At 53.7% G+C, this 230,686-nt stretch carries 219 protein-coding genes, 4 tRNA genes, 1 other RNA gene, 1 pseudogene and 1 riboswitch; of the genes and pseudogenes, 132 read left to right on the top strand and 93 right to left on the bottom strand.

Annotated features, from left to right (window positions below; translation table 11 throughout):
* Positions 1-175: 175 nt before the first annotated feature.
* From H2508_RS07970 to H2508_RS07960, 3 genes are all read right to left on the bottom strand, one after another.
* Positions 176-1,075 carry a DMT family transporter gene (locus tag H2508_RS07970; RefSeq protein WP_182171585.1) on the bottom strand — a complete coding sequence of 300 codons (900 nt, stop codon included), beginning with the start codon at positions 1,073-1,075 and terminating at the stop codon, positions 176-178.
* A 436-nt stretch (positions 1,076-1,511) separates the two neighbouring features.
* Positions 1,512-2,138, bottom strand: coding sequence for a PEP-CTERM sorting domain-containing protein (locus tag H2508_RS14880; protein WP_220463669.1), 627 nt, complete (start codon positions 2,136-2,138; stop codon positions 1,512-1,514).
* A 207-nt stretch (positions 2,139-2,345) separates the two neighbouring features.
* Positions 2,346-2,807 carry an Lrp/AsnC family transcriptional regulator gene (locus H2508_RS07960; RefSeq protein ID WP_182171583.1) on the bottom strand — a complete coding sequence of 154 codons (462 nt, stop codon included), beginning with the start codon at positions 2,805-2,807 and terminating at the stop codon, positions 2,346-2,348.
* Positions 2,808-2,951: 144 nt separating this feature from the next.
* Between H2508_RS07960 and hppD the strand changes: the two genes are divergently transcribed.
* The 5 genes from hppD (at position 2,952) to H2508_RS07935 (ending at position 7,734) form a co-directional block, all read left to right on the top strand.
* A complete protein-coding gene (gene hppD, locus H2508_RS07955; RefSeq protein WP_182171581.1) occupies positions 2,952-4,037 on the top strand; it encodes a 4-hydroxyphenylpyruvate dioxygenase in 1,086 nt (361 codons plus the stop codon).
* Positions 4,038-4,046: 9 nt separating this feature from the next.
* The gene (locus tag H2508_RS07950; protein WP_182171579.1) at positions 4,047-4,592 is read left to right on the top strand and encodes a VOC family protein; all 546 of its coding nucleotides are present in this window, start codon (positions 4,047-4,049) and stop codon (positions 4,590-4,592) included.
* On the top strand, positions 4,589-5,572 hold the full coding sequence (locus H2508_RS07945; RefSeq protein ID WP_182171577.1) for a fumarylacetoacetate hydrolase family protein: 984 nt from the start codon (positions 4,589-4,591) through the stop codon (positions 5,570-5,572). The genes H2508_RS07950 and H2508_RS07945 overlap by 4 nt, the downstream gene beginning before the upstream one ends.
* 66 nt (positions 5,573-5,638) lie before the next feature.
* On the top strand, positions 5,639-6,274 hold the full coding sequence (maiA, locus tag H2508_RS07940) for a maleylacetoacetate isomerase (RefSeq protein ID WP_182171575.1): 636 nt from the start codon (positions 5,639-5,641) through the stop codon (positions 6,272-6,274).
* Positions 6,275-6,285: 11 nt separating this feature from the next.
* Positions 6,286-7,734, top strand: a complete 1,449-nt coding sequence (locus H2508_RS07935; protein ID WP_182171573.1) for an aromatic amino acid hydroxylase — start codon at positions 6,286-6,288, stop codon at positions 7,732-7,734.
* Between the two features lie 87 nt (positions 7,735-7,821).
* Here the strand turns inward: H2508_RS07935 and H2508_RS07930 are convergent, their stop codons facing one another.
* The 8 genes from H2508_RS07930 to H2508_RS07895 form a co-directional block, all read right to left on the bottom strand.
* Positions 7,822-8,748, bottom strand: coding sequence for an ADP-ribosylglycohydrolase family protein (locus tag H2508_RS07930; protein WP_182171570.1), 927 nt, complete (start codon positions 8,746-8,748; stop codon positions 7,822-7,824).
* Positions 8,749-8,991: 243 nt separating this feature from the next.
* On the bottom strand, positions 8,992-9,690 hold the full coding sequence (locus H2508_RS07925; protein ID WP_220463667.1) for a YceI family protein: 699 nt from the start codon (positions 9,688-9,690) through the stop codon (positions 8,992-8,994).
* Between the two features lie 221 nt (positions 9,691-9,911).
* A complete protein-coding gene (locus H2508_RS07920; RefSeq protein ID WP_220463666.1) occupies positions 9,912-10,373 on the bottom strand; it encodes a YchJ family protein in 462 nt (153 codons plus the stop codon).
* Positions 10,373-10,795 carry a carboxymuconolactone decarboxylase family protein gene (locus tag H2508_RS07915; protein WP_182171567.1) on the bottom strand — a complete coding sequence of 141 codons (423 nt, stop codon included), beginning with the start codon at positions 10,793-10,795 and terminating at the stop codon, positions 10,373-10,375. Before H2508_RS07915 ends, H2508_RS07920 begins: the two co-directional genes overlap by 1 nt.
* Positions 10,796-11,144: 349 nt before the next feature.
* Entirely contained in the window at positions 11,145-11,369 is a 225-nt protein-coding gene (locus tag H2508_RS07910; RefSeq protein WP_220463665.1) for a DUF4298 domain-containing protein, read from the bottom strand.
* Between the two features lie 295 nt (positions 11,370-11,664).
* The gene (locus tag H2508_RS07905; protein WP_182171564.1) at positions 11,665-12,678 is read right to left on the bottom strand and encodes an IS110 family RNA-guided transposase; all 1,014 of its coding nucleotides are present in this window, start codon (positions 12,676-12,678) and stop codon (positions 11,665-11,667) included.
* 321 nt (positions 12,679-12,999) lie between these two features.
* Positions 13,000-13,347, bottom strand: coding sequence for a hypothetical protein (locus H2508_RS07900; RefSeq protein ID WP_182171561.1), 348 nt, complete (start codon positions 13,345-13,347; stop codon positions 13,000-13,002).
* A gap of 219 nt (positions 13,348-13,566) precedes the next feature.
* Positions 13,567-13,803: a TIGR02647 family protein gene (locus tag H2508_RS07895; RefSeq protein WP_182171558.1), complete on the bottom strand. Its 237-nt coding sequence runs from the start codon at positions 13,801-13,803 to the stop codon at positions 13,567-13,569.
* Positions 13,804-14,293: 490 nt separating this feature from the next.
* Between H2508_RS07895 and H2508_RS07890 the strand changes: the two genes are divergently transcribed.
* Positions 14,294-16,675 (top strand): putative bifunctional diguanylate cyclase/phosphodiesterase, encoded by a 2,382-nt coding sequence (locus H2508_RS07890; protein ID WP_182171555.1) that lies wholly within the window; start codon positions 14,294-14,296, stop codon positions 16,673-16,675.
* 19 nt (positions 16,676-16,694) lie between these two features.
* On the opposite strand, the gene H2508_RS07885 is transcribed toward H2508_RS07890, so the two are convergent.
* A tRNA-Met gene (locus tag H2508_RS07885) sits at positions 16,695-16,771 on the bottom strand.
* A gap of 283 nt (positions 16,772-17,054) precedes the next feature.
* Between H2508_RS07885 and H2508_RS07880 the strand changes: the two genes are divergently transcribed.
* The gene (locus H2508_RS07880; RefSeq protein ID WP_182171552.1) at positions 17,055-18,050 is read left to right on the top strand and encodes a hypothetical protein; all 996 of its coding nucleotides are present in this window, start codon (positions 17,055-17,057) and stop codon (positions 18,048-18,050) included.
* Positions 18,051-18,199: 149 nt separating this feature from the next.
* On the opposite strand, the gene ychF is transcribed toward H2508_RS07880, so the two are convergent.
* From ychF to H2508_RS07840, 8 genes are all read right to left on the bottom strand, one after another.
* Positions 18,200-19,294: a redox-regulated ATPase YchF gene (ychF, locus tag H2508_RS07875; RefSeq protein WP_182171549.1), complete on the bottom strand. Its 1,095-nt coding sequence runs from the start codon at positions 19,292-19,294 to the stop codon at positions 18,200-18,202.
* Between the two features lie 45 nt (positions 19,295-19,339).
* Complete coding sequence (gene pth / locus H2508_RS07870) at positions 19,340-19,930, bottom strand: aminoacyl-tRNA hydrolase (protein ID WP_182171546.1); 591 nt, start codon at positions 19,928-19,930, stop codon at positions 19,340-19,342.
* Positions 19,931-19,956: 26 nt separating this feature from the next.
* Positions 19,957-20,631 carry a 50S ribosomal protein L25/general stress protein Ctc gene (locus H2508_RS07865; protein WP_182171543.1) on the bottom strand — a complete coding sequence of 225 codons (675 nt, stop codon included), beginning with the start codon at positions 20,629-20,631 and terminating at the stop codon, positions 19,957-19,959.
* 73 nt (positions 20,632-20,704) lie between these two features.
* Positions 20,705-21,637: a ribose-phosphate pyrophosphokinase gene (locus H2508_RS07860; protein WP_182173356.1), complete on the bottom strand. Its 933-nt coding sequence runs from the start codon at positions 21,635-21,637 to the stop codon at positions 20,705-20,707.
* 153 nt (positions 21,638-21,790) lie between these two features.
* Positions 21,791-21,865: transfer RNA gene (locus tag H2508_RS07855), tRNA-Gln, on the bottom strand.
* Positions 21,866-21,879: 14 nt separating this feature from the next.
* Positions 21,880-22,710 carry a 4-(cytidine 5'-diphospho)-2-C-methyl-D-erythritol kinase gene (gene ispE, locus H2508_RS07850; protein ID WP_182171540.1) on the bottom strand — a complete coding sequence of 277 codons (831 nt, stop codon included), beginning with the start codon at positions 22,708-22,710 and terminating at the stop codon, positions 21,880-21,882.
* The gene (lolB, locus tag H2508_RS07845; protein WP_182171537.1) at positions 22,707-23,312 is read right to left on the bottom strand and encodes a lipoprotein insertase outer membrane protein LolB; all 606 of its coding nucleotides are present in this window, start codon (positions 23,310-23,312) and stop codon (positions 22,707-22,709) included. The genes ispE and lolB overlap by 4 nt, the downstream gene beginning before the upstream one ends.
* On the bottom strand, positions 23,312-25,054 hold the full coding sequence (locus tag H2508_RS07840) for a tetratricopeptide repeat protein (RefSeq protein WP_182171534.1): 1,743 nt from the start codon (positions 25,052-25,054) through the stop codon (positions 23,312-23,314). Before H2508_RS07840 ends, lolB begins: the two co-directional genes overlap by 1 nt.
* Positions 25,055-25,109: 55 nt before the next feature.
* Between H2508_RS07840 and H2508_RS07835 the strand changes: the two genes are divergently transcribed.
* The 7 genes from H2508_RS07835 to rhlB all read left to right on the top strand — a co-directional run bounded on the left by H2508_RS07835 (position 25,110) and on the right by rhlB (position 31,577).
* Positions 25,110-25,259, top strand: coding sequence for a hypothetical protein (locus H2508_RS07835; RefSeq protein ID WP_182171531.1), 150 nt, complete (start codon positions 25,110-25,112; stop codon positions 25,257-25,259).
* A 33-nt stretch (positions 25,260-25,292) separates the two neighbouring features.
* Positions 25,293-26,687, top strand: coding sequence for a glutamyl-tRNA reductase (hemA, locus tag H2508_RS07830; protein ID WP_182171528.1), 1,395 nt, complete (start codon positions 25,293-25,295; stop codon positions 26,685-26,687).
* Positions 26,684-27,769: a peptide chain release factor 1 gene (prfA, locus tag H2508_RS07825; RefSeq protein WP_182171525.1), complete on the top strand. Its 1,086-nt coding sequence runs from the start codon at positions 26,684-26,686 to the stop codon at positions 27,767-27,769. Before hemA ends, prfA begins: the two co-directional genes overlap by 4 nt.
* Positions 27,770-27,785: 16 nt before the next feature.
* Complete coding sequence (gene prmC / locus H2508_RS07820; RefSeq protein ID WP_182171522.1) at positions 27,786-28,619, top strand: peptide chain release factor N(5)-glutamine methyltransferase; 834 nt, start codon at positions 27,786-27,788, stop codon at positions 28,617-28,619.
* Positions 28,609-29,361, top strand: coding sequence for a HesA/MoeB/ThiF family protein (locus H2508_RS07815; protein WP_182171519.1), 753 nt, complete (start codon positions 28,609-28,611; stop codon positions 29,359-29,361). The genes prmC and H2508_RS07815 overlap by 11 nt, the downstream gene beginning before the upstream one ends.
* Positions 29,362-29,451: 90 nt before the next feature.
* Positions 29,452-30,054 carry an HvfX family Cu-binding RiPP maturation protein gene (locus tag H2508_RS07810; protein WP_182171516.1) on the top strand — a complete coding sequence of 201 codons (603 nt, stop codon included), beginning with the start codon at positions 29,452-29,454 and terminating at the stop codon, positions 30,052-30,054.
* Between the two features lie 335 nt (positions 30,055-30,389).
* Entirely contained in the window at positions 30,390-31,577 is a 1,188-nt protein-coding gene (gene rhlB / locus H2508_RS07805; RefSeq protein ID WP_268920736.1) for an ATP-dependent RNA helicase RhlB, read from the top strand.
* A 71-nt stretch (positions 31,578-31,648) separates the two neighbouring features.
* On the opposite strand, the gene cysZ is transcribed toward rhlB, so the two are convergent.
* Together cysZ and H2508_RS15310 are read right to left on the bottom strand one after the other, a co-directional pair.
* Entirely contained in the window at positions 31,649-32,419 is a 771-nt protein-coding gene (cysZ, locus tag H2508_RS07800; RefSeq protein WP_182171510.1) for a sulfate transporter CysZ, read from the bottom strand.
* Positions 32,409-32,630 (bottom strand): cysteine-rich CWC family protein, encoded by a 222-nt coding sequence (locus H2508_RS15310; protein WP_182171507.1) that lies wholly within the window; start codon positions 32,628-32,630, stop codon positions 32,409-32,411. Before H2508_RS15310 ends, cysZ begins: the two co-directional genes overlap by 11 nt.
* Positions 32,631-32,689: 59 nt before the next feature.
* Here H2508_RS15310 and smrA point away from each other — a divergent pair, with 59 nt between their 5' ends.
* Entirely contained in the window at positions 32,690-33,295 is a 606-nt protein-coding gene (smrA, locus tag H2508_RS07790; RefSeq protein ID WP_182171504.1) for a DNA endonuclease SmrA, read from the top strand.
* Positions 33,296-33,326: 31 nt separating this feature from the next.
* Here the strand turns inward: smrA and H2508_RS07785 are convergent, their stop codons facing one another.
* The 4 genes from H2508_RS07785 to gatC form a co-directional block, all read right to left on the bottom strand.
* Positions 33,327-33,617 carry a PA4642 family protein gene (locus H2508_RS07785; RefSeq protein WP_182171501.1) on the bottom strand — a complete coding sequence of 97 codons (291 nt, stop codon included), beginning with the start codon at positions 33,615-33,617 and terminating at the stop codon, positions 33,327-33,329.
* A gap of 75 nt (positions 33,618-33,692) precedes the next feature.
* The gene (gene gatB, locus H2508_RS07780) at positions 33,693-35,135 is read right to left on the bottom strand and encodes an Asp-tRNA(Asn)/Glu-tRNA(Gln) amidotransferase subunit GatB (RefSeq protein ID WP_182171498.1); all 1,443 of its coding nucleotides are present in this window, start codon (positions 35,133-35,135) and stop codon (positions 33,693-33,695) included.
* Positions 35,135-36,601, bottom strand: a complete 1,467-nt coding sequence (gatA, locus tag H2508_RS07775) for an Asp-tRNA(Asn)/Glu-tRNA(Gln) amidotransferase subunit GatA (protein ID WP_182171495.1) — start codon at positions 36,599-36,601, stop codon at positions 35,135-35,137. The genes gatB and gatA overlap by 1 nt, the downstream gene beginning before the upstream one ends.
* 27 nt (positions 36,602-36,628) lie before the next feature.
* On the bottom strand, positions 36,629-36,916 hold the full coding sequence (gene gatC / locus H2508_RS07770) for an Asp-tRNA(Asn)/Glu-tRNA(Gln) amidotransferase subunit GatC (RefSeq protein WP_182171492.1): 288 nt from the start codon (positions 36,914-36,916) through the stop codon (positions 36,629-36,631).
* A 255-nt stretch (positions 36,917-37,171) separates the two neighbouring features.
* Here gatC and H2508_RS07765 point away from each other — a divergent pair, with 255 nt between their 5' ends.
* The 6 genes from H2508_RS07765 (at position 37,172) to H2508_RS07740 (ending at position 45,757) form a co-directional block, all read left to right on the top strand.
* On the top strand, positions 37,172-38,209 hold the full coding sequence (locus tag H2508_RS07765) for a rod shape-determining protein (RefSeq protein ID WP_182171489.1): 1,038 nt from the start codon (positions 37,172-37,174) through the stop codon (positions 38,207-38,209).
* Between the two features lie 65 nt (positions 38,210-38,274).
* Positions 38,275-39,111, top strand: coding sequence for a rod shape-determining protein MreC (mreC, locus tag H2508_RS07760; RefSeq protein ID WP_182173353.1), 837 nt, complete (start codon positions 38,275-38,277; stop codon positions 39,109-39,111).
* A gap of 3 nt (positions 39,112-39,114) precedes the next feature.
* On the top strand, positions 39,115-39,600 hold the full coding sequence (mreD, locus tag H2508_RS07755) for a rod shape-determining protein MreD (protein ID WP_182171486.1): 486 nt from the start codon (positions 39,115-39,117) through the stop codon (positions 39,598-39,600).
* Position 39,601: 1 nt separating this feature from the next.
* On the top strand, positions 39,602-40,189 hold the full coding sequence (locus H2508_RS07750; RefSeq protein WP_182171483.1) for a Maf family protein: 588 nt from the start codon (positions 39,602-39,604) through the stop codon (positions 40,187-40,189).
* Complete coding sequence (gene rng / locus H2508_RS07745; protein WP_182171480.1) at positions 40,186-41,664, top strand: ribonuclease G; 1,479 nt, start codon at positions 40,186-40,188, stop codon at positions 41,662-41,664. The genes H2508_RS07750 and rng overlap by 4 nt, the downstream gene beginning before the upstream one ends.
* A 61-nt stretch (positions 41,665-41,725) precedes the next feature.
* Positions 41,726-45,757, top strand: a complete 4,032-nt coding sequence (locus tag H2508_RS07740; protein WP_182171477.1) for a YhdP family protein — start codon at positions 41,726-41,728, stop codon at positions 45,755-45,757.
* On the opposite strand, the gene yjgA is transcribed toward H2508_RS07740, so the two are convergent.
* The 12 genes from yjgA to H2508_RS07680 all read right to left on the bottom strand — a co-directional run bounded on the left by yjgA (position 45,751) and on the right by H2508_RS07680 (position 55,183).
* Positions 45,751-46,281: a ribosome biogenesis factor YjgA gene (gene yjgA / locus H2508_RS07735; RefSeq protein ID WP_182171473.1), complete on the bottom strand. Its 531-nt coding sequence runs from the start codon at positions 46,279-46,281 to the stop codon at positions 45,751-45,753. The two genes, H2508_RS07740 and yjgA, sit on opposite strands and share 7 nt — an antisense overlap.
* Complete coding sequence (gene mgtE, locus H2508_RS07730) at positions 46,274-47,629, bottom strand: magnesium transporter (protein WP_182171470.1); 1,356 nt, start codon at positions 47,627-47,629, stop codon at positions 46,274-46,276. The genes yjgA and mgtE overlap by 8 nt, the downstream gene beginning before the upstream one ends.
* Positions 47,630-47,736: 107 nt before the next feature.
* Positions 47,737-48,006, bottom strand: coding sequence for an HPr family phosphocarrier protein (locus tag H2508_RS15015; RefSeq protein ID WP_182171467.1), 270 nt, complete (start codon positions 48,004-48,006; stop codon positions 47,737-47,739).
* A complete protein-coding gene (gene rapZ, locus H2508_RS07720; RefSeq protein ID WP_182171464.1) occupies positions 48,003-48,869 on the bottom strand; it encodes an RNase adapter RapZ in 867 nt (288 codons plus the stop codon). Before rapZ ends, H2508_RS15015 begins: the two co-directional genes overlap by 4 nt.
* Positions 48,870-48,881: 12 nt before the next feature.
* Positions 48,882-49,340: a PTS IIA-like nitrogen regulatory protein PtsN gene (gene ptsN / locus H2508_RS07715; protein WP_182171461.1), complete on the bottom strand. Its 459-nt coding sequence runs from the start codon at positions 49,338-49,340 to the stop codon at positions 48,882-48,884.
* A gap of 11 nt (positions 49,341-49,351) precedes the next feature.
* Positions 49,352-49,639 (bottom strand): ribosome hibernation-promoting factor, HPF/YfiA family, encoded by a 288-nt coding sequence (gene hpf / locus H2508_RS07710; RefSeq protein ID WP_182171458.1) that lies wholly within the window; start codon positions 49,637-49,639, stop codon positions 49,352-49,354.
* A 77-nt stretch (positions 49,640-49,716) separates the two neighbouring features.
* Positions 49,717-51,225, bottom strand: coding sequence for an RNA polymerase factor sigma-54 (locus tag H2508_RS07705; RefSeq protein ID WP_182171455.1), 1,509 nt, complete (start codon positions 51,223-51,225; stop codon positions 49,717-49,719).
* Between the two features lie 148 nt (positions 51,226-51,373).
* On the bottom strand, positions 51,374-52,099 hold the full coding sequence (gene lptB, locus H2508_RS07700; protein ID WP_182171452.1) for an LPS export ABC transporter ATP-binding protein: 726 nt from the start codon (positions 52,097-52,099) through the stop codon (positions 51,374-51,376).
* Positions 52,077-52,673 carry a lipopolysaccharide transport periplasmic protein LptA gene (gene lptA, locus H2508_RS07695; protein ID WP_182171449.1) on the bottom strand — a complete coding sequence of 199 codons (597 nt, stop codon included), beginning with the start codon at positions 52,671-52,673 and terminating at the stop codon, positions 52,077-52,079. Before lptA ends, lptB begins: the two co-directional genes overlap by 23 nt.
* Positions 52,654-53,214, bottom strand: a complete 561-nt coding sequence (lptC, locus tag H2508_RS07690; protein ID WP_182171446.1) for an LPS export ABC transporter periplasmic protein LptC — start codon at positions 53,212-53,214, stop codon at positions 52,654-52,656. Before lptC ends, lptA begins: the two co-directional genes overlap by 20 nt.
* Before the next feature lie 15 nt (positions 53,215-53,229).
* The gene (locus H2508_RS07685; RefSeq protein WP_235965145.1) at positions 53,230-54,207 is read right to left on the bottom strand and encodes a KpsF/GutQ family sugar-phosphate isomerase; all 978 of its coding nucleotides are present in this window, start codon (positions 54,205-54,207) and stop codon (positions 53,230-53,232) included.
* A gap of 10 nt (positions 54,208-54,217) precedes the next feature.
* A complete protein-coding gene (locus tag H2508_RS07680; RefSeq protein ID WP_182171443.1) occupies positions 54,218-55,183 on the bottom strand; it encodes a calcium/sodium antiporter in 966 nt (321 codons plus the stop codon).
* 182 nt (positions 55,184-55,365) lie between these two features.
* Between H2508_RS07680 and H2508_RS07675 the strand changes: the two genes are divergently transcribed.
* The 5 genes from H2508_RS07675 (at position 55,366) to hisD (ending at position 59,660) form a co-directional block, all read left to right on the top strand.
* Complete coding sequence (locus H2508_RS07675) at positions 55,366-56,028, top strand: MlaC/ttg2D family ABC transporter substrate-binding protein (protein WP_328799341.1); 663 nt, start codon at positions 55,366-55,368, stop codon at positions 56,026-56,028.
* A 141-nt stretch (positions 56,029-56,169) separates the two neighbouring features.
* Positions 56,170-56,409: a BolA family protein gene (locus tag H2508_RS07670; protein ID WP_182171440.1), complete on the top strand. Its 240-nt coding sequence runs from the start codon at positions 56,170-56,172 to the stop codon at positions 56,407-56,409.
* 30 nt (positions 56,410-56,439) lie between these two features.
* Positions 56,440-57,702, top strand: coding sequence for a UDP-N-acetylglucosamine 1-carboxyvinyltransferase (gene murA, locus H2508_RS07665; RefSeq protein WP_182171437.1), 1,263 nt, complete (start codon positions 56,440-56,442; stop codon positions 57,700-57,702).
* Between the two features lie 22 nt (positions 57,703-57,724).
* Positions 57,725-58,363 (top strand): ATP phosphoribosyltransferase, encoded by a 639-nt coding sequence (gene hisG / locus H2508_RS07660; protein ID WP_182171433.1) that lies wholly within the window; start codon positions 57,725-57,727, stop codon positions 58,361-58,363.
* A 1-nt stretch (position 58,364) separates the two neighbouring features.
* Complete coding sequence (gene hisD / locus H2508_RS07655; RefSeq protein WP_182171430.1) at positions 58,365-59,660, top strand: histidinol dehydrogenase; 1,296 nt, start codon at positions 58,365-58,367, stop codon at positions 59,658-59,660.
* A 28-nt stretch (positions 59,661-59,688) separates the two neighbouring features.
* Here hisD and H2508_RS07650 read toward each other — a convergent pair whose 3' ends face one another.
* Positions 59,689-60,816, bottom strand: a complete 1,128-nt coding sequence (locus H2508_RS07650; RefSeq protein ID WP_182171427.1) for a S1C family serine protease — start codon at positions 60,814-60,816, stop codon at positions 59,689-59,691.
* A gap of 134 nt (positions 60,817-60,950) precedes the next feature.
* Here H2508_RS07650 and H2508_RS07645 point away from each other — a divergent pair, with 134 nt between their 5' ends.
* The gene (locus H2508_RS07645) at positions 60,951-61,712 is read left to right on the top strand and encodes a Nif3-like dinuclear metal center hexameric protein (protein ID WP_182171424.1); all 762 of its coding nucleotides are present in this window, start codon (positions 60,951-60,953) and stop codon (positions 61,710-61,712) included.
* A 29-nt stretch (positions 61,713-61,741) separates the two neighbouring features.
* Here H2508_RS07645 and H2508_RS07640 read toward each other — a convergent pair whose 3' ends face one another.
* Positions 61,742-62,227 carry a YhcB family protein gene (locus tag H2508_RS07640; protein WP_182171409.1) on the bottom strand — a complete coding sequence of 162 codons (486 nt, stop codon included), beginning with the start codon at positions 62,225-62,227 and terminating at the stop codon, positions 61,742-61,744.
* A gap of 167 nt (positions 62,228-62,394) precedes the next feature.
* Here H2508_RS07640 and zapE point away from each other — a divergent pair, with 167 nt between their 5' ends.
* The 7 genes from zapE to H2508_RS07605 all read left to right on the top strand — a co-directional run bounded on the left by zapE (position 62,395) and on the right by H2508_RS07605 (position 68,580).
* Entirely contained in the window at positions 62,395-63,504 is a 1,110-nt protein-coding gene (zapE, locus tag H2508_RS07635) for a cell division protein ZapE (RefSeq protein WP_220463662.1), read from the top strand.
* Positions 63,505-63,697: 193 nt separating this feature from the next.
* Positions 63,698-64,126 carry a 50S ribosomal protein L13 gene (gene rplM / locus H2508_RS07630; protein WP_220463661.1) on the top strand — a complete coding sequence of 143 codons (429 nt, stop codon included), beginning with the start codon at positions 63,698-63,700 and terminating at the stop codon, positions 64,124-64,126.
* A 12-nt stretch (positions 64,127-64,138) separates the two neighbouring features.
* Positions 64,139-64,531, top strand: coding sequence for a 30S ribosomal protein S9 (gene rpsI / locus H2508_RS07625; RefSeq protein WP_182171403.1), 393 nt, complete (start codon positions 64,139-64,141; stop codon positions 64,529-64,531).
* A gap of 261 nt (positions 64,532-64,792) precedes the next feature.
* The gene (gene petA, locus H2508_RS07620; protein WP_182171400.1) at positions 64,793-65,389 is read left to right on the top strand and encodes a ubiquinol-cytochrome c reductase iron-sulfur subunit; all 597 of its coding nucleotides are present in this window, start codon (positions 64,793-64,795) and stop codon (positions 65,387-65,389) included.
* On the top strand, positions 65,389-67,428 hold the full coding sequence (locus tag H2508_RS07615; RefSeq protein WP_182171398.1) for a ubiquinol-cytochrome c reductase: 2,040 nt from the start codon (positions 65,389-65,391) through the stop codon (positions 67,426-67,428). Before petA ends, H2508_RS07615 begins: the two co-directional genes overlap by 1 nt.
* A gap of 81 nt (positions 67,429-67,509) precedes the next feature.
* A complete protein-coding gene (locus H2508_RS07610) occupies positions 67,510-68,142 on the top strand; it encodes a glutathione S-transferase N-terminal domain-containing protein (protein WP_182171395.1) in 633 nt (210 codons plus the stop codon).
* A 30-nt stretch (positions 68,143-68,172) separates the two neighbouring features.
* Entirely contained in the window at positions 68,173-68,580 is a 408-nt protein-coding gene (locus H2508_RS07605) for a ClpXP protease specificity-enhancing factor (protein ID WP_182171392.1), read from the top strand.
* A gap of 57 nt (positions 68,581-68,637) precedes the next feature.
* On the opposite strand, the gene H2508_RS07600 is transcribed toward H2508_RS07605, so the two are convergent.
* The 4 genes from H2508_RS07600 to H2508_RS07585 form a co-directional block, all read right to left on the bottom strand.
* Positions 68,638-69,213, bottom strand: coding sequence for a BON domain-containing protein (locus H2508_RS07600; protein ID WP_182171389.1), 576 nt, complete (start codon positions 69,211-69,213; stop codon positions 68,638-68,640).
* Entirely contained in the window at positions 69,210-69,815 is a 606-nt protein-coding gene (locus tag H2508_RS07595; protein WP_182171386.1) for a D-sedoheptulose-7-phosphate isomerase, read from the bottom strand. Before H2508_RS07595 ends, H2508_RS07600 begins: the two co-directional genes overlap by 4 nt.
* Before the next feature lie 75 nt (positions 69,816-69,890).
* Entirely contained in the window at positions 69,891-70,250 is a 360-nt protein-coding gene (locus H2508_RS07590) for a YraN family protein (protein ID WP_182171384.1), read from the bottom strand.
* 35 nt (positions 70,251-70,285) lie between these two features.
* Positions 70,286-72,121, bottom strand: a complete 1,836-nt coding sequence (locus H2508_RS07585; RefSeq protein WP_182171381.1) for a penicillin-binding protein activator — start codon at positions 72,119-72,121, stop codon at positions 70,286-70,288.
* Between the two features lie 74 nt (positions 72,122-72,195).
* Between H2508_RS07585 and rsmI the strand changes: the two genes are divergently transcribed.
* The 22 genes from rsmI (at position 72,196) to mutT (ending at position 96,996) form a co-directional block, all read left to right on the top strand.
* The gene (gene rsmI / locus H2508_RS07580; RefSeq protein WP_328799340.1) at positions 72,196-73,032 is read left to right on the top strand and encodes a 16S rRNA (cytidine(1402)-2'-O)-methyltransferase; all 837 of its coding nucleotides are present in this window, start codon (positions 72,196-72,198) and stop codon (positions 73,030-73,032) included.
* A gap of 43 nt (positions 73,033-73,075) precedes the next feature.
* An RNA gene (gene rnpB / locus H2508_RS07575) (RNase P RNA component class A) lies at positions 73,076-73,436 on the top strand.
* Positions 73,437-73,755: 319 nt separating this feature from the next.
* Positions 73,756-74,211, top strand: coding sequence for a division/cell wall cluster transcriptional repressor MraZ (gene mraZ / locus H2508_RS07570; RefSeq protein ID WP_182171375.1), 456 nt, complete (start codon positions 73,756-73,758; stop codon positions 74,209-74,211).
* The gene (rsmH, locus tag H2508_RS07565) at positions 74,212-75,138 is read left to right on the top strand and encodes a 16S rRNA (cytosine(1402)-N(4))-methyltransferase RsmH (protein ID WP_182171372.1); all 927 of its coding nucleotides are present in this window, start codon (positions 74,212-74,214) and stop codon (positions 75,136-75,138) included.
* Entirely contained in the window at positions 75,138-75,473 is a 336-nt protein-coding gene (gene ftsL / locus H2508_RS07560; protein ID WP_182171369.1) for a cell division protein FtsL, read from the top strand. The genes rsmH and ftsL overlap by 1 nt, the downstream gene beginning before the upstream one ends.
* The gene (locus H2508_RS07555; RefSeq protein WP_182171366.1) at positions 75,470-77,221 is read left to right on the top strand and encodes a peptidoglycan D,D-transpeptidase FtsI family protein; all 1,752 of its coding nucleotides are present in this window, start codon (positions 75,470-75,472) and stop codon (positions 77,219-77,221) included. Before ftsL ends, H2508_RS07555 begins: the two co-directional genes overlap by 4 nt.
* Positions 77,221-78,708 carry a UDP-N-acetylmuramoyl-L-alanyl-D-glutamate--2,6-diaminopimelate ligase gene (locus H2508_RS07550; RefSeq protein ID WP_220463660.1) on the top strand — a complete coding sequence of 496 codons (1,488 nt, stop codon included), beginning with the start codon at positions 77,221-77,223 and terminating at the stop codon, positions 78,706-78,708. The genes H2508_RS07555 and H2508_RS07550 overlap by 1 nt, the downstream gene beginning before the upstream one ends.
* Positions 78,705-80,069, top strand: a complete 1,365-nt coding sequence (locus H2508_RS07545) for a UDP-N-acetylmuramoyl-tripeptide--D-alanyl-D-alanine ligase (RefSeq protein WP_182171364.1) — start codon at positions 78,705-78,707, stop codon at positions 80,067-80,069. The genes H2508_RS07550 and H2508_RS07545 overlap by 4 nt, the downstream gene beginning before the upstream one ends.
* A gap of 2 nt (positions 80,070-80,071) precedes the next feature.
* Complete coding sequence (gene mraY / locus H2508_RS07540) at positions 80,072-81,154, top strand: phospho-N-acetylmuramoyl-pentapeptide-transferase (RefSeq protein ID WP_182171361.1); 1,083 nt, start codon at positions 80,072-80,074, stop codon at positions 81,152-81,154.
* Between the two features lie 22 nt (positions 81,155-81,176).
* Positions 81,177-82,541, top strand: coding sequence for a UDP-N-acetylmuramoyl-L-alanine--D-glutamate ligase (murD, locus tag H2508_RS07535; protein ID WP_328799339.1), 1,365 nt, complete (start codon positions 81,177-81,179; stop codon positions 82,539-82,541).
* Between the two features lie 17 nt (positions 82,542-82,558).
* Positions 82,559-83,692: a putative lipid II flippase FtsW gene (ftsW, locus tag H2508_RS07530; protein ID WP_235965141.1), complete on the top strand. Its 1,134-nt coding sequence runs from the start codon at positions 82,559-82,561 to the stop codon at positions 83,690-83,692.
* Complete coding sequence (murG, locus tag H2508_RS07525; protein ID WP_182173335.1) at positions 83,692-84,789, top strand: undecaprenyldiphospho-muramoylpentapeptide beta-N-acetylglucosaminyltransferase; 1,098 nt, start codon at positions 83,692-83,694, stop codon at positions 84,787-84,789. The genes ftsW and murG overlap by 1 nt, the downstream gene beginning before the upstream one ends.
* Positions 84,782-86,215, top strand: a complete 1,434-nt coding sequence (murC, locus tag H2508_RS07520) for a UDP-N-acetylmuramate--L-alanine ligase (RefSeq protein WP_182171355.1) — start codon at positions 84,782-84,784, stop codon at positions 86,213-86,215. Before murG ends, murC begins: the two co-directional genes overlap by 8 nt.
* Complete coding sequence (locus tag H2508_RS07515; RefSeq protein WP_182171352.1) at positions 86,212-87,144, top strand: D-alanine--D-alanine ligase; 933 nt, start codon at positions 86,212-86,214, stop codon at positions 87,142-87,144. Before murC ends, H2508_RS07515 begins: the two co-directional genes overlap by 4 nt.
* Positions 87,141-87,947 carry a cell division protein FtsQ/DivIB gene (locus tag H2508_RS07510; RefSeq protein ID WP_182171349.1) on the top strand — a complete coding sequence of 269 codons (807 nt, stop codon included), beginning with the start codon at positions 87,141-87,143 and terminating at the stop codon, positions 87,945-87,947. Before H2508_RS07515 ends, H2508_RS07510 begins: the two co-directional genes overlap by 4 nt.
* Before the next feature lie 22 nt (positions 87,948-87,969).
* Complete coding sequence (gene ftsA, locus H2508_RS07505) at positions 87,970-89,211, top strand: cell division protein FtsA (RefSeq protein ID WP_182171346.1); 1,242 nt, start codon at positions 87,970-87,972, stop codon at positions 89,209-89,211.
* 75 nt (positions 89,212-89,286) lie between these two features.
* Complete coding sequence (gene ftsZ / locus H2508_RS07500; protein ID WP_182171343.1) at positions 89,287-90,447, top strand: cell division protein FtsZ; 1,161 nt, start codon at positions 89,287-89,289, stop codon at positions 90,445-90,447.
* A gap of 80 nt (positions 90,448-90,527) precedes the next feature.
* The gene (gene lpxC, locus H2508_RS07495) at positions 90,528-91,442 is read left to right on the top strand and encodes a UDP-3-O-acyl-N-acetylglucosamine deacetylase (RefSeq protein WP_182171303.1); all 915 of its coding nucleotides are present in this window, start codon (positions 90,528-90,530) and stop codon (positions 91,440-91,442) included.
* 94 nt (positions 91,443-91,536) lie between these two features.
* Positions 91,537-92,466 carry a M23 family metallopeptidase gene (locus H2508_RS07490; RefSeq protein ID WP_182171288.1) on the top strand — a complete coding sequence of 310 codons (930 nt, stop codon included), beginning with the start codon at positions 91,537-91,539 and terminating at the stop codon, positions 92,464-92,466.
* 77 nt (positions 92,467-92,543) lie between these two features.
* On the top strand, positions 92,544-95,261 hold the full coding sequence (gene secA, locus H2508_RS07485) for a preprotein translocase subunit SecA (RefSeq protein ID WP_182171285.1): 2,718 nt from the start codon (positions 92,544-92,546) through the stop codon (positions 95,259-95,261).
* An 80-nt stretch (positions 95,262-95,341) separates the two neighbouring features.
* Positions 95,342-96,568 carry a bifunctional glutamate N-acetyltransferase/amino-acid acetyltransferase ArgJ gene (argJ, locus tag H2508_RS07480; protein ID WP_182171282.1) on the top strand — a complete coding sequence of 409 codons (1,227 nt, stop codon included), beginning with the start codon at positions 95,342-95,344 and terminating at the stop codon, positions 96,566-96,568.
* 2 nt (positions 96,569-96,570) lie between these two features.
* Entirely contained in the window at positions 96,571-96,996 is a 426-nt protein-coding gene (gene mutT / locus H2508_RS07475) for an 8-oxo-dGTP diphosphatase MutT (RefSeq protein ID WP_182171279.1), read from the top strand.
* 16 nt (positions 96,997-97,012) lie between these two features.
* On the opposite strand, the gene coaE is transcribed toward mutT, so the two are convergent.
* Genes coaE through pilB form a run of 4 tightly spaced genes read right to left on the bottom strand, consistent with a single transcriptional unit; the run spans position 97,013 to position 101,506 of the window.
* Entirely contained in the window at positions 97,013-97,618 is a 606-nt protein-coding gene (gene coaE / locus H2508_RS07470; protein ID WP_182171276.1) for a dephospho-CoA kinase, read from the bottom strand.
* Complete coding sequence (locus H2508_RS07465) at positions 97,618-98,484, bottom strand: prepilin peptidase (RefSeq protein WP_182171273.1); 867 nt, start codon at positions 98,482-98,484, stop codon at positions 97,618-97,620. Before H2508_RS07465 ends, coaE begins: the two co-directional genes overlap by 1 nt.
* A 49-nt stretch (positions 98,485-98,533) precedes the next feature.
* Positions 98,534-99,751, bottom strand: coding sequence for a type II secretion system F family protein (locus H2508_RS07460; protein WP_182171270.1), 1,218 nt, complete (start codon positions 99,749-99,751; stop codon positions 98,534-98,536).
* A 36-nt stretch (positions 99,752-99,787) separates the two neighbouring features.
* On the bottom strand, positions 99,788-101,506 hold the full coding sequence (gene pilB, locus H2508_RS07455; RefSeq protein WP_182171267.1) for a type IV-A pilus assembly ATPase PilB: 1,719 nt from the start codon (positions 101,504-101,506) through the stop codon (positions 99,788-99,790).
* 413 nt (positions 101,507-101,919) lie between these two features.
* Here pilB and H2508_RS15115 point away from each other — a divergent pair, with 413 nt between their 5' ends.
* The 4 genes from H2508_RS15115 (at position 101,920) to H2508_RS07435 (ending at position 107,274) form a co-directional block, all read left to right on the top strand.
* Positions 101,920-102,396 (top strand): pilin, encoded by a 477-nt coding sequence (locus tag H2508_RS15115; protein ID WP_182171264.1) that lies wholly within the window; start codon positions 101,920-101,922, stop codon positions 102,394-102,396.
* A 153-nt stretch (positions 102,397-102,549) separates the two neighbouring features.
* Positions 102,550-104,502 carry a hypothetical protein gene (locus H2508_RS07445; protein WP_182171261.1) on the top strand — a complete coding sequence of 651 codons (1,953 nt, stop codon included), beginning with the start codon at positions 102,550-102,552 and terminating at the stop codon, positions 104,500-104,502.
* Positions 104,486-106,399, top strand: a complete 1,914-nt coding sequence (locus H2508_RS07440) for a hypothetical protein (protein ID WP_182171258.1) — start codon at positions 104,486-104,488, stop codon at positions 106,397-106,399. The genes H2508_RS07445 and H2508_RS07440 overlap by 17 nt, the downstream gene beginning before the upstream one ends.
* Complete coding sequence (locus H2508_RS07435) at positions 106,399-107,274, top strand: glycosyltransferase family 2 protein (RefSeq protein WP_182171255.1); 876 nt, start codon at positions 106,399-106,401, stop codon at positions 107,272-107,274. The genes H2508_RS07440 and H2508_RS07435 overlap by 1 nt, the downstream gene beginning before the upstream one ends.
* Before the next feature lie 210 nt (positions 107,275-107,484).
* Here the strand turns inward: H2508_RS07435 and H2508_RS07430 are convergent, their stop codons facing one another.
* The gene (locus tag H2508_RS07430; RefSeq protein ID WP_182171252.1) at positions 107,485-109,464 is read right to left on the bottom strand and encodes an acyltransferase family protein; all 1,980 of its coding nucleotides are present in this window, start codon (positions 109,462-109,464) and stop codon (positions 107,485-107,487) included.
* A 550-nt stretch (positions 109,465-110,014) separates the two neighbouring features.
* On the opposite strand from H2508_RS07430, the gene ald reads away from it, so the two are divergent.
* Positions 110,015-111,136, top strand: coding sequence for an alanine dehydrogenase (gene ald, locus H2508_RS07425; protein WP_182173332.1), 1,122 nt, complete (start codon positions 110,015-110,017; stop codon positions 111,134-111,136).
* A 17-nt stretch (positions 111,137-111,153) separates the two neighbouring features.
* Here the strand turns inward: ald and H2508_RS07420 are convergent, their stop codons facing one another.
* The 3 genes from H2508_RS07420 to H2508_RS07410 all read right to left on the bottom strand — a co-directional run bounded on the left by H2508_RS07420 (position 111,154) and on the right by H2508_RS07410 (position 115,502).
* Entirely contained in the window at positions 111,154-113,331 is a 2,178-nt protein-coding gene (locus H2508_RS07420; RefSeq protein WP_182171249.1) for a malate synthase G, read from the bottom strand.
* 172 nt (positions 113,332-113,503) lie between these two features.
* Entirely contained in the window at positions 113,504-114,460 is a 957-nt protein-coding gene (locus tag H2508_RS07415; RefSeq protein WP_182171246.1) for a LysR family transcriptional regulator, read from the bottom strand.
* A 139-nt stretch (positions 114,461-114,599) separates the two neighbouring features.
* The gene (locus tag H2508_RS07410) at positions 114,600-115,502 is read right to left on the bottom strand and encodes a LysR substrate-binding domain-containing protein (protein WP_182171243.1); all 903 of its coding nucleotides are present in this window, start codon (positions 115,500-115,502) and stop codon (positions 114,600-114,602) included.
* Between the two features lie 144 nt (positions 115,503-115,646).
* Between H2508_RS07410 and H2508_RS07405 the strand changes: the two genes are divergently transcribed.
* The 4 genes from H2508_RS07405 to H2508_RS07390 all read left to right on the top strand — a co-directional run bounded on the left by H2508_RS07405 (position 115,647) and on the right by H2508_RS07390 (position 120,019).
* Positions 115,647-116,093 carry a DoxX family protein gene (locus H2508_RS07405; RefSeq protein WP_182171240.1) on the top strand — a complete coding sequence of 149 codons (447 nt, stop codon included), beginning with the start codon at positions 115,647-115,649 and terminating at the stop codon, positions 116,091-116,093.
* Positions 116,094-116,238: 145 nt separating this feature from the next.
* Positions 116,239-117,198, top strand: a complete 960-nt coding sequence (locus H2508_RS07400; protein WP_182171237.1) for a glutathione S-transferase family protein — start codon at positions 116,239-116,241, stop codon at positions 117,196-117,198.
* 33 nt (positions 117,199-117,231) lie between these two features.
* Positions 117,232-118,071 carry a pirin family protein gene (locus tag H2508_RS07395; RefSeq protein WP_182171234.1) on the top strand — a complete coding sequence of 280 codons (840 nt, stop codon included), beginning with the start codon at positions 117,232-117,234 and terminating at the stop codon, positions 118,069-118,071.
* Positions 118,072-118,249: 178 nt separating this feature from the next.
* Positions 118,250-120,019 (top strand): acyl-CoA dehydrogenase, encoded by a 1,770-nt coding sequence (locus tag H2508_RS07390; RefSeq protein WP_182171232.1) that lies wholly within the window; start codon positions 118,250-118,252, stop codon positions 120,017-120,019.
* 63 nt (positions 120,020-120,082) lie between these two features.
* On the opposite strand, the gene nadC is transcribed toward H2508_RS07390, so the two are convergent.
* The gene (nadC, locus tag H2508_RS07385; protein ID WP_182171229.1) at positions 120,083-120,916 is read right to left on the bottom strand and encodes a carboxylating nicotinate-nucleotide diphosphorylase; all 834 of its coding nucleotides are present in this window, start codon (positions 120,914-120,916) and stop codon (positions 120,083-120,085) included.
* Between the two features lie 123 nt (positions 120,917-121,039).
* On the opposite strand from nadC, the gene ampD reads away from it, so the two are divergent.
* The 3 genes from ampD to H2508_RS07370 all read left to right on the top strand — a co-directional run bounded on the left by ampD (position 121,040) and on the right by H2508_RS07370 (position 124,698).
* A complete protein-coding gene (ampD, locus tag H2508_RS07380; RefSeq protein ID WP_182171226.1) occupies positions 121,040-121,588 on the top strand; it encodes a 1,6-anhydro-N-acetylmuramyl-L-alanine amidase AmpD in 549 nt (182 codons plus the stop codon).
* A 111-nt stretch (positions 121,589-121,699) separates the two neighbouring features.
* On the top strand, positions 121,700-123,256 hold the full coding sequence (locus H2508_RS07375) for a sigma 54-interacting transcriptional regulator (RefSeq protein WP_182171223.1): 1,557 nt from the start codon (positions 121,700-121,702) through the stop codon (positions 123,254-123,256).
* The gene (locus H2508_RS07370) at positions 123,253-124,698 is read left to right on the top strand and encodes a serine/threonine-protein kinase (protein ID WP_182171220.1); all 1,446 of its coding nucleotides are present in this window, start codon (positions 123,253-123,255) and stop codon (positions 124,696-124,698) included. Before H2508_RS07375 ends, H2508_RS07370 begins: the two co-directional genes overlap by 4 nt.
* Positions 124,699-124,756: 58 nt before the next feature.
* On the opposite strand, the gene H2508_RS07365 is transcribed toward H2508_RS07370, so the two are convergent.
* Positions 124,757-125,659 carry a ketopantoate reductase family protein gene (locus H2508_RS07365; protein WP_182171217.1) on the bottom strand — a complete coding sequence of 301 codons (903 nt, stop codon included), beginning with the start codon at positions 125,657-125,659 and terminating at the stop codon, positions 124,757-124,759.
* 96 nt (positions 125,660-125,755) lie between these two features.
* On the opposite strand from H2508_RS07365, the gene H2508_RS07360 reads away from it, so the two are divergent.
* Positions 125,756-126,238 carry a YajQ family cyclic di-GMP-binding protein gene (locus H2508_RS07360; protein WP_182171214.1) on the top strand — a complete coding sequence of 161 codons (483 nt, stop codon included), beginning with the start codon at positions 125,756-125,758 and terminating at the stop codon, positions 126,236-126,238.
* Positions 126,239-126,252: 14 nt separating this feature from the next.
* Here the strand turns inward: H2508_RS07360 and H2508_RS07355 are convergent, their stop codons facing one another.
* The 3 genes from H2508_RS07355 to H2508_RS07345 are packed head-to-tail and all read right to left on the bottom strand — an operon-like array spanning position 126,253 to position 129,906.
* Positions 126,253-127,095, bottom strand: coding sequence for a choline/ethanolamine kinase family protein (locus H2508_RS07355; protein WP_182171211.1), 843 nt, complete (start codon positions 127,093-127,095; stop codon positions 126,253-126,255).
* The gene (gene pnuC, locus H2508_RS07350) at positions 127,092-127,727 is read right to left on the bottom strand and encodes a nicotinamide riboside transporter PnuC (RefSeq protein ID WP_182171209.1); all 636 of its coding nucleotides are present in this window, start codon (positions 127,725-127,727) and stop codon (positions 127,092-127,094) included. The genes H2508_RS07355 and pnuC overlap by 4 nt, the downstream gene beginning before the upstream one ends.
* 55 nt (positions 127,728-127,782) lie before the next feature.
* Positions 127,783-129,906: a TonB-dependent receptor gene (locus H2508_RS07345; RefSeq protein WP_182171206.1), complete on the bottom strand. Its 2,124-nt coding sequence runs from the start codon at positions 129,904-129,906 to the stop codon at positions 127,783-127,785.
* Positions 129,907-130,011: 105 nt separating this feature from the next.
* Positions 130,012-130,112, bottom strand: a riboswitch (TPP riboswitch).
* 297 nt (positions 130,113-130,409) lie between these two features.
* On the opposite strand from H2508_RS07345, the gene can reads away from it, so the two are divergent.
* The 22 genes from can (at position 130,410) to H2508_RS07235 (ending at position 151,702) form a co-directional block, all read left to right on the top strand.
* Complete coding sequence (gene can, locus H2508_RS07340) at positions 130,410-131,063, top strand: carbonate dehydratase (protein ID WP_182171203.1); 654 nt, start codon at positions 130,410-130,412, stop codon at positions 131,061-131,063.
* A gap of 80 nt (positions 131,064-131,143) precedes the next feature.
* On the top strand, positions 131,144-132,067 hold the full coding sequence (locus H2508_RS07335) for an NAD-dependent epimerase/dehydratase family protein (protein WP_182171200.1): 924 nt from the start codon (positions 131,144-131,146) through the stop codon (positions 132,065-132,067).
* Between the two features lie 47 nt (positions 132,068-132,114).
* Positions 132,115-132,291 carry a hypothetical protein gene (locus H2508_RS07330; RefSeq protein WP_182171197.1) on the top strand — a complete coding sequence of 59 codons (177 nt, stop codon included), beginning with the start codon at positions 132,115-132,117 and terminating at the stop codon, positions 132,289-132,291.
* 80 nt (positions 132,292-132,371) lie between these two features.
* Positions 132,372-133,478 (top strand): DUF1214 domain-containing protein, encoded by a 1,107-nt coding sequence (locus tag H2508_RS07325; protein WP_182171194.1) that lies wholly within the window; start codon positions 132,372-132,374, stop codon positions 133,476-133,478.
* Between the two features lie 11 nt (positions 133,479-133,489).
* Positions 133,490-134,662 (top strand): sulfotransferase family protein, encoded by a 1,173-nt coding sequence (locus H2508_RS07320; protein WP_182171191.1) that lies wholly within the window; start codon positions 133,490-133,492, stop codon positions 134,660-134,662.
* 149 nt (positions 134,663-134,811) lie between these two features.
* The gene (gene cysC / locus H2508_RS07315) at positions 134,812-135,429 is read left to right on the top strand and encodes an adenylyl-sulfate kinase (protein WP_182171188.1); all 618 of its coding nucleotides are present in this window, start codon (positions 134,812-134,814) and stop codon (positions 135,427-135,429) included.
* Positions 135,430-135,484: 55 nt separating this feature from the next.
* Complete coding sequence (sat, locus tag H2508_RS07310; RefSeq protein ID WP_182171185.1) at positions 135,485-136,666, top strand: sulfate adenylyltransferase; 1,182 nt, start codon at positions 135,485-135,487, stop codon at positions 136,664-136,666.
* A gap of 197 nt (positions 136,667-136,863) precedes the next feature.
* Positions 136,864-137,907 (top strand): type II secretion system protein GspC, encoded by a 1,044-nt coding sequence (gspC, locus tag H2508_RS07305; protein WP_182171181.1) that lies wholly within the window; start codon positions 136,864-136,866, stop codon positions 137,905-137,907.
* Between the two features lie 68 nt (positions 137,908-137,975).
* A complete protein-coding gene (gspD, locus tag H2508_RS07300; RefSeq protein ID WP_182173328.1) occupies positions 137,976-139,976 on the top strand; it encodes a type II secretion system secretin GspD in 2,001 nt (666 codons plus the stop codon).
* Entirely contained in the window at positions 139,976-141,523 is a 1,548-nt protein-coding gene (gspE, locus tag H2508_RS07295; protein ID WP_182171178.1) for a type II secretion system ATPase GspE, read from the top strand. The genes gspD and gspE overlap by 1 nt, the downstream gene beginning before the upstream one ends.
* 138 nt (positions 141,524-141,661) lie before the next feature.
* The gene (gene gspF, locus H2508_RS07290) at positions 141,662-142,885 is read left to right on the top strand and encodes a type II secretion system inner membrane protein GspF (RefSeq protein ID WP_182171175.1); all 1,224 of its coding nucleotides are present in this window, start codon (positions 141,662-141,664) and stop codon (positions 142,883-142,885) included.
* A gap of 4 nt (positions 142,886-142,889) precedes the next feature.
* The gene (gspG, locus tag H2508_RS07285; RefSeq protein WP_182171172.1) at positions 142,890-143,336 is read left to right on the top strand and encodes a type II secretion system major pseudopilin GspG; all 447 of its coding nucleotides are present in this window, start codon (positions 142,890-142,892) and stop codon (positions 143,334-143,336) included.
* 4 nt (positions 143,337-143,340) lie between these two features.
* A complete protein-coding gene (gspH, locus tag H2508_RS07280) occupies positions 143,341-143,943 on the top strand; it encodes a type II secretion system minor pseudopilin GspH (protein ID WP_182171169.1) in 603 nt (200 codons plus the stop codon).
* Positions 143,944-143,951: 8 nt separating this feature from the next.
* Positions 143,952-144,392: a type II secretion system minor pseudopilin GspI gene (gspI, locus tag H2508_RS07275; protein ID WP_182171166.1), complete on the top strand. Its 441-nt coding sequence runs from the start codon at positions 143,952-143,954 to the stop codon at positions 144,390-144,392.
* On the top strand, positions 144,379-145,041 hold the full coding sequence (gene gspJ, locus H2508_RS07270) for a type II secretion system minor pseudopilin GspJ (RefSeq protein ID WP_328799338.1): 663 nt from the start codon (positions 144,379-144,381) through the stop codon (positions 145,039-145,041). Before gspI ends, gspJ begins: the two co-directional genes overlap by 14 nt.
* Positions 145,022-146,068 (top strand): type II secretion system minor pseudopilin GspK, encoded by a 1,047-nt coding sequence (gene gspK, locus H2508_RS07265; protein ID WP_182171163.1) that lies wholly within the window; start codon positions 145,022-145,024, stop codon positions 146,066-146,068. Before gspJ ends, gspK begins: the two co-directional genes overlap by 20 nt.
* A gap of 59 nt (positions 146,069-146,127) precedes the next feature.
* Positions 146,128-147,324 carry a type II secretion system protein GspL gene (gene gspL, locus H2508_RS07260; protein WP_182171160.1) on the top strand — a complete coding sequence of 399 codons (1,197 nt, stop codon included), beginning with the start codon at positions 146,128-146,130 and terminating at the stop codon, positions 147,322-147,324.
* Positions 147,321-147,794, top strand: a complete 474-nt coding sequence (gene gspM / locus H2508_RS07255) for a type II secretion system protein GspM (RefSeq protein ID WP_182171157.1) — start codon at positions 147,321-147,323, stop codon at positions 147,792-147,794. Before gspL ends, gspM begins: the two co-directional genes overlap by 4 nt.
* Positions 147,795-147,797: 3 nt before the next feature.
* Positions 147,798-148,562 carry a type II secretion system protein N gene (locus H2508_RS07250; RefSeq protein WP_182171154.1) on the top strand — a complete coding sequence of 255 codons (765 nt, stop codon included), beginning with the start codon at positions 147,798-147,800 and terminating at the stop codon, positions 148,560-148,562.
* A 62-nt stretch (positions 148,563-148,624) separates the two neighbouring features.
* Positions 148,625-148,804: a rubredoxin gene (locus H2508_RS07245; protein WP_182171151.1), complete on the top strand. Its 180-nt coding sequence runs from the start codon at positions 148,625-148,627 to the stop codon at positions 148,802-148,804.
* Positions 148,805-148,910: 106 nt separating this feature from the next.
* Positions 148,911-150,281: a sodium-dependent transporter gene (locus H2508_RS07240; protein WP_182171148.1), complete on the top strand. Its 1,371-nt coding sequence runs from the start codon at positions 148,911-148,913 to the stop codon at positions 150,279-150,281.
* A 32-nt stretch (positions 150,282-150,313) separates the two neighbouring features.
* On the top strand, positions 150,314-151,702 hold the full coding sequence (locus H2508_RS07235; RefSeq protein WP_182171145.1) for an alanine/glycine:cation symporter family protein: 1,389 nt from the start codon (positions 150,314-150,316) through the stop codon (positions 151,700-151,702).
* 58 nt (positions 151,703-151,760) lie between these two features.
* Here the strand turns inward: H2508_RS07235 and cls are convergent, their stop codons facing one another.
* From cls to H2508_RS07215, 4 genes are all read right to left on the bottom strand, one after another.
* Positions 151,761-153,200 carry a cardiolipin synthase gene (gene cls, locus H2508_RS07230; protein WP_182171142.1) on the bottom strand — a complete coding sequence of 480 codons (1,440 nt, stop codon included), beginning with the start codon at positions 153,198-153,200 and terminating at the stop codon, positions 151,761-151,763.
* A gap of 228 nt (positions 153,201-153,428) precedes the next feature.
* A complete protein-coding gene (locus H2508_RS07225; protein ID WP_182171140.1) occupies positions 153,429-153,788 on the bottom strand; it encodes a nuclear transport factor 2 family protein in 360 nt (119 codons plus the stop codon).
* 41 nt (positions 153,789-153,829) lie between these two features.
* On the bottom strand, positions 153,830-154,969 hold the full coding sequence (locus H2508_RS07220) for an acyl-CoA dehydrogenase family protein (RefSeq protein WP_182171137.1): 1,140 nt from the start codon (positions 154,967-154,969) through the stop codon (positions 153,830-153,832).
* A gap of 20 nt (positions 154,970-154,989) precedes the next feature.
* Positions 154,990-156,177, bottom strand: a complete 1,188-nt coding sequence (locus tag H2508_RS07215) for an acyl-CoA dehydrogenase family protein (protein WP_182171134.1) — start codon at positions 156,175-156,177, stop codon at positions 154,990-154,992.
* A gap of 251 nt (positions 156,178-156,428) precedes the next feature.
* Between H2508_RS07215 and H2508_RS07210 the strand changes: the two genes are divergently transcribed.
* Positions 156,429-157,178 carry an SDR family NAD(P)-dependent oxidoreductase gene (locus tag H2508_RS07210; RefSeq protein WP_182171131.1) on the top strand — a complete coding sequence of 250 codons (750 nt, stop codon included), beginning with the start codon at positions 156,429-156,431 and terminating at the stop codon, positions 157,176-157,178.
* Between the two features lie 16 nt (positions 157,179-157,194).
* Here the strand turns inward: H2508_RS07210 and H2508_RS07205 are convergent, their stop codons facing one another.
* Together H2508_RS07205 and H2508_RS07200 are read right to left on the bottom strand one after the other, a co-directional pair.
* The gene (locus H2508_RS07205) at positions 157,195-158,259 is read right to left on the bottom strand and encodes a S1C family serine protease (RefSeq protein WP_182171128.1); all 1,065 of its coding nucleotides are present in this window, start codon (positions 158,257-158,259) and stop codon (positions 157,195-157,197) included.
* A 6-nt stretch (positions 158,260-158,265) separates the two neighbouring features.
* Positions 158,266-158,997: a DUF1499 domain-containing protein gene (locus H2508_RS07200; RefSeq protein ID WP_182171125.1), complete on the bottom strand. Its 732-nt coding sequence runs from the start codon at positions 158,995-158,997 to the stop codon at positions 158,266-158,268.
* Positions 158,998-159,228: 231 nt separating this feature from the next.
* On the opposite strand from H2508_RS07200, the gene H2508_RS07195 reads away from it, so the two are divergent.
* Complete coding sequence (locus H2508_RS07195) at positions 159,229-159,957, top strand: EthD domain-containing protein (protein WP_182171122.1); 729 nt, start codon at positions 159,229-159,231, stop codon at positions 159,955-159,957.
* Between the two features lie 27 nt (positions 159,958-159,984).
* On the opposite strand, the gene htpX is transcribed toward H2508_RS07195, so the two are convergent.
* The 5 genes from htpX to H2508_RS07170 all read right to left on the bottom strand — a co-directional run bounded on the left by htpX (position 159,985) and on the right by H2508_RS07170 (position 164,806).
* Positions 159,985-160,875 (bottom strand): protease HtpX, encoded by an 891-nt coding sequence (gene htpX, locus H2508_RS07190; RefSeq protein ID WP_182171119.1) that lies wholly within the window; start codon positions 160,873-160,875, stop codon positions 159,985-159,987.
* 118 nt (positions 160,876-160,993) lie between these two features.
* Positions 160,994-161,272, bottom strand: coding sequence for a hypothetical protein (locus H2508_RS07185; protein WP_182171116.1), 279 nt, complete (start codon positions 161,270-161,272; stop codon positions 160,994-160,996).
* Positions 161,273-161,342: 70 nt separating this feature from the next.
* Positions 161,343-162,053: a J domain-containing protein gene (locus H2508_RS07180; RefSeq protein ID WP_182171113.1), complete on the bottom strand. Its 711-nt coding sequence runs from the start codon at positions 162,051-162,053 to the stop codon at positions 161,343-161,345.
* Between the two features lie 6 nt (positions 162,054-162,059).
* On the bottom strand, positions 162,060-162,746 hold the full coding sequence (locus H2508_RS07175) for a VWA domain-containing protein (RefSeq protein WP_182171111.1): 687 nt from the start codon (positions 162,744-162,746) through the stop codon (positions 162,060-162,062).
* Positions 162,747-162,802: 56 nt separating this feature from the next.
* Complete coding sequence (locus tag H2508_RS07170; protein WP_182171108.1) at positions 162,803-164,806, bottom strand: alkaline phosphatase D family protein; 2,004 nt, start codon at positions 164,804-164,806, stop codon at positions 162,803-162,805.
* Positions 164,807-164,976: 170 nt separating this feature from the next.
* Here H2508_RS07170 and H2508_RS07165 point away from each other — a divergent pair, with 170 nt between their 5' ends.
* Positions 164,977-167,448 carry a TonB-dependent receptor gene (locus H2508_RS07165; protein WP_182171105.1) on the top strand — a complete coding sequence of 824 codons (2,472 nt, stop codon included), beginning with the start codon at positions 164,977-164,979 and terminating at the stop codon, positions 167,446-167,448.
* A 39-nt stretch (positions 167,449-167,487) separates the two neighbouring features.
* Here H2508_RS07165 and H2508_RS07160 read toward each other — a convergent pair whose 3' ends face one another.
* Both H2508_RS07160 and rimO read right to left on the bottom strand, forming a co-directional pair.
* A complete protein-coding gene (locus H2508_RS07160; RefSeq protein ID WP_182171102.1) occupies positions 167,488-168,207 on the bottom strand; it encodes a 16S rRNA (uracil(1498)-N(3))-methyltransferase in 720 nt (239 codons plus the stop codon).
* Between the two features lie 7 nt (positions 168,208-168,214).
* Complete coding sequence (gene rimO / locus H2508_RS07155) at positions 168,215-169,540, bottom strand: 30S ribosomal protein S12 methylthiotransferase RimO (protein WP_182171099.1); 1,326 nt, start codon at positions 169,538-169,540, stop codon at positions 168,215-168,217.
* Between the two features lie 498 nt (positions 169,541-170,038).
* Between rimO and H2508_RS07150 the strand changes: the two genes are divergently transcribed.
* The 3 genes from H2508_RS07150 to H2508_RS07140 all read left to right on the top strand — a co-directional run bounded on the left by H2508_RS07150 (position 170,039) and on the right by H2508_RS07140 (position 173,705).
* Positions 170,039-172,345: a TonB-dependent receptor gene (locus tag H2508_RS07150; RefSeq protein WP_182171096.1), complete on the top strand. Its 2,307-nt coding sequence runs from the start codon at positions 170,039-170,041 to the stop codon at positions 172,343-172,345.
* Positions 172,346-172,542: 197 nt separating this feature from the next.
* Positions 172,543-172,833: a hypothetical protein gene (locus H2508_RS07145; protein ID WP_182171093.1), complete on the top strand. Its 291-nt coding sequence runs from the start codon at positions 172,543-172,545 to the stop codon at positions 172,831-172,833.
* Positions 172,834-172,868: 35 nt separating this feature from the next.
* Positions 172,869-173,705, top strand: coding sequence for a sulfurtransferase (locus tag H2508_RS07140; RefSeq protein ID WP_182171090.1), 837 nt, complete (start codon positions 172,869-172,871; stop codon positions 173,703-173,705).
* 6 nt (positions 173,706-173,711) lie between these two features.
* Here H2508_RS07140 and H2508_RS07135 read toward each other — a convergent pair whose 3' ends face one another.
* The 7 genes from H2508_RS07135 to H2508_RS07105 all read right to left on the bottom strand — a co-directional run bounded on the left by H2508_RS07135 (position 173,712) and on the right by H2508_RS07105 (position 178,110).
* Entirely contained in the window at positions 173,712-174,377 is a 666-nt protein-coding gene (locus H2508_RS07135) for a pseudouridine synthase (protein WP_182171087.1), read from the bottom strand.
* A gap of 69 nt (positions 174,378-174,446) precedes the next feature.
* Positions 174,447-175,010: a nuclear transport factor 2 family protein gene (locus H2508_RS07130; RefSeq protein WP_182171083.1), complete on the bottom strand. Its 564-nt coding sequence runs from the start codon at positions 175,008-175,010 to the stop codon at positions 174,447-174,449.
* Between the two features lie 71 nt (positions 175,011-175,081).
* Positions 175,082-175,849, bottom strand: a complete 768-nt coding sequence (locus tag H2508_RS07125; RefSeq protein ID WP_182171080.1) for a pyridoxine 5'-phosphate synthase — start codon at positions 175,847-175,849, stop codon at positions 175,082-175,084.
* Positions 175,846-176,418 carry a peptidylprolyl isomerase gene (locus H2508_RS07120; protein ID WP_182171077.1) on the bottom strand — a complete coding sequence of 191 codons (573 nt, stop codon included), beginning with the start codon at positions 176,416-176,418 and terminating at the stop codon, positions 175,846-175,848. The genes H2508_RS07125 and H2508_RS07120 overlap by 4 nt, the downstream gene beginning before the upstream one ends.
* 18 nt (positions 176,419-176,436) lie before the next feature.
* On the bottom strand, positions 176,437-177,123 hold the full coding sequence (locus H2508_RS07115; RefSeq protein WP_235965139.1) for a TIGR04211 family SH3 domain-containing protein: 687 nt from the start codon (positions 177,121-177,123) through the stop codon (positions 176,437-176,439).
* Between the two features lie 88 nt (positions 177,124-177,211).
* A complete protein-coding gene (locus H2508_RS07110; RefSeq protein ID WP_182171072.1) occupies positions 177,212-177,511 on the bottom strand; it encodes a YciI family protein in 300 nt (99 codons plus the stop codon).
* Positions 177,512-177,522: 11 nt separating this feature from the next.
* Positions 177,523-178,110, bottom strand: coding sequence for a septation protein A (locus H2508_RS07105; RefSeq protein ID WP_182171069.1), 588 nt, complete (start codon positions 178,108-178,110; stop codon positions 177,523-177,525).
* Positions 178,111-178,225: 115 nt separating this feature from the next.
* Here H2508_RS07105 and H2508_RS07100 point away from each other — a divergent pair, with 115 nt between their 5' ends.
* The 5 genes from H2508_RS07100 (at position 178,226) to rluB (ending at position 182,423) form a co-directional block, all read left to right on the top strand.
* Positions 178,226-179,086, top strand: coding sequence for a PHP domain-containing protein (locus H2508_RS07100; protein WP_328799337.1), 861 nt, complete (start codon positions 178,226-178,228; stop codon positions 179,084-179,086).
* A 17-nt stretch (positions 179,087-179,103) separates the two neighbouring features.
* Complete coding sequence (locus H2508_RS07095) at positions 179,104-179,727, top strand: L-threonylcarbamoyladenylate synthase (protein ID WP_182171066.1); 624 nt, start codon at positions 179,104-179,106, stop codon at positions 179,725-179,727.
* 96 nt (positions 179,728-179,823) lie between these two features.
* The gene (locus tag H2508_RS07090; RefSeq protein WP_408014928.1) at positions 179,824-180,708 is read left to right on the top strand and encodes a segregation and condensation protein A; all 885 of its coding nucleotides are present in this window, start codon (positions 179,824-179,826) and stop codon (positions 180,706-180,708) included.
* Positions 180,709-180,732: 24 nt separating this feature from the next.
* The gene (scpB, locus tag H2508_RS07085) at positions 180,733-181,527 is read left to right on the top strand and encodes an SMC-Scp complex subunit ScpB (protein ID WP_182171047.1); all 795 of its coding nucleotides are present in this window, start codon (positions 180,733-180,735) and stop codon (positions 181,525-181,527) included.
* Positions 181,524-182,423, top strand: a complete 900-nt coding sequence (gene rluB / locus H2508_RS07080) for a 23S rRNA pseudouridine(2605) synthase RluB (RefSeq protein ID WP_182171044.1) — start codon at positions 181,524-181,526, stop codon at positions 182,421-182,423. The genes scpB and rluB overlap by 4 nt, the downstream gene beginning before the upstream one ends.
* A gap of 4 nt (positions 182,424-182,427) precedes the next feature.
* Here rluB and H2508_RS07075 read toward each other — a convergent pair whose 3' ends face one another.
* From H2508_RS07075 to H2508_RS07060, 4 genes are all read right to left on the bottom strand, one after another.
* Complete coding sequence (locus H2508_RS07075) at positions 182,428-183,189, bottom strand: YciK family oxidoreductase (protein ID WP_182171041.1); 762 nt, start codon at positions 183,187-183,189, stop codon at positions 182,428-182,430.
* 68 nt (positions 183,190-183,257) lie between these two features.
* Positions 183,258-183,926, bottom strand: a complete 669-nt coding sequence (locus H2508_RS07070; RefSeq protein WP_182171038.1) for an HAD family hydrolase — start codon at positions 183,924-183,926, stop codon at positions 183,258-183,260.
* Positions 183,923-184,657, bottom strand: coding sequence for a bifunctional 2-polyprenyl-6-hydroxyphenol methylase/3-demethylubiquinol 3-O-methyltransferase UbiG (ubiG, locus tag H2508_RS07065; RefSeq protein WP_182171035.1), 735 nt, complete (start codon positions 184,655-184,657; stop codon positions 183,923-183,925). Before ubiG ends, H2508_RS07070 begins: the two co-directional genes overlap by 4 nt.
* A 5-nt stretch (positions 184,658-184,662) precedes the next feature.
* Entirely contained in the window at positions 184,663-185,994 is a 1,332-nt protein-coding gene (locus tag H2508_RS07060) for a TRZ/ATZ family hydrolase (protein ID WP_182171032.1), read from the bottom strand.
* A gap of 267 nt (positions 185,995-186,261) precedes the next feature.
* Between H2508_RS07060 and gyrA the strand changes: the two genes are divergently transcribed.
* The 16 genes and pseudogenes from gyrA to H2508_RS06980 all read left to right on the top strand — a co-directional run bounded on the left by gyrA (position 186,262) and on the right by H2508_RS06980 (position 204,370).
* Positions 186,262-188,898, top strand: coding sequence for a DNA gyrase subunit A (gyrA, locus tag H2508_RS07055; protein ID WP_182171029.1), 2,637 nt, complete (start codon positions 186,262-186,264; stop codon positions 188,896-188,898).
* Positions 188,899-188,936: 38 nt separating this feature from the next.
* Positions 188,937-190,016: a 3-phosphoserine/phosphohydroxythreonine transaminase gene (serC, locus tag H2508_RS07050; RefSeq protein ID WP_182171026.1), complete on the top strand. Its 1,080-nt coding sequence runs from the start codon at positions 188,937-188,939 to the stop codon at positions 190,014-190,016.
* A 6-nt stretch (positions 190,017-190,022) separates the two neighbouring features.
* Complete coding sequence (pheA, locus tag H2508_RS07045) at positions 190,023-191,141, top strand: prephenate dehydratase (RefSeq protein ID WP_182171023.1); 1,119 nt, start codon at positions 190,023-190,025, stop codon at positions 191,139-191,141.
* A gap of 18 nt (positions 191,142-191,159) precedes the next feature.
* Positions 191,160-192,086 carry a prephenate dehydrogenase/arogenate dehydrogenase family protein gene (locus H2508_RS07040; protein ID WP_182171020.1) on the top strand — a complete coding sequence of 309 codons (927 nt, stop codon included), beginning with the start codon at positions 191,160-191,162 and terminating at the stop codon, positions 192,084-192,086.
* 34 nt (positions 192,087-192,120) lie between these two features.
* Entirely contained in the window at positions 192,121-193,425 is a 1,305-nt protein-coding gene (gene aroA, locus H2508_RS07035; RefSeq protein ID WP_182171017.1) for a 3-phosphoshikimate 1-carboxyvinyltransferase, read from the top strand.
* Positions 193,425-194,102: a (d)CMP kinase gene (gene cmk, locus H2508_RS07030; protein WP_182171014.1), complete on the top strand. Its 678-nt coding sequence runs from the start codon at positions 193,425-193,427 to the stop codon at positions 194,100-194,102. Before aroA ends, cmk begins: the two co-directional genes overlap by 1 nt.
* Positions 194,103-194,270: 168 nt before the next feature.
* Positions 194,271-195,947, top strand: coding sequence for a 30S ribosomal protein S1 (gene rpsA / locus H2508_RS07025; RefSeq protein WP_182171011.1), 1,677 nt, complete (start codon positions 194,271-194,273; stop codon positions 195,945-195,947).
* 161 nt (positions 195,948-196,108) lie between these two features.
* Positions 196,109-196,411: pseudogene (gene ihfB / locus H2508_RS07020) on the top strand (integration host factor subunit beta); the annotation flags it as partial.
* A 71-nt stretch (positions 196,412-196,482) separates the two neighbouring features.
* The gene (locus H2508_RS07015; protein ID WP_182171006.1) at positions 196,483-196,788 is read left to right on the top strand and encodes a LapA family protein; all 306 of its coding nucleotides are present in this window, start codon (positions 196,483-196,485) and stop codon (positions 196,786-196,788) included.
* Positions 196,781-197,995 carry a lipopolysaccharide assembly protein LapB gene (gene lapB / locus H2508_RS07010; RefSeq protein ID WP_182170997.1) on the top strand — a complete coding sequence of 405 codons (1,215 nt, stop codon included), beginning with the start codon at positions 196,781-196,783 and terminating at the stop codon, positions 197,993-197,995. The genes H2508_RS07015 and lapB overlap by 8 nt, the downstream gene beginning before the upstream one ends.
* 32 nt (positions 197,996-198,027) lie before the next feature.
* On the top strand, positions 198,028-198,717 hold the full coding sequence (gene pyrF, locus H2508_RS07005; RefSeq protein ID WP_182170994.1) for an orotidine-5'-phosphate decarboxylase: 690 nt from the start codon (positions 198,028-198,030) through the stop codon (positions 198,715-198,717).
* A 103-nt stretch (positions 198,718-198,820) separates the two neighbouring features.
* Positions 198,821-199,210, top strand: a complete 390-nt coding sequence (locus tag H2508_RS07000; RefSeq protein ID WP_182170990.1) for a ComEA family DNA-binding protein — start codon at positions 198,821-198,823, stop codon at positions 199,208-199,210.
* Positions 199,211-199,329: 119 nt separating this feature from the next.
* Entirely contained in the window at positions 199,330-200,259 is a 930-nt protein-coding gene (locus H2508_RS06995) for an NAD-dependent epimerase/dehydratase family protein (protein ID WP_182170987.1), read from the top strand.
* Complete coding sequence (locus tag H2508_RS06990) at positions 200,256-201,236, top strand: MraY family glycosyltransferase (RefSeq protein ID WP_182170984.1); 981 nt, start codon at positions 200,256-200,258, stop codon at positions 201,234-201,236. The genes H2508_RS06995 and H2508_RS06990 overlap by 4 nt, the downstream gene beginning before the upstream one ends.
* 75 nt (positions 201,237-201,311) lie before the next feature.
* Entirely contained in the window at positions 201,312-203,351 is a 2,040-nt protein-coding gene (locus H2508_RS06985) for a polysaccharide biosynthesis protein (protein WP_235965137.1), read from the top strand.
* Between the two features lie 56 nt (positions 203,352-203,407).
* The gene (locus tag H2508_RS06980) at positions 203,408-204,370 is read left to right on the top strand and encodes a DHH family phosphoesterase (RefSeq protein WP_182170981.1); all 963 of its coding nucleotides are present in this window, start codon (positions 203,408-203,410) and stop codon (positions 204,368-204,370) included.
* Positions 204,371-204,430: 60 nt separating this feature from the next.
* On the opposite strand, the gene H2508_RS06975 is transcribed toward H2508_RS06980, so the two are convergent.
* From H2508_RS06975 to H2508_RS06940, 8 genes are all read right to left on the bottom strand, one after another.
* Positions 204,431-205,012, bottom strand: coding sequence for a DUF502 domain-containing protein (locus H2508_RS06975; RefSeq protein WP_182170979.1), 582 nt, complete (start codon positions 205,010-205,012; stop codon positions 204,431-204,433).
* A 172-nt stretch (positions 205,013-205,184) separates the two neighbouring features.
* Positions 205,185-205,598, bottom strand: coding sequence for a DUF6524 family protein (locus tag H2508_RS06970; RefSeq protein WP_182170976.1), 414 nt, complete (start codon positions 205,596-205,598; stop codon positions 205,185-205,187).
* A gap of 730 nt (positions 205,599-206,328) precedes the next feature.
* Positions 206,329-206,592 carry a hypothetical protein gene (locus H2508_RS06965; protein WP_182170973.1) on the bottom strand — a complete coding sequence of 88 codons (264 nt, stop codon included), beginning with the start codon at positions 206,590-206,592 and terminating at the stop codon, positions 206,329-206,331.
* Positions 206,593-207,187: 595 nt separating this feature from the next.
* Positions 207,188-207,394 (bottom strand): hypothetical protein, encoded by a 207-nt coding sequence (locus H2508_RS06960; protein WP_182170971.1) that lies wholly within the window; start codon positions 207,392-207,394, stop codon positions 207,188-207,190.
* A 137-nt stretch (positions 207,395-207,531) separates the two neighbouring features.
* Positions 207,532-207,792, bottom strand: coding sequence for a Blp family class II bacteriocin (locus tag H2508_RS06955; RefSeq protein WP_182170968.1), 261 nt, complete (start codon positions 207,790-207,792; stop codon positions 207,532-207,534).
* Positions 207,793-207,875: 83 nt separating this feature from the next.
* Positions 207,876-209,978, bottom strand: coding sequence for a peptidase domain-containing ABC transporter (locus H2508_RS06950; RefSeq protein ID WP_182170965.1), 2,103 nt, complete (start codon positions 209,976-209,978; stop codon positions 207,876-207,878).
* A complete protein-coding gene (locus H2508_RS06945) occupies positions 209,978-211,222 on the bottom strand; it encodes an HlyD family efflux transporter periplasmic adaptor subunit (protein ID WP_182170962.1) in 1,245 nt (414 codons plus the stop codon). The genes H2508_RS06950 and H2508_RS06945 overlap by 1 nt, the downstream gene beginning before the upstream one ends.
* A gap of 228 nt (positions 211,223-211,450) precedes the next feature.
* Positions 211,451-211,526: transfer RNA gene (locus tag H2508_RS06940), tRNA-Asn, on the bottom strand.
* 165 nt (positions 211,527-211,691) lie between these two features.
* On the opposite strand from H2508_RS06940, the gene uvrB reads away from it, so the two are divergent.
* A complete protein-coding gene (gene uvrB / locus H2508_RS06935) occupies positions 211,692-213,710 on the top strand; it encodes an excinuclease ABC subunit UvrB (RefSeq protein WP_182170959.1) in 2,019 nt (672 codons plus the stop codon).
* Here uvrB and H2508_RS06930 read toward each other — a convergent pair.
* Both H2508_RS06930 and pdsR read right to left on the bottom strand, forming a co-directional pair.
* Entirely contained in the window at positions 213,671-215,815 is a 2,145-nt protein-coding gene (locus H2508_RS06930; RefSeq protein ID WP_182170956.1) for an ATP-binding protein, read from the bottom strand. The genes uvrB and H2508_RS06930 overlap by 40 nt on opposite strands.
* Positions 215,812-216,510, bottom strand: a complete 699-nt coding sequence (pdsR, locus tag H2508_RS06925; protein ID WP_182170953.1) for a proteobacterial dedicated sortase system response regulator — start codon at positions 216,508-216,510, stop codon at positions 215,812-215,814. The genes H2508_RS06930 and pdsR overlap by 4 nt, the downstream gene beginning before the upstream one ends.
* Positions 216,511-216,698: 188 nt before the next feature.
* On the opposite strand from pdsR, the gene H2508_RS06920 reads away from it, so the two are divergent.
* The 13 genes from H2508_RS06920 to H2508_RS06860 all read left to right on the top strand — a co-directional run bounded on the left by H2508_RS06920 (position 216,699) and on the right by H2508_RS06860 (position 228,672).
* Complete coding sequence (locus H2508_RS06920) at positions 216,699-218,864, top strand: marine proteobacterial sortase target protein (RefSeq protein ID WP_182170950.1); 2,166 nt, start codon at positions 216,699-216,701, stop codon at positions 218,862-218,864.
* Positions 218,845-219,492 carry a class GN sortase gene (locus H2508_RS06915; protein WP_182170947.1) on the top strand — a complete coding sequence of 216 codons (648 nt, stop codon included), beginning with the start codon at positions 218,845-218,847 and terminating at the stop codon, positions 219,490-219,492. The genes H2508_RS06920 and H2508_RS06915 overlap by 20 nt, the downstream gene beginning before the upstream one ends.
* Positions 219,489-219,905 carry a hypothetical protein gene (locus H2508_RS06910; RefSeq protein ID WP_182170944.1) on the top strand — a complete coding sequence of 139 codons (417 nt, stop codon included), beginning with the start codon at positions 219,489-219,491 and terminating at the stop codon, positions 219,903-219,905. The genes H2508_RS06915 and H2508_RS06910 overlap by 4 nt, the downstream gene beginning before the upstream one ends.
* 193 nt (positions 219,906-220,098) lie before the next feature.
* Positions 220,099-222,018, top strand: a complete 1,920-nt coding sequence (gene thrS, locus H2508_RS06905) for a threonine--tRNA ligase (protein WP_182170941.1) — start codon at positions 220,099-220,101, stop codon at positions 222,016-222,018.
* Between the two features lie 6 nt (positions 222,019-222,024).
* Positions 222,025-222,567: a translation initiation factor IF-3 gene (gene infC / locus H2508_RS06900; RefSeq protein ID WP_456238869.1), complete on the top strand. Its 543-nt coding sequence runs from the start codon at positions 222,025-222,027 to the stop codon at positions 222,565-222,567.
* A gap of 58 nt (positions 222,568-222,625) precedes the next feature.
* Positions 222,626-222,820: a 50S ribosomal protein L35 gene (gene rpmI, locus H2508_RS06895; RefSeq protein ID WP_182170938.1), complete on the top strand. Its 195-nt coding sequence runs from the start codon at positions 222,626-222,628 to the stop codon at positions 222,818-222,820.
* Between the two features lie 31 nt (positions 222,821-222,851).
* Complete coding sequence (gene rplT / locus H2508_RS06890; RefSeq protein WP_182170935.1) at positions 222,852-223,208, top strand: 50S ribosomal protein L20; 357 nt, start codon at positions 222,852-222,854, stop codon at positions 223,206-223,208.
* Between the two features lie 282 nt (positions 223,209-223,490).
* Positions 223,491-224,504 (top strand): phenylalanine--tRNA ligase subunit alpha, encoded by a 1,014-nt coding sequence (gene pheS, locus H2508_RS06885; RefSeq protein WP_182170932.1) that lies wholly within the window; start codon positions 223,491-223,493, stop codon positions 224,502-224,504.
* Between the two features lie 26 nt (positions 224,505-224,530).
* Positions 224,531-226,918, top strand: coding sequence for a phenylalanine--tRNA ligase subunit beta (gene pheT / locus H2508_RS06880; protein WP_182170929.1), 2,388 nt, complete (start codon positions 224,531-224,533; stop codon positions 226,916-226,918).
* A gap of 13 nt (positions 226,919-226,931) precedes the next feature.
* On the top strand, positions 226,932-227,237 hold the full coding sequence (gene ihfA / locus H2508_RS06875; RefSeq protein ID WP_182170926.1) for an integration host factor subunit alpha: 306 nt from the start codon (positions 226,932-226,934) through the stop codon (positions 227,235-227,237).
* Complete coding sequence (locus H2508_RS06870) at positions 227,215-227,577, top strand: MerR family transcriptional regulator (protein ID WP_182170923.1); 363 nt, start codon at positions 227,215-227,217, stop codon at positions 227,575-227,577. Before ihfA ends, H2508_RS06870 begins: the two co-directional genes overlap by 23 nt.
* Before the next feature lie 68 nt (positions 227,578-227,645).
* Positions 227,646-227,722, top strand: a tRNA-Pro gene (locus tag H2508_RS06865).
* A gap of 296 nt (positions 227,723-228,018) precedes the next feature.
* On the top strand, positions 228,019-228,672 hold the full coding sequence (locus H2508_RS06860; protein ID WP_182170920.1) for a lysoplasmalogenase: 654 nt from the start codon (positions 228,019-228,021) through the stop codon (positions 228,670-228,672).
* Positions 228,673-228,805: 133 nt separating this feature from the next.
* On the opposite strand, the gene H2508_RS06855 is transcribed toward H2508_RS06860, so the two are convergent.
* Positions 228,806-229,618, bottom strand: coding sequence for an FMN-binding glutamate synthase family protein (locus tag H2508_RS06855; RefSeq protein WP_328799358.1), 813 nt, complete (start codon positions 229,616-229,618; stop codon positions 228,806-228,808).
* Positions 229,619-230,587, bottom strand: coding sequence for an IS30 family transposase (locus tag H2508_RS06850; protein ID WP_182168589.1), 969 nt, complete (start codon positions 230,585-230,587; stop codon positions 229,619-229,621). It abuts the gene before it with no gap.
* Positions 230,588-230,686 lie beyond the last annotated feature (99 nt).

The raw sequence follows: 230,686 nt of genomic DNA, 5'->3' as shown, positions 1-230,686 counted from the left end.
GTTTCCGGCTGCTAGTTACATATGCCTTACAATATGCAATATATAGGCCATGTTTATATTAGAGTGATTTTGTCTAGCATATTCAGTCACTTGTAATCAGTCTTAGTCATAGCAACTAAGCCAAGTGACAGTATTCATAAGCAGTTTGTAAAGTAAGCTGACACTCGCTACGAGCTTATTGGCTACTGTCAGGGAGGTCGCTCATAGTGACAAAGTGACTTTCTGCCCGGGACAGGCGACGCTGCTTCAGGCTGATGAGGATAAGTGGGATAACAATCATGCAGCTACCTAAGACGAACCACAGGTCGGGGACTTCATCAAACCACAGCCAGCCAATCGCCACAGCCCAAATCAAGCCGGTGTATTCAGCACTGGTGACTTGGTTGGCCGCCACTTGTCGGTAGGCCAGTATGACGGTCACGTTGTAAGCTAAAATCAACACTGCTGATCCAATAGCGGTTTTCATGATGAGTGGATTCCAGGGCGCGCCCTCGTAGAGCATCAACAGAAAACTGGCGGGCAAAACCATCAAATAAGTGAGGAATAAAGTGTGCACGGTGGACTGTTGCTTGGGCAGCATGCGCACCATTACCGCGTTGATAGCAAGGGACGCGGCTGAGCCCAAGGCCATAATCGCCGCCCAGTTAAACTCCACAGGTCGCAAAATAACAACGATGCCGGCAAAGCCACAGAACACGGCCAGCAGGCTCAAGCGGGTTAAGGACTCCCGAAAAATAAACACCGAGAGCAGCATGACCAGAATCGGGGCAACATAGAAAATCGCATTAGCGGTAGCCAATGGCAGTGAGCCTAGTGCGATCACCATGCAGGCGATGCCAGCAAGGTGTGCGTGTGCACGGAAAAAATGCACCGCTGCCCCTTCAAATAGCCTAGCGTGGTTGATCTGTTTCCACAGCGGTAAAAGTAGCAGCAAGGTAATGGCACAGCGGATAAAAGCAAACTGGAAGACCGGGGTGTCGCTGCCGAGTAGCTTGATCAGGACATCCGAGACTAGGGCAATGGCATTACCAATAATCAGCAACAAGATGGCGCTATTGACGGTTTTTCCAGTCATGTTTTGAAACTCCTCCCTGGTGGTAGTCGATGGTTAAAGAAACTTGTCGTTTGTCGGGTCTTTAGGCCGCTAAAGGCTGCCTGCGAGAGCAGGACTGGTATTGGCTAAAGCTTTGGCTTGCTGCGCTATTTTTCGCGCTGCCAGATGGTAGAGACAGCAGATGTATGAATCAGTCAGGTCAGACCAATAAGCTAATTATAAGAAAAATGGGGGCTATGCAGTGAGGAATTTATCTGCAGAATTTCACCTATTGCAGCCCTGACTGTGACTTGATGTCTGCTGGCCGCGAAAGAATAAGTGGTGAATACCTTCTAACTGGGGCGGGTCGATGCCTGATATGGTGCTTTAAGGCTTAGAGCTGTTGTTACTAGCTATTAGCTGATGGACTAAAAAAACCCCGCCGAAGCGAGGCTTTGTAGTACGTCAGTGAGTTAAATTAGGCGCGTCGACGGCGACGCCCGGCAAAGCCTAAGCCCGCAAGCCCCAAGCCTAGCAGCGCGAGTGTACCTGGTACTGGTACGTTGTTGCCGCCATCACCAATCACAACCCCGCCCAGCGTAAATATACCGTTCATGTTCTGATTAATTACAGACCATTCCTGGGTGGGGTTGGCAATCGGTACCCAATTAAATTGGTAGTCGCCTGCGCTTAAGCCGGAAAATACAGCGGCTTGCCAGTGATCAACACCGCTACCGCAAGTGTTCGGGGTAGCAACAAGTGCACCTGTGTTACCAAAGCAACCGTTAGGGACATAGAAGTTTGTCACTCCATCTATCAGGCCCGCCGGCTTAGGCGTCCCTCCGAGCCCAACGCCGGCGCCTAGCGTGAATGGGTTGGTGGTTGCTGAATAGGGGTTACCGTTGACCCCGACCAAGCTCATGCTGCCTTCTAGGTGGTGACTGGCTGTGTTGTGGTTATAAGTGCCAAGCCAGACATTAACAATACCTGGACCGCCACCGTTTTCATAGCCAATGGACGTGGCGTGTGCGCTTGCTGTGTTAGGGTGCGTCAGAGCTATAGTGCCCAGCATCATGGCGCCTGTAATTGCTAGTTTGATTTTCATGAGCTTACTCCCTACTTCATAAACAGGCGCCTTAATAGATGCCTTGCCTTTTATAGCGCAATGCCTGTGCCAAAAAATAAAAAATCCTGCGATAACAGGAGCTTAAACACCTTGAGTGAATTTTGGTCTGGTAATATGTAAAAGATGTTGACAAAAATACCCTGCTAGTAAGGCTGTGGAGCTTGCAGAAAGTACTCAGCTTGACGCTTAGCGCAAAGGCAAGCCGATATTATTTTTAACTGCCATCAGACTAAAATTAGATTCAATATTAATGACGCCGGGAAACTTCAATATATGCTGCATGGATAGCTCGGAAAAATGATCCATATTTCTAGCCACAACTTTTAGTAAGTAATCGTGGGAGCCACTCATAGCATGGCACTCTACGATGTGCTCTTCGGCCTCTACCGAAGCCAAAAAAGCGCGCTGCTTTTTATCGTCTTGTTTCTCTAGGGTGATTTGAACGAAAGCGGTAACCTGTAAACCCAGAGCGCGCTGGTTCAACTTGGCCGCGTAGGCCTCGATCAGGCCAGATTCTTCCAGTGCTTTAACCCGCCGAAAACACGGGGATTCAGACAGCCCGACACGTTCAGCTAATTCAACATTAGAAATACGGCCTTGTGTTTGCAGTACCGCGAGAATATCGCGTTCAACTTGATCCAGCTTCATCGGTGTCTTTCACCATATTGAATAGTTTTTCAGCAAGAATCCTCCTACAAATAAACTTTTATAGCTACAAATAGAATAAAAACACCGGCATATCAAAGCTAAGCTCTTTATATCAAACACAAAGTAGTGCTGACTGAGGTTGAGATGAGCGAGCTATTTGCCAACCCGATGGGCTTAGATGGCTTTGAATTCGTGGAGTACGCAGCGGCTGAGCGCGGTATTCTGGAGCCGGTCTTTAGCACCATGGGCTTTAGTCATATTGCTAGGCACCGTTCAAAAGATGTGGATCTATGGCGTCAAGGCGGCATCAACTTTATCGTCAATTACGAGCAGCACTGCCCAGCTTCATACTATGCTGAAGAACATGGGCCTTCCGCTTGCGGTATGGGCTTTCGGGTAAAAAATGCCGCCAAGGCCTATCAGCGAGCACTGGATTTAGGTGCGCAGCCGGTTGAGGTTCACACCGGCCCTATGGAGTTAAAACTGCCGGCGATCCGCGGCATTGGCGGAGCTATCCTATATTTAATTGACCGCTATGATGACGAACTCTCTATCTATGACATCGATTTTGAGTACCTAGCCAACAGCGATATTCACCCCGAAGGCTGTGGTTTTAAAGCCATTGATCATCTCACGCACAATGTGTACCGCGGCCGCATGACTTACTGGGCGAGCTACTACGAAAAGCTGTTTAACTTTCGTGAAATTCGCTACTTCGATATCAAAGGTGAATACACTGGCCTACGTTCTAAGGCGATGTCGGCCCCAGACGGAAAGATCCGCATTCCGCTCAACGAAGAGGCTGGCGGAGAAGGGCAAATAGAAGAATATCTGATGGCATACAACGGCGAAGGCATACAGCACATCGCTTTTTCTTGCGCAGACCTGTACGAGGCCTGGGATAAACTCAAAGCCAATGGCATGTCATTTATGAGCGCTCCGCCTGACACCTACTACGAGATGTTAGAGCAGCGCTTACCGGGCCACGGTGAGCCGCTAGATGAATTACAGTCTCGTGGTATTTTGTTAGATGGCTCTACCGCCGGCGACAGCCCGCGGCTGCTGCTGCAGATATTTTCCGAGACCCTCATAGGCCCGATTTTCTTTGAATTTATTCAGCGCAAAAAAGATGAAGGCTTTGGTGAGGGCAATTTCCAAGCGCTGTTTGAATCTATAGAGCGCGATCAATTGCGGCGCGGGGTCATTAGCGCTGGCGATAAAGTCAGCTGAGGAGTGCTTATGCAGCTCAAGCGAATTCACCACGTCGCCTATCGATGTCACGATGCGAAGGAGACCGTAGCGTTTTATCAGCGGGTACTGAACATGGACTTTGTGCTGGCTATTGCTGAAGACAGAGTACCTTCAACAGGTGCAGCGGATCCTTACATGCATGTATTTATGGATGCGGGTATGGGCAATGTCTTGGCCTTTTTTGAACTGCCTAACTCCGCCCCCATGGGCTTCGATAGCAACACGCCAGATTGGGTTCAGCATATCGCTTTTGAAGTCGCTGATATGAATGCCTTGAATGCTGCCAAAGAATCCCTCCTTGCACAGGGTTTGGAGGTCATTGGCCCGACCAATCACGGCATATTTCACTCTATTTATTTTCGCGACCCCAATGGTCACCGCTTGGAGTTGGTTGCCAATACTGCCACTGAGCAAGAGCTACAACAGTTACGCGATGTGGCACCGGCTATGCTTGAGGAGTGGAGCAAAACCAAAAAAGCGCCCCGTCATGCAGCTTGGCTGCACGACTCATCCCTCCATGGAGAGACTTTGTGAAACTAGCGAGCTTAAAATCAGGCCGCGATGGCCAGCTTATTGTGGTGTCTAAGGACTTAGGTCGAGCAGTGTCAGCTGCGAAAGTTGCCACTACGCTGCAACAGGCCTTAGACGACTGGCACAACATTGAAGCGGCTTTGTGCAGTCTTTACGAGCAATTGAATAAAGGCGTTTTGACAGAGAGCTTTGCCTTCAATCCAAGCCAGTGTGCAGCGCCACTCCCGCGGGCCTATCACTGGGTGGATGGCAGCGCCTATGTCAGCCATGTCGAGCTGGTACGCAAAGCCCGAGGCGCTGAACTGCCTGAGTCTTTCTGGCACGACCCACTGGTTTACATGGGAGCCTCGGATGCTTTTATTGGTCCCTGTGATGACATAGAAGTGGCCTGTGAAGAATGGGGTATAGATTTTGAAGCGGAAGTGGTGGTGGTGACTGATGATGTGCCCGCCGGTACCAGCAGAGAAGCAGCAAAGGGCCATATCAAACTGCTTGGCTTAGTGAATGATGTCTCTTTGCGCAATCTTATTGCCGGTGAGCTGGCTAAACAATTTGGTTTCTATCAGTCCAAACCCTGGACTAGTTTTAGCCCAGTATTGGTCACGCCCGATGAGCTGGGGGAGGCTTGGGATGGTTGCAAACTCAGCTTACCCTTGCGCGCAACCCTCAATGGCAGATTAATTGGTGCACCCAATGCCGGTGTGGATATGACCTTTGATTTCCCTACGTTGATAGAGCACTGTGCAAAGACTCGCTCTTTGATGACCGGGACAGTGATTGGTTCGGGCACCGTGTCAAACGTAGGCAGTAAGGAGGGCTCCTGCTGTCTGGCAGAACTGCGCTGTTTGGAAACCATTGCTCAGGGAAAACCCAGCACCCCGTTTATGTCATTTGGCGACCGTATCGAGATTGAAATGCTCGATGCGGCGGGGGAGAGTATTTTTGGCAAAATTGATCAGCGGGTGGTTCAAAGCATATTGTAGCGCTTTCCAGCGTTATTCCTGTTCAGGCTGGAATGACCATTATGCTGCACCCGCCAAGGCTCTGACATGAAGCTTTACTCTTACTATCGCTCATCCGCCGCTTACCGAGTGAGAATTGCGCTCAATCTCAAACAATTGGATTACGATTATGTGCCCATTAACCTGCTGGAGCAGTCTAATAAGGGCGACGCTTATTTAGCGCTTAACCCGCAGGGCTTAGTGCCCGCACTCGAGTTAGGTTCCGGCGAGGTCCTGGCACAAAGTATGGCCATTATTGAGTGGCTAGAAGAAAGCTACCCGCAGCCTCCCTTACTACCGGTGGAACCCTTGCAGCGCGCTCGCATACGCTCGCTGGTCAACAACATCACTTGCGATTTGCATCCACTGTGTAATATCTCAGTTAGCAATTACCTGCGCCAACAGCACGCATTGAATGACATAGACCTGCAGCAGTGGATGAAGCAGTGGATGCAGCGCAGCTTTAAGGCCGTTGAACAGATGCTGGCAGCGAACAACAGCCACTATAGTTTTTCGGATAGCCCCTGCATGGCTGATATAGTACTTGTGCCACAACTGTATAACGCGAGGCGCTTTAACATCGCACTCGATGACTTTCCCCATATGGTCCGTGTGGTTGAGAACTGTGAACGCTTGCCTGCGTTTATAGATGCCCAACCCAGCAGACAAGTCGACAGCAAGTAGTAGATACCACCATGAGAGCAAGCACTCCATTACCAGAGCTGCCTAGTCACTTAAGACCCTTTGTCGTGACACAGGATTATCATCGCTACAGTGCAGAAGATCATGAAGTATGGTGCTGTGCGATGAAGCAGCTCACAGAAAGTCTTAAAGATACTGCCCACCCTATGTACTTGGAGGGCCTCAAGCGAACAGGGATTGCACTGGATCATATTCCCTCGATTGATGAAATGAATGTTTGCTTACAAGAATTTGGCTGGAGCGCAGTGGCCGTAGACGGCTTTATTCCGCCCTCAATTTTTATGGAATTCCAAGCACTTAAAATTTTGCCCATTGCTCAAAGTATGCGCAGTAAAGCGCAAATCCATTACACACCAGCACCAGATATTCTGCATGAATCTGCTGGGCACGCGCCTTTTATTGTGGATATTGATTACGCCGAATTCCTACAGCGCTTTGGCGAGGTAGGCATGAAAGCCATTGCCAACAGCCATGATATGGCCCTTTATGAAGCAGTGCGCAGACTCTCCATTCTCAAAGAAAGTAGCCACAGTAGTGCAGCAGATATTGATGCGGCAGTTGCAGGGCTACAGCAGCTTGGCGATGCAGAAATACTGCCCTCCGAAGCGGCGCTGTTGTCGCGACTACATTGGTGGACCGTGGAATACGGTTTAGTCGGAGATGTCGAAGATTACAAAATTTTCGGTGCAGGGCTGCTGTCTTCCATTGCCGAAAGCCAGCGTTGTCTCGATAACGAGGCAGTGAAGAAAATCCCTCTGACCGTCAATGCCGTGCTGACCCCCTATGATATAAGCAACCAGCAGCCCCAGTTATTTGTCACTCACAGTTGTAAGCACCTGAGCCAAGTACTAGAGGAGTTTGCAGCAGCCATGTGTTATCGCAAAGGCGGTGCCGAGTCACTTGCCACTGCCATAGAGGCCCAGACAATTTGCAGCGCTGTTTACGACACGGGCCTACAAGTGAGCGGCCAGTTCTGTGAAGTGCTGTGCGATGCAGTCGACAAGGCGATTTACCTGCGCACCACGGGCCCGACTCAACTGGCCTATCAAGATCAACAGCTCACTGGCCATGGAGGCGATTATCACAGTGGCGGTTTTGGCTCGCCCATAGGCTTATTGCAAGGCTTTAGTCGCTGTTTATCTGAATACAGTATGGATGAGTTAAAAGCCCAAGGGCTTGAAGTGGGCAAAGGCTGCACGCTGCAGTATTTGTCAGGAATTACGGTGACGGGGCGCTTAGAGAATGTATATCGACAAGCCCATCGCAACCTCTTACTAAGCTTTAGTGAGTGTAGGGTGACAGACTTGAGCGGCAGGGTGCTGTTCAGTCCTGAGTGGGGAATCTACGACATGGCGGTAGGTGCGGAGATCGTCTCGGTGTTCGGCGGAGTTGCCGACCGCGAAGCCATGCCGTTGTATCAGCCGGCAGCAGTGGCGGAGTAAGGCTGCTAGGTGGACACTCTTAGGCTAGTTGCTTCACCAAGCATTCGTAGGAGCTTGGCTGAATCAACTCGTCAAGATGAGTACGGTCTAGCGAATGTGCTCGGATAGATGGAGTAGCTGGTCAGCATATCTTGTGATCAGCTCTACATAAGTGATTTGCTCAATCCACTGAGCTGGTATCCCCTCGACTCCATAGTAGGCTCCAGCAAGCTGTGCATATATTGCACCCGTGGTATCGGCGTCATCGCCTAGATTGACGGCTAGCAGAGCACCTTCTTTGAAACTATTTGAATTGTGGAAGGCCCATAAGGCCGCCTCTAGAGCATCTACAACATAGCCTGTGCCTCGAATATTAGGAGGCATTTTTAGTTGATAAGAACCTCTAGCAATTTTTTGTATATCCGAGCATGCGTCGTCGAGCAAGAGAGAGGGCGGTAGATTTTTGGGGTTTAGTATCTCTGCTTTACTTAGGCCATTAAATGCTCGAACGATAAGTTCGCTATACAGGCCGCAGGCATCTAAGCAGGCTCTAGCACCATGGGTTGTGGCCGAAGACTTAGATGCGTACTGCCACAGGCCTTCATGCTGGCGACGGTAGGCCATCGGGATCGGCGCCAGACGCATTAGTGAACCGTTGCCTGCTGATCTCTCATGAGTGGAGCCGGAGTATGGATTGCCCGAGGCCTGGAAATTCTGCAGGGCGGCCGAAACCGTGTAGCCGATATCAAAGCAAGTGCCGATGCTACTTAAATGCCCCTCTTGCCACCAGCGAACATAGCGCTCCATCTGATCACTGGGATTGAAAGCCTGCATCTGAATTAGGCTTTCAGCAAGGCAAAGCGCCATTGAGGTGTCATCGGTCCACTGGCCGGGTTCAAGCTGGAAGGGTCCGCCGCCGACCATATCCTCAATAGGCTCAAAAGTGCCGGGTGTTTTGAATTCTAAAGTGGTCCCGAGGGCATCTCCCACCGCCAAGCCCAGCAAGGCTCCCCGGTATCTGTTTGTTAGCTCCATTGGGCTGGCATCCATCAGATAGTTCTAGTCGCTTATTACAGAGTTGATTTTAGCTGCGCGAGGGCGGTGCTGGTATCGGAGTCATTCAGAAATGATTTTCATCCCCAGCGAGTGCATAGGGCCTTGCTCATTTGAGTGCCAAGCGATGTAGCTTAGGGCTTCCCTAGGCAATAGCGCCGAGGGAAGCCCAATACCTTATCGCCATACTTAATCGGAATAAAACGTGCCTGTACAGCTTGCGTCTTAGCGCTTGATGGCCTCAATTTGAATATCGAGCCGGACTTCTTTAGCCATGCCCACTTCAACATACTTATCTATGCCCCATTTGCTGCGGTCTATGGTGGTAGTGAAATCGCCGCCACAGACTTGCTTCTCAACAACAGCACTAAAGTAGCAATTAAACTTAGTCGCTGTAAGAGTGATAGGGTGGGTCTTGCCAAGTAGGCTTAGCTCGCCATCTATCTTGGTGGGCACCAGGTTAGCGGAATCATCTAGCCCTTCCTGATCATTTGCTTCTGTTGTCTGGGCCTGGTCTTTCTCTGGGGCATCGACAGCAAAATGCCACTTGGTAGAGTCAAAGCGTGCTATTGGATAGTTCTCTACATTAAAGAAGTCGCTGCTTTTAAGGTGCTCGTCAAACCGGCTATTGCCGGTGTTGATAGTATCCATGGGGATTACAACAGACACCGAGCCCTCTTGTGATTCTGGCTTATATATCACTTCACCAATGAGATTATAAAAGCCTCCGGTATTGGTCGAAGTATTAAAGTGATCGATTGAAAAGCGCGCATTGGCATGGTCTGGGTCAATCTCATAGCTGTCGGCAAAGCTAAAGCTGCTCACCGTTGCCAATAAGGCAAGTCCTAGCGGCTTGCTTATAACTCCTTTCATCGCACTGCTAAACTGACTTAGAGATGACTTACGCGAAATACTCTTATTCATAAATAATCCTCTGTTTAACAAGTGATCTTTGGTGCTGCTGCTGAAGCTGTGAACTGCATAGTTGTCCGTGGCTCAAGCCCATTTTTTGAGCAAGGCTCAGTTGGGGAGTCGAGTCCTGTATTCCTAGCTTGTGCAGTATTTATAGACTACATTGCAGCTTTTTGTAATACGAGTATTGAATGAGATCTCGCCGCTTCAGGACCTCAGCATGAGTACTGGCACTAGAGGCAGCAGGCTTTGAACTTCCTGCCGCTACCGCAAGGGCAGGCTTCATTGCGGCCGGGTTTCAAGGTCCCTTGCTGTGTTTGGCCCTGAAGGTAGTACCAGCGGCTGCCCTCCCGCACAAACTCTGAGTTTTCTTGTAAGTATCCCCACTGAGATGCTTGGCGGTAAATCGCCTGAAACTGCACTTGGCCTACTTGTTTTGCTACTTCGCTAGCAAAGATTTGCAGGGCTAGCCATTGCGTCGAGTCGTCCAAGTCCAGTGTCGAAGGCCGTGTGCTGGGGTGCCAAGTGGCGCGCAGATAGTCTGCTAATTGGAGCGAGAACGCGCTGAAGCGCGAGCGCATCAAAGCCTCTGGTGATGGAGCGTCCTCGCCATTGTGATAGCGCCCGCAGCAATCTAGGTAGGGCTTCAGGCTACCGCAGGGGCAGTCTGCGACCAGCTGTTGGGTTTTAATCACTAGGACTCATCTGCATCGGGATTAAAGGTGATTGCTACACCCTGCTCGGCAAATACTTCTTGAGCCACTTGCATGGCTGTGAGCACCCGTGGGAAACCCACGTATGGAATCAGGTGCACCAGGCAGGCGGCGATTTCGTCGGCACTTAAACCCACATTCAGACCAGTGACTACGTGCATGCCAATCTGTGGCGTGCCCTGTGCAACTAAAGCGGAGATAGTGGCCAGAACTTTCTGCTTATTATCGAGGCCTGGGCGAGCGTAGATATCGCCAAAGGCAAACTCCACCACCAGCCGAGTTAAATCTGGGGCAATATCTTTAAAACTCTCGCCAATTTCCATGTGGCCAGTAGGACTATTGGGATCCGCTATGGTCAGCTCTTTCAGCTTGTCCATACCCTTTTGAAAACGCTCGCTTGACAACTCAGTCTCCTTTTTAATCACTGTGAGCTCTCAGTATACCAGCCTGATACTGAGGCCTCTAAGGTGACCAGCCTTAGTGTGGGTGGCTACAAGCACTCTTCCTAGGGAGCTGAGAAACAGAGAACCTGAAGTACATGCTGAGTTGAAAAGTACCACGGCATATCTTTGCTCCCGATAGGGTACTTATAAGCTACTAGTTAAGCGGCCTGGCGCAGCCAGGTCCGCTGAGCATTACTGCATCTAGTCCGGGTCAGAGTAGTTCGAATTGAAACAGTTATTTGCGCTCGAACGCGTCCAAGCCGAGTCGCATCCAACGTAGCGCCATATCGTCGCGGTCGGTGAGCATGTCTCACAGGGTGTCTTCGCTGGTGATGCAGTATTCGCCGTTGTTGCATTCGATCGGCACACGCTTGGCATGGTCCTCGCGCCACTGTGCGCTCTGGTAGTAAGCGTGAAGCTCGCGGAGAAGTCCCTCCGCCTCGAGCCACTCTGCTTGCGCCTGCTCCTGTTTCCGCTGCAGTTCGCGCCAGCGCTCGTACTTCTGCTGCAGTGTTTGGGGGTCGTATTGGGACATGTTGGGCTCGGCTTTTCCTGTTTGTCACGATAGCTCATAGAGGCCTAACAGCTATCTATGGACTCTCCCCGTTTTGCAACAACGAATAGGATGTTTTTTGGTTGTCGACTGCGGCTATCTATTCGGCCTAGAGTCTTGCCCTGGCCCTGATGACATCTGCGCACGGATTCCTCTCTAATTACTCGGCCTATGATCCGGCCTTAGCTGTTATCAGGTTTTATCCATGCACGGTCGAACCGTTTTCCATCCTACACTTTGTGCAATCGCGAAAGAGTACCTCCTTGGTTACCGTGCTTTAGTTAACAGTTGATGGCTGGCGTTCGCCCACCATGACAGCCCACGCTATTCTTGCTTGTTTTGCCGCCATGGCAACCGCCACCACATTCTCAGGTCGGCGCTCTCTTAGCGATTCAATCCATACATGATGCATGCCTTTCCCTTTAGAAGACATCAGCAATACTGTCCTGGCGCCATGGACCAGTAGCTTTCTCAGATATCGGTCGCCTCTCTTCGTAATCCCGCCCAGCTTGCTTTTACCTCCCGATGAATATTGACTCGGCACTAAACCAAGCCAGGCCGCAAACTGCCGACCGTTTTTAAAGGAGGAGCCGTTTCCCGCCGTGGCTACCAGCGCGGATGCCGTCAAGGGGCCAATGCCTTCCAGCTTCATCAGCCTAGAAGCGGCTTCATCTTGCCGCACCCAACACGCTATTTTCACGTCGAGGTCAGTCACCTGATCATCAAGCCGAGCTAACCGAGCCAGCATGTCATGTAGCATCTCAAATACCATCTTCGGTAGGCTATCATCCGCGAACACATCCACAATAGTACGCTGGAATTGTCTTCTTCCCACTGGCAGCACGACACCAAACTCCATTAAATGGCCGCGAACCTGATTGATAAGTGAAGTCCTGTCAGACACGAGCTGATCACGAACACGATGCACCATCAGTATCGATTGTTGCGATTCTGATTTAACTGCCACGAAGTTCATGCCTGGACGACTGATTGCCTCACAAATAGCTTCAGCATCGTTTGCATCATTTTTCCCCTTACGACGATACGGCGTCGCTAAATGCGGCGATATGAGTTTGACTGAGTGGGAAAGTTTGCCTAGTTCTCGCGCCCAATAGTGGCTGCCACCACACGACTCAATACCAATCACTGTTTTAGGTGTTTGAGCAAAGAAATCAAGCACGTCGGCTCGCCTAAGCTTCTTTCTCAGCACAGTATTCCCTTGTGCATCAACGCCGTGTACCAAAAATACTTGCTTCGCAATGTCCATCCCAACTCGCGCAACCTGGTTCATAGCCCTGTCCTCTTTTTTCGATAAACACAACTAGAGGTATAGTCGATAGGAGGGGAGAGTCCATGTCATTAAGTATATAGATCGGTCTAAAAAATACTCGGGCTCAGTATGTAAAAAAATAATGTGAGAGCGTTGGTTGAAAGCCCTTTGTTATCATTAGTTTAAACGGGGGTAACCAAAGTTAGTAGGATACAATCGTTATGCTTCAAGCTCCTTGGACATCATATTCGTCCAGAGGAGGGCACGAGATTCTGTCAATATATTTATAATAATCAATGGTATACGCATTGATAATATAGTGACTGGTATTGCCGGGTGAGTTCAGTGCAGAACAGCTGTTCTTCTAAACCGTTCATTCCAGTTGCCGTCATTCTCATTGCGACAGTTTTCTTCACTATCAAAACGGACATGTCTACGCAGATCTGTCAGTTTTATGCTGATGGATAACAGTTTGTCATTGATCAGAGTAATCACTTCATCGACATTTGTTGTTATCAGCTGCTCATTAGTATTGTAAATGCAGACAATCGACAAAGAGTGGGGGAAGTTTCGGTAGTCCGCGAAATGGGTCAGCCATTCGAAGCCAGGATGTTGCTGCTGTGCTATTTCGCAGACCTCGGTCAGCACCTTAATTAGTGCCTTATCTATTTTTTTGTCAGTTTTTTTCATTTCGTTTGCAGCGCTACTGCGCTGTATCCTCAGTTGCGACAGTGTGCCCAATCAGAGCGCTTTAAGCTAAAGAAAAAGTTGATATAAGAGGTTTTTAGCTTTGCCGCCGGCAGAGCCATCTGAGACAGTTCCAGCGCTGTCGACTTATGGGTTGCTACTTTGCATGCTGGGCTTGCAACACCGAGCCTGCATCGTTGCTGTTAGTACTGTTTAGTGGTTTTAGTCGCCACGTAATAGCCCCGCTAGAGCCTGTGCATGGGCCCTGGCTTCCACTCCTGCATTAGTGAGGTATCCGCCGTCACTCTGGCTCACAAGCCCTTTCTCGAACAAAACTAGGCAGGCCTCGATAAGCTCTCTGCGGGTGTTGGAATGGACTTTAAGGCCGCGGTCCAGACTGCTGCTGTCGAACTGCAACAGCAGGTTGAGTTGATCTATTGTTTGCGCTGTAAATGACAAGCTGCTGTCCTCACTAGTAGTGACTGCCCCTGGGTGCGGCTATTTTTAGTGCCAAGGCCCCTGGACATTGATGAGTTTCTTTGCCCTGTCAGCATACCCCCAAGGCAGCCGCCTTCATAGATAAGACAGAGAATTCACCAGCGCTTGAAGATCAGCAGCTCGAAGCCGCGGATGAAGTCGCTCAGAGGGATGCGCTGGGTAAGCAATCGTTCTATTAAGGGACCGTGTCCAGTTCAGGTCTCTCACTCTGGCCCTTGCTTCGGGGGTAGAGCGCTCAGGTGCTACTGCGCTGGATACTTGAAGCTTCAGCCAGTTGGCTCTGGCAGCTGTTTTTCTATGCCGACAAGCACTGAAGCAGTATGGTGATTGCGCGCTACTAACTTCGCCCTGTTCTTAATGTTTTGTCTATGCTTCTATTGTGGTGCCTTGCCTTACCTGATTTTTCCTATGGGTAAATCTGGCGCTTCGCAAGCGGGCTTAGGGAGCTAAAATGTCGACAAACGATGGTTGGTACCGGCTGACACCTCGACTAAAAATAGCAGCTATGGTCACTGGCCTTTTTTCTCTGATTCTGGCCGCTATGATCTTTGCCGTTGCCATTGTTCAGCTGCAATCTGCTGGTACTGCCTACGCTTTAGGCGAGAGCATTTGGTCTAGAGCACAATTGTCCGCAGTCATCTATTTTGAACGCTATGCTCACTCTGGTGACCCTCTGGATTTAGAGCAGGCTAGAAACTGGCTTGCTGTTCCGCTCTCTCAACAGCGGGCACGTGAATTAATGGAGGCGGAATCTCTGGATGTAGATAAAGTTAAAGCAGCGATGATTGCGGGTCGTAATCATCCCGATGGCCTAGACGGCATGATCTGGCTGTTTCGGCATTTATCCGGCGTTCAAGGTTTTCAACGGGCTGTTGTCGCTTGGAGAGATACTGATCAAGATTTGTTTAAACTCAGTGAAATAGGGGATGCCCTGGAAAGGGAGTGGTCAGCAGCGAGGCCAGATCGACAGACAATGCTAATGCTGCGGCAACAACTGAGCACCGCAAGCAATAATCTGGAAATGAATTCCTTGCGCTTTCGCAAGGCCATTGGGAGTGTATCTAGGTGGACAACGAGCGTTCTGTCTATTGTCAGTGCAGCTGTCCTGCTGCTCCTGGCATTCGCAGCCTGGAGTATCAGTGTGCGCATGACACGATCTGCGTGGCGCACTGCTCAGAACTTCCGTGCGATTTTCGAACAGGCTGCTGTTGGCATCGCCAAGGTCAATAGTCAGGGTTATGCTCTGGATGTAAATGATGCTCTGTGCATGATACTGGGCTATTCAAAACCTCAGCTGCTCGCTATGCATTATAAAGACCTACTGTTCCCTGAAGATAAGCAGTCGGGACGATTAGAGCAACAAGCTGTAGTGGCGGGCACTGCTAACAGTCACACCTTTCAGCAGCGTTTGATGAATGCCAGTGGTGAAGCGCTCTGGGCGAGGGTTACTGTATCCCTGGGCTATTCTCAAAAGGACCACAGCACCCATTATATCGTTGTGCTGGAAGATATTTCTGAATCCTATCGTATGTCAAAGGAGCTGAGTTATCAGGCAAATCACGATGAACTGACGGGGCTGCTGAATCGGCGGGCATTCGAGCGTCACCTGGAAGAGGTGCTGAGTGAGGCACAGAGTGAACACAGTAGTCACGCCTTGTGCTTTATTGATCTGGATCAGTTTAAGGTTGTTAACGATACATCCGGCCACTTGGCCGGAGATGAACTGTTGCGGCAAGTCGCGGCGATTGCTCGACTGTCATTGCGCAAAAGCGATGTGCTCGCCCGTCTTGGTGGTGACGAATTTGGCATTATTCTGCGTAACCTCTCGACGGATGTGGCAGCGGACATCGTTGAAAAGTTGCGCGCCGCATTAGAAGACATGACCTTCATCTGGGAGGGTCGAAGCCACAATGTGGGTGGTAGCATTGGTGTTGTGCCGATAACGGCGGAAAGCTCAGATGTCAGTGCTCTGATGCGTGCAGTTGATATAGCTTGCTATGTGGCCAAGCACAAGGGGCGCAATCAAGCTTACTTGTCTGTTGCTGATGATTGGCAGATACATGAATACCGTATTGAAATGGAGTGGGTAAACCGCATTCAGGAGGCCCTGCAACAAAACCGCTTCTATCTCGATGCTCAGTTAATCGTACCCTCGCTTACAAAAGGCCGCGGCTTGAGATATGAGGTTTTGGTCCGACTGAGGGATGAGGAGGGTCAGACGGTCCCCCCCGGTGCTTTTCTACCCGCCGCAGAGCGCTTTGGTATCGCGCCCAAGATCGACCGCTGGGTGATCGAAGAAGTGTTTCGCCAACTGCTACTACATAAAAACCATCTGAACACCCTGGATGCTTGCCATATTAATCTCTCTGGTCGCTCCTTCGATCAACCAGGGTTCGCTGACTTTGTGGTCGAGCGGCTGCAGCATTACGGTATTCCTGGCCACAAAATCTGCTTTGAGCTGACCGAAACCGCTACTATGCACAACCTTGCTGATGCTCAGGAGTTCATGACACGCCTGAGAGCCTCTGAATGTAGTTTTGCGCTGGATGACTTCGGCACAGGTCTATCATCTTTTAGCTACCTCCGTCGTCTACCGGTAGATTATTTAAAAATAGACGGGGTTTTCGTGCGGGATATAGTGGCTGATAAAACAGACCTAGCGATGGTTCGAGCAATCAATGACATTGGCAGGACGCTTGGGAAAAAAACCATTGCCGAATTTGTCGAAAATGACGAAACACTGGCCTTGCTTAAAGAAATGGGGGTGGATTATGTGCAGGGATATGGGCTCCATTACCCCTGTGGATTCCAGGATATACTTAGCGGTAATTAGGGGTGCAGCAGATGAAGGATGGTAGCTACGGGTGGACTTGAACCACCGACCCCAGCATTATGAATGCTGTGCTCTAACCAGCTGAGCTACGTAGCCATGAACACGTCAACTAGGGACTGCTGTCCCGAAGAGGCGCGCATTTTCCCTACTTTCTGGGGGCAAGTCAAGCCCTTTGCGCATTCTAATCTAAGAAGCTGAGGTGGCGGCTTTAAGTGCTCACTGAGGCGGAACAGAATGTGCCAAGGCACTTTGTTTAATAATGCCAAACGGCGCCTTTTGTTGTACTGCCTTTGCCTTGTGGGGCTTTGCAGCCACTTCCAAAGCTTTAGGCAGCAGGTAGAATGAGTCAATCAAGTTCATTTAACTGATGGAGATAATAATGAAAGACTTTGGAGTGGGCACCACTATCGGTTTGTTGCGGCGCACCGCGCCGTTTTTAGTCTTTAGGTTTTTAATCTATTTTGGCATCACTTTGGGCTATGTCTTGGTCACTGGCATCGGTGCCGGTGTGGGCTACGGTGCGGGGTTCGTCTTTGGGGATGCAGCTACTGGTGGGGCCTATGGTGGTCTGGCAGGTTTTGGTATCGCCGGCGCTATTATGTACTTCCTGCGAGAGTACTTGCTGTATATGGTCAAGGCTGGCCATATTGCGGTGCTAGTAGAGGTCATGGAAGGTGGCGAGATTCCAGGAGGGCGCGGGCAGATTGCCCACGCACAAGCCGTTGTTAAGGAGCGCTTTGCTGAGTCTTCGGTGCTATTTGGTATTGATCAGCTGATTAAGGGCATACTCAAAGCCTTTAACAGGGCCTTCTTTACCTTGGCGACAATTATTCCAATCCCTGGTATCGAGGGCTTAGTTAAGTTCCTCAATACGATTATCCGCTTGTCACTGACCTATTTGGATGAGGTGATTTTGGCCTACAACATCCGTACTCGCTCGGATAACCCTTGGGCTTCGAGTCGCAGCGCGCTGGTGCTCTATGCGCAGAACTACAAGAGCTTCTTCAAGAATGCGCTGTTCTTAGCCTTTATTATATGGGGCTTAACATTCGCAGTGTTTTTGCTAATTTTGGCGCCAGTTACGGCCTTGGTGGCGCTGTTTCCAGGTACTGCTGGACCAGTTACTTTTGCTATCGCGGTGGTTTTTGCCTGGGGCGTTAAGCAGGCTGTGATCGAGCCATTTGCGATGACGGCTCTTATGCAGGTGTTCTTTAAGGTGACTGAGGGCCAGCAGCCTGATCCAGAGTGGGAGCAAAAGCTGGATTCGGTCTCTAGTAAATTTGGTGAGCTGAAAACGAAAGCAAATACTTGGGTAAGTGGCAAAAAACAGGCAGAAGTTACTGCTCCAAGCACAAGCCAAGAAGCTGGGCTCTAAGGGCAGGTTAGGCAGTTGATCGCCTCTGCGCGAGCTCGATATAGCGATAAGTAACGCTAGGACTTGAAAACAACAGGGCCAGCTAGAGCTGGCCCGAATAAAAAAGAACTAAGCGCTTAATTATGGGAGCCTGAGGGCTCCCATATCATTTAGACGTTAAAGCGGAAGTGGATGATGTCGCCATCCTGAACCACGTAGTCTTTGCCTTCTAGGCGCCAGCGGCCAGCATCTTTAGCACCTTGCTCACCATTGTAAGTAATAAAGTCTTCATAGCTGATGACTTCCGCACGAATAAAACCCTTTTGGAAGTCGGTGTGGATAACGCCAGCGGCTTCTGGCGCAGTGGCGCCGACTTTAACGGTCCAAGCGCGCACTTCTTTGACTCCGGCGGTGAAGTAGGTCTGTAAATTCAACAGCTCGTAGCCAGCGCGGATCACGCGGTCTAGGCCGGGCTCTTCCATGCCTAAATCATTAAGAAACTCGAGGCGCTCATCATCGTCGAGTTCAGCGATTTCTGATTCGAGTTTGCTGCAAATGGCCACCACGGCAGCACCTTCTGCTTCAGCAATACTGCGCACCGTATCCAGCAGCGGGTTGTCATCAAAGCCCTGCTCGTCCACGTTAGCGATATACATGGTGGGTTTTACCGTGAGTAAGTGTAGGGTCTTTACCAGTGCGAGCTCATTTTCGTCGAGCTTTAATGAGCGAATAGGCAGAGCTTCGTTCAGCTGGGGCAGGAGTTTGTTTTCCAGCAGGGCCTTCATGGCAATGGCTTCTTTATCGCCGCCTTTGGCGGTGCGTGTCACTTTTTGGAGCTGTTTTTCGCAGCTTTCCAAGTCGGCCAGCGCCAGCTCGGTGTTGATTATCTCGATATCTGCCTTGGGGTCTACTCGGTTGGCAACGTGAATGACGTTGTCGTCATTGAAGCAGCGCACCACATGGGCAATAGCATCCGTTTCGCGGATGTTGGCCAAAAATTGGTTGCCCAGTCCTTCACCTTTGGAGGCGCCAGCGACTAGGCCAGCGATATCGACAAACTCCATGGTGGTGGCAAGCTCACGCTGTGGCTTTACAATTTCGGAGATCTTGCGCTGTCGTAAATCGGGTACTGGAACGGTACCGGCATTAGGCTCGATGGTGCAGAAGGGAAAGTTCTCCGCATCGATGCCCGCTTTAGTGAGCGCGTTAAACAGAGTGGACTTACCAACGTTGGGTAAACCAACGATGCCGCATTTAATACCCATGTGTAATTCCTGTCATTATTGACTTAGGGCTGCTATAGCAAGCGCCTAGGTGGCTTTGAAACTGTGAAGTCGGGTCATGGCCCGAGTTGGGTCGCCGTCCAGTAGTAGGGGAAGGGCGGCAATCGCTTCATCGATGCTGTCATCAATGCGCGCGCGATCGTCGCTGCTGGGTCTGCCCAACACATAGCCGGTCACTTTTGATGCATGTCCGGGGTGGCCGATGCCAATCCGCAAGCGCTGAAAGTTCTTGCTGTTGCCAATTGCTGGAATGATATCGCGCAAGCCGTTGTGGCCACCGTGACCACCGCCCTGTTTAAAGCGGGCCTGTCCGGCAGGGATATCAAGCTCGTCGTGAGCAACTAAGATTTCTTCGGGCGTAATTTTGTAAAAACTTGCCAGGGCCGCTACTGCTTGGCCGCTGCGGTTCATAAAAGTTGTGGGGATGAGCAGGCGTAAATCGTGTCCTGCGAATAAGCTGCGTGCAGTGAAACCGAAGAATTTACTTTCGCTTTGTAGGTTGGCAGCACTGCGCTGTGCTAGCGCCTCGACAAAATCGGCGCCCACATTGTGGCGTGTGCCCCGGTATTCACTACCGGGGTTGCCAAGACCAACAATCAGTTTGATGTTTGCTGTCAATGCGGGTGCCGCTTGCAGCGAGAAAGTTACTTCTCGCTGTCGTCCTCGTCGTCTTGAGCTGATGGTACTTCATCGGCTTCAGGTGCATCTGTATCTTCTTCTTCATCGTCGCTGCCGCCACGTGGGGCAACAACAGAAGCGATGGCCAAGTCGTGATCTTCACCCAGGGCCAAGGCAACGGAAGTCACGCCTTCTGGTAGCTTCAGTTCAGACAGGTGCACGATGTCGCCTATATTCATGTCTTTCATATCGAGTTCGATATAGTCAGGAATATCAGCCGGCAGACAGAGTACTTCGATTTCTGTCTCGTGGTACTGGACCATACCGCCTTCGAGTTTCACGCCGGGGCAGCTCTCTTCATTGAGGAAGTGAATCTGTACGAAGATCTTCAGTTCAACGTCGTCTTCGATGCGCATAAAGTCAACGTGTGTCACGTCGTTGCGAGCAGGGTGACGCTGCAGATCCTTGAGGATTGCTTTCTCTTTCTTTTTGCCGATGTTAATCGTCAGTACTTGGGTGTAGAAGATTTCATCTTCCAGCTGCTTCTCCAGGTCCTTGCGAATGATGCTCAAGGGCAATGGCTCTTTGTTTCCGCCATAAATAATGGCCGGAATCTGGTTGGCGAGACGACGAAGGCGGCGGCTCGCACCTTTCCCCAAGTCTTCTCGCAGTTCTGCGTTGATCTCAAATTGGTCAGACATTGTCTGGACTCCTTTGAATAGACACTGCTGTGCTTGCGACCGGCACGGCGGTGTGTGGTGGTTTGCGCTGTCCTTATTTGAACAGCGCGCTGATGGATTCCTCGTTGGACACCCGGCGAATCGACTCTGCCAGGAGGCCCGAAATGGTCAGCTGGCGAATTTTACCAGTTGCTCTTGCTGCGTCACTCAGGGGAATCGTGTCTGTGACTATCAGCTCATCGAGCTGAGAGTTTTGTAAGTTATCTAATGCGCGGCCAGACAATACGGCGTGCGTACAGTAGGCCACTACTTTAGTTGCGCCGCGCTCTTTCAGTGCATCGGCAGCCTTGCACAGTGTGCCGGCAGTATCGACCATGTCATCTACTAGCAGGCAAGTTCGGCCGTTTACTTCACCGATTAGGTTCATCACCTGGGCTTCATTGGCCTGTGGGCGACGCTTGTCGATGATGGCCAAGTCGGCGTCATCTAGTTGTTTGGCAATTGCTCGCGCTCGCACAACACCACCAATGTCCGGTGATACAACGATGAGGTTTTCGTAATTGCAGCGCTGAATGTCTTCGTTGAGTATTGGCGAGCCGTAGATGTTATCTACCGGGCAGCCAAAGAAGCCCTGGATCTGTTCAGCGTGTAAATCGACGGTAAGTACCCGGTCGACACCAACGCTAACCATCATGTCGGCGACAACTTTTGCTGTGATGGGCACCCGTGCCGAGCGCACTCGGCGATCCTGACGCGCGTAGCCAAAGTAGGGCACGACTGCGGTGATGCGAGCAGCTGAGGCACGACGCAAGGCGTCGATCATTACCAGCAGTTCCATCAGGTTGTCGTTAGTCGGTGCGCAGGTAGACTGCACTACGAACACATCTTTGCCGCGTACGTTTTCGTTCAGTTCTACGGCGATCTCACCATCACTGAACTTGCCAACATCGGCTTTGCCTAGTGAAAGATACAGTCTGTTGGCAACGAGTCGCGCCAATTCCGGGTTGGCGTTTCCAGTGAAGACCATCATTTTAGAGGACACGGCGTTTTACCTCTGGTCGGAGTGGAGTCGAGCTGTTTACACATTGATTGTTGCTGGTGCCCGTCTATCGTGAGCTGCAGTACATCCTGCACATAAAAATAGTGCCAGACACTTACCAGTGAATGGCACTATTTAATATGGCTGGGGTGGCAGGATTCGAACCTGCGAATGCCGGGATCAAAACCCGGTGCCTTGCCACTTGGCGACACCCCAATAAATGGGTCTTTTCAGGGCAGTGCCGATAGTACAGGGGATTGTTTAACTCCCCGGGCTACGAATCCGGCCCATTGTACAGGTAACTGCTGGAGGACCGCTAGGGCTTCTCCTTCAGAATCGAAGCTTGCGAATACGCAGGCGCCGGTTCCGGTTAATCTGGGCTCTCCGAATTTTGTCAGCCAGTCTATCGCTTCTGCTACCGCGGGGTAGTTCGCGATCACTAGGTCCTGACAATCGTTCCGGGATGCTCCCTGAAAAAAGGCGGCCATTGTGATCGGCAGACTGTCTCTTGTCAATCGCTCTTCGGAAAATATTTTTGCCGTAGAGATATGGCAGCCCGGATGGACGACAAGATACCACAATTGTGGCAATTCTACTCGCTGGAGTAGCTCGCCGGTGCCTTCTGCCCAAGCGCTGTGTCCGGCGACGAAGACTGGCACATCGGCGCCGAGTGAATTGCCGAGTTGTTGCAGGGCGCTGTTGCTGTAGCCGCAGTGCCACAAATGGTTAAGTGCCAATAGGGTGCTAGCTGCATTGGAGCTGCCGCCGCCAAGGCCGCCGCCGGTGGGAATGCGCTTGCTCACTTCAATGTCGACTCCGAGATCATCTCGTTGAAGTAATTTTGCGGCCCGGGTAATGAGGTTTTGTTCAGGGGCTAGATCCAGTGTGTCGCCACTGATGCGTATCTGCCCGCTGTGGTTGGCCTTAAAGACTAAGGTGTCCCCGTAATCGAGCAGTTGAAACAGAGTCTGTAGATTGTGATAGCCGTCGGCGCGCCGACCGGTTATGTGTAAAAACAGGTTCAATTTAGCCGGTGAGAGAAGCTCAAGGTGCTGCGTCACAGTTCATCTCCAGTGAGCCAATGACGGATAACTAAACGGGCGCTGGTTGCGCCCCGCTTTACTTGCAGGCGGGTGGGTAGGGTGTAAGTGCCAAAAGTGGCGTAGCCTTGAAATTCCACTTGCCAGCCATCTTGTTGCAAAGAACGCAGTAGCTCTTGTTCGATTTGCAGCTCGCCTGGTGCTGCACCCGGCTGTGGAATACCGCGAAGCCAATAGGGTAGCGCGGCCAGTGGTAGGTCCCAACCGGTATTAAGCTGAATAGCATGAGGGCTAGAGATATCCATCTGTTGGTGCTCGTTGCCGCGCTGTATGTCTAGGGTTTTGCCATCGCTGGTAATGCGGGTGGCGGCCATGCCGAGTGGGCCGCTCAGTTGTAGCTCGCTGTGTTTGCCGCGCTGGCGCCACAGCAGGTTGGCTGATTCCGCCTGCCCGGCATTGCGCAGGGCTAACTTGCCTTCAGCTTGCCAGTTCTGCAGTTGTGCGAGGCGCAGGCTGCGCTGCCCCCAAGAGCTTTGAGCACTGTCGGTGGCTGTGGGGCTAGAGGCGCAGCCAGCTAGCAGAGCCAGAACAGTGAGTAGGGTGACAGTCAGTGAGCGTGTCATCAGGGAGAAACTTGCAGCAGGCCAACATCAAAGCGCTGGATGGTGCTCAGCAGGACCTCGTGCTGGGGCGCCTTCTGCAGAGCTTTGCGCCAGATGCTGCGGGCGCGATCCTTATCGCCGCTCATCCACAGCGCTTCCCCCAAGTGGGCCGCTACCTCGGGGTCGGGAAATGCTGCAAAAGCGCGCTCTAGGAAAGACAGGGCCTCGCTATAGCGCGCTTGGCGGTAAAGTACCCAGCCCATGCTATCGAGAATGGCGGGCTCACCCGGCTGCAGAGCTAGGGCTTGCGCGATGAGTTGCTCGGCTTCCCCCAGGCGCTTGTTGCGATTGGCCAGTGAGTAGCCCAATGCGTTGAGTGCGGTGGCGTTGTCTGGCTCGCGTTCGAGTATGGTCCGCAGATCGGATTCCATCAGTGCGAGGTCGCCTTGCCGTTCGGCTAAAATAGCCCGGCTGTAGCGCAGTGGGCTGGAGTTGGGCTGCTCGTCTAGGGCTCGATTGAGCAGCTGCAGGCTCTCTCGAGAGTGGCCAGCACGCATGAATAATTCGGATTCAAGGACATACAGGCGCTCGGCCGAGTTCGGGTGTTGCTGGCGTAGCTCGTCAAACAGGCTTTTGGCCTCAGCCATGCGCTGACTGTTCAGCAAGATGTGGCCGAGGCGGCCTTTGGCGCGGAAAAAATCAGGGCTGTCGGCTTCCTCCAATGCCATGTAAGAGGCTATCGCTTCTTTGGTGTGGCCCTCTTGCTCCGCGATGCGCCCGAGGTAGTAATGCGCCTCATCGACGCGCTGCCCCAAGGCGAGTAGTTGTCTCAGATAAGCTTTAGCGGCGAGATTGTCATCAATCTCGTGGTTAATCAGCGCCAGCGAGAACAGTAAGTTGCCATCGCGTGGGGAGTTTGCCGACAGGATTTCAAACTGCTTGCGAGCGGCGCTCATGTCACCTCGAGTGAGTAAGCGCGCGTACTTTAAGCGCAAATTATCGTCGTCGGGAGCGCTGTTCAGTGCGCTTTCGATATGAGCGAAAGGTTCTTTGGCATTCTGCTCTAGTAATAGTTTGGCCTCTAGCAGTAAGCCCTGGTGGTGATTGGGCTCCAGCGCAAAAAGCTGCTCCAAGATCTGCAGCGTTTGTTGGGGCCTCTCCAGTGAGTCGTGTGCTAGCGCGCGAGTCAGCAATAGTGAAGTGTTGCTGGGAATTTCAGCAGATAAGGCATCCATCTCAGCGACAAGGGATTGCTGCTCGGCGGCTGACAGCGCTCGAAAGCGGTTGAGCAGCATCGGGAAGTTGGCCTGCTCGCCCTGGCGTGCAATGACCGCCAAGTGCGGCAAGGCCTCTGCTGTGCGGCCAGCTCTGGCCAGCAAAGTGGCCAGCGTATCGTTCGCTTCTAGGCTGTCGGGCTCGAGTTCTGCCCACAGTTGTACTGCCTGTAAGGCCTCGGCCTCGCGCTGCATAAATTGAGCGATATGCGTGGTGTGGGCACTGACGCCGCGGTCCTGCAGTGCTTGTGACTGCTCAAGATATTGCTCCAGGGCGATGTCGTAGGCCTTCCGGCGCAAGGCGAATTCAGCGAGGAGTAAGGGGTAGACAGACTCCCCGGGTATGGCGCGCTCCGGTGCTGCTGCGGGCTTGGGCGTGGCGCTTTGTGGTGCTGCGCTGCTCGGTGGATCTGAGACAGCTGGGCTCGGCGCGGAGGTGCAGGCTCCAAGTAGGGCAACTAAAGTGGCAGCAGTGAACAAACGGAACATAGTAGGGAGAGGTCCAGATATTGGTAGTACAATCACGCTAATCATGACACAAGCAATGAGTGAAACCTACTGCACCATTACCCGCCCTAGGCCCATGCCTAGTGGCTTTTCCCGTGATTATTTGCCTAGTAACTTGTTAGAATCGCAGGAAAATTTCTGTGAATATGCTATGGTGCGCGCCCATTCGCCAGAAGAAACCAATTAAGCAGTCGGCTCTGCTGACCCTAGCTAAATACTCATGAATTTCCTTGTCCTTGGCATTAATCACACCACCGCAGCTGTCGATGTGCGCGAGCGCGTGGCTTTTGCGCCCGAACAGGTGCCAGAGGCCCTCGAGGCCTTATGCGGCCTGTCGAGTGTAGAAAATGCGGTCATTCTTTCCACTTGCAACCGCACAGAAGTTTATGTGACAAGCTGTGGCGACTACGCTTTGTCTGAGCAGGTGACTCGGATTGCTGAGTGGCTGGCAAACTACCATCACCTGTCGGTGGACGAGCTGCGCACAGCGGCCTATCACTTTCAGGCAGAACATGCTCTGGAGCATGTGGTGCGAGTGGCCAGTGGCTTAGATTCCATGGTGCTGGGCGAACCCCAAATCTTCGGGCAATTGAAGTCAGCTTTCGCAGTCAGTGTGAATACTGGCGTCGTGGGGGCGGAGCTCAATCGCCTGTTTCAGCGTATTTTTGCCTTAGCTAAGCGTGTGCGCACTGATACCGCCATTGGCGAAAATCCGGTGTCGGTGGCCTATGCAGCGGTTGATCTGGCCGGCCATATTTTCACCGATCTCGGTACTTGCCATGCACTCTTAGTCGGCGCTGGAGAGACCATTGAGTTGGTTACCCGGCACCTCATTGAAGCGGGGGTGGAGCGCATTACCATTGCCAACCGCACCTTGGATCGCGCCCGAGAATTGGCACAAAAGTTTGGTGCCGATGCGGTGTTGCTGGCAGATATCCCCGAGCAATTACAGCATGCGGATATCGTCATTAGCTCTACGGCCAGTCAACTTCCCATTTTGGGTAAGGGAGCTGTTGAGCGGGCCTTGAAGAAGCGCAAGCACCGTCCTATTTTGATGGTGGATATTGCCGTGCCGCGCGATATAGAGCCCGAGGTGGGTGATCTTCGCGATGTGTATCTGTACAGCGTTGATGACTTGCACGATATCGTCGATAAAAACTTGCGTAATCGCCACAGTGAGGCGCGCAAGGCTGACCTAATGATTGCCGAGGGAGTACAGGCTTACCTCGAAGAATTACGCAGCATGGCGGCGGTGGACTCGGTTCGCGAATACCGCCGTATGGCGGAGCAATTGCGGCAGCAGGAGCTAGACCGAGCCCTGCGCGCCCTGAGCCGCGGGGATGACCCGCAGGTGGTGGTAGCCCATCTCGCTAGGGGTATCACCAATAAATTAATTCATGCGCCGACCGCAGGGCTTAAACAAGCCAGCATCGCAGGCCGTCAAGACCTGCTGCTCAATGCTCGGCGCCTGCTTGGTCTAGAACAAGCAGAAAGCGATACTCGCCGCCCAGCAAAGCCGGCTGCAACGAAGGCCGCTGTTGAGGCACCAGCTAGCGCCGCAGATAAAGAGCGGCCCACTTCCTCCACATCCACATCGAGACGCACGCTGCAATGAAAGCTTCCCTGCTAACCAAACTCGACACCCTGACCGACCGTCACGAAGAAGTTTCTGCGCTACTTGGTGACAGTGAAACAATTTCTGATCAGGACCGCTTTCGCGAGTTATCGCGAGAGTATTCTGAGCTGGAAACAGTGGTGCAGTGTTATCGCCGTTACTGCGCGGTTAAAGAGGACATTGAAGAGGCCAAGGCGATGCTCGATGAAAGCGATCCAGAGATGGTCGCTATGGCCGAGGATGAAATCGCCACTGGCAGTGAGCAACTTGAAGCTCTGCGATTGGAATTGCAAACGCTGCTACTGCCGCGCGACCCACGCGACTCCCACAACGTGTTTTTGGAAATCCGCGCTGGCACTGGTGGCGATGAGGCGGCAATTTTTTCTGGCGATCTGTTTCGGATGTATTCTCGCTACGCTGAGCAGATGGGTTGGCGCATGGAAGTGTTGTCCGAGCGCGCTGGCGAGCACGGCGGTTTTAAAGAAATTATTGCGCGGGTCGAGGGGCGTGATGTTTACGCTCAGCTTAAGTTTGAGTCGGGCGCCCATCGGGTACAGCGGGTGCCGGAGACTGAGTCGCAAGGGCGCATTCATACCTCGGCCTGCACGGTGGCGGTAATGGCTGAGGCCGAGTCGGTAGACGAGATTGATATCAACAAAGGCGACCTGCGGATCGATACCTATCGCGCTTCCGGTGCCGGTGGTCAGCACGTTAACAAAACGGATTCAGCGGTGCGCATCACCCACTTGCCATCGGGTATTGTGGTGGAGTGTCAGGATGAGCGCTCGCAGCATAAAAACCGAGCCCGTGCGATGTCGCTGTTGCAGGCCAAGTTGCTCAACAGTGCGCAGGACAAGCAAGCGGCAGAGCAAGCTGAGGAACGGCGCAACTTGGTGGGCACCGGTGATCGCTCCGATCGTATTCGCACCTATAACTTTCCCCAAGGGCGAATTACCGACCACCGTATCAACCTGACCCTCTACAAATTGGATGAGGTGATGGAAGGCGATATGGACGCGATTATTGGGCCCTTGCGACAGGAATACCAAGCCGATCAATTGGCCGCTTTGGCCGACGGTTGATGACAGTGTTGCGCTGATGGCTTCTGTTCGCGAGTTGTTAGCTTTATCGGCGGAGCTGGAATCTGATAGTCCCGGGCGCGATGTTGAAATCCTTTTATGCCACTGCCTCGATAAGCCTCGCAGCTGGTTATATACCTGGCCGGAGAAGGAGCTTCCGGCAGCCGTTGAACAGCGCTTTCGGCACTTGTTCAGTGAGCGAGTTAAAGGTCGGCCAGTAGCGCATTTAATCGGCTGGCGCGGATTTTGGACCTTGGATTTAGAGGTTTCCGCTGACACCCTGATTCCCCGGCCTGACACCGAGACACTGGTCGCTTGGGCCTTAGAGTTGCCATTGCCGGAGCGCGCTGCGGTAGTGGATCTGGGTACGGGCAGTGGCGCGATTGCCTGCGCTCTGGCAGTGGAGCGTCCCGCTTGGCAGGTGACAGCCACTGATATGAGTGAGGCCGCCTTGGCTGTAGCTCAAAGGAATAACGAGCGGCTCTGCGCGGGGCGCTTGCGCTTACTGCAGGGCTCTTGGTTCGCGCCGCTGGCTGCAGAGCGCTTCGATCTCATCGTCAGCAACCCCCCTTATATTGAAAATCAGGATCCACATTTATCCCAAGGTGATCTGCGCTTCGAGCCTCGCTCTGCCCTAGTGTCGGGTGCTGATGGGCTAGATGATCTGCGCCATATTGTCAGTGGCGCCGCAAAACAGCTGACAGAGGGTGGTTACCTCTTGGTGGAGCACGGTTTTCAGCAGGGTCCCGCGCTGCGTGAGATCTTGCGCAGCGCGGGATTTAGCGAGATCGCCACGCGCTGTGATTTAGAGGGGCAGGATCGCATAAGCGGAGGGCGCTGGAATGCTCAGTGACAGTGACTTAGAGCGCTATAGTCGCCAAATCTTGTTGCCGGGCTTTGACATCGCGGGGCAAGAGCGGCTGCGCAACAGCACAGTATTGATCTTGGGCTTGGGGGGCCTCGGTAGCCCCGCAGCGCTATATTTGGCCGCCGCTGGTGTCGGTTGTCTGCGTCTGGCCGATGGTGACGCGGTGAAATTGAGTAATCTGCAGCGCCAATTCATTCATAGAGAGGCGGATTTGGGGCGCAACAAAGCTGAGTCAGCAGCAGCTGCAATAGCTGAGCGCAACCCAGCTGTTGTCGTTGACTTACTCGCTCGGCGACTGGATGAAGCGGCGCTAGAGGAGGCCATGCAGGGAGTGGATGTGGTGCTCGACTGCAGTGACAATTACCCGATCCGCTACGCCCTTAATCGAGTCTGTCTCAAGCACGGTATTCCGCTGATATCGGCAGCGGCAGTTCGCAGCGAGGGGCAGTTGGCGGTCTTTGATCCGCGAAGTGGCGGCGCTTGCTACCGCTGTCTATACCCTGAAGCGGGTGCAGAGAGTGCCTTGAGCTGTAGTCAAAGTGGAGTGCTTGGGCCGGTGGTCGGTGTGCTGGGAAGTTTGCAGGCCCTAGAGGCGATCAAATTACTCAGTGCTTATGGCCAGGTTTTGCGCGCTGAGCTGTTGCTGATGGACTTAGCAACATTAGATATTCAGCGAGTTGGCCTCAGCGCGCGCCCCGCTTGTCCAGATTGCTCTGCCTATAGATAAATCCGCTAGTACAAAGCAATAGCGCTGCGAGGGAAAACTTTCCCCTCGCAGTGTTGTCTCAGCAAGTGGGAGTAATATTGTGGACCAACTATGAACGCCCTTGTTAAGGCATATTACGCACTGCACAACAGCCTACTTACGCCGCTGCGGCACCTAGATGGCTTGGCCCCTCTGGCTATACGGCTCTATCTGGCGCCAGTTTTTTTGCTCGCTGGTAGCGGTAAAATTGCCAATATGGACAATACCATCGAGTGGTTTGGCAACAGCGAATGGGGCCTGGCTTTACCCTTTCCAGAGTTGCTCGCGCCGCTGGCGGCTTATACTGAGTTTATTGGCGCCTTATTCTTGTTGGCCGGTTTGGCGGTGCGCTGGGTCAGCATACCCTTGATGGTGACGATGCTGGTGGCTGCTATAACCGTGCACTGGGGCAATGGTTGGGCGGCAATAGCTGACTCGAGCGCTCAGGATGTGGCGCTGCGTTTAGGGGAGGCCAAGGAGATTTTGCGTGAGCACGGCAATTATCACTGGCTTACCGAAAAGGGTAATTTTGTGATCCTGAACAACGGTATCGAGTTTGCTGCAACCTACTTTATTATGTTACTGGCCTTATTGTGTATGGGCGGCGGCCGCTACCTGAGTGCTGATTACTTTATATCGCGCCTCTACCCACCGCCAAGTAAGCCCTCCCTTTAAAAGGCCGCTATAGTGTTGCAAGCCTAGCTGTAATGCAGGGGCTGTCTCGAGAGGAAAGGCGCCGCTGGCTCAATAAAAGGTGCTAGACTGGTGCGTTTTTTGAACAGTGACAGGAATCTTTAGTGATTAAACGTTTAGTAAGCCGCATCGTAGGCAAGGGGCAACCCAAGCCTAAGTCGGCATCGGCGGCAGAAGATGGCGCCAAGGCTGCACAGCCCAGTAGTAGTCCAGCTGAAACAGCCAAAACCTCCAAGCGACAAGCGCCCAATAGTGCCAAGCGCGGCGCCAAGCGTCAGCGCAAAGCTAAAAAACAGGCTCCAGCCAAGCCCTGGTCACTGGATGATTTTCCGGTAGAGCCCCAGGAAGGGCAGACTCGTTTCCACGATTTAGGGCTGCAAGTTGAGCTGATGCATGGCATTGCTGACTTGGGCTTCAAATACTGCTCCCCCATTCAGGCGGCAGTTTTACCGCACACCTTGCAAGGGCACGATGCCATCGGTAAGGCGCAGACGGGTACCGGTAAAACAGCGGCCTTTTTGGTTACGATTTTCAATGACTTGCTGAGCCATCCAGTAGAGGGCGAGCGCTTTACTGGTGAGCCTCGCGCTTTAGTCATTGCCCCAACTCGAGAGTTGGTTATGCAGATTGCCGCCGATGCCGAAGATTTAGCGCGTCATACGGGCTTGCAAACCGCTACGCTGATCGGCGGCATGGACTATCAGAAGCAGCTCAATCGCTTGAGTCGCAGCGTGGTTGACTTGGTGGTGGCCACCCCTGGTCGCTTATTGGACTTTATGGGTCGGCGCGATCTATTCCTCGATCAGATAGAGATCCTAGTGCTCGATGAAGCTGATCGAATGCTCGATATGGGCTTTATCCCCCAGGTCAAACGTATTGTCCGAGCGACGCCGCGCAAGGAGGATCGTCAAACCCTGCTGTTCTCCGCCACCTTTACGCAAGATATTCTCAATTTGTCCGAGCAGTGGACCTATGAGCCGGTTACCGTAGAAATTGAGCCAGATCATGTGGCCACGGATACCGTTGATCAGAAAGTTTACTTGGTCAGCAGCCAGCAGCGCTATAAGGTCTTGGCCAATCTCTTACGCAGCCCCGAAGCGAGCTCTGTGATTGTCTTTGCCAACCGGAGAGATCAGGTGCGCAAGTTACATGAACGCCTGCGAAAAGCGGGCGTGGCGGCGGGTATTTTGTCCGGCGAAGTACCACAGGCCAAGCGCACCCGTACTTTGGAGCAGTTCAAGCAAGGCGAGATAAAAGTCCTAGTGGCGACTGATGTGGCGGGTCGCGGTATCCACGTGGATGGTGTCAGTCACGTGGTTAACTACAACTTGCCGGAAGATCCCGAGGATTACGTGCATCGCATTGGTCGTACTGGTCGCGCGGGGGCTACAGGCACTTCTATTAGCTTTGCTAGTGAAGACGATGCTTTTCTGCTGCCTGATATTGAAGTTTTGCTGGGTAGCCCCTTGGAGTGTACCCACCCGCCGGCCGAACTTTTGAGCTAAGGCTAGCTAGGTTTTAGCTAGTCTGGCCTGTGCATAGCGAGTATTTGGCTCAGCTGTTGCTGTGGCTCGTATTAGCCCGCTATTGTTCGACCTATTGGCGCCCGCAGTTCTGCTGGCGCCAGTTCCTTGCTCCACAGCAGCGTGGCGCCGACAATCGCTGATGGCACCACGAAAAAGTTTAGCAGCGGAATGCCTGTGCACAGCGCAACTAAGCCGCCAAAGCCCATGCTGCTGAGACGTCGTGAGCGCACCGCATCTTTGACATCGGCAAAGCTCAGCTTGTGGTTATCCATGGGGTAGTCGACGTACTGAATACTCATCATCCAGGCTCCCAGTAAGAACCATAAGAAGGGTGCTAAAGCGTTGATCAGCGGAAGAAAGCTGATTAATAAAACGAAAGCTGCCATCGGCAGGTAGTACATCAGTTTAAAAATTTCCCTCACAATACTGCGTGGCACTTCCATTAAGGCGGCAGCAAAGCCCTCCAGTGCGTCTACTTGTCGACCGGTAATAAGTTCCTCGGCTTTTTCCGCGAGCAGAGAGTTGAAGGGCGAAGCAATAATCAGCGCCACGGCGGTAAAGACATAGCCAGCTAGTAAGCTAAACACGATGACTAGTACAGGCCAGATAATCCACTCAATGAAGGTCAGCCACTGGGGAATAGCGTTCATCCAGCCATCGATAGTGCGGCCTAGGTAGGCGTAACTTATGCCAAAGAGGGATGCGAATATGACGATGTTCACCAGCAATGGAATAATGACAAACAGCCGTAGGCGTGGATGTTTAAGTAGGCTGGCTCCCTGCAGTAAATAGCGGGCTCCCTGTATGGCATTACCTTTCATACTTTACTCCTTGGGGACTTCCACATTGCGGGCACAGGCACTGGCGACCCTTGGCGCTAGCTGGAATACGCGATAGGGCTTGGCTGGAAATGCTGCTGCTCTGGCACCAGCAGTGCTCAATACTTTGACCTGCACTTAAGGCGCATTGGTTGTCCTTATTGCACAGTGGGCAGAGCTTGGTGCTTGCGGGTTTGTGGTGACTGTCGTTCACAGCGGCTTACTCAATGACAATGAAGCGCTATAATATCGGAGTTATGGCAGGTGATGTAAATGGCTGACAACGAACGCGAACTGTTTGAGCAAGAGATGTCTGATGTGGTGCCGCTGAAACGTGAACCACGTGTCATATCTGGCATAGCTAAGGATGACCGCGACCGATCGCTGGAGCACCGGCGTCGCGCGGCGGTCACCGATAGCAATCTAGACGGCAACCCCCTGAGCGATCGAGAGATTGTCCCTCTGGACCCTTGGTATGTGCTGGAGTTTAAGCGACCAGGGGTGCAAAGCGGAGTGTTTCGCAAGTTAAAACAAGGTCGCTACGATTACGAGGCGCGCCTTGATATGCACCGTATGACCGTGGCGGTAGCTCGGCGCGAGCTTTTTGACTTCATTAGCGAGTGTCACCAACTGGGTTTGCGCAGCATCATGTTGATTCACGGTAAGGGTGAACGAAAGCCAGAGCGCGAAAAAAGCGCTATCTTAAAAGCTTATGTCGATATCTGGTTGCGTGATTTAGAGGTCGTGCAGGCTTTTCACAGTGCTCGTCCACAGCATGGGGGGACCGGGGCAGTGTATATCTTGTTGCGCAAAAGTGAGGACAGTAAACGCGCTAACCGGGAGCGCTTTAATAAAGGGCGTTTGTCCGGCACCACCTAGTGTGTGTGACGCCGGGAGTTGCGAGCTTGGGCTACTGCGCGCCGGCCGCTCGTAGAGTATCTGCGTAGTCACTGCCGTGGCGGTGTTCGCTGACAATCTCAAGCACACTGCGGCCATCGGTGCCGGTGGCGTTTATATTGCGCTTCTCTTCACAAAAGAATTGTACGAATAATTCGAAATCCGAGGCGCGCATGCTTTGATAGGCCTTCAATAGCATGTGGAAGTCCTCGTCCCTAGAGTCGTGGGGGCGGACATTGAGGAAGCTGCGTACGCGATCCTCTGTCCAGACTTCGTCGATTACCTTTTCTTTGTCTTTTTTCATGGTGCTGTATTCTACCTCTGAATATAGCTGAGCTGCTGGGCAGCTGCCCAGCAGCAAAATAGTTTTAGGGAGCGCTTAGACCAACTTTTTAGCTAGTAGTTGGTTAACCATTTGTGGGTTGGCTTGGCCTTTGGACAGCTTCATCACCTGCCCGACAAAAAAGCCAACTAACTTCTTGCGCTTGTTTTCATCAGCGGCCAGGTATTGCTCCACTTGAGCTTGGTTGTCAGCGATCACGCTATCGACCATGGCTTCTAATGCGCCACTGTCACTGACCTGCTTCAGGCCGCGCGCTTCGATGATGCTGTCGGCATCGCCCTCTCCACTCCACATTGCATCAAATACTTGCTTGGCAATCTTGCCCGAGATGCTGTTGTCGAGAATCCGCTGAATAAGTTGCGCTAGGTTTTCAGCTGGCACGGGGCAGTCGCTGATTTCTAGTTCGTCTCGATTGAGGCGCCCTAGCAGTTCGCCCTGTACCCAGTTGGCTGCGATTTTGGCATCGCCTGCTTTACTGGCAGTTGTTTCGAAGTAATCAGCTAGTGCGCGATGCGCTGATAATACACCGGCATCATAAGGACTCAACTCGTACTGAGTGATAAAGCGCTCACGTTTTTCTCGCGGTAATTCTGGCAAAGCTTCGCGCAGTGCTTCGATATAGTCCTCATCCAGCACAATGGGTAACAAGTCGGGCTCGGGGAAGTAGCGGTAGTCGTTGGCGACTTCTTTGCTGCGCATGGAGCGTGTTTCATTGCGGTCAGCATCGTAGAGCCGTGTTTCCTGCACGATTTGTCCGCCGTCTTCGAGAATATCCGACTGTCGTTCAATTTCGTATTGGATCGCCTTTTCTACGAAGCGGAAGGAGTTTACGTTCTTAATTTCAGCGCGTGTGCCTAAAGTTGTGGAGCCCGCGGGGCGCAGCGAAATATTGATATCGCAGCGCATCGAACCTTCAGCCATGTTGCCATCGGAGATTTCTAGGTAAGTCACTAAGCTGTGCAGGGCTTTGAGGTAGGCCACCGCTTCCTCGGCGCTGCGGATGTCTGGCTCGGAAACAATTTCCAGTAGCGGTGTGCCAGCGCGGTTTAAGTCGATACCGGTCTGGTCGTGGAAATCCTCGTGTAGCGACTTGCCGGCGTCCTCCTCTAGGTGGGCGCGAGTAATGCCGATAGTGCGGCTGCTGCCGTCTTCTAGCTGAATCTCAAAGCTGCCCTCACCGACGATGGGGTCGGAGAACTGGCTGATCTGGTAGCCTTTGGGCAGGTCGGGATAAAAGTAGTTTTTGCGATCAAACACTGAGCGGCGGCCAATTTTGGCGCCGATCCCTAAGCCAAACATTACCGCGTAGCGCACCGCTTGCTCATTCAGCACTGGCAGCATGCCGGGCATCGCTAAGTCGACCGCAGAGGCTTGCGTGTTGGCCTCGGCGCCAAAGGTAGTGGCCGAGCCAGAGAAGATTTTCGATTTAGTGGCCAGCTGCAAATGCACTTCTAGGCCAATAACAGTTTCCCACTGCATCAGAGATCAGCTCCTGTGATCGAGTCGGGGGTGAGGTTGTGCCAATTGGTCGCCTGCTGGAAGCGGTGCGCTACATTCAATAGGCGCGATTCGTCAAAGTGTTGCCCGATCAGCTGTAAACCGACCGGTTTGCCCTCTACTAGTCCCGCCGGCAGTGACATGGCAGGTAAGCCTGCCAAGTTGACCGCTAGGGTATAGATGTCTTCGAGATACATCGACACCGGATCATTGTTTTTACTGCCTAAAGCAAAGGCTGGGCCGGGGGTGGTGGGGCCAGCGATGATGTCGACCTGCTGAAAAGAGTTCATAAAGTCGTCTTTGATCAGCCGTCTGGCCTGCTGCGCTTTGCGGTAGTAGGCCTCGTAGTAGCCAGCAGAGAGGGCATAAGTGCCCACTAAGATGCGCAGTTTGACCTCATCGCCAAAGCCTTCTTCGCGACTGCGGGTGTATAGGTCGTCGAGGTCGCTAGGCGCGTCGCAGCGGTGACCGTAGCGCACACCGTCAAAGCGCGATAGGTTGGTGGAGGCTTCCGCGGGAGCCACAATATAGTAGGTAGGGATGGTCAAATTCGCGTGCGCCAATGACACTTCCACCAGCGTGGCGCCCTGTTGCTCTAGTTCTTTGAGAGCGCTTTCGATGCAAGCGGCTGTGGTACTGTCTAGGCCATCGCCAAAGTATTCTTTAGGCAGCCCGATACGCAGACCTTCCAGCGGACGGTTTAAATCGGCGCAGTAATCCGGCACCGCCCGTGCTGCTGAGGTGGAGTCCAGCGGGTCATGGCCGGCCATGGCATTGAGCAATAGTGCACAGTCTTCGGCGCTGCGTGCCATTGGCCCCGCTTGGTCCAAGCTCGATGCGTAGGCCACCATACCTAAGCGGGACACGCGCCCGTAGGTCGGCTTGAGGCCTGTGATGCCACAAAAAGCCGCCGGTTGGCGGATGGAGCCGCCAGTGTCGGTGCCTGTAGCAGCGGGGGTGAGGCCCGCGGCAATAGCAGCGGCAGAGCCGCCAGAAGAGCCGCCAGGGACTAAAGTGCTGCCCCAGGGGTTGCTAACCGCGCCGTAATAGCTGCTTTCATTGGATGAGCCCATCGCAAACTCGTCCATATTGGTTTTGCCCAGCATGACGGTGCCGGCCTCATTGAGTTGGCGTACAACGGTGGCGTCGTAGGGCGGAATAAAATTGTCCAGCATGCGCGATGCACAGCTAGTGCGGACGCCCTGGGTGCAAAAAACATCTTTGTGGGCAATGGGTATGCCGGTGAGTGGGCCGGCATTGCCGCTGGCGAGCTGGGCATCAGCCGCTTTTGCCATGGCTAAAGCTTGATCCTTAGACACGGTCAAGAAGCTATTGTATTGGCCGTCCAGCTGCTCGATGCGCTGCAATAGGCTGCTGGTCAGCTCTTGGCTGGAGAATTGTTTGTCACGTAGCCCACGCATGAGTTGGGCAACTGTTTGCTTATGCATGAATACTTCCTAGAAGTTGAGTTCGGCTTATTCGATGACTTTGGGCACGAGGTATAAGCCGTTCTCGACGGCGGGGGCAATGGTCTGGAAGGCCTCCCGGCGGTTAATTTCAGTCACTTCGTCGGCGCGCAGTGGCTGCACTGCGTCGAGTGGATTGGCCATGGGCTCAACGCCTTCGGTGTCGGCGGCCTGTAGCGTGTCCATCATGGCCAGAATATTTCGCAGGCGCTCGGTGACACCGGGTAGCTGCTCGTCTTTGATCCGGATGCGCGCTAGCGCGGCTATTTTTTCGATTTCATCCTGGTCTATAGGCATGGAATTTAGCTTGCTCTCCAACAGCGGTGGACGGGAGCTGCGAACGGCAGCTGGGGGCGTAAAGTTATCACATTTGCGCCTTGCCCAAAATCCCTGTGATTGATACAGTTAGCGACTTATCATAGGCTGCATAATGTCGATGCGCCGTCTCGAATTTTAGGCCGGTCCTCGGCTGGGATGTAGTCGGTAGGGCGCTTGTTAGCTGAAGCCCATAAAACCGGGCCTCCCGTTGTACTCACAAGGTAGTAAAATTTAATGCTGAAAAAACTGCGCGGAGTGTTCTCTAATGATCTCTCGATAGATCTGGGCACTGCTAACACTCTTATTTACGTGCGCGACAAAGGAATTGTTCTCGACGAACCCTCGGTGGTTGCGATCCGTATTCACAACGGGCAAAAGACCATTGAAGCTGTGGGTACTGAAGCCAAGCGCATGCTGGGAAGGACGCCCGGCAATATTACCGCCATTCGCCCCCTAAAAGACGGTGTAATTGCCGATTTTCAGGTTACTGAAAAAATGTTGCAGCACTTTATTGCCAAAGTGCACGAAAGCCGCTTCATTCGCCCCAGTCCCCGAGTGCTAGTCTGTGTGCCCTGCATGTCCACGCAAGTGGAGCGTCGCGCCATTCGTGAGTCCGCGCTGAGCGCGGGTGCCCGGGAAGTGCGCTTGATTGAAGAGCCCATGGCGGCGGCAATAGGCGCCGGTCTTGAAGTTGAAGATGCCACCGGGTGCATGGTGGTGGATGTCGGTGGTGGCACCACTGAAATTGCCATTATTTCGCTAAACGGCGTGGTCTATCGCGACTCTGTACGCCTGGGCGGCGATCGCTTTGACGAGGCCATTGTATCCCACGTGCGCCGCCGCTATGGCAGCCTTATTGGCGATGCTACCGCAGAGCGTATTAAGCAAGAAGTTGGCTGTGCTTTTGCCGGCAGCGAGCTGCGTGAAATCGATGTGCGAGGCCGTAACTTAGCTGAAGGTGTACCGCGGAGCTTTACGCTCAATAGCGACGAGATCCTTTCGGCGCTGCAAGATCCGCTGTCATCTATCGTGCAGGCGGTCAAATTGGCACTGGAGCAGTCTCCGCCTGAACTTGCGGCAGATATCGCAGAAAGCGGTATTGTGCTCACTGGGGGCGGTGCCTTGCTGCGCGACTTGGATCGCCTGATTTCTGAAGAGACTGGTTTGCCGGTCATCGTAGCCGATGATCCGCTAACTTGTGTCGCTCGTGGTGGAGGTCGCGCGATGGAGCGTATGGATCGCCACACCATCGACCTGCTCTCCACGGAATAATCCACTGCAAGATAGGGTGCATTGCTTCAATGCTTAGTTGTTTGCGGCAGGCTTAGGGAGCTGACATCAAGCCCTTATTCGTCAAAGAGTCCCATCTGGGGCTGCGGATCCTGATCACTGTCTTAGTGGTCGTAGGACTGATCACTGCCGATTTGCGTTTCAACGGCCTACAGCGTACCCGTGCACTCATAGATACCTTAGTGCTACCGGTCTACTGGGTGGCCGATATTCCTAGCCGCATCGGTGACTGGAAAGAGACTCATTTTGTGTCTCGGACTACGCTGCAGGAAGAGAGCGAGCGTCTGCGACGAGAAAACCTGATTCTAGAGGGGCGCACTCAGCAGATGGCCTCCTTGCAGGCGGAGAATGTGCGCCTGCGAGCTCTGCTCAATTCAAGCGCACTGTTGCGTGACGACGTGCTAGTGGCCGAGTTGATTGGCGTATCGCCAGATCCCGTGCGGCAGCAGGTAGTGCTGAATAAGGGCGCTAGAGATGGGGTCTACGTGGGGCAACCATTGATAGATGCCAGCGGCCTAATGGGACAAGTGGTGGATGTCAGTGAGTTCAGCTCGCGGGTCTTGCTGATTACCGATGTCACTCACTCCGTGCCGGTGCAGGTCAACCGCAATGGGGTGCGGGCCATTGCCGAGGGCAGCGGCAGCCTCTCCGCCCTCGAAATACATCATGTCTCTGCGACCACAGATATCCGAGTTGGTGACCTGCTCGTTAGCTCCGGCCTCGGCGGGCGCTTTCCGGTAGGTTACCCAGTGGCAGAGGTCGTTTCAGTAGAGCGTGACCCCGGCCAGCCCTTTGCTCAAATTTTAGCTCGCCCCAGCGCTGCGCTAGACCGCTCTCGTCATGTCTTATTGGTCTTTACTGCCGGACAGGCTGAGGAGTCCTGAGTCATGAATCAGCGCGCCCAGGGTTATTGGGTGGTGATGGCCAGTTTGTTCGTCGCGGCAGTACTTGCGGTGCTGCCCTTGCCTCCGTGGCTGGCTTGGGGGCGACCCGAGTGGCTGGCCCTAGTGCTGATTTACTGGTGCATTGCCTTGCCTCAGCGCATTGGCGTCGTAGTGGCACTGCTGAGCGGTCTCGCCATGGATGTGCTGGAAGGGGCGGTACTAGGGCAAAATGCCTTTGCTCTGTCGGTGTTGGCCCTGTTGTCAGTGGCTCTGTACCAGCGTTTACGAGTATTTAGTTTGTGGCAGCAAGCCGGCATTGTGTTCTTATTGATTGGCATCCATCAATTGATCTGTCAGTGGGTGCAAAACCTCCAGGGCATCGGTGAGCGCTCTCTGCTGTTTTTATTGCCTGCTTTAACAAGCGCCTTACTCTGGCCACTCGTGTTATTCCTATTGCGCGGACTGCGGCGTCATTTTAGAGTGGCCTGATATGCCGCAACTAATTCTCGCTTCTGCCTCTCCTCGACGTCGTGAGTTGCTTGCTCAGCTCGGCCTGAGTTGCCAAGTGCAAGCCGCTGATATCGATGAAACACCCGACATCGCTGAAAGCCCTGAACATTATGTCAGCCGGATGGCCTTTGAAAAAGCTGCGCTAGTGGCTGCGTCAGCGCCCGCTGGGGCAGTGGTGCTGGCTGCAGATACCAGCGTGGTGATTGATGGTGATGTCTTGGGTAAACCGCGCGATCAGCTCCATGGGCTGGCCATGCTGGCGCGTTTGAGCGGGCGCAGCCATCAGGTGATGACGGCGATTTGTCTGCTGGCGGATGAGCGCAAGGCAGAGGACTTGGTGGTCACCGAGGTGACTTTTAGCCGTTTAGATCGCAATCTCTGTGAAGCCTATCTAGCCACCGATGAGCCATGGGATAAAGCCGGGGCTTATGGCATTCAGGGCCTCGGCGGCGCATTGGTTGAATCGATTAAAGGCAGCTATAGCAATGTTGTCGGGCTGCCACTGGCCCAGACTTGGCGATTGCTGGCTCAGTTTGGTGTCACAACAGCTTTGGGGGTGCCGCCGTGAGTGAAGAGATATTAGTCAACGTGACGCCGATGGAAACGCGGGTAGCGGTAGTGGAGAACGGCGCCACGCAAGACATTCATATTGAGCGCAGTACCAGCCGCGGCATTGTTGGCAATATCTATGCTGGGAAAGTGGTGCGTGTGCTGCCGGGGATGCAGGCAGCTTTTGTCGATATCGGCACTGAGAAGGCCAGTTTTATCCATGTGGCAGATATCGTGCCACTCGATAGCAATGGTCGCGAAGATCGCTCGCGACAGAGCAGCGCGATTCGCGATCACCTTCATGAGGGGCAGAAAGTGATTGTGCAGGTGACCAAGGAGCCCTTGGGTACCAAAGGTGCACGCCTCAGCACGCAGCTGTCTGTTTCATCCCGCTATTTAGTCTTTATGCCACAGGTCGATCACGTGGGGGTATCACAGCGTATTGATGACCCGGAAGAGCGGCAGCGTCTGCAAATGGTTTTGGCTCAGGCCCTTGAGCAGGAAGAGATGCTTGGCAGCGGCGGTTATATCCTGCGCACTGCAGCAGAGGGTGTCGGGACCGAAGAGATCGCCGCCGATTTGCGATTCCTAAAGCGCTTGTGGGCAGCCGTCAGCCGTCGAGCCAAGGCTGCAGTGAAGGCTGAGTTGCTCTATGAGGACCTGCCGCTGCACTTGCGCACAGTGCGCGATTTAGCGCGGCCCGGGGTTGAGCGAATTCGCATCGATTCGCGCGAAAGCTTTAGCGCGCTGCAAGCCTTCTGTGAAGACTATGTGCCAGAAGTGGCGGGCTTGCTGGAGTGCTACAGTGGCGAGCGACCGCTGTTTGATCTGCACGGTGTAGAAGACGAAATGCAGCGCGCCTTAGCACGCAAGGTCGAATTGAAGTCTGGCGGCTATCTGATAATTGATCAGACCGAGGCAATGACTACTATCGATGTGAATACCGGCTCTTTTGTCGGTCGCCGCAACCTTGAGGAGACCATATTCAAAACAAACCTCGAGGCAGCAACGGCGCTGGCTCGACAGCTGCGCTTACGCAACCTGGGCGGCATTATTATCATCGATTTTATCGACATGAAAAATGCTGAACATCGACGGCAAGTGCAGCGTGCACTGGATAAGGCGATGCAGCGCGATCCGGCCCGCAATAAAATCACCGGCGTGTCCGAGCTTGGCTTGGTGGAAATGACCCGCAAACGCACCCGCGAGAGTCTTGAGCACATACTTTGCGAGGACTGCCCCGTATGTGGAGGGCGTGGCGTATTAAAAACTGCCGAAACCGTCTGCTATGAGATTTTTCGGGAAATTTTGCGCGATGCACGGGCTTATGAAAATGACCGACTCGCGGTACTAGCAGGGCAGTCGGTGGTGGACCGCTTGTTGGATGAAGAGTCCGCCAATGTGGCTGACTTAGAAGAATTTACCGGTAAAACGATTAGTTTTCGGGTGGAGCCCAACTACAGTCAAGAACACTTTGATATCGTACTGCTTTAATAGGGCATATCTGCAGCATGCTGCGATAGCCTTCCATCCCTAGAGCGAACGCAGGACGAGAGTGGAGCACGCTTTTCTACATAAACTGGCCACATACCTGTGGCGGACACTGGTGACAGCGACGGTGCTGCTTGCACTCTATGTCGCTGTGGGGCGTGTATTGGTCGGCTCTGTCGGGGCCTATCGCCTTGCTATTCTCGAGCAGATTAACAGCCGTGTTCCTTTCACAATTGAGGCGCAGCAGGTCAGTGGCGCATGGCGCTCATTTAGTCCTGAGCTGGTACTGAGTGCTTTGCAGCTTCGCCTCGATGAACAACCCGATATTGTGTTTAATTTGCGTGAAGGGCGGGTGCGGCTCGACCTCTTAGGCAGCTTGCTGTCGGCTAATTTGCGGCTCAGTCATTTACAGCTGGATGGCTTACAACTGCCTTTGGCGATGAGTGCAGATGGTCGCTTGCACTTGGCCGGCTTTAGTCCTAGTGATAGTGAACTCGGTGATTGGGTAGAGCAGCTGGTGCTTAAAATTGAGCACTTCAGCCTGTCGGATAACCAGCTAGCCATTAGCCTGCCAAACGGTGAGCAACATTCGCTAACGCTGAATTTGAGTCTCTCTCGCGACGGCAGTTTGCGGCAGGTGCAGGGCAGCCTGTATGAGGCGGTATCAGATACTACGGTGGACTTGGCGGCCCGTACGCTGGGTAACCCCTTTGCACTGGATACACTGGAAGCTGAGCTCTATATGCGGGCAGATCAGCTGCAGCTGGATAGACTCAGTGCTTGGTTTCCGGCTTGGCAGGCACCGGCAGCTGTATCCGGTCGCGTGCATTTGGAAACCTGGCTCAATTGGCGTGCCGGCGAGCCCCATGTAGAAACGCGACTCAGGGGGCGTGAGCTGAGTGTTTGGGCAGTGGATCATCGCTGGCAGTTTCCTTTAGACCGGCTTGAGTTTTCTGCCACGCTACAGCGACAAGAATCCAGCTGGACAGTCTTTACTCGCGAATTGGCTTTGCAGCGGGGCGCTATCGAGCTCGATGTACCAAGTTTGCAGCTAGATGTTTGGGGCGATTCGCTGCGCTTGCGTGGTAAGCAGGTTTCGCTGGCGCCAATCAGTGCTTTGTTGGCCGACTTTGAGAAGACCCCCACAGGTTTAGCTGATGCTTTGCGAGTACTCGATGCCAGCGCTCAACTAAGGCGGGTGGAGTTCAGTTTGGATGATGTGCAGGCTCCGGGGCGGGCTTGGCATTTGAGCGCCAATTTCAGTGATTTCAATGCCACTTCTTGGCACGGTGCACCGGGTATCCGCTCAGCCGAGGGCTATGTATCGCTGCGGCCCGGTCAGGGGCAGGTCATATTGGATAGCCAGCGCTTCGCGATGTATTTCCCCACCGTATACGATCACCCGCTGGAATATAACGACCTTGCTGGCAGCATAGATATCAGCTGGGATGAGCAGGGCTTACAGTTAAACAGCGGCTTAATTTCAGCTCAGGCGGAAGAAGGCATGTCTAGGGCGCTGTTTGCCCTGAATGTACCTTTTACTAAAACAGATGCCGGCATTGAAATGGATTTGCTGGTCGGCTTGCAAGACTCCGAAGCGGGCTACCGGCACAAATATCTGCCCTCAGTGCTCAACCCACAGTTGCTGGCCTGGCTGCGCGACAGTTTAGGTGAAGGTGCCGTGCAGCAAGGCGCCTTTCTGTGGCGCGGCAGCTTAAAACCAAGCGCTCATGAGTTGCGCACCCTACAGTTGTTTTTTGACGTCAATGACACGGCTCTGAGTTATCACTCGGACTGGCCAGCCCTAGATGATCTGCAAGGTCTTATACTGATTGACGATAGCAATGTCAGTGTTTGGGCTGACAGCGCAAAACTTTATCAATCTGAGCTCAGCGATATTTCGGCAGAGGCCTGGATGAGCCCCGAGAGCGGAATGCAACTGGCAGTCTCTGCCACTATGCAAGGCTCCACCGAAGATGCTTTGCGCCTGGTGAAATCTTCCCCGCTGGCGGCGATGACGGGACATGTCTTTGACAACTGGTCGGGAGCGGGGCAGCTAGCGACCGATCTGGCCTTAGAGCTCGCACTTAATGACAAGAATGTAGCACCACTGGTCGCGGTCAAAGTAGCGCTGCAGCAGAGCGAGCTGAATATGCAGCCCTTAAAGTTGCAGCTGGACAATATTCAGGGCGAAGTGTCCTACCACTCCCAGCGCGGCTTCAGTTCTCAGGACCTGAGTGCTCAACTGTGGCAGCAAGCGATAAGCGCCAACTTCAGTTCGCCCTCTCTGAAGCCTGATGCGCAGCCACTTGCTGAGGGCTTAGCGTCTTCCTTGCGCATTGATTTTAAGGGCCAATTACCCGCGCAGCCCCTGCAGCATTGGCTGGGTTTAGAGGCGGCATCTTTGGCTTCTGGAAGCAGCCCTGCCACTGCCTCACTGGAGGTAATTCCCGGTCGTAGGGCTCAGTTTCGCTTGGCCTCTGAGCTACAGGGTTGGACAGTGAAATTGCCGCCCCCTCTGAGCAAAGCTAAGGATGAGGCTTTAGCTTTGCAAGTGGACTTAGATTTGACCGCGCTACCCTATAGCCTTGAGATCGAGCTAGAGCGGCGTCTCCACGCAACATTGTTAGTTGGCGCTAAGGGAGCTCTCAGTGGTGGGCATATCGCCCTGCAAGATCGTGCGCCGCTGCCCAGTGCTGGTTTATTTGAGTTGTCGGGGCAGCTTGCTTATCTCGACCCGCTGGCCTGGCGGGATTTATTGCTGCCCCTGTGGCCGGCTAAAAAAGAAGTGGCGGCTGAAGCAAACAATGTTGGCTTGCTGTTTGAGGTGGATGATTTGCTGGCGGAAACACTGCTAGTGGAGGGCATGGAGCTCAGTCAAGTGATGCTTAACGCGCGCATCGAGCCAAGTGGCGAATGGACAGTAGCGGCTGAAACTGACTGGCTGCAAGGTAGCTTACAGCTCGAGGCGGGCTTAGACCGCGGTAGCTTAGTGCTCGATTATCTAGAGCTCGATGGTCTCAGTGGCTTGTCTGGAGACCGGGAGTCGGCAGCTGAAGCAGTGGAGCTGCCTGAGCTGAGTGTCAGCGTGGCTGAGCTTTTAAAGGGAGGGCGGTCACTGGGGCACCTGCAGTTTCAGCTCAATAGCAGCGCGGGGACTTTGCGGGCTGCAACCATCACCGGGGTAATTGCTGGGCTGACGCTGGCCAAAGAGAGGCCAGGCGAGCTGGAGTGGCAGCAAGGAGCAGCTGGGCTGACTAAGCTGGTGGCTCCTTTACAGTTTGATGATTTGGGTGTAGTGCTGGATGAGTTGGGTTACGAGCGCATCTTGGAGACAGAACTCGGCCGGATGGATTTGGCCCTTGAGTGGAGTGGTGGGCCCCAGGACTTTTCCTTGCTGGTGGTGGATGGCGACTTGGATTTGGCGATTGATAGCGGTCGTTTTTTGGATGCGCCAGCCAGTGCCTCAGGCACCCTGCGGGTGGTGAGCATCCTCAACCTGAGCCAAATTCTGCAGCGCCTGAGTCTGACCCAAGTGTTCGAGTCGGGCATTCCTTTTGATCGGGTCAGGGGGGAGGTGCTATTTCGCCACGGGACCATTGTGGTGCCCTCGATAACTGTTGAAGGTGCTGCCAGTCACTTCCTCTTTAGTGGCGAGAGTCCGCTTAAAGAGCGCACACTAGATGGGGAGCTAGTGGCCACGCTGCTAGTGGCTAGTAACCTACCTTGGGTGGCCGCTTTAACAGCGGGTTTGCCAGTAGCAGCCGGTGTTTATGTAGTGAGTAGAGTTTTTGAGAAGCAAATGAACCGCATGTCGAGTGCGGTCTATCGACTAGAGGGTAGTTGGGATGAGCCACAACTGAGCTTGAGTCGTATCTTTGACAGCGGTGGTAGGGCAGAAGAGCAAAAAGAACAGCGTGAGCAGAGCGAGGAGCAAGATAAGTTAGAACAGGGGCCGGCAGAGCAAGATCGGAGCGAGCAAGATAAGCTGCGGCAGGATCGGGCAGAGTCGGCGCTTGAGAGCGAATCAGCAGAGCCCGAGCAACAGATACCAGCACCGCAAGTGCTGGAGTCAGAGACCGGCCAGGCTCAGTGAGCGCTGTTTTCCTGTAGCTCCCGCAGGTAGCGAAACAGCTTGCGGCTAGCCGCCGCTGCTTTGCCACGCGCTAACTCACGCTGATGTTGTAGCACCAGTTGCCGCAAGTGCTGACGGTCTGCATTGGGCCACTGGGTGAGCACTTGCTCGATACCTTTTACACCTCGAGCTAATACTTCATCGCGCAGAGCTTCGATTTGTTGGAAGCGCTGGCTGTTTTTGCCGCGCTCGTTATGTAGCTTGTCGAGCGCCTCTTGGATGGGCAATGGGTCGATATTGCGCATCAGCTTGCCGATGTACTGGAAATGCCGTCGGCGGGCGCTATTGGAGCGAATGTTCTGTGCTTCAGCAATCGCCTCCAATAGCTGGGCGTCATCTAAGGGCACTGTCGCCAGCTGCTTGGCACTGAGCGCTGCGAGGGTTTCACCGAGCTCTTGCAAAGCGCTCATGCGCCGTTTCATCTCACTCTTACTGAGAACCTCGTCGTCGTTATTACTGTGATTGAGCGTGTTGTCGTTAGCCATAGAACCAAGTCGCCAAGCCGAGGAATGAAACAAAGCCTACTACATCGGTGACAGTGGTGAGTACCACGCCCCCAGCCAGAGCTGGATCAATGTCGATACGCTTCAAAAGTAGTGGCAGCATGGCGCCAGTCAGACAGGCGGTGACCAGGTTGATCACCATCGCTGCAGCGATAATTAAACCCAGGTGCCAGTCATCAAACCATGCCGAGGCCGCGAGCCCGACCACACAGGCCCAAAGCATACCATTGAGTATGCCTACAGCCACTTCGCGGTTAATCAGCCACCAGCCATTTTTTGGGGTGACATGCCCCAGTGCGATACCTCGCACTAACACGGTGAGAGTTTGGGTCCCGGCGATGCCGCCCATAGAGGCCACAATGGGCATCAGTACTGCCAGGGCGACGACTTTTTCAATAGTACCCTGGAAAATGTTGATCACAGAAGAGGCGAGGAAAGCCGTCAGTAGATTGATGCCCAGCCAGATGGCACGGCGTGAGGCAGTGCGGAACACTGGGGCGAAAGTGTCTAAGTCTTCTTCGAGGCCGGCCATTGAGGTCAGTGAATGGTCGGCATCTTCGCGGATCACATCCACCACGTCATCGATGGTAATACGGCCGACCAACTGACCGCTATCGCCTATGACCGGAGCAGATACCCAGTCGTTGCCCTCAAAGAGTCGGGCTACCTGGTCGTCGGGCATGTAGGCTGGGATGGCTTCAATATTGGTATCCATCATTTCCCGCACCGTGGCCGAGGCATCCGATACCAGTAGCGTGCGCAGTGGTAATAGCCCAATAAACTGGTCGTTGCGGTTAACCACAAACAAGCTGTCAGTCATTTTGGGGATTTCTTCGTGCCGACGTAGGTAGCGCAGCACCACGTCGAGCGTTAGGCTCGGCCGGACGGTGATGGTGTCGGTGTTCATCAGGCCGCCGGCAGTGTCGTCGGGGTACTGTAAAACCCGTTCTATGCGAGCGCGGTCGTGATGGTCCATCGCCTCGAGGACTTCACGGGTAACCGCATCAGGCAGCTGCTGCAGAATATCGGCGACATCGTCATCTTCGAGGTGCTCGGTAATATGAGCAACCTCACTGGCGTTCATATCACTGAGGAAGTGCACCCGGAGCTCATCGTTGAGCTCGTTAATGACTTCCCCCTCATTTTCTCGATCGACCATTCGCCAGAGGGTGTGGCGGAATTTTGGAGGGGAGGATTCGAGTAGGTGGGCTACATCGTGGGCGGGCAGCCCGTTGAGCATGCGTTTTACATCAACGAAGGTGCCACTTTCCAGAGCCGCGGATAGCCGGTCGAGTTGCTGCTGGGATTTTGGCGTCTTCACTAAAGCCATAGAAGAGTTCCGCTGTCGATTCCCAGCGGTGGTGCCGGGCGGGCTAATTATCCGTGAAAGTGAGAACTACAACAATGTGAAGTGAGGGACTGAAGCTAAAACTGGGATTATTCCGCTTCTTCAAAACGGTTGCTGACCAAGGCGCACAGGGCGTCATTGGCGGCTTCCTCGTCGTCTCCATCAATATGCAGGTCCAGCACGCTACCTTTGCCTGCAGCCAGCATCATCACCGACATAATGCTTTTACCGTCAACCATTTTATCGTCTTTGCCGAGCTGCACGTCGCTGGAGTAGGCGGAAGCACAGCTCACAAATTTAGCTGCCGCCCGCGCATGCAGGCCAAGTTTGTTGACGATGATGACTTGCGTTTTGATCACGGTTTGTGCTGCTGTAGTTCTCTGTGCCTGAGATGGACTTGCGGAAACAGATGTTGGTAACGCTGGAACAGTCGTTCTGAGAAGTATACTGAACGATGTTGGCCGCCGGTACAACCTATGGATACCGTCATATAGCTGCGATTACTCTTTGCGTATTGCGGTAGCCAGAGGTCTAAGTAGCTGCTGATGCTATCGAATAATTCGCTCGTCATGGGCTGCGCATTAAGAAAATCCTGCACGGGCTGGTCTAGCCCACTTTGCATGCGCAGCTCAGCGACCCAGTGGGGGTTGGGTAACACTCTGACATCGAATACCAGATCGGCATCGATGGGCACGCCGCGTTTGAAACCAAATGACTGAATTAACAGTGACATACTGCCGTCATTGGAGCCAAGCAAGCGCTGTTTGATGGCGTCTCGCAGTTCATAGATGGTCAGTTGTGTTGTATCAAGGACCAGTGTTGCGGCGCTGGCAATGGACTCTAACAAAACGCGTTCGCGCTCAATGGCTTCGGCCAAAGGCGTGCTGCTACTGCTCAGCGGGTGCTTGCGACGCGTCTCGCTGAAGCGCTTGATCAGGGCGCTATCTTGAGCGTCAAGAAACAGAATTTGGCTGTTAATTTCCTCGGGTAGCGAGGCCAAGATAGCGTTGAAATTCTGTAAATCCTTCCACGCATTACGGGCATCAATACAAACCGCAGCACCGCGGAAGTGGGCGAACTCTGAGCGATTGGTTTCATTGACTAGTGCCGGCAGCAGGCCAATAGGCAAGTTATCGATGCAGTAATAACCCTCGTCCTCTAACTGGTGAAGGGCAGTACTTTTACCGGAGCCAGAGCGGCCACTGATGATCACAAGTTCCATTGTTATCTTACTCTAGGCAGCCCAATTGGTTGCGATCTGGAATAGGCTCGTCGTATCTTCTGCTTGGCGTAATGCGCTGCAAAAAGCCTCTTGGCTAAATAGGCTGGCGATATGAGACAGAATGTCTAAGTGTTGTTGATGTGCCTCGTCGGGCACCAGCAACACAAAAAGTAGATCGACTGGATCGCCATCAGGCGCGTCGAAGTCAATGGGCTCATCCAGTGTCAGCAGACAGCCCAGGGGTTGGGTGCAATTGTTGATCCGACAGTGTGGTATGGCAATCCCTTTGCCAAGGCCGGTGCTGCCCAATTTTTCACGTGCTATTAATTGTGTAAAGACCTCGTTGGCGGGGAGGGAAAGCTGATCGTCGCCGATAAGCTTGGCGATAGTTTCAAACAGTCGTTTTTTACTGCCCCCGGAAACGCGGCAGAGAGTGCGTCCGGGGGTCAGGATCTGGGCTAGGGTGTGCATGGGCTTGTGAGTTAATGACCTCGTGCTTTTTCCTTGTGCTTAATGAGCTGACGGTCGAGTTTGCTCGTCAGGGCGTCGATGGCAGCGTACATGTCATCGGACTCGGCGGCAGCAAAAATTTCCCCGCCGGCGATGAATATTGTCGCTTCCGCTTTTTGGATCAGCTTATCAACAGTCAGAGTCACCTCAGTATTGGTGATCTGGTCATAATGTCGCTGTAGGCGTTCAAATTTCTTGTCCACGAAATCCCGCATGGGAGGCGTGACGTCTACATGGTGACCGCTGACATTTATTTGCATATCTGACTCCTTCTTATTGAAAAACCGGGCTGAACCCGATACCAAGGCGAGCAATACTGCCTCGCCTATCTTTCATTCTAGACTAATCGTTTCCTCTCGTTTGAGGGGGGAATAAACAGTGTGTCACGATATTTGGCAATGGTACGTCTGGCAACTTGGATGCCTTGTTCTTCAAGCAGCTGAGCAATCTTATTGTCGCTCAGGGGCTTGCGTGGGTCTTCTGCTGCAACCAGTTTTTTAATTAGCGCTCGGATAGCAGTCGAAGAGCATTCTCCGCCACTGCTGGTACTGACGTGGCTGGAGAAAAAATACTTAAGCTCAAAAATCCCTCTTGGGGTGTGCATGTACTTGCGGGTGGTCACCCGGGAGATGGTGGACTCGTGCATCTCGATCGCTTCGGCAATATCATGCAGTACCAGCGGCTTCATGGCTTCCTCGCCATATTCGAAAAAGCTGCGCTGATGTTCAACAATTTTGCTGGCCACCTTCATCAAAGTCTCATTGCGGCTTTCTAAGCTCTTCAAAAACCAACGTGCTTCCTGCAAGTTGTCCTTTAAGTAGGTATTGTCGGCGCTGTTGTCAGCCCGTTTGATCAGGCTGGCATAGTCACTGTTGATGCGCAAGCGCGGAGCAATATCTGGATTCAACTCTACAACCCAGCGGCTTTGTTTTTTACTGACAAATACATCGGGTACAACGTACTCCGTGTCATCGGCCTCTACGCTTAGACCAGGGTTCGGATCGAGAGTTCGAATAAGCCCTAAGGCTTCTTTTAGTTCGTCTTCGCTGATGCGCAGGCGCCGTGTGATCTGACTGTAATCACCGCTGCCGACCTGCTTTAAATAGCGCGAAATAATAATGGTGGCCAGTTCCAAGTGGGGCGTCTCTGGGGGCAGCTGCCTTAGCTGCACTAAGAGACACTCCTGCAGATCGCGGGTGCAAACACCGGCTGGCTCAAACTGCTGTAAGCAGTGCAGCACTGCGAGCACTTCGTCCAGTTCAATATCCAGCTCAGGGCGCAGTGACTCTAGCAAGTCTTCAAGGCTAAGGCTTAGGCGACCGCTCGGATCAGTGGCATCGATGATGGCTAGGGCGATAATACGGTCGATATCGGATAGCCGAGTTAAATTAAGTTGCCAGCGCAATTGGTCTTGCAGCGACTCGCTGCTGGCATTGCGAGAATCGTAGTCGGGGTCAAGATGGTCGCTGCTGGCATTGCTCATGGGCGCAGAGGCGGAAGGCAACAGGTCGTCCCACTGGGTATCGACAGGCAGCTCATCTGGTATGTTGCTAGGCCAATCCTCCTGAGTGTTGTTGGAGTCGCCACCTTCGTTACTGTGCTCGAGGTTTTCTAGAGGCCCATCGCTGGAGGAAGAACTTTGTTCTTGATGGCGCTGATCGTTGTCGACTGGCGCGCTCTGCTCATGCTCATCTTCAGCAAGTTCTAGCAGCGGGTTGCTATCGAGCACCTGCTGAATTTCTTGCTGTAGATCGAGCGTACTGAGTTGCAGCAACTTGATGGCCTGCTGCAACTGGGGGGTCATGGTAAGTTGCTGGCCTAGCTTGAGCTGTAGCGACTGTTTCATGACTGGATTTTACACACGCGATTTACCACTCGAAGTGCATTTCCACTTATGGGAGAGTTATCTCAGTGTAGCCCTGACGGCAGCGCATTGACAACTCATGGCGCGAAAATTGCTTGTCGTATCGATGCGAGCTGGGAAGAAGCCTCATTTAGAGGCGGAACTGATCGCCTAAATAGACCCGGCGGACATTGTCATTGGACAGGATGGCGTCGGTGTTACCTTCGGCAATAATATGTCCTTCGCCGACAATAAAGGCATTTTCACAAATGTCCAAAGTGTCGCGAACGTTATGGTCGGTGATTAAAACGCCGATACCTCGGTCGCGCAACTGGCGGATGATCTGCTTGATGTCGTTGACCGAAATGGGGTCGACACCGGCAAAGGGCTCGTCCAGTAGGATGAAGTCCGGTTCGGTTGCTAGCGCGCGGGCAATCTCTACCCGCCGGCGCTCACCGCCGGATAGGGACTGGCCGAGACTGTCGCGCAGATGCCCGATGTGAAACTCGTCTAGCAGAGCATCACAGCGCTCATTGCGCTGCTGCCGGTTCAGGTCGGGTCGCGTCTCAAGAATAGCGAGGATATTATTAGCCACGCTCAGTTTGCGGAAGATAGAGGCCTCTTGGGGCAGGTAGCCAATGCCGCGACGCGCGCGCTCGTGCATCGGCAGTGCAGTGATGTCTTCTCCGTTGAGCGTAATGGTGCCTTTGTCAGCATGAATAATGCCCACAATCATATAAAAACAGGTGGTTTTCCCCGCCCCATTGGGGCCTAGTAGGCCAACGATACTGCCGCTTTCCAAGTGCAGTGAAACATCTTGTACCACAGCTCTACTGCGATAGGCTTTGGCCAGATTACTGGCGATCAGCTGAGCCACTGTCATCCTCTTGTTCTAGTGTCGATGCTGGAATGACTACCTGCACCCGTTTAGTGTTTTCGCTGCCCGCCTCGGAAGCTGAGTCGGAATCAGCCTTGATCAGTTGTTTAGCAATAAAGTACTCGATGGACTCACCGGCCACTCGAGAGCCGTCTTGTTCAAGACTGGCGTTGCGCCGCAGCATGACACGCTCTTCGGCCTTATAGTATTCAATAATATTAGCGCGGGCATGCACGAGCCCTTTGTCGGGGCCAGGCCGTTGCTGGAGGTGTGCTGGGCTGCCCTCGGCCACGATGCGATCAGCTTCCTCCACTTGGTGGTAGACGGTCACTTTGCCGGCGGTGATTTTTAGGCTGCCCTGGCTCATTTGAACCTTGCCTTGATACACGGTATAGCCCTGCTTGTCGTCGCGTATAGCTTGGTCAGCGCTGATATGTATTGGTTGCTTGCGGTCTTCAGGCAATGCCACAGCGCCAGCAGCCATGCCCAGCAAGAGTAAGGCGCTACAGCAGGCCAATGCTGAGCGCCAGCAGCGGACAGCGGCTCTGATTGCCTTAGGGCTGCGCTTGGACATAAATGCTCTCCACATTGGGGCTCATAACAATTCGTTCTCGGTTGAGGTCGGCTACCATACCATCTGCGCGTATGTTGCTGTCACCCTGAGTGATAGTGACGGGTACTTTAGAGCGGGCGGTATTGTTGTTAACGTTGAGGGTCATGGCCGCGGATTCCAGTGTGCCGCCGGTCTGATCGTTGTGTAGTACCACCGAGTCCTGCAGGTTCAATATGCCAGCGGCGTGGCGATAGCGGCCCCATTCGGCAGAGGCAGACCAGCTGCGGTCATTGCCATCGTGGGAGTAGAAGCGAGGTTGCTCTAGCTCCGACACATTGCGGCGTTTAAAAAACTCCGCTCGCTGGGCTTCCAGTATCTGTGACAGCTCGCCGCTGTCGCTGTACTCCCAGCTGCGCGTCTCCTCAAGATAAGTTTGGGCTAGTGCCATCTGGCGTTTCATGACCGCTGGGTCGGCGCTGGGGTCGGCGCCGGGCGTCCAATAGAGGCCGGCAGCGAGTAAAGCCGCGATAGCAAGCAAGAGCTGTAACACAGTTTTTTGCATTAGCTTGGCCCGGCGTTAAGCTATACCTGCTTGTAGCAGGCTCATCAGATGTATCACACCAACAACTCGGCCGTCATCGATGACCACCAGTGAGGTAATTTTGTTTTCTTCCATGATGCGCAGTGCCTCAGCGGCCAGCATACCTGGTTTGGCTGTTTTGGGTCCGCGGGTCATCAGTGTGGCGATCTTGGTTTGGTTGATATCGACCTGTAAATCAATAGCGCGGCGCAAGTCACCGTCAGTGAAGATGCCGGCCAGTTGGCCATCCCGGTCAATGACCGTCGTCATCCCCAGGCCCTTGTTGCTGATCTCCAGCAGGGCCTGAGCCAGCGGCGTGTCACTGCTCACCTGAGGAATGCGCTCGCCGCTGTGCATCACATCGCCCACTTTTAATAAAAGCTTCTTACCTAGAGTCCCGCCGGGATGTGAAAAGGCGAAGTCTTCCGCGGTAAAGCCACGGGCTTCTAAGAGCGCAATGGCTAAAGCATCCCCCATGACCAGCGCTGTGGTGGTGCTGGAGGTTGGCGCGAGATCTAGGGGGCAGGCCTCGGTGGCAACGCCGGTATTTAAGTGGGCGTCGCTGGCCAGTCCCAAGGTCGAGTTGGGGTTGCCGGTCATGCTGATCAAAGGGACTCCCAAGCGCTTGAACATGGGTAACAAGGTAATGACCTCAGGTACGTTACCGCTGTTAGACAAGGCGATGATGGCATCGTTCGCTGTGATCATACCCATATCGCCGTGGCTGGCCTCGCCGGGGTGGACAAAGTGTGCGGGAGTGCCGGTACTGGCAAACGTAGCGGCGATTTTGCGCGCGATATGACCGGATTTACCCATGCCGGTCACAATGACTCGGCCGCTAGTGGCCAGTAGCAATTCACAGGCGCGGTCAAAGTCGTCGGTGATGCGCTCAGCAAGCGCAGCGACCGCCTCGGCTTCCATGCGGATGGTGCGCAGGGCCGAATTGCGAAAGGGCTTCATCGGTTCGTTGGGCATGGGAGGGTCTCTAGCGGGTTTGGTACAACCAGTAATAATACAGCGCGTAGATACTTACGAACAGTATGCCGGCCGAGCGACCGACATAACTCTGTCCCGCGACCACTTGTTTGCTACCTCGGCCCAGATAAAGCGCCAGCGCCAACAACAGCGTCATTGCGGTCATGGTGCTGTAGTCGCGAGGCAGGAGCTGACTGTCGAGCTGCTCTGTCTCAAACAAGCCCGGGATAGCCATCACCGCCAACAGGTTAAATAGATTGGAGCCTAAGATATTGCCCACAGCGATATCGCTGTGGCCTCGCAGAGCGCTAGCAACGGTGGCGGCAAGCTCGGGCAGAGAGGTGCCGATGGCAACCACAGTTAGGCCAATCAGTAACTGTGAAACACCTAAAAAGAGTGCGATTTCGCTCGCTCCCCAAACCAGCAGCCGCGAACTGGCGACCAGCAACAGCAGACCGGCGGTGAAACTCAGCCAGGCACGCAGAGGGCTTAAATGAGCGGGGTTTTCATCGCCGAGAAGCTCGCTGACTTGATCTTGAAAACGCCACATGAGGTAGAGCACAACAGCCAGTGCGCCCAGCATGAGAAGGCCGTCAAAACGCGATAGTTCTCCATCTAATAGCAGCGCGCCGCAGCCGAAGGTCACTAGCAGTAAGACGGGGAGCTCTTTGCGGATAGTGGCGCGATTGATGCACAGGGGCGCAATTAGCACCGTAATCCCCAGTACTAAGCCAATATTGGCGATATTGGAGCCGATGGCATTGCCAATAGCCAACTCGCCGACGCCGGAGAGGGCAGCGGTGATTGACACCAAAATTTCAGGGGCAGAAGTGCCGATTGATACAATCGTCAGGCCGATCATGATTTGCGACAGGCCCATATTTTCGGCAATAGAGGCTGCGCCAGCAACAAATAGATCGGCGCTCCAGATGAGAATAATAAAACCGAGCAAAGTGGCAGCGGCGGCTAACAGCATAAAAACAGCTTTCCTGTTACAGTGGGCGCCGCCCAGAACTCGGGGAACTGTGGAGGAGCCAACGTTGTCATAGTTGGTGTATCGCGGTTTCGTTCACATTATGGCATGGCCATGCTTGTGAAAACCGGGCGGCAAGTATACAGACCATTAGCTCACAGAAAAGAGTAGTAGGAGCAAAGCAAGTGAATCCAGTTACCCGAATAGTTTTTTCATGGTTGGCCGCTGTTGGCCTGCTCGTATCAACGGCAGCTTTTGCTGAACAGAAGACAGCCCATGAGGTGGTGCGCAGTGCTACGGAGGCTGTCATGGAGGTGGTCGAAGAAGCCCAGAACGCCCAGGGTGCCGACACCGAAGGCTATTATGACAAGGTGCAAGAGTTGCTCGACCCAGTGGTCGATTTTCGCGGCTTTGCACGCGGTGTGATGGGGCCCTATGCCAGTAGCTCGCGTTACCGCTCATTAGATGAAGCAGGCCGTGCAGAATTGGCCTCACAGTTAGATCGCTTCACAGAGACCATGCGCAGCGGTTTGGTGCGCACCTACAGCAAAGGCTTGCTGGCTTTTGGTGGCTCACGGATTGAAGTGAAAGAGCCCGATGCCGCCGATGACAACAGCCGTCGCGCCTCCGTGCAACAGCTGATTTACAAAGATGGCTCAGAGCCTTACGTGGTGTTTTACCAAATGGGTAAAGATCGTGAGGGGCAGTGGAAGCTGCGCAATATGATCATTGAGAATGTCAATTTGGGTGAAATTTATCGCAGCCAATTTGAAAGTGCTGCGCGTAAATACGACGGTGACCTCGATAAGGTGATCGAAAGTTGGTCAGCCGTCGAACTCGAGGGCTAAGTGGCTTAGACATCGGCTCTCAGTGGCCCGAGCGGGCCAGCCAACGCGGCTGGCCTCGCTATCCCGACTGATATCTCATAAAATGCGCGCTTTTTGGTGCGACTAAACGCTTGTCTGTACCCCCTGAATGAGAGAATGATTATGGACGCTGCCACAGTGAAATCTCTGCTGCAGGCCAAATTAGAAGGCTGTGAAATCTTCGTGGAAGGTGAGGGTGATCGCTATAACATCACCGTTGTCGGTGAGTTATTTGCCGATATGCGGCCAGTAAAAAAGCAGCAGTTAGTGTACGCCGGTTTGGCAGATCAAATTGCCGCTGGCAGCATCCACGCTGTCAATATTAGAACATTTACCCCCGAGCAGTGGCAGGCCTTAGCCTAGGCCCCGACCTCAAGCGCAAGCGGAGACAGAGTGGAAAAATTAGTTATTAAGGGCGGCAAGCAGCTGCACGGCGAACTACGTATATCGGGCGCCAAAAATGCGGCTCTGCCGATCCTTGCCGCAGCACTGCTCAGTAATGAGCCGGTAACCATACGCAACCTGCCACACCTGCACGATATCACTACCATGATTGAGTTGCTCGGCTGCATGGGGGTAGAGCTAACAGTTGACGAAAAGCTCAGCATAGAAGTCAACGCCAATACGATTAGCGATTTCTCCGCACCCTACGAGTTGGTTAAAACCATGCGGGCCTCGATTCTGGTATTGGGGCCAATGGTGGCGCGTTTTGGCAAAGCCCATGTGTCCTTCCCCGGAGGCTGTGCGATTGGCAGTCGGCCAGTGGACTTGCACCTCAAAGGCCTAGAGGCGATGGGGGCCACCATTACAGTGGAAGGTGGCTACATCAATGCTGAAGTAGAGGGGCGCCTTAAGGGGGCTCGCATCTTGATGGAAACGGTCACCGTTGGCGGCACTGAAAACCTGATGATGGCCGCCACTTTGGCAGAGGGGCGAACAATCTTGGAAAATGCCGCTCGTGAGCCCGAAGTAGTGGATTTGGCTCAGTGCTTGATCGCCATGGGCGCTAAGATCAGTGGTCACGGCAGCGATACAATTGTCATTGATGGCGTAGAAGCGCTCCATGGCTGCACTTACGATGTGATGCCTGATCGCATTGAAACAGGCACCTACTTAGTAGCGGCGGCAGCGACCCGCGGCAGCATTACGCTGCGCGATACCTGCCCGGAATATTTAGAAGTGGTGCTACAAAAGTTGGAAGAAGCCGGCGCCAAGCTCGAAGTGGGCGAGGATTGGATCACTCTGGACATGGAGGGTCGACGGCCCAAAGCGGTGAGCATCAAAACGGCCCCGTACCCCGGTTTCCCAACAGACATGCAGGCCCAGTTTACTGCGATGAACGTGGTGGCCGAAGGCACGAGCACGGTGACAGAGACTGTGTTCGAAAACCGCTTGATACAGACCCATGAGATGAATCGCATGGGCGCGGATATTGTCATCGAGGGCAACACGGCGATTATTACCGGGCAAGAGAAGCTAGAAGGGGCGCCGGTGATGGCCTCTGATCTGCGTGCTTCAGCCAGTCTGGTGATTGCTGGTCTGGTGGCTAGGGGTGAAACCCGCGTCGATCGCATTTACCACATCGACCGCGGTTACGAATGTATCGAAGAAAAACTGCAACAACTGGGGGCGGATATCCGTCGCCAAGCCGACTGACACCAGAAGCGATAGCCCAAGCATGAATAAGCCCCTAACACTGGCCTTGACTAAGGGCCGCATTCTAAAGGAGACGCTGCCGCTGCTAGCGCAGGCCGGCATTGAGCCCTTAGAGGATGTGGCGCAGAGTCGTAAACTAATTTTCGCCACCACTGAGCCTGGCTTACAGCTAGTCATTATTCGCGGCACTGATGTGCCCACCTACGTCCGCCATGGTGCGGCTGACTTTGGCGTGGTGGGCAAAGACATTCTGCTCGAGCACGGTGCGGAGGGCTTGTATGAGCCTCTGGATCTAGGTATTGCCCGCTGTCGTTTGATGACCGCAGGCCCAGTGGGCTGGCAGCCCAACGGCGCGCGGGTGCGCGTGGCAACCAAGTTTGCCAATATAGCCCGCCGCTACTTTGCTCAGCAGGGAGTTCACGCCGATGTGATCAAGCTCTATGGAGCGATGGAGCTGGCGCCGATGATGGACTTAGCTGACCTGATCGTAGATATCGTTGATACCGGCAATACGCTGCGCGCCAACGATATGGAGCCGCTGGAAGAAATTGCCTCTATCAGCTCCCGGCTGGTAGTTAACAAGGCCTCCATGCGCGCGCGATACGGCAACATTCAGGCGATAGTTGATCGCCTGGCTGATGTTGTTGCCCAGCAGAGCTGATATGCGACGTTTAGATAGCCGTCAATCTGACTTTGATCTTGAACTGAAGCGCCTGACCGAGTGGGATGACGCCTTAGATCGCGAAGTTGATGCCGCCGTGGCTGAAATATTGCGCGATGTTCGGCAGCGGGGAGATCAAGCGGTGCTCGATTACACCGCGCGTTTTGACCGTTTGCCAGCTGCCAGCATGGCCGAGCTGGAAGTTAGCGAAGAGCGTCTTGATGCAGCACTGGCAGCGATTAGCCCGGCACAGCGCAGTGCGCTGGAGCAGGCAGCTGAGCGAGTGCGCAGTTATCACCAGCACCAGCGACAGGAGAGCTGGTTCTACCACGATGAACTCGGCAACCGCCTGGGGCAAAAAGTTAGTCCGCTGGAGCGCGCGGGGGTCTATGTGCCGGGTGGCAAGGCGAGTTATCCCTCTTCGGTGCTGATGAATACCTTGCCGGCGAAGGTGGCTGGCGTCGCGGAAGTGATTATGGTGGTGCCGGCGCCAGATGGTGAGCTAAGCGATATGGTACTGGCGGCAGCTCGCATTGCTGGGGTCGACCGCGTGTTTACCATTGGCGGCGCGCAGGCCGTGGCGGCGCTGGCCTACGGCACCGAAACTGTACCCGCGGTAGATAAGATAGTCGGTCCAGGTAATATTTACGTGGCTACGGCTAAGCGGCAGGTATTTGGCCGTGTGGGTATCGACATGATCGCTGGACCCTCAGAGATTCTAGTCATTTGCGATGGTGGCACCGACCCAGATTGGGTGGCGATGGATTTGTTCTCCCAAGCCGAGCACGATGAAAATGCCCAGTCCTTGTTACTCTGTCCTGATGCCGCTTATCTCGATCGGGTGGCGGAAAGTATTGAGCGTTTGTTGCCGACCATGGAGCGGCAGGCGATTATCCGCGCTTCTTTAAGTGCTCGAGGTGCGATGATCTTGACGCGCGACCTCGACGAAGCGGTAGCGATTAGTAATCGCTTAGCCCCTGAGCACTTGGAATTGTCGGTGCAAGACCCGGAGGCTTTGTTGCCAGCAGTGCAGCACGCCGGCGCTATATTTATGGGGCCCTACACCACAGAAACCCTTGGCGACTATTGCGCCGGCCCCAATCACGTGCTGCCAACCTCGGCTACTGCACGCTTCTCATCACCGCTTGGGGTCTATGATTTTCAGAAGCGCAGTTCGGTGATTTACTGCAGCGAGCAAGGGGTGCAGAGTTTGGGCCGTATCGCCTCGGAGCTAGCTCGAGGCGAGCAGCTAAGTGCCCACGCCCGCAGTGCTGAGATGCGCCTGATAGAAGACTAGCCCTGGGCAAGTAGGCTAGGGCTTATGGTTATTGCAGGCTGGGCGAATATCGCAGAGTGCCAACGATGGCCTGTAGGTCCAGCGACTGCTTGTCGCGTAGCACCGTTACATCAATGCCGTCACCGGGGCGCAACATGGCTATTCGGTGCATGGTTTGACGTCCATCGCGAATCGCTTCGCCGTCGATGTGAGTAATGATATCGCCCAGCTGGATGCCGGCCCGTTGGGCGGGGCTGCCTTCGGTAATGGCTTCAACCGCTAGTGCTTGACCGGTGGGTGAGCCGTTAATGAGGCGCCTTACTGGCTCGACACTCACACCGAGCCAGCCGCGAATCACCTCGCCGTAGTCCACCAGATCTTGCATGACAAACACAGCGAGATTGACGGGAATAGCCAAGCTGATACCGATGCCGGTGGGTGAAGCGGCACGGCCCTGGTCGCCAGCCGTGTAAATCAGTGTGTTGATGCCAAGCAAGCGGCCCTGAGTGTCGATCAGTGCCCCGCCCGAGTTACCCAGGTGAATGATGGCATCAGTTTGAATGTAGTCTTCGTAGGTGTTGCTGCGGCCCTGTTGTGGGAAGTAGCGGCCCAGTGCCGAGACGATGCCTTGGGTGACCGAGTTACCAAAGCCCAAGGGGTTGCCGATCGCGAGCACCACATCGCCCACCCGGGTGTTATCGGAGTTGCCAAGCTCTATCGGTTGCAGGTCGGGCAAGTCGATTTTGAGCACTGCCAAATCGGTGGCGGTATCGGTGCCGATGACTCGGGCTTTAGCTAGGCGACCGTCGTGCAGTAGAACTTGGATTGCATCGACTTGGTTAATCACATGATTGTTGGTCAGAATGTGACCCTCTTGGGTCATGATGACGCCCGAGCCGAGGGATTGCTCAATTCTCTGGCGGCGCTCCTGATGTAGATTTTGGCGCCCAGGAAATAAGCCGCTCATTGGCTGGCTGCGTTCGGCTACAAGGCGTGCGGTATATATGTTAACAACCGCTGGGCTGGCGCTGCGTACAGCTGCTGCGTAGCTCACGGTCTCTGCTGTGGCTGGGCTGTTGCCTGGGCTGCTGGGCAAAACATAGCGATCTAGAATCAGCAGAGCTGCAAATAGGCCGGCCAAAGTCGGCCAAGTAATAAATTTGAGGGTGTCTTTCATAGCGCCGTTACATGTCGTTTAGCGGGCGCATTGTATATGATGCGCCCTTCCGGTGTCCTGTGCCTTGATATGCTGGCGCTAGCTGGGAGCCGGATGAGAGCTATTCAAACACATCATAGTCGGGGGTTAAAAGCGTGTCTGTATCACTGCGGGAGCTTCAACTGGAATTGGATCGGGTGCTGCAACCGCAGCTATTTAGAGATTACTGCCCGAATGGCTTGCAGGTAGAGGGGCGCAGCGAAGTGCGACGCTTGGTCACTGGTGTGACTGCCAACCAAGCTCTGCTCGATGCCGCCTTGGAGTGGGAGGCTGATGCGATATTGGTCCACCATGGCTATTTTTGGAAGGGTGAGCCCGAAGTAATTACTGGTATGAAGCGCCGGCGTTTGGCGACTCTGCTAGCTAATGATATTAGTCTCTTGGCTTATCACTTGCCCCTCGATGCCCACCCAGAGCTCGGTAATAACGCCTGCTTGGGGCGGCTCTTAGAGTTTGACGATAATGAGAGCTTGTTTCCCGGGCGCAGTGACGCAGTGGGTAATGTGGCAAGCTTGTCTGTGCCGCGCTCGGCGTCTGAGTTGGTGGCGCAATTGCGCGAGCTAACAGGTCGTGAGCCACTGCATATCGGTGATCCAGAGCAGCAGGTACAGCGCGTGGCTTGGTGTACGGGTGCGGCGCAATCTTACATCGATGCGGCACTCGCAGCAGGAGCGGAGTTGTTTATAAGCGGCGAGGCTTCAGAGCAAACTGTCCACACTGCCCGGGAAGAGGGGATTGGCTTTATTGCTGCCGGTCACCACGCAACGGAGCGCTATGGGGTGCAGGCGGTGGGTGCGGCAATGGCGAGTTTGTTTGATTTAGAGCACCGCTACATCGATATCGATAACCCGGTGTAGCGGTGCCTGCCAAGCAAGTAGGCTAGGGTTTAGAGCTTGGCAGCGCTTTCTTCTTTGTGCTCCACGGCGGGGGCGCGCGGCTTTTCGTTCTCCAAGCCGAATTCTTCGTTCAGCATGCCCTTTTCTTCAGGTGAAGATTTGGGCGCATAGTCCAGCGGTGGCTGAATGCTGGCCAAGTGGGCGGGAATTTCAGCGTCATCGCCGGCCCGTTCTAGGCGGTCCATAGAGATCGGGCCTTGTCCTTGGCACAGGGTGGCGGCGCCATTGGCTAGGTGGTTATGCACATCGCGATAGCTATCGGTGAGCGAATTGAGCAGCTTAGCGGTTTTGCCAAAGTGCTCCACAACCTCATCTTCATAAGCGCGCTTGTCTTGAATGACTTGATCTAGTTTGCGTTCGACCTCGCGGTATTTCTTACCATCTGCTGAGCTCCGTCGGCCTAGCAGCAGACCGATGCCCAAACCGACAAGTAGGGCGATGGCAACTGAAATGGCGACGATGGTTATGCTATACACAGGCAAATCCTCACAGGGCGGGAAAAACAGGTCGGCTAGTATACCCGAATATAGGGCGGACAAAAGGTTTGCGCTAGCCATTGTCGTTGCCAATAGCCTGCGCGGTCGTTAAAGTGGCGCCTTCCGGAAATCCACCTGAAATAAGCAGCTACTCGAGCCGTCTCGAATTGACTTCAATTACACAAACACCACTGCAACGCTATCAAGCTGATCTACAGCGTGAGGGCTTTAGCTACGATGCCTCCCAAGAGCATGCTGTGCGCCTGCTCGATGACCTCTATCAGCGCTTATTGGCTCGCAAACGAAACAACAAGGGCTTTGGGGCGCTGTGGCGGAGATTGAAAAAAGAGCGGCAGGAGCCCGAGATTGGGCTATATTTTTGGGGTGGCGTAGGCCGCGGCAAGACCTATTTGGTCGATACCTTTTATGAGTGCTTGCCATTTAAGGACAAAATGCGGGTGCATTTTCATCGCTTTATGCAGCGCGTACACGCTGAGCTCACTGCGCTCGATGGTGAAAAGAACCCCCTAAACTTGGTGGCAGATCGCTTGGCCAGCGAGGCCTGTATTATTTGTTTCGATGAGTTTTTTGTCAGCGATATTGCCGATGCGATGATTTTAGGCGCTTTGATGGAGGCCCTCTTTGAGCGCGGCGTAAGCTTGGTGGCCACTTCAAATATCGTGCCTTCGAAGCTCTATGAGAACGGTCTGCAGCGACAGCGCTTTTTGCCGGCCATAGCCCTGATCGAGCGCTATACCCAAGTCGTTAATGTGGATGCGGGGGTGGACTATCGTCTGCGCACACTGCAGCAGGCAGAGCTCTACCATTACCCCTTGGGCGAGGCGGCTGATAACAGTTTGGAGCGTAGCTTTGAGCAGCTGGCGTCGGAGCCTGGCAAACACTGGGAGCGGCTGCTGGTGAATGGTCGCTACCTGACTTGTCGGCGATTGACCGAAGATGTCGCCTGGTTTGACTTTGATGAGCTCTGCGATGGGCCGAGGTCGCAGAATGACTATATCGAGTTAGCGCGTATTTTTAATACTGTGCTGATATCTGGGGTGCCGGCGATGGGCCGTGCCAATGATGATGCGGCGCGCCGTTTCATCAATTTAGTCGATGAATTTTACGATCGTAACGTAAAGCTGGTTTTAGCGGCAGACAAACCACTTTTAGAGCTGTATAGTAGCGGCCGCCTGGAGTTCGAGTTCCAGCGCACCGTATCGCGGCTGCAAGAGATGCAGTCTACGGAGTATTTAGCTCGCGAGCACCGCCCCTGAAACCACGGAGCACGCAGCAGATAGGTTGGTCGCAGATGCAGATGTCGACAGGCCGGGCCACAGAGCCCCAATAGCGATTCGGCTAAATTAAATGTAAGTAGCGAATATTCTTTTACTTTTCGCTTGAAAAGGCGTGGGCGCGGCGGTAGTATTCGCGCTCTCGAAATTGGAGCCCTCCAAGAGGCGGTTATTGATGAAAACTTTTAGTGCCAAAGCTGAAGAAGTGTCCCGCGACTGGTTCGTGGTCGACGCGTCTGACAAGACTCTGGGGCGCCTGGCCAGTGAGATTGCTCACCGTTTGCGTGGCAAGCACAAGCCCGAATACACACCTCACGTCGACACCGGCGATTATATCGTGGTGATCAACGCCGAGAAAATCCGTGTGACCGGTGCCAAGGCGACCGACAAAATGTACCACCACCACACGGGTTATCCCGGTGGTCTGAAATCTATGTCTTTCGAGAAGTTGATCGAAAAGGCACCTGAGCGTGTGCTTCAGGGTGCTGTGAAAGGCATGCTGCCGCGCAACCCGCTCGGCCGCGCTATGTTCAAGAAACTGAAAGTCTATGCAGGTACTGAGCATCCGCACGCCGCGCAGCAGCCGCAAGAATTGAATATCTAACGGAAATCACCTATGTCAGCTACCCAATACTACGGAACAGGTCGTCGCAAGACTTCCACCGCGCGTGTGTTTATCCAAAGCGGTGAAGGTGCGATCACAGTAAACAAGCGTCCACTGGACCAGTACTTCGGTCGCGAAGTGGCACGTATGATCGTGCGTCAGCCGCTGGAGTTGGTTGAACTGAGTGACAAGTTCGACATCAACGTGACAGTGGAAGGCGGCGGCAGCTTCGGCCAAGCCGGTGCGATTCGTCACGGTATTACGCGCGCACTCATGGAATACGATGAGTCTCTGCGTGGCACCCTGCGTGGCGCAGGCTATGTGACACGTGATGCCCGTGCGGTTGAGCGGAAGAAAGTGGGCCTGCGCAAAGCGCGCAAGCGTCCCCAGTTCTCCAAGCGTTAATTGGCTTCAGGTGCGGGCTCAGCTCGGCACCTATCAGGCCAAGCTCAAGACAAAACGTCCGGTCTGCACGCAGGTCGGGCGTTTTTTTGTGTCTGGAGAGTCCTTTTGTGGGGCTGCTGTGTTGGCCCCTAAGAGTCGGCTATGTCGGGCTTTTTCCTTGTCAGAACCGGCTAAAATCATTACTATTTGCAACATTTTCGCAAAGCGGTCCCGGTGGTCTGGTAATCTCTGCCAACGAGCCGATGATTAGGGGAGAGAAGCATGAGTAGCGATGGCGTAAACACCGGCAGGAGGCGTTTCCTAACGGCCGCCACCAGTGCGGTGGGTGTTGCCGGTGCGGTAGGAATTGCTGTGCCATTTCTGGGTTCTTGGAACCCATCTGCCAAGGCGAAGGCCGCCGGTGCGCCGGTCAAAGCCGATATCAGTAAGTTAGAGCCGGGCCAGATGGTGGTCGTGGAGTGGCGTGGTCAGCCGGTTTATGTGGTGTACCGCACGCCGGAAATGCTCGCCGCACTGTCGTCGCTAGACGGTAGCCTGAAAGATCCCGCGTCCGAAATTTCTGAGCAGCCAGACTACGTGACCGGTGAAGGTCGCGCGATTCGCCCCGAAATATTTGTGGCGGTTGGTCTGTGCACCCACCTCGGTTGTGCGCCTAAATATCGTCCTGAAGTCGGCGCTGCTGATCTGGGTGGCGATGCTTGGGTGGGCGGCTTTTTCTGTCCCTGCCACGGCTCTAAGTTCGACCTTGCTGGCCGCGTGTACAATGGTGTGCCGGCTTCAGCTAACTTGGTGGTGCCGCCGTACTCCTACGAAGGCGACAACGTTCTGGTGATTGGCGTGGATACGGAGGCAGCCTGATGATCAATATGCTAGTAGGTTTGCGAGACTGGGTAGATGAGCGTCTGCCCATCATGCGTGCGTGGAATACGCACATGGCCAAGTACTACGCGCCGAAAAACTTTAACTTCTGGTATTACTTTGGTGTGCTATCGCTGTTAGTGCTGGTTAATCAGCTACTGACAGGTATCTGGCTGACTATGAGCTACACACCGAGTGCCGAAAATGCTTTCGCATCGGTCGAGTACATCATGCGCGATGTCGACTACGGCTGGATTCTGCGCTACATGCACTCCACGGGGGCCTCGGCCTTCTTTGTGGTGGTGTATTTGCACATGTTCCGCGCCTTGATTTATGGCTCTTACAAGAAGCCCCGCGAGTTGATTTGGATCTTCGGTATGTTGATCTTCGTGGTGCTAATGGCCGAGGCCTTCGTTGGCTACGTATTGCCTTGGGGGCAGATGTCCTACTGGGGCGCCCAGGTGATTATCTCCCTGTTTGGTGCGATTCCCGTGGTCGGGGAAGATCTGGTGACTTGGATTCGCGGTGACTACCTGATTTCCGGTGCCACTCTGAACCGCTTCTTCGCGCTGCACGTAGTTGCCCTGCCAATCGTGTTGTTGGCGCTGGTGGTGCTGCACTTGCTGGCTCTGCACGAAGTGGGCTCAAATAACCCCGATGGTGTGGAGATCAAAAAGAATAAAGGGCCAGATGGCGTGCCGCTAGATGGCGTGGCCTTCCACCCTTACTACACAGTGCACGATTTACAGGCGATCGCTGTGTTCCTGTTTGTGTTCTGTGCGGTGATTTTCTTTATGCCAGAGATGGGCGGCTTCTTCTTAGAATACGCCAACTTTGAACAGGCAGATGGCTTGAAGACGCCTGAGCATATTGCGCCCGTATGGTACTTCACACCCTTCTACTCGGTGCTGCGTGCTGTACCGGATAAGTTCTGGGGTTTTGTGGCCTTTGCCGCCTCGGTAGCGATTCCCTTTATCTTGCCCTGGTTGGATCGCAACCCGGTGAAGTCTTGGCGCTATCGCGGCAACCTGAATAAGGTCATGCTGGTGCTGTTTGTGGCCTGCTTCCTGATTCTGGGTGTGCTGGGTGTTAAATCGCCGACTCCTGAGCGTACTTTCTTGGCGCAGATTTGCTCGATATTCTACTTCGCCTTTTTCCTGCTGATGCCTATTTGGTCTAAGATGGACAAGACCAAGCCAGTACCCGAGCGTGTTACTATGGATGGCGGCATTGGTTTCTGGGGCAGCTTGGCGGGTTTGGCGCTGATTCTTGCGCTGACTATTTTGCCGCTCAAAGCAGTGGGAGCCGAGTCAGGTTTCAACTGCGGCACTGTGCCCTGTGATGAGTTTACTGCCGATGCATCGGACAAGGCTTCCTTGCAAAATGGTGCCAAGCTCTATATGAACTACTGTATGGGCTGTCACTCCTTGCAGTACTCTCGTTACAACCGCGTAGCGGCTGACCTAGGCATTCCAGAGGACCTTTTCGAGGCCAACCTGATTTTTGACCCCAGTGTCAAAATCGGCGAGCTGATGAACAATTCTATGTCAGTGAAGGATGCTAAAGTATGGTTTGGTGCTGCACCGCCAGATTTGACGCTGATCTCGCGGGCTCGCCAGCCAGAGTGGCTGTATACCTACCTGCGCACTTTCTACAAGGATGAGAGTCGTCCTTGGGGAGTGAACAATAAGGTCTTTAAGGATGTGGGTATGCCCCATGTCTTGTTGGAGCTGCAGGGCATGCAGGAGTGTGCACTGGGGCCAGCAAGAGCTGCTAACGGCGGAGTGAAGCGTGATCCGCTGACCGGCGAGGACATCATGGAAGTGCCTTGTGGTCGCTTGGTGGTGACTGAAGAGGGATCGATGTCGCCTGAAGAGTTCGACACGGCAATGTACGACCTGACCAACTTTCTGGCCTACACATCAGAGCCGATGGCGAATGATCGCAAGCGCATCGGTACTTTTGTGCTGCTCTTTGTAGCCCTGTTCTTTGTATTCGCCTGGTTGCTCAATCGCGAATATTGGAAAGACATACACTAAGACTCGCAAGAGTCGCTGCCGCCGCGCGCTTAAACCCGCGTCGGCGGCATTATTTTTTCTTGATAAGCTGAGGATACCCCCATGGGCGTTGTGGCAAAGCGGTCTTCAATGACCTTTTTTTCCGACAGTACTAGTCATTACAGTCACCGGGTACGCATTGTTCTTGCCGAAAAAGGCGTAACGGTAGATTTGATCGAAGCGGACGGCGCGCATCCCCCGGCTGAGTTGGCAGACCTAAACCCCTACAACTCTCTGCCGACCTTGGTTGACCGCGATTTAGTGCTCTATGAGTCTAAGGTAATGATGGAGTACTTGGATGAGCGCTTCCCGCACCCACCACTGTTGCCGGTATATCCTGTGGCACGCGCTGAAAGCCGCCTTTACATCCACCGGATTGAAAAGGATTGGTGTTCGCTGGTCGACTCCATTTTGACTTCACGCAGCGACAATGTGGTGAGCAAAGCCACTAAGGAACTCCGTGAGAGCATTACCGGCATTGCACCTATCTTTGCCGAAAAACCTTTCTTTATGAGCGATGAATTCACCTTGGTCGACTGCGTGATTGCGCCTATTTTGTGGCGCTTGCCTTCGCTGGGCGTGGACATCCGCTCTACCAAGCAAACTAAGCCGCTGTTGGCTTATATGGATTCCCTGTTCAGCCGTGAATCCTTCCAGGAAAGCCTGTCTGAGCAGGAAAAGGAAATGCGCCTTTAAGGCGCATTTCGCACTGGAGCCGGAGCATCTATGACCCCTAGCCGTCCCTACATAATGCGTGCACTCTACGAGTGGATTGTCGATAACAACTGCACGCCTTATTTACTCGTTGACGCCTCGATTCGCGGTGTTGAAGTGCCGGAGCAGTACGTCAAAGACGGCCAAATAGTGCTGAATATCTCACCGAGCGCGGTGGTTGAGCTCAATATGGCCAATGATGTGGTGACCTTTAATGGTCGTTTTGGCGGGGTAGCCACCGACATTATGGTCCCTGTTTCTGCGGTGATCGGTATCTACGCTCGAGAAAACGGTCAGGGCATGGTGTTTGAAGCCGAGCAGCCGCCGGAAGATCCCGATGATGATCCCAAGCCACCGAGCCCCGCGGATAAGCCGCAGAGTCGTGGTGAGGGTCGGCCCTCGCTAAAAATCGTCAAATAACGATGACTTTGCAGTGCCTCGGGTTATCGGCACTGCAAAGTTTTTCATCGCTGCCACTTAGCCTGGCACTATCTCAAATAAACGCACCACGCGCTGCACACCTGAAATGTTGGCAGCCACGTCGGTCACGCGTTGTCCTTCGGCTTCCGTGGCCAAACCCATCAAGTAGACCACGCCGTTTTCAGTGAGTACTTTAATGCGCATACCTGGAGTACTGGGTGTGCCGAGTATCCATGATTTAACTTTAGCCGTGATCCAAGTATCACTGGTGCGGGTCATGGCAGAGCTAGGAGCGGAAACCTCCAGCTCATTGTAAATACGTCTGACCCCGTGGATTTTACGCACTACCTCGGCCGCTTGGTTTTTTAGCGCCGCAGTGGGCACTTGGCCAGCGAGCAGTACAAAGCCGTTATAGCTAACAATTTCTAAATGTGAATTGGCGAAGCCTTCGTCGGATACTCTGATATTGACCATGGCTTTGGTTTCAATGCTTTCATCTTCGAGCTTTTGCCCTAGGGTGCGTTTTACAGGCTCATCTTCAATTGGATTGGCTTTTACAGCAGCTATCATGCTGCCGCAGCCGCTGAGGGCTAAGCTGGATAAAAGGACGGTGGCGATAAGCAAGCGGGTCATGAGGGGGTTCCTGTGTAACTGCCAAAAATGGTTGAATCGATTAGTTCGCATAAGTTTTGGATAATAACGGTATGTAACTCCAGAGCACGAGCTGGAATAGCCACATTGACCGCTATTTGCACATCGCTGGCGGCCAGTGTGGCCTGCAGCATATTATCTTGGGCTTTAGATAGTGCAACTACGCTCATGCTGCGCTCGTGGGCGGCGTCGATAGCCTGTAGAACGCTAGGATCGGCGTCGCTACTGGCGATGCATAATAGAACGTCTCCAGGCTGACCAAGTGCTCTAAGTTGGCGGGCGTAGAGTTCAGATTGGCCGCTGTGGCCGGCAATTGCTGCCAGTGTCGCGCCATCGGCGGTTAGCGTCATCGCGGGTAAGGCGGGGCGCTCCTGTTGGAACTGGCTCTGCATCTGAACGACAAATAACTGAGCCAGTGTGGCGTCAGCGCCACTGCCGCAAGTCAGTACTTTGCGCTCGCCCAGTAGGGCCCCGGTAATGAGGCCGACCGCGGCGGCTAATGGCTCTGCCACTGCATCCACAGTCATTGCCAGTCCTTCGATAGTCGCCTGGCAGTTAGCGGCCAAGCTCGGGTAAATATCCATGCGTTGTGGCTCAAATTGTCGTGGTTAATAGTTAGTGATGACGGGTGATCAACGGCCAGTGTCGCGCTTTGAGCGTCAAGCTGTGAACGCAGCCCGTATCCAAATGGGCTCGAAGCTGGCGAGAGATTGTCGCGGCTCGAAGGCGATCACGTCAAATCGGCAGGCTCTATTTGCCCATTGCGGATGCCGCTGCAGGAAGCTTGCCGCGGCCCATAGCAGTCGCTGTTGCTTGCGCTTATCGACCGATTCAGTGGCGCTAGGGTAGCGTGGATTGCTGCGTTTACGCACCTCAACAAACACTAGCTGCTGCTGGTCGAGTGCGACAATATCTAGCTCGCCGCTGCGAAATCGCACATTGCGATACAGTATTTTCCAACCTCGCTGCTCTAGCCATTGGGCGGCATGTTCCTCGTACTCTGCCCCTGCTGCTGTCATCTTGGCCACCGTTTATCGTCGAGTGGCCAGTTTACCTAGAGTGCTTTCAGCGCGCCGCCATCAAATGTGGCGGGCTGTGGCTCCCTGATAATTCTCAACTGTGGGTCCATGCTCAGCAAACCTGTATCGCCGCGCAGCAGAGCGTCGGCGCCACCCTGCAGTTGTAGAAAACGGCTTTGCACAAGGTAGGCATCCGCTCCCAAGGCGTTGAGCCGTGGATAGCTATCACTCCCGGTGTCGCCGGCGGTAATGGCTACGCGCAGTGCGGGGTTGCTACCTAAGAGCCAGGGCAGCTCAACTAAGTGTATGCCGTTGAGGTCGCGGTCCCGCTCATTGGGCATGCCGCTATAGATGCTAGAGGGCGCATAGATCGGTAAATTGCCAGCATAGTGGAAAACCAGCAGGGGTTTGATTGAGCGCGCTTCATCGGCACTGCCGCTGAGCAGGAAGATAGCGTCGATGTCCTGCCGCCGCCGCGCGTTGCTTTCAATGTTGGTCGCCAGCATGCTGCGGATGCTGCGCGCGCGCTCTTCACTGGCCGCTAGGTTGAGAGACTGTTTGATACTGTCTGAGTAGCTCTCTGCTTTGCTGTACACCGCGCTGGCATTTATTTGCCCGCCCATGGCCTGCCAATAAGGCCGCAGCGCCGCTTCCATTTTGTCACCCCAAGCACCGGCGGGGCGCACGATCAGGGCGCGTCTGGCACCTGCACCATAGGCCAGCTCAGCCAGGCGCTCGGCTTCATCTTCGGGAGCTAAAGCCATTTGTACCAGTGCGGTACTGCTAGGCGCTAGCGTTTCATCCACGCGGTTTAAGGCCAATATGGGTACCGGGCGCTCGGGCTGTGCAGCTAGCTGTGATACCGCTTCTTTGCTCAGTGGACCCACCACGAGGTTGGCACCGCGCTGTACAGCTTCTTGGTAGGCTGCGAGTGCGCCACCTTCGCTGGACTGGGTGTCGAAAATCAGCAATTGTCGCTGCCCTAGGATAGCTTCACTGTCAGCATAAAAGCGGGCGAGATAGCCATCTCTGACTGCTTTGGCTGCGGGTGCTAGGCGGCCGCTCAGCGGCAGCAGTAGGGCGACTCGCTGCACCCCGAGGGCTTGGTCGACAAAAGGCTCCAGTCCACCGGGCAGTGCCTTGGCTGCTGGGTGGGCGGCATTGTCCTGGCGCCACTGGTTGATGGCTTGGTGCAGGGAGTTAGCGTCTGTGGTGCTGGCACTAATAGTGGCGAGCTCAAGCCAACCACGCCATATCGGATCTTCAGTGTCGCCGGCGCTCTGCAAGGCTTCCGCAGGTAAGTGCTCCAGGTCGCGCCACAGACTGCGCTTGAGGGCTGTGCTGGTAACTGGGTCGGGAGTAATGTCCAGCAAGCGCTGGGCCAGCTCGGCGCTGCCTAAATAGTCACCGGCCATTCGCACCATGTAGCGCTGAAAGTTAAGTACTTTGCTGCTCAGTGCGGGAGCAGTGTCAGCCTTTGGCAAGTCTTGTAGCAGTTGTGTCGCTACTGCCGTCTGGCCGCGCAAATAGGCGATGCGGGCGCGCAGGTAATCACGGTAAACGCGATCATTGCTGTTAAGGGCATCACTCAGGGTGTTTAAGCTGGCCTCTGCCGCCACCCACTCAAATCGAGCTAGAGCGGCTTCTGCGCGTTCAAAAACCGCCGCGTAGTCGCTAGCCGGCAAGGAGTGAGGCTGGCCAATTAACTCGGAAACATCGCCTCCCTCGGTGGCTAAGGGGCCCTCGCTGCTGCCGCTGGGTTTGGTCGGCTCAGTGCTACAGCTGCTGACTAACAAGGTCATAGCGATCAATAGCACTTTGCTGAGGGATTGAGAGCTGCTGTAGCGCAAGGTGGATTGGTATTTACTCATGCTATCCTTCGTGGCTAATGGGTCGGCAGGGCACTAGCCGACATGGATGTGCGTACTATTATAAGGGACAGAGTGTGGAATCAGGACTATATGTTGTCGCGACACCTATCGGCAACCTCGGGGATATCTCAGCTCGAGCGCTGGAGGTGCTAGCCGCTGTTGATTTGATTGCAGCTGAGGATACCCGCCACAGCGCTCAGTTACTACAGCACTATGCTATCGACAACACGGTGCTGGCCTACCATGAGCACAGTGATCAGCGTGCCGCACAGCGCGTTATGCAGTGTTTGGCTGAGGGTGGTGCAGTGGCATTGGTGTCTGATGCTGGCACTCCGCTGATCTCGGACCCGGGCTACCGTCTGGTGCGCGAGGCCCAGGACCTTGGCTATCGGGTAATCCCCCTGCCAGGGCCCTGTGCTGCAGTGGCAGCATTAAGTGTTTCAGGTCTGCCAACTGATCGCTTTATGTTTGAGGGTTTTCTCCCCAATAAATCTGGCACTCGCAGTAACCGGCTGCGGGAATTGCAACAGCGTGAAGAGACACTGATCTTCTACGAGGCGCCACATCGCATTGAAGATTGTTTGGCTGATTTAGTGGCTGTGTTTGGCGCGGATCGCGAAGCGCTGTTGGCTAGGGAGATCACCAAGACTTTTGAAACTGTGCGCCGTGCGCCCTTGGGCGAGCTGCTGGCATTTGTTCAAGGAGACAGTAATCAGCAGCGGGGGGAAATTGTCTTGGTAGTGGCTGGGCTGCGACAGCGCAGTAGCGAAGTTGACCCAGAGACGGCGCGATTGCTGCAGCGTCTCGCACAGGATTTGCCCGGCAAGAAAGCGGCGGCAATAGTGGCGGAGCTCAGTGGCCTGCGTAAGAAGTTACTCTATGACTATCTCTTGGCGCACCCGTCGAGCTGATAATCCGCTAGACAAAATATGGCCCCCCGCGTAGTCTTGCCGGCGAGTCGGTCAGGCGATCGCTCTGTTGCCACCTCGCGTGTCGGCAGGGAGGAAAGTCCGGGCTCCATAGGGCAGAGTGCCAGGTAACTCCTGGGGGGCGTGAGCCTACGGAAAGTGCAGCAGAAAGGATACCGCCCGCTCACTTCGGTGTACGGGTAAGGGTGAAAAGGTGCGGTAAGAGCGCACCGCGCGGCTGGTAACAGGCGTGGCGATGGTAAACCCCACTCGGAGCAAGACCAAATAGGAATCCGTATGCCGTGGCCCACGGTGGATTCGGGTAGGTCGCTACAGGCAGGCGGCGACGCCTGTCGCAGATGAATGATCGTCCACGACAGAACCCGGCTTATCGACCGACTCGTTTTTTATCAGGCTGCAGTCCCTCTTATAGCTTTTTGGCCTAAATCAGGCTCATTCCTAGAAAAAATAAACTGAAACTTAAAGTAAGTTCTTAGCATGCGCGTTTACATGCATGTTTTACGTGATTTTTTATTTATTTGCTCCCCGCAATGGCCTGAGCCTAGTCTTTAGAATCGGCGCTAATTCACTGAAATTACAACGTTTTTTTAAAATTGCCTGCTTGACACCCCGTTCGGCACCCACCTATAGTGTTGCAAAGTGGGAATAAGTGGATAAATCTGGCTTTTTGTGGAAAACCGAGTCGGATGAGTGGGGAAAACTGGCGTGTTTCGCGGAGTACAGCACATCAATATGGACGCCAAGGGGCGACTGGCCATGCCAGCACGCCAGCGCGAGCCATTGCTGGAACAGTGCGCAGGCCAAATCGTTGTCACTATTGATACCCAAGCGCGTTGCCTGGCGGTTTATCCGCTGCCCGAGTGGGAGCGCATTGAGAAAGATATTCAAGGCTTACCAGCGCTCAACCCCGCGGTTAAGCGTTTTCAGCGCTTAGTGCTGGGTTATGCCACTGATGTGGAATTGGACGGCAATGGCCGCATGCTGTTGCCGCAGCCGCTGCGAGATTATGCCCATTTGGAGAAGAAGCTGGTGCTGGTAGGGCAGGGCAATAAGCTGGAGTTATGGTCTGAAGACTTGTGGATTGAAGAGCGTGATCAGGCCCTGCTGGATTCTGGGCCAGACGCAGAATTACCCGATGAACTTATGTCGCTGACCCTATAGGTGAGTGAATTGCATCAAACGGTGATGTTGCAAGAAGCGGTCGAGGCTCTACTGACGACGAGCAGCGGCATTTATGTGGACGGCACTTTTGGTCGCGGTGGGCACAGTCGTGCGATTTTGAAAGCGCTGGATACTAATGGCCAGTTGATAGGGGTGGATAAAGACCCCACGGCAGTAGCGGCTGCCAAAGAGTTAGCAGGGAGCGATGCCCGCTTTGGGTTTTATCACGGGTCATTCGCTCTGCTTCCCCATCAACTGCGTGGGATGGGGATCGACGCAGTTGATGGCATTTTACTTGATCTAGGTGTTTCTAGCCCTCAGCTGGACGACGCCGAGCGCGGCTTCAGCTTTCAGAATGATGGCCCGCTGGATATGCGCATGGACACCAGCCGTGGTGAAACAGCAGCCCAGTGGCTGGCGCGGGCAGAAGAAGTGGATATCGCCGATGTGCTCTATGAATACGGCGAAGAGCGTTTTTCGCGCCGTATAGCTAGGGCAATTGTTAATGAGCGGAGCAAAGAGCCGATTGTGACCACAGCTCGCCTGTCGCAAATAGTGACAGATGCCAACCCGCGCTGGGAGAAACATAAGCATCCGGCTACCCGGGCTTTTCAGGGCATACGTATCTATATCAACCGCGAACTGGATGATCTCAAAGACTTGCTCGGCAATGCGCTGGACTTGCTCCGCCCAGGTGGTCGCTTAGTGGTAATCAGTTTTCACTCGCTCGAAGATCGCTTGGTTAAGCGCTATATGCGCGATATGGCGCGAGGCGAGCAGTTGCCGGCCGGCGTGCCGGTACAGGACGTCGAGCTCAATCGCCGTATGAAGCTGGTGGGTAAGGCACTGCGGGCTAGTAAAGAAGAAGTCGCAGCTAACACGCGCTCACGCAGCGCGATTATGCGCGTAGCGGAGAAATTACACTGATGGTGGGCAGAGCTGACAACAGACCAGCGCGCAGCGCGGCGGATACACCGTCGCCTAGCGGCTTGCTGCGTGTGCAGCGAGTGTTTGCCTCTATCTTGATGCTGACGGTGGTGGGCAGTGCCTTTGCGGTGATCCACTCGTCTCATGCTTGCCGTCAGCTGTACGCCGAACTGCAGGGCTTGGAAGCCGATCAGTGGTACCTGCAGGAAGACTATAGCCGCCTGCTCTTGGAGCAAAGCACTTGGGCCTCACATTACCGAGTCGAGAAGGTCGCGACCTCTGAGTTGTCGATGCAGCCGCCGGTAATTGAAGAACAGAAAGTGGTGTCTCCATGAGGGCTAGGGCGCGCAAAACGAAAACCGTAGTGGCCGTGGCTCCCTGGCGCTTCTATCTGGTGGCGACTGTGCTGGTGGCCCTGCTGGTTGTATTGCTGGGGCGGGTGCTCTCGCTGCAGGTGCTCAACACCGATAAAGGCTACGCCTTTTTGCAAAATCAGGGTGAAATTCGCTCGGTGCGCACAGCCGAAATTCCCGCCTATCGCGGCGTGATTACCGACCGTCGGGGTGAACCTTTGGCGGTTAGTACGCCGGTGATTTCTATTTGGGCCGACCCGGCACAATTGAGTGGTTCAGAGCACTTGGCGAAACTGGCTGGCCTTCTGGGGCAGCCTCTACCTGAGTTAGAGGCGAAGTTGGAGCGCTTTGCCGGTAAGCGCTTTATGTATTTGCAGCGCCACCGGGTGCCGGCTGAAGCGCGTGAAATCTTGGCTCATAAAATCCCTGGGGTATACGGTGAGCGTGAATATCAACGCTACTACCCGGCCGGTGAAGTGGCCGCACAGTTGGTGGGTATCACTAATGTGGATGACGGCGGCATTGCCGGCCTAGAGCTGTCTTACGACGAGTGGTTGCGCGGTATTCCAGGTAAAAAACAGTACATCAAAGATTTGCACGGCGATGCGGTGCGCGATATCGGCGTTCTTGAGCCGGCCCGTCCCGGTCGTGACCTCAAGCTGAGTATCGATCTGCGCTTACAGTTTCTGCAGCACCGCGAATTGCAGCGGGCTATCGCTCAAACTGGCTCAGACTCCGGCACCATCGTCACTCTCGATGCCCATACCGGTGAAGTTCTGGCGATGGTCAACCACCCGGTATTTAACCCCAATAGCCGCAAGAGTTTTAAACCGGGCAATACTCGCAACCTAGCGATGGCGGATGAGTACGAGCCCGGCTCGACCATGAAGTCACTCACATTGGTGGCGGCCTTGGAAAGCGGTCGCTACACCACCGACACCGTCATTGATACCACGCCGGGTCGCATTCGGGTGGGTAGAAAGACCTTACAGGACCCGCGCAACTACGGCGAAATGACGCTCTCTAACGTGATTGAAAAGTCGAGTCAGGTGGGTGTCACTAAGATCGCACTGGATCTTGGCCACGAGCCGATCTGGGATGTGTTTCAGCGTTTAGGAATTGGTCAGCCCCTCGGTACAGGCTTCCCAGGAGAAGGTGCCGGTCGCCTGCCCAACCGTCCCCGCTGGCGCCAAATTGAAGAGGTTACTTTAGCCTTTGGTTATGGCCTGACGGTGACGCCTCTGCAGTTGGCCCGGGCTTATACAGCCTTTGCCAATAATGGCGTGCTGTTGCCAGTGTCGCTGTTGTCACTGGATGGCGAGGTGCCCCATGGCGAGCAAGTCATGGCTCCAGAAATTGCCGCTGAAGTATTAAAAGTCTTACACCGAGTGACCGGTAGCAACGGCACGGCCCGTCGAGCCAAGGTGGCGGGTTACGAAGTGGGTGGGAAAACTGGCACAGTGCACCAAGTGGGTGCCCAGGGCTATATCGATAACAAATATCGAGCTCTGTTTGCCGGCGTAGCGCCAGCCAAAGATCCGCGCATTGTCACCGTTGTTGTGCTCAACGGCCCTAAGGGTGATGCTTATGGCGGCGGCGCGGTAGCGGCGCCAGTCTTTTCGCGGGTAGCCCAGGGCGCTTTGCGCTTGCTTAACGTCGCACCAGAGGCAGCAGTTCCTGATGCCGCTACTATTGCAGCCCTAGAAAACCAGCGCGGGGCGGGGGTGTGATGATGGCCGCCGTTCAGCATACTAGCGCCAGCCGCTCACTTGCAGCGCTACTTGATAGAGAGTTGGCGCAGGACCTGCCGATCACTGGTCTGAGCCTTGATAGCCGTCAGGTGCAGCCCGGTGATTTGTTTTTAGCGATGGCCGGCGAGCTGCACGACGGGCGCCAGTTTATGGAGCAGGCGGTTGCCGCAGGCGCGGTGGCGGTCGCTGCTGATGCGCCGGCCAGTGGTTTTGTCGAAGCGCTGCCGGTGCCTCTGATTGAAATCCCCGAGTTAGCCCAAGAGGCGGGTCTTATTGCCGCGCGTTTTTATGGCCAGCCAAGTAGCTCAATGCGAGTCATTGGTGTCACTGGAACCAATGGCAAAACCACTGTCACCCGTTTGTTGGCGCAGCTGCTGCGCGCACTCAAACAGCCCAGCGGCGTCATTGGCACTTTGGGCGCCTCTTTAGGCGATGAGCTGAGTGAAGCCCGCAATACCACACCTGATGCACTCGCCCTACAGCAGTGTTTGGCTCAGTGGCGTGATCAAAATGTGGCTGCAGTGGCGATGGAAGTCTCATCCCATGCGCTGGTGCAAGGTCGCGTCAATGGCCTGCACTTTGATACCGCGGTGTTTACTAACTTGTCGCGAGACCACTTGGATTACCACCTCTCCATGGCAGCTTACGCGCGGGCTAAAGCCACGCTATTTGCCTGGGAGGGGCTGCGCCATGCGCTGATCAACAGTGATGATCCCTACGGAGCCACACTGGCAACGAGCGCTGCAGCTAACACTCAGGTGCTGCGTTACTCAGCAGCTGGTGACCCTGCAGCAGAGCTGCGGGCCAGCAATTTGCACTTCCATTCAGGGGGTGTCAAAGGGTTGATAAGCACGCCTTGGGGTGAGGGCGAGTTTAGTTCGCCACTGCCCGGTGATTTCAATGTCGCCAACTTACTTGCTGCCATTGGCTGTGCGCTGCTGGGAGGCCACGCCTTGCAAGATGTCTTGGCCGCAGTGTCGAATTTGCAGCCAGTGCCAGGCCGCTTGCAAAGCATTGCCAATGAGCTTGGCATTCAGGTCTTGGTGGATTACGCCCACACACCCGATGCGCTCGAGCAGGTGCTGCGAGCGATTAAACCCCATCTCGAGGGGCAACTGATTACTGTATTTGGTTGCGGTGGCGACCGAGATGCCGGCAAGCGCTCAGTGATGGGCCGTATAGCCTGTGAGATCTCCGATCGAGTCATCGTCACCAGTGATAACCCGCGCACTGAAAACCCACAAGCCATCCTGCAGGATATCGCAGTGGCTTGCACCGGTGACTTTAGCTTGCAGGTCGACAGAGCTCTGGCCATTGCTGAAGCCATTGCCAGCGCGGCCCCCGGTGACTGTGTACTGATTGCCGGTAAAGGACACGAGGATTATCAGATTATCGAAGGCCAGCGCTTACACTTTAGCGATGCGGAGCAGGCACAGGCTGCACTAAACAAGAGGGCCGCCTCATGATGCGGCCACTGTTGCTAAGCGAATTGGCCCCTGCGTTGGGGGCCAAGTTGCACGGAGCTGATGCACATTTTAGCGAGGTCTCGACCGATACTCGCCAAGCACTGCAGGGCAAGCTCTTTGTGGCCCTGCAAGGTGAGAACTTTGACGGGCATGATTATGTGCAGGCGGCCGCGGACTCGGCTGCGGTCGCTGCCCTAGTCAGCCGTCAGTTAGATATCGCCTTGCCCCAATTGGAGGTTGCCGATACCCAGCAGGCTTTAGGTAGGTTGGGAGCTTTTAACCGCTCGCTGTACAAAAATCCGCTGGTGGCGATTACCGGTAGCAGTGGTAAAACCACAGTAAAAACACTGGTCCACGCGCTGTTGTCCAAGCGCGGTGCAGCGCTGGCCACTGAGGGGAATCTCAACAATGAAATTGGCTTGCCGCTAACACTGCTGCAGCTGGCCCCGGAGCATGACTTTGCCGTAGTGGAAATGGGCGCGGCTAAAGCTGGTGATATTGCTTGGCTGTGTGAGCTGGCGCAGCCCAATGTGGCGGTCTTATTAAATGCCATGCCGGCACACTTGCAGGGCTTTGGTAGTGTGGCAGCAGTGGCCGAGGCTAAGGGGGAAATTTACCAGGGCTTAGGCGCTTCCGATATCGCGATCATCAATGCCGATCAGCCCTATGCGCGGCGCTGGCGCAGCCGAGCTTCTGCCGCCACAATCTTAGATTTTGCCGTGCACCAGCCCGCTGCTATTAGCGCCTCTAACATCAGCTCACGGGGAACGGCGGGTATCAGCTTTGTCGCTAGTACCCCCGCCGGTGACGTGCCGGTAACGCTAAAATTGCCGGGCTTGCACAATGTCTCTAACGCCCTGGCCGCCATCGCGGTTGGCCTAGCCTGCAAACTGACACTATCTGAAATTGCCGCTGGCTTGGCCTCAGTCAAGCCCGTCAGTGGCCGACTTGCCGTGGGCCGTGGTCTGGGCGGCTGCACAGTCATTGATGACTGCTATAACGCTAATCCTGGTTCGGTGCGTGCCGCGATCGATGTCTTGGCCGGCAGTAAAGGGCGCCGAACATTGATTCTTGGCGCGATGCGGGAGCTGGGTGATGAGTCCGCGAACTTGCATCGCGAAATAGGTGAGTACGCTCGGAAGTGTGGCATTGAACGCTTCTGGGGAGTCGGCCCAGAGCTGGCGCCAGCCGTAGCGGCTTTTGGCAACGGCCTGCTATTTAAACACCGAGACGAGGCTATCGAGGCCTTGGCCGGTGAGTTCAATGAAGATGACACCGTATTGGTTAAAGGGTCCCGTGGCGCGCACATGGAGCACCTCTTAGCTGTTCTTAGTAACCAACAGATGGAGGCAGAGCGCTAACCATGCTGTTGTTCCTTGCTGAATATCTCACCCAATTCCACACCGGCTTTCAGGTGTTCCAGTACTTGACTCTGCGCGGCATTCTCGCGGCGGGGACAGCGCTGGTAATTTCGCTGCTGGTCGGGCCGACCATGATTCGCCGCTTGAATTATTATCAGGTTGGCCAGGCAGTGCGCGACGATGGACCGCAGTCTCATCTGAGCAAGTCAGGCACGCCCACCATGGGGGGAGCCCTTATTCTGGTGGCCATCGCGATCAGCACGCTGCTCTGGGGCGACCTGCGCAACGATTATATTTGGATCACGCTACTGGTCACCGCAGTATTTGGCGCAGTGGGCTGGGTAGATGACTATCGCAAAGTGGTGGAGAAAGATTCGCGCGGACTTCCCGCTCGCTGGAAGTATCTATGGCAGTCGGTGGCCGGCTTAGCTGCTGCGCTCTACCTCTATTTCAATTTCACTACGCCGGTGACCACCGAGCTGTACATACCCTTCTTTAAAGACTTTGCCTGGAGCATGGGCCCGCTGTTTATCCTGCTGACTTACTTCGTCATTGTCGGTTCGAGTAATGCGGTCAACTTGACCGACGGCTTAGATGGGCTAGCAATCCTGCCCACTGTCATGGTCGGCAGCGCTTTGGGCATTATTGCCTACCTCACCGGTCACGTGGACTTTGCTCAGTACCTACATATTCCCTATGTGGCCGGCAGTGGCGAGTTGGCGGTGTTCTGTGGCGCTATCGCCGGATCAGGTCTCGGTTTCCTCTGGTTTAACACCTATCCGGCGCAGGTATTTATGGGTGACGTCGGTGCCCTGGCACTGGGCGCAGCACTGGGCACCGTGGCGGTGATTACCCGCCACGAAATTGTATTTTTCATCATGGGCGGCATCTTCGTCATGGAGACCGTGTCGGTCATTTTACAGGTGGCTTCCTTCAAGATGACGGGCAAGCGCATTTTCCGTATGGCGCCGATTCATCATCATTTTGAGCTCAAGGGCTGGCCCGAGCCGCGGGTGATTGTCCGCTTTTGGATTATCACGGTGATGCTGGTGTTGTTTGGCTTGGCCACCTTGAAATTGCGCTAGGACTAAAAACTAAGGAATGAATGTGGCAGTGACACAGGACATGATTGCAAGCAGTGACAACTGGGTCGTTTTCGGCCTAGGCGTTACCGGCTTGTCCTGTGCGCGCTATCTGCATCGTTTGGGGCAGTCCTTTACGGTGGTGGACACTCGCAGTGAACCGTCAGGCCTAGCTCAACTACAAGAAGAGATGCCAGAAGTTTCGCTATTTGCTGGTGATATCCCTTTAGCGGTACTGGAAAGTGCATCGCAAGTGGTTGTTAGTCCCGGTGTCGCGCTGGATGAGCCATTGGTGCGTGCTGCGCTTGAAGCGGGCGCTGAGTTACTCGGTGATATCGATCTCTTTGTGCGCGAAGCCAAAGCGCCCGTAGTTGGTATTACCGGTTCTAACGCTAAGTCGACAGTGACTGAGTTAGTGGGAGCTATGGCGCGTAAAGCGGGTATCACCGTCGCCGTTGGTGGCAACTTGGGCACCCCTGCGCTGGAACTGCTGTCCGACAGCGTTGAGCTCTACGTCTTGGAGCTGTCCAGTTTTCAGCTAGAGCGGGCCGGGGTGCTGAATTTAGCAGTGGCGACTGTACTGAATATTAGCGCAGACCACCTCGATCGCCACGGTGACTTGCCGCGCTATCACCAGGCCAAGCATCGCATTTTCCGCGGTTGCCGCAAGGTGGTGCTGCAGCGCGATGATCGCTTGACTGTACCGCTAGTAGCTGAGGATGTGGCCCAGATAAGTTGGCGTATGCGCGAGCCGGAATTGCAGGGTTTTGGGCTGCGTACAGAGGCTGGGGTCGAGTCGATTTACCATGGCTTTGAGCGCTTGCTGCCAGTGAGCGACTTAGCTCTCAGTGGACGCCATAACCTTGCCAATGTGCTGGCCGCTCTGGCTCTAGGTCATGCGGCTGGTTTAGCCATGCCAGCGATGCTCGAAGCTCTGCGCGAGTTTCGCGGCCTGCCACACCGCTGTCAGTTAGTGGCACAGTTGCAGGGCGTGTCCTATGTCAATGATTCCAAGGGCACCAACATTGGCGCCACCGAAGCAGCCTTGAAAGGCCTTGGTGGCAAAGGCAATGTCCTGTTAATCGCCGGCGGCCAAGGCAAGGGCGCCGATTTCAGGCAGCTGCGCGAAGCGGTGCAAGAGCATTGCCGTCACCTCCTGCTGATGGGCGAGGCGAATGAAGCCCTGCGCACTGCGCTGCAGGATCTGGTGCCAGTGAGCTCTGTGGCAAACATGCAGGAAGCCCTGCAAGTGGCAGCCGCAAAAGCTATAGCAGGCGATGTGGTGCTGCTCTCTCCAGCCTGTGCCTCCTTTGATATGTTCAGCGGCTACGCCGCTCGAGGCGAGGCCTTTGTAGCAGCTGTTAAGCAGTTGCAGGAGAGTGGCGCATGAGGATCGGGGCGCTGAGTATGCGATGGCCAAGCCTGGATCCGCTGCTGGCACTACTAGGGCTGGCCCTGTTGGTGGTGGGCCTGGTGGCCATTAGTTCCGCTTCTATTGAATACGCTGAGTTTAACTACAACAGCCCTTGGTTCCACACCAAGCGGCACTTGATGTATATCGCCATCGCAGTTACAGCGGGCTTTGTGGTCTATCAAGTGCCCAGCTCCATCTGGTTGAAAACCGGCTGGGCTTGGTTGTTCGCCGCCTTGATTTTGTTAATTCTGGTGTTGCTGCCTGGAGTGGGTAAAGACGTGAATGGCAGTCAGCGCTGGTTGCCGCTTGGGCCCTTTACCCTGCAGCCATCGGAGTTCGCCAAAATGGCGATGGTGGTGTACTTGGCCGGTTACTTGGATCGCCAGGCAGACGCCGTGCGCAATAGCTGGCAAGGTTTCATGCTGCCGGTGGTCGTTGTAGCTTGCTTCGCTTTACTCTTGATGGTGGAGCCGGACTTTGGCGCTACTGTCATTGTCGCGGCCACCGCATTTGGTCTGATGTTCTTAGCCGGTGTGCGCTTGATGTACTTCATTGTCGTGCTGGGTCTTAGCGTCGCCGGGCTGGTGGCTTTGATCTTTAGTGCGCCCTATCGGGTACAGCGGCTAACGGCCTATACCGACCCCTGGGCAGATCCTTTTGGCAGCGGTTTTCAGTTGGTCCAGTCCTTGATCGCTTTTGGCCGCGGTGAGTGGCTGGGCGTCGGTTTGGGGAATAGCGTGCAAAAGCTGTTCTACCTTCCCGAGGCGCACACCGACTTTGTCTTTTCAATCTGGGCTGAAGAGACCGGCTTTCTCGGCGCGAGTGTGGTAATCCTACTCTATGCCGCCTTGATTGGCCGTATTTTATGGGTGGGGCGCAAAGCCTCTCTCGCTAGCCGAGATTTTAGTGCCTATATCTGCTACGGCGTAGCGTTAGTTTTTTCCGGTCAAGCCTTTGTCAATATGGGTGTCAGCTCCGGCTTGCTGCCGACAAAAGGCCTGACCTTGCCTTTCATTAGCTACGGCGGCACCAGCTTGATTGTCTGCTGCAGTATGCTGGCCATGGTCCTGCGCATTCAACAGGAATTGCGACAGCCCCAGCCGAAGTCAGCTAGGCGGGTGCTGTGATGCGCAGGCCGATGAAAGTATTAATGATGGCCGGCGGCACCGGCGGACACGTCTACCCAGCGCTAGCAGTAGCCCGTGAGCTTATTCAGCGCGGCCACCAGGTCGAGTGGGTAGGCACCCGTCACGGTATGGAGTCGCGGGTTGTGCCGGCAGCTGGGATTGCTTTGCACTACCTCGCGGTGCGCGGCGTGCGCGGCAAGAATCTGCTGCAGACAGTGCTGGGCTTACTGCGTTTATTGTGGGCCTGTGTTCAGGCGCTGGCATTAGTGTGGCGCCGCGCCCCAGATTGCGTGATCGGCATGGGTGGCTACGCGGCCGGCCCGGCCGGTTTTGCCGCTTGGCTGCTGCGTAAGCCCTTGCTGATTCACGAACAAAATGCCGTGGCAGGGACCACCAACCGATTATTGGCACCACTGGCTCGGCGTGTGGTGTCAGGTTTTCCTGCTGCCTTCAAAGGGCGCCAAGATGTATTGGTCTTAGGTAATCCGGTGCGGGCAGAGTTGCTCAGCACTGCACAGCAGGCCCCCTGGCAGTTTGATGGATCGCGGCCGCTGCGCTTACTGGTAGTCGGGGGCAGCCTCGGCGCCCAGGCGATTAATGATGTCCTGCCAGCCACGCTAGCGCGACTGCAAGCGGAGCTCGGGGCAGGGCAAATCGAAGTGTGGCACCAAAGTGGTGAAGCCAATATAGCCGCGGTGAGTGAAGCCTATCGCAAGCAAGGTGGTCTAGAGGTCAAGCTCAGCCCCTTTATTGAAGATATGGCGGCTGCTTATGCCTGGGCGGACTTGGTGCTGTGCCGAGCCGGTGCACTGACGGTGGCAGAGCTGGCCATTATGGGACGGCCGGCAATCTTAGTGCCTTTACCCCATGCGATTGATAACCATCAGCTGTGGAATGCCCGCGCTTTGACCGATCAAGGAGGCGGCCTACTGCTGGAGCAGAAAGACATGACGGTCGATTCACTAGCCAGTGCCTTGAGTGCGCTGATACAGGAGCCCTCGCGTTTGGCAGCTATGGCCAGCGCCGCCTTATCACTGGCACAGCCAGAGGCAACGGCTGCGGTAGCGGATTGCTGTGAGGAGATGGTCGATGAGTGAGCTCAGCGTGTACAGCGTGCCAGAAATGCGTCGCATTCGTCGCATCCATATGATCGGTATCGGTGGTACCGGAATGAGCGGTATTGCCGAGGTGCTGGTTAACCTTGGTTATGAGGTGGCGGGTTCGGATATCCGTCGCAGCTCGGTGACTGATCGCTTAGAGGCCCTCGGGATCAAATTATACTTTGGGCACGCCGCGGACAATATTGATCGGGCCAATGTAGTGGTCAGTTCCAGCGCTGTCAGTGACGACAATCCAGAAGTCGTCGCCGCTCGTGCAGCGCGAATTCCGGTGGTACCACGGGCCGAGATGCTGGCCGAGTTAATGCGCTATCGCCACGGCATAGCGGTGGCCGGCACCCATGGCAAAACCACTACCACCAGCCTGATAGCGGCGCTCTTTGGTGAGGCGGGATTAGATCCCACTTTTGTCATCGGTGGTCTGGTTAACAGCGTGGGCAGTAACGCCCAGCTAGGTGCTAGCCGCTACTTAGTGGCTGAGGCTGACGAAAGCGACGCTTCTTTCTTGCACCTGCAGCCAATGGTCGCAGTGGTCACTAATATCGAAGCGGACCACATGGAGACCTATGGCGGTGACTTCTCGGTGTTGCGCAGCACCTTCTTAGATTTCTTACACAACCTGCCCTTCTACGGCTTGGCGGTATTGTGTATCGATGACCCAGTTGTCGCTGGTTTGATTCCTGATCTCACCCGTCAGGTACTGACCTATGGCTTTAATGCCGATGCTGATTACCGTATCGATAACATGCTCAAGCAGGGCCTATCGACCAGTTTTACAGTGCACCGCCCCGGCCTGCAAACCTCGCTAGAGGTAACGCTCAACATGCCCGGCACTCACAACGTACTCAATGCCGCAGCGGCGATTGCCGTGGCCAGTGATGAGGGCTTAGACGACGCAGCGATAATTCGAGGTCTGGCCAATTTTGCTGGTGTTGGGCGGCGTTTCAGCCGACTCGGTGAGCTGAGCTTCAAGGGGGGTAAGGCGCAGTTAGTTGATGATTACGGACACCACCCGACTGAAGTGCGCGCCACCCTCGAGTCAGCTCGGCAGGCCTGGCCCGAGCGGCGGGTGGTGATGATTTATCAGCCACATCGTTATTCGCGCACTCGTGACCTTTATGAAGACTTTGTCGCGGTTCTGTCGCGCTGTGATGTGCTGGTGCTACTGGAAGTGTATCCAGCGGGCGAGGCCCCGATTCCTGGAGCCGATAGCCGCAGCTTAAGCCGCAGCATTCGTCAGCGGGGTTTGATTGAGCCCATTTTTGTTGAAACACCCGATGAAGTGCCAGGGGTGCTGGCGGGGATTTTACGTGATGGCGATATCGTGGTGGCACAGGGCGCCGGCAATATCGGCCGTTTAGCACAGGATCTCAAAGCGATAGAGATGTTGGAGGTAGAGCTATGACCTGGGAGCAGATTAGCGCAGCTCCCGTGGCAGTCTTGCTAGGGGGGGGGTCGGCCGAGCGAGAGGTCTCGCTAAAAAGTGGTGCCACCGTGCTCTCTGCACTTAAGTCTCTGGGCTGTGAGACCCGCGCTGTTGACCCAGCTGATGAGCATTGGCTTGAGCAATTGCAGGGCGTGAGCTGCGTGTTTAATGCCTTGCATGGCCCAGGCGGTGAAGACGGCGTGATGCAAGGTGCGCTGGAGTCCCTGGGTATTACTTACAGCGGCTCCTCGGTGTTGGGCTCAGCGCTGGCCATGGATAAGCAGCGCAGCAAGCAGCTGTGGCAGGGCATTGGTATTGCCACCGCTGGCTTTGAATTATTGCAGTCAGACACTGACTGGCAGGCGGTGATTGAGCGTTTTGGCAAAGTCTTTGTGAAGCCTGCCTGTGAGGGCTCGAGTATTGGCATGGCACCGGCGAGCGATGCGCAGCAACTGCGTGCGGCCTATCAAAATGCTGCGGCTTATGGCACGGCGGTAATCGCGGAAAAGTTTATTAATGGCCCGGAGTACACCGTAGCCATATTGGGTGATGAGGCGCTGCCCTCTATCCGCATGGAAACCGATAACGAGTTTTACGATTACGAAGCCAAGTACATTTCCAATGCCACGCGCTATCACTGCCCATCGGACTTAAATGCCGAAGAAGAAGCAGCGGCAGCGGCGCTGGCCTTGGCTGCTTTCAAATCCCTGGGCTGTGAGGTTTGGGGTCGCGTGGATTTAATGCGCGACAGCGATGGCCGTTTTTATGTCTTGGAGGTCAACACCATTCCTGGCATGACTTCACACAGTTTGGTGCCAATGGCAGCCAAAGTCGCCGGCCTGGATATCGCCGCGCTGGTGCGACGCATCCTTGAGCTGAGCTGGGCAGCGCGAGGTGCTGAGCAATGAGTCGCAAAGTGCAGCGCAGCAATAAAGGCAATCATCGCGGAGCAACCCGCCAGCAACAGGCGGCGCAGCGCGAATCTCGGCAGTGGTCATTCTCTTGGCTCAATCGCTTGCTGATCTTAGTCGGCAGTGGCGTGGTGGTCGCTGCGGGTTTGCAGGCTTATATCACCCTGCAAGCGATACCGGTGGAGCAGGTGACCGTGACCGGCAAGTTGCGCCACACCCAGACAGCGGCGGTGCAGGATATGGTTCAGCCGGCCTTGATCGGTGGTTTTCTCGGTGCCGATTTGGAAAAAATACGCGCCCAACTGGAAGAGCTGCCGTGGATTTATGAAGCCTCAGTGCGGCGCCGCTGGCCCAATTCCCTGGAGATCCATGTGATCGAACAGTTGCCTATTGCGCGCTGGGGTGAGGGCGGCTTCCTCAACCATGAGGGACAGGTGTTTCACTCAGACAATGCCGAGCTGTGGAGCGACCTGCCCAGCTTGCAGGGCCCCGCCGGTAGTGAACGCCAGCTGATGGCCAACTACCAGCGCTTGGAAGAGCTGCTTGATGAGGTGGCGCTGGGCGTCAAGCACTTAGAAATGGATGCCCGCGGGCAGATCCAGGCAGTGTTAACGGGTGATCTGACACTGGTCTTGGGCGGCAAACAATTTTTAGAGCGGGTGCAGCGTTTTATGTCGGTTTATCGCAGTGAGTTAGCTAGCCGAGCGGTTGAGGTACAGCGCGTCGACATGCGCTACGAGAGCGGTTTAGCCGTTAAATTTAATGAGCCCGCCCAGGTGGCTGGGCTGGCAGCAGAGTAACAGTACGGGGAGACACACTGCCATGGGCAGCGGACAGGATAAAAGAATGATCGTCGGACTGGATATCGGTACTTCAAAAGTGGTGGCCATTGTCGGAGAAGTCGGCGTGGACGGTGATATCGAGATCGTCGGTATCGGCTCCCACCCCTCCAAGGGCATGAAGAAAGGTGTCGTGGTGAATATTGAGTCCACGGTGCAGTCGATTCAGCGCGCCGTCGAGGAAGCCGAGCTGATGGCCGGCTGCCAGATTCATTCGGTGTATGTCGGTATTGCCGGTAGCCACATTCGCAGCCTTAACTCCCACGGCATAGTGGCAATCCGAGACCGCGAGGTCTACGCGCTAGATCTGGAGCGAGTGATCGATGCCGCACAAGCCGTGGCAATTCCCGCGGATCAGAAAATACTGCACATCCTGCCCCAAGAGTATGTGATTGATAACCAAGAGGGCATTAAAGAGCCCTTGGGAATGTCAGGCGTGCGCCTTGAAGCCAAAGTGCATTTAGTGACTTGCGCAGTCAATGCTGCCCAGAACATTGAGAAGTGTATTCGCCGCTGCGGCCTGGAAGTGGAAGAAATTATTCTGGAGCAGCTGGCTTCGAGCTATTCCGTACTGACTGACGATGAGCGCGAACTGGGGGTCTGCTTAGTCGACATTGGTGGAGGCACCACCGATATCGCCATCTTTACCGAGGGCTCTATTCGCCACACCGGAGTGATTCCAATTGCCGGTGATCAAGTCACTAACGATATTGCCATGGCTCTGCGCACGCCTACTCAGCATGCCGAAGAGATCAAGATTAAGTACGCCTGTGCGCTGACTCAACTGGCCGGTCCTGACGAGACCATCAAAGTGCCTAGCGTGGGTGAGCGTGCGCCGCGGGATTTGTCGCGCCAAGCGCTGGCTGAAGTGGTGGAGCCGCGTTACGACGAGCTCTTCACCTTGGTGCAGGCTGAAGTGCGGCGCAGTGGTTATGAAGAGATGATTCCAGCCGGCATCGTGCTCACCGGTGGCACCTCAAAAATGGAAGGTGTGGTGGAGTTGGCCGAGGAAATTTTCCACATGCCGGTGCGGGTAGGTTACCCACAGTCGGCGAAGGGTTTGAGCGATATTGTGCGCAACCCCATTTATTCCACCGGCGTAGGCCTGCTGCAATACGGCATCAGCCAGCTGGATGCCAGCGGCGCTGCTGGTTCAGCACGTAACGCTAACGAGGATCAGGGCCTGCTGTCGCGGATGAAGGCCTGGATGCAAAGCAATTTTTAAATTTGGCTTCGAGAGGAGCCGAATGTTGTAAACCGCCGCAGTTAATGCGGCAAACCAAGCAAGGGGAGAAATAACATGTTTGAACTAATCGATAATGTACCTCAAAACGCGGTCATTAAAGTCATCGGCATCGGTGGCGGCGGCGGTAACGCCGTTAAGCACATGATCGAAAATTCAGTCGAGGGTGTAGATTTTATCTGCGCTAATACCGACGCTCAGGCGCTGTCGGATATCACCTCTAAAACCGTGCTGCAATTGGGCGGTGAAATTACCAAAGGGCTCGGCGCGGGTGCTAACCCTGAGATTGGTCGGGCGGCGGCGATGGAAGATCGCGAGCGTATTGCCGATGCGATTCGTGGCTCCGACATGGTCTTTATCACCGCTGGCATGGGTGGTGGCACCGGTACAGGTGGTGCGCCAGTAGTGGCAGAAGTGGCGCGGGAAATGGGCATTTTGACTGTTGCGGTAGTGACCCGTCCCTTCCCCTTTGAAGGGAAAAAACGCATAGCAATCGCTAGCGAAGGCCTGCGTGAGCTGCAGCAAAATGTGGACTCTTTGATCACCATTCCCAACGAAAAGTTGCTGGAAGTGTTGGGAAAAAATACCAGTTTATTGGATGCATTTAAGGAAGCCAATGATGTATTGTTGGGCGCAGTTCAGGGTATCGCCGACCTGATTATCCGCCCCGGTATGATTAACGTGGACTTTGCGGACGTTAGAACGGTGATGTCCGAAATGGGTATGGCGATGATGGGTACTGGTAGCGCCAAAGGTGAAAACCGTGCTCGCGAAGCTGCAGAGCGCGCCATTAACAGCCCACTGCTGGATGATATCGACTTGCAGGGTGCACGCGGCATATTGGTGAATATCACTGCCGGTTTGGACCTGACCCTCGGTGAGTTTTCCGAAGTTGGCGACACGATCGAAGAGTTTGCATCGGATGATGCAACAGTCGTTGTCGGTACAGTCATCGACCCTGAAATGACAGATGAGCTCAAAGTCACCGTGGTTGCCACGGGCTTGGGCAGTGAGGCCGCCAAGGCGCCCTTGCAGGTAGTGGAAAGCACGCCCAAAGCGGTGGATATGTCAGTAGAGCCTAATTACAAGGACTTTGACCGTCCCCCGAGCATGCGCAAGGCACGACACAGCGTAGGTGGGCAAGCAGCTGTTGCAGCGGATGCTGGCGCTGAGGAGTATTTCGATATTCCTGCTTTCTTACGCCGCCAGGCAGACTAGCAGGGCAAGGCGCTCGACCGATACCGTTTCGGCATGGCCTTGCAGCTTTTGGTAAGGCACAAGTTACGGTTGGGAGTATTATGATTCGACAGCGTACATTGCGGAATGCAATTAAGGCGACAGGCGTAGGCCTGCACACGGGTGAAAAGGTCTATCTGACCCTGAGTCCGGCGCCGATAGACACAGGTATTGTGTTCCGTCGCGTAGACCTCGATCCAGTGGTGGAAATTCCCGCTCGGGCCGAGAACGTTGGCGATACCACGCTTTCAACCACGCTGATTGCCGATGGCGAACGGGTGTCGACTGTTGAGCATCTATTGTCCGCGATGGCGGGCTTAGGCATTGATAACGCTTTTGTCGATGTCAGTGCGCCAGAAGTGCCGATCATGGACGGCAGTGCGGGGCCTTTTGTGTTCTTGATCCAGTCTGCTGGTATCGAAGAGCAGGATGCGGCCAAGAAGTTTATTCGTGTAAAGCGCCCGGTCACGGTGGAAGACGGAGACAAGAAAGCCAGCTTTCTCCCCTTTGAAGGCTTTAAAGTCTCCTTCACTATCGAGTTTGACCACCCGGTGTTTCGCGACCGCTCTGCGCATGCCGAGATCGACTTCTCGGCCACTTCTTTTGTCAAGGAAGTGAGCCGCGCCAGAACCTTTGGTTTTATGCATGAAATTGAGTACCTGCGCTCCCAGGGTTTGGCGCGCGGGGGCTCAGTCGACAACGCGATCGTGGTCGACGAATACCGCATCCTCAATCAAGACGGCCTGCGCTATGACGATGAGTTCGTTAAGCACAAGATCCTCGACGCGATTGGCGACGTGTACCTGCTGGGTTATAGCTTGATTGGCGAGTTCCGCGCCCATAAATCTGGGCACGCTCTCAATAACGCCTCCTTGCGCGCACTCATTGCTCAGCCAGACGCCTGGGAAATGGTGACCTTCGAAGATCAGGAGAGCGCTCCGATTTCCTACGCGACCAACCCCGTACCGGCGCTTTGAGCCTGAACGGCTGCTGCAGGCGGGGGCTTCCTGTGGCATGGCATAATGCTGAATCTTGTGGCATAGTTCGCAGCCGTTTTTTGCAAAATCGCCCATGAAAATTATTCTCGTCAACCGCAAGCACGCTGCGTCGCGCTCTTTTGAGCTCGGTCGCTGGTCCCGTGCCCTCTTGTCCCTGTGCTGCCTCGGCTTGCCACTAGGCATGGTTGCGCTTGGCTATCAGGTAGGTTTGGAGCACGGCGCCAGCGCTCTGCGTGGGCAATCCATGGATGCCCTGCAGGATGAGCTGGCTCAGCAATCAAGCGATCTCGAGGCCATTCGCGACGAAGTCCAATTAAAGCTGCAAGCCCTCACTTTGAGCTTGGCCGAGTTACAGGCTCGTATGACCCGGCTCGATGCGCTCGGTGAGCACCTCACTGCGATGGCCGATTTGGAAGATGGCGAATTCGATTTCAGCCAACCACCGGCCCTAGGTGGTCCTCTAGCCGGCGAGTTCTCTGTCGATTACAGCAGTATGGGCCTTTCAGCTGAGCTAGATGATTTTGGCCAGCGCCTGAGCGATCGCGAGCAGCAGCTGGGCATTCTTGAATCCCTGTTGAGCAACCGTAAGCTGCAAGAGCAGAGCAATCTTTCTGGCCGGCCGCTCGAGAAAGGCTGGATATCTTCCCGTTACGGTAAGCGCACCGATCCCTTTACTGGCAAGCAAAGCTATCACCACGGAATTGATTTTGCCGGTAAGGCCGGCTCAAACGTGTTGGCGGTCGCCGGTGGGGTGGTTACTTGGGTGGGCAAACGCAGCGGCTATGGCCGCATGGTAGAGATTTCCCACGGCGACGGTTTAGTATCGCGCTATGCCCACAACCAAGAAAACCTAGTCGCTCCTGGCGATGTAGTACGCAAGGGTGAGCCAATTGCCCTAGTGGGCTCCAGTGGGCGCTCCACCGGTGCTCATGTGCACTTTGAAGTCTATAAAAATGGCCGCTCGGTCGACCCCTCCAGTTACGTTCGCCGCACTCGGCGCTGACCGAAGAGTTCCTCACTCTGTTTAGTCCGCTCCTGCTATTGGGGGCGCCTGTCTCGCGTTATTGAGTAGCAAACACCATGTTAAGCAAAGCACTAAAAAAAGTTTTTGGCACCCGCAACGATCGTGAATTGAAGCGGATGCGCAAGGTTGTCAAGCAAATCAATGGGCTGGAAGAGTCCATGCAGGCCCTCAGCGATGAGCAGCTGCAGGCCAAAACAGAAGAGTTTCGGCAGCGTTTTAGCGACGGCGAGTCCCTTGACCGTTTGCTGCCTGAAGCCTTTGCTGTAGCCCGTGAGGCGAGCGTCCGGGTGATGGGCATGCGTCACTTTGATGTGCAGCTCATCGGCGGTATGGCGCTGCATGAAGGCAAGATCGCCGAGATGCGCACCGGTGAAGGTAAAACCCTGGTGGCGACCCTACCGGCCTATTTGAACTCCCTATCCGGTAAAAGTGTGCACCTCATTACGGTGAATGATTACCTCGCTACCCGTGACGCTAGCTGGATGGGCCCGCTCTACAAGTTCCTCGGTGTGCAAGTCCGGGCAGTGTATTCCGGCCAGCCCCAGGAAGAGAAGCGCGAGGCCTACCGCGCCAGCATCATTTACGGCACCAACAACGAGTTCGGCTTTGATTACCTGCGTGACAACATGGCCTTCAGCATGGACGACAAGGTGCAGGGCGACCTGAGCTTTGCCATTGTCGACGAAGTTGACTCGATCCTGATCGATGAGGCGCGTACGCCGCTGATTATTTCTGGTGCCTCAGAGGACAGCTCTGAGCTCTATCGCCATATCAACAAGTTGGTCCCCCTGCTGAAGAAAGACAGCGAGGAAGAGCCCGGCCACTACACCGTGGATGAAAAGCAGCGCCAGGTTGAGCTGACCGAAGAAGGCCACGAGTTTATTGAAGAGATTTTGACCCGCGAGAAGCTGCTAGACGAGGGCGACAGCCTCTATGCCGCGACCAACTTAGGCTTGTTGGGCCACGTCTATTCTGGCCTGCGGGCTCATGTGCTATTCCACCGCGATGTGGAATATATGGTGCAAGATAACGAGGTCATTCTCATCGACGAGCACACCGGCCGTACCATGCCCGGTCGCCGTCTGTCGGAAGGTCTGCATCAGGCGATCGAAGCCAAAGAAGGGGTGTCGATCCAAAGTGAAAGCCAGACGCTGGCTTCTACCACGTTCCAGAACTTCTTCCGGCTCTACGAAAAGCTCTCGGGTATGACCGGTACCGCTGATACCGAGGCTTTTGAATTCCGCCAAATCTATGGCCTGGAAGTATTGGTGATCCCGACCAATAAGCCGGCTCAGCGCAAAGACCTCAACGACTTGGTCTACCTGACTCGAGACGAGAAGTTCGATGCCATTGTGGAAGATGTCAAAGAGCTGATGGCCAAGGGCGCGCCGATTCTGGTGGGTACTGCCTCAGTGGAAACCTCGGAAGAGGTATCTCAGCGCTTCCGCAAAGCCAAGATCGAACACAAAGTACTGAACGCCAAATACCACGAGCAGGAAGCTGACATTATCGCTCAGGCGGGTCGCCCGGGTATGGTAACCATCGCCACTAACATGGCCGGTCGCGGTACCGATATCGTGCTTGGCGGTAATCTAGAAGCCGAGTTAGAAGCCGCTGGCGAAGGCATTACAGACGCTCAGCGCGAAGAAATTAAAGCCGCCTGGCAACAGCGCCACGAGCAGGTACTAGAAGCGGGTGGCCTGCATATCTTAGGTACTGAGCGTCACGAATCGCGTCGTATTGATAACCAGTTGCGCGGTCGTGCTGGACGTCAGGGTGACCCCGGTGTGTCGCGATTCTACCTATCGCTAGAAGATGGCTTGATGCGTATTTTCGCCTCTGACCGGGTGAAAAACTTCATGCAGGCCCTCGGTATGGAGAAGGGCGAAGCGATTGAGCACCGCATGGTGAGCAATGCGATTGAAAAAGCCCAGCGCAAGGTGGAAGGTCGCAACTTCGATATCCGCAAGCAACTGCTGGAATACGATGATGTAGCCAACGATCAGCGTCAAATTATCTATGAGCAGCGCAACGACCTGCTCGGCGAGGCGGATATTGCCGATACCATCACTGCGATTCGCGAAGATGTGGTGAACGAGGCCATCGATAGCTTCATTCCGCCGATGAGCGTTGAAGAGCAGTGGGATATCCCCGGCCTAGAGCGCCAGCTAGAAGCTGAGTTTAGTATCAGCTTGCCGATTCAACAGTGGCTAGAAGGCGATGAGCGGCTCTATGAAGAGGCGCTGCGTGAGCGTATCTGCAAGGAAATACAGGCAGCCTACGACAGCAAGAGTGCTGAAGTTGGCCCGGATATGCGTAAGATTGAAAAGCAGATCATGCTGCAGGTGCTCGACACCCTGTGGAAGGATCATCTGGCCACCATGGATCAACTGCGCCAGGGTATTCACCTGCGGGCTTACGCACAAAAGAACCCTAAGCAGGAATACAAACGGGAGTCCTTTGCCCTGTTTGAAGACCTGCTGAAGAGCCTCAAATATGAGGTGGTGAAGTTCTTGAGCCACGTGCAAATTCAGCGCCCCGATGAAGCCGCACTGATTGAAGCTCAGCGCCGTGAAGCGGCCGAGCGCGAGCAGCTGGCTTTCCAGCACGCTCAAGCAAGCGGTATGGCTGAGGAGACGCCAGCTGAATCGCCAGAGGCGCAATCAGCTGCCTCAGCGCAGCCCTTTACCCGTGAGCAGCCCAAGGTGGGCCGCAACGAGCCCTGTCCCTGCGGCAGCGGTAAGAAATACAAGCAGTGTCACGGCAAGCTCTAATGATGCTGCGAGCCACTGCGGGCAGCGCCCGTAGTGGCGCACTTCAACCCTAACTATTCACCTGCCTGGAGACGCTGAACGTGGCTGTTGGCAACGATGTTTTACCTACTTTGTATCCAGTTCCCGGGCTGCGTTTGGCCACTGTATCGGCCGGCATTAAAAAGCCCGGCCGCCAGGATCTGGTGCTAATTGAGGCCGCCCCTGGCAGCAATTGCGCCGCCGTATTTACCCAAAATGCTTTTTGCGCAGCGCCGATCACTGTCGCCCGTGAGCACTGGCAAGCCTGTGGCCGCCAGCCGCGTTATCTGCTGGTGAACACTGGCAATGCCAATGCCGGTACCGGCAAGCAGGGTATTGCTGACGCCCGCGCCACTAGCGAGGCTGTAGCGGCGCTGGCCGAAGTGACAGCCGAGCAGGTACTGCCCTTTTCGACTGGGGTGATCGGTGAGCCATTGCCCATCGATAAAATCACTGCCGTGCTGCCCGCTGCGCTTGAAGCGCTGAGCCCCGAGGGCTGGGCCGATGCGGCTAGCGGCATCATGACCACCGACACTCGCCCTAAAGCCTCTTCAAAGCGTTTCTCTGTGGCCGGCCGCGATTACGTGGTCACTGGTATTGCCAAGGGTGCCGGTATGATTCGGCCCAATATGGCCACTATGCTGGCCTACTTGGGCACTGACATGGCAGTGGCGCCGGAGCTATTGCAAAGCGCTTTAAGTGAAGCGGTCAATATCTCCTTTAACCGCATCACTATTGATGGCGATACCTCAACGAATGATGCCTGTGCTTTAGTGGCAACTGGCGCCGCAGCTAATGAGCTAGTTAGCCAGCAAGATAGCCCTGAGTATCAGGCCCTGCTTAGCAGCCTGCAGGAAGTCTGTGTCGATCTCGCCCAAGGCTTAGTGCGCGATGGTGAAGGCGCCAGTAAGTTTGTCACCGTACAAGTAGCGGGTGGCCGCCAGGAGCAGGAGTGCCTAGACGTGGCATTTACCATTGCCCACTCACCCCTAGTAAAAACCGCTTTATTTGCCTCGGATCCCAACTGGGGCCGCTTGCTAGCAGCGATTGGCCGTGCGGGGGTTGAAGACTTGGACGTTAATCAAGTCGCGCTCTACCTCAATGAGGTGCTGATAGCTGAGCGTGGTTGTCGTGCTCAGTCTTACACCGAAGAGCAGGGCCAGCAGGCTATGGCGCCAGAGAACATCGTGATACGGGTTGAGCTGAACCGCGGCGCAGCGGAAGCTGCGGTGTGGACTAGCGACTTCTCCTACGATTACGTGCGTATCAACGCCGAGTACCGCAGCTAAAGATGGCCTTGCAGGTGGCGGTGGGCGTGGTCCTTAACTCGCGCCGCGAGATTTTGCTGACCCGGCGCGCTGTTGAGGTTCACCAAGGTGGCTTGTGGGAATTTCCCGGCGGTAAGCTGGAGCCGGGTGAGACAGTACTTGAGGCCCTAGGGCGAGAGCTTAGGGAAGAGCTGGGTATTGAAGTGACTAAGAGCACGCCCTTGTTGGAAGTGCGCCATGACTATGCTGAGGGCTCAGTACTTTTAGATGTCCACATCGTCTGGGCTTTTGAGGGCTCGCCCCAGGCCCTTGAAGGTCAGCCAATGGCTTGGGTCCGCCAAGAAGCGTTGGATGACTACGCTTTCCCCGCCGCCAATATGCCGATCATTGCCGCGCTGCGCGAGCAGCTCGCTGACAGTGAGCTCTCTCGCAGTGACCAAGGCGCATAGGGTTCACTGAAGCGACCTAGGCCTCGGCCTTGGCTTTTTCTAGCAGGCGCTGATGTAAGGCCTCGGCTTGCTGTTCTAAGTCTTCCAGCGTGCCACTGTTATCAATCACTATGTCAGCCTTAGCTAAGCGTGCTTGGCGATCGAGTTGCGCAGCCATAATGCGCTTTACTTGGGCCTCATCATTGTTGTCCCGTGCCATGGTGCGCTCTAGCTGCAGCTCCGGGGGCACATCGACGACGACCACTAGCTCAGTGAGTAATGCCTGACTGCCCTCAAGCAATAAGGGCGAACTCAGCACGGTATAAGCTGAGCGAGAGGCCGCGAGCTGCGCTTGTATCGCTGCGCCAATCAGTGGATGCGTTAATTCTTCCAGCCAGCGCCGCTGCGCCGGATCGGCAAAAACCTTTTGCCGTAGGGCGGCGCGATCGAGAGTGCCATCCGCTTGTAAAATAGCTTGGCCAAAATGTTCGGCAATCGCGGCTAGTGCAGGCTGGCCGGGTTCGACGACTTCTCGTGCCACCACGTCGGCATCCACCACAGTGATTCCCCGTGCTTCTAAGTAGCGGGTTAGGGCGGATTTGCCGCTGCCAATACCACCGGTGACGCCTACGATCAGAGCCATTACTGTATTCCTGAAGCTTGTAGATAAAAACCAATAAGTTGATCACCCCAGACCAGCGCCAACCAACCCGCCATGGCCAAATAGGGTCCAAAGGGAATCGGCACCTCTTTGCCGCGACGCTTAATCAGCATCAGCGCGATCCCCGCGACAGCACCCACGAGTGAGGATAAGAGAATAATCATCGGTAGCGCCTGCCAGCCCAGCCAGGCGCCCAAGGCGGCTAAGAGCTTAAAGTCGCCATAGCCCATACCCTCTTTGCCAGTGAGCAGTTTAAACAGCCAGTACACCGACCATAGGCTCAAGTAGCCCGCAATAGCGCCAATCACCGCATCTTGCAGGGGCACATAGCCGCCACTGAGGTTAAATAGCAGCCCGGCCCAGAGTAGGGGCAGGGTGATGCTATCTGGCAGTAAATGGTGGTCGAAATCGATCAGCGTTAGGCTAATTAAGGACCAAGTGAGCAAGACCGCCCCGAGCATGGCTAGGCTGGGGCCAAAGTGCAGTGCTAGGAACATGCTCGCTAAAGCGCTGCTCAGTTCAACAAGGGGGTAGCGCAGAGAGATCCCCGCTTTGCAGTTAGCGCACTTGCCGCGCAGCAAGAGGTAGCTGAGTACTGGGATATTGTGCCAGGGCTTAATCGGCGCTTCGCAGTGGGGGCAGTGGGAGTTCGGGCTGGCAAGACTGAGGCGCCGTTCTGGGGCGGGCTGTTCACTGCCGAGTAAACTCGCGCACTCTTGGCGCCAACCGGCTTCCATCATTAGGGGCAGGCGATAAATCACTACATTCAGGAAGCTGCCGACCACTAGGCCCAGAGCCAAGAGCATCAAAGGGAGCAGCCAGCTGTGCTCGCTAAAAACTTGTAACATAAGGCTATCTCGCCGTTTGTGGCTGCACGCAAGGGGGCAGCGCTATGCTTTAGATCACCGAGCCCAGCATAAAGATCGGCAGGTACATGGCGATCATCAAGCCGCCCACTAATACTCCTAGCACCGACATGATGATGGGTTCCATCAGAGAGCTGAGACTGTCTACTGCGTTGTCGACCAGTTCTTCATAGTGGCCGGCGACTTTGTCGAGCATGTCATCCAGGGCGCCGGATTGCTCGCCAATCGACACCATTTGCAGCAGCATATTGGGGAATAGCCCCGTCGCCCTAATCGCCTGATAGAGGGTGGTGCCGGTGGTGACATCGTCTCGTATCTGGCGAATAGCTTGGGCGTACACGGCATTGCCAGCGGCACCAGCAGTAGAGTTAAGCGCCTCAACTAAAGGCACACCGGCGGCAAAGGTGGTCGCCAAGGTACGGGAGAAGCGCGCCACCACTGCATCGTGCACAATGGTACCCACTACGGGTAAGCGCAGGGCGAGTTGATCGATAGTTGCCGCAAAGCGGCTTGAGCGCAACCGAGCCTCTCGAAAGGCAAATATCAACGCGACAACCCCAGCTAAGATGATATACCACCAGTCCTGTACAAAGTTGGAGATGTTCAATACCAATAAAGTAAATGCTGGCAGGTCGGAGCCAAAGCTACGGAAGGTTTCAGCAAACTGCGGCACCACTTTAATCAACAAAATACCGGTGACTATGAGCGCAACCACCACCACTGCGGTGGGGTAGGTCATGGCTTTTCTAATTTTAGCTTTTAACTGTTCGGTTTTTTCTTTGTAAGTCGCGACGCGCTCCAGCATCACCTCAAGGGTACCGGAAGCCTCGCCCGAGGCGACCAGACTACAGAGTAAGTCATCAAACAAGCGCGGGTGTTTGGCTAAGCTGGGCGCTAAGCTGGTACCAGAAGCGACATCATTTTTAATGCTTTGGACGAGATCGCGCATGCGTTCGTTTGCTAAGCCCTCGGCGACAATGTCGAAGCACTGTACTAGCGGTACACCGGCTTTCATCATCGTGGCCAGTTGGCGAGTGAATACCGCAATATCCGCTGGCTTGATGCTCCTGCCAATGCTGAATAAGGGTTTGGGCTTTCGTTTGACTGACTTTGGCTCTACACCCTTGCGCCGCAGCAGGGCCCTGGCCATGGATGAGCTAGGCGCATTAATTTCGCCCTTAGCGTTCATACCGTGTTTATCAGTGCCATGCCAGACAAAGATATTGTTTCGTCTTATGCTGCTAGCCATGATGATGAGTGCCCCAAATTAAAGGTAGTGTGCTGACTAATCCGTGGTGATTCTGTTGATCTCTTCTAGGCTGGTAACTCCCCGAGCTACCTTCCACAGAGCCGAGCTGCGCAGGTCATTAAAGCCCTCGGCACGAGCCTGCTGATGAATTTCCATCGCATTACCGTTATCCATTATGATGCGGGCCAGTTCAGGTGTCACGCGGACCACTTCATAGACCCCTATGCGGCCTTTGTAGCCATCTTTGCACTCACTGCAGCCCACCGGGCGCATTATCTTAGCCTCGGCTAGCATCTCTTCAGTGAAGCCTTCTTTTAGCCACACCTCCCGCGCGACATCAGCCGCCGGCTGCGCGCAAATCTTACACAGGCGCCGCGCTAGGCGCTGGGCGATAATCAAGTTTAGAGAGGTGGCGAGGTTAAAGGCAGGCACGCCCATGTTAAGCATGCGAGTGATTGTTTCCGCGGCGCTGTTGGTGTGCAGCGTGGACAGCACTAAGTGACCCGTTTGCGCCGCCTTGATGGCAATCTCCGCCGTTTCTAGGTCGCGGATCTCACCGACCATGATCACGTCTGGGTCTTGACGCAGGAAGGAGCGCAAAGCTTCGGCAAAGTTCAGGCCCACCTTGGGGTTAACGTGAACTTGGTTAATGCCTTCCATATTGATTTCAACCGGGTCCTCAGCGGTAGAAATATTCCGCTCTGGCTCATTGAGCATGTTAAGGCCGGTATAGAGTGACACCGTCTTACCCGAACCGGTGGGGCCGGTGACCAGAATCATGCCCTGGGGCTGACTGAGGGCTTTAAGGTAGAGCTCTTTTTGATCTTCTTCATAGCCCAGGGCATCAATGCCCATTTGAGCGCTGCTGGGATCCAGAATACGCAGCACAATTTTCTCGCCAAACAAGGTCGGTAGCGAACTCACCCGGAAGTCGATGGTGCGCTTGCGCGACAATCGCATTTGGATTCGCCCATCCTGGGGCATACGGCGCTCCGAGATGTCCATCTGCGCCATTACCTTGAGACGCGCGGCCAGCCTTGCGGAGAGATTGCGCGGTGGTCGCACCACTTCGCGCAAGATACCATCGGTTCGAAAGCGCACGCGGTACACGTTTTCATAGGGCTCGAAGTGAATATCCGAAGCGCCTTGTCTGATCGCATCAATCAACACTTTCTTGACGAAGCGCACCACCGGCGTCTCATCAATGGCTGTGCTGCTTTCTTCAGCATCCCCTTGATCAGGGGCATGCAGATCAAGGTTTTCTAGGTCTTCTGCGACCATATCGTCCAAGCCGGCAGCTAAGTTATCGTAGGCTTCCACCCACTTATTGATAGCTTTGCTCAGCGCTTTTTCTTCCACCAGTACGGCATCGGTGTTAATACCGGTGTGGAACTTTATTTCATCCAGAGCGGCTAAGTTAGTCGGGTCCGATACCGCAATAAACAGGCGGTTGCCGCGATGTAGTAGCGGCAAAGCGTGGTGCTTGATCACCAAGTTAATATCGACCAAGTTGTTCGGCATGTACTCGGTCTTGAAGGAGCTGATGTCAAATAGCGGCACCCCAAACTCCAATGAGGCAATCTCTGCCAGCCGGTGGCTATCAAGCTGCAGGTTTTCCACCAGATACTGCACCAGCGGCCGGCGCTCTAAAACCGCCTGCTTTTGTGCTTCTCTGGCCTGCTCAATTGACAGCATGCCCTCTGCGGCGAGTCGACCTACCAGGCCGCTCAGTTGCCTTGTTGCCCTATCGTTCATACACCACCCGAAAGATTAGCGAGCCCTTTTGCACAGGGCTTTGTTAGCGCTCGAGTATATGAAATCGAGCTCTTGCTATACAGCCCAGTGGGCCCTAATAGGATGATTTTCTGTGGTTTTTGTCAGTTTTGTGGCAAGTGATGACAATTAACTGTGTATTACGAGTGCCAAAATGTGACAAAAAACGTCACATGCTCGCATATAATGGCAGCTGTGTAGCTAATGGTGCTTTGTGTAAGAGCTTGTTAAATGTCAGACAAATAGAGCTAAGTGATTGAAATTTAAGGAGTTGTATTAATGGTGTTTTTAATAATTGCTAATCTGGCACGTAATTTGCTATTACTTATGCGTCGGAGTCTCGTTAGCTCGAGAGTCGATCTAAACAACTCCCTATCAAGGGAAAGGAGAAACAAATGAAATTGAAGCAACAAGCACAACAGGGTTTCACCCTGATTGAACTGATGATCGTCATTGCGATCGTCGGTATTTTGGCGGCGATTGCACTGCCGGCTTATCAGGATTACACCGTCCGGGCGAAGATGTCTGAGCCGATGGCTAAACTATCGGCAGCAAAAACGGCAGTTACTGAGTACCATGCTACTATGGGTAAATTGCCAACAAGTGGTGCTGAAGCAGGTGTTGCTATACTTGCTTCAGGTAATACTATGTCTGATATTATTGACGTGCTTACATATACAGGAGGTGGCTCATCAAACCCTTTGATCGCGGTCACTGTTAAAGCGGATCATGTTCCTAGTGGGGGGGCATCCTTCCAGCTATCAGGTTCGACGCAAAATGATGGCACTATTAAGTGGAAGTGCAAGCCAGGTGATAAAGACGGTGATGACGAGATGAGCGATAAATACCTGCCAGCCAACTGCCGCGGCTAATAGTTAGCTCGTCGCTCTTTTTGATCCGCCCAGCCATTTGGTGGCTGGGCGGATCTTTATTGATAGTCCGTTTAATAGTTGATGATTATGCATCGCCTGACTTTGCTAATGGGTTTATGACCATAATCGCTCTCAACGATAGCTAGCGTCTTGATGCTGTCTCTAAGTGAAGCAAAACACTTATTTAAAGAGTCTGCTTGTCAAGCAATTCTTGCTCTTTTTCTTCTGGTATTCGCCTGTTTTATTTGGGGCCTTTCTGGTCCTTGGCTCCTCGATGACCACTCCAATATCGTCAACAACCGCTTACTATATTTCGATGCAAGTGATTTAGAAGCCTGGCGCGTCGCGGCTTTTAGCTCTGATGCAGGCCCACTGCACCGTCCGCTCTCCATGCTGAGTTTTGCAGTGAATGCCAGCTTTTCTGGTGTCGAAATTCCTTACTATTTTAAGTTAGTCAATGTGCTGCTGCACTGCGCGATTGCTTGGCTTATCTTTCGGTTACTGACCGCGCTTATTCCCTACATGTTGCCCCATTGGGAGGAGCTGCATCAGCGCCGCTTAATACTCTTGGCTACGGCCCTGTGGCTCTTGCATCCCTTGCACGTTTCGACCGTGTTGTATGCCGTACAAAGGATGACGCAGCTTTCGACGTTTTTTATTCTGCTGGGCTTGGTGCTATACGCAGAGTCTCGCAGTGTATGGGCTGAGAGGGGCGCGAGCACGGGGCAGCTTATCCGTAGCAGCTTGTACATCGGATTATGTTTGCTGCTAGCACTGTATTCCAAGGAGAATGGCGTCTTACTCCTTTGGCTGATCCCTGTGTTAGAGCTTGCCGCTTTTAAAGGGCGCTGGGCAGCGAAGGAAGTACCTATGTTCAAGCGTTTGGCATGGTTGGGTTTACTTGTTCCTCTGCTATTGATTGCTTGTATCGCTATTTTTCACCCGGATTTTATTCTGGGTGGCTATCAAAGTCGCCCATTTACCATTGAGCAGCGGGTGCTGACGCAGCTTAGGTTATTGTGGACTTATATTACTTGGATAGCCCTGCCAATGAATGATGTCTATGGCTTGTTTCATGACGATATAAAACTCTCACAAAGTTGGTGGCAGCCCGCGACGACTTGGCTCTCGGGGCTTGCTTGGCTCGTAGTGATTGCTGTTGCTATTTCGATGCGGCAGCGACTGCCTTTGTTGTTTTTCGCTGTTCTGTTTTTTCTGATCGCACACAGCATGGAGTCGAGCATATTTGCTTTAGAGCCTGTGTTTGAGCACCGCAACTACTTAGCTGCCTTGGCTGTATCAGTGCTATTGGCGGCTTCCTGCATTTGTTTTACGAGAGGCTGGTCAAAACGCCACCTGCGACTGGTTTTTGTTCTAGTCCTAATGCCTTTTGTGTTGCAGCTGGCCTTGCGTGCTTATATTTGGGCGGATGAGGATCGCTTGGCTCTAAGCACCTACTTGAATCATCCTGAGTCGACTCGATCGCATTTTATGTATGCCAACAACCTTGTACGCAGAGCAAATGATGAAAGTGGCTTGCAGGCTGATGCCTCCAAAGCTGAGGCCTTGTTGATTGCTGCCCGTAATGAATACGAGCTCATTGTGCAGAAAGAGCCAATGCATTTGCCATCTCTAGTGATGCTCTACCGCCTAGATAGTAAAAATTTCAGCTTTCTGAATTCTCGGGAGCTGTGGCTAGAGCGAATATTGCAGGCCCTCACTGAAAAGCGCTTGCAAACCACAGACTATGGCGCTCTGTCGAGTTTCGTAACTTGTGCAGGTGACCCGCAATGCACTGTGCCTGCTACCTCAATGGAGCGAGTTTTCGACTTGGCACGACAAAAGAATGGTGACTCTCTACGAATTGCTTTGCTTGAGTACGAGTATATGCGGGCTCTCAATGCTTCGGCACAGGATCGAGTTGGGTTTTTAAATCAGCTTGCAGCCCGCTTTCCCAACTCTCAGGCGCTACATAGAAAGCTATTAGAGGAGTACGCGGCGGCGGGTGAGCAAGGCCAAATGTACTTAGCGCTGGCTCAAATAATGGCTATGGATTCGCTGCGGCGTTACAGCGTTTTAAGATTCGAACATGACACCTCAGACTGAGCTAGCTAAACACTCCCCGCTGACTAGACAGCTGTGCTTTTATTTATCTTTGTTGTGTTTGCTGGCCTTTAGTGCTTGGTGCTATTTGCCCGGTGATACTGGCCCGGTGATGCTGGATGATCACTCCAGTCTGCAAAAATTATCAGTTGTTACTGCAGAGCCGGAGCTTGCTCGGGAGCTGATCTTTGGCGAGGTTTCTGGCCCTCTTGGTCGCCCTGTGTCCATGGCTAGCTTTGTCTATGAGAAGCTGATTTGGGGAGATTCCCCGCAGATAAGTAAACGGGTCAATATTGCGCTACACGCGCTGAATGGCTTGTTAGTTGGGCTCTTGCTACTTCGGCTGTTTAGCTTTATCAGCTTCCCGAGGGCTGCTGGCCTTGCTGTAGTGTTAACAGCTTTGTGGCTCTTAGCGCCCATCTTGGTGAGTACCGTCTTGTACAGCGTTCAGCGCATGACCATTTTGTCATGCTTATTTATGTTGCTGGCTGTTCATGCTTATATTTTTACCCGTGAGTCCTGGGGCAATGTCTGGCGCTGTCTGTTTTGGCTTGTTTTGCTGCTGACATTTTTCGCAGCGGGCATGTTTGCCAAGGAAAACACCGCAGTTGTACTGCCTATTATTCTCTTAATGGAGTTAATGTGGTTTCAGTTTAAAGATCGTGCGGGAAATCAAATTGATAGCCTGCGACGTTTAAGCTACCTCTTAGTCGCAGCAGGTGCTGTCGGGCTTCTGCTCATCATAAGTATTAAAATACCGAGCTATATCAATGGTTACGGTCATCGGCCCTTTGACTTGGGCGAGCGCTTGATGACTGAGATGCGAATTGTTTGGGATTACATTGCACAAACCTTTTGGCCCGATATTAAGCGACTGGGTTTGTATCATGATGACTACCCCATCTCCACTTCTTTTACTGAGCCCTTGAGCACCTTGTGGTCGGCTTTAGGCTGGCTTGCAGTATTGGGGGCCATAGGACTTGCTTACTTAAGTGAGTGGGGGCGCCGCTTAGCTTTTGGTTTAATCTGGTTTCTTGTTGGTCACAGTCTTGAGTCGACTTTTCTGCCGCTGGAACTGTATTTTGAGCATCGAAATTATTTTCCCAATATTGCTTGGTGTCTTGTTATTGGCACTGTGGTGATCATGATGCAAAGGCGCTGGTCAGAGATGTACACTGCGCTACTAAGTTGCCTCGCTTTTTATATCCTCATCATGACAATGAATACGCTGTCATTAGCAAAAATTTGGGGCAGTAGGGAATTGCTGACCTTGCATCAGGTGGTAGGTCATCCCAACTCATTCCGCGCCAATAGCGATATGGCGATTCTCTTGGCCAGTGTCGGTGATGCCAATGCCTCAGCGCACTATGCGGCTAAAGCCCATGATAGCTCCTTGCAAAAACGTGATGGAGATAGGATTGTTCGAGAAATCGCTCTCGCCTGTATGGCGGGAGAGTCTGTTCCAATACAGACCATCGAGTCGCTAGGGAAAAAAGATGCTAAGCGCCCGATCTCATCTGTATCCTCACTGCTTACGCTAGTCAGGTTAATCCAGGACGGCAAGTGTCCTAGCTTAAATGCGGAGCTGCTGGCGGATCAGTTTGCCGAAATTTACTTGCCGCTAGGGCAGAGCGCAACGGCAGCCGCTGAAGTTTATTTTAGCTTGGCTGTGCTCGAGAATGCGCTTGCTAGATATGATAAGGCCTACCAATATAGTCTGGCTCACTTGGCATTAAAGCCTCGAAATGTGAGAAGCTTGCTAATGAATTTACACTTTGTCTCAGCGTTAGAGCTAAATGAAGAGAAGCACAAGCTCTTGCAGACATTGTCAGAAATGTCAGAGCAAGGTTTGCTGTCTCTATCGCAGCAACAGACGCTAGAGTTATACACGGAGCAATAATGCAAGATTTCTCCATCGTCATCCCGGCTAAAAACGAAGAGCTTGGCCTAGCGCGCTTGCTGCCAGAGCTGCGGGCGGCTTATCCGGAGCAGCAGATTATTGTGGTGGACGATGGTTCGACGGATGCGACGGTTGAGTGCTGCCATCAGCATCAGGTTGAGGTGATCTCTCACCCTTATTCCAAAGGCAATGGCGCGGCAATTAAAACCGGCGCTCGAGCAGCCAGTGCCAAGTATATTGTCTTTATGGACGGCGACGGCCAGCACGCTAGTGAAGATATTAATCGGCTGTTGTTGCGCCTTGATGAGGGCTACGACATGGTGGTGGGTGCCCGTTCGGTGCTTTCTGATCAGGCCAGTGTGGCGCGCTGGGGGGCGAATACATTTTATAATCGCCTAGCCAGCTGGATGGTAAACCGTAAAATCGACGATCTGACATCTGGTTTTCGAGTGGTGGATCGCAAGAAGTTTTTGGGACTGTTGTATTTACTGCCCAATGGCTTTAGTTATCCCACCACCTCTACCATGGCTTTTTTTCGCGCCGGCTATTCAGTGGGTTTTGTGCCGATTAATACTGCGCCGCGCTTGGGCGATAGCCATATCAGTCTATTGCGCGATGGCGTGCGCTTCTTTCTTATTATCTTCAAAATCGGCACTTTGTATTCCCCGCTGAAGGTCTACTTCCCTGTGTCTTTAGGCCTCTCCGGGCTCGGTTTGCTGAACTATTTGCTGACTGCTGTAGCCTCGGGCTCCTTCCGTTTTACCAATATGAGCACTTTGCTCTTCCTCTCCGGTATGACGGTGTTTTTGATGGGCTTGCTTTCGGAGCAGCTGACTAACCTCCAGTATAAAGACAGCACTGACGACGATGAATAGTGGCAGCAGAATGCTGACCTGCCTATTTGATTCCCAGCTACTAGAGGCTCAGCCTGTCAGCAGTCTAAGAGTACAGTAGGCTTCGAATAGGATGGGCTAGTTTTTGAAAGATTGATGTATCAGTTTTGTACACATAGGGCTGAATCATTAATTTATAAAACCAACAGTTATTGCTTGTTAAAGCTTTATAAAAAAAGATACTTCAGGATATTACATGACAATTTCCTTGAGCCGTATGCGTGCCTCAGGGATTAAGCTGCGAACGAAAGAGTCTGTCAGGTGTTGGCTATCCCTAAAAACTATAACGCCATCTTTTGATATCGCTCCACAAATATTATTTGGGCATACAAGAGCGTTTAGATTAATAAGAGATACGCCTTTTATGTTTGCTATGGCAGTGTCAAGGTATTTCTCGACAGTGGAGGCAGGGGAGTCAGACTTTTTTGTCTGACAGGCCCCTATTAAATTCTCAACGGTGGGCAAGGAGTTATTTGCGCTAAGTGCTCTTTCGAGGCAGCTTGGGCCATCGAAGGCGAGCTTTGGTGTCCCAGCAATGACTACAATATTGTCGCTAGCTAGAGTTAGTTTTTCAAAAATACGTCTGCTGCCGTCAATCCACTGATTTTTGTTAAAGCTATTTGATGCGGCACTCCCAAGTACAATTAAATCTGGCGAGATGTCCTTTAAATACTCTATAGCCTTTTGTCTCCAGTTACTGCAAACAGTATAAGTAGCCCCGATTCTCGGGTAGAAAAAGTCTACATCAATCATTGGGCAGGCAGATTTAGTCAACACAATAACCCTCCACTCAGGAGGTGGATAAACTTCGGCAAAGAGAGAGAACCACTGAGCTAAAATACTATCCCCAATTAATACAATGGTTTTTGAATAGCCTTCACCTTTAAATTCGCAAGGTGTTAGCTCATCACTGTGATACCAAAGATCGCATTGATATCTGTAAATAATAGGGACGTCAGATCTAGATATTGTCAACTGTCCTGCGAGCTCATTCAGGTCAGTAGATTGTTCACCCTTTAATGAGAACAGTCCGAAATTAATAGAAATTAGTATGACAATGACTGATCCAGCTAACACTCTCCCGGTGGAGAAGTGGCTGAGTTGACCTTTCCAGAAAGGTTTTTCAACCACTTTGTATGAAATTGAGGCTAGCCCAATAGAAATCGCAATCAGTACTAAAGTTCCAGTCGGGCCTTGCAGTGCATTGTGAGCCTTAGCAATGACAAATATTGGCCAATGCCATAAATACCAAGAATATGATCTGTCCCCCAACCAAATAAAAACAGGGTTGGAGAGAAGGAGGGAGTGCTGGTTTTTAGTAATAAAAGCTAAAATTAATGCGGCGCCTAAGGACGGGATAAGTGCCCAGAGTCCTGGATAAGGCTTGTTTGTATCTATTATTAGTGTAGCCAGAACGATAAATAATAAGCCTAGATATAATGCGGTATTTCGAAGAGATTGTGATGCTTGTTTTTTATCTAATAATCGCGATATAGGCACTAGGCTAGCCCCAAGAGAAAACTGCCATATTCGCGAAGGTGTTAGATAGTAAGCCCATATTGGGTTGGTCTGCATCCAATAGTTAGAGAGTGTCCAGCTGATGAGCCCGACTAAGGAAAAACTAAATAGTAAGTAATTTAGGGGTGACCTTATTTTTGTGTGTTTTAGTATTGTATAGAGCACCAGCAAGAATAAGGGCCAAAAGATATAAAACTGCTCTTCTACGCCAAGTGACCATGTGTGTAAATAAATGTCTAATGACTCAAGTTCATTGAAATAGTTAATGTTGCGAAAGGCAAAAAATAGATTACTAGTCCATGAGCTCGCAAAAATAAAAGAACGCGTTAGAGACAATACATCGGAATTAGATAGTAGTAACTTGCTTGCCACAAGCGTAGCGATCAGCATCGCAATCAGTGCGGGTAAGAGGCGCTTGAATCTTCTTGCGTAGAAATTAAGTAGGCTTATTTTCCCTGTTTGCTCTAGTTCTCGCAGAAGTAACTGAGTGATTAGATAACCTGATAATACAAAAAATACGTCAACGCCAACAAAGCCCCCTTGTAGCTTTGGAATACCAGCATGTGCTAACACAACGATTGTAATCGCTACTGCGCGTAGGCCTTGAATATCACTAAAATAGGGGGGGGTTGATGTAGCAGTTTTTGATTTCATCGATTGCTCTATGGTGGCACTTCAATTTATTCAGCGTGGAAAATCACTTGCTACGCTAGTGGGCCATTATATCCGACAGTGCGATTCCTTAGGCAAGGGGGTGTCTGGTTTGTGTCTTATGCCTGCAGATGAAATCTGCTGGTACTCGAAAAGTCTGTATTTTCTTTGTTTGGATCTAGTTAATGAACAGATGTGTGCTCTAGGAATTCAGTAAGCCGTGTGCAGAGGTGGTGTCTAGCAGTTTGTTTTTTCATCTAATTGTTAAGAGCTTTTTCAAATCAAGTGGCCTTGGCTATTTGGGTAGTCATATGAAAGTAGCGTTAATGCTGCGAGACCGTTTCTTGAAACCTTGCATGTAGGCAGCTGTTGTCTCCGGCTGGGTGCTGATCTGCTGAGGTTTAGTCTCCTTGATTGAAAGATTTAAGCGTCAAAACCCACTTATCTATCTTAAAGACAGTGATATTGCTGTCTTTAAGTGGATAAAATAGCCGGTTTATGCCTTGCGCTGCTGACTGAGCCTTGCGCGGCACAAATCATTGAGGAGAGCATTATGTTGGTCGGGGTACCGAGGGAAGTCAAAAGTCATGAAAACCGTGTTGGCCTGACCCCCGCCGGTGTAAAAGAGCTAGTTCAGCAAGGCCATACTGTGCTTTTGGAGCGTGATGCCGGGGCTGCGGTGGGCTTTGATAACGCCCAGTATCAGGCAGCTGGGGCTGAGGTCGTTGACAGCGCTGCTGAATTATTTGCTCAGGCCGAGATGATTCTCAAGGTCAAAGAGCTACAGCCCGATGAGTGTGAGTTGCTGCGCCCGGGGCAGCTGCTTTTTGCTTACCTACACTTGGCCCCAGACCCAGAGCAAACACGTCGGCTCTTGGATTCAGGCGCGGCCTGTATTGCCTACGAAACGGTTACCTCAGATGGTGCCGGCTTGCCTTTGCTGGCGCCCATGAGCGAAGTGGCGGGGCGCATGTCGGTACAGGCCGGCGCTCATCACTTAGAGAGTGCTCAGGGTGGTAACGGCATGTTGCTGGGCGGGGTGGCAGGTGTCGCGCCGGCCAAGGTGCTCGTCATCGGCGGTGGTGTGGTTGGTATCAATGCGGCGCGAGTGGCCATGGGCATGGGCGCTGATGTGACTTTGCTGGATCGTGACTTAGAGCGACTGAAAGAGCTGGATGTGATTTTCGCAGGTCGCCTAAAGACGGTGTATTCCACTGCTGATGCAGTAGAGCGTTATGCCCTTGAGGCCGACTTGGTCATTGGCGCGGTACTCATCCCTGGCGCGGCGGCGCCTAAGCTGATTACTCGTGACATGGTGCGGCGGATGAAAAATGGCTCGGTGATGGTGGATGTTGCCATCGATCAAGGCGGCTGTTTTGAAACCAGCCGGCCCACGACCCATCAAGATCCTACTTATGTCTTAGATGGGGTAGTGCACTACTGCGTGTCCAATATGCCAGGTGGTGTAGCGCGCACTTCAACCATTGCGCTGACTAATGCCACTTTGCCCTATGTCTCGCGCTTGGCGAAATGGGGCGTGGCTGCTGCGGTGCAGGAGGATCAGCACCTGCGTAAAGGCTTGAATATCTACGCCGGCAAGGTGACCCATGCGGCCGTCGCTGAGGCTCTGGGCTACGAGTATGTCGAGCCACTGGTGGCACTAGGCTTAGCCTAGTGCCACCTCGTTTTCAGCTATTGGCCGTATTTGGCCTTCGCTTCTCGGCGGCGCCGGTGTAGTACCGGCTCGGTGTAACCATTGGGTTGTGCGCAGCCCTCAAACACCAGCTCGCATGCGGCTTGAAAAGCGATGCTCTGGTCAAAATTTGGGGCCATCTGGCGATAGTTTGGGTCGTCGGCATTCTGGGTATCGACTACCGCCGCCATGCGCTCTAAGGTTTCGCGTACCTGCTCTTCTGAGCAGACACCGTGTCGCAGCCAGTTGGCGATATGCTGACTGGAGATGCGCAGCGTGGCGCGGTCTTCCATCAGGCCGACGTTGTTGATATCGGGCACTTTGGAGCAGCCTATGCCCTGATCAATCCAACGTACCACGTAGCCCAGAATGCCCTGAGCGTTGTTGTCTAGCTCGCGTTGGATTTCATCGGCACTGAGCCCTTCGCTACCTTTTAAGGGAATGCTAAGAATGTCGTCCAGCGAGGCTTTTGCTCGCGCTTTCAGTGACTGCTGGCGCTCGGCGACATTCACCGCATGGTAATGGGTGGCGTGCAGTGTGGCGGCAGTGGGTGAGGGCACCCAGGCGGTGTTGGCACCGGCTTGGGGGTGGGCGATTTTGGCGCTCAGCATATCCGCCATGAGGTCTGGCATGGCCCACATGCCTTTGCCAATTTGTGCTTTGCCCTGCAGGCCGCACGCCAGTCCGGTGTCGACGTTAAAGTCTTCGTAAGCCTGAATCCAGGCTTCCTGCTTCATGGCCCCTTTGGGGCTAATGGCAGCGGCTTCCATGCTGGTGTGTATTTCATCGCCGGTACGATCGAGAAAGCCGGTATTGATAAACACCACGCGTTCTTTAGCGCGGCGAATACACTCTTTGAGATTGACCGTAGTGCGGCGCTCTTCGTCCATGATGCCAAGCTTCAGGGTGTTGCGAGCCATGCCGAGCGCGTCTTCGATGCGCTCGAATAAGTCACAGCTAAAGCTCACTTCCTCTGGGCCGTGCATTTTGGGTTTGACGATATATACGCTGCCTTTGCGGGAATTGCGCTGCTTGGCTTGGCCTTTGATGTCGTGCAGGGCAATCAGGGCGGTGAATAGGCCGTCCATAATGCCTTCGGGAATCTCTTGGCCATCTTTATCCAGAATGGCTTCGTTGGTCATCAGGTGGCCAACGTTGCGCACAAACATCAAGCTGCGGCCTGGCAGTCGCAGCTCGCTACCGTCGGGGGCGGTGAACAGGCGATCTGGATTGAGGGCGCGGACGGTCGTTTTGCCGCCTTTGCTGAAAGACTCCTGCAGATCGCCTCGCATCAAGCCAAGCCAATTGCGGTACACCAGCACTTTATCTTCAGCATCTACCGCAGCAATGGAGTCTTCGCAGTCCTGAATCGTGGTCAGGGCAGATTCCAAAACAAGGTCTTTAATGCCAGCACTGTCAGTGGCGCCAATGGGGCTAGTGGGGTCAATTTGCAGGTCGATGTGTAAGCCGTTGTGACGCAAAATCACGTTGGTAGGCGCGTTGGGCTCACCGGCATAGCCGCGAAATTGTTCGGGCTCTGCTAAAGAAGCAATTTGGCCACCCTGTAAAACGATCTGCAGCGCGCCGCGCACTACGGTATAGGCTTTGGCTTGGCTGTGATCGCCGATGGAGAGCGGGCAGTAGCGATTGAGGAAGTCCCGCGCCCAGGCAATCACGCGCTCACCGCGCACTGGGTTATAGGCGCCAGCGCGCTCCGCACCCTGCTCTTCGGAGATGGCGTCGCTGCCGTAGAGTGCGTCGTAGAGGCTACCCCAACGGGCATTGGCAGCGTTTAATGCGTAGCGGGCATTCATCACCGGCACCACTAACTGTGGGCCGGCGAGTGTGGCGACTTCTTCATCGACATTGCTGGTGCTGATGTCGAAGTCTTCGCCCTCAGGTAGCAGGTAGCCGATGGACTGCAAAAACTGTTTATAGGCCGCCGGATCGTAGTCTGCGCCGGGGTTGTCGCGGTGCCACTGATCAATCTGCTGCTGCATACTATCGCGCTGCGCCAGTAGCTCTCGGTTACGCGGCGCAAGTTCGGTGACGATATCTTCCAGCGCGGTCCAAAATGCAGCAGGCTCTATGCCTGTGCCCGGAGTGATCTCCTGTTCTAGAAGCCTGTGCAAAACCCTGGCTACTTGCAGGCCTCCTTGCTGGATACGGTCGGTCATGATCTCTATCCCTTCAAAAAACAACGCGGTGTGGCGCGAGTGATAGCGCCTATAGTGTGAAGGAAAGTCTAGGGTGCCATGTTGAATTTAGCTAATTTATCGTTTTTATCGCCGCCATAATGTTTGTGAATAGTGCCTGAGCGATCTATGGCCGGCTGATCAAGTCCGCGCTCTAGGGCAAGGGGTCTTTGTTATCGAGTTCCCTTGCCGTGTTGGCAATGAGTTTGCGCAACCACTGGTTGGCAGCATTGTGTTGCAGTAAGGGGCTCCAGGCCATTTTTAATTCTAGAGCGGGAATATCAAAGGGCGGCTCACGCAGTACGACTCGGGGGTTGTTCTGTTTAAGAGCGGCGGCGCGGCTGGGCAGGGTCACGATCAAGTCATTTTGTTCCGCCAGTGTCATAGCCGCTTGGTAATGGCGAGTGAAGACCCGAATTTGGCGTTTCTTACCCAGCTTAGTGAGGGCGGCATCTACCCAGCCAAGTCGCTGCACGTCATCTGGGTCTACGCCCACGCCCACACCCATGCCAGTTTTGCTCACCCATATGTGGTTTGCCTGAAGATAGTTCTCTAGGCTGAAGTCATTGAGGACGGGGTTTTCGGGGCTGAGTAGGCAGGCGAAGCTGTCATTCCAGAGGTGTATTTGATGGAAGGACTGGGGCATGGAGTCAAAGCGGTTGATGACCATGTCGACTTTACCGCGCTCAACATCTAAGAAGCTAACATCCGAAGGGGTCATGATGTCCAGTGTCAGCCCTGGCGCTTGGTTGCGCAGCTTAGCCAGTACCGCCGGCAGTAGGGTCGACTCAGCATAGTCACTGGCCATAATGCGAAACACGCGAGTGGCGCTCTCGGGGTCGAAGGCCGAGCGCGGTTGTATGGCCTGATCAATATGACTCAATACTTCGCGCACAATCGGTTCCAGTTCGAGTGCGCGCTCGGTGGGTGTCATGCCATCGGAGGTGCGGACCAGTAAAGGGTCATCGAATAAGTTGCGCAGGCGGCGCAAGCCATTGCTCATCGCTGGCTGCGATAGGTTCAGCTGGTTGGCGGCCTGGGTGACATTGCGCTCGCGCAATAGCGCGTCTAGATATACCAGTAGATTGAGGTCGACGCGGTTTAGGTTCACAGGGTGCTCCGCTATGAAAGATGACTGAGATCCACTGGCTCTATTTGCTCGGTGAATGCTGAGCTCGAGGTGGATAGTCTAGGTAAATTATACCCGCATCAGGCTAATTGCAATTGAGCAATACTGCGCACTCAACCCCCTACCTCAGTGTTTCGCTCAATAGTTGGCTGAGACGCTTTAGTGCCTTGCCTTTGTTGCTGATCTTCCAGGCGATATAACACTCCTGGTCCTCGGTGGTGGGCTGCTTGCTGGTCACTTGCGCCAGCGCGCCACTGTCCAAGTGCGCTTGAACCATTTTTCGCGGTACGTGGCCGACGCCTAAGCCGGCCAGCAATGCCTGAATTTTCTGTTCCATGGTTTGTACGTAGAGCACCTGTTTGCCGCTTATCAGGCCCGCTTTGCGGGTGACGTTATGCCGAGCGGTATCACGGGTCACGATGCGTCGGTGGGAAGGTAGTTCCTGGGCAATGCTTTTGGGGTCTTTGGCGGAGCGGCCCAGTGGGTGATTGGCGGCCGCTACCAGCAACATATTGGCGGGAGGGATGACCACTGCGCGAAAGCCCTTTTGCAGCGGCACCGGTGCGGGCGCCCCGACCAATAAGTCGATGCGGTCCATTTCCAGGGCTTCCCAGCCACCGCTCAGAACACACTCTTGGATATCGAGTTCAAGCTGGGGCTGCTCTTCCAGCAGTGTAGCCAAGGCCTTAAAGATGGGCTCTGGCTCGCTTGTGGACTCTAGGCCTAGGCGCAATCTCGGCTCCCAGCCGGTAGCCAGCTCTTTGACTTGGTCTGCCAGATAACCTGTGGCGCCGAGAATTTTGCGGCCTTCGTCGAGCAGTAGCCTGCCGCTGGCGGTTAGCACCGAGCGTCGCCCCTGTCGTTGATAGAGCGTTACTCCCAGCTGTTCTTCAAGCTTCTGCACGCTATAGGAGACGGCCGAGGTTGCCTTATTCAGCTCTTCGGCGGCTTTGGCAAAACTCCCGCGCCGATCAATAGCATCGAGGGTTCGCAGTGCCTCAAGGGTGATGGCGGAGTGCTTCATGCTCCCTTCCTTTGTGGGGCTAATAGTATTGTTCTAAATATTAGATCGTTATGGACAATAAACAAGCCTTACTAACTAGGAAATGCTTAACTATACTGTTTTCATCACTTCGACAAATCACTTCAATAAAGTAAGGAGATAGCTATGACTACATTACTGCAACGTGCCACTGCTTCAACAGCTGGTTATGACACTCTGCCTCTGCGTCTAGGTGCCGGTGTGATCTTTGCCGCTCATGGCGCACAAAAACTGTTCGGCTGGTTTGGTGGCCATGGTTTGGAGGGCACTGCTGCTTGGATGGCCTCGATCGGTTTGGAGCCAGGTGTACTGATGGCAGCCTTGGCAGGTAGTGCTGAGTTCTTTGGTGGCCTAGCGCTGATCATAGGTTTGCTGGTGCGTCCGGCAGCGGTGGTGCTGGCTCTAACCATGCTGGTTGCTATTTTCACCGTCCATATCGGCAATGGCCTGTTTATGGCCAATAACGGTTATGAGTTTGGCTTAGCCTTGCTGGTGATTAGCATCGGCCTAGCAATTCGAGGTGCTGGCAGTGCCAGTATCGACCAGAAACTCAGTGCCAAAACTACTCAATAGTCCGCTGAGCTAAGTCGCTGCATTTGATAATGCAGCGACTCAACTGACAGTGGGCTCAAGCATCGCAATAAGCGCTGCCTGAAATGCTTGGGCGGCCAAGGGATTGGCTGCCCGGCAAAACAGAGTAAAGGACAGGAGTTTTATCATGGGTTTGTTACAAAATGGTCAGTGGGTTGATCAGTGGTATGACACAGATAGTAGCGGTGGTGAATTTAAGCGTCAGGACAGCCGCTTTCGCAGCTGGGTTAGCGCTGATGGCAGTGCTGGGCCTACCGGTAGTGCAGGCTTTAAAGCAGAGCCCGGGCGCTATCACTTATATGTGTCATTAGCCTGTCCATGGGCCCACCGCACGCTGATTTTTCGCCAGCTTAAAGGCCTGCAGGACATGATCGATGTCACGGTGGTTAAGCCCTTGATGCTGAGCAATGGCTGGGAATTGAGCGATGACCAATACGGCCTTGATTACATGTATCAGCTCTATTTAAAGGCTGACCCGAATTACGAAGGCCGAGTGACGGTACCGGTGCTTTGGGATAAACAAACTAAGACTATTGTCAGCAATGAGTCGGCAGATATTATTCGCATGCTCAACAGCGCCTTTAACGGGCTGACCGGTAATGACAGCGATTATTATCCTGAACATTTGCAGGCAAAGATTGATCCCATTAATGAGCGAGTTTACGAGTTAATCAATAACGGCGTTTACCGAGCCGGCTTTGCGACTTCTCAAGAGGCCTATGAAGAGGCTTACTACAAACTCTTTGATGCCTTGGATTGGGTAGAGGGTATCTTAAGTCAGCAGCGTTATCTGGCCGGCTCTACGCTGACTGAGGCGGACTGGCGGCTGTTTACTACCTTGATTCGTTTTGATGCGGTCTATCACGGGCACTTTAAAGCCAATCGCCAGCGTATCGCGGACTATCCTGCCATCAGCAATTATCTGCGTGAGTTGTATCAGCTGCCGGGGATTGCGCAGACCGTTGACTTTACTCATATCAAACAGCATTACTACGGGAGCCACGACAGCATTAACCCAACAGGAATTGTGCCCTTGGGACCGGAGCAATATTTCACTGCGCCGCATAATCGGAGCCAGTTCAACTGAGCAAGATCGGCTGGTCAGTGTAGGAGTTTCACTATGAGCAGAAAATTATTTCAGATATATCAGGCGCAACCCTCTCGCGATGGTGCTGGGGTAAAAATTAACCGAATAGCCGGTAAAGAAATGAACCGGGTGCTCGACCCCTTCCTGATGATTGACGAGATCAATGCGGATTCGGCCGCGGATTACATCGGTGGTTTTCCAGAGCACCCACACCGCGGTTTTGAAACGATCACCTACATGAAGGCCGGCCGCATGCGCCACCGCGATCACATGGGCAACGAAGGGGTGATCGAGCCGGGTGACGTGCAGTGGATGACAGCCGGGCGAGGTGTCTTGCACTCCGAGATGCCGGAGCAGGAAGAGGGGCTGATGCATGGCTTTCAGCTCTGGTTGAACCTGCCGGCTAAAGACAAGCTGAAGCCGGCTGCCTATCGCGATATTCGCGCTGCTGAGATTGCCTCTTATCGCGACGACAATGGCAGCGAAGTGCGCGTAATTGCTGGTGAAGTAGGTATTGATGGCCAGCGCTTAAAGGGCTGTTTGCCGGCCATGCCTACTCGCCCATTGTTGTTGGATGTATCCGTGGCTGCCGGCGAGGAGTTTAGTCTCTCGCTGGGCGATTACGAGCGAGTCTTGGTGTTTGTTTATGCAGGAGGCAGTACTGAGCTGAGCAGCAAACAGCTGGCGGTCTACGGCAAGGGCGATAAGCTGAGTCTGCAAGCTGGGCCCCAGGGGCTTGGCGCGCTGGTACTATCGGGTGAGCCTTTGCGAGAGCCTATAGCTCAATATGGCCCTTTTGTGATGAATCAGCCTGAGGAAATTGAGCAAGCCATTCGTGACTTTCAAGCGGGGACTTTGCTTAGCCCAGCCTGAAAGCCCACTAAAGATAGTGCCCGAAGGGCTGCTGTAATAGCTTTTAAGCAAGATGCAAGCACTTGATACAGAGCCGCCTAGCGTACACTAGGCGGCTCTTGTCTGTGGGGCACGCCTTTTCAGCGCGCTGTGATTCGCTATACTGGTTGTCCTTTTTTACCACAGCAGTGGACAGACTATGGCCAATTACCGCGCTCCTTTAGACGATATGAGCTTTCTGATCGACGAAGTGCTGGATGCTGGTACGCAGCTCGGCCAGCTACCGGCCTTCGCTGAGCTCGGTGTGGGTTCAGAGCTGACTTCAGCCCTGCTAAGTGAAGCGGCGAAGCTGGCTGGCGATGTGTTCTCGCCCTTGCGGCGGGTTGCCGACCAACAGCCGGCAAGCTGCAGCGATGGTAAAGTGAGTATTACTCCTGGTTATGCCGAAGCACTGCAGCAGTTGGGCCAAGGCGGTTGGTTAGGTATTACCGCCGATCCCGCTTACCAGGGGCAGGGCCTGCCGGAACTCTATGGCACAGCTGCTTCTGAGATGTGGAATAGCGCTGATATGGCGCTGGCCTTGGCGCCGATACTCAGCAGTGGCGCCGCACTGACCATTGCTGCCCATGGCACAGAGGAGCAGAAACAGCGCTATCTACCCAAAATGCACAGCGGTGAGTGGTCGGGCACCATGAACCTCACTGAAGCGGGTGCCGGTTCGGATTTGGGTGTGATGCAGGCCCGAGCAGTACCAGAGGGTGACCACTACCGCCTCTACGGGCAAAAAATATTTATTACCTGGGGCGATCACGAGGCCTGCGACAACATCATCCACCTAGTCTTGGCTAAATTACCCGACGCCCCTGAGGGCAGCCGAGGGATTTCTTTATTTATCGTGCCCAAGTATTTAGTCAATGCCGATGGCAGCTTAGCTGAGCGCAACGATGTGTTCCCTGTGTCATGCGAGCACAAACTCGGTATTCATGGTAGCCCTACCTGTGTCATGGCTTTTGGTGAGAGCGAGGGTGCCATTGGCTACTTGTTGGGTGAAGAAAACCGCGGTTTAGCTTGCATGTTCACCATGATGAATGAAGCGCGGCTCAAGATCGGCCTGCAGGGGCTAAGTATCGGGCAGGGGGCTTACCAGCAGGCGCTGGAATACGCTCGCGAGCGCGTACAGGGTGGGGTGCCCATTGTTCAGCATCCGGATGTTCGGCGCATGCTTTTAACCATGAAATCGCTGATCGAAGCGATGCGAGCTCTGCTCTACAGCGAATCACTCACGCTAGATTTAGCCCACTCCGGCCCCGAGGCGGATCGCCCAGCGCAGCAAGCGCGTATCGATTTAATGATCCCGATCATTAAGGGCTGGCTGACTGAAGTGGGCCAGGAGCTGGCCTCGCTCGGTCTGCAAGTGCACGGCGGCATGGGTTATATCGAAGAAACTGGCGCCGCGCAGTATTTGCGGGATGTGCGTATCTCAGCGATTTATGAAGGCACCAATGGTATTCAGGCGGCAGACTTAGTGAGCCGCAAGTTAGGCCGAGATAGCGGTGCCACGATGGCTAAGGTTTTGGCAGCGGTGGCCGCTACTGTTGCTGAATTAGCGCAGTCTGACAATGACTCGCTGCTTGCGGTGGGCAGGGCTTTGAGCGCTACCCTGGAGCAGTTTCAGGGCAGCACAGAGCAGCTGCTCAAAGCTTTGCAAGAAAACCCCGATATCGCTTTGGGAAGCTCCTTTGACTACATGATGCAGGCGGGTTACTTATTGGGCGGCTGGCAGCTGGCCCGTGCCGCTCAAGTCGCCCAGCAGCGTTTAGCCGAAGGCGCCGATAATGATTTCTATCGCCAGAAGCTGGCCACAATGAGTTTCTATGCCGAGCAAATTTTACCGCGCTGTGCCGGCCACGCCGGAGCTGTTGCCACTGCCGCAGGCATGTTGCATCAATATCCCGAAGATTGGCTGTAGAGGTTAATCTTGGCCCCCTCTCTCGCCCAGGAGAGAGGGACCTCAATAAATTCAGAGTGCGCGCTAGATTAGTCGCATCGACAAGTCCAAAGCCTTGCAGTCCTTGGTCAATGCCCCGATGGAAATGTAGTCAACGCCGGTCTCTGCTATTGGCAGCAAGGTTTTATCGGTGATGTTGCCTGAGGCCTCCAGCTCTACTTTGCCCTTGGCTAGCGAAACAGCCTGACGCAGGTTCTCTAAGCTGAAATTGTCCAGCATCACCCGGTCACTGCCGGCATTTAGTGCCTGATCCAGTTCTTCCAGTGTTTCCACTTCCACCTCAACGGGTTTGCCCGGCGCGATCTGGCGTGCACTGCTTACGGCGTTGGCAATGCCACCGCAAGCTTTGATGTGGTTTTCCTTGATTAAGAAGGCGTCAAATAGGCCGATGCGATGGTTGTGACAGCCACCGCAGCTGACGGCGTATTTTTGTGCCACCCGCAAACCGGGTATGGTTTTGCGGGTGTCGAGCAGCTTCACATCAGTGCCCGCGACGTGGTCGGCGTAGCGCCGGCATAGACTAGCGGTGCCAGAGAGTAATTGCAGGAAGTTAAGTGCGCTGCGCTCGCCGGTTAGTAAGGCGCGGGCCGGGCCAGTAAAGCTAAACAGGGTGTCTTCAGCGACTATGGCATCGCCGTCTTGAAAGTGCCACTCGATAGCTATGCTCGAATCAACGGCGGCAAAGACTTCATCGACCCAGTCCTGACCACAGAGAATGCCTGCTTCCCGGGTGATCACTCGGCCTTTGGCCTGAGTGTCTGGGGCAATGAGCTGCGCGGTGATGTCGCCGCTGCCAACATCTTCGGCCAGAGCAGCCTGTACATTGAGTTTGACGATTTCCGGTGAAGGCCTAGACATGGGGTGATCTCGGTATAAAACAGGGAGCGAAATTCTAGCAGTTTGCAGCCGGACTCGTCAGTCCCCTGTGACTTGGAAAGGCGCTATCATCATGGCTATCTGAGCTATTTATAAGAGAGTGCTATGAATAACAGCCTAGAGCAAGGTTGGATTGAGCAGGCGCGACGGGTGCCATCACCCAACTTTGGCCCCCGCCCGGCGGGTGTTCAACCTGACTTATTGGTGATTCACAATATTTCACTGCCCCCTGGAGAGTTTGGCAATAACTGCGTAGAACAGCTCTTTAGCAACTGCTTAGACTGGGATGCCCATCCCTATTTCCAAGAAATTAGAGGATTAGAAGTCTCCTCGCACTTGTTTATCCGCCGCTGTGGAGAGCTGCTGCAGTTTGTCAGTTTGCTGGATCGGGCTTGGCATGCCGGGCAATCCTGCTTTGAGGGACGGGACAATTGTAATGATTTTAGTATTGGCATTGAGTTAGAGGGGACTGACGATCTTCCCTACAGTGATGCGCAATATGCTTCTTTAGTGGCGGTGACCCGGCAGATCCTGCATGCCTTTCCCGGCATTAACCCAAGCCGTATTACGGGCCACAGCGATATAGCGCCGGGGCGAAAAACAGATCCCGGCCCAGCCTTTGACTGGTCGCGCTATCTGAACGCGCTGGTATAAGCTGGTCTCCTTAGCTGGCTGACTAAGGGAGGTATTTGCTCTGGCAGCTTTTTATCTGCCTGCTAGACTACAAAACAAACAGCCAGTAATTGGACAAAGTGGCAGAATAATATGGTTCCAAGCACTCGCAAGGATGCGACACTACCCTCAGTGGTAGCAAAGCTCGGCGCTGAGCACGCTACTACAGCACTAAGTCTAACCCTTCTATTCCACCCCGATCCAGAGCGCATAGGCGCTAGTTGGGAGCAGCGTGTCAGCGCTACTAAAAAAGTATTGGAACTTGGCCGACATCAGCCTGAATTCTGCTTACAGCCCGAAGGTCAATTACTGGCTGGACTTGAAGATCGGCACATTTCCCGCCAAGCACTGCGCTTGGAGTTTAGTGCTAAAGGCCTCCTCTTGCACAAGTACCCTGCTGCCTGTCGCTGCAAATTACAGGGCGAGGACATTAGCGAAGATATAAAACTCGATGCGGAGCAGTTGCAGCGCGGGCTTAGTCTGCAGTTAGGGCATAGTGTAGTGCTCTGGCTGCGTCTGGGGCCGGCGCGCGCTATGCCGCCGCCCGATGCCGCCCTCGGGCAGCTGGCCTTGCGAGGCCGCAGCGTGTGCTTACAGCGCTTACGTCAACAGATCGCCCGCGCCGCTATGACCGATTTAGATGTGCTGGTACAAGGTGAAACTGGCACCGGTAAAGAGCTGGCAGCTGTGGCCCTTCATCAATCGAGCCATCGCTCAGGCGGGCCATTTGTGCCGATCAATATGGCAGCCATACCCGAAAGCTTAGCCTCGGCACTGCTTTTTGGCAGTGCGCAGGGTGCTTATACCGGTGCAGCGAAGGCTACTAAGGGTTATTTCCAGCAGGCCCACCGGGGCACTTTATTTCTGGATGAGGTGGGCGACACCCCTGTTGATATCCAGCCTTTATTATTGCGTGCACTGCAGCAGCGTCAGGTGCAGGTAGTAGGAGGCGCAGTGGAATCGGTGGATTTGCGGGTCATTGCTGCGACCGATGCGCAACTAGACGGCGAAGGCTGCAATTTCAGTGCGGCCTTGCGCCACCGTCTGGGCAGTATTGAAATCCGCGTGCCAGCCTTGCGCGAGCACCCTGAAGATATCGGCGAACTGTTATTGCACTTTTTGCGTGAAGCCGCCGCAATGATGGACTGTGAGCGACTGTTACCCTCAGCTGATGACGATGAAATTCGCAGTGCCTTGTGGGCCGAGGTCTTTGCGCTTTTTGCTCGCTACTCTTGGCCGGGCAATGTGCGGGAATTAGCCAATGCGGCGCGGCAGTTACTGGTCGCCAGTGAGCGGGAAGTGCAAGTGCCTGCACACCTCTTGCAGCGCATGCAGCAGGATAGCTCTGCTGAGCCGAGTCATGGGAGCCTGCGACCTATGGCGCAAGTCGATGCTGAGCAGTTTCGCGCCGCTTTTGTCAGCCACGATTACGAAGTGGCTGCCACTGCTCGAGCGCTGGGGGTGTCACGACAATCAATCTATCGCCGCCTCGAGGAAATCCCCGATTTGCGTTTGGCCTCTGAAGTGTCCGATAGTGAGTTACAGCAGGCGCTTGCGGCAGCCGATGGCGATACGCGCGAGGCCGCTAGAGCTTTGTCAGTTTCTTATAAGGGTCTGCGTGTCCGTTTGCGCAGCGGTACGAGGCTATGAGTCGAGCTGGTCGGATAGGCCCCTACCGTATACTGCGATTGATCCGCCAAGGTGGTCAGGGTTCGGTCTACCTCGGGTATGACTCCCGTTTGCAACGCCGCGTGGCAGTGAAACTGTATCGCTTGCCAAGTGAGCGCCCAGCACGCCGGCAAATAGTCGCTGAAGCACGTTTAGTGGCCAGTATTAATAGCCCCCGAGTGGTGAAGCTTTATGACGTGATCAGTAGTACAGAAAACCTCGCCCTGATTATGGAGTATGTGCCGGGTGTTGATTTGGAGGAGCTGCTAGAGCAGGGCCACTTATCATTAAGCGCGATACTTCACCTAGCTATCGATATTTCTTCGGCGCTGGCTTCCGCGCGACAGCGGCGCATTGTGCACGGTGACCTAAAAGCCAGTAATGTATTGATCGACGCTCAGGGCCGGGCTTTGCTGAGTGATTTTGGCATTGCCCGGGGCGCCAGCAGCAAAGGTTTATCGCAGCATTGCCCCGGCAGTATTACGGCGATCTCGCCCGAGCAGTATCAAGGAAAAGTACTGGATGTGCGCTCAGATTTATTCGCCTTAGGTTGCCTGCTCTATCGCTTGCTGTCCGGCAAGCATCCCTTTGTATTTGATGATGAGCTTGATGTGAAGCGTTTGCTCACAGAAGAGCCCGAGCCTCTGCCAGAGACCTTGGCGGATGGCAGCTTAATACCGCCCGGCATGCGTGACTTGGTGCAGCGCTTATTACAAAAAGATGTGGCGGATCGGCCAGACAATACCCACCGTGTTCGGCAGATATTGCGTGAGCTGCTGCGACATGAGCCGCAGTCAATGCGGCAGATGCCTTTAGCGGGCGTAAAGTCCTTGCGCCGGCAGGAGTCGGAGGGTGAGTTCCCGCCACATATTCCCCGCGAATTGAGTAAACGGGGGCGCTCGCAACTGGCCGAATGGCGAGGCTTTGCTGAGCTCACTCCAGCGTCAGTACTGAGGTATCTCGGCAAACCGCGCATTCAGGCAGCGGTTTTAGCTCTATTGTTAGGCTCTGCTGCCATCCTTTATCTGGCACTGCCTAAGCCATACCGTATTGCCTTGTTGGAGCCTGAGGTGGCTTTGGCGGGAGCTGTAACTTTGCCGGATGGCGTGACCCTGGATTGGTTGAGTGAGCGTGTTTGCACCGTGATCTCGGAGCTCGATAAGCAATTGTTGTTTTACCATGCGCCAGCATCCTGCCCCGAGGGCAGCCGGGGTTTTGCCGATAATTTGCCATTACCCGCAGCGGATGAAGAGTTGCAGTTGGCTCTGCGCTGTAGCAGTGATTTGTGCCTGCTGGGGCTGACTCGGCAGCGTGATGCCGAGCCCGAGTATCGTCAAGCACTGTTGTTAACGGGAATGCCAGCTTCACAGTGGGCAGCTGTGACTGCGGAGCTGGCTGAGACCCTATATCGCGATCGTTTTTGAGGTCGCGAGACTTAAGCGCCGGCTGAGAATTTAGCGCTGCGATTTAATCTGTACTTGCCTAGGGGAAGCGGGCTTGCTCGAGCTGCCGCAGCGCCTCAAGTAATTCCCGATTCAACGGTGCCTCTACAGCAAATTGTCTGGCGCAGCGATCGGCATAGCCGTTGATGTAATCGATCTCGGTACGCCGTCCGGCTGTAATATCCTGCAGCATTGATGAGCGGTTCGCTGCCGTTGCTTTTATCACTTCAAATACCTTGTGCTCTAAACCGCTCACAGCTGCGCACTGGCCAGCAGCTTGCCCGATCAAAGTCATTTCAGCACAGAGTTCACGCACTTTCGCAGCGAGAGCGGGCTTACTGGCCAGTTCGCCATTGCGGCAACCCTCTAAAGCGCTGAGAGGGTTAATCGCACAGTTAATAGCCAGTTTGCGCCACTGCGCCGCGCTGATTTGTCTATCCCAGTGGCAGTCAGAAAGACTGCTGCGCCAGTCCTCAAACCAGGCCGGAGTTGCTGTGGTGGCCGCTTGGCCGATGCGGGTACTGCCGAGTCCAGCGTGTTGTATTTGCCAGGGGCCGCGGCGAAAAGCGCCCTCGGTCGTGGTGCCAAGCGCGAGCTGTAACTGTGGGTGATTGCGCTGTATTTGCTCGGCAAAGCCGATGCCATTAGACAGCAATAGTATGACACTCTGAGGGCTTAAACGCTGGACTACGGAAGTCACTGCTGGGAGCACGTCGTAAGCTTTAGTCATAACAAGCAGATAATCGATCTGCCCCTTGGCGGAGCAAGCCTGTACCGCAAGCTGGTGTTGGCTGGCGCCGCTAACACCCTCTATGTCGAGAGTAATTTCAGACTGATTCTCTTTCGTTGAGCGCAGCAGTAGCGTTAGCGGAATTTTTTGACGGTCCAGCTGCGCGGCGAACAGGCAGCCCATAGCGCCTGCTCCAAGTATATGCCAGTGCATGTTTAACTACTCAGAAGATCGGGCTGGGGGATTGTAAACTGCAAGCAGCGCACTACTATGTGCTCCTTCATTTCATTGCGGCTGGAGTTTTGCACTATGCCATCTTTTGACGTGGTATCGGAAGTGGATCTGCATCAATTAACGAATGCGGTTGACCAGGCATCCCGGGTGGTAAAGAACCGTTTCGACTTTAAAGGCGTTAATGCCACCTTTGAGCGTGAGGAGCGCAGTGTCACCCTCACTGCGGAAGCTGAGTTTCAGCTCACACAAATGGAAGATATCTTGCGCAGTGCCTTGATCAAGTGTGACATAGATCCCGCTGCTATGGACTGTGCTGAGCCCGTGGCCTCGGGTAAGTTGGTCCGCCAGACAGTGACTTTGCGTCATGGACTCGATAGTCAGCAATGTAAGACGCTGGTCAAAAAGATCAAAGATGCCAAGCTCAAAGTGCAGGCACAAATTCAAGGCGATCAAGTGCGGGTCAGTGCTAAAAAGCGCGATGACTTACAGCAGGTCATCGCACTATTGCGCGCTGCGGATTTCGAGCAGCCTCTGCAGTTTACTAACTTTAGGGATTGAGCGTCTGAGACACCTTATAAGGTGTCGAACTCTTTAATTAGCGCCGCCAGTTTGCTCTGCCAGTCAAGGCTGTCGGGACTTAAGCTGGCGTGCCACAGCAATTCCAAATAGCGGTACAGCACGCGGTAGCGCGCAAGGCTTTGCTGCTCTCGGCCAGTGGCGGCTCTGCCGAGGTATAGCTGTAGTAGCTCCTCGCTAGCGGGTAGCCCAAGTTCATCACCGCAAGATAGCGCGGCCAAATCAAAGAGAGGGTCGCCCATGGCGCAGTATTCCCAGTCTAGCGCCCATAAGCGGCCGCCACTGTAGAGGCGGTTCGCGGCTAGCAAATCATTGTGGCAGACATGCAAAGTTCCAAGTTGCGCTTCACAGATCTGGATAACACTCTGCACTTGCAATGTGAGTGGACTGAGTTCGCCGAGTTTTTCAGGGGCGTTTTTTGCGCAAAGATCTTCGTAGTGGGCGATACGTTTGCCTAGATCAAGTCGTTGATGCAGGGCGGGCAGTTGGTGAATGCGGCGCAGCAGTCCGGCAATATCAGCCAGTGAGCTGGGCGGGTCGGGGTCTGGTTTTAAATAGTCGCAGACTAGAGCGCCGAGCTCAGGGTTAAAGTATCGTGGCGTCGGTGCCAGGCCTTGTGCTGAGGCGGCCTGCAACACGTGCCACTCGCTTTGCCGATTGAGTCTATTGATGGCGGGCTGAAAGCCATCCAAGCGGATGACCCAAGCGGCGTCGCCACTTTTAGCCAAGAAGTTAATGTTACTGAGGCCAGCCCCCAGCCTGTAGGCAAGACGCGGGCGCTCGCTGGCAGTTGTGGCCCAGTGCTGCCACTGGGCCAGTACTTGTTCCAGTCTCTTCAAGCTAGACTGCTGCGATAACTTTGCAGCCACTGCAAGAATCCCGCTACTACAATGACTAAATACACCGCAAAGAGTAGTGCAAAGAGGTATAGCTCACGATCCATATACAAATAGATCGAAGCGCCATCTATGACTAACCAGTAGAGCCAGTTTTCCAAGACTTTGCGTGCCACCATCCAAGTGGTGACAATGGCACCCCAAGTGGTAAATGAGTCCAGATAGGGCATGGCAGCTTGGCTGTGCTCAGCTAGCAGCGTACCGCTGATGGCACTGAGTGTGAGTACCACCGCGAGGGCGTAACAATGTTGCTGCCAGCCCCAGCGAGAAATCGGCAGGGTGTCGCTTGCGCTATTCTCTTGGCTGGCGGAGTGGCTGTTTTGCTGCCACTGCCACCAGCCGTAGACTGCCATCACTAAATAGTAAATTTGCAGCGCCGATTCCATTAATAGCCCTACCTGCCAAAACACGTAGAGGGAGATGGCTGTGCCAAAAAAAGCCGCGTACCAACACCACAAACTTTCTTTGACTGCCAGCAATAGATAGGCGACACCCAAGACTACCGCCGCCACTTCCCAGCCGGAAAGGGCGGCCCAGGCTTGAGCGAGCTGCTCTGCCACTTGCTCCTGAGTCATCGCTTGGCAGCCAATTTATCAGGAATGAACTTGCTTACCATGGCTAGGTCTCTCACTAAAAGTGGTAATCGGCGCTGATTCCTACCTGGCGCGGCTCGCCGTATTGGTAGTAAGGCTCCACGATATATTCTTTGCGCGGGTCGTTACCAAAGCTGCCAAAGCCACGTACTGCGTACTTCTTGTCGCCGAGGTTGCGGCCCCAAAGTGCCAGCGACCACTGCTCGCTGGCGTAGCCTAGGCGCATGTGCACAAGATTAAAGGAGGGCGCCTGCAGTTCGTGGCGGTCGGAAAAGTAGAACTTGTCCTTACCCTCTATATCTAGGCGTGCAAAGAAACCTGCTCCCAGGTCATAGCGGCCACCAATGGCATATTGATAGGACGGTGCATGGGCTTGGTCGCGTCCAGAAAGGTCTCGGCCATCAGAGTTGATGTAGTCATCAAAGCGAGTTTCGAGCAGTCCTAAGTGAGCGTAGACCTGCAGCGAGTCGGTGGCTAACCAGTCGAGCTCTAACTCTAAACCATAGTTGTTACCTGAGGCGGCGTTGTTGGTGTGATCGATAAAGTCGGTGCTGCCATTGGGCCGCGGGATCACTAGGGAGCCTTTAACTTGCTGGTCTTTTCGATCCATGTAGAACAGTGCCAGACGGGTACTCAGACGCTTGTCTAAAAAGCTCGCTTTAAAACCAGCCTCGTAGTTGAGCAGCGATTCGTCGTCGTAGCGCTGAACCCGCTCCAGCAAGCCGAGAACAGCTGGATCGTTATAAGCTTCCATGCTGGCCAGCACACCGGCATTAATGCCATTGGCGCGATAACCGCGAGACAGGCCGGCATAAAGCATGCTGTCGTCTGACAATTGGTACTCCAGTGTCAGGCGCCCGCCCCAGAGGTTTTTCTTGGGATCGCTAGCAACGCCGTTATTGTCGTAATAATCAGTTCGGCGCTGCTCTACACGCAGACCGCTCAGCAGGCTCAAACGCTCGCTCAGTTGCGTGTCAAGCTGAGTGAATAGCGCCAGGGTATCGGTATCGTAAGTGCTGCGGAAGTCTTGTGTCAGGTAGGTATAGCGACGCACAAGGTCCTCGCGATCGGCGAGATAATAAAGACCGACCACCCAGTCACCGCGATCATTAATCAGCCTAGAGCTCTCATTTGAGAGCAGGCGCAGTTCGGCGCTGTAGCTGTCGCGGTCGCGCAGGAACTGGTCAAAGGAAGAGTATTCCAGCTCCGGTGCAATGCCGACGTAGGCCCAGTCTTCGTCAAAGCTATAATCGCTCTCAGAACTCGCCCAGCTTACTCTGGCTTCTAAGTCCGCAGCACTAAGTGACTGCTGCCAGTCAAAGGCTAGGGCGGAGGATTTCTGCTTATCGCTGCCGGGCTCGTCAGACAGCGTGCGGCGTGTATTGTCGAGTGAGAAGACATCGTAGCCATTGTCGACATCGGCGTAGAAGGCTGTCACATCAAGGGTCGCTGTGTCGCTAGCCAGCCAGCGCAGTTTGGCGCGAGCCATGGTTTCATCGCGATTGGCGGTATCGTCACGCTTAAGGTAGGTGTTCTTGCTAAAGCCGTCGCTGCGGTATTCCTGCACGGCGAGGCGAAATAGCAGGGTGTCCTTGATCAGCGGGCCTGTACCGACAAGGCCTAAACTCCAGGTGTCGTAGTTGGCAGCGCTGGCAGATATTGACAGTCCTGGCTCATTTTTAGGTGCAGCACTGCGCACGTTGATTAAACCCGCCAGCGCGTTGGCGCCGTGTAAGGTGCCCTGCGGCCCACGAAGCACTTCCACTTGGTCGACATCAAATAGGCCGCCCACTGTGCCAAGGCCACTGAAGTCAATACCGTCGATAATAAAACCGATAGAGGGGTTCAAAGGTTCTTGAAACTGACTGCGCTCGCCAATGCCGCGGATCTGGTAAAAGCGAGCGCGCGAGCTGCCACCGGCGTAGTTTACGTTTGGTGCTAGGTTGAGCACTTCTTCTAAATGCTGTGCGGCGCGCTCTTTTATCTCAAATTGCGACACCACGCTGGTGCTATTGGGTTGATCGAGTAGGCGGGTGGGGCGAAACTCTGCGGTGACCAGAATCTCTTCGAGTTCGGCCGCTTGGCCTGTGCAGGCTAGGCTTAAACCGAGCGCAATAAGCGTTTTGCGGAAGAAAAAAGATGCTTTGTTGCAAGGCAACATTTGTGGCTCTCCTATAATAAGTACAGCGTATTAAGAGAACCGGTTTAACTAGCGGATTGGATCAGGAGGACTGCTGTCAGGCAACTGATAAGCTGCCGATCAGTGGCGCAATCGTAGTACCTATCCCTACGCCGGTTCTAACCGGATCAGGTTCAAAGGGTCCACTATTTAAGTGTCTCAGGCCGAAGCCTCCCCCAGGTTTGCAAGCGCATTATAGGCCGCATAAGCTAGGATTCCAATAACATTGACCCTGATGTCGATCCCACTTGATTCTTTTAAGGCAGATCAAGCCTGCAGTGATGGCTTTTACTTGAGCTAGACGCAGGTGCTCTGTTAGCTATTGCACAGAGTCAGCATTAAGGCCAGCGAGCTGAAAGTGCTCGGAGTTCACTGGTGCGGGCTTGTACAATTGTCATCCATGGCGCTGAAAAATGGGTTAAAATTAGCTGCCTCAGCATACTGACGCTGCGGGCGCAGACTGGATCAAATAGGAGGATTAGAGAGTGAGTGGCGTTGATAAACTGTTTGAGAAAAACCGCTCTTGGGCCGAAAGCATTAAGACCAGTGACCCTGATTTTTTTGAAAAGCTGGCAAACCAGCAGAGCCCAGAGTACCTCTGGATAGGCTGTTCGGACAGCCGGGTGCCCGCCAACCAGATCATCGGCTTGATGCCCGGCGAGGTCTTTGTGCACCGCAATGTGGCCAATATGGTGGTACATACCGACTTCAATTGTCTCACTGTGTTGCAGTACGCAGTCGATGTGCTCAAGGTTAAGCACATTCTGGTGGTGGGGCACTATAATTGCGGTGGTGTGCGTGCCGCCTATGAGGACCAAGATAATGGCTTGATTGATAACTGGCTGCGCAATATTAAAGATGTGCAGCACAATCATCAGAGTCGCTTTGATGCTTTGGAGAATGACCCTGACGCTGCTATCGACTTGCTCTGTGAGCTCAATGTGATGAGCCAGGTATCAAACGTCTGTCACACCACTATCCTGCAGAATGCTTGGTCTCGAGGGCATGAGATTTCCGTTCACGGCTGGGTGTATAGCTTGAAAGATGGCTTGGTAAAAGATCTGCAATGTTCGGTTTCATCGCTGGATCAAGTGTCCAAGATCTATCGAGTGATGTGTGACGACAATGGCTCAGCCTAAACATAGTTCGTATGGGTGGTTGCTCTGTAGCCGTTCTGGCTTAGACTTAGGGTCTTGATAAGGCTCATAAGGAATAGGTAATGGCACTTGATCCAGTAGATATTCGCGCTAAGAAAATTTTAATCACTGGTCCTACCGGACAGGTTGCTGAGCCGGTAGTGGCGGCTTGGGCAGGTGTTGCAGAGGTTTACGCCCTTGCTCGCTTTTCTAAGCCCGAAGATCGGGCGCGCATGGAGGCCTTAGGTGCAAAGTGCATACAGGCCGATCTGGCGCAGACCGATGGTCTAGCGGGCGTGCCGGATGATTTTGACTATGTCGTTAATTTTGCGGTAGTTAAAAGCGGCGACTTTGAATACGACCTTGCCGCCAACGCCGAAGGGGTGGGCCGTTTAATGATGCATTGCCGCAAGGTGAAAGCCTTTCTGCACATGTCTTCCACGGCAGTTTATGAGTACGCTGGGCATCAAGCACTGGCGGAAAATGCGCCCTTGGGCGATAACCACCGGGTGATGTTTCCAACCTACAGCATCAGTAAAATTGCGGCAGAAACCGTGTGTCGTTTTGTTGCCCACCAGTTCGGTATTCCCACCACTATTGCCCGGCTCAGTGTGCCCTATGGCGATAACGGCGGTTGGCCTTGGTACCATTTGTTAATGATGGAGCAGGGTATGCCTATCGAGCTGCACCCTGAAGGCCCCAATGAGTATCACCTGCTGCATGTGGATGACTATCTGGAGAAGTTGCCCCGTCTCTTGGCTGCGGCGACACCGGAGGTTACCACCTTGAACTTTGGTGGCTCCCAAAAAACTAGCATTGAAGAGTGGTGCGCTTATATGACTGAGCTCACTGGTTTGGAGCCCGTGTTTAAGGAAAACCCGAAAGCCTTTGGCAGCTTGAGTATCGATACTACCCGCATGCACGAGTTGATTGGCCCCACTCAGGTCGACTGGCGCGAGGGAGTGCGGCGTATGGTGGAAAAACTGTCGCCACAGCTGCTTAAATAGTGACTGCCAAGTGAGGGTTGCGGTGCTAATTGCTGGTCTGCAAAGAAATGAATAATCTTTTCTTGCTACTGCTGTTGGTTTTTGCCGGCGTGGCGCTGATGGTGGTGCTTGGCGGGCGTTTTGCTAAGCCCGCCAATCCGGAGCAGATGGCCCGTTTGCGGCGCTGGATTATCCCTCTGGTAGGAATAATGCTGCTACTGTCGGCCATCGATTTTTACTGGTAAGTCAAACCACCCGTTAGGGTGATGTATGTTTCATTGAGCTTTGCGATACTGCCTGTCCTAAATTAGGAGGACTGGATCTCATGGCGCAATTATCACCGGAAGAAAAGCTGCTCAGCGGAGAGCTTTGGAACGAGTTCTGCGATGCACTGAAGCAGGCAGGCAGTCAGGTTTTGGCAGCTGGTGTGCCCACTGACCCACTAAGCCAAGCGGAGGGTTATCGCTATTTGACACGCCTTTTGCGACTCAGCCTGGAAAAGCAGGTTGAGTTCAGTGACCCGCAGTACCCTCAGTTTTATTCTCTGTCGCACGAAACTGCGAAAATCGGCAACGATAACCCCGATAACTTTTATCAAAATTGCGCGATTGACGGCCGTCATGAGTACCGTATCCGCGGGCATCGCGGCAGCGTGGATTACTTGAGTATCGAAACCAAGGCGGGCTCTTACGCGGGTGGCGGCGAGATGGCGCCCACTGGCCATGTCGAGCTCGAAGAGCTGGATATAGGTAGTGATGGCTATTTTGAGTTGATTGTGTCGGCTAAAGAGCATCCCGGCAATTGGCTGCCGATGACCGAGGCCTCTGATAGCTTGCTGGTGCGTCAAACCTTTCGCGACCGCTCAAAAGAACAGGTTGCCAAGTTGAGTATTGAGTGCCTTGACCCGCAAGATAGCCCGGTCCTGGATCCGGCTAAGTTTGCCCAGCAACTCGAGACAGTAGTGCCTTTTGTCAGTGGCACTGCAGGTTTATTTCACCAGTGGATGCAGAGTTTTTCGGAGCATATCAACCAGCTACCCCCCAATGACCAGGAAGTCTGTCTGCGAGCCGGCGGTGATCCCGCAATTTATTATCACAACAGCTACTGGGAGCTGGAGGCAGATCAGGCCTTGGTCGTAGAGTTCACGCCGCCTAAAGAGTGTCGCACTTGGAACTTACAGCTATCTAATTACTGGATGGAGTCGCTGGACTACCGCTACCACCGGATACACATCAACAAACACAGCGCGGTGCTTGCTGACGATGGTACAGTCTGCATTGTGATCAGTGGCCAAAACCCGGGCACCAGCTACCCCAATTGGCTGGATACTGCCGGTCATCGCTGCGGTGCCATGCTGCTGCGCTATGTGGAAGCCAGCGATAAGCCGCCGATTCGCTGCCGTGTCGTCAAGCTTTCCGATTTACAGCAATAAGAGTCGTAGCAATGAGTGATCAACTGAGTTTTGCCCCTGAAGATATTATTGCCGCTGCCAAAGCAGTGGATGGTCTAGAAGATTTTGGTGATCAGTCCCATGAGGAGCCACTGCGCCGCCTGCTGTGGTCATTGGAGCACGAGGCTGATCTGAACGAGATGGGTCGACATGCCATGCACCAGCGCATGGTCGATATTTTAGCGACTCGCCTGAGAGTGCAGGCTTGGCTGAGTCGTTACCCAGAAATTCTTGATGAGGTGATTGAATCGCCCTTGGTGATTGTCGGCCTGCCGCGAACTGGCACTACCATGCTACATCGCACGATTGCCGCTGACCGAAGAATGTACGCGCCACTGTGGTATGAAGTGCGCTTCCCCTGTCCGGACCTGGATTGGGACTTCACTCTTGAGGGCGATCGGCGCATCAGCGAAGCCAAGGCGGAAGTACAGGCCATGGTGGATGCCAACCCCGATTTGCTGGCGATTCATCCCATGGATGCCATGGGGCCAGACGAAGATATCATGCTGCTAGAACAGTCGTTCTACAGCTTCAACTGTCAGGCTTTGGTCAATATCCCTAGCTTTGATGCTTGGATTGAAGCGCAGGATCACACGCCGGGCTACGAATATCTGAAGCTGATGTTGCAGTTTCTGCAGTGGCAAAAAAAGCGCAGCGGTCAGCAGGCTCAGCGCTGGACGCTGAAGGCGCCCCACCACCTGCATTATATGGATCTGGTTTTCAAAGTGTTTCCTGATGCAAAGGTGGTACAATCCCATCGCGATCCTGTCGAGACCATTCCCTCGCTGGCCAGCCTGATTGCAGGTGTCTGGGTCATCTACTCAGATTCCGCTGATCCCAAGGTGGTGGGAGAGCAGTGGGCTCGTAAATTTGCCAATGGCATGCGCAAGACCATGGCTGTTCGCCAAGAACTCGGTGACGAGGCTTTTCTCGACCTGTGGTTTAAAGACACTGTCAGTCAGCCGCTGGTAGAAATCGAAAAGGTCTATCAATTTCTCGGCATGGACCTGACTGATGAAGCCCGCAGCGAGATGGCGAAATGGCAGGATTTTAACCGTCGCGAATTACGCCCGCCCCACGCTTATACGCTGGAGCAGTTTGGCTTCACCGAAGACGGTTTAAAGCAGCAGTTTCAGGAATACCGCGCAGCCTTTATTGAGCGCTAACGGGCCTCCGTTAGCGAGCGCCTCCATTCTAGGGCCCAGCAGCGATTAGCGTCGCTGCCTGCTGAGACTCTGCCTGTGCCTGTATTTAGGCATAGGCGGCAGAGGCGGGCCTTGTTTTTGACAATTAACGATACAGTGAGAGTTGAACGATGGTAAAACAGAAAGCGACAAACGTGACTTGGCACGAAGGTGATATCACTGCTGAACACCGCGCTAAATTACTCGGCCACAAAGGTGCTACCTTGTGGTTCACCGGCCTGTCTGGCAGTGGTAAAAGCACGGTTGCAGTAGAGCTGGAAGGGCGTCTGCACGAGATGGGCATCTTGTCATACCGTCTCGACGGCGACAACGTGCGCTTGGGGATTAACAAAAACTTAGGCTTTTCTGCCGAAGATCGCACCGAAAACATTCGCCGTGTTGGTGAAGTGGCAAAACTGTTTGCCGATACCGGTGTGATTGCGCTGTCCAGTTTTATCAGCCCCTATACCGCCGATCGCGATCAAGTCCGTGCCCTGCACGATGCAGCGGGTATGGATTTCATCGAAGTGTTTGTCGATTGCTCACTGGCCGCAGCGGAAGAGCGCGACCCGAAGGGTTTGTACAAGAAAGCCCGCGCCGGCGAGATCAAAAACTTTACTGGGATTGATGACCCCTATGAGGCGCCGTCCAACCCGGAAGTACACCTGCATTCCGATCGGCAAACGCTGGATGAAGAAGTGGAAGAAATTCTGACTGTGCTGCGCAAGCGCGGCATCATCCCAGCATAAGTAGCTTGAGTCGCCTTGCTGTTAAGCAGAACCCTATTGAACAACGGAGAATGTCATGATTAAACCCCACGGTTCCAATGAACTGAAGCCTCTTTATGTAGCGGATGATGCGGCTCGTGCAGCACTTGCTGCAGAGGCTGAAAAGCTACCTTCTTTGCTGCTTAACTCAGCGGCGGCAGCCAATGCTGTGATGCTGGGCGCCGGTTACTTTAACCCCTTGACTGGCTATATGAATTTGGCCGACAGCCTCAGCGTAGCGGAAAAGCTGCAGACTGTTGATGGTTTGTTCTGGCCGGTGCCTATTGTCAATATGACTAATGAGAGCGGCATTGAAGCGGGCAGCCGCATTGCCTTGCGCGACCCTAACGTAGAAGGCAATCCAGTACTGGCAGTGATGGATGTTGAAGCGGTTGAGTCGGTAAGCGAAGAGCAGATGGACTTTATGGCGGAGAAAATTTTCCGCACCCTCGATCCTGAGCACCCCGGTGTGGCGACCTTCAAGTCGCTGGGTCGCACTTTGTTGTCTGGGTCGATTCAAGTATTGGGCTTTTCTTATTTTAAGGCAGATTTCCCCGACACTTTCCGCACCGCTTATCAGATTCGCGATGAAATTGCCGAGCGCGGCTGGGAAAAAGTGGTTGCTTTCCAAACTCGCAACCCCATGCACCGCGCCCACGAAGAGCTGTGCCGCATGGCGATGAATGACCTGAAGGCTGACGGTATTCTGATTCACATGCTGTTGGGCAAGCTGAAGCCGGGTGATATTCCTGCTGATGTGCGCGACGCTGCGATTCGCAAGATGGTGGATGTGTACTTCCCGGCTAACACGGTCATGATCACCGGTTACGGCTTTGACATGCTCTACGCTGGTCCACGTGAGGCGGTATTGCACGCAGTATTCCGTCAGAACAGTGGCTGCACCCACTTGATTGTCGGTCGTGACCACGCTGGCGTTGGCGATTATTACGGTGGTTTTGATGCCCAGACCATCTTCGATGAAGAAGTGCCTGCTGACGCGCTAGAGCTGCAAATTTACCGTGCTGATCACACCGCTTACAGCAAAAAACTGGATCGCGTGGTGATGATGCGTGATGCGCCCGATCACAGCAAAGATGACTTCGTTTTGCTCTCTGGCACCAAGGTGCGTGAGATGTTGGGCAATGGGATTGCGCCACCGCCTGAGTTCTCCCGTCCTGAAGTGGCACAGATTCTGATGGATTACTATCAGTCGCTGTAAACTCAGCGTTCACAGAATGTGCTTACAAGGCCCCGTTTTACGGGGCCTTGTTCGTTTTGGGGCGCTTAAAACACAAGTTAATTGCCCAGCTTAGAGCGGGCTAAGCCATGAAGGTTTTATCTTTAGAGCCGGCACCCTATAATCCTTAGAGACTGGCTGGGTGAAAGCACCCGGTGGTGCAATATGGGGAGTGCGCTTTGCCAGCCCAAAGGCTAGAACAATTAACAAATATCGTCGAGCGCACCGCGGCGATCTTGCAACAAGCTATCCTTGGCTTGGCGCAAGCGGAGCGTATTAAACGCATCCGGCAAGTGCTGTTGCTAGTGCTGTTAGTATGGGCCGTATTCGCTTTGGCTCAGTTGCTCTGGGCCCTGTGGCCACAGCCTCAGTCTGTGGCCCTGCCAAGCCATATCCTCAATCCCGTCGCTCGCAGTCAAGCACCCGCATTGACACAGACAGTGGATATGGAAGCTCTTAAATCCTGGCAATTGTTTGGTGAGGCAGGTGAGGAGGCCAGTGCTGCAGCACTAATGGCTGCTCAAAATGCCAGTCCTGTGGCGCGCGAGGGGATAGAAGAGGGCGCCCGAGAAACTCGGCTTGATCTTATCTTACGGGGTATTGTGGCTTCCAGTGATAGTGGCCTGGGCCACGCTATTATTGAGTATCGCAACCAGCAAGCTGTTTATGCTGTAGATGATGAGCTACCGGTATCAAGTGGCGTAAAACTGGCTAAGGTGATGCCAGGTCAAGTGGTGATTGATAACAGTGGCACCTATGAGCTGCTGAGCCTGTTTGAGCAAAACGATTTTGATCGTCAGCTAAATGCTAGCCGCGGAGCCTTAGCGCCAGCGGCGGCTAACCGCCCAAGTCCACCCAGTGTGCAGATTGAGCAGCGCGCTGATACCGAAACCACTCAATTAGCTTTGGCTTATCGCAGGCAGCTTTACCAAGACCCCCAGTCACTGGCTTCACTAGTGCGTATTAGCGCGGTGCGCGAAGATGGCAAGTTACGTGGTTATCGCGTTGCCCCGGGCCGCGATGCCGCGGCATTTGAGCGCTTTGGTTTTAAGGCTGGTGACCTAGTCACTAGCGTCAATGGCATTGCCCTAGACAACCCAGCTAACACAGTGCAGCTTTACCACGCCATGCGTGAAGCAAGTGAGGCGGTGTTTGAGCTAGAGCGTCAGGGCCAGCCACTCTCATTGAGCGTGGATCTTGGTGCCGCTGCGGGTGAACAGTGATAGAGTCAGACAAGGATAATAAGAGGATCTCTGTGCTAGTGAAACACCTGCGAATTAAGCCCTTGGCCATGGCCTTGCTGATCGTGTTATCAGCGCTGGGGATGAACACCCCAACGCTGGCTCAAGAATATATGGTCAATTTGAAAGAGACCGATATTCAGGAGCTGATCAAGTTTGTGGCCGAGGCCACTGAAACCACCATCGTGGTTGACCCTGCCGTAAAGGGCAAAGTGAAGGTGGTGTCCTCCAAGCCGGTGAGTCGCAGCGAGCTCTACGATCTTTTTCTGTCCATCCTAGAAGTTCATGGTTATACCGCGGTGCGCTCCGGTGGGGTGGTGCGGGTGATTCAGAGCAAGGATGCGCGTTCGGCGCCAGTAGCGGTGCGTGCTATTGCGGCTCGTGGCGGCAATGACGAGTACGTGACCCAAGTGATGAAGTTGGAGAATATTTCCGCGGCGAAGTTGATTCCAGTGTTGCGTCCTTTGGTACCACAGCAGGCACATATGGCTGCCTATGCCCCTAGTAACGCGATTATTATCTCTGATATTGCTTCAAATATTGATCGCATCAGCGAGATTATCCAGCGCATGGATCGCTCGGCTGTGCAGGAAACAAATATCATTAAGCTGAAATACGGGGTGGCCGAGGACGTTGTGCGGATGCTCAATCAGCTGAGTGAGTCCGAGGCCAAAAAGAACGGGGGTGCTGATTCGGAAGTTTTGCTGGTAGCCGATGCCCGGACCAATAGTGTGCTAATTAGCGCGGATGAGTTAGAGAGCGCTAGATTGCGCCGTTTGATCAATCACTTGGATACGCCGCTAGAGCAGAGCGGCAATGTAAAAGTGGTGTATTTGGAGTACGCCAAGGCCGATGAAATTGCCGAAGTGCTTAGCCGCGTCATGCAAAATATTGGCCGCTTAGACGCGGAGGGTAAAAACGCTCAGCAGGCTGCTGGCAGTTCGACGATTGAAGCAGATCCGGGCACTAACGCCTTGATTATTACTGCCGCTAACGATGAGATGGCCGCTTTAGAGGCGGTGATTCGGCGCCTCGATATTCGCCGTGCCCAGGTCTTGGTAGAGGCCATCATTGTGGAGATGGAGGTCAAAGATGCGGAAGACCTCGGCTTGCAGTGGCTGTTCGCCAACGACGATGGCGCCTTTGGCGGCAATGTCACCAAGGGTGATGGCCGTTTAAGCAATATCGGCGGAGCTATTCTAAACCCCAACAATGAAGTTGATAACTCGAGCACTACTGGTGATTTTAATGTGGGTGCTTTGGCGGGTGCGCTGGCCGGAACTGACGGTGTGACCATGGGTTGGGGCACGATCAGCAACAACTTGTCGATGACGGTGATTCTCAATGCATTGAAGGAGCAATCCAACGCCAACATTCTGTCCACGCCGAGCCTGCTGACCCTGGATAACCAAGAGGCCTATATTACTGTGGGTCAGAGCGTGCCTTTTGTCACTGGCTCGTATTCTAATACCGGTGGCGGTGGTAACGGTGCGCAGAACCCCTTCCAGACTATTGAGCGTGAGAACGTGGGCATCACCTTGAAAGTGACCCCGCATATTAATGAAGGCGATTCCGTGGTGTTGGATATCTCTCAGGAAGTATCCAGTTTGAGTAATTCTGCGGCGACCCTGCGGGCATCGGATCTCATTACCAACGAGCGTAAATTGCAGACTAAGGTGTTGGCGACAAACAATCGGGTGGTGGTGCTTGGTGGTTTGATTAAAGACAATGTGCAAGATGGTACGCAAAAAGTGCCGCTACTAGGCGATATACCGATTTTGGGCCGCCTATTTCGCTCCGATGCAGTATCCGTGGTTAAGACCAATCTATTGATTTTTATTCGTCCGACCATTATCCGTGATGACCGGGAGTTGGCTGGCGCCACGGCGGATAAATACCGTTTTATCCGCGAGCAGCAGCAGGCCCGAAAAGATCGCGGGCTGATGTTCCTCGACGATGAATACGTGCCGGTACTACCGCAGTGGGAAGAGCAGATTCAACAACTGGAGGAGATCCGAGCGCAGAGCGCAGCGACAGTGGAGGGCGAATAATGGTGAGGCCCGATCTAGAGCTAGAAGCAGTACTAGAGAGTGACGCAGAGGCCCTTGTCGTGCCAGAGAGCGAAGCAGGAAAAGGCCTACCCTTTAGCTTTGCCAAGCTCCACGGAGTGTTGTTGGATCGGGAAGACGAGCCGCCGGCAGTTTACTGTCAGGCAGAGCCGCCACTGCAAGTAATGATTGAGCTGCAGCGCTTTTTAGCAGGTGGTTTTACCCTCAAAACGGTCAGTGCTGGTGAGTTCCAGCGCCGCCTAACGCTCGCTTACCAGCGGGGTAACAACGAGGCGCTGCAGATGGCTGAGGATATCAGCAGCGATGTGGATCTCAGTCGTTTAGCGGATGAAATTCCCGAGGCTGGGGATCTGATGGACGCTGAAGATGACGCGCCCATCATTCGTTTGATTAACGCCATACTTTCCCAAGCCGTACGTGAGAAAGCTTCGGACATTCACGTCGAGACCTTTGAGGACCGACTCAGTGTGCGCTACCGTATTGATGGCGTGTTGTCAGAGGTTCTATCACCAAAGCGTATGCTCGCTCCACTGCTGGTGTCGCGTTTGAAAGTAATGGCTAAGCTGGACATCGCAGAGAAGCGAGTCCCTCAAGATGGACGTATTTCAGTGCGACTGGCCGGCCACGCGGTTGATATTCGGATGTCGACCATTCCATCGGCTCACGGTGAGCGAGTGGTGCTGCGCCTGTTAGATAAGCAGGCGGGGCAATTGCAGTTAGAGCAGCTGGCGATGAATCCCCAGGTGCTGGGTGCCTACCAAAAGTCTCTGCGTAGCCCGCACGGTATTATTTTAGTTACTGGGCCAACGGGCTCAGGTAAAACCACCACGCTCTATGCCGGCTTGTCCCATATTAATCAGACCACGCGCAATATCCTCACCATTGAAGACCCCATTGAGTACATGCTGCCAGGTGTTGGACAGACCCAAGTGAATACCAAGGTAGATATGACCTTTGCTCGGGGTTTGCGCGCCATTCTGCGGCAGGACCCCGATGTGGTGATGGTGGGGGAAATTCGCGACCTAGAGACCGCCGAGATTGCGGTGCAGGCATCACTCACCGGCCACCTAGTACTGTCAACACTGCATACCAATACGGCTATTGGCGCAGTGACGCGCCTGCAAGACATGGGTATTGAGCCCTTCTTACTGTCCTCAAGTCTGCTGGCAGTTATGGCTCAGCGTTTGGTGCGTCTCCTGTGCCCAGATTGTAAGGAAAGCTACCAGCCAGGGTCCTCGGAACTGCAATTGCTGAACTTGTCAGCAGCAGAGTCCAAGGATTTGCTGCTCTACCGCGGGCAGGGCTGTGAGCGCTGTAATTTCAGTGGTTATCGCGGCCGCACCGGGATCTACGAACTGATTGAAGTCGATGATGTCCTGCGCCTAATGATTCACGAGGGAGCCAGCGAGCAGCGCATGCTAGCCGAGGCTCGCAAGCATTATCCCGGCATTGAGTTCGATGGTCGCAGCCGAATATTGGCCGGTGATACCAGTCTTGAAGAAGTGCTGCGGGTGACCACGGTCAATTAGTGTTTATCCCATGCCACAACAACAGCTAACAACTACGCTATCTACAGCGAGCGCTGGACGCAGCTCTACTATTGCTACTGAGCATTGTAATCTACAGCGCCCCTGGCCAAGAGCCTCAGATGGGGAGAGTTTAAGGCCATGACCGCCTATCGCTATAAAGCACTAAACGCTACAGGCAAGCTGGTTAAAGGCGTTTTAGAGGGAGATTCTGAGCGTCAGATTCGCAGCCAGCTGCGGGCTCAAAAACTTCGCCCGGTAGAGGTAGCTGTCGCCAACCGCCAAACTGCAGGTAATCAGCCGCGCTGGCAGCTGGCGCTGTTTAAGCCGCGCATTAGCGTGGCAGAACTGGCCATGGTGACGCGGCAGTTAGCCACCCTAGTACAATCTGGTTTGCCGCTGGATGAGTGTCTGCAAGCTGCCGCCGAGCAAAGCCGCAAAGCGCGTACTAAAGCACTGCTATTGCAGCTGCGCTCGCGAGTATCTGAAGGGCATACCTTGGCCTATGCTATGGCTGAGTTTCCGCTGGTCTTTAACGACATGTATCGAGCCATGGTCAAGGCCGGTGAGCATGCGGGTTTCCTCGGCCCAGTCCTAGAGCAGCTGGCAGATTATAACGAGCAGCGTCAATACACTGCACAAAAGCTTAAGATGGCGATGATCTATCCGCTGATCTTAATTGCGGTGGCGGTGGCCGTGGTGGTGGCCTTAATGGTGTTTGTGGTGCCGGAGCTGGTTGGCATTTTTTCTCACTCAAAGCGTGAGTTACCGCTCTTAACCCGTGCACTGATTAGTACCTCGGATTTTTTCCGTGATTATGTATTGTGGTTAATCGCGCTGTTGATTGCGCTGTTTATCGCGCTGCGGCATGTTCTACGTAAGCCCGCGCGGCGCAAAGGCTGGCACAGGCTGTTGCTGCGTATGCCGGGTATTTCTCGGCTTCTTACGGCCATGGATACAGCTCGCTTTGCCTCTACCTTGAGTATCTTGATGGCCAGTGGCGTGCCGCTTTTAGAGGCACTGAGGATTGCTGGGCAAGTACTGACTAATTTAGTCCTGCGTGAGGATAGCGGCGTGGTGGCAGATCGGGTACAGGAAGGTAGTAGCCTCAATCGTGCCTTGCGCGAAAGTGGCCGCTTTCCTCCCATGATGGTGCACATGGTCGCTAGTGGTGAAACCAGTGGCGAACTGGAAACGATGCTGCAGCGCTCGGCGAACAACCAAGAGCGCGAGTTAGAGATGACGCTGGGCACGATGATGAGTCTGCTGGAGCCACTGTTGGTGGTGTTTATGGGGGTGATGGTATTGAGTATTGTGCTGGCCATTCTATTGCCGATTTTCGATTTAAATACGATGGTGAGATAGCTTTATGAAAACAGCAGGGCTGCAAGCTGCGCACAGGGGTTTTTCCTTAGTGGAAATCCTTGTGGTGCTGGTGATTATGGGACTTTTAATCAGCGTGGTAGCACCGACAGTGCTCAATCGTGCCGATGAGGCGCGGGTACAAAAAGTCTACGCCGACTTCAAATCAATCGAGACCGCGCTGAAGATTTACCGCCTCGATAATTACGTCTACCCCACAACAGAACAGGGCTTAAGTGCACTGGTAGAGCCAAGCACCTTGGCTCCTGAGCCACGCAATTTCAAACAGGGTGGTTATCTCGCGGAAGTGCCCCATGATCCCTGGGGGCGGCCCTACCTGTATATGAGCCCAGGTGAGCACGGTGAGGTGGATATCTATTCCCTGGGTGCCGATGGCCTGTCAGGTGGCGAAGGTCAAAACGCAGATCTAGGTAACTGGAAGGCGCAGGACTAAGGCGATGCTGCTGCGCCAGCGGGGTTTCAGTTTACTGGAGTTATTGGTGGCGCTGTTTGTGGTGGTTTTGGTCACTTCGCTGGCGACGCTTAATGTCGGTTCTGGTGGCCAAGATCTACAGCTGGAATCGCAGCTGCGATCACTGGCTGACATCAATACTCTTGCCGCCGACGAGGCGCAGATGAGCGGTCGCGATTACGGCCTGCTGTTACAACAGCTAAACCTTAGGGGAGAGCGAGTGTATCGCTACAGCTGGCGCGAGCGCCGCGAGGAGGCTTGGCGTCAGCCCAGCAGTGGCCATGAGGTATTCGCTGAGCGAGATTTACCTCCGACAGTAGATCTCGAGTTGTCGCTGGAAGGGCAACTCGATAGTGAATTCCACCTCGGCGAGGATGTCGGCCAAGCGAAACCGCAAGTGATCTTTTATGCCAGTGGTGAGGTGAGCCCCGGTGTACTGACTGTCCGTCAGCGCAGTGATGCCGCTGTGCTGTGGCGTCTGAAGTGGGACTTGTTAGGGCGCAGTGAGCTACTGCCTAGGGGCGAAGCTCTCGATCCTTCAGAGTCAAGCGCTAGCGCGCAATTTCGACGAGGCCAGAGGGATGGCTAGGCAGAACTATGCTCAATAAGAGGGGAGCAGGCTTTACATTAGTCGAGGTGATGGTGGCGCTAGCGGTAGTTGCTATTGCCCTGCCGGCCCTAGTGATGTCACTTTATTATCAAGTTGACGGCACGGAGCACTTGCGCGACAAGGCCTTGGCGCAAATGGTGGCGTCCAATAAGTTGGCTGAATTACGTCTCTTATCTCAAGCCCGTCAGAGCTTGCTAAAAGGCAGTGATAACGGCCAGGCCACACTGGCGGGTCGTCAGTGGTCTTGGCGTATTGAGAGTAGTGAAACCCCTGTTGAGGCCTTCTTCCGAGTGGAGATTACAGTTCGCGCTGGAGAAAATGTGGAGCAGGGGCCGGCACTGTACTCTTTAGTGGCCTTTATGGGGGCGGATCTCGACTCTGAAATAGGGCGCCAAGTGCCCGCGGAGGCAGGCAGTGCTGGCAGTTAAACGCGCCCCTGCAGCAGGCTTCACTCTGGTAGAAGTACTGGTGGCCTTAGCACTGACCGCGGTGATCGCTGCCGCAGCCTATACCGGTTTGTCGACAGTGATCAGCGGCGTCGAGAGTACGCGGGCAGTGGCGCAGCGCAGTTGGGAGCTCAACCGGGCGCTTATGTTCATTTCACGAGATTTGCGGCAGTTTAGTCAGCGCCCGATACGGGATGAGTTCGGTGAGTTCGAGCCAGCGCTACAGGGCGGCGCGGCGGCGCGATTTTTATTAAGCTTAACCCGCAGTGGTTGGCACAATCCCAATGGGCATCCGCGCAGTGCTCTGCAGCGAGTGAATTATCTTGTGGAAGATGATGCGCTGTGGCGTGAAAGCTATCCGGTGCTAGACCGCGCTGCCGATACTCAGCCACAACGGGTGCTGCTGCTTGATCAGGTACTTGACTTGCAGCTGCGTTTTTTAGCAGACCTTGGCCAGCTTCAGTCATCGAGTACTGCGACCGAAGTTGATACTCGTGATTGGCCTGATTCCTGGGTGGCAAATCCGGGGGAGCCCGCGGCGCAGTTAGCAGCGCCGCTTGCCCTAGAGTTGCGTTTGGAGCTGGCAGACTGGGGTGAGGTGAAGCGTTTGTATGTCTTACCGCCGCTGTAAACAGGCCAGGGGCTGTTCTCCCCGGCGCCAAGGTGGTGCGGCGCTGGTCATCGCGCTGCTCATTTTTGGCCTCTGCGCCGCCTTGATGGTGGCGATGAAAAGTGAATTTGAGTTGTTTTACCAGCGCAGCTCAAATACTTTGTTAGCTGAACAGAGCCTTGCTTATTTGCGTGGCGCGGAAGAGTTGGCAGCACTGGCTCTAAAGCTAGATTACGATATTGATAATAATCGCCAGCGGCCCCGTGATGACCTCGGTGAGCTTTGGGCGCAGCCCAGCACGCCCTACCCCCTTGATGAGGGGGGCATGCTGCAAGGTCATCTAGAGGATTTACAGGGGCGATTTAATCTCAACAACCTGCAAGGTAATGCGCCGGGGGAGAAGGACGATGATGGCCGTGCCAGCCTTCGTTTTACGCCACAGCAGGCCCAGTTTGTACGTTTGTTGCAGAGTTTCGAGGAGCCGGCGCTGAGTCGGCAAGAAGCGATTATGGTGACTCAGTCCCTGCGGGACTGGCTCGACGCCGACAGTGTGCCCCAAGCCTATGGTGCTGAAGACGATTATTACTATGCCCAGACACCGTCCTACCGCGCCGCTAACCGCGCTTTGGCGAGTGTCAGCGAGCTGCGCGCTGTAGCGCATGTGACTCCTGAATTATATTTAGCTCTACGTCCCTGGGTCACAGTGCTGCCGCCGGGCACGAAACTGAACATTCATACCGCTCCGGCGCAGCTGTTGCGCTCATTGGGTAGCGCTGATGATTTACTGCCACTGCCAGCAGATGAAGTGCAGGCCTTGGTCGAGCTGCGACAGGAAGTGGGTTTTAGTGACCTCAATGATTTTCTTGATCAGCCCCTGTTTGACTCAAAGGCACGAGAGGAACTCAAGACATTACTGGGCGAGCAGTCCTCCTATTTTCTACTCACTGCGGTGGTGGAAGTTGCCGACCGCACAACGCGATTGTACAGTGTGCTGCATCGTAATCAGCGCCGTGTGGAGGTGCTGGCGCGCTCGACGGGTGAGTTATAGGGGCTTAACAGTCTGGATTCCCCAGCGGCTGTTAATTAACTGGGATTGGAGAAGCGCTTTTGCACAACTTTGCCGTGATACGGCTAATTGATGAAGAGTTGGTTTGGTACCCGCCCGGAGCGGGGAATGAGTGCCGTCCCCTCGATAGCCCAGAAGCGCTGCAAGCCTTGCGCGATCTTGTCGCACAGCAGCGGCTAACACTGTGTTTTGCAGCTCCAGCACGGTCGCTCCGTTTGCTCGAAATGGATATCAGCGCTGAGGAAAAAAAGCACTTCAATCAATCCTTGCCCTTTATGCTAGAAGAACAGGTTGCCGAGGACATCGATGGCCTGCATTTTGCTGCCGCGCCTCTCGATGGTCTGCGCTATGGCGTTGCGCTTTGTCGGCGCGAGGCGATGGACACTTGGCAGCAGCTGTTAGCTGATTTGGGCCTAGTTAATCAGTGGCTGCCAGAGCCTCTATTATTGCCCCGAAAAACTGGTGAATGGTGTCTCCTATTAGAAGCTGAGCAGGCGATACTGCGCAGCGGCGACTGCCAGGGCTTTGGCTGTGAGCGGCAGCAACTGCCGATGTTACTTGAGGCCGCAGTACGGGAGTCTGCCCCTGAGTCATTGATTGTTTATGGCAGTGATCAAGCGGCTGATTGCGCTTTAATACCCAGTGAACTGCATGACAAGCTGCAGTGGCGCCGCGGGAATTTGTGCAGTGCATTGCTGTTGGTAAAAAATCTTCCGACTTTAAACTTGCGTCAAGGTGACTATGCAGCACGCCTGCCTTTGCAGCGCTGGTGGCGTGAATGGCGCTTGATAGCCAGTGTTTTTGCCGCGGTATTCTGTTTACAGCTATTGGCCACTTATATGGAGTATCGCGCAGCCAGTGCAGAGAACTTAGCTTTGCGCAGTGCCCGGGAAGCTAGCTATCGCCAAGCTTACCCCCAGGGCGCAATTGTCGACCCCGAAAAACAACTGCAACGACAGTTAGATAGTATGCGTGGCAGCAGTCACAGTGGCGGTTTTGTGACGCTGATGGAGCGCGTGGGGAAAGTGTTAAGTCAGGAAACTGGCACGCTGTTGGGGAGTATCAATTATAACGATCGCAGTGCCGAAATGCGGATGAATATTGTCGCCCAAGACTTTCAAAGCGTAGAGCGAGTGCGCGCGGCGCTCAATGCGAATGGCTTAGTGGCGACGATGGAAAGCAGCAGTGCTCAAAGTGACGGCGTGCGGGCTCGGATTCGAGTGGGTACGCGGGGATGAAGACTTGGTTTGAACGCCTCAAGCCACGGGAGCAGCTGAGTTTGCTGCTACTGGCGCTAGTGCTGCTGTTGTACTTCTCCTATTACTTACTCTGGTCGCCCTTGGCTGATAAACGAGCACAGATGGAAGCGCGCAATGCCTCCGTGGCAGTGTCCCTGCAACGGGTTGACGCCATGGTTTCTGAAATCATGCAGCTGCGCAGCAATGGCGACCTGGGTAATACGCGTCGCAACCTGACTTCCGTGGTGAATCAGAGTACTGCCGCTGCCGGGCTCTCGGTCAGCCGTATGCAACCTAATAGTCGCGGTGAAATTCAAGTGCGCTTGGAAGGCGCGCCCTTTGGCGCCCTGATGAGCTGGTTACACGATATTGAGTACACTCAGTCACTGTTGCTACGTGAAGTATCGATTACTCAGGCTGGTGCCGGTGGTCGAGTAAATGCCACCGTTCGTATTGCTCAAGGGGCCTAAAGAGTGCGGCGCTACTTTCCCATTACCGTCGCTCTACTGTTGTTTTTATTAGTGCTGCTAGTGCTCAAAGCACCAGCTCGCCTACTGCCAGCACTACTGCCAAGCGAGCAAGTGATTTTACAGGGCCTAAGTGGCAGCGTATGGCGGGGGCAATCTAGTCGTAGTTTATTGCGTATTGGCAATAATGCTTATGTACAATTGGGCCACCTGCAGTGGCGATTACGGCCTTGGTCCTTGCTGCTCCTATCGCCGACTGTTGAACTTGAGAGTCGCTGGGGTGAGCAGCGCATCAGCGCTAATGTGGCAATACACTCTGGCGAGGACTTTGAGTTGCAGGCTCTTGATGCCAATATCAATGCCGAGTTGCTGAAGCACTTGGCACCGCTTGCGCTCGATGGCCGGCTGTCATTGCAGATTGCTCAGCTTCGCCTACAGCAGGGATGGCCAGCAGGTGGAGAGGGACGCTTGGTATGGCAGCAGGCTGTCTGGTCTGCCCCCCGAGGGCGCTTACCCTTGGGCAGTTATGTGCTGGAGTTTAAGCAGGCTGACGCAGATGCTGCGCTCAGTGCTGAAGTCTTAACCCTCAGCGGTCCGCTGCAAGCAGAGGGCAGCATGACGCTAAAACAGCAGATCTATGCGCTGGACCTGAATATTACAGCTGAGGGTGGTTTAGACCCCAGTCTGCGAGATGCGCTCTCGCTGGTGGCGACGCCACAGGCTGAGGGCTTTCATTTGAAAATAAATGGTGCCTTAGCGGCACTGAAGTAAACAGCTGCCGCAGGGTGAGAGCTTGTGCGGCTGCCTATATCAATAAAACAGGGGGCTCTACTATGTCCAATGATAATTTTCGTCAGTATGAATGCGTTATCTGTGGCCTTATTTATGATGAGGCCGAGGGTATACCCGATGCTGGGATTGCCGCGGGAACTCGCTGGGAGGATATTCCTGAGGACTGGGAGTGTCCGGATTGCGGCATTGGCAAAGAAGATTTTGATCTGCTTGAAGCCTGAGAATGGTCACAAGCTAAGCCGTGAGCTGTGTGCGCGCTTTGATGTAGACTGGCCCAGAGTCGCGGCTTTCAGTTCCAAATAAGAAATATCGCTGGAGTATAATTAGATGGCAGTAGCGAGCGGAGAACATTGGTCCTCCCGATTTACCTTCCTTATGGCTTCGGTGGGTTTTGCCGTTGGTCTGGGCAATATTTGGCGATTTCCCTATGTGACAGGTGAAAATGGCGGAGCGGCCTTTGTGATCGTTTACCTCGCCTGTGCTTTTTTCATTGGGGTCCCTGTTTTAATTGCTGAGTTAATGATTGGGCGCCGCGGGCAGGGTAGTCCACCGCAGGCGATGGCGGCTGTTGCAAAGGAGAGCCAGCGCAGTCGCAGATGGCGCTGGGTAGGTGGCATGGGGCTGCTGGCCGCATTTACCATTGAGATTGTTTATGCCGGCGTTGTGGGCTGGGTATTGTGGTACCTCTATAAAGCGATAAGCACTGGCTTTGTGGGTATCGATGGCGCTCTTGCTAATGCGGAATTTGCCAGTGTCTTAGATGACAACTTAGGGATGTTATTTTGGACCCTGGTCGGATTAGCGATCACCGGGTTGATCATCTTTTCTGGCGTTAAAAGCGGTATTGAGCGCGCTGTCAGCATCATGATGCCTCTAATGTTTATGCTGCTGCTGGGCTTGGCAGGCTATAACTACTTAGCGGGCGGCTTTGATCAAGCCTTAGAGTATTTGTTTACCCCCGATTTCAGCAAGATTGGCCCCAGTGCAGTACTGGCAGCTATAGGCCAAGCCTTTTTCTCAATCAGTGTGGCGATGGGGGGCATGATGGTTTATGGCTCCTATTTGCCGCGCTCAGTGTCCATTAGCCAGTCAGCTCTAATCGTTGTTTGCGCTGATATGTTGGTGGCGCTGCTGGCGGGCTTAGTCATTTTTCCCGCGGTATTTAATTATGGCCTAGACCCAGCGGCTGGTGCCGGCCTGATCTTTCAGACCTTGCCGGTAGCTTTTGCTCAAATGCCGGGTGGGCACCTGTTCAGTATTCTGTTCTTCCTAATGCTGTCCGTGGCAGGTATTACTTCCATGGTCGGACTGATCGAGTGTGTAAACTCTTGGGTTGAAGGACGCTTTGGTTTTGGCCGTCATCGCAGCTCAATGATTGTGGTTGGCGCGGTAGCAGCCCTTAGTGTGCTGAGCATCCTGTCCTACAACATACTCAGTAGCTTTAATGTTTGTGGACGTAACTTTAATGACAGCATGGACTTTTTCTCCAATCAGATTTTACTGCCCCTTGGCGGCTTGGCGATAGCGGTCTTTGTCGGCTGGGCGATGAAACGCTCAGCCAGTCGCGATGAGCTAAGTGGACTGAATTCATCAACCTTCGGTGTTTGGTATTTTCTGATTCGATTTGTCGTGCCGCCGGCCCTGGCTATTATTTTTGTACTAGGTATCAGCGAGAGTCTTACTGGATCAATTTGCTAAGGCGCTAATAATACTCAACGAGGAATATAGCGATGCTGGCAACACTGAATGATCTGCTGTGGGGGCAGGTGTTGATCGTGGCGCTGATCGGCGTGGGCTTGCTCTATAGCATTGCTTCTCGGGGACTGCAGTTTCGTTACTTTGGCCGTATGTTCGGTGTGTTGCGGGGTGGCTTCAAGCACCAGCCAGGGCATGTTAGCTCTTTTCAGGCCTTGGTAGTTAGCTTGGCCGGTCGGGTTGGCAGCGGCAATATTGCCGGCGTGGCCGTAGCGATAACCTTGGGTGGCCCGGGGGCGGTTTTTTGGATGTGGGTCATTGGCCTCATGGGCATGGCCACCAGCTTCTTTGAGTGCTCACTCGCTCAATTATTCAAGCGGCGTAAAACAGACGGCAGCTATCGCGGTGGACCGGCTTATTACCTTGTCTATGGGGTTAGGCAGCGCTGGTTGGCGGTGATCTACTCCATCTTGCTATTAATTACTTTTGGTTTTGGCTTTAACGCTCTGCAGTCCTACGTTGTCGCAACTTCAGTAGAAGCCTCTTTTGGCGTACCCACTTGGATCACTGGCCTGGTGATGGTCACTTTGCTGGCCGGCGTGATCTTTGGCGGAATACAGCGCATTGCAGTGGTTTCTGAGATTGTCGTGCCCTTTATGGCACTGAGCTATCTAGTCGCTGCTTTGGTGGTGCTAGCTTTAAACTTTTCTCAGATCCCAGCGACACTATGGCACATTGTACAAAGTGCTTTTGGTTTCAGTTCCGTTGTCGGTGGCGGTTTAGGGCTGGCCCTAATGCAGGGCGTGCAGCGCGGTTTGTTTAGCAATGAGGCGGGTCTTGGCAGTGCGCCGAACGTGGCTGCTGTGGCTCAGGTACCTCATCCAGCAAACCAAGGTATTGTGCAGTCTTTCAGTGTGTTTATCGACACCGTAGTGATGTGCACCTGTACCGCCCTGATTATTTTGCTATCGGATATTTATCAGCCGGGTGCCGAGAACGTGGCGGGGGTGGCTCTCACCCAAAGTGCTTTAGCGAGTCACGTAGGCGAGTGGGGTACTAATTTTGTGGCTATAGCCTTAGTGCTATTTGGCTTTAGCTCAGTGCTCTACAACTACTACCTTGGTGAAAATAGTTTGAACTTCTTTAGTTCTGAGAACCAATGGCTGTTCAATGTGTTTCGCTGCATGGTATTGGGCCTTATTTTGTGGGGCTCCATGCAGGACCTAGCCACAGTGTTTGGCTTTGCTGATCTGACGATGGGACTTTTGGGCTTAGTGAACTTAGTCGGTTTAGTGTGGATGTTCCGTATCGGTATGCGTTTACTGCGGGACTATGATCGGCAGCTGGCCACTGGTATTGAACCCCGTTTGAATCCAGATGATTACATTGATTTGAATATCGATCCTAGCGCTTGGCGAGACTAATACTAGCGCTTTTGTAGCACAGGGCAGCGCGGCACTACACTTGCAATTAGAAGGGTGCTTACAGCAGAGGGGAGAATAGGCGGGCGATGCCCATACCTAAGTAGAAAAAGATCGACTTGTTGGCAATTTCCTCGCTGGTCACCTGACGGGATTTTTCGACGTCGTTTTCTAGCATTGTTTGCACTTGCTCACAGAAGGACTCGCAGTGGACCAGCAAGGTGATTTCGAAATTTAGCCGGAAGGAGCGGTTGTCAAAGTTGGCAGTTCCCACGCCGGCGATCTTGTTGTCCATCAGTAAGACTTTCTGGTGCATGAAGCCGCCTTGGTAACGATAGACCTTCACCCCAGCGGGCAGCAGCTCACGGGTAAAGGCCCAGTTGGCCATTGCTACCACAGGGCCATCTGGCTCGTCGGGGATAATCAGACGCACATCGACTCCACGCAGAGCGGCTAATTGCAGTGCCGACACAATACCCCGGTCTGGTACGAAATAGGGACTGGCAATCCAGATTCGAGTGCGCGCCTCCACAATCACTTGATGAAACATCAAGCTCGCTTCTTCCAAGGTGCTGACCGGGTCAGAGGCAAATACCAGTACTTTACTGTCACCGCAATGGCGCGGCTCAAGACGGTGTTCAAGTTGCAGTGGCGAGCGTGTGGCCCAGCGCCAGTCGGTGGCAAAAGTCAGCTCTGCGCCGCTGACCGCGGGACCCTCTAAGCGCGCATGAGTATCTCTCCAGAAGCCGCGTTTTTTGGTGTAGCCAAGGTATTCGTCAGCAATGTTGTGACCACCAACCCAGGCTTGCTCGCCGTCCACAACAACAATTTTGCGGTGATTACGAAAATTGAGCTGAAAGCGATTGCGAAAGCCCTGAGTGGTGTTGAAAGCCACTGCATTGACGCCAGCTTTACGCAATTTTTTGAACATCTTCGAACGCTGAAAGTTGCGGCTACCAATCTCATCAAAGAGTAGGAAAACCGCCACACCCTGTTGCGCCTTTCGCGTAAGCACGTCGGTAAAACGGCCGCCTAAGCCATCATCGCGAATAATGTAAAACTCAATAAGCACGTAGTGCTTAGCCGCTTCAATACCGGACAAGATACTGTTAAAGGTAGCCTCGCCATCAATGAGTAGCTCGACATGGTTGCCGCGAGTGGCGGGGGTGCGACTTAGATTGTAGAGGCTGTTGTAGAGTGGCAGTTCGTCGGAATAGCCAACGATAAACTGATCCATCGCATTGTGTGCTTGTTTTAATAGCTGCGAAGTTTGATCGCGAATCGCTTCTCTTTTTTCTAGGTAACCGGCAAATTTATTGCGTCCAAAGACCAAGTAAAAAGGCAGTGCGAGGTAGGGGATGGTGAGTAATGAAATTGCCCATGCGATTGCACCTTGGGCAGTGCGCACATTCATAGTGGCATCAATAGCCGAGGCAATCGCCATCAGGTAAAGCAACAGGGCGATTAAGGCGATCAGTTCACTGTACAGTTCCAAGTTCATACTAGCTACAGTTTAGCCTTTCTAGCACAGGAGCACACCCGCCATAGGCCTTGGATTGCTAAGGCTGTTCAGCTGGAACTTGTGCAGCTTGCTCTGGCGGTTCCGAGGGAATAAATTGGATAACCGCAAAGATGATGACTATGACTGCAAAGAGGGCTTGGAGAATTCGCTTCTTCATTCGCATCCGCATCGGGTAGTTTGACGGCGCTGTGGCGCCGTCAAAGAGCTTTAGCCTTGCTCGACGTTCTCAGGGCCCCAGTAGGCTTTCATCTTGACCACTTTGCCTTCATCGTTGAACTCAAAGACATCGATCACTTCAATGCTCATGCTCGGTCCATTAACCCTGAAAGGGAAGGCCACGGCATTGCCGGCGCAGCGGGGAGTGCCGCTCAGGGTCAGCTTGATGCCGGCACCGAGCGCTCCTTCATAAAATTTGCAGATCGCCTCCAGCCCGTGGTGCGGATCAGTACCGACAGGGTCTTCAACCACTGCGTTGTCGGCATAGAGTGAGCGAATAATGTCTAGGTCGCCTTTCTCAAATGCTTCTACGTAGCGATCTACAGCGGCCAATTTTTGTTTAGCATCCATAGCGTAAGCCTTATATATTTATTGAATTGTAGTGCTTAGGTCTAGAAGCCGCAGAGGCTAGCGTAGCGGTCCTGATGGAAACCACTGTCGCCAAGTATCTGCATTGCTACCCGAGCACGCTTTAAGAACAGGCCAATTTCTAGTTCGTCGGTGACACCAATACCACCGTGCATTTGCACAGCCTCGTTGGTAACTCGCTTAACCAGATCGTTGAGTCGAGTTTTGGCTAAGCTGGCCATTAAAGGAAGCTGCTCGGGGCTGTCATCAACACTTGATAGTGCCTGTAGGACTACCGAATGAGCCAGCTCGAGCTCGGCTTGCATGTCGGCAGCGCGATGCTGCAGGCCCTGGAAGGTACCGATGAGGACCCCAAACTGAACGCGCTCTTTGAGATAGGCGATGGTGCGCTCAAATGATTCGCGGGCTAGGCCCAGCATTTCAGCGGCCATGGCTACACGGCCGCGGTCTAGCACCTGCTCCAGTACCGGCCAAGCAGCGCCCAGCTCACCGATCACTGCGTCGGCCTCAAGGGCAACATTGTCAAATACCACATTGGCGGCATTGCGACTGTCGGCCATGATTGTGCGCTGGCACTTAAGTCCCGCAGCATCGCGCGCCACTAAGACCATAGTGAGGCCTTCAGGGTCGTTTATTTCACCAGAAGAGCGTGCGATAACCAGCAAGTGATCTGCGCTATGGCCGTCGAGCACGAAGCACTTGCTACCATTTAATAGGTAGCCGCCTTCATTGGCTGTGAGGCGTGTCTCGATGTGATGGGGTTTGTGGTGATTGCTCTCTTCTAAGGCGAGGGCCAAGGTGGTTTCACCGGCAGCAATTGCTGGCAGTAGCCGCTCTTTTTGTGCCTCGCTGGCACCGAGTAAGAGCGCTGAGGCGCCAAGCACTGCCGTGGCAAATAGGGGCGAGGCGCAAAGGGTGCGGCCTGTTTCTTCCAACACGGTGCCAAGGCCAAGAAAACCGAATTCTAAGCCGCCGTATTGCTCTGGCAGAATAATGCTCGACCAACCGAGCTCAACCATTTCTTGCCACAGCTCTGGGCTGTAGCCTAGTTCGTCGCGTTCATCGCGTAGTTTACGCAGTTCTGAAACGGGGGCGCGCTTGTTGAGGAACTCCCGTGCGGTGTCCTGTAGAAAGCGCTGTTCTTCATTTAATACCAATGCCATGATTGCTTCCTTGGGCCTTGTTAAGACTGGGGGAGTTCTAAAGCGTTTTTAGCGATAACGTTCAGCTGTACTTCTGAGGTGCCACCGGCAATCGTCAGAGTTTTTGATCCAGCCCAGAGTCGCAGTGTGTCCAGCTCTTCGGTAGTGAAGCCTTCCCCTTCCCAGCCCAAGCCCTGGCTGCCAAGAATAGCCAGTAGCAGTTCGCTCTTGACTTTCTCGGCTTCGGTGCCGAGGTATTTCATGACCAAGCCTGCGGCACTGCGAATGCCCGCGCTGCGCTCTTCAAAGCCGCGCATATGGGTGAGGCCAATAGCGTGCATTTGCATTTGATAGCGAGTTAAAGCACGGCGCAGTTCGGGGTCGGCAATTTTACCCTGGTCAAAGTCGAGATACTCGCGCGCAGCGGCTACGGGGTCGAGTACTTTGCGGGGCGATTCGCTGCCCAGCTCAGACATCAGCTTGCGCTCGTGTACTAGCAGAGCTTTAGCGATAGACCAGCCCTTGTTGAGCTCGCCAACGAGGTTCTCTTTGGGTACTTTTACGTTGTCGAAGAAGGTCTGGCAGAATTCTGATTCGCCGCTGATCAGCTCGATCGGTGTGGTGCTAACACCCTCTGTAGCCATATCGATCAGCAGGAAGCTAATGCCTTTTTGCTTTTTGGCACTGGGGTCGGTGCGCACTAAGCAGAAAATCCAATCGGATTTATCCGCAGAAGTGGTCCAGATTTTGCTGCCATTGACTAAAAAGTGATCGCCCTTGTCTTCGGCGCGGGTTTGTAGGCTGGCTAGGTCAGAGCCAGAACCGGGCTCTGAGTAACCCTGGCACCAGCGAATTTCGCCATTGACGATGGCTCGTAAGTGTTTTTGCTTCTGTTCTTCATTGCCGTACTCAAGCAGAGCAGGGCCGAGCATCCACAAGCCGAGGCTGTAGAGGGGAGGACGAGCACCAATCTGGTTCATTTCGTCTTTTAGAGCGCGGGCCTGTTGTGCTGACAGACCGCCACCGCCATAGGCTTCGGGCCATTCTGGAGCAGTCCAGCCGCGATCACGCATGCGTTCGAACCACAGGCGGGCATCTTCACTAGCAAAGCTGGCCTGGCGGCCTCCCCAGTACTGTTCATCGGGCGTGGCCGGCGTGCGCTGGCTTTCAGGGCAGTTAGCCTCGAGCCATGCTCTTACGTCGGCACGAAAGTCCTCCAAATCGTCCACTTGCTATCTCCTAGTCATTCGGGCACAAGTTTTGCCGCGCTGTAGCCCGTAGATAAAGGGCTGCAGCTTAATAGCCGAAAAATATACGGGCAAGAACCTTATCAGTCACCCGCGTTGACAGAACAGCACAGCGTAGCATATTTAGCTAATCATTGGCTCTCGGTACAGTGCTGCGAACCGCTCTGCGTTGACCGCTTTTGCCAGGCTAGTCATGCTGTTTTATGACTCATACAAAGAAAAAGGAGCTAGGCATGCAGCGTTTTGAAAATAAAGTGGTACTGGTCACCGGTGCTGGCAGTGGTATCGGTAAGGGCAGTGCGCTGCGCATTGCCGCAGAGGGCGGTGCAATCTTCTGTGTCGACCTCAACCTAGCGGCTGCCGAAGAGACCGCTAAAGAGATTAGTGCCGCTGGCGGCACAGCGCTGGCCCAGGCTTGCGATGTTTCCAGTGAGCAGCAGGTTATCGATTGTGTGGCGGCCTGTGTAGAGCAACTAGGTAGCCTTTACGCGGTGATTAATATGGCCGGCATGCTGCGCTTTGATGACAGCCGCGAATTAGAGTTGGCCAAATGGCAGCAAATACTAGATATCAACCTGACTGGCACGATGTTGATGTGCCGTGAAGCTTTGCCGCACTTGATCAAGTCGGGGGGCAGTATTGTGAATGCCGCGTCGACCGCGGCCCTAAGTGGCCTGCCTTGTGGTGCGGCCTACTCCGCCAGCAAGGGCGGTGTTTTAGCTATGACTCGCAGTATTGCGGTGGACTATGCCAAACAGGGAGTGCGGGCTAACTGTGTTTGTCCTGGTGATATCAACTCGGGCATGACGCAGGGTATCGATTGGCCGAAGACCATGGATTTCGATTTAATGCCGCGAATTATGTCAATTAGTGGTCCCAAAAACCCCGAGGCAATTGCGGGTGTGATCGCCATGTTAGCCTCGGAGGACGCCACGCATATCACTGGCGAAGATATCAGAGTGGATGGGGGCATGCTGTCATAGCTAGTGTCTCTGGCCTCTAGTGTGAGTCGGCTAAGGTGACAGTCGCTAGGCGCTTATCGCGTCCTCGGCGCAGCTCTAGTGTCAGGCTGTCGCCGGGCTCATGCTGTTCTAGTACGCTGAGAAAGTCGTCATTGCTGCGAATCTCCCGATCGCCAATACGGGTGATCACGTCGCCGAGCATGATTTCACCGCGGGCATTGCGGTAGGCGCCGCGGATTCCCGCTGCCGCAGCTGGTGAGCCGGGGAAAACTCGTACCACGGGTAGACCTTGGATGCGGTTGCGACGAATCCAGCGGTCGCTGGCCCGCTCTATGCCCAAGCTGGGCCGCAAAATCTTGCCGTAGGCAATAAGCTGTGGCACCACATCGCGCACAGTATTGACTGGGATGGCGAAGCCGATGCCAGCGCTGGCACCGCTGGGGCTATAAATTGCCGTATTGACGCCGACCAGTTGTCCCAGGGAGTTAAGCAGAGGGCCGCCGGAGTTGCCCGGGTTGATCGCCGCATCGGTCTGAATCACCCCGCGAATCGTGCGGTTGCTAGGTGCCTTGATTTCCCGGCCGAGGGCACTGACCACGCCTGTGGTCAGGGTGGTGTCTAGGCCAAAAGGGTTGCCAATTGCCAGTACTTTGCGGCCCACGTTGAGCTCCGATGAGTCGCCAATTGGCAGCGTTACCAAATCTTTAGGCGGTTCGCTGATGCGCAGCACAGCGAGATCTTTTTCTGGTGCAATACCGACCACTTCGGCGGCGTACTCTTGTTGGTCGTGTAAGGTCACCGTGACCCGGTGAGCGCCAGCGATAACATGGAAGTTAGTCACAATCAGCCCGCTTTTATCCCACACGAAACCGCTGCCATTACCGCGGGGGATTTCGTGAATATCCAGTGAAAAGAAATCCTGTCGCAGAGTTTTATTGGTCACAAAGACCACCGCAGGGCTGGCTTTACTGAAAATCTCAGTACTATTGGCTTCGTCCTCAGTGGCAAAGCTCAGATAGTCCGCTGCAGCTGTGGCTGCAGTGCAGAGTAGGCTCAGTAGACCGGCTAGAAAGATAGTCGCTGGGGCGGGGATCAATCGCACTGCTTATTACTCCTGTTGTGAAAATTGTTCGATAAAGGCGCGAATACGCTTGGCATTAGCGCCCATATCCCCCACGCCCACGCGAGATACTGAGCGCAGGTCGATATCGCTGCCGCCGCCTGCTGCTGCTTGCAAGCGAATAACAATATCGTCTTTAAAACCCATAATGGGGGTGCTTGCGACGGCCTCAAGCTGGCCTTGCTCGGCATCCATATAGACAACTTCCCAGCCCAGAGTTTCGGCCGTTTGCCCTGCGCGCTGGTAAGCGGCCTCCACTGCTAATTGGCTGTGCACTGTGCCAATGTCGGGGTAGGCTCGGCGCTGCTGCTGGTGATTAGCCGGGTCAATTGTCAGCGGGTTGGAATCACTGCCGCGTAACAGCGGGGCATTGGTAAATACAGGGGGCTGTACTAAGTCTGTGCTGATATCGTGTATCGCTGGTCTGTCACCTTGGCCGGCCAGTGTGATCGCAAGTAGCAGGCTGCCTGGCAGGGCGCATAGCGCAGTTATTGCGAGATGTTTGCGCAGCGGCCGCAGTCGCGGCACTAGGCTCAGCGCGATGCTTAGAGCTAACAGGACTGCCGCCAACAGGCAGGCAATAGCGTAGAGCAGTAGGCCGCTTTGCCACCAACCTAGACGTACAATGACTACCGCAACAGGCAGTGCCAATGCGGCAGCGAAGCACAGTTTGCGCAGGATAATAAAACCTGGGGCTATTGCTTGAGTTGAGCTCAGCATCGATGACTCCATAGATACAACGGGAATAGCAGAGTACCGCAAGCGGGGCTGCTGGAGTAGTTCAACAGGGTAGTCATCGCCTTAGCGCAGGACTGTACTCGATTGAGCTTTGTTTGTGCATCTGCTTAACTTCCTGAGCGCAGTGCTTGGGGCTACTCAAGGCAAAACCATCATAATGACATTAGGAAGCGACACCAAGTCGCGCCGGCTTTCCCTAAACGAGGTAATACAATGGAAAAAATAATCTATCCGATGTGGCTGGCAGAGGACAGCGATAAGGATCAGTGGCGCGACCGGATGCTAGCCAATACGCTACCAGCACTGCTAGAGCATTTGGACCTGCGAGCTGCTCGGCTAACGGTGGCGGATAGTGCGGTTGACCCAGCCGCGAAAAAACGTCTGGCACGCCGTGAGCCCCTGCCTGACGCGGTGCTGTCGCTGTGGCTCGATAACGCTGGCGAACGACAGAAGTATGAAGCGCTATTGACTGATCTTTGCGAGCGCTTTGAAGCGCTGTTGGTGACCGAGTCAGAGCCCCTTCGCAATCGAGAGCAGCAGCCGGCAGCAGATGGTCGTTTGCCAGGTTTTTGCCAAGTGGTATTCCTGCAAACGCCACCGCGTTTGAGTCGCGATGAATGGCTGAGCATTTGGCAGGGTAGCCACACCTCGATAGCGATTGAAACCCAGTCGACCTTTGCCTACCGGCAAAACGTCGTAGCGCGGGTGCTAGAGACGAATGACGCTGAGTTTGCGCCGGATGCGATGATCGAGGAAAATTTTTCGGATGCGGCAATGACTTCAGATATGGTTTTTTATGCCGCCGCTGACGAAGCGGAGTTGGCGCGGCACAGCAAGATGATGATGGATAGCTGTGCGCGCTTTATCGATTTTGATCGAATCGATGTGATTCCTATGAGCGAGTATGTTTTCGGTGAGCTATTGCAGCCCTCAGCAAGTTGAGGGCTGCTGTCTATTAGGCCTTTAAGCTTAGCGCCCGGCCCCTTGCTGCAAAGCTCTGATTCGGTCCTCTAGGGGAGGGTGAGAGCTAAATAGTGCTGAAAAGCCCTGTTTGAGTTGCTCGTTGATGCCAAAGGCGGTCATTTCTGCGGGCAAATCTTGAGGCAATCCTTGTTCGGCGCGCAGGCGTTGCAGGGCTGCAATCATGGCTGCACTACCAGCGAGTCGGGCGCCTGCCGCATCAGCGCGGTACTCTCTCCAGCGAGAAAATTTGAAGACGATCATGCTGGCTAGGAAACCTAAAAGTAACTCAGCCGCTATGCTCACGACATAGTAAGCGATGCCAAAGCCCCGCTCGGTTTTAAACACCACTCGATCGACTGTATGCCCGATCACACGAGCTAAAAACATAACGAAGGTGTTCACAACGCCCTGAATGAGGGTCAGAGTAATCATATCCCCGTTGGCAACGTGGCCAATTTCGTGAGCCAAAACTGCGCGCACTTCCGCTGGTTTGAAACGCTGCAATAAACCGCTGCTCACAGCTACTAGGGCTTCATTTCTGTTCCATCCAGTGGCGAAAGCGTTGGCCGCCTCGGAGGGAAATATACCGACCTCAGGCATCCCTACACCAGCTTCTTGGGCTAACTCTGCGACGGTGTTCAGTAGCCATTGCTCTTCTCTGCTGTGCGCCTGTTCAATAATGTGAGTACCAGTGCTGCGCTTGGCCATCCATTTGGATAAGAACAGCGAAATTAACGAGCCGCCAAAGCCGAATACCGCACAAAAAATCAGTAGTGAGCTGAGGTTCAGGTCGACACCGTTTTGTGCCAAAAAGCCCTCTAGTCCAAATAGTTTGAAGATCACACTGGCCAGAATCATTACGGCCATGTTGGTCGCTAGGAAAAGCAGAATTCTCATGGTTTAGTCTCGGTCTTAAGTGGCCACAGTGTGGCGTGACAAGGTTTAACTAACGCTAGGGGATATGGCGTCAAAAAAGCTTTTTTCAAGTGCTTCTCAGGCTTAGCTAGGTGGGTATTTAGGCCTGCTCAAGTTCGCTTGTCTCAGTGGCCTCGGGCAGCTCAGGTAGCGGTATATCACTAATAGTCAGTTGTGGCTCGCTTTTTTCGTTCAGCGTGGCAGCCACCACTTCACCGCGCAAGTCGACATCTTTTGTGCTGAGCTCTACCAAACTATTAACGGCTTCATCGTGATGCTTGAGTCGCATAACACTGCGCGGGTCTGAGCTAGTGACCCACGCTTTGCTTTTAGCCCAGTAGTGACCGTTTTGGTTGCGGATGACAAATACTTCACTCATGTGCCAGTGTGATCTCCGATAGCTTCAGGCTGTGTAAACCGTCTATTTTAAGCGCCCTTAGACGCTTCGGCTAGCGCAGTAAATAGTCTTTAGCCGCATTGATTTTCGCCGCTAGATAATCACTGCCGCCGCGATCGGGGTGCAATTTCTGCATCAGGGTTCGGTGAGCTTTGATGACATCTTCTTCCACCGCATCTTCGCCCAGGCCCAATATCGACAGTGCTTCACTGCGTGTCATGGCTGAGGATTGGTCTTTTTGTGTGTCATCCGAATCCGCTTGCTGATCTCCCCCGGGGAAACGTTGGTCTAGATAGCCCTGCAATAGTTGGGCCGAGTCTTCATCCTGCTGTCGGCAAAACTGCATCAGTTCATCGAGCTGGGGGCGCTCGAGTTCGTCTAGATACCAACCTTGAAAGCGGCCCTGTAAGACCTCGCCACTCAGATTGCCGCTCTCGTGGTCTAAGTGCATGCGCAATAGTGCAGACTCCACGGTGGACTGCTGTGCGCCTTGAGAACTATTGGACTTTAATGAGGCCAGTGCAGGGAAGTAGCGCAGCAATAGGGGAAGTAACTGCCGGCCGATAACTAATAAGCCGGTCAGGGCAGCGCCTACCCAATGCATTCTGCCAGTGACAGTCAAGACGATCACTAGGGCCACTGCAACCACTAAGCCCAGCTTTATATACTCTGCACGACGTTTGTGCGGTGCTTGGTTACGCGCGCGTTGGTAGAGGATGTAGACGATGGCGGCTAGCGCCAGAATTAGTAGAAGACGGGGCATCGTATCTCAGGGTTTGAGTTGTTGAAGCAACAGTTTAGCACCCTCAGATGGGTTATTCTTCAGTGCTCTTCGCCCTCCGGTGACAAAGCCTGCCACCGCTTTGAGTAGCTCAGCTAGCACATCGGCGCTGGCGGCATCGAAGCGCGCCCAGGCCCCCCCAGATAGTTTGGCCATGCGCTGGAAGATTTGTTGCACTTGTGGGTTGTGACCTTCCTGGAATAGGAATAGCGGGACTTTGCGCAGGCCGCACTGGCCGGCCAGTTGGCACAGCGTTTCGCTCTGTTCTTCTATTGCATCACCAATGAATACAGCCGCGCGCAGACTATTGCGCTGGTGCTCGCTTAGGATATGTCGCAGCAATCGTGCAATCTGAGTGTGGCCGCCTTCGCAGTATACTCGTGCCATTTGTTGCGCTAGAGCATTGCTGTCATATAGCCAGGGGCTGGCGTAAAACTCGTGTAAGCCACGATAGTAGCATAGCTGAACGCTAAGGGTGACCTCCCGATTGACGGCTTGAAACATTTGCTGCTGTATATGGCAGGCAGTATCCCAAGTAGGTTGGCGACTGGCTGTTGCATCTATGGCAAACAGCAGTCGTGGTCGGCGCTGGTTGACCGCGCTAATGGCTTTGCTGGTACCGAGAAAGCGTGAAATCTCAGTTGAGGATGCGCGGCGCGAAGGAGGGCGGGCCATATCAGCAGTACTCTAGGTGGTTCTCATGTGCCCGCTACTTGCGGGTCTTGCTTAGCTTAACCCGCCATTAATGAAAAGGGAAAGGGCGGTTGGCCTTCGAATTGCGGCCCCTGAAGAGCAGGGCCCTCCTCGGCTTCCCACAGTGGCAGCTGGAACTTAGCACGATAAGAAACTGGGGGGGCTTGCTCAAAGTCCTGTTGAACTTCTGCCACTGCTACCAGTGAGAGCTGCAGATCGGTCGCGCTGAAAGTAGCCAAGCCATAGCCGTTGGCCGTGCTGTCAGCAAAGAGTAAGCCGGGATTAGTCCGATTCGGTCCCAGCCACTGCGCCAGCCTTGTACTGCCAAGACGCTCAAAGCTATAGGCCGATAACACGCCTTGCAGCAGCGTCATGTTCCAATTAGGGAAGTACTCGCCGCGATGCTTAGCCTCCACTAAGGCAGCAAAGTCCGGATGATCGTCTTTGGCAACGGCCAAGACGCTGTCAAATAAGGGGGTGGAGCTAATACCTGCACAGCTAAAGTCTACTGCTACAGGCTGGGATTCCGGCGCATCAAAGTCAGCGCGAATGGCGGCGGCCCCATGCATGTGATGGTCACCAGATAATGACACAAGGCCACTCACTCCGGCAGTTTGTAAACCCCCTAAAATAGTATTGCGTTCATGGGGGTAACCCATCCATGCGTCAATATTGAACACACTGTGCTCGTAGCTGCTAAAGGGAATGCTGCCAAGGTCCAAATGTAAGGGCAGCAGTGGTAGTGGGTTAGCCCACAGCTTCCAAGTGGCTGTTGAGCTGCGCAAGCTGTCGAGTAGCCATTGGCGCTGTTCCTCACCCAGGCAGCTACCGGCCGCTCTTTCTTTAAAAGGGTTGGGCGCTGGCGGTGAGCCGTAGGGCAAAGTGGCGGGGGGCTTGCCCTTGTTGTATTCGCGGCCGGCATCGGCAATGGCCACTAAGTCTTTGCTGTTCATCTGCAGGCCAAGTGACTCGGCAAAGCCCTCTGGTAAGCAAGGGGGGCTGCGATAGCTGCGTGCATCCGTTAGGACAATATCGACATGCTTGCCCCAGCGCAGCCGGCGATAGATACATAGACTATCTCTAGCCTTTTGATTATCGCTAGCAGGATCACCGCTTAGCTGGGGCTTGCGCAAATCGTGGGCAGCCTGCCCTGCTAGTTGGTTGAGCGTGCAGGGAATATATTCAAACCAAGCTTGGTTAGCGTTGAGCTTGCGCCAGGCTTCAAGCTTTGGGTTCGGGCCATAGTGGCTGTAGCTCTGATAGTTGTCGTCGCTAAATTCGTGGTCGTCCCAAGTGCAGATAAAAGGCCAGCGTGCTCGAGCTTCCTGTAGCCAGGGGTCGGAGAGGTAATGGCGATATATATGTCGATAGTCTGCCAAGCTCTTAGCGTAGCGGCTGTCGCCGCGGGCCTCCCCCTCAGGCAAAGGCGCTAGCTGACGTGATAAAGCGCTTCCGTCTTGGCGTGCCTGCCAGCTCCGCTCATAAATAAAGTCACCAAGGTGTAGCACCAGTTGAACGCGCTGCTCCTCGGGCAGAGTTTGGTCATCGGCAATCATCCGAGCCCAGGCACCGTAGTAGCCCTGCTCAAAATTTTGGCAACTGACAAAAGCCATGTTGAGTGTTTTAGCTTGTTCCGGATCGGGAGCGGTGCGAGTTTGTCCCAGCCGCGAGACGCTGTTATTTGCACCTAAGAAGCGGTAAAAATAAGCCTTATCTGCTTGCAGCTGGTCGACATAAGCGCGAACAGTGTAATCAGATTCTGCGCTGCACATCAGCAGTGCTTCAGCGACGGGTAGCTCAAAGTCTGGCGTGGTGCACACTTGCAGTAAGACCGCTGCCTCGCTTGCTCCATTTTGCGGCACCGCGCGGGTCCACAGCATCACTGCAGTGGGGCTGGGATCACCAGAGGCTACACCCTGGGGGAAGTCTAAGGCCACTGCAGGGCTGTTTTTAGCTGCCGGAGCAGTGGCAAAGCTGCCCGCGCTGAGCAGGAAAGTACTACTGGACAAGAGCCTCACTAGGTCTCGGCGTGTCAGTGGCATAGTTATGCATCCAAAGCTAAAACAAGCTTACTGTAGTCTAGCAAGGCTAAATAAGAAACGTATTGGCAGTTCAGCTGGCTTGTAGTGGCGGAACGATTTGGTTCTAATAGCTGTGCTACTGGGGCATGCAGTAGATATTGGGCTTTACATAATAATAAATGAGGTGTGTTATGGCAGTTATTCATCATCGTAGGGCTCTGTACCCTTGGGCACTAGCAGTATCTTGCGCCACTCTCTTTCAGGTTGCGCCGGTAGTGGCGCAAAATACAGTTTTAGAAGAAGTCGTAGTTACCGCCCGAAAACGAGCCGAAAGTTTACAGGAAGCGCCATTAGCGGTAACGGCACTTGATGCGTCTGCTTTGCGTGAAGCGGGAGTTCATAATTTAGCTGATTTAAATTACTTGGCGCCAAGTATCGAAGTTGATGCAGGCAGTGGTAGTGCGCCTTTGGCTAATATTTATATCCGCGGTGTAGGGCAGCGCAACACGGGGGCGAATATCGATTCGGGAGTAGGGATCTATATTGACGACGTCTATGTCGGTAGGCCCGATGGCGCCCTGTTGGACCTCAATGATATTCAATCTCTGCAAATCTTGCGCGGGCCGCAGGGTACGCTATTTGGTAAGAATACGACCGGTGGCGCCTTAGTATTTACCACCAATAAACCCAGCGATGAATTTGAAGGTTCGCTAGGCTTGCGGGTAGGTAACTACGACAGGTTGGATGCTGACTTTGTACTTAACGTAGCGCTGACAGATGCACTGTGGATGCGCTTATCTGGGGTGACACGAAGCCGAGATGGCTATATCAAAAACCTCTATGACGGCAAAGACTACATGGATGAAGACCGTCAAAGCTTAATCTGGCAGACTCGCTGGGTGCCCAATGATGCGCTGACTTTAGACCTCAATGTGAACTGGGCCGAAACCAAGCAATTGATGCGCCCGATGAAATGCGTGCCAGTTCCAGGCGTAAAGGGCTGGCAAGCGGAGTTGTTTAATACCTTGGCTATTGTTCCATCAAGGGGTAAAACAATGGACGATTTTTGTGCCGAATCCGCCGCTGCCGGTAGAGGCGATGGCCACGTGGTTATCTCTGATTTAGGGGGTGATTACTACGCTAAAAACCAAGGTAGCTCCTTGACTGCAGAGTGGGTCATCAGTGAAGACATGAGCCTTAAAAGTGTTAGCGCTTGGCGCTACACCGAGGCTGCACAAAACGACGAGCTCGACCATACGGGCATTCCTTTCCTACACCGCACCAACTCGGCTCACCCAGTGCTGCGCAGCCCTGCTGAAACGGATCAATACAGCCAAGAAATTCAGCTGATGGGAAGCGCCTTTAATGATCGCTTACAGTATGTGACCGGCCTGTTTTGGTTTCAGGAAAAAACAGATGGGCGCTTTGATATGACCTACCTTGGCCCCTTTGATCCGGCTTTGGCTAATCTGTTTTTCCTCAACACCAATGGCTCGGTTATGAAGGCCGATAATACGGCTATTGCGGCTTTCTCGCAGTTAGAATGGGAGTTTAATGAAAACTGGCGCACTACAGTGGGTTTGCGTTATACCGATGAAGAGCGCAAAGTTCGACGCAGTCTTTATGAAGTTATGCCCGACTCCTTAGATGCTAATGGTGGGCCCGTTACACCTTTAGGTGGTGGACTCTATATGGTGCAGCGCCCCAGCTTTGAGTACAACCCAGCCTTTAGCATGCCACTGTCTGATGTCTTGTCGGATAAAACCAATGACAGCGCTGTGACCCCCATGGCCAGTATTCAGTATCTACTGAGTCACTCGAAATGGATTGATCAGGGCAGTTTTTATCTGAGTTACAGTGAAGGTTTCTTATCTGGAGGCTTGTCTGAAGCACCCAGTGGCCAGTTAGAAGAATTCAAACCAGAGGAGGTGGAGAACTGGGAGTTTGGCTTTAAGCTCGACTTGCTCGATCGCCGTTTGCGGCTCAATGGTGCAGTGTTTTATTCAGATTATAAAAATCGTCAGCTAACCACCCTAGTGATTAACTCTGAGGCCAGTTCACCTGCGCCCGGCACCATTAATGCTCCGAGTTCTACGATTAAGGGTTTTGAATTAGAAAGCACCTGGCTGGCGACCGACAACCTTATGCTGAGCTTTAACATGACTTTGGCCGATGCAGATATCAAGGAGTTTGAGGATACCGCAATCTCCATCGCTGATGTCTCGCTGCCGCCTGGCCCTGCTTGTGAGCGTGCTGACTTAACGGTGTTGCAGGTTGATGCTTGCCAAGTGGATCGCTCTAAGGAAAACCTACCGCGCCTTGCGGAGCAGAGTTATTTGTTGGCAGCTCAGTACACAATGCAAACGGCCATGGGAACTTTTATGCCGCGCTTACAGGCGAGCTGGAAGCTGGACTTGGAGTTCTGTTTTGATCCCGCCAGTTGTGAAACTGGGCTGTGGCAAGAAGATGAGCAGTTCGAGCTCAGCGCTCGATTGAGCTGGATCTCCCCCAGTGAGCGTTGGATTGGATCACTTTACGGCAGCAACCTGACTGATGAGCAATATATGTCTGGTGGAGCACCTCTAGTGGGCTCTCAGGGCGTTGGGTCAAAGGTGTTTGCGGCGCCTAGAATGTATGGCGCAGAGCTGCAATATCGCTTCTAGTAGCTGTTAACTCTAAATTTGGAAGGATAATGAAGGAACTTACTGGGTCGCTAGCAAGCGGCCCAGTATGGCTGAAATTGCGTTTTCTACCCGTAGTATTCGCGGGCCAAGGGTGACCTGCTGCATACCTGCTGCCCTAAAGTGCTCGACTTCGTAGGGAATAAAACCGCCTTCGGGGCCAATGGCGAGCACTGTTGGCTGGCGCGACTCTGCTTTGGGCAAAGGAGCGTGTTCACTGGGGTGTGCCACTAAGCCTAAACGGCCCTCAAGCAATGCCGGTAAGCGGTCTTCGACAAAGGGCTTAAAGCGTTTTTCTAAGTGCACTGTGGGCAGCATGGTGTCGCGCGATTGCGCCAGCCCCTGCAATAAGCACTCTTCAATACTGTCGCCACTTAACACGGGGCTTTGCCAGTAGCTTTTTTCTACGCGGTAACTGTTGATCAGGTAGAGTTCGGCTACGCCAAATTCGGCGACAGAGCGCAGAATACGGCGCAGCATTTTAGGGCGCGGTAAAGCCACAATGAGTGTGACGGGTAGTTTATCGGGTGCTGGACAATCCAGACTAAAGTCGATGATCGCTCGCTCTGGGCCTAGCTCAATAATAGTGCCGAATCCCATCTCGCCATGAATTTCGCCGACCCGCACTGTGTCACCGACAGTGGCGCGATGCACTTGCAGCAGGTGCTGCAGGCGCTGATCATCAACGCAGAGGCGAGTGGGACTAAGTAAGTCTGCGGCCTTAAAAAGTAGCAGGTTCAAGCCCGATTTATCCCGCCCATAGGTCGTATTCATCAGCCCCGGTGACTTCGGCTTCAACGAAGTCGCCGGGCTGCAGTCCGCTGACGCCCTCTAGATACACTTTGCCATCGATCTCAGGGGCGTCGGCAGTTGAGCGGCCAACGGCGCCTTCGGCATCGACTTCATCAATGAGTATCTCAATGGTTTTGCCAAGCTTGGCTTGCAGTTTATCGGCGCTGATTTTTTGCTGCAGTGCCATAAAGCGTTCCCAGCGTTCTTGCTTAAGTGCCTCAGGAACTTGATCGGGCAGCTCGTTGGCAGCGGCTCCGGCAACCGCTGAGTACTGAAAACAGCCCACGCGGTCGAGCTGCGCTTCTTGCAAAAAGTCTAGCAGTAGATCGAAGTCCTGGTCGCTTTCTCCGGGGAAGCCCACAATAAAGGTGCTGCGCAAAGTGATGTCGGGGCAGGTGCTGCGCCACTTGGCAATGCGCTCCAAAGATTTTTCTGCGGCGGCGGGGCGCTTCATTCGTTTTAATACCGAAGGGCTGCCGTGTTGGAAGGGGATATCCAGATAGGGCAGAATTTTGCCTTCGGCCATTAAGGGAATGATATTGTCGACGTGCGGATAGGGGTATACATAGTGCAGGCGAACCCAAATTCCGAACTGGCCTAGGGCTTCACACAACTCCTGCATGCGGGTTTTTATTGGCCGGCCCTGCCAAAAACCAGTGCGGTATTTGATGTCGATCCCGTAGGCGCTGGTGTCCTGAGAGATTACCAGTAACTCACGCACACCAGCCTTGACCAAGCGCTCTGCTTCTTCCATGACATCGCCAATGGGGCGGCTGACTAAGTCACCGCGCATGCTGGGAATGATGCAAAAACTGCAGCGATGGTTACAACCTTCAGAGATTTTTAAGTAAGCGTAGTGACGCGGTGTCAGTTTAATACCTTGGGGTGGCACCAGATCAATATAGGGGTCGTGTACGGGGCTGTGAGGCACGTATTGGTGCACCGCACTGACCACCTCTTCGTAAGCTGCCGGGCCAGTAACACTCAGTACTTTGGGGTGCAGGTCGCGGATTGACTGAGCGTCATCACCTTTGCCCATGCAACCTGTTACGATCACTTTGCCGTTTTCGCTAATGGCCTCGCCAATAGCGTCAAGTGATTCTTGTTTGGCACTGTCGATAAAGCCGCAGGTATTTACCACTACTAATTCGGCATCTTGATAGTTGGCTACGATGTCATAGCCGTCTAATTTCAGCTGAGTCAAAATGCGCTCGGAATCGACTAGCGCCTTGGGGCAGCCCAAACTCACAAAGCCGATGTTCTTGTTGTCTGTATTACTCATAAATAACGCCAGTGTCTGCCCCTTGCTTGCCTTAAACGCGGCCCTCTACCTAGTTGGAGAGGGGCCATGAGAGTGCCACTTAGGGGGATAAAAGTGGCGCGATAATACCTGATAAGGTCAGTCTTATGCAGAGCAAATCGGGTAAAAAATGACCAAGTTAGCAAGTCCTTGGGTTTCTAGCGGCTTTGAGAGATCTGCCTTAAGTATTTGGGCCGCATCCCCGCGGTCGATACTAGGGATAGTTGCGCTTGTGTTCGGCTGTGTTGATGTAGCTAGTATAAGAAATTAGTCCTTTACTTTTTCCATAAAAATAGCATTGAATGGGCAGTGCCCTAGGCCTTTTTGAGTAAAGGTACTAGTAAATATCGATGCAATAATATTATAAGCAGATCGAGCTTTAGTGCTACATCACTGGCGCTGTATTCATACGCCCTAATGCACTCCGTGGTGTCAGTAAGAACAGCTGTCCTGCTCACATTAAAACAGTGAGGAAGTACAATGCGTTATTCAGACCCCCGCAAATCGCCTATTAACCGCCTGTCGGCAGCCGTACTGCTAGCTAGTCTCTCAGCTGGCACTTTAGCCCAATCTTCAGGTGCTCTGGAGGAGATTGTGGTCACCGCACAGAAACGCGAGCAGTCGCTGCAGGACACGCCGATCGCTATCACTGCTTTTGGGGCGAGTGAGTTAGAGCAGAGAGGCATCAAAGACCTCACCGACATCGGCACCACTGTACCCAACGTGAAGATTGCCACGCTGCCTTCTAACACGCTTAAGGCCACTATTGCGATTCGTGGTTCGGTGACTTCTAACCCTTCGATTACCTGGGAACCTACGGTAGGCATGTACTTGGATGGCGTGTTTGTCGGAAAGTTCTCCGGTAACGTTTTTAAGGTGGCGGAGCTGGAGCGTATCGAAGTGCTGCGCGGCCCCCAAGGCACCTTGTACGGTAAAAACACCACTGGTGGTGCGGTTAATATGATTACCCATCGACCCAGCGGCGAGCTCGGTGGCAAGCTGCGAGCGGGCCTGGGTAACTTTGGTTTTTGGGAAACTTACGGCAGTCTGGATCTTCCAGCCCTAGAACTTGGTGGCGCGGGTGAGCTGATGGCCAAAGTGACATTATCTAAAGAAGAGCGCGATGGTTTCTACGATAACAAAGACACCCAGTTAGGGTCTATTTCTCACCCTTTTACCGGCCAGCCGGTGCAGCCAAATCCCTCTAGCAAGATTGATTTTAATGCAGTCGATAGTGAAGTGGGCCGCTTAGACCTGCTGTGGGATGTGAACGAGCGCTTGGCGGCGCGCTATACCATTGATAAGGCTAAAGTGCGCAATACGCCATCGAAGCCCCAGTTTACTGATATCAACACGAGCAACCTCGCTTTTGGCTTCCCATTTCCTCAAGACCTAGATCAGTATCTGTTGCCAGAAGACAAGAATAAGCGCTCGATCAGTAACGATGCCGATATGTACGAAGGTTTCGACTCCACCAGCCAGTCGCTGTTTGTGGACTACGACTTTGGTAAGGTCGGCGCTATGGGTGATCTGAGTGTGAAGTATACTGGCAATACTCGTAAGCTCGACTTCGAACAGGCACTCGATAATGACGGTACACCCTTTTCGCTCTACCATACGGCCATTGATACAGATTACACTCAGGATTCCCACGAGCTCCAGTTTACCGGCTCCACAGAGCGCTTGGAGTACGTCTTAGGCTTGTTCTACTTTGAAGAGGAGGCGGATGTAAAGAACCCTCAGTTGCCTTTAGTCGACTTTTTCGGCCCCTCTGTGCTGAACAACGCCTACGGCTATGATGGCAAGCAAAAGGCGGTATACGGTCAGCTAGAATGGACCCCAGCTCTGGCCGCACTGCAGGATCGCCTGACGCTCACCTTCGGTCTGCGCTGGACTGAAGAGGAAAAAGACGCCTACATCAGCCACCCAGCGCCAAACCGCCCAGCCTTTGACAGCTTGGGCAGTGACAAGTGGACCAATACCACGCCCAGCTTTATTGTCGCTTACGATCTGTCTGAGAACGTCAATATCTATGCCAAATACTCGGAAGGTTTTAAGGCCGGTGGTTTTAACGGTGAGTCAGGTGACCCCGTTGCATTCAGTGATGGCTATGATCCAGAAACCGTTAAAGCCTACGAACTAGGCCTTAAATCGCGATTGCTCGACAATAGGCTGCAGGTTAACCTAGCCGGCTTTGTCAACAAAGAGAGCGATTTACAGCTGACGGTATTTACCAGTGGCTCATCGGCATCATCCACCGTAGACAACGTCGGTAAAGCGACCAAACAGGGCTTTGAGGTAGAGGTGATTTACCAGCCCATCGCTGATCTTATGCTGACCGCTAACCTCGGTTACCTAGACTCAGAATACGATGAGTACCTAGAGTTCGATCCGGCAGTAGGCGCGGTGGTTGATAAGAGAAACATTAAGGCTAACCAGTACGCTCCTGAGCTGACCTATAACCTCGGCGCGGAGTACACAGTAGCCAGTGCCGGTTGGGGCGAGGTCATTGCGCGGCTGGATTACACCTATAGTGATGACTATGTGGGCTATATCAACCCCGAGCAAAACCGTCCGCTGCAACTCGACAGCTACGGCTTGCTCAGCGGTCGCTTGAGTGTGGCTGATATTCGTGTTGCTGGTGATACACGCCTGAATGTGGCTTTGTGGGGGAAAAACCTCACCAATGAGGACTACCGCCTCAACGGTATTCCCTTTGGCCCCTTTGCGGTGAGTTACTTTGGCAACCCCCGCACTTATGGCGTCGAAGCGACACTCAGTTTCTAATCACTTAGCTGACCCCATAGCGCGCATAAGTTAGCGTGTTTTTGCAATCCCCCATTATCGGCCGGCTAAGTCCCGGCCGATAAGCTTTCAGCGACCACCACTTGTGTGACGCTTATTAGTAGAGCTGTTATGCTTTTGACCTTCTGTTCTTATTCCTGAGGGCCTTTTAACTGTGGTCTTCAGTAGAGGTGTCGGTCTTGAGTTTGGTTATGACTGCTTTTCGTTTGCTCGGCGCAGTGCTTATGCCTTTATTGCTAGTGGCATGCGCCGGAGCAAGTTCAACGCTTGGCGGTTTGGTGAGTGCGACAGCCACAAGTGCTAAGAAAGACGGTCTGCAGTGTCAGCGGGTGCCAGTGAATGGTACCCGGATGACTGAGAAGGTCTGCACCACGGCTGCCCAGCGTGAGGCTAGTACTCAGGTCGCCACAGATGCACAGTCCGAGCTCGATATGGGGACACAGCAAGTGAGCGACCCTGAGGGCGCTTGAGCCGAGAAGTAACTATTGCAATGGAGACAGTGCTGATGAGTGTAGAGTCTAATAGGCGAGCCGCACTAGTGGCAGCCAATGATACGGAGGCACTGGCAGCAGCAATTGTGATCGATTGCCGCTATTCACTGGCTGATCCTAAAGCGGGGCGGGCAGACTATGAAGCAGGCCATATACCCGGTGCTTTCTATCTTGATCTGGCCGAAGATCTGTCGGGCCCTAAGGGGCAGCATGGCGGCCGACACCCCTTGCCAGATCCGACTGTGTTTGCCGAGACGCTAGCCGCATTGGGAGTGCATCGCGGTAGCGAGGTGATTGCTTATGACGATCACGGTTTCGCCTTTGCGGCGCGCCTGTGGTGGATGATGCGCAGCTTAGGCTATCGGCCGCCGCGCCTGCTCGATGGTGGCTACGCTGCCTGGTTGGCAGCTGGCGGAGAGCCCGACACAGCACTGCCAGAAGCTCACCCCTGTGAGGCACCCGATGTGGGCTCCTATACCGGGCTCTACAATTACGAGGCTTTGCAGCCTGCGCAGCAAGACGGAGCACTGTTGATCGACTCGCGGGAGTCACGGCGCTACCAGGGTCTAGAAGAACCGGTGGATCCCGTGGCTGGGCATATTCCAGGTGCTCGCAATAAGCCCTGGCAGGAGGTCACCACAGACTCTGCTCAACTGCGCGATGACCAAGCACTGCAGCAGCACTGGGGCGAAGTGCTGGAAGAGGAGCATTTGGTGCTGTACTGCGGCTCTGGCGTCACCGCATGTGTCAACCTTTTTGCACTGTCGGTGCTGGGGCGTGACGATGCGATACTCTATGCCGGTAGCTGGTCGGATTGGTGTAGCTACTTAGCAGAAAGCCGCGAGCAGTAGCGGTGCTTAGAAATCTGCTTCGCTGAGGCCTTCTATATACTCCCCACTTACGGGGTGCTCGAAGCCAAGTCGGGTGGCGTGCAACAGCATACGATTCGACATAGCCAAAGCCTCTGGGTGAGCGTACATGTCGCAGCCTAATATCGGGTGGCCTAGTTCGCGCATGTGAATGCGCAGCTGATGTGAGCGGCCGGTGACCGGACTTAATAAGAGCCGTGAGCGCTCCCCCTGCCTGTCGATAACTCGGTAGCGGGTGAGGGCACTTTTACCGCGCTCATGGCAGATCATCTGCAGTGGGCGATTGGCCCAATCAGTTGCAATGGGTAAAGCAATTTCGCCACTATCTTGCTCGGGCTCACCCCAAACCACAGCGGTATAGCTTTTATCTACCAAGCGCTGTTGAAACTGCCGGCTGATGTGGGCATGACAGGCTTTGTTGAGCGGGATCACCATGATGCCCGAGGTGTCTAGGTCTAAGCGGTGCACAATAGTGGCACTGGGATAGTCTTGCTGTAGGCGGGTGATCAGGCAGTCTTTGTTAAGCGGGTGACGGCCGGGAACGCTGAGCAGTAAATGAGGCTTGCGAACTAGTAAGAGGTGTTCATCGGCATAGATAATGTCGATGGCTTCCTGAGAGTGTGGTACTAGGTATGGAGGTGCTTGTTCTGTCATGTTAGAGCGAGCCCCGAGTTTTCAAGCTGCCCTGGCAGCTTGAGAACATTGAGCACTAGCAACATTGCGCTAGCTTTTCGGGTGCAGACCTTGCCCCCACTTGAATAGTTCAAAGAAACTATATGAAGGGTCTTCCTGGCCGGGTTTGCCGATGCGTGAGCCTTCAATCATGGGGTGCTCTAGGTTCACGGTACTGGGGTTGTCGACTTTAACCCAGTCTGCAACCACTGCGCGATGGCTGTATTTCCAGATGCCATTGCGCTTTTCGTATTTATCGAAGTAGCGACCGCCGATCAATACATCAATCAAGCCTTCATCTGTGGCCACCTGGTGAAAAGCGATAATGTAAATTTCACCCTCGGCGCGGTCGCCATCGAGAGTAATATTTATGGTGCTTACACTGTGGTGCAAGATCCGCATGTTTTCCTGAATGCTCGGCAGGGTATCGATAAAGGCCATTGCCGAACCCTCAAAGAACTGGCCGTGTTCGTCGATCGCATCCTCGTGGTAGAGGCTGCGCATTTTTTCATTGTCGTGGCGATCAGCAGCATTGCAGTAGGCGTACACCAAATCGGTGATAGCCTGCTTGTCGAGCATGGCTTCGAGACGGGGGTCGAGAGCAGTGTTGGACATAGTCAAAGAGCCTTATCAAATAGTGGAGGACGCCAGTATGCCAGAGCTGATTAAGCAGGGCGGGCGTCGGATTAGTTTTTCCCCAGTGCGCGCTGGTAGGCGGCTACGGTATTTGCCAGCCCCATTCGCAGGGCATCGACAGTCAGTGCGTGGCCGATGGAGACTTCCAGCAAACCTGGCACTGTGGCAGCAAAGTGTGGCAGGTTATCCAGATTGAGATCGTGGCCAGCATTGAGGCCTAAGCCTTCTTCGGCAGCGACCTCTGCGGCGCGGACAAACTGTTTATGTATGGTATCGAGATCGCCCTGACCGGCAAAGGCGCGGGCGTAACTCTCGGTATAGAGCTCTATACGGTCAGTGCCAGTTTGTGCCGCTAGCCGGATTTGCTCTTCATCGGGATCCATAAATAGGCTGGTTCGAATGCCTAGGCTCTTTAGTTCTGCCAGCAGGGGAGCAACTTTGTCACCATCGCGCTTGAGGTCGAAGCCGTGGTCCGAGGTCAGCTGATCATCGCCGTCGGGAACCAGGGTGCACTGGGCCGGACGGATAGCTCTGACTAGCTCCATAAAGCCCGGATAATCGTCCACGCCGTCGCGCTCACTTTTGCGCGGCCCGGCCATGGGGTTACCTTCTATATTGAACTCCACCTGTAGCATGGCAGCGAGATCAAAACAGTCGCTGGCACGGATATGGCGCTGGTCAGGTCGCGGGTGCACGGTGATACCATCGGCCCCAGCATCTATGCACATTTGCGCATGCAGGGGAATGTCCGGGTTAGTGGTGTCGCGTGAATTGCGGATCAGCGCAATTTTATTGAGGTTAACACTCAGGGCAATCACAGTAGGCTCTTTCGTACGATTTCTTTGATTAGGATCGGCTGGCTCGGAACATTTTCGTGTGGCCCGACGCTCTGTACCGGTGATGAGGCCATGTAGTCGACGGTATTCATACCCTCGGTGACCTCTCCAAATACAGTGTAGCCAGGTTTGCCCGGTGCCCAGTCCAACTGCAGGTTAGTGCGCTGGTTGATAAAGAATTGGGCAGTGGCAGAGTCTGGGTCATTGGTGCGGGCCATCGCGAGGGTGCCGCGAATGTTGTGCAGGCGGTTTTTAGATTCGTTGACGATAGGGTCGCCGGTTTCTTTTTCGCTCATGTCTGGTAGGAAGCCGCCACCCTGCACCATGAAGTTGGGGATGACACGGTGAAAGATGGTGCCGTTGTAATGGCCGCTGTCCACATAACTAAGGAAGTTCGCCACCGTCACGGGTGACTTATCGCGAAATAGTCGCACGGTGATATTTCCCTGGTTGGTTTTAATCACTACTTGAGGGTTGGGTAAGCCACTGTCGGCGCTAAAGCTCTGGCTAGCGAAGAGTAGGGAGCAGACAAAAAACAGCTGTTTGAGCATGATGTGTTCCTTAAGATATTAAGCCCAACTTGAGCTACTGCGGCGCTTGGGCCACAGGCGGGGCACAACCAAGGTGATAATGACGCCAAGTAGTACTGCCAAAGCGCCGTCGATAAAGGCACTACTTTGCAGTTTATCCTGTAGGCGCTGGTTCTCTGCCACTAGGGTGTCAACTTCTGAGCGCAATGTCTCGGAAACCTCTACCAAGCGGCGGTTCTCACTATCGAGTTGCACGGACTTGCCTGAAATTTGCTTTAGCTGGGCCAGCTCCTCAGAGACCTTGGCCAAGGTGCTATCGCTGTCCATCACCTGACTGCTTAATTCACTGCGTTCGCTCTGCAGCTGGCTAAGCTCTTCTTGTAGTTCGGTGTTTTTTTGCAGCAAGTCTTGGTTTTTCTGCTCGATGCTTTGCAGGCGGTTCTCGGCCGGGATCTCTTTCATGAGGTACTGTGCCCGCAGCCAACCCGTGGTCCCGCCGGCTGTGCTGATCTCGGCCCAATCGCCATCGTCACTGTAACTTTTTACCGTCAGCTCAGTGCCAGAGGGCAGACCGCGGTGCACGATGCGGTAATTGCCGCCGGCACCACTGCGCAGCGGAATATACTGCTTGTCGCTGATGTAGCGAGTGTCTTGAGCGTGAGAGGGAGCGCTGCTGAGGCTGGCGAGTGCTGCCAGCGACAGCATAAGGGTCAGTTTACGTAGCAAAACAGTTTCCTTGCTTAATCAGATAAGGGTTTTGTAAAGCGGCCGTTAGAATAACACGGCCCCGCTGATGTCGTGCAGCTTGCTGTGCTCAGGGCAAGACCCGCTTGTAGGGTTTTACCACCACCTTGCTAAACACGCCGGCATCCACATAGGGGTCTGAGTCTGCCCATGCAGTGGCAGCTTCTAGGCTGTCAAACTCGGCAATAACTAAGCTACCGGTAAAGCCGGCTTCACCGGGCTCTTCAGTGTCTAGGGCAGGGTGGGGGCCGGCCACTAATAGGCGGCCTTCATCAACGAGCTGTTGCAGGCGAGCGAGGTGAGCGGGCCGCGCTTGTTGGCGCAGTGCTAAGCTGTCTTTCACGTCTTCGCACAAGATTGCGTAGTACATAATATTAAGTCCTATTGATCACTGGCTTCTGGTTCTTTCATGTGTGGGCCAATCATAAGCGCGGTCAGGATGGTCAACACCAAGGTAAAGCCAATGGCAGAGTAAAGTTTGTAGTCGACCCAAGCTTCTTCGCTGAAGCTATAGGCCACCACTAAGTTCAGTGCCCCAACAATGACGAAATTTGCTACCCACAACAAATTGAGGCGAGTCCATACGGCGCGGGGTAAGTGCAGTTGAGTGCCAAGAGTGCGCTCCATGAGATTCTTATCGCCAATAAATTGAGAAGCGCCAAAAATCACTGCCAGCACCCAGTTGAAAATCGTCGGCTTCCACTGAATAAACATCTGGTTGCGAAACACCAGTGTGGCAGCGCCGAATAGGCAGACGGCCAGTAGTAGCCAGATGAGGCGTCGCTCCAAGGTCCGAGTGATCAGCCAAGTGATGCCCACTTGCAGGGTGGTGGCAATCATCAAAACGGCTGTAGCGGAAAAAATACCGTCGAAGGTATAGCTCCAGCCGCCTATGTTTAGCGTGTCCCCATTGAGCTGATAAACAACAAAAAATAGAACGATAGGTAGAAATTCGGCGAGTTGTTTCATAGCGTTGTACTGGGCTCCGGCATGGTACTATGGGCAAGTGATCACCGGGTTGTGCCGAGTTCACGGCTGCCCCCTGAAAATCAGAAACTGAATCTGGAGCGAGAGTTTAAAGTCTGTGCTGATTGACTTCCATACCCATTCTACCGCTTCTGACGGTGAATTGACGCCCCTGGCATTGTTGGAGCGGGCCTGTGAGCGCAATATTGAGTGCTTTGCGATCACTGATCACGATACAGTTGCGGGTTATCTGTCGGTGCGTGAAGCCAGTCAGGCTATGGCTTTGACCTTGATTTCGGGGGTGGAGTTTTCCTGTCAATGGTCCGGTGTCACAGTCCATATTGTCGGCTTAAACATGGATGTGGAGCATCCTGCAATGCGGCAGGGCTTAGATCGCCTCATGCAGGCCAGATTAGATCGCGGGGCAAAAATAGCCTCTCGTCTTCACAAGTTGGGCTTTCCCGCTGCACTCGAAGGTGCTGTAGCAGAGGCTGGCAGCAGTCAGTTAGGGCGACCCCACTTTGCCAGCTGGATGCTGCAGCAGGCTCATGTAGCAACTATCAGTGAAGCCTTTGATAAATACCTAGGGCAGGGCAAGCCAGGGGATGTCAAAGCTTTTTGGCCTGAACTGGCCGAGGTCACGGCTTGGATCGTGGCAGCAGGTGGTACAGCCGTTATCGCTCACCCGCTAAAATACAAGCTCACCCGCAGTAAGTTGCGCCGCTTAGTCGCTGACTTCAAAATGGCAGGTGGTTCAGCGGTCGAGCTGATCAATGGCCGCCAAACGGCCGACCAGACCGCAGTGTTGCGCCGTTTAGCCCAAGAATGTGATCTTGCTATCTCGGCAGGTAGTGATTTTCATCGTGATACGGTTTACGGTGCCGACTTAGGTGTTGAGCTACGCGTGCCTGAGGGGCTGAAAAGCGTGTGGCAAGATTTCGCAGACAGTTCCGGTCGGCGTGTGAGTTCACAAAGATAACAGCGCGAGGCAACAAGGTGAGTCAGTTCTTTCAAATACATCCCGATAACCCTCAAGCTCGGCTGATTGGCCAGGCTGCAGACATTATCCGCAATGGAGGCGTGGTGGTTTATCCCACCGACTCGGCCTATGCACTCGGTTGCCACATCGGTGATAAGCAGGCCCTCGACCGCATCCGGCGTTTGCGTAAGCTTGATGCCAAGCACAACTTTACTTTGGTGTGCCGGGATTTATCCGACATCGCCAACTATGCGCGGGTCGACAACACGGTGTATCGCTTGCTCAAATTAGCTACGCCTGGGCCTTTCACCTTTATCTTGCGAGCAACCTCGGAGGTGCCGCGTCGACTCATGCAGGCCAAGCGCAAGACCGTGGGGCTGCGAGTTCCGGACAATGCCATTGCCCAGGCCCTGTTGGCAGAGCTGGGGCAGCCTATGATGAGCGTTACCCTAATTATGCCGGGTGATGAGTTCCCCTTGATCGACCCCTATGATATTCGCCAGACCCTAGAGCACGACGTGGACTTAGTGATTGATGGCGGCTTTTGCGGCTTAGAACCTACTACCGTTATTGATCTGGTGGATGAGGTTCCAGTGGTGACTCGTAGCGGTAAGGGTGACCCTGGACCTTTCCTGGCCTAGTTTTCAGCTCTAAATAATGCCTAGTGAGGCGGTATTAGTCCCGCGCCAAGCGGCTTGCTCTCAGGTATACTGGCCCGCTATATGGCTGAGAATCACGTGAACGAAAACAAAACCCAGCAATCTGCAGAGGACACGGTGGCTCCAGAAGCCCTTGAGCAGCTGAGCGTAGCGCTCAGCGAGGCGCGTTCGAGCGCTCCCCAGCAAGGTGAAATGCCCTTTGCAGTGGTACTCGGTAAAGCCATGACCGAGTTGCCCAAGGATCTGTATATCCCGCCACAGGCCCTGGAAGTGTTTTTGGAGGCTTTCGAGGGGCCGCTAGACTTATTGCTATATCTGATTCGCCGCCAAAACCTCGATATTCTTGAGATCGACGTCTCTGCGATCACCGAACAGTACATGCGTTACGTGGAGTTAATGGACGCCATACAGTTTGAACTGGCGGCTGAATATCTATTGATGGCGGCGGTGTTAGCTGAGATTAAATCTCGCATGTTGTTGCCCCGAGCGGCTGAGCTAGAGGATGAAGAGGAAGACCCTCGAGCCCAGCTTATTCGTCGCTTGCAAGAGTATGAGCGCTTTAAAAAGGCGGCGGAAGATATCGAGGAAATGCCCCGTTTGGAGCGCGATATCTGGATTGGTAGCGCAAACCCACCAGAGCTCGATCGCACACGTCCCGACCCGGATGTGGATATGCGCGAGTTGTTGTTGGCCTTGGGAGAGGTACTTAAGCGTGCGGATATGTTTGAGAGCCACCAGGTTCAGCGTGAAGCACTGTCGACTCGCGAGCGCATGTCTGAAGTGCTAGAGCGCCTAACAGGCCAGCAGTTTGTGCCTTTTGTGTCGCTTTTTACCGCCAGTGAGGGGCGCCTTGGCGTGGTGGTGACTTTTCTTGCCATTATGGAGTTGATTAAAGAGTCCTTGGTAGAGATCGTACAGAGCGAGCCTTTTGGCCCAATTCACGTAAAAGCGCGGTCAGAGTAGGCCGGGACAGAGTAGAACAGAAGCATGTCAGAAATCAGTCTGCTACAGATTATCGAAGGCGCTTTGTTGGCCGCGGGGCGGCCCTTGACCGTAGCCCAGCTTGCCGAGCTGTTTGAGGAGCATGAGCGCCCCAGTAATGCCGAAATCCGCGAAGCCCTCGATGAAGTCGCCCAGCGCTGTGACGAGCGCGGTTTTGAGCTGCAGGAAGTGGCCAGTGGCTTCCGCTATCAGGTGCGTCAGAACCTGGCGCCTTGGGTTGCGAGGCTGTGGACTGAGCGGCCGCAGAAGTATTCCCGTGCGCTGCTGGAAACCCTGTCCCTGATTGCCTATCGTCAGCCCATTACCCGCGGTGAGATTGAAGAGATTCGCGGTGTGGCGGTGAGCTCCAATATCATCAAAACACTGCATGAGCGAGAATGGGTCCGTATTGTGGGGCATCGAGATGTCCCAGGTCGGCCTGCAATGTACGCCACTACCCGGCAGTTTTTGGATTACTTTAATCTGAAAAACTTGGATGAGTTGCCGGCGCTGGCTGAAATTCGCGACCTAGAAACGCTTAATGCTGAGCTCGGCTTTAGTGAGCCCTTGCCAGCAGATACCACCGAGGACGCTGAAGCCAAAGCACTTGAGGACGGCGATGAAGGGGCCGAAGACGCTGAGTTTGGCGATAAGCAGGCCGGCTTGGCTCTGGTCGGTGGCACCGAATACGAAACAACAGAACAGTCAGGAGAGCGCGGCGAAGATGCTGCAGAGTCCGGCGCACACGATAACGAATCACCGCAAGGCGATGACCACAGCGAGTCAGATAAGCACGCATGAGCGAACAGGAAGATACACTAACACCAGCACCCAAAGCAGGTGAGAAATTACAGAAAGTTTTGGCCCGCACAGGGCTAGGGTCGCGCCGTGAGATGGAGCGCTGGATCGAAGATCGCCGTGTGTCCGTGAATGGTAAGCCCGCCAAGTTGGGCGACCGGGTGGACGATAGTGCGCGCATCGCGATTGACGGCAAGCCTATAGAGCGCGCCCCAGCGGAGGAAACCCGCTGCATTCTCTATCACAAGCCGACTGGAGAAGTGTGTAGCCGCAAAGACCCGCAGAAGCGGCGCACGGTGTTTCAGCGCCTGCCTGCCCTTAAAAGTGGCCGCTGGATTTCTATCGGTCGCTTGGACTTCAATACTTCCGGCCTATTGTTGTTTACCACTGACGGTGAGCTTGCTAACGCACTGATGCACCCCTCGTCCAATATCGAGCGAGAATACATGGTGCGAGTGATGGGCGATGTTAAAAAAGAGCATCTGCAAGCGCTGCTCGATGGGGTCATGCTGGATGATGGGGTGGCCCGCTTTACCGATATACAAGAGGGCGGTGGTGACGGCATCAACCGCTGGTATTACGTTGTTATCATGGAAGGCCGCAACCGCGAAGTGCGCCGATTGTGGGAATCTCAAGGTCTGACCGTATCGCGCCTCAAGCGGGTGCGTTACGGTGACGTATTCATCCCTTCCAAGGTAAAGCAGGGCCAGTGGGCCGAGCTGGAAACCAAAGAAGTTAAAAGCTTGTACCGTCTAGCGGGCCTCTCACTTAAGAAAGTGCGCAAAGGCTCAATTAAAGAGCGCGAGAAAATGGAGCGCCAATTTGGCAAGCGCGATGGTCGCGGTGTTGCCAAAAAGGGTCCTAAACGCAACAGCGGCAAGCCTTCAAGCAGGCGCTAGGCTTTTAGCCCTGAGCGTTGAAAGCTTGCCCGGTAACGCCGGCGCTATCCTCGCCCATTAGGTAGAGGTAGAGCGGCATGATTTCCGCCGGCGTGGGGTTGTCCGTAGGTGTTTCCGCTGGGTAGGCGGCGCGGCGCATGGCGGTGTTGGTGGCGCCAGGGTTGATCGTGTTTACCCGTACCTTCGAGGTGTTTTCCAGCTCGCTCGCCAGTACCTGCATAAAACCTTCCGTAGCGAATTTCGATACCGCGTAAGCACCCCAATAAGCTTTGCCGCGACGACCAACCCCGGAAGAGGTAAAAATAATCGACGCACTGGCAGCCTGTTGCAGTAGGGGCAGCAGGTAGCGAGTCAGCAAAAACTGGCTATTCACGTTGACCTGCATGACCTCCTGCCAAGCTTTGTAGCTGGCACTTTCGATGGGCCGGCGCTCACCGAGCACACTGGCATTGTGTAGCAGGCCATCTAGTTGGCCAAAATTCTGTTCTAAAGCTTCGGCCAGTTCTTGGCACTGTTGTTCAGTCGCGCTGGCTAAATCCAGCGGGAAGATAGCTGGCTGTGCGCCACTGGCAGCCTCGATGGCATCGTAAACGGCTTCCAGTTTGGCCACGGTTCGTCCCACTAAAATGATGGTGGCGCCGTGAGCGGCGTAGCTTTCAGCGGCAGCGCGGCCGATGCCGTCGCCGGCGCCGGTGACCAGAATCGTTTTGCCCTCCAGCAAGTTGCTAGCTGGCTGATACTGCTCTGGGATAAATGTTTGTGACATAACGAATTACCTTAAGCCGGCGGCGTTTGGCTCCGCCTTTTGCAAATAAATTGAATCAGCGCTGTCAGTTAGAGGATCAGGCCCTGTAAGTCGCGACTGCTGTGGACAGCGTGGTCAGCACCCCAGCTGCTGGGGTCGTCGTCAGCTTCGATATAGCCATATAGCGCAGCAATGGTTTTCATGCCGGCTCGACGCCCGGCTTCAATATCGCGCCGGTGATCGCCGATATAGATGGCCTGGGTGGGCTCACAGCCCAGGTGCTTGCAGTTGAGGTACAGGGACTCTGGGTGCGGCTTGCGCTCGCTGACATCGTCTGGGCAGACCACGCTGCCAGCCGAAGGTGAGAGGGCCAGGCGTTCGAGTAAGGGGATGGTATAGGCGCGGGGCTTGTTAGTGGAAATACCCCAGCGAATACCGCGCTCATCGAGTGCGCCGAGCAGCTCAGTAATACCCGGGTAGGGTGTTGCGGAACTACCTAGTACATCGCTGTACAGCTCTAACAAGCGCAGGCGCTTGCTTTCAAATTCGGGCGCTTGTTCGTCGATGTCGAGGGCTAATTTAACCAGTGCTCGGGCACCATTGGATACTGAAGCGCGGATCAGCTTCTCGTCGGTCGGGGCTAGGCCATGCTCCTCGCGCAGGGCCTGCACTACGATGACGAATTCGCTGGCGGTGTCGATCAGCGTGCCGTCAAGGTCAAATAGAACAGCTTGTAGATTTTGTGCTTGAGTACTCATAGACTTTTTTCAGCTCGCAGCATGTAGTTCACTGATACGTCTCGTGGATTGAGACGGTACTGTTGGGTTAAAGGGTTGTAGGTCAGGCCGGTCATCTCTCGCAGTGTCAGTCCCGCATCTCGGATCCAGCTGGCAAGTTCCGAGGGCTTAATAAACTTGCTGTACTCATGTGTGCCGGTGGGCAGAAGTTTTAATATGTACTCGGCACCGACGATAGCAAAGGTAAATGCTTTTGGGTTGCGGTTGATCGTAGAGAAGTAGAGGTTGCCACCCGGGCGCGCCATTTTGGCGCAGGCGGCGACTACCGAAGCGGGGTCGGGTACGTGCTCCAGCATTTCCAAACAGCACACCACGTCAAAACTAGCCGCTTCGCTGCTGGCCAGCTCCTCGGCGGTGCTTTGGCGATAATCGATATCTAAGCCTGACTCTAGTTGGTGAATGCGGGCTACTGACAGGGGCGCTTCGCCCATATCGATGCCGACCACATCGGCGCCGCGCTGGGCCATGGCTTCAGCGAGAATGCCGCCGCCACAGCCGACATCGACTAAGCGCTTGCCCGCTACCGGTGACAGCTCATCGATAAAGTTGGCACGTAAAGGGTTGATTTCGTGCAGCGGGCGGAATTCGCTATTGCGATCCCACCAGCGCGAGGCCAGCGCTTCAAATTTGGCAATTTCCTGCGGGTCGACGTTTGGTCTGGCTTTTTGTTGGGATGCTGTACTGTCGCTCATGCTCGTTAAATCCTGTGTGCTGCAATCTGCTGCTGCCAGTACTGGGTACGGGCAGCTAATGCGTCGGTGTCGATGGTGTTTAAGCGGTATGCTTCCAGTACTGGGCGCCCGGCAATCCAGCTGTGGCTCACCTGGCTGCCATTGCAAGCATAGACCAGTTGCGACTGGGGGTTATATACAGGTTGAGTGGCGGCCTCGGCAAGGTCGACAGCGATCAGGTCGGCCTGTTTGCCCACTTCAAGGCTGCCGATTTGATCCTCTAGGCCCATGGCTCGGGCGCCGCCTAAAGTGGCCATTTTTAGCACCTGGTACGCTGGTAGCGCCGCGGCATCGCTGCTATTGAGTTTGGCCAACAGCGCGGCGCTGTGCATTTCGCTGAATAGGTTGAGGCTGTTGTTGCTGGCCGCGCCGTCAGTGCCTAACGCCAAGTTAACCCCCGCCGCTAGCAGTTCATGGCTAGGGCAGGCCCCCGCGGCCAGTTTCATATTGGATTGGGGGCAGTGCACGACATGTGCGCCAGATTGAACCAGTAATTCAAGGTCCTGCTTATTGAGCTGAGTCATATGGACGCACTGGGTGCGCGGCCCTAAAAGCCCGAGCCGCTGGAGGGTGTTCAGCGGGCGCTCGCCATGAGTTTTGAGTGCCTGCGCAACTTCTCCCGCTGTCTCATGCAGGTGAATGTGAATACCGAGGTCGAGTTCGGCAGCCAGCGTGGCGATTTTGCTCAAGCTTTCTGGCGAAACCGTGTAGGGTGCGTGGGGGCCGAATATTACCGATATCAGCCCGTCGTGCTTGAGGTCGTCGCGCAGCCTGAGGCCTTTGCTGATGTAATCATCAGCATCTCGCCCCCAGGCTGAAGGGTGATCAAACACGGGGAAGGTAATCTGGCAGCGCATGCCAGCCCTGCGGGCAGCGCTGGCGCTGGCGTTGGGGAAGAAATACATGTCGGAGTAGGTGGTGGTGCCACTGCGCAACATCTCGGCGATAGCCAGCGTGCTGCCGTCGTAGACAAACTCTTCGCTGATGTGGCGCTGCTCGGCCGGCCAGATGTGCTGTTCTAGCCAGGGCATGAGGGCCTGGTCATCAGCATAGCCACGCAGCAGGCTCATAGCGGCGTGGCCATGGGCGTTGACCAAGCCCGGCATGAGCACGTGGTTGGGCAACTCCAGTTCTTTTGTGGCTTGCCAGTGGCGGCTATCTTCCCGCGGCATGAGGCCGACAATGAGTTCATCGCGGATCGCTAGGCTATAGCCACAGAGAGTCTCTGCGCTGGGGGCTATGGGCACAATCCAGCCCGGGTGAATGAGCAGGTCCGCTGACTCAGCTGGCGAATTCATCGATGGGGTAGTCTCAGTTGGGGTTCCAAAATAGGTCGCGGCGGCGGCCCAGCACTAATCGCGCGTCAGTATAACCGCAAATTGACAGCTCTTGCCTGAACGTGCGCCATAATCTGCAAAAACATGGCGGTTAGGGGGGTTCTCCCGTATAATCAATGGTTTGTGTTGGGGGGCGCGCAGCGCCGCCGAGACCGCGGTCGCAGGACCGTTTGGGCCCGGTCTTGGATAGAATAAGACCCTCGCTTTCGTTGAAGGAAACCGTCGTACATGGGTGAGTTAGCCAAAGAAATTTCTCTCGTTAATATCGAGGATGAGCTGAAACAGTCGTACCTTGACTACGCCATGAGTGTCATCGTTGGGCGCGCTTTGCCCGATGTTCGCGATGGGCTCAAGCCAGTGCATCGGCGGGTTCTGTTCGCCATGAACGAGCTGAACAACGATTGGAATAAGGCCTACAAAAAGTCAGCGCGTGTGGTGGGTGACGTTATCGGTAAATACCACCCACATGGTGACTCTGCGGTCTACGACACCATTGTGCGAATGGCTCAGCCTTTCTCCATGCGCTACATGTTAGTGGATGGCCAGGGTAACTTTGGTTCGATTGATGGCGACAACGCTGCGGCCATGCGCTACACCGAAATCCGCATGCGTAAAATCTCGCACGCGATATTGGCCGATCTAGACAAAGAAACGGTCGATTTTGTCGACAACTACGACGGCACTGAGCGCATCCCAGAAGTGATGCCCACGCGGGTGCCTAACCTGCTTATCAACGGCTCTTCAGGTATTGCAGTGGGTATGGCTACTAACATACCACCGCACAACCTGCGCGAGGTGGTAAGTGGCTGTCTGGCCCTGATGAACAACCCCGAGCTGACAGTCGATGAGCTGATGGAGCATATTCCCGGCCCGGATTTCCCTACCGGAGCCATTATTAACGGTCGCGCGGGCATTATTCAGGCTTATCGCACCGGCCGTGGCCGCATCTATGTGCGGGCTAAAGCGGAAGTGGTAACGGATGAGAAGCGAGGTAGAGATACCATCCTGATCCACGAAATACCCTATCAAATCAACAAGGCGCGCCTGATTGAGCGCATTGCCGAGCTGGTTAAAGAGAAGAAAATCGAAGGCATTACCGAGCTGCGTGACGAGTCCGATAAAGACGGCTTGCGAGTGGTTATCGAGCTGCGCCGCGGCGAGATCGGCGATGTCGTACTGAACAACCTCTACGCACAGACCCAGCTGCAGTCAGTGTTTGGTATCAACATGGTGGCGCTGGTTGATGGCCAGCCGAAGCTGCTGAACCTGAAGCAGGTGATTGAAGCCTTTATTCGTCACCGACGTGAGGTGGTCACGCGCCGCACGGTCTACCTGTTGCGCAAAGCGCGTGAGCGCGGCCATATCCTGGAAGGCCTGGCTATTGCGCTGGCCAATATCGACCCAATTATCGAGCTGATCAAGTCCTCTCCCAACTCCGCCGAAGCCAAAGAAAAGCTGCTGGCGCAGCCCTGGGTGCCCGGTGATGTGATGGCTATGCTGGAGCGAGCGGGCGATGACGCTTGCCGCCCCGATGAGCTGGAGCCACAGTTCGGTCTACACGATGGTCAGTACCACCTGTCGCCGAACCAGGCCCAGGCAATTTTGGATTTGCGTCTGCATCGCCTGACCGGCCTAGAGCACGAAAAACTGCTCAATGAATACTCAGAGAAGCTGGCTGAAATCGCTGATTACCTAGAGATATTACGCGATTCTGATCGCTTGAAGATGGTAATCCGTGAAGAGCTGGAAGAGATTGTTACTGAGTACGGCGATGAGCGTCTGACCGAAATCAGTGCTTCTCAGCACGACCTGACGGTAGAAGATCTGATCACCGAAGAAGACCGGGTGGTGACTATTTCCCATGGCGGCTACGCTAAAACCCAGCCGCTGTCTGATTATCAAGCCCAGCGCCGCGGTGGCATGGGTAAAACTGCCACCTCAGTAAAAGATGAAGATTTTGTCGAGCACTTATTGATTGCCAGTACTCACGCCAATATTTTGTGCTTCTCTAATATGGGCAAAGTCTACTGGCTCAAGGTGTATCAGATTCCGCTAGCGGGAAGGAACTCTCGCGGCCGCCCAATGGTTAACTTGCTGCCACTGGAAGAGGGCGAGCGCGTGACCTCGATTCTGCCAGTGAATGAGTACACCGAGGGCTATTACATCTTTATGGCCACTGCCAATGGCACAGTGAAGAAGACTTCACTGCCCGATTTTGCCCGGCCCCGCAGTGTCGGCCTGCGCGCTCTGGAGTTGGAAGAGGGCGACGTGCTGGTGGGCACAGCGATTACCAACGGCACTGACGATGTCATGCTGTTTTCTACCGAAGGCAAGGCGGCGCGCTTTAATGAGCAAGATTTGCGCCCGATGGGCCGTACTGCCAAGGGTGTGCGCGGTATCCGTTTGGCGGAAGGTCATAGCATGATCTCGCTGATTATCCCCGAAGAAAATGGTCGGGTACTGACGGTCAGTGAGCACGGCTATGGCAAACGCACCGATGTGGGAGAGTTCCCCACTAAAGGCCGCGGTAACAAAGGTGTTATCGCCATGGCGACTAGCGAGCGCAACGGTCGCCTGGTAGGCGCTACGCAGGTGTTTGATGGCGATGAGCTGATGCTGATCTCCAACTTGGGTACCTTGGTGCGCACTCGCGCCGATGAGGTCTCTATCCTGAGTCGCAACACTCAGGGTGTGCGTGTGATTCGCACGAAAGAAGGCGAGTTCCTAGTGGGGCTGGAACGTATCGACGAGCCAGAGGCCGAGCCAGAGCTAGATGAAGATGGCGCGACTGTGACTGAGGATCCGGCTGCTACCGACTCACAAACTGAAGCTGATGACCCCTCCGAGGAGTCGGACGAGGACTAAGTTCCTCGCCGCTCTTGGATCTTTAAGGAAGTTCCTGAATGACCCGTTTGTACAATTTTTGTGCCGGCCCGGCTGCACTCCCTGAGTCGGTCCTAGAAATCGCTCGTGACGAACTGCTCAACTGGCACGGCGCTGGCCTGTCGTTAATGGAAATGAGTCACCGCAGCCCGGAAGTGGTAGGGGTGGCTGAGCGCGCCGAAGCCGATTTGCGCGAGCTGCTGTCAGTGCCAGACGATTACGCTGTATTGTTCCTGCAAGGTGGTGCCAGCACGCAGTTTTCTGCGGTGCCTTTGAACCTCTTGGGTGACAAGAAAAGCGCTGATTATGTCAATACCGGACAGTGGTCGAAGAAGGCCCTAGCTGAGGCCAAGCGCTACGCCGAGGTGAACGTGGTGGCGAGCTCTGAAGACACCAACTTCGCCACGATTCCTCCACAAGAACAGTGGCAGTTAGGCAGCGACCCCGCTTATTTACACTACACTCCCAACGAAACCATTGGCGGTGTTGAATACTTTTGGACGCCTGAGGTCTCAGTGCCACTAGTAGCGGATATGTCCTCTACTATTTTGTCGCGGCCAATTGATGTCTCGGCTTTCGGGGTTATCTATGCTGGTGCACAGAAGAACATCGGCCCCGCTGGTTTGACCTTGGTGATCGTTCGACGCGACCTGCTCGGCCGTGCTTCAGAGCTGTGTCCCGCGATGCTGAACTGGCAGATTGCCGCCGATAACGACTCTATGTACAACACCCCGCCCACTTACTCGCTGTACTTAGCTGGCTTGGTGTTCGAGTGGCTGAAGAAGCAGGGCGGTCTGACAGCGATGGAAGCGCTCAACCGTCGCAAAGCTGAAAAACTCTACAAAGCGATCGATGACAGCAGCTTCTATAGCAACCCAGTAGAGCTGGCTAGTCGCTCCTTGATGAACGTGCCCTTTACTTTGGCCGATGATTCACTGGATAAGGCATTTTTGGCAGAGTCCGAGGCAGCAGGTCTGCTGAACCTGAAAGGGCATCGCTCAGTGGGTGGTATGCGAGCGAGTCTCTACAATGCTGTAACAGAAGAAGCGGTTGATGCGCTGATTGCGTTCATGCAGGACTTTGAACGCCGCAACGGGTAAATAGCTATGACTGATACGCGAACTCTTGATCAAGTCAGGGCGGACATCGACGCCATTGATCAAGAGATTCAGGCTCTTATATCTCGCCGCGCCAATTGTGCCCTCCGCGTAGCAGATATTAAGTTGGAACAGGTGCAGGCTGCCCGCGAGCGCGGGGAGCCTGATGCCGAGGTTGTCTATTATCGTCCTGAGCGAGAGGCACAAGTTCTCCAGCGCATTATGGAGCGCAATACGGGGCCCTTGCAGAGTGAAAATGTAGCCCATATCTTTCGCGAGATTATGTCGGCCTGTTTGGCGCTTGAGCGGCCACTACAAGTGGCCTACTTAGGCCCGGAAGGCACCTTTACTCAAGCGGCTGCCATTAAGCACTTTGGTCACGCGGCGATTCCGGTACCACAAAATACCATCGATGGCGTGTTTTCCCAGGTGGAATCTGGTGAGTGTAATTACGGCGTGGTGCCCGTTGAGAACTCCACTGAAGGCATGGTCAGTCACACCCTCGACAACTTTATGGATTCACCTCTGAAAATCTCCGGTGAAGTCGAGATGCCGATTGTGCACCACCTCTTGGTGGCGCCTGAAGTTGAGCGAGAGTCAATCGTCAAAATTTGTGCTCACCAGCAAGCCTTGGCCCAGTGCCGCAATTGGCTCGATTTGCACTGGCCTAGCGTAGAGCGCGAGGCGGTCAGCAGCAATGGTGAAGCGGCCCGTATAGCAGCCACAGCCCCTGGCGTGGCTGCGGTCGCTGGCGATATGGCGGCCGAGCTTTACGGCCTAGATAAGCTAGCTAAAGGCATTGAAGACTATCCAGATAACACCACTCGCTTTTTGGTGGTAGGCCGTGAAGAAGTACCCCCTAGCGGCCGTGATAAAACTTCTATCATTGTCTCGAGCCGCAACAAGCCCGGTGCGCTTTTCACCCTCCTAGATCCTTTCCGGCGGGCGGGTGTTAGCTTGACCCGCATCGACACTCGGCCCTCGCGAACAGAGAAATGGGCTTATGTCTTCTTTATTGAATTCGAAGGCCATTTGCAGGACCAGAATATCCGTGAGATTGTTGCTGAGCTGGAAGAGCAATCTATTTTAATGAAACCTCTCGGTTCATATCCCCGTGCCGTACTTTAAGCCTCGCCTATTAAAGTTATGACAGCGCGTATTGATACCACTCTGATTATCGGACTTGGTCTGATCGGCGGTTCTTTGGCTAGAGCCTTGCGCAGCAGCGGCTTTAGCCGACGGGTGCTGGGCTTTGGTCACCGAGAGGCCTCGCTCGCGCGTGGTGTGGAGCTGGGTGTCATTGATGATTACAGCCTCGACCTTGAACAGGCGCTGGCAGCAGCCGACTTGGTTGTCATTGCCACGCCGACGCTAGTTGCCGCACAAATGTTGGAGCGTGTTCTGCCGCTGCTTAAAGCGCGCGATAGCATGCCGATTGTCACCGATGTGGCCAGTGTGAAAGGCAATCTGCAACAAGCAGCAGTGGCTACCTGGGGGGCGATGCCGCCCCGGCTAATCCTCGGACACCCGATTGCCGGCTCTGAGCGCAGTGGCGTCGAGGCATCGCGGGCTGACTTGTTTGTCAGTCACCGAGTTATCCTAACGCCAGTGCCTGAAAATGATCTGGAGGCGCTCAGCTTAGTGCGCGACATGTGGCACCGGACCGGAGCTGAAGTTGTGGATATGTCGGTTGCTGCCCACGATGCGGTGTTGGCGGCGACCAGTCATTTGCCGCATATGCTCGCCTATGCCTTAGTAGATGCCTTGGCGCAAAGTCCGCTAGGTGATGATATCTTTCGTTTTGCCGCAGGTGGCTTTCGCGACTTTACCCGCATTGCCTCCTCCGACCCGGTCATGTGGCGAGATATCGCTATCGCTAACCGCAGTGCGCTACTGAAAGCTATTGATCAATTTTCTGAACACTTGGCCCAGTTGCGCGATGCGGTTGCCACTGAAGATGCCGAGAGTATGCTGCAAACATTTAGCCGCGCTAAGCAGGCCCGGGATGAGTTCGCAACGATGTTGCAGGCCCGTTCCCAGGCTGCCGATCAACACTTAGCTGAGCCCAAATAAACCCGCTATAGCCGGGTTGTTAGAAGAGGAAGATATGGAATTCAAATTGATGCCAGGTGGCACAATCAATGGCGAAGCAAGGGTTCCGGGCGACAAGTCCATTTCCCATCGAGCCATTATGCTAGGTGCACTAGCTGAGGGCACCACGCGGGTGACCGGCTTTCTTGAGGGCGAAGATGCCCTAGCTACCGTGGCAGCATTTCGTAGTATGGGGGTGAAGATTGATGGCCCCGAAGACGGTGAAGTAGAAATCCATGGGGTGGGCCTACATGGACTGAAAGCTCCCGGTCACACCTTAGATGTGGGTAACTCTGGCACTACGATTCGCCTGCTGTCAGGCTTGCTGGCGGGGCAGAGTTTTGATGTAGAGTTAACGGGTGATGTGTCCCTGCAGCAACGTCCAATGGGGCGAGTGATCGATCCTTTGACGCGCATGGGGGCAGACATTTCCGGTCCTGATAGCAAACCGCCACTGCGAATTCGCGGCTCGAAGAACCTGCAGGGTATTCACTACGACCTGCCGATGGCCTCAGCCCAAGTGAAATCATGCGTGTTGTTGGCGGGCTTGTATGCCGAAGGCTGCACATCAGTGACTGAGCCGGCTCCAACCCGTGATCACACCGAGCGGATGCTGCGTGGCTTTGCTTATAAAGTGAAGCAGAATAACGGAGTGATCAGCCTGTCCGGCGGCGGCACATTAAAGGCTACTGACATTGATGTACCGGCCGATATTTCCTCAGCTGCCTTCTTCCTAGTTGCGGCATGTATCGCGCCGGGCTCTGATCTCTTGTTAACTCATGTGGGGATTAACCCAACACGCATGGGGGTATTAAACATCTTGAGTTTGATGGGCGCCGATATCACGCTCAAAAACGAGCGCGAAGTGGGTGGCGAGCCAGTGGCCGATATCCACGTGCGCTATGCACCCTTAAAGGGCATTGAGATACCGCCGGACCAGGTGCCGCTAGCGATTGATGAGTTCCCTGCCTTATTTATTGCTGCTGCCTGTGCTGAAGGCCGCACCATTCTGCGCGGCGCGGAAGAATTGCGGGTCAAAGAGAGCGACCGTATCGCTGCGATGGCGGAAGGGCTCAACACTTTAGGTGTTAAGAACGAAGTGCTTGAGGACGGTATTATTATTGAAGGTGGCGGCACGATCGGTGGCGGTGTTATTCACACCTATCACGATCACCGTATCGCCATGTCTTTTGCCATAGCCGCGCTGCGGGCTGAGCAGGAAATTCGCATACTCGACTGCGATCATGTGGCAACTTCTTTCCCCGGCTTTGATGCCTTGGCCCGGGGTTTGGGTTTGCAAATATCGACACGGGCGGGTTGATGCCAGCGCCAGTTATCACGGTCGATGGCCCCAGTGGTGCCGGCAAAGGCACCATTAGCCACATGTTGTCAGAGCACTTAGCTTGGCGCTTTCTAGACAGCGGGGCTCTGTATCGTGTGACTGGTCAAGCTTGTCTGCTGGAAGGGGTCGCCTTGGCAGATAGCGCTGCGGTGACACAAGTAGCGCGACACCTTGATGTTGATTTCAAAGCTGATCCTCAAGGTGAAATTTTGGTGTTCTATAAAGGCCAAGATGTGAGCCGTGCTATTCGCAGCGAAGAGGGCGGCCGCGCCGCCTCAAAAGTGGCCGCTATTGCCAGCGTGCGCGAGGCCTTATTGCAGCGCCAGCGCGACTTTCGTCAGCTGCCTGGTCTGGTCGCGGATGGCCGCGATATGGGCACCGTGGTGTTCCCCGATGCCACATTGAAATTCTTCCTAACAGCCTCGGCAGCAGAGCGCGCCGAGCGTCGCTATCGCCAGTTGCTTGCCAAGGGAGAAAATGTTAGTCTCCCGCGCCTTCTCGAGGATATCAAGGAGAGGGATGCACGCGACAGTAGTCGCAGCGTGGCACCCTTACTGCCTGCCGAAGACGCTATTGTTATCGATAGCACAGCGACTCCAATCGCTGCGGTGTTTGAGCAGGTGATGAAGGAAGTGACGGCAAAAGGTCTTAAATAGCAGCTGCTATACTAGTACTTGTCACGATCTATCTTCTGTATTGCTAAAAGCTGTAAGCAAGACCGGTCCAGAAGTGGCTTGTTTGCAGATATTTTCAAATGACCCGGGTCTGCTGGAGGCGCGGTTAGGTGCTTAGTCACCGTAATCACAATTTACAGGTAATGTGTAATGAGCGAATCCTTCGCTGAACTCTTTGAAGAAAGTCTGAAAACTGTCGACATGGAGCCCGGTTCGATTGTAACCGGCGTGGTGATCGACATAGATAACGAGTGGGTCACCGTCCATGCGGGCTTGAAGTCCGAAGGCGTGATTCCTCGTGCCCAGTTCAACGATGCAGCAGGTGAGTGCCACCTGAGCATTGGTGATGAAGTACAGGTTGCACTGGAATCCGTCGAAGACGGTTTCGGTGAAACTAAACTGTCTCGTGAAAAAGCTAAGCGCGCAGAGGCCTGGAAAGACCTCGAAGCGGCTCATGAGGCGGATGAAGTGGTTACTGGTGTTATCAACGGTAAGGTCAAAGGTGGCTTCACTGTCGATATCAACACAATCCGTGCGTTCTTGCCTGGTTCTCTGGTAGACGTTCGCCCTGTGCGCGAAACCGTTCACCTAGAAGGCAAAGAGCTTGAGTTTAAAGTGATCAAGCTGGACCAGAAGCGCAACAACGTCGTGGTATCTCGCCGCGCGGTGATGGAAGCTGCCAACAGCGTCGAGCGTGACGCACTGCTGGAATCTCTGCAGGAAGGCATGACCATCAAGGGTATTGTGAAGAACCTGACCGATTACGGTGCTTTCGTTGATCTGGGTGGCGTAGACGGCCTCCTGCACATTACCGACATGGCTTGGAAGCGCATCAAGCATCCTTCTGAAATCGTTGAAGTCGGCCAAGAAATCGACGTTAAGGTTCTGAAGTTTGATCGCGAGCGCAACCGTGTATCACTGGGTCTCAAGCAGCTGGGTGAAGATCCTTGGGTCGAAATCACCAACCGCTACCCCGAAGGCAGCCGCGTTCAGGCGCGTGTTACCAACCTCACCGACTACGGTTGCTTTGCCGAGCTGGAAGAGGGTGTGGAAGGTCTGGTGCACGTCTCCGAAATGGATTGGACCAACAAGAACGTACACCCCTCCAAGATTGTCCAGCTGGGCGACGAGGTAGAGGTGATGGTACTGGATATCGACGAAGAGCGTCGTCGTATCTCTCTGGGTATCAAGCAGTGTCAGCAAAACCCTTGGGACGCTTTTGCCGCTCAGTACGCCAAAGGCGACAAGATTTCTGGCAGCATCAAGTCGATCACAGACTTCGGTATCTTTATCGGTCTAGAAGGCAACATCGATGGCTTGGTACACCTGTCGGACATCAGCTGGAACGAAGCTGGCGAAGAAGCTGTTCGCAACTACAAGAAAGGCGACGAGATCGAGACAGTTATTTTGTCTATCGATCCAGAGCGCGAGCGTATCTCTCTGGGCATCAAGCAGCTTGAGGGCGACGCCTTCTCTGACTACGTGGCCGAGAATGATCGCGGCTCAATCGTAACTGGCGAAGTTGTTGAAGTTGAAGCTAAGGCAGTTACCGTTAAGCTGGCGGACGAAGTTGAAGGCATTCTGAAAGCTTCTGACATCGCCCGTGAGCGCGTTGAAGATGCTCGCAGCCAATTTAAAGTTGGCGACAGCGTAGAAGCGAAAATCATCTCAGTGGATCGTAAGAACCGCGCTTTGGCTCTGTCTATCAAAGCCAAGGACTACGATGATGAGCAGGAAGCAGTTAAGTCGCTGAAAGTTCAGGACGAAGTTGCATCACCAGGTACTATCGGTGACCTGATCAAGGCGCAGATGAACGAAAAGTCCTAAGCCTGCGATCAATGGCGCTGAGCTAGCTCAGGCGCCACTCGTATAAAAGGGTCCTTCGGGGCCCTTTTTTCGTTATAAAATAACAACTTGCGCAAAGTGCTTCAGGCGTTCAAAATACTCATCACTTATGCCTCAGCCCATAAGAATCCACTGTTAATGGGGGCACGATGACCAAAAGCGAATTGATAGAGACTATTGCGGCAAAGCAGGCTCAGTTATCTTCAAAAGATGTCGAGCTGGCTGTGAAAACTATTCTTGAGCACATGTCTCAAACTTTGTCGGTCGGCGAGCGAATCGAGATCCGAGGTTTTGGCAGTTTTTCTCTGCACTACCGGGAACCGCGCCGTGGCCGCAACCCGAAAACCGGTGATACCGTTGAGCTCAGCGGTAAATATGTACCACACTTCAAGCCAGGCAAAGAGTTGCGCGAGCGCGTCAACCTTGGCTTGCAAGCGGGTCTTTGAGTTTGTTGCAATGACACTTGGCGGTATGATCATTCATGGTCATACCGCTTTTTCATTCTGGACGCCTATTTATGAGACTACTTCTCAAACTGATTACCCTTCTATTACTGCTTGCGATGCTGGCCGCAGGTGTACTATTTGCGGTACAGAATAAAGAGCCGGTGCCGCTGGATCTGCTGGTTTACACCTTTACACCTCGCAGCCTTGCGTTGTGGATCTTATCTGCCTTTACCATCGGCGGTATAGCGGGCATGTTGGCTTCTAGTGCTGTCATTTTGCGATTGCGCGCCGCCGGTGCTAGTAGTAAACGTCAACTACAAAAAGCTAATCACGAGATAGATCGCCTGCGCACTGCAGGGCTAAAAGACGGTGAATGATTTACTGATCTTTGCCCTGCTATTTGTGGCGACGGGCTTGGGTTGGTATCTAGGAAGCAGCAGCGCCAAGGCTCGCACTAGCGTCAAACGAGATTTGCCCAGCCAGTATTATCGAGGCTTAAACTATCTACTCGATGGCCGTCCCGATGGTGCGGTGGATGCTTTTATTGACGCCCTTGAGGTCAATAGTGAAACGCTAGAAACGCATATTGCCCTGGGTAACTTGCTGCGTAAACGCGGTGAAGTCGATCGCGCCATACGTATTCATCAAAACCTACTGGCCAGGCCTAGCCTACCTCAAGCTCAGGTGCATCAGGCGCACCTGGAGCTAGCGCGGGACTATATCAGTGCTGGCTTGCTTGACCGCGCTGAGCGCCTGCTGCTGGATCTAATCAAAGAGTCAGCGGAGCAGCGACGTCCCAGCCAACGTTATTTGCTGGAGATATATCAAAGCCAGCGAGAATGGTCTGAGGCTATTGCGCTAGCTAAGCAATTATTGCCGCGCAAGTCCTTGTTGGGCAGCTCTACAGTCGTGGCGCAGGATAGTGCCCAAGGACAGCCGGTAAGCCTTGTATTGGCACATTACTACTGTGAGCTGGCCAGCGATAAACAAGCCGCTGGTGAGTTGCTCGAGGCAGCCAAATTGCTGCAACAGGCGCTGAACCATGATAAGCACTGCGTGCGGGCCTCCATTATGCAAGGCGAGCTTGAGCAGGCCGCTGGCAACTCGAAACAAGCGATTAAGGCGCTGCGCCGAGTCAAGCAGCAGGACCCCGATTATATTCCTGAGACCATTGCGACTCTGCGCAGTAGTTATGCAGCAGTGGATGATCTGGCCGCCTTTCGTAGCTATCTAGATGAGTGCCTTGAGGAGCACCCATCGGTGCCCTTGATGATGGCGGTAGCAGAAGATTTACGCGCCGCTGACGGTAGTGACGCCGCGGCGGGTTTTTTGACTGAGCAGTTGACGCAGCAGCCATCCCTGCGCGGTCTGGCTCGTTTAATTCACTTACAGATTGACGATGCCCAGGGCAAAGTGCGCGATGACTTAGCGCTACTGCAGGTCGTAATCGATCGCTTAATTGAAGAGCGCCCTGCATACCGCTGTGGTAAGTGTGGCTTTTCTGGTCGTCAGCTGCATTGGTACTGCCCAGGTTGCAAATGCTGGGGCACTATTAAAGCAATTCGTGGCGCGCGGGCAGACTGATCCGCTGTGACCCCATCCCGAGAGGATATTCTATGACATCTCCCGTTTTAATTGCGCTGGATTATGCAAGTGAGGCAGCAGCATTGGCATTAGCCGAGCAACTTTCACCCGAGCTATGCCGCCTGAAGGTGGGTAAAGAACTATTTACCCGCAGCGGTCCCCAGCTTGTTGAGAAGCTGCAGGGCATGGGCTACGAAATATTTTTGGACTTAAAGTTTCACGATATTCCCAACACAGTGGCGGGCGCTGTGCGCGCAGCGGCTGACTTGGGCGTATGGATGGTCAATGTGCATGCCAGCGGGGGGCGGCGAATGATGGAAGCCGCTGCCGATGTGCTGCAGTCTTACTCCCAGCCGCCTTTGCTGATTGCGGTAACGGTGTTGACCAGTATGTCTGAGGCTGACTTGCAAGAGTTAGGTTATAGCGAGAGTCCGGCCCAGCGTGTGCAGCGTTTAGCCGCCCTGGCGGATGACAGTGGCATGGATGGGGTGGTGTGCTCGGCCTTGGAGGCGCCGCAGCTGCGCGCCGAAAGGCGAGAGGGCTTTTGTTTGGTTACCCCAGGGATTCGCCTCGCGGGTGATAGCGCCGGTGATCAGCGACGAGTCGTCACACCGGCTGAGGCCTTGGCCAAAGGGTCCGATTATTTAGTGATTGGCCGCTCGGTTACTGCGGCAGCTGAACCACTAAAGGCACTGAAGCAGGTGCAGGCTGAAATTGCGTAAGATCATATTCGAGCGCAGTCCCTCCAATAGTTAGTGGCAGTGCTAAGCTCTTCATTGATACGGATGTCTGCATGGAAGCAGCCTTGTCAATGGAGATTACATCATGACACTACCAACTTTCGTTTCGAATCTGAGCTCAACCCACTTTAAATCCGCGCTATCGCTAGCGTCAGCGCGGGAGGCGATAAAAGCAACTTTTTTGGCTCTGGCCTTGGTACTTACTGCGCCTCTAGTGCTGACTCAAGCGGCGCAGGCGCAGGACTTAGCACAAGCAGAGCTGCAGGCAGCAGAGCCCACTGCGGTTAACATTAACCAAGCCGATGCTGCGAGTTTGGCTAGTGCGCTGCAGGGCGTTGGCTTGACCCGCGCTGAGGATATTATTCGCTATAGAGAAACCTATGGTCCGTTTAAGACTATTGAGGAGCTCGCTGATGTCAAGGGCATCGGTCCAGCGACTCTGGATAAAAACCGCGCTCGAATAACACTGGAATAGCACTCGCGCATCCGTATCATGGGGGCTTCGGCCCCTTTTTATTTGCTTGGTGAATACCGCATATGTTGGAAGAGGGCTGCATTGACCATGGACTAAGGGCTTGAGCAGGTGAGGGCACAGTGAAGGTGTTGGTTACAGGCGCCACGGGATTTATTGGTGCAGCATTGTGCGAAGCCTTGCATGCTCAGGGCTTGTCATTTGTCGCATTGAGCAAACAGGGGGCGCCGCTGCCTGATGGCAGTCCCAGCCATGCGGTAAACCTCAGTGACTCGGTGGCCCTGGCAAAACATTTGCAGGGTGTTACTAGTGTCTGTCACTTGGCTGGTATTGCTCATCAAAACGCAGCCGCACAGGCTTATGAACAGCTCAATGTTCAATCTTCAAAGCTGCTTGCTGAGGCTGCATTAGCCGCGGGCGTAAAACAATTTATTTATCTTAGTAGTGTCAAAGCCATGGGGCCCGCGAAAGTTAAGACCGCCCGAAGTGAAAGCATGCTCAGTGCCACGGTGGATGCTTACGGAAGCTCGAAGTATCGCGCAGAACAAGAGCTCAAGGCGCTGTGTGCGAAAGGCGATATGGGGCTGGTGATACTGCGGCCAAGTTTGGTCTATGGGCCTTCAGCCAAAGGTAATTTGCGCCTATTGGCACTAGCGGCCCGCTGGGGGCTGCCGCGACCGCCAAGCGGGGGCGCGCGTTCGATGATTGGCCGAGATGATCTAGTCAAGCTAATACTTACCCTGCTAGAGCAGCCCCAGGAAGGGCAGCAGCTGTGGATTGTCAGTGACGGTGTGAACTACAGCGCATGCGATATCTATGATGCCATGAGGGCTGCCTTGGGCCGTGGGCCAGGTTTGGCATGGCTGCCAAAGCCTTGTTGGAAGCTGGCCTGTACAGTGCTTGATCTGCTGCGCAGACAGCCTGTAGAAGGCGCTTATCAAAAGCTCTTTGGCACAGAGCTTTATGACAGCAGTGCTATACAGCAAAGCTTGGCTTGGCGTCCGCAGCAACGCTTTGCTGATGTCGCTGAAGAGATTGTGCAATCCCTATGAGCTGGTTTTTTCTCTTAGCTATAGCATTTGTGCTGTCTGTATTACTTTGTGGCGTCTATCTGCAATTGGCCCGCCGCTGGCAGTTTCTGGATCATCCCAACCAACGTAGTTCCCACTCGAGGCCGACCCCCCACGGTGGCGGTGCGCCGACCTTGCTCAGTTTTGCTCTTATGGTGGGTCTAGCGGCGCTATGCTTTGTGTCCTGGCAAGCAGCGTACCTTTGGATGTTGGCTTTAGGCTTGAGCTTGATGGCTCTGGGAGTAGTTGATGATGCCGTGCAGCTTTCGGTGCCTCTCAGGTTCTCAATTTACTCTCTCTGCTGCCTGTTGCTGAGCTGGCTGTTTCTGTCTTCCGTCTCAAGCGGAACCTGGCTAGTGCTGCCCATTGCTCTGGCGTTGTTGTGGCTTCTGAACCTGTATAACTTTATGGACGGTATTGATGGTATTGCCGCTATTCAGGGTTTTATTGCCAGTTGTACGGCGGGCTTGCTCGCTGTCGTTTATCAGGGGGCCTTTGACTACGCCTTATTTTGCTTTCTTTTGGGCTTTAGTTTGCTGGGTTTTTTGGCTTGGAATTTGCCGCCGGCAAAATTGTTTATGGGGGATGCTGGCAGTGTGCCCTTGGGCTTTCTGCTGGGGGCTTTGGCCTTGTTTGGAGAGGTTTCGGGGGCTCTGCCGGCTGCCTGCTGGTTAATTCTACTGGCGGCTTTTATTACGGATGCCACTTGGACCTTGTTGAGCCGCTTACTCAGAGGTGAAAAGGTGACCGAGGCACACCGAGAGCACCTTTACCAGCGCTTAAGCCGTCGCTGGGGCTCGCACTGGAGGGTAGATATGGCTCTGCTGGCAGTGCTGGCATTTTGGTTGTTTCCGATGGCACTGGCTGCTCAGACGTATCAGCAGTACCAATTATTCCATGTAATTTTGGCATATTTTCCCTTGTTGCTTTGCATGGCGAAAATGCGTCATTTGCCGTAATATGCGGTGCATGGGTCTGGGCGCGAGATTTGTTCTACCGAGACTGAAAAATCATATTTAGTGTGGGGAGGAAGTTTGCGCCATAGGCTCGTAAACTACGTGCTGCAAGCTGCATCCGGAGTGCTCGGAAGCTTGCGTGACGCCCTGGAGAAACTGATCGAGCTTCCTCGCAACATGAAGCAGACTTTTTTGCTGCTCCTCGATATGGTCTTTGTGGCTGTCGCTATTTGGGCGGCAGTGGCATTCCCCTTTGGCCGTACCGACTTTACTATCGGTGCGGTAGAAATCTTTTGTGCCGTATTTACCATTCTCGCCAGTGCCGTAGTCTTCTTGCGCCTAGGCCTTTACCGGGCTGTGATTCGCTTTATGGGGCAGCAGGCCATTTGGGCGGTCATTACGGCAGTGAGTTATTCCACGCTTATCCTTGGCGCTAGTGTGTTTTTTACGCGCGCCGATACCCCGCGTTCTATGCCGTTTTTCTATTGGTGTTTAGCGCTTTTGTTAATTGGCGGAACGCGCTTGACCGTCCGAGCTTATTACCAGGCCAAGCTGCGCTCGATGTCAAAGAACGTCATTATCTACGGTGCCGGCGAGTCAGGACGACAGTTGCTGACCGCACTGCATCACGGTGATCAGTACCGCGCTGTAGTATTTGTCGATGATGACACTTGCCTACAGCGTTCGGTTATTAACGGCCTGCAAGTGGCACGCCCAGAAGATATCGCTCAGCTCATTGACGAGCACAACATCACCCAAGTTTTGCTGGCTATTCCCTCGGCCTCGCAGGAGCGTCGGCGGGAGATTATTGACTCCTTGGTTGGCCTGCCAGTGCACGTGCGCACGGTACCCAAGATCAATGAATTAGTGGCAGGTCGAGCCAGTGTCAACCAAATTCAGGATATCGACCTCGATGATTTGCTAGGTCGTGATCCGGTGCCACCCTATCCTGAGCTCATTGATCGCTGCATCACCAACAAGGTGGTGATGGTGACCGGGGCGGGCGGCTCTATTGGTTCCGAGTTGTGTCGGCAGATACTGATGTCTGGCCCAAGCGAGCTCCTGCTGCTGGATAATTCAGAGTACGCGCTGTACCAAATCCAGCGCGAGCTCAATCAGATGATGCAGGAGAATAATCTCGATGTAGAAATGATTGTTCTGCTGGGCTCGGTACAGGATCAGCGACGCTTAGAAACAATTTACCGCACTTTTGATGTGCAAACCGTTTACCACGCAGCGGCCTACAAGCATGTACCCATGGTGGAGTACAACATTGCCGAGGGCGTTGCCAACAATGTTTTTGGCACTTGGTATGCTGCGGAGGCGGCTCGCAAATCAGGTGTGGAAACCTTTGTCTTGGTCTCAACCGATAAAGCCGTGCGCCCGACTAATATTATGGGTGCCTCTAAACGCTTTGCTGAGATGCTTCTGCAGGGCTTAGCGCAGCGTAATACTAAAACGCGTTTTTGCATGGTACGCTTTGGCAATGTCTTGGGTTCCTCCGGTTCAGTGGTGCCCTTGTTCCGTGAGCAGATAGAGGCTGGCGGCCCTGTGACCGTGACGCACCCTGAAGTATCCCGTTACTTTATGAGCATCCAAGAAGCGGCGCAATTAGTGCTGCAAGCGGGGGCGATGGGCACTGGCGGTGATGTTTTTGTCTTGGATATGGGCGAGCCAGTAAGGATCATTGATTTGGCGCGTCGTATGATCCGTCTCAGTGGCTATGAAATGCAACTGGATGCCCGTTTGGCAGATCATATTGATATTGAATTTATTGGCTTGCGCCCCGGTGAAAAGTTGCACGAAGAGTTGTTGTTAGGCAGTAGCGTGACCGGAACTGGGCACCCTATGATTATGCGCGCCGAAGAAGAATGCTTGCCCTACAGCCAAATGCAACGCCACTTGGTCGAATTGATGCGCTATTGCGATGTGATGGATTGCGATGGTATTACTTCCGTATTGAACGCTGCGGTTAGTGGCTTTGGTGGCCATGAGGCACGGCATGATTATCTTTGGCGCAAACAGGGTAAAGTGGCCCGTAAAAAAAGCATCGCTAAAGTGATTCCAGCAACTGCACCAGCGTCCAACGTGCAGGAACTGTTCCCTGATAAGTCTTAAGCTGTAGCCACTCGCTGTAGCTTCTTGTTCTCCGTCTATATTTAGGTTGTCTAATAATGAAACATTTCGACGTATTTAATGGCGACGCAGATGGTCTGTGTGCCTTAGTTCAACTACGTAATGCTAGCCCGAGAGAGGCTACCTTAGTCACTGGCGTAAAACGTGATATTAAGTTGCTAGATCGAGTTGAGGCTGGCCCCGACTCACTGGTAACGGTGCTTGATGTGTCGATGGATAAAAACAGCAGTGGGCTGCAGCGAGTGCTAGAAGCTGGAGCTGAAGTGTTTTATTGCGATCATCATTTCGCAGGGGATATTCCGCAGCATGCTAATTTGGAAGCACTGATCAATACTGCACCTGATGTCTGCACTAGTTTATTGATTAACAATCATCTGCAGGGAGCCTATCTGGGCTGGGCAGTGGTTGGTACTTTCGGGGATAACCTCAAGGACAGTGCGAGGCGCATTGCCAAGCCATTGTCGCTCAATGAGGAGCAACTGCAGCAACTGGAAAACCTAGGCATTTATATTAATTACAATGGCTATGGCTCGCAGCTGGAGGATCTTCATTTTAATCCCGATGAGCTTTACCGTGTGATTAGCGCCTATGCCGATCCTTTTGCATTTATGCAGGATGGTCGGCAGTACTTCGAGAAACTTGAGACCGGTTACCGCGAAGATATGGCCGCTGCAGAATCCTTATTACCAGAGTACAAAGATGCGGCAGCAGCGGTATTCATTTTGCCTGATGAACCTTGGGCGCGACGAGTGAGTGGTGTTTATAGTAACGACCTAGCCAATAGCGACCCAGCTCGTGCCCATGCCGTGCTCACGCCAAAAGCGAACGGTTGTTACTTGGTGAGCGTCCGCGCTCCGCTCAATAACAAAACCGGAGCCGATGAGCTGGTTATGCGCTTTCCAACAGGTGGAGGCCGCAAAGCTGCTGCCGGTATTAATGATCTACCTGCAGATATGCTGCCAGAGTTTATCGATGCTCTGGCGAGCTTTTACGCCGCCTAAGGTGCTTGCCACCCAGCTCCTCTGCTTAACAAAAGCTTAGGGGCTGGGCGTCGATGAGGGTTAAGTTTTTTGTATGCCGCCGGTGAGGGCGATACGCATGGCTTCTTCAACGCTGATATCTAGGCGCTTAAGTCGGCTAGATTCTACGTATAGTGTATAACCGCCAACTTGATAACTCATTGGTAAATAGACACCAAGCATTTCTTGCTCAGACTCAGGAAACAGTTCACCGGCTATTTTACGACCAGTTATAAAGCCCAGTAAGTGGGCATTTTCCTGAATTTCTACCAACACCACAGACTCCGCCTCTCGGTTATCACCGAGGCTGAATACCCGCATAAAATCTTTAATAGCACCAAAAACAGACTTAATTAAAGGAATGCGGGCCAGTAGTGATTCGCCAGCGCGTATGATGTAGCGGACGACATAGGCTTTGACCAAAATACCAATGGCCACGAGTAGCAAAAAGCCGGATATCACTCCAAGGCCTTGAAAATAATATTCGTCAGCTATGACTAGCCTAATGACAGAGCCGGCAATGCTTTCCATTTTCAGCAATAACCAGTAAACCAGATAAACAGTTAATGCTACTGGTAGTACAGCGGCTAAGCCCTGCAGGGCTAAACTAAAAATACGCTTCATTGTTATAAGTCCCGAGTGCTTTTTGCTTTTAGTGTAGCCTGTTGCTTCAGTGGCTTCTAAGCAATTTGTGACAATCTGAGCCGGCCCTGCAGCCCTGAATGTGGGGCTGCAGAGGGAATCATATTGTGGGGGTGTGTATGTCTTAGCTGATGCAGATAAGTCTGTTTAAGGACTAGTCTTCCACATCATCTACGTCAATCTGACCTGTCAGGCGCTTGCGTACATGTGACCAGGACATGCCAGTGGCGAGGATTAATGATGTGAGTATAAGTGCAAGCCAGCTTAGGGCGCCGGTTGACTCAAGTGTCATCCAGCCCAAATCAACAAACAACCAGATAATGCAGGCGAATAAAGCGCTGCCTAATATAACACCTAGCCAGCCCATCGACATAAAAGTGGCCCGGACGTATATGATCCAACCGGTAAGCAGTATGAGTCCTAGTATTGCAATGAGGGGGGTAAAGCTTCTTTCGGATAGGACCCAGCTGATATAGGAGTAATCGCTAGGGTTATAGGTGCTGATTACCAGTACAGCGGCAAAGACCCAGCGTAGAAAAAAGCTAGCTGCAGTAAAGTTATTGGCCATAAGTAATACCTGTGTCTTTAGTGGCGCCTAAATTAGTGTAATTAATGCAATGAGGCAAGCGATCAGGATGAAGGTTGTGCTCTATTATGAGCAGTAGTTAAACAGATGCTTGCCAACAGACTGGCTCATCAAGATAAGGCAGACACAGGATGATACTATTCATCATCGCCGCTAGGGTGGGACTGAGTTAAATGAGGCCCCACCTCAGAGCAGTGAGATCTACTCTCTGTTTTTGTGTGCTGGGAGATTAGTGAGTAGCAGTCTGATTGCAAAGATTATGATGACAAGAAAAATGCCAAATAGGCCTGCTTTATATAAAGCTTGGGAGTTGGCACCAGACTGCCATGCAAAGAATAGACCTCCTAAAATCCCTAATGCATAGATGAGAGAAACTTTGTAATTGTTCATCGTAGGCTGCAAATTTGTGAAAGATAGTAAGCGCTTCGTAACTACTCAGTACTTTTCTTTTTAGATGTGGTTTTCGTAAATATTATTCGGCCTAAGAATATAAGTATTACAAGAAATGAGCAGGTAATAGCGGCTTTAAGAAGGGCTATGTTGTTAACCCCCTGCATTTTAGCGAAATACAGGCCGCAAATAATGCATACGATGTACCAGGCAGAAATAGCATAATTAGTCATTTTCATACCTATATTTAGGGTAAAGCTAATTTAAAAGTCAGGAAGTGGTACTCACCTAGTTGGGTCAGTTGGTAAGTACCACTGATTAATTAATGGTTATCAATATTTGGGTTGTCTCCTCTTGAATAGGATCCCCCGTAGGCGGTACCTAGAGAATAAGCCGAGGAGCCCAAGCTCAAGCCCGATAAAGCATGCCTAAAGAATGCGGTTCTGACGCCACCAAGACCGATATGAGTAGCCAAGCTAATTGCAAATCCTATTGCAGGTGCAATACCGCCACTAACTTTATCAATCTCGTCCTCGCTAACTTGGCGGATTGTTAAGTCACGCTGCTTTGAAGTCATAGTGTTCATAATAAAGTCCCTTTTTTACTTAGTAAGCCCACCTTCCTGATGGGATTCGCAGGCTCTGCGAATTAGGCTTCTGCATTAAGTGCTAAGCGTGAGAAAAAGTACTCAGCGATTGAATTGCACCATGAATAAATGTTTATTGATAAAGCTCCGCAGTAATGTTTAAAAATAATAACCTTGTACTATGTGCTTAACGGCTCCGGTGATGAAGTAGTGATCGGCCACAAGAAAAGGTTATAAATAGACTAGCAAACCATGCGATAGTAGGGGGCCAAATCGCTGTGTTTTGATTGATAAAGGCCATAATTAGCAGACTAAGGAAGTATGCAGAGAGGCCTATAGGTAAAATGCTCGACCAGTGATTATATGCGATATAAAGAGTGCTATTTCTTTTATGCTCAAGTTGTGGCTGCGAATAGCCATAGAGCATGGCGGCACAGTAGAGTACTAAAGTCCCTAAGAAAGACACTAAAAACACTGAATTAAGCGTTATGGGCTTAGTGCTTAAACAGAGCCAAACAGAAGGGATTAAAGCGATTAGTGCTGCGGATAAAATTATTAAGTAGCGTTTTTTCATTATTCTGCCCTTTCTTTTAAGCTATTTAAATAATCGCTCTACTTGATTGGGGTAACGTTTTACCAGGTAAAAACTGACTATCGCAAAGATCAGACTGAATACAACAACAGGAATTAGGTCATTAGGTATTTCAAATCGGCCATCCTGTAAAGCTAATGTAGTGAAAGCGAAGCCTATAGGGAAAGAGGTATTAAAAGAAAGCCAAAATATTTTTTGATTTTTAGTCACGCTGACTGCTCCTTTATATCCCGTCTATCAGATATGTAGATCAAAAATGCTAAGTATGCCAGTCGAGATATACCAGATATCGCATTGCCGAGAAAATAAGGCTGACTTTAATAATTAAAGCCAGCCTTGTTGATCGATCAATGGTGGTTGTAATTATTCGACGCTAAATAGTATCCGCCACTAATAGCTCCGCTAACTACAAATCCCGCTAGGCCGCCAAAAATAGCACCACGTGCTCCGCCAATGATCACGCCGGTAGCAAAACCCGCCACCGTTCCTGCCCAGCTTCCCGCTACATTCATTGCCAGATTTCCACCCGATACCTCCAGTAGCTCTTGCTCATTAAGCACATAGCAGTCCAAGCTGTTCTTCTGATTTACTTCAGTTATAGTCTTCATAGTGCGCTCTCCTTGCGTTGAAGCCACCTTATGATGGCTTTCCTTAAACCCTGTAGATTGCTTTAGAAGTTCTACTTTTTGCATTAACCGACTTCCACTACTACATCAGCCGTCTCAATCAACTTGGATTGATGAGAGATGACCACTTTGCTGATTCGCATGGTTTTCAGTGTTTGTTCAATTTTAGTAGCCAACGCGCTGTCTAGATTGTTGGTGGCCTCATCGAGAAATAAAATAGTGGGCCGTTTATAGAGTGCTCTAGCAAGAGCAATGCGCTGTTGCTGACCGCTACTAAGCGGTGTTTGGGATTGACCTATCATCGTGTTGTACTGCATGGGTAAGGCAATGATCTCATCGTGGATATAGCATAGCTTACTGCACTCAATGATCCTTTCTAGGCTGGGCTGCTCGTCAAAACATGCGATGTTTTCTGCTATTGAACCAGGTAACAGCGCGATGTCTTGCATCACTGATGCGCTAATGTCTCGGAAGTTACTGAGGCTATTTAGCGATTTGTTATCAATCAGTATTTCACCACTTGCTGGGCTTAAGATACCCATGAGACACTTCATGAGCGTGGTTTTACCTGCTCCACTAGGGCCGGTGATTGCTAGTGTTTGGCCGGCTTGTAGAGAAAATGAAAGACCGTCAAATAGCGCTTTAGTCGTATTGTCATAGCGAAATGTTAGGTCTTTAACTTCTAGCTTTCCCTGAGCTTCTAAGAGTTCCACTTTGTCGCCTTGATCAGCGTAATGGCTTTCCTGTTTTACAAAGGCTATATCTGCTAGCCGCTCAAGGTGTAGGCTGATCATCTTGAGCTCAATACATTGATCGACAAAGGTGTCCATGGCGGAAATAAAGTGGCGCTTAAAGCTCATAAACGCAAAGAGCATACCAAGAGTAATACTGCCCTTAATCACTGAGCTGGCGGCAAAGTAAACTATTAAAATATTTCCGCCACTGAGTAAGAAGCGGTTTCCTAGCTCATAGATAATTTGCAGTTTAGCGATGTCGATATCTACGTTGATGCAATCGACCAGGCGCTTTTGCCAATGGTTATGGCGAACACGTTCACCGCCGAATAGTTTGATAGTTTGGATTGCTCTAGCGGATTCGATAAAGCTGCTGTCTTTATGTGCTTTTGCGACAAGACTCTCTTCTGAGAGCAGTCGTAGAGGGCGGTAAAGCACAGTCCGAAAAACAATATAAAGAACTAAGCTTGCTAGGGTGAGGCTTGCAAGCTGTGCGTTGTACCAATACATAGCAGCCAAAGTTGATATGGCGAGAACGCCATCAACTATAGCGCCTACTAGACCGGTGCTAAGAGTTTGTCTTACAGCGTCTAAAGAGCCAAAGCGAGAGACAAGATCGCCAATATGACGCTTGTCAAAGAACTCTAAAGGTAGGCGAAGTAGGTGGTGGAATAAAGCTGTCGCCAGGTTTAGATTCATACGACTGGCTAGACGAATCAGAATCAGCTGCCTTAATAGCGATACAGCCATCTCAATCAGTAGAAGTAGAGCAAAGGCGAGTGCGACAACTAGTAGTAAATTCCAGTCTTCACGCAGTACTACGTCATCAACCACAATCTGCATATACAGCGGAGACAAGAGTAAAAATAATTGCAGCACAATGGAGCAAAATAGAATTTGTGCAAAGGACTTAGCGATACCTGGTAGTCCTTGCCAGAAGCTTCTTAGAGGGAGTTTTTGTGTTTTCTTGGCCGGCTTGAAATCTGCAGCAGGCCACAGCTCAAGTGCTACGCCGGTGAAGTGCTTAGCGAGGTCTTGAACACTATAGCTGCGTCGTCCTGTGGCTGGATCATGAACAATAATAGTCTTCCTGCCCACTGATTTAAGCACCACAAAGTGATTCATATCCCAGTGCAAGATACAGGGCGTTGCAAGGTGCTTTAAAGCCTCTACTTCAAGCCGAACTGCTCTGCTATCTAGCTTTAAGGCCGCGGCAATATTTATCAGACTTTTGAGTGTTACGCCTTGGTTTGATATAGAAAAACAACGGCGCATCTGATGGTTGTCTGTTATATAGCCATGGTAGCTTGCGATCATAGCTAGGCAAGTGAGCCCGCATTCGGCCACTTCGCTTTGCAGCAAAACCGGTAGGCGCCCTCGAAGGCGCTTCTCGCCTTGTTCCCAAGTCACTTTTGCCACGCTTGCTGTGGCCATCAGAGTCGCCCTCTTAAGCTGAGTAGGGGTTCTAATAACCATTCAAAAACTGAGCGCTGCTCGAGCGTAATATCAGCAGCAAGGGTCATACCTGGCCGCAGTGGTACTAACTTTCCATAAGCGGAAACACTATTCGAAGCGAGGCTGGCGTAGACCTTGTAAGCAGGTGCTGAAATCGCAGTTTTAGGGTGATGAATTTCCGAAGGCAGAAGTACCGCTGCAGATATACTTTCAATCTTTCCTTCATAAGTGCCAAATTTTTGGTAGGGGAAGGCATCAAAGCGGAAGGAAAGCTTCTGACCTTGGCTAATAAAGCCCGAGGCTGCCACGGGCACTATGAGTTGGACCTGCAGTTGTTCATTTTCAGGCGTCAATGTCATCAGCGGCATGTTTTTGAGTGCCTGCTGACCTTCACTGATTTGAATATTGGAGACGCGGCCCGCTCTACTTGCTTTTAATACATAGGCTTGATGCCCGTGCAGCTCGGCAATCTTTTGGGATATTTCACTCAGTGAGTAGCTGATTGCATCGAGTCCGTCTTGGCTTTCCTCGGCAAGTAACTTTTTCTCTACTGCATTACTTTGTAGTTTTAATAGTTGTTCTTCGCGTTTTTGAGCTAGCGAAAGATCTTGCAGCTTCAAGTTGAGAGCACGCTCCTTAAGCACTTCTAGTTTTGTGCTGGCGACATGTCCTGCTTGGGCAAGCTTGTCATGACGCTGTATTTGTATATCAACTATGGCTTGCTGTTGCGAAATAGTGCTTTCTTGCTCTCTCAGTCGGCCGAGAGAGTCGCGTATAGCCTGAGACTCTTGATTGAGTTTGTTTTGACGCTCTAGAGCAATTTTACGACTGCGACCTAGCCTGCGGGTCAGTACGTCTTTTTGTGCTTCGTACTCCTCAAGAAGGAGTGTTTCTAAATGTTCACCGCTAGAGAGAATGCGGTCCCCATTGATAAGCAGGAGCGCTTGTCCAGCTTCGACGAGTTCACCTTCGCTGACGAATAGCTTAGTAAGCTTGCCCTCTCTTGTGGCATAAACTCGGATTACTCCGCCGATGGGTTCTAGCCATCCGGTCACGGTCTCTTTACGAGCGTAGTTAGTAGATGAAAGCAGATAAGCGCAGGCCGCAAGCCAAACAAACAGTGCTGCACAAGCCGCGCTGTGAGATAGCTTGGGGCTTAACAAAGCCTCCCCAGAGCCGGGCTTGGCTGCTTCTGCAACTGCTTGTGCGCGAAATAAGCTCATGTCCTTGATGATCTTCCTTGATCCTCGAGGGGGCTGTTCCGACCTGCTCTTCCAGTGCTGGTCTCGAACTAACTGTAGACCAAACACGAAGCTTTGCTATGTGCTCTCTTTCTTCAAATTTGGGCTGTGAAGCAAGACAGGGTGTTTCTGTACTTTTTAGGACGAAGGGGGAGGGGGAATTTGGAGAAATAAAAAATGGGTAGCATTGCTGCTACCCCTTTCTATATTTGGCTCCGCCTGCTGGGCTCGAACCAGCGACCCATTGATTAACAGTCAATTGCTCTACCAACTGAGCTAAGGCGGAATGGCGTTAACCAGTGGGCGCGTATATTAATGATGGACAGGCACTTGGTCAACACCCTTTGCATCTTTTATCTCACTTTCTTTGAAATAAGCCTCTGCGGCTGCAATTTATCCCTATGTAGAAGATAATTAAGGTCAATTTTTTGCTTGTGGGGCCGATCGGCTTATGTCCAAAGCCTTTAAAGTGCACTCTTCATACTCGCCCGCTGGGGACCAGCCCAAGGCTATTACTCAGCTGGTGGAGGGCGTTAATGCGGGCCTCGCCTCGCAGATCCTGCTGGGTGTGACTGGCTCGGGTAAAACTTTCACTATGGCGCATGTGGTGGAGCAACTGCAGCGACCCACCATCGTGATGGCGCATAACAAGACCCTTGCTGCGCAGCTATATGGCGAATTTAAAGAATACTTCCCCGATAACGCCGTGGAGTATTTTGTCTCCTATTACGATTACTATCAGCCGGAAGCCTATGTCCCGTCCTCGGATACCTTTATTGAGAAAGATGCATCGGTAAACGAGCACATTGAGCAGATGCGTCTCTCGGCCACTAAGGCTTTGATGGAGCGTGAAGATGTACTGGTGGTTGCTACTGTGTCGGCTATTTACGGCCTAGGTGACCCCAAGTCCTACTTTAAGATGGTAATGCATCTGTCCCGTGGCGAAATTATCGATCAACGCAGTGTGCTCCGGCAGTTGGCGGAGCTGCAATACACCCGCAACGATATCGACTTTCAGCGTGGCACTTACCGAGTTCGCGGTGATGTGATCGATATTTTTCCGGCAGATTCTGAGCAGGAGGCGGTGCGCATCGAGTTGTTCGATGAAGAGATCGACAATATCACTTTGTTCGACCCGCTGACTGGCGCGGTAGAGAGCAAGGTGCCGCGCATAACCATCTTCCCTAAGAGTCACTATGTCACGCCGCGCAATGTGATGCTCAATGCGGTCACTAAGATTGAGGCAGAGCTGGAGCAGCGCCTAAAGCAGCTCAAAGAAAACGATAAGTTGGTGGAGGCGCAGCGATTGGCGCAGCGGACTCAGTACGATATGGAGATGATTCGCGAGCTGGGCTACTGCAACGGCGTGGAGAACTACTCGCGCTATTTGTCCGGCCGTGGCCCCGGTGAGCCGCCGCCAACACTGTTCGAGTATCTGCCGGATAACGCACTGGTGATTGTCGATGAGTCACATGCCAGTATTCCTCAAATAGGCGCTATGTATCGCGGTGACCGCTCACGTAAGGAAACGCTGGTTGAATATGGTTTTCGTTTGCCATCAGCGCTGGATAACCGGCCCTTGCGCTTCGAAGAGTGGGAGCGACTTATTCCGCAGGCATTGTTTGTCTCGGCAACACCAGGTCCCTATGAGCTGGAGCATGCTGGTCGCACAGTGGAGCAGGTGGTGCGGCCAACGGGCTTGGTCGATCCACCGGTTGAGGTGCGTCCGGCAAGCACTCAGGTGGACGATCTGCTAGAGGAAATCCGCTTGGTAGTGAGCCAGGGTGATCGGGTTTTGGTGACCACTTTAACCAAGCGCATGTCGGAAGATTTGACTGAGTATTTGGCCGAGCACGATGTGCGTGTGCGCTATCTGCATTCGGATATCGATACTGTAGAGCGGGTCGAAATTATCCGCGACCTGCGCTTGGGTGAGTTTGATGTGCTGGTTGGCATTAACTTGCTGCGTGAGGGCCTTGATATGCCCGAGGTCTCGTTGGTGGCTATTTTAGATGCCGACAAGGAAGGCTTTTTACGCTCTGACCGATCGATTATTCAGACCATTGGTCGGGCAGCCCGAAACCTCAACGGTCGAGCGATACTCTATGCCGATAAGATGACTGGTTCCATGGAGCGAGCCATGGCGGAAACTGCTCGCCGAAGAGAAAAGCAACTAGCGTATAACTTAGAGCACGGCATTACGCCTAAAGGTGTGATGAAGTCGGTACAAGACATTATGGAGGGCGCGCGCCGAATGCCCACTCGGGCGAAAACTAAAAGCCAGAAGGTGGCAGAGGAATCATTGGCTTATAGTACCGATCTGCTCAAGCTCTCTCCGGCAGCGCTGGCTCGCAAGCTGCAGCAGCTGGAAAACCAGATGCTGGAGCACGCTAAAAACCTGGAGTTCGAAGCAGCTGCGGCACTGCGCGATCAGGTGGCCGAGATCAAGCAGCTGGCCTTTATTAGCTGAGGGCTAGTTGAGTTAGCAGGGGGTTCGTTTTTTGGCAGCATTAGCTGCACTACAACACCAGACTCATCTTTGCGGTTGTCAGCGCGCACTTCGCCGCCGAAGTAGTCGACAATTAATTTGACGATATATAGCCCTAAACCGAGATGCACGCCGCTCTTGCTAGTTGAGCTTGTGCGCATTGACACCATGGCTTCAAATAGTTGCCTCTGCATAGCAGCCGGTAGTGTTGGGCCATCGTTACTGACGCTGAGCTTCCAGTGCTGTTCACTGGCGCTCAGTCCGATGATGATATGGCCATCCTCAGGGCAAAATGAAGCGGCGTTATCAATCAATTTATCCAGTGCCTGTACTAGCAGATCAGCTGAGGCGAGTATCCAGGCCTGCTCAGGCTCGAACTTTAAGCTCAGTTGCTGCTCTGGGTAGGCTCCTTGGTATGCTGGCAAAACTTCATTCAGTAAGGGCACTAAATCTAGTGCTGCGAGAGCTTCGCCGCGCACGCTGTCCTCAACATGGCTAGCCTCTGTCATCGCTGTGAGAATGCGATTTAAACGACCCAGGCCGCCGCGCGCGCGATCGATATAAACAGCACTTTGATCACTTGTTAGCTCATGCTCTAAGTTGTCCAGAGACGATTGGATGACAGCGAGCGGGGTACGCAATTCGTGGGAAAGCTTGCGGCTTAAGGTTCGCAGGTATTCGTTATATCTTTGCAGCTCCACAAGTAAGCTGGCGTAGCGGCGGGAGAGTTCACCCACTTCGTCCCGGGCGCGGCTGTGAGGGAAGTCGTCCATCACAATCTTGCCTTTGCGCACAACATTGCTCGCGGCGCGACTCAGGCGACCGATGCGCCAGGATAAGATGCTCGCGTAGGCCAGTAGCCCCAGTGCGGCCACGGCGATGGCCAGCAAGCTATAGGCTAGTAAGCGGCTGAAGGCTTGATCGGTCAGGGATAAGTATTCTTCGCTACTTTGACGTACGAGTACGGCGCCAATGACTCTGCCATCGGCCTCGATTGGCGCGGCAGCAGAGAGGCTCGTACGACGGGTATTGGAAGAGTCGCGATACCAGTAGACGTCTGGTTGCCCTTCTAGGGCGCGGCTTAATTCAGGGCTTTGCAGGCGCCCATCAGCGCCAGCGCGTGGCAGTATGCTTAAGTCGCTCTGGGTCAGAATGCGGCGGTAGAGTAAGCGCAATAGCCAGAATGGACGCTCTTGGCTCACTGTCTGCTGAATTCGACTGGGCACTTCGTCCTCAGTGTTAAAGCCAGCGATTTTCCAGCCAGTGGTATCAAATAAACTGACATTGCGGCCCGCGTTCTGAAAAGGTTCTAGCGCGCGGCGCAGCGGCTCGGGAGAAAATATCAGCCAGGGCGGCGGGGCTTGATCCAGGGTGCTGATATTGCCGGCGCTTAGGCTTTGTCCCGATTGGCTGGGGCTGATATTGATCACTTGCAGGCCGAGGCGGCCGCCAGTCATGGCCAGGGGCATCTCCAGTTCCAAAGTGTAGCCTTGGCTGGTGTCTTGCCAGTAACCCCGAATACGACTGGCCTGCGCCTGTGGGTGACGGCGGCCGGCGTAGCGAGCGCGGACACTGCCTGGTGCCGCAGTGGCAATAACATATTCTTGGCGTTTGCCGTCGAGCCAGGTGCGCAATAGCAGGCGGTCACCATTGGGCTCAGGAGACAGGCCGGGGTTGTCGTAGACCAGTTCTGAGTCCTCTACCTGCAGCAGCAAATAAAGTTGCTCATTGCGGGTTGCCGCTTGGTAATTGAAGGCAATGCTGTTGTCGGCAGTGCTGTGGTCAAATCTGCCTGACCATTGCTCAGGCCAGCCATCGGCATAGCCATCTACCAAAATAGGAGCCGGCGCTACGCGAGCGTAAAGTGAGTGGCTGGGGTCAGGCACTGCATTGAGGCGCTCTGGGTAGGGATAGAGCAGGTCAGCTTTATCAGCAAAGCTGGCGGCGATTGCTTGGGCGGTAGCTTGCAGCGCCTGAGCTTGACCTTGGCGCAGAGTGCTTTCAATTTCACGCACAAACTGACAGCCAGCCCAAGGCAGTGCCAGCAGAAGCAGGCTGACTAGTATCAGTTGCCGGCGCAGGTTCACTGGCTGTGGCCTGCCCAGCGGTAGCCCATGCCGTAAGCTGTTTCGACTGCGTTAAAGTTTGGGTCAACGGCTTGAAATTTGCGTCGAATACGCTTGATATGGGAGGTGATACTGTTGTCATCGAGCACGACATTAGCGGCATCCATTAGCTGTTGCCGGTTTTTAACATGCCCTGCGTGGCGTGCCAGCGCGTGCACTATCCACAGTTCGGTGACCGTCAGGTCAATGGCCTGTCCTTGCCAAAAGGCGGTCATGCGCTCCAAGTTCAGTGTCAGCGGGCCCCGTTCAATCATATGTTCACTGGCCTCGGGAGCGCGCAGCGCTTTAACTCGACGCAGCAGTGCCACGATTCGGGCCAGCATGTGGGCTTGGCTGATGTCTTTAGTCAGGTAGTCATCTGCGCCAAGTCGCAGACCTGAGATAATGTCTAATTCAGAATCGCGTGCGGTAAGGAACACAATGGGCAGCTCTGGTGCTCGGCTACGCAAGTCGCGACACAGTTCAAAACCTCCCTCAATATCATCGCCCAAGCCCACATCAATAATGGCCAGATCAGGTAATTGTTGTTCAAAGGCCTGAGTAGCGGCGCGACGGTTGTCGTAAATTGCCACGCTGAAACCCTGTCGTTCAAGAGCATCGCGATAATTCGCGGCTAGCGCGGCTTCATCTTCGACAATGGCGATATGTTGGGACATTTGTTTTCCGATAACAGTCTTTGGCTGGCGACAACATAGTTTCAGAAAGCTTTGAGTAGCTCAAGCGGCTGCCATAATTCGCCACAATTGATCACTGCTTTAACACTTTCGCTGCATGGTGTTGCCAGATTGCCCTGCTGTAATCCTCATAAACCAACAACAAGGGGATGATAGCAGTGGCTGAATACATGGATAACACAACTTGGCAGAGGCCAGCGGGTGCCTATTGGTTTGTCTTGCCTGCACTGCCCACTTTGATCGGGGCGGTTTTGGCCCTGCTGGTAATCTCTGCCAGCCCAGCCCGAGCGGTGCCGGCGGCAGAGATTGGGGCTGGTCATATGCAATGGCACAGTGATGGCAGTGACAGCTATCAGGCGGCGCTCACTCAGCACAGCAAGCTGAGTGTGACAATAGCCGGCATGGTCGCGGTGGTTCAGCTAGAGCAGCGCTTTGAGAACAGCACCGATAGCTGGCAAGAGGGGATTTACAGCTTCCCTTTGCCCCCAGAGGCAGCTGTGCGCCAGCTTGAAATGCAAGTGGGAGAGCGGCGTGTGCTTGGTAAGGTACGAGAGCGTCAGCAAGCCAAGAAGCTCTATCAAGAGGCTCGGGTAGCTGGCAAAAAGGCCGCATTGGTAGAGCAGCAACGAGCCAACTTATTTACTAACCGCATTGCCAATATCGCGCCCGGTGAGCAGGTGACCGTGCGCCTGGAGTATGTGCAGCCAGCGAGCTATGTTGATGGTGAGTTTGCACTGCGTATCCCGACTACTCTAACGCCGCGTTACATTCCTGGTGTCAGTGCGCTAAGAGGGCTAGAGGATCAGACTGGGGCTCAAGCAGCGAGCCTGTCGGTAGATCAGTACCTGGGTTGGGCAAAGCCAACTATTCGGGTTCCAGACGCCGATGCGGTGACGCCGCTACTCTATCCCCAAACCGGCTCTGATTTTGCGCCACTTAACCCAATGAGCATTGATGTGGACTTAGATGCTGGCATGCCCTTGGCGGAGGTGCAGGCTCTATACCATGAGATGGCCTTATCGCGCCGCGGTGACCGCTATCAGCTGACATTGCTTAATGGCATCAGTGAAATGGATCGCGACTTTGAGTTGCGCTGGCGTCCAGTCACCGGCGCAGCCCCGCAGGCGGCGTTTTTTACTGAGCAGGTTGCTGGACAGTATTACGGCCTATTGATGGTGGTACCGCCCGCTTTGGTTCAAGAGGATGAGATACTGCCACGTGAGCAGATTTTCGTCATTGATACCTCGGGCTCAATGGCCGGGGAGCCTATTGAGCAAGCAAGGCAAAGCCTAAAGCTGGCTTTGGCTCAATTGCGCCCACAGGACTATTTCAACGTAATTGCCTTCGACAGCGATACTCGAGCTTTATTCAATCAAGCTATGCCGGCTAATCGGCACTATGTGGCACAAGCATCAGAGTTTGTACGACACCTCTACGCCGGCGGCGGCACAGAAATGCTGCCAGCCCTAGAGCGAGCCTTCCGCAATGAGTCGAGCAAGGAAGAGCAAGGGGCGCAGCGTTTACGGCAGGTGATTTTTATTACCGATGGTGCAGTGGCCAACGAGCAGGAACTGTTTGATGCTATTCAAGCACAGCTTGGTCACAGTCGCTTATTTACCGTAGGTATTGGCTCTGCGCCAAACCAGTGGTTCATGCAAGGTGCGGCAGATGCGGGGCGGGGCTTTAGTGTTCAAGTTAGTAAAATCGACCAAGTGTCGGCGCAGATGGGGCAGTTGTTTGAGCGTATTGCAGCGCCACTGGCGGCAGACTTGTCCGTGTCGTGGCCGCAGCAGGTAGAAGCCTGGCCTAGTCGGGTGGCAGACTTATATCGCGGCGAGCCATTACTGCAGAGCGTACATTTCGGGGATGCCTTACCTGCGGGAGAGCTGCTTGTCAGTGGACAGTTGGCAGGTAAGTTTTGGCAGCAGCGCATTGCTCTGGCGCCTCAGCCAGGGGGTGCTGAGCAGCCCGGTGTGGCGAGCTTATGGGCTAAGCGCAAAATTGCCTCTTTGCTAAGCCAGCTTGCCATATCAGCATCAGAAGAAGACATTCGCCCTGCTGTGCTGGACGTGGCGCTGACTCACCAGCTCCTGAGCCCCTATACCAGTTTTGTGGCCATTGAAGAAAAGATCTCTAGAGACGTCAATGCGCCACTTCGCTCAAATGCGCTCCCTAACACCCGGCCCCGAGGTCAAGGTGCACAGCCCTATGCCTACCCCAATACAGCAACGACTGGTCCAGCCAATGCCTTCTTAGGTTGCTTTGCACTGTTTATTGCCCTGCTAATTTATGTCATGCGCCGCCCGGAGGAAGATCATGTTTCGAAGGATTCTTGAGCAACCTCGTCACTGGCTGCTGGTGGTGGCGCTAGTTGTGGCAGTTCAGCAGCTATTAAGTGCAGCACTGGTTTACAGTAAAGCGGCTTTGGCACCGGTATTGATGGAGCGTGCCTGGCAGTTAACCTTGGCTGATGGTGGGCGATCTCATAAGCCCTGGCCTTGGGCAGATACTTGGCCGGTAGCTCGCTTACAGGTGCCCGCCCTGGGTATCGATCAATTCGTACTGGCTGGTGCGAGTGGTAATGCGCTGGCCTTTGGCCCCGGCTTGGATGCCGCAGGTAGGAGCCCCGGTGAGCCTGGCACCGCAGTCATTGCTGGGCACCGTGATACTCATTTTCGTTTTCTGCAGCACTTGCAGCCAGCCATGACCCTGCAGCTTGAGCTGCCAGATGGGCGCATGTTGCGTTACCGAGTCGCAGGGGCAGAAGTGGTGGACTCGCGCGATGTTGTTGAGGCGCCGGCGCAGTTTGGTCCTGCCCAACTCGAGCTGGTGACTTGCTTTCCTTTCGATGCGCTGCGTGCCGGTGGGCCCTTGCGCTATGTGGTGCGGGCGGAGCCGGGAGCCTTTGTTAATACCGAGCTAGAGCGCCGTGCTGCTGTCAACAATGGAGTCTTAGAGCTATGAACGCTTTCGTACAATTTGATAATTTAGTGGTTTATCAAGCGCTGTGCCCCGAGCAGTTCAGCGCCTTGCGTCGCGGTTGTTGGCGCCGGATTGAATCGGGCCGGGATGGCGAGCGCTTTTGCTATCTCAAGTTGCAACAGCATTACGCCGAGATGGTCGCGAGGCGGCGCTTGTTGCCAGTGCACGGCGCCGGCTTCGTGGTGCGTTTACACTTGCCGCGCCGAGTGCTGGATCAGTACAAACTAGAAACCGTGGCCTATGATGAGCACCTAGAGTATCGAGTCCCAGTAGTGGACTTGCCGCGAGTACAGGCGCATCTGGTCTCTGATGTTAAGTTGGTGGCCTCATTTAGGGAGTCGCAGCACTTTCATCTGCCAAGAGCGGCGGCGCCGCTGGCCGCTTTAATGGGCTAGTATTCTAGCTGATGGTGTTTGCTGGCTTATAGGGCTGCTCCAGACGGCGGGAATTCCCAGTAACTATCGACTGTGCTACCATGCGCGCCCTCGTTTATCTCGGTTCGGGATAAGGTAGCTCAGCCCCCGATCTCTGATTGAAGCTGACTCACGTGGCCTTTTGTAGGGGTCACCACTGGATAAAGGAAAGCTCATGCCTGTTATTACACTGCCAGACGGTAGCCAACGTACATTTGACGCTCCAGTCACCGTTCACGCTGTGGCCGCTGATATCGGCCCGGGTCTTGCTAAAGCAGCCCTTGCCGGCGTGGTCAATGGCCGTGAAGTGGATACCTCATACCTTATTGAAGAGGATGCCGAGCTAGCAATCATTACTGAGCGTGATGATGCTGGCTTGGAAGTCATTCGTCACTCCACCGCCCACCTGCTGGCGATGGCGACTCAAGAGTTGTTCCCCGGTACCCAGGTGACCATTGGTCCTGTTATCGATGATGGCTTTTATTACGATTTTGCCACTGGCCATAGTTTTACACCTGAAGATCTGGAAAGGATCGAGCAGCGTATGGAGGAGATTGCCGCGGCAGACCTCCCTGTAGAGCGCGTGGTGATGAGTCGAGAGCGGGCTGTAGAGCTGTTCCGCAATATGGGCGAGCACTATAAAGTACAAATTATTGAAGCCTTGCCTGAGGGTGAAGAGCTGTCAATTTATCAGCAGGGTCCGTGGATGGACCTGTGCCGAGGCCCCCATGTGCCCAGCACTGGCAAGCTGAAAGCCTTCAAGCTGACTAAAGTAGCTGGTGCTTACTGGCGCGGAGACTCTAACAACGAGATGCTGCAGCGCATCTACGGTACGGCTTGGGCGAACAAAAAGCAGCTCAAGCAGCATTTAAACCGTATTGCCGAAGCTGAAAAGCGCGACCACCGTAAGTTGGGTAAAAAGCTAGACCTGTTTCATATCCAGGAAGAGGCTCCGGGTATGGTGTTCTGGCACCCTGCTGGCTGGACAATCTATCAGGCCATTGAGCAGTACATGCGCAAGGCGCAAATTGAGCATGGATACCAGGAAATCAAAACCCCGCAGCTGGTGGATTTGTCGCTGTGGGAAAGGTCTGGTCATGCCGATAAGTTCAGCGATGACATGTTCATGCTCAAGAGCGACGAGCGGGATTTTGCGGTCAAGCCAATGAACTGCCCCTGCCATGTGCAGGTGTTTAACCAGGGTCTTAAGTCCTACCGCGACCTGCCTCTGCGTTTGGCTGAGTTTGGCAGCTGCCACCGCAATGAGCCTTCTGGTTCGCTACACGGTATCATGCGGGTGCGAGGCTTCACTCAGGATGATGCGCACATCTTTTGTACCGAAGAGCAGATTCAGTCAGAAGTGGCGAGCTTTATTGATTTCCTCCACGGCGTCTACGAAGACTTTGGCTTCACCGAAGTCATTTATCGCCTATCCACAAGACCTGAGCAGCGTGTGGGCTCAGATTCGGATTGGGATCGCGCAGAAAAAGCTTTGGCTGAAGCGCTTGATGCCCATGGCCTCCCATGGCAGGAGTTGCCCGGAGAGGGCGCCTTCTACGGTCCGAAGATTGAGTTTTCGCTAAAAGATTGCATTGGCAGGGTGTGGCAGTTGGGAACCATTCAAGTGGATTTCTCTATGCCAAATCGCCTCGACGCACAGTACGTTGCCGAAGATGGCTCGCGCAAAGTGCCAGTTATGTTGCACCGTGCGATACTAGGTTCGTTCGAACGTTTTATCGGTATTTTGATCGAGCACTACGAAGGAGTATTCCCCACTTGGTTGGCGCCAACACAAGCAGTTGTGTTGAATATTACCGACAAACATGCCGAATACGCCAAAAAGGTGGAAGATTCCTTGAAAAACAAGGGCTTTCGGGTCATTTCAGACTTGAGAAATGAAAAGATCGGCTTTAAAATCCGAGAGCACACAATTCAGAAGGTTCCCTACCTCTTAGTGGTAGGGGACAAAGAAGTAGAAACACAGACCGTGGCCGTGCGGGCTCGTCGTGGTGAGGATCTGGGGTCGATGGATCTCCAAGCGTTTGAAACGCACCTGACTGACGATGTGGCGCGACGCGGCCGTCTTGCTATGTAATGGAGAATTAGCATTAAGAAAGATAGTGGCAAAGGCGGCTCTAAGAAAGCCCTAATCAATGAACAAATTACCTTTGATCCCGTACGCCTAGTCGGCGCCGAAGGCGAGCAGGTAGGCATTGTGCCCTTGAGCGAGGCCTTGGCGGCCGCAGAAGCGGCAAATATGGATCTCGTATTAATCGCTGATTCTGACCCTGCAGTCTGCAAGGTGATGGATTACGGTAAGCATGTGTTCGAAGCCAAGAAACAAAAGAATGCTCAGAAGAAGAAGCAGAAGCGAACACAAGTTAAAGAAATGAAATTTCGTCCAGGGACGGACGCCGGTGACTACCAGGTAAAACTACGCAACCTGGTACGTTTCCTCGAGCAAGGCGATAAGGCCAAAGTCACACTGCGTTTTCGCGGTCGTGAAATGGCTCACCAGGAACTCGGCATGGACTTACTCAAACGAGTAGAAGCCGATCTGGCCGAGTGGGGTTCAGTCGAGCAATTTCCAAAAATGGAAGGTCGACAACTCACTATGGTAATCGCCCCCAAGAAGAAGGGTTAGGGCCCGTGAATGCCTTTTCTCTTCGTTTTATTAATTGTGCAATGCGGAGTATCTGACTATGCCTAAAGCAAAAATTCACAGCGGGGCTGCCAAGCGTTTCAAGAAAACTGCTGGTGGTTACAAGCGCAAAAGCGCTAACAAAAGCCACATCCTGACCAAGATGACAACCAAGCGTAAGCGCCAGTTGCGTGGAACCTCAATGGTTCATGCCCACGATAAAGTGCTTGTCGACCGCCTTCTGCGGGCGCGTTAATCGCTTAACCATTCGAGATTAGGAGAAGACTATGGCCCGCGTAAAACGTGGTGTGGTGGCGCATCGTCGTCACAAGAAAATTTTAAAGCAGGCTAAGGGCTACTATGGCGCCCGCAGCCGTGTGTTCCGTGTTGCTAAGCAAGCTGTTACTAAGGCTGGCCAGTATGCATACCGTGACCGTCGTCAGCGTAAGCGTCAGTTCCGCGCGCTGTGGATCACGCGTATCAATGCCCAGTCACGTGCTAATGGCCTGAGCTACAGCCGTTTGATCAATGGTCTGAAGAAAGCCAATATCGATTTGGACCGTCGTGTTCTGTCTGATCTGGCAGTTCATGATAAGCCGGCTTTTGCAGCGATTGTGGAGCAAGCGAAGGCCGCGTTGGCCTAAGCCCATCCCTAACTGTTGCAGCTGAGATCAGCTGCACGGTTCGCTGGCTACACTGTAAGACAAAAAGGGAAAGGGCGATGCTCTTTCCCTTTTTTATTGCCTGCTCTGTGCTTCGTCAGTGAGAGCACTTGTTAAGTGCTCGGGCGGAAATATGCCAAGCTTGGAGTATTGAAATTACTGTGTTGATTGCACTTGCAGCTCGCTTGACCAGCCAAGCCACTGTGCTGTGCGCTGCGAGATAGATTAGAGCTATTCATACAAACTACACTCGAGATATACCCAATGGAAAACCTCGAACCACTGGCGCAAGAAGCCAGATCGAAAATTGAAGCAGCCGATGATGGGGCCACACTGGAACAGCTGCGTGTGGACTACCTAGGTAAAAAAGGCCAAATTACTGCCTTGCTAAAAGGTCTTGGCAAGCTGTCTGCCGAAGAGCGGCCGGCGGCTGGTGCACAGATTAACGTAGTCAAACAAGAGCTACAGGCGCTGATTGGCGAGCGCAAGCAGGCACTCGAATCAGCCGCTGTGGAAGCTAAGCTGGCGGCTGAGACCATCGACGTAAGTTTACCTGGTCGCGGGCAGAGCACCGGCGGAATACATCCGGTGACGCGTACCATCGAGCGCATCGAGGACTTCTTTTCCGGCATTGGTTTTGATGTAGTTGAAGGTCCTGAAATCGAAGATGACTATCATAACTTTGAGGCCCTCAATATCCCCGCGCATCACCCCGCGCGTGCGATGCACGACACCTTCTATGTTGATGAAACAACAGTATTGCGCACCCATACCTCGCCGGTGCAGGTGCGAGTTATGGAGACAGAGGAGCCACCACTGCGGGTGATTTGCCCGGGGCGTGTCTATCGCTGTGATTCGGACCTGACCCACACACCGATGTTCCACCAAGTGGAAGGCTTGTTGATCGATGACCACTCCAGCTTTGCTGATCTTAAAGGAGTGGTAGAAGAGTTTTTACGCGTGTTCTTTGAAAAAGAGCTGCAGGTGCGTTTTCGCCCGTCTTATTTTCCCTTTACTGAGCCCTCTGCTGAGGTCGATATCCAGTGCGTTAACTGCGCCGGTGAAGGCTGCCGCGTCTGCAGTCAAACAGGTTGGCTCGAAGTGATGGGCTGCGGCATGGTACACCCAAGGGTGTTTGAGCACTCGAAGATTGACCCAGAGAAGTATTCTGGTTTTGCATTTGGTATGGGGGTGGAGCGTCTCGCCATGCTGCGTTACGGCGTGAATGATCTGCGTCTGTTTTTCGATAACGACTTGCGTTTCCTTGAACAGTTTTAAGTCCCCAGACCACGGAGAGTATTTGAATGAATATTAGTGAACAGTGGCTGCGGGAATGGGTGAACCCTGAGCTGACAACAGAAGAGCTGGCCCACCAAATTACTATGGCCGGGCTCGAAGTCGATGCGATTGAGCCAGTAGCTGGGAAATTTAATGGCGTGGTGGTAGCGGAAATCATCAGTGCCGAGCAGCACCCGGACGCGGATAAATTGCGCGTCTGCCAAGTCAATGCGGGTGATGAAACTGTACAGATTGTCTGCGGAGCGCCTAACGCTCGCGCTGGATTAAAAGCGCCTCTGGCCAAAGTCGCTGCGGTATTACCCGGCGACTTTAAAATTAAAAAGGCCAAGTTGCGCGGCGTGGAATCCTTCGGCATGTTGTGTGCCGAGCAGGAGCTGGGCTTATCGGAAGCTTCTGATGGCTTGATGGAGTTGCCCGCAGATGCCCCCGTGGGTGCAGATATCCGCGAGTACCTGCAGCTAGATGATAACTTAATTGAAATTGGTTTGACCCCAAACCGAGCGGACTGCCTGGGAATCAGCGGTATAGCGCGTGAAGTGGGGCTGTTAAACCAAATAGCCGTGACAGCGCCCAGCTTTGATAAAGTGAATGCATCGATTAAAGACGAGCTAAGTGTGGAGCTGCTCGACGCTGATCGCTGCCCGCGTTATCTCGGTCGCGTTATTCGGGGTGTAGATCTAAGCCAGCCAAGTCCGCTATGGATGCAAGAAAAGCTGCGTCGTTGCGGTGTGCGCAGTATCGATGCTGCAGTAGATGTCACCAACTACGTGTTGCTAGAGCTTGGTCAGCCTATGCACGCCTTTGACCTAGATAAGCTGCAGGGTGGCATTGTAGTGCGCTGCGCTAAGCAAGGTGAATCCCTAGAGTTGCTCGATGGGCAGAAGGTAGAACTTAACAGCGACACGCTAGTGATTGCCGATCACAGTGGACCGCTAGCCATGGCTGGCGTTATGGGCGGTGAGCCCAGCTCGGTCAGTGACACAACCCGTAATATCTTTTTGGAAGCAGCCTTTTTTACCCCAGATCTACTTGCGGGTAAGGCGCGAGGCTATGGCTTGCATACCGATTCATCGCACCGCTTTGAGCGGGGGGTAGATTTTGAGCTGCAAAGACATGCCATGGAGCGTGCAACGCAGCTTTTACTCGACATAGTCGGCGGTGAGGCCGGGCCGATCACTGAAGCCGTAGTTGAAGCCGAGTTGCCGCAGAGGCCAGATGTTGGCCTGCGCGCTGCACGCATAAAAAAGATGCTGGGTTTTGAACTCCCCGCCAGCGATGTCGAGCGCATCCTTAGCGGTCTTGGTTTAGGTGTCAGATCCACTGCGGATGGCTGGCTGTGTAGTGTGCCAAGCTGGCGTTTTGATATCAGTATCGAAGCTGACCTGCTGGAAGAGTTGGCGCGTGTTTATGGCTACAACAATTTGCCAGTGACTCGCATTAACGCTGAGTTAGTAATGCCAGCTCATAAAGAGTCAAAGCTGCCACTGCGCTTCCTGCGTCGTCACTTGAGTGCCCGAGGCTATCGTGAGGCTATTACCTATAGCTTTGTTGAACCACAGCTACAGAAAATCTTTGATCCTGAGTTGACGCCGGTAGCTCTGGCGAACCCTATTTCGGCAGACATGGCAGTGATGCGCAGCAGTTTGCTGCCAGGCCTAGTCAACGCGGTGTTGCGTAATACTAAGCGGCAGCAGCCACGGGCGAGATTATTTGAGACGGGGCTGCGCTTTGTGCCGGGCAGCAAGCCGGGTTTGGAAAACCTGCAGCAGATACCCACCTTAGCGATGGTCGCAACCGGTCAGCGCTTTGCCGAGTCTTGGGCAGTAAAAACTGAGGCCTTGGATTTCTACGACCTTAAGGGCGACCTAGAGAGTTTGCTGGCCTTGCTTCGCAGCGCGGCAGACTTTGATTTTAGGCCCGGTACTCACCCAGCTATGCACCCCGGCCAAACTGCTCGCATCACCCGTAAGGGGCAGGACGTTGGCTATATCGGTGCTCTGCACCCTACGGTGCAGGCTGAGCTTGGCCTCAATGCGCCACTCTTCGCTTGTGAGATCGACTTAGAGACTGTCTTGGATGCGCAACTGCCACAGTTCACAGAGCTGTCTAAGTTCCCTGAAGTGCGTCGTGACCTTGCCGTGGTGGTCGATAGGAGCGTAGCAGCTGCTGAGCTGTTAGCGAATGTTCGAAGTGCCGCAGGGGCTTACCTCAAAGACTTAAGGCTGTTTGATGTCTATGAGGGCAAAGGTATTGATCCTAAACAGAAAAGTCTGGCTCTTGGTTTGACATTCAGAGATCAATCACGCACTCTTAGCGATGATGATGTCAATCTAGCCATCAAGCAAGTTGTTGATTCGCTGGAAAAAAATTACAACGCTGAACTCAGGAACTAGGTAACGGACGATCATGGCCGCGCTCACAAAATCCGAAATGGCTGAACGCCTGTTTGAAGAGCTAGGGCTCAACAAACGGGAAGCCAAGGAAATTGTTGAGCTTTTCTTTGAGGAAATCCGTATTTGCCTAGAGAACAACGAGCAGGTCAAGTTGTCAGGCTTTGGCAACTTCGACCTGCGCGATAAAAGTCAGCGTCCAGGTCGCAATCCCAAAACGGGTGAAGAAATCCCCATCTCTGCCCGCCGAGTAGTGACCTTCCGGCCCGGCCAGAAGCTTAAAGCGCGAGTAGAGGAATATGCTGGAACCGACCCACAATAACGAGTTGCCGGTTATTCCCGGTAAGCGCTACTTCACCATTGGCGAAGTCAGCGAGCTCTGCGCCGTTAAGCCTCATGTGCTGCGTTATTGGGAGCAAGAGTTTCCTCAACTTAAACCGGTCAAGCGCCGCGGTAATCGCCGTTACTACCAGCGCGATGATGTACTAACTATTCGCCAAATTCGCAGTTTACTATACGATCAGGGCTACACCATTGGTGGTGCACGGCAGCGTATGACCGACGATGATGGGGATGTTACGCCGGTAGAGCTACAGGAAGTGATCAAAGAAACTATTGAAGAGCTTGAACACGTACTACAGGTCTTAAAACTCGATAAATAGGCTTTGAGTTGGCGCTGTGATTGAGTATAATGCCGCCCTCGCTGAGTTGATCAAGCATCAGCAAATCTCGGGGCGTAGCGCAGTCTGGTAGCGCACCACACTGGGGGTGTGGTGGTCGTAGGTTCAAATCCTGCCGTCCCGACCAAATTTTCGTTTAAAAACAACGACTTAAAGAGCCTGGGCTCCCTGAAACATTGGCTTTTGGCATTTTCCTGGCTCTACCCAATTAACGGGGGCTGGCTTTTTTATATCTGTAATGTAAGTCCATATCAAGTCCCACAGCGTTAAGTTAATACCTGATTCAAAAGGCTCTACGGCTCTACCCAATTACCGGCGGCTAATATCTCTGCCAGTGGTCCAATGGTTTAGTAAAGCGCAATTGTGCTTTAATCAACCAGCAGTCTAAGGAGAGTGATCACTAGCTATTAAAGTGTACCTCAGATGAATAAAGGACTAATAATTAGAAAGCCTCAGCTTCATATTTATGCAATAGCTGTACTACTTGCAGCTAGTTATATCGCCACATTGCCATTGCTACCGTACCCTGCTTATTTTTTGGTCAAGGCGCTGCCTTGTAGCGTATTAGCACTGGCTGCCTATTGGTTTTTGCAGGGCCGTATTAGAACAATTATGATCTTAGCCTTATTGTTTTCAGCCTTTGCTGATGCGGCCATAGAGTTTGAGTTTCTGGCAGGCTTAGCGGCCTTCCTTGTAGTGCAGCTTCTGTACTGTGTCGCATATTACCCAAGGAAGAAATTCAGTAGTGGTCGCTCGCTAGGCTTGCTTGCGATAGCGCTGTTCTTGATCGGCGCTTGCTATCTAATACTTCCGGCGGCGGCTGAGTTGGCTGTTCCCGTTGCTATGTACATGATAGTTATCGGCAGCATGGGGCTGTTGGCTGTTCTCTATAATGGCTCGCCTTTGGTGTTAATTGGCTCGGTACTTTTTATTCTTTCTGACACCCTCATTGCGATAAATCGCTTTTTACTGCCCTTTGATACATCAAGCTACTTTATTTTAACTAGCTATTTTTCCGCCCAGATTTTGATTCTTGCCGGCATAGTTAGGACAGAGAAAACAAGTGCTGCAGGGTGATTGGTACTAAGTTAGCTTGGCTTAAATGCTAAGCCAGTACGGTATGTGATTGGCAAAGGCGAGCAGTGATAGCGTTAGCGCTAGCTCGACTAAAAGGCCAAGCCTAGGCTTGGCCTTTTTATAAGAGTTGCAGTTAAGGCTCCATAAAGCCTGAAAATTTTATACCAGAGAGTAGCGCCATTTCTCGATGCCAGGTTGCAAGGTCATTCTTATTAAACGAGCTCAAGGAGTCGTGGCCGCAGGCTCTAGCCATAACTTTCATTAGCTCAACTGAAGCTTCTAAGAAGTTACTTAGTTGCTTTGCCGACTTTTCAACATTTAGCCGCTGCCGCAAGTCTGCTTTTTGTGTTGCTATGCCAGCAGGGCAATTATTCGTGTTGCACATTCGCGCCGCCACACAGCCGATGGCTTGCATCGCACTATTTGAGATGGCGACACCATCAGCCCCGAGGGCCATGGCTTTTACAAAATCCATCGGCGTGCGCAGCCCGCCGGTAATAATCAGGCTTACCTGATCACTAACGCCTTGCTCATCTAGGTACCGGCGAGCGCGAGCGAGGGCCGGTATCGTCGGAACACTAATGTGATCGCGGAACATCTCTGGTGCTGCGCCGGTGCCGCCGCCTCGACCATCCAAAATGATGTAGTCGGCACTTGCATCCAAGGCAAACTGGATATCCGCTTCAATATGGTTTGCGCTGAGTTTAAAGCCAATAGGAATACCACCAGTAATTTCACGTACACGATCGGCAAATTGCCTGTAATCCTCAGCTGTATGTAAGTTGGTAAATGTTGGAGGAGAAATTGCTGCTTGTCCCTCCGGAATGCCGCGCACTTGAGAAATTTTACCTACATTTTTTGTGCCGGGCAGGTGGCCTCCTGTCCCTGTTTTTGCTCCTTGGCCACCTTTAAAATGAAAGGCCTGAACGTTTTTTAATTCCCGGATTCAACTGGCTAGTGCAACGGGCGGGTTAATGCCGAAAAATACCTGATTCGGTGTTTTCATGCCAAGGCACTTCCTCGGACGATTGTTTAGTTTTTCCATGACGTGCTCAATATCCTGTTCAGTAATGTCAGTGAAGTCGCTGCCCTTTGGGAAGTATTGGCGGATTAAGCCGTTGGTGTTTTCGTTCAGTCCGCGCTCCCACGAAGCGTAGGGATGAGCAAAGTAGAAGTCTGCGGCGAGCGCTTCGGCTATGATCTGATGGCAGGCGAACTCTTTGCCATTGTCCGAGGTAATGGTATGGACGTGAGCTGACAGCGGCCCGAGCAGCTCAATTACCGCGTCCTTGACACCCTCGGCCTCTTTGCTGGAAACCTTGGAAATAAGTGCCAGCCGTGATTTTCGCTCAGTCAGTGAAACGATCGCCTGCTTGTGATGTTTGCCTATGATAGTGTCGAGCTCCCAATCACCCAGGCGGGCTCGTTCGCTCACAATGCTAGGTCGCTTCTCGATAGAGACTCGATTGGGAATTTGACCGCGGCGATCATAACTACCGTAGCGCTTTCTCCGCGGCTTCTGGCAGCGCAGACGGAGGTGTAGCTGACCGCCCCGGCGCTTGTCCTCCAGAATGTACTGGTAGATCCACTCGTGGCTGATGGATATCTGCTCTTCCTGTGCCAACCAGAGACTGACCTGCTCAGGGCTCCAATCCTCGCACAGCAGCTCCTCAACCCGGCTCCAATGGCCTGGGGCAATACGAGGCTGTACCTTGCACTGACGGCGCTGTAGAGCTAACTGTTGAGCCTGTTTGGGCCGATAGCCCTTCAGGCCGCGATTGCGCCGCATCTCCCGACTCACGGTGGACTTGTGAACGCCGACGATGCTGGCGATCTCTGTCTGGCTATGGCCTGCTTTCATCAGGGCGTAAATTTGATATCGTTGCTCTTGGGTTAGCTGTGCGTAGTGTCTCATCTGTGCTTCTCATTCTTGCCGGAACGATGAGCCGAGATGCTACCGCAGCTCGCCCTCCATTCCGACTTATTGAGTTGCACTTACGAGTTGAATCCGGGA

The organism is Sediminihaliea albiluteola (assembly GCF_014077625.1).
Lineage (GTDB): Bacteria > Pseudomonadota > Gammaproteobacteria > Pseudomonadales > Halieaceae > Sediminihaliea > Sediminihaliea albiluteola.
Note: the sequence above shows the minus strand (reverse complement) of the source record. Positions and strands in the feature narration are given on the sequence as shown.

Bases quoted from the DNA above. Each gene is read 5' to 3' on its own strand.
- H2508_RS07000 (WP_182170990.1), top strand. From the start codon at position 198,821: ATGACACTACCAACTTTCGTTTCGAATCTGAGCTCAACCCACTTTAAA.
- H2508_RS07765 (WP_182171489.1), top strand. From the start codon at position 37,172: ATGCTGAAAAAACTGCGCGGAGTGTTCTCTAATGATCTCTCGATAGAT.
- H2508_RS06850 (WP_182168589.1), bottom strand. From the start codon at position 230,587: ATGAGACACTACGCACAGCTAACCCAAGAGCAACGATATCAAATTTAC.
- H2508_RS07935 (WP_182171573.1), top strand. From the start codon at position 6,286: ATGAGAGCAAGCACTCCATTACCAGAGCTGCCTAGTCACTTAAGACCC.
- H2508_RS06950 (WP_182170965.1), bottom strand. From the start codon at position 209,978: ATGGCCACAGCAAGCGTGGCAAAAGTGACTTGGGAACAAGGCGAGAAG.
- H2508_RS07605 (WP_182171392.1), top strand. From the start codon at position 68,173: ATGACCCCTAGCCGTCCCTACATAATGCGTGCACTCTACGAGTGGATT.
- hemA (WP_182171528.1), top strand. From the start codon at position 25,293: ATGAATTTCCTTGTCCTTGGCATTAATCACACCACCGCAGCTGTCGAT.
- H2508_RS06860 (WP_182170920.1), top strand. From the start codon at position 228,019: ATGAATAAAGGACTAATAATTAGAAAGCCTCAGCTTCATATTTATGCA.
- H2508_RS06870 (WP_182170923.1), top strand. From the start codon at position 227,215: ATGCTGGAACCGACCCACAATAACGAGTTGCCGGTTATTCCCGGTAAG.
- H2508_RS07120 (WP_182171077.1), bottom strand. From the start codon at position 176,418: ATGCTCAAACAGCTGTTTTTTGTCTGCTCCCTACTCTTCGCTAGCCAG.
- H2508_RS07835 (WP_182171531.1), top strand. From the start codon at position 25,110: ATGAGTGAAACCTACTGCACCATTACCCGCCCTAGGCCCATGCCTAGT.
- gatC (WP_182171492.1), bottom strand. From the start codon at position 36,916: ATGCCTATAGACCAGGATGAAATCGAAAAAATAGCCGCGCTAGCGCGC.
- htpX (WP_182171119.1), bottom strand. From the start codon at position 160,875: ATGAGAATTCTGCTTTTCCTAGCGACCAACATGGCCGTAATGATTCTG.
- H2508_RS07490 (WP_182171288.1), top strand. From the start codon at position 91,537: ATGAAAATTATTCTCGTCAACCGCAAGCACGCTGCGTCGCGCTCTTTT.
- H2508_RS07370 (WP_182171220.1), top strand. From the start codon at position 123,253: ATGAGTCGAGCTGGTCGGATAGGCCCCTACCGTATACTGCGATTGATC.
- pnuC (WP_182171209.1), bottom strand. From the start codon at position 127,727: ATGACTCAGGAGCAAGTGGCAGAGCAGCTCGCTCAAGCCTGGGCCGCC.
- H2508_RS07405 (WP_182171240.1), top strand. From the start codon at position 115,647: ATGACTACATTACTGCAACGTGCCACTGCTTCAACAGCTGGTTATGAC.
- H2508_RS07905 (WP_182171564.1), bottom strand. From the start codon at position 12,678: ATGAACCAGGTTGCGCGAGTTGGGATGGACATTGCGAAGCAAGTATTT.
- H2508_RS07410 (WP_182171243.1), bottom strand. From the start codon at position 115,502: ATGAAGCACTCCGCCATCACCCTTGAGGCACTGCGAACCCTCGATGCT.
- H2508_RS07165 (WP_182171105.1), top strand. From the start codon at position 164,977: ATGGCAGTTATTCATCATCGTAGGGCTCTGTACCCTTGGGCACTAGCA.
- H2508_RS07610 (WP_182171395.1), top strand. From the start codon at position 67,510: ATGGGCGTTGTGGCAAAGCGGTCTTCAATGACCTTTTTTTCCGACAGT.
- cmk (WP_182171014.1), top strand. From the start codon at position 193,425: ATGCCAGCGCCAGTTATCACGGTCGATGGCCCCAGTGGTGCCGGCAAA.
- gspM (WP_182171157.1), top strand. From the start codon at position 147,321: ATGAAGACTTGGTTTGAACGCCTCAAGCCACGGGAGCAGCTGAGTTTG.
- H2508_RS07685 (WP_235965145.1), bottom strand. From the start codon at position 54,207: ATGCCCAACGAACCGATGAAGCCCTTTCGCAATTCGGCCCTGCGCACC.
- H2508_RS07460 (WP_182171270.1), bottom strand. From the start codon at position 99,751: ATGGCTAGCAGCATAAGACGAAACAATATCTTTGTCTGGCATGGCACT.
- H2508_RS07880 (WP_182171552.1), top strand. From the start codon at position 17,055: ATGAAAGACTTTGGAGTGGGCACCACTATCGGTTTGTTGCGGCGCACC.
- gyrA (WP_182171029.1), top strand. From the start codon at position 186,262: ATGGGTGAGTTAGCCAAAGAAATTTCTCTCGTTAATATCGAGGATGAG.
- H2508_RS07445 (WP_182171261.1), top strand. From the start codon at position 102,550: ATGCTGTCTCTAAGTGAAGCAAAACACTTATTTAAAGAGTCTGCTTGT.
- H2508_RS07600 (WP_182171389.1), bottom strand. From the start codon at position 69,213: ATGACCCGCTTGCTTATCGCCACCGTCCTTTTATCCAGCTTAGCCCTC.
- lpxC (WP_182171303.1), top strand. From the start codon at position 90,528: ATGATTCGACAGCGTACATTGCGGAATGCAATTAAGGCGACAGGCGTA.
- H2508_RS06965 (WP_182170973.1), bottom strand. From the start codon at position 206,592: ATGAACACTATGACTTCAAAGCAGCGTGACTTAACAATCCGCCAAGTT.
- gspI (WP_182171166.1), top strand. From the start codon at position 143,952: ATGCTCAATAAGAGGGGAGCAGGCTTTACATTAGTCGAGGTGATGGTG.
- thrS (WP_182170941.1), top strand. From the start codon at position 220,099: ATGCCTGTTATTACACTGCCAGACGGTAGCCAACGTACATTTGACGCT.
- H2508_RS07815 (WP_182171519.1), top strand. From the start codon at position 28,609: ATGCTCAGTGACAGTGACTTAGAGCGCTATAGTCGCCAAATCTTGTTG.
- rluB (WP_182171044.1), top strand. From the start codon at position 181,524: ATGAGCGAACAGGAAGATACACTAACACCAGCACCCAAAGCAGGTGAG.
- H2508_RS07140 (WP_182171090.1), top strand. From the start codon at position 172,869: ATGAGTGTAGAGTCTAATAGGCGAGCCGCACTAGTGGCAGCCAATGAT.
- pheT (WP_182170929.1), top strand. From the start codon at position 224,531: ATGAATATTAGTGAACAGTGGCTGCGGGAATGGGTGAACCCTGAGCTG.
- gspG (WP_182171172.1), top strand. From the start codon at position 142,890: ATGAAAACAGCAGGGCTGCAAGCTGCGCACAGGGGTTTTTCCTTAGTG.
- H2508_RS07335 (WP_182171200.1), top strand. From the start codon at position 131,144: ATGGCACTTGATCCAGTAGATATTCGCGCTAAGAAAATTTTAATCACT.
- H2508_RS07395 (WP_182171234.1), top strand. From the start codon at position 117,232: ATGAGCAGAAAATTATTTCAGATATATCAGGCGCAACCCTCTCGCGAT.
- H2508_RS07105 (WP_182171069.1), bottom strand. From the start codon at position 178,110: ATGAAACAACTCGCCGAATTTCTACCTATCGTTCTATTTTTTGTTGTT.
- H2508_RS07245 (WP_182171151.1), top strand. From the start codon at position 148,625: ATGTCCAATGATAATTTTCGTCAGTATGAATGCGTTATCTGTGGCCTT.
- H2508_RS07240 (WP_182171148.1), top strand. From the start codon at position 148,911: ATGGCAGTAGCGAGCGGAGAACATTGGTCCTCCCGATTTACCTTCCTT.
- prfA (WP_182171525.1), top strand. From the start codon at position 26,684: ATGAAAGCTTCCCTGCTAACCAAACTCGACACCCTGACCGACCGTCAC.
- H2508_RS07195 (WP_182171122.1), top strand. From the start codon at position 159,229: ATGGAAAAAATAATCTATCCGATGTGGCTGGCAGAGGACAGCGATAAG.
- H2508_RS06920 (WP_182170950.1), top strand. From the start codon at position 216,699: ATGGATAACACAACTTGGCAGAGGCCAGCGGGTGCCTATTGGTTTGTC.
- H2508_RS07930 (WP_182171570.1), bottom strand. From the start codon at position 8,748: ATGGAGCTAACAAACAGATACCGGGGAGCCTTGCTGGGCTTGGCGGTG.
- H2508_RS07135 (WP_182171087.1), bottom strand. From the start codon at position 174,377: ATGACAGAACAAGCACCTCCATACCTAGTACCACACTCTCAGGAAGCC.
- H2508_RS07130 (WP_182171083.1), bottom strand. From the start codon at position 175,010: ATGTCCAACACTGCTCTCGACCCCCGTCTCGAAGCCATGCTCGACAAG.
- rpsI (WP_182171403.1), top strand. From the start codon at position 64,139: ATGTCAGCTACCCAATACTACGGAACAGGTCGTCGCAAGACTTCCACC.
- H2508_RS07960 (WP_182171583.1), bottom strand. From the start codon at position 2,807: ATGAAGCTGGATCAAGTTGAACGCGATATTCTCGCGGTACTGCAAACA.
- H2508_RS07435 (WP_182171255.1), top strand. From the start codon at position 106,399: ATGCAAGATTTCTCCATCGTCATCCCGGCTAAAAACGAAGAGCTTGGC.
- mreD (WP_182171486.1), top strand. From the start codon at position 39,115: ATGAATCAGCGCGCCCAGGGTTATTGGGTGGTGATGGCCAGTTTGTTC.
- gatA (WP_182171495.1), bottom strand. From the start codon at position 36,601: ATGCATAAGCAAACAGTTGCCCAACTCATGCGTGGGCTACGTGACAAA.
- H2508_RS07390 (WP_182171232.1), top strand. From the start codon at position 118,250: ATGGCCAATTACCGCGCTCCTTTAGACGATATGAGCTTTCTGATCGAC.
- H2508_RS07180 (WP_182171113.1), bottom strand. From the start codon at position 162,053: ATGCCCCGTCTTCTACTAATTCTGGCGCTAGCCGCCATCGTCTACATC.
- prmC (WP_182171522.1), top strand. From the start codon at position 27,786: ATGGCTTCTGTTCGCGAGTTGTTAGCTTTATCGGCGGAGCTGGAATCT.
- H2508_RS07420 (WP_182171249.1), bottom strand. From the start codon at position 113,331: ATGACCGACCGTATCCAGCAAGGAGGCCTGCAAGTAGCCAGGGTTTTG.
- gspH (WP_182171169.1), top strand. From the start codon at position 143,341: ATGCTGCTGCGCCAGCGGGGTTTCAGTTTACTGGAGTTATTGGTGGCG.
- mraY (WP_182171361.1), top strand. From the start codon at position 80,072: ATGCTGTTGTTCCTTGCTGAATATCTCACCCAATTCCACACCGGCTTT.
- H2508_RS07810 (WP_182171516.1), top strand. From the start codon at position 29,452: ATGAACGCCCTTGTTAAGGCATATTACGCACTGCACAACAGCCTACTT.
- gatB (WP_182171498.1), bottom strand. From the start codon at position 35,135: ATGCAGTGGGAAACTGTTATTGGCCTAGAAGTGCATTTGCAGCTGGCC.
- H2508_RS07185 (WP_182171116.1), bottom strand. From the start codon at position 161,272: ATGAGTGAAGTATTTGTCATCCGCAACCAAAACGGTCACTACTGGGCT.
- murC (WP_182171355.1), top strand. From the start codon at position 84,782: ATGAGTGAGCTCAGCGTGTACAGCGTGCCAGAAATGCGTCGCATTCGT.
- ftsA (WP_182171346.1), top strand. From the start codon at position 87,970: ATGGGCAGCGGACAGGATAAAAGAATGATCGTCGGACTGGATATCGGT.
- pilB (WP_182171267.1), bottom strand. From the start codon at position 101,506: ATGAACGATAGGGCAACAAGGCAACTGAGCGGCCTGGTAGGTCGACTC.
- rpmI (WP_182170938.1), top strand. From the start codon at position 222,626: ATGCCTAAAGCAAAAATTCACAGCGGGGCTGCCAAGCGTTTCAAGAAA.
- H2508_RS07375 (WP_182171223.1), top strand. From the start codon at position 121,700: ATGGTTCCAAGCACTCGCAAGGATGCGACACTACCCTCAGTGGTAGCA.
- H2508_RS07330 (WP_182171197.1), top strand. From the start codon at position 132,115: ATGAATAATCTTTTCTTGCTACTGCTGTTGGTTTTTGCCGGCGTGGCG.
- petA (WP_182171400.1), top strand. From the start codon at position 64,793: ATGAGTAGCGATGGCGTAAACACCGGCAGGAGGCGTTTCCTAACGGCC.
- H2508_RS06955 (WP_182170968.1), bottom strand. From the start codon at position 207,792: ATGAAGACTATAACTGAAGTAAATCAGAAGAACAGCTTGGACTGCTAT.
- H2508_RS07465 (WP_182171273.1), bottom strand. From the start codon at position 98,484: ATGTTACAAGTTTTTAGCGAGCACAGCTGGCTGCTCCCTTTGATGCTC.
- H2508_RS07555 (WP_182171366.1), top strand. From the start codon at position 75,470: ATGAGGGCTAGGGCGCGCAAAACGAAAACCGTAGTGGCCGTGGCTCCC.
- H2508_RS07235 (WP_182171145.1), top strand. From the start codon at position 150,314: ATGCTGGCAACACTGAATGATCTGCTGTGGGGGCAGGTGTTGATCGTG.
- H2508_RS15115 (WP_182171264.1), top strand. From the start codon at position 101,920: ATGAAATTGAAGCAACAAGCACAACAGGGTTTCACCCTGATTGAACTG.
- H2508_RS07515 (WP_182171352.1), top strand. From the start codon at position 86,212: ATGACCTGGGAGCAGATTAGCGCAGCTCCCGTGGCAGTCTTGCTAGGG.
- H2508_RS07365 (WP_182171217.1), bottom strand. From the start codon at position 125,659: ATGCACTGGCATATACTTGGAGCAGGCGCTATGGGCTGCCTGTTCGCC.
- H2508_RS07750 (WP_182171483.1), top strand. From the start codon at position 39,602: ATGCCGCAACTAATTCTCGCTTCTGCCTCTCCTCGACGTCGTGAGTTG.
- ihfA (WP_182170926.1), top strand. From the start codon at position 226,932: ATGGCCGCGCTCACAAAATCCGAAATGGCTGAACGCCTGTTTGAAGAG.
- H2508_RS06945 (WP_182170962.1), bottom strand. From the start codon at position 211,222: ATGAGCTTATTTCGCGCACAAGCAGTTGCAGAAGCAGCCAAGCCCGGC.
- gspD (WP_182173328.1), top strand. From the start codon at position 137,976: ATGGCCTTGCTGATCGTGTTATCAGCGCTGGGGATGAACACCCCAACG.
- cysC (WP_182171188.1), top strand. From the start codon at position 134,812: ATGGTAAAACAGAAAGCGACAAACGTGACTTGGCACGAAGGTGATATC.
- H2508_RS14880 (WP_220463669.1), bottom strand. From the start codon at position 2,138: ATGAAAATCAAACTAGCAATTACAGGCGCCATGATGCTGGGCACTATA.
- H2508_RS07200 (WP_182171125.1), bottom strand. From the start codon at position 158,997: ATGCTGAGCTCAACTCAAGCAATAGCCCCAGGTTTTATTATCCTGCGC.
- H2508_RS06915 (WP_182170947.1), top strand. From the start codon at position 218,845: ATGTTTCGAAGGATTCTTGAGCAACCTCGTCACTGGCTGCTGGTGGTG.
- mutT (WP_182171279.1), top strand. From the start codon at position 96,571: ATGGCCTTGCAGGTGGCGGTGGGCGTGGTCCTTAACTCGCGCCGCGAG.
- H2508_RS07925 (WP_220463667.1), bottom strand. From the start codon at position 9,690: ATGAATAAGAGTATTTCGCGTAAGTCATCTCTAAGTCAGTTTAGCAGT.
- H2508_RS07225 (WP_182171140.1), bottom strand. From the start codon at position 153,788: ATGGATGCTAAACAAAAATTGGCCGCTGTAGATCGCTACGTAGAAGCA.
- H2508_RS07060 (WP_182171032.1), bottom strand. From the start codon at position 185,994: ATGAATTCGCCAGCTGAGTCAGCGGACCTGCTCATTCACCCGGGCTGG.
- H2508_RS07015 (WP_182171006.1), top strand. From the start codon at position 196,483: ATGAGACTACTTCTCAAACTGATTACCCTTCTATTACTGCTTGCGATG.
- H2508_RS07345 (WP_182171206.1), bottom strand. From the start codon at position 129,906: ATGTTGCCTTGCAACAAAGCATCTTTTTTCTTCCGCAAAACGCTTATT.
- rplM (WP_220463661.1), top strand. From the start codon at position 63,698: ATGAAAACTTTTAGTGCCAAAGCTGAAGAAGTGTCCCGCGACTGGTTC.
- H2508_RS07840 (WP_182171534.1), bottom strand. From the start codon at position 25,054: ATGTTCCGTTTGTTCACTGCTGCCACTTTAGTTGCCCTACTTGGAGCC.
- H2508_RS07650 (WP_182171427.1), bottom strand. From the start codon at position 60,816: ATGAAAGACACCCTCAAATTTATTACTTGGCCGACTTTGGCCGGCCTA.
- H2508_RS07595 (WP_182171386.1), bottom strand. From the start codon at position 69,815: ATGGATATTTACCCGAGCTTGGCCGCTAACTGCCAGGCGACTATCGAA.
- hpf (WP_182171458.1), bottom strand. From the start codon at position 49,639: ATGCAAATAAATGTCAGCGGTCACCATGTAGACGTCACGCCTCCCATG.
- H2508_RS07705 (WP_182171455.1), bottom strand. From the start codon at position 51,225: ATGAAACAGTCGCTACAGCTCAAGCTAGGCCAGCAACTTACCATGACC.
- hisG (WP_182171433.1), top strand. From the start codon at position 57,725: ATGAATAAGCCCCTAACACTGGCCTTGACTAAGGGCCGCATTCTAAAG.
- pheS (WP_182170932.1), top strand. From the start codon at position 223,491: ATGGAAAACCTCGAACCACTGGCGCAAGAAGCCAGATCGAAAATTGAA.
- lptA (WP_182171449.1), bottom strand. From the start codon at position 52,673: ATGTCCAAGCGCAGCCCTAAGGCAATCAGAGCCGCTGTCCGCTGCTGG.
- H2508_RS07910 (WP_220463665.1), bottom strand. From the start codon at position 11,369: ATGTCCCAATACGACCCCCAAACACTGCAGCAGAAGTACGAGCGCTGG.
- H2508_RS07210 (WP_182171131.1), top strand. From the start codon at position 156,429: ATGCAGCGTTTTGAAAATAAAGTGGTACTGGTCACCGGTGCTGGCAGT.
- H2508_RS06975 (WP_182170979.1), bottom strand. From the start codon at position 205,012: ATGAAGCGTATTTTTAGTTTAGCCCTGCAGGGCTTAGCCGCTGTACTA.
- mgtE (WP_182171470.1), bottom strand. From the start codon at position 47,629: ATGGCTTTAGTGAAGACGCCAAAATCCCAGCAGCAACTCGACCGGCTA.
- murG (WP_182173335.1), top strand. From the start codon at position 83,692: ATGCGCAGGCCGATGAAAGTATTAATGATGGCCGGCGGCACCGGCGGA.
- gspE (WP_182171178.1), top strand. From the start codon at position 139,976: ATGGTGAGGCCCGATCTAGAGCTAGAAGCAGTACTAGAGAGTGACGCA.
- H2508_RS07865 (WP_182171543.1), bottom strand. From the start codon at position 20,631: ATGTCTGACCAATTTGAGATCAACGCAGAACTGCGAGAAGACTTGGGG.
- yjgA (WP_182171473.1), bottom strand. From the start codon at position 46,281: ATGGCTAACGACAACACGCTCAATCACAGTAATAACGACGACGAGGTT.
- uvrB (WP_182170959.1), top strand. From the start codon at position 211,692: ATGTCCAAAGCCTTTAAAGTGCACTCTTCATACTCGCCCGCTGGGGAC.
- smrA (WP_182171504.1), top strand. From the start codon at position 32,690: ATGGCTGACAACGAACGCGAACTGTTTGAGCAAGAGATGTCTGATGTG.
- H2508_RS07075 (WP_182171041.1), bottom strand. From the start codon at position 183,189: ATGTCACAAACATTTATCCCAGAGCAGTATCAGCCAGCTAGCAACTTG.
- sat (WP_182171185.1), top strand. From the start codon at position 135,485: ATGATTAAACCCCACGGTTCCAATGAACTGAAGCCTCTTTATGTAGCG.
- H2508_RS07680 (WP_182171443.1), bottom strand. From the start codon at position 55,183: ATGCTGTTAGCCGCCGCTGCCACTTTGCTCGGTTTTATTATTCTCATC.
- aroA (WP_182171017.1), top strand. From the start codon at position 192,121: ATGGAATTCAAATTGATGCCAGGTGGCACAATCAATGGCGAAGCAAGG.
- ftsW (WP_235965141.1), top strand. From the start codon at position 82,559: ATGCGATGGCCAAGCCTGGATCCGCTGCTGGCACTACTAGGGCTGGCC.
- H2508_RS07550 (WP_220463660.1), top strand. From the start codon at position 77,221: ATGATGGCCGCCGTTCAGCATACTAGCGCCAGCCGCTCACTTGCAGCG.
- H2508_RS07400 (WP_182171237.1), top strand. From the start codon at position 116,239: ATGGGTTTGTTACAAAATGGTCAGTGGGTTGATCAGTGGTATGACACA.
- nadC (WP_182171229.1), bottom strand. From the start codon at position 120,916: ATGTCTAGGCCTTCACCGGAAATCGTCAAACTCAATGTACAGGCTGCT.
- H2508_RS07585 (WP_182171381.1), bottom strand. From the start codon at position 72,121: ATGAGTAAATACCAATCCACCTTGCGCTACAGCAGCTCTCAATCCCTC.
- H2508_RS07150 (WP_182171096.1), top strand. From the start codon at position 170,039: ATGCGTTATTCAGACCCCCGCAAATCGCCTATTAACCGCCTGTCGGCA.
- H2508_RS06910 (WP_182170944.1), top strand. From the start codon at position 219,489: ATGAACGCTTTCGTACAATTTGATAATTTAGTGGTTTATCAAGCGCTG.
- H2508_RS07545 (WP_182171364.1), top strand. From the start codon at position 78,705: ATGATGCGGCCACTGTTGCTAAGCGAATTGGCCCCTGCGTTGGGGGCC.
- H2508_RS07040 (WP_182171020.1), top strand. From the start codon at position 191,160: ATGACAGCGCGTATTGATACCACTCTGATTATCGGACTTGGTCTGATC.
- ychF (WP_182171549.1), bottom strand. From the start codon at position 19,294: ATGGGTATTAAATGCGGCATCGTTGGTTTACCCAACGTTGGTAAGTCC.
- H2508_RS07360 (WP_182171214.1), top strand. From the start codon at position 125,756: ATGCCATCTTTTGACGTGGTATCGGAAGTGGATCTGCATCAATTAACG.
- H2508_RS07860 (WP_182173356.1), bottom strand. From the start codon at position 21,637: ATGGTCTTCACTGGAAACGCCAACCCGGAATTGGCGCGACTCGTTGCC.
- ptsN (WP_182171461.1), bottom strand. From the start codon at position 49,340: ATGCACACCCTAGCCCAGATCCTGACCCCCGGACGCACTCTCTGCCGC.
- H2508_RS06990 (WP_182170984.1), top strand. From the start codon at position 200,256: ATGAGCTGGTTTTTTCTCTTAGCTATAGCATTTGTGCTGTCTGTATTA.
- rapZ (WP_182171464.1), bottom strand. From the start codon at position 48,869: ATGGAACTTGTGATCATCAGTGGCCGCTCTGGCTCCGGTAAAAGTACT.
- ftsZ (WP_182171343.1), top strand. From the start codon at position 89,287: ATGTTTGAACTAATCGATAATGTACCTCAAAACGCGGTCATTAAAGTC.
- ampD (WP_182171226.1), top strand. From the start codon at position 121,040: ATGAATAACAGCCTAGAGCAAGGTTGGATTGAGCAGGCGCGACGGGTG.
- pyrF (WP_182170994.1), top strand. From the start codon at position 198,028: ATGACATCTCCCGTTTTAATTGCGCTGGATTATGCAAGTGAGGCAGCA.
- H2508_RS07615 (WP_182171398.1), top strand. From the start codon at position 65,389: ATGATCAATATGCTAGTAGGTTTGCGAGACTGGGTAGATGAGCGTCTG.
- H2508_RS07970 (WP_182171585.1), bottom strand. From the start codon at position 1,075: ATGACTGGAAAAACCGTCAATAGCGCCATCTTGTTGCTGATTATTGGT.
- lolB (WP_182171537.1), bottom strand. From the start codon at position 23,312: ATGACACGCTCACTGACTGTCACCCTACTCACTGTTCTGGCTCTGCTA.
- H2508_RS07510 (WP_182171349.1), top strand. From the start codon at position 87,141: ATGAGTCGCAAAGTGCAGCGCAGCAATAAAGGCAATCATCGCGGAGCA.
- H2508_RS07430 (WP_182171252.1), bottom strand. From the start codon at position 109,464: ATGAAATCAAAAACTGCTACATCAACCCCCCCCTATTTTAGTGATATT.
- pheA (WP_182171023.1), top strand. From the start codon at position 190,023: ATGACTGATACGCGAACTCTTGATCAAGTCAGGGCGGACATCGACGCC.
- H2508_RS06980 (WP_182170981.1), top strand. From the start codon at position 203,408: ATGAAACATTTCGACGTATTTAATGGCGACGCAGATGGTCTGTGTGCC.
- H2508_RS07110 (WP_182171072.1), bottom strand. From the start codon at position 177,511: ATGTACTACGCAATCTTGTGCGAAGACGTGAAAGACAGCTTAGCACTG.
- lptC (WP_182171446.1), bottom strand. From the start codon at position 53,214: ATGCAAAAAACTGTGTTACAGCTCTTGCTTGCTATCGCGGCTTTACTC.
- H2508_RS07325 (WP_182171194.1), top strand. From the start codon at position 132,372: ATGGCGCAATTATCACCGGAAGAAAAGCTGCTCAGCGGAGAGCTTTGG.
- H2508_RS07785 (WP_182171501.1), bottom strand. From the start codon at position 33,617: ATGAAAAAAGACAAAGAAAAGGTAATCGACGAAGTCTGGACAGAGGAT.
- H2508_RS07890 (WP_182171555.1), top strand. From the start codon at position 14,294: ATGTCGACAAACGATGGTTGGTACCGGCTGACACCTCGACTAAAAATA.
- H2508_RS07175 (WP_182171111.1), bottom strand. From the start codon at position 162,746: ATGGCCCGCCCTCCTTCGCGCCGCGCATCCTCAACTGAGATTTCACGC.
- H2508_RS07950 (WP_182171579.1), top strand. From the start codon at position 4,047: ATGCAGCTCAAGCGAATTCACCACGTCGCCTATCGATGTCACGATGCG.
- H2508_RS07590 (WP_182171384.1), bottom strand. From the start codon at position 70,250: ATGACAGCAGCAGGGGCAGAGTACGAGGAACATGCCGCCCAATGGCTA.
- ald (WP_182173332.1), top strand. From the start codon at position 110,015: ATGTTGGTCGGGGTACCGAGGGAAGTCAAAAGTCATGAAAACCGTGTT.
- scpB (WP_182171047.1), top strand. From the start codon at position 180,733: ATGTCAGAAATCAGTCTGCTACAGATTATCGAAGGCGCTTTGTTGGCC.
- H2508_RS06970 (WP_182170976.1), bottom strand. From the start codon at position 205,598: ATGGCCAATAACTTTACTGCAGCTAGCTTTTTTCTACGCTGGGTCTTT.
- rplT (WP_182170935.1), top strand. From the start codon at position 222,852: ATGGCCCGCGTAAAACGTGGTGTGGTGGCGCATCGTCGTCACAAGAAA.
- cls (WP_182171142.1), bottom strand. From the start codon at position 153,200: ATGAACTTGGAACTGTACAGTGAACTGATCGCCTTAATCGCCCTGTTG.
- H2508_RS07220 (WP_182171137.1), bottom strand. From the start codon at position 154,969: ATGGCATTGGTATTAAATGAAGAACAGCGCTTTCTACAGGACACCGCA.
- H2508_RS07900 (WP_182171561.1), bottom strand. From the start codon at position 13,347: ATGAAAAAAACTGACAAAAAAATAGATAAGGCACTAATTAAGGTGCTG.
- ubiG (WP_182171035.1), bottom strand. From the start codon at position 184,657: ATGAGCGACAGTACAGCATCCCAACAAAAAGCCAGACCAAACGTCGAC.
- cysZ (WP_182171510.1), bottom strand. From the start codon at position 32,419: ATGAAAGGTAATGCCATACAGGGAGCCCGCTATTTACTGCAGGGAGCC.
- H2508_RS07670 (WP_182171440.1), top strand. From the start codon at position 56,170: ATGGACGCTGCCACAGTGAAATCTCTGCTGCAGGCCAAATTAGAAGGC.
- hisD (WP_182171430.1), top strand. From the start codon at position 58,365: ATGCGACGTTTAGATAGCCGTCAATCTGACTTTGATCTTGAACTGAAG.
- gspK (WP_182171163.1), top strand. From the start codon at position 145,022: ATGTCTTACCGCCGCTGTAAACAGGCCAGGGGCTGTTCTCCCCGGCGC.
- maiA (WP_182171575.1), top strand. From the start codon at position 5,639: ATGAAGCTTTACTCTTACTATCGCTCATCCGCCGCTTACCGAGTGAGA.
- pdsR (WP_182170953.1), bottom strand. From the start codon at position 216,510: ATGTCCCAACATATCGCCATTGTCGAAGATGAAGCCGCGCTAGCCGCG.
- H2508_RS07070 (WP_182171038.1), bottom strand. From the start codon at position 183,926: ATGAGTACTCAAGCACAAAATCTACAAGCTGTTCTATTTGACCTTGAC.
- rpsA (WP_182171011.1), top strand. From the start codon at position 194,271: ATGAGCGAATCCTTCGCTGAACTCTTTGAAGAAAGTCTGAAAACTGTC.
- secA (WP_182171285.1), top strand. From the start codon at position 92,544: ATGTTAAGCAAAGCACTAAAAAAAGTTTTTGGCACCCGCAACGATCGT.
- ftsL (WP_182171369.1), top strand. From the start codon at position 75,138: ATGGTGGGCAGAGCTGACAACAGACCAGCGCGCAGCGCGGCGGATACA.
- hppD (WP_182171581.1), top strand. From the start codon at position 2,952: ATGAGCGAGCTATTTGCCAACCCGATGGGCTTAGATGGCTTTGAATTC.
- H2508_RS07440 (WP_182171258.1), top strand. From the start codon at position 104,486: ATGACACCTCAGACTGAGCTAGCTAAACACTCCCCGCTGACTAGACAG.
- H2508_RS07320 (WP_182171191.1), top strand. From the start codon at position 133,490: ATGAGTGATCAACTGAGTTTTGCCCCTGAAGATATTATTGCCGCTGCC.
- gspF (WP_182171175.1), top strand. From the start codon at position 141,662: ATGACCGCCTATCGCTATAAAGCACTAAACGCTACAGGCAAGCTGGTT.
- rimO (WP_182171099.1), bottom strand. From the start codon at position 169,540: ATGAGTAATACAGACAACAAGAACATCGGCTTTGTGAGTTTGGGCTGC.
- coaE (WP_182171276.1), bottom strand. From the start codon at position 97,618: ATGGCTCTGATCGTAGGCGTCACCGGTGGTATTGGCAGCGGCAAATCC.
- serC (WP_182171026.1), top strand. From the start codon at position 188,937: ATGACCCGTTTGTACAATTTTTGTGCCGGCCCGGCTGCACTCCCTGAG.
- H2508_RS07170 (WP_182171108.1), bottom strand. From the start codon at position 164,806: ATGCCACTGACACGCCGAGACCTAGTGAGGCTCTTGTCCAGTAGTACT.